The organism is Streptomyces sp. NPDC012835 (assembly GCF_042900885.1).
Lineage (GTDB): Bacteria > Actinomycetota > Actinomycetes > Streptomycetales > Streptomycetaceae > Streptomyces.
Genome location: NZ_JBIBBW010000003.1, coordinates 665,075 through 891,848 on the forward strand (window position 1 = coordinate 665,075; position 226,774 = coordinate 891,848).

A 226,774-nucleotide genomic window follows, 5' to 3' on the forward strand; every position below is an offset into this window, starting at 1 on the left:
CTCAACATCCCCGCCGCCTCGTTCACCACCTTCATCGCTGGCGTCAAGTCCGGAGAGTTCCCCACCACCTGACCCGAAAGGGCAAACCGTGACGACCGAGACCCCGCATTGGTTCACGTCCTCCCACAGCAACAACGGCGGCGCGTGCGTCGAGGTCGCCACCAACCTCACCACCACCCACGGCACCGTCCCCGTACGTGACTCCAAGGACCCGAACGGCCCTGCGCTCAGCCTCACCGCCGCCTCGTTCACCACCTTCGTGGCAGGCGTCAAAGCCGGAGACTTTCCCGCCCTCTGACACCAAAGGACACCCCGTGACCACCGAATCCCCTCGTTGGTTCAAGTCCTCCTACAGTGAGCACGGCGGCCAGTGCGTCGAGGTCGCCACCAACCTCACCACCACCCACGGCACCGTCCCCGTCCGCGACTCCAAGGACCCGAACGGCCCGGCGCTCAGCCCCACCGCCGCCTCGTTCACCACCTTCATCACGGGCATCAAAACCGGAGAGTTCCCCACCCTCTGATACGACGGAGCCCCCCGGCCCTGGAATCGGCCAGGATCGGCGGGGCTCCGACGCGCGCGCACTGGACGCCACCCAGGAAGCCTCACCCGTCCGCACCGCCAGCACCCCGGCGCCGCCGTCCCCGCCGACGCGGCCCGAAGCCGCACCCCAGCCATAGGACTGGCGTGTCACGGCCGTCTCTCGTTCGCTCACCCGGCGATTCAGACCGAGCCGCCAGGATGATCGGTCCCAACGGGTCAGCGGCCGTGGGCGGTCGAACAGACCCAGGCCGGCTACGCGGTTGTGGCGATGCCGCCGTCGACGGGGATCACGGCGCCGGTCAGGTACGCGCCTGCCCGGCTGGCGAGGAACACGGCGACACCCGCCATGTCGTCGTCGCGGCCGATGCGGCGTAGTGGGGCCGACGCCGCGATCGCCTCGCCGAACTCATCGAGGGTCGCGGCCATCATCGCCGACGGGAACGGTCCTGGCGCCACGGCGTTCACGGCGACGTGCTGCGGGCCCAGTTCCTTGGCGAGCACTCTGGTGAGTTGATGCAGCGCGGCCTTGCTGCTGGAGTACGAGTAGTTGGGCCGCTGGGGGATGTGGATGGCGGCGATGCTGCCGATGTTGATGATCCGCGCGGGATCGTCGGCGGTGCCCGCCCTGCGAAGTGCGGGCAGCAGCGCCTGGACCAGCCAGAACGGCGACTTCAGGTTGACGTCGACGACCGTGTCCCAGGCCGCGTCCGGGAACGTCGCCAGCGGCTCGTCCCACATGGCGCCCGCGTTGTTGACGAGGATGTCGAGACGCTCCGAGTCGGCGGTGACGAGGTCGGACAGCCGCCGGCACTCGTCGTGGCGGGACAGGTCGGCGGGGATGGCCCGCACCTCACCGAATGTGGACAGCTGTTCCTGCGCCTGAGCGCACGCTTCCGCGTTGCGTGAGCTGATGACCACGCGGGCGCCCGCCTGGAGCAGGCCACGCGTGATCATCATTCCGATGCCTCGGGTGCCCCCGGTGACGAGCGCGCGCTTACCCCGCAGATCGAAGAGTTCTGCGTGCGTTGTGCATGGGCTGTCCATCACTTGCCGTCTTTCCGGTCGGTCGTGCGGGATGACGTGCCGACGCGCCGGATGCTCGGGTCGGCTGTCTTCACGCTATGGCCGTGGAGTGCACTTCAAGCAAGCGGTGGTAGACGCCCCGCCGGTTGCCGTACTCCTTCGGCAGGTGCGCCCACTGGGTGGGCTGACTCCCCCTGCGAGCGGTCGTGTTCCCGGCGCGACCCGCGCCGGACGGGCATCACGTGCCCGCGCCGGACGGCATCACGTGCCCGCACCGGACGGCGTCACGTGCCCGCGGACCCGGTCCGCCGGTCCCCGGAGACGGGCGGCGCGAAGGCGGTGGTGGTGGTGGTCGAGCGGAACGTGCTCCGGTAGGCGGACGGGGTGGTGTCCAGGGCGGCGCGCATGTGCTGCCGCAGGTTGGTGCCGCTGCCCAGGCCGGACCGGACGGCGATGTCGTCGACCGGCAGTTCGGTCGACTCCAGCAGATGGCGTACGTGTGCCAGGCGGGCCGAGGCGAGCCATTCGGCCGGGGAGACGCCGGTCTCCTGGCGGAAGCGCCTGGTGAAGGTCCGTACGCTCATGTGGCAGTGGGCCGCGAGGTCTTCGAGGGACAGCCGCCGGTCCAGGTGTTCCGTCATCAGCGTCCGCGCCCCGGCCGTCGAGGTGCCCGCGTCCTCCCGGACCGGGTGCTCGACATACTGCGCCTGTCCCCCGTCCCTCATGGGCGCGACGACGTTGTACCGCGCCACCCGGTTCGCCACGGAACTGCCGTGGTCCTCCCGGACCAGGTGCAGGCACAGGTCGATGGCGGCCGCGCCGCCGGCCGACGTCAGGATCCCGCGATCGGCGATGTACAGCGGATCGGTGTCGAGGTCGACCGCGGGAAAGAGCCGCCTGAACTGCCGCGCGTAGCGCCAGTGGGTCGCGGCCCGGCGGTTCTCCAGCAGGCCGGCGGCCGCGAGGACGAACGAGCCGGTGCACAGGGACACCACCCGGGCGCGGCGCCCGGCCGCCCGACGCAGTGCCTCGGCGACGGAGGCGTCCACCGCGCCGGCGTCCAGCACCTCCGGGCAGCGGGTGCCGGCGACGATCACCGTGTCGGCGTGCTCCAGCAGGGACAGGTCGCCCTGCGGCATGACGCCGTACCCGTTCACCGTCGGTACCGGGGAGCCGTCCGGGGTGAGGGTGCGTACCTCGTAGGCCGAGGTGCCCGCGCGGGTTTCGACCGCGGCGAGCATCTGGGCCGGGATGCTCAGGTCGAAGGCCACCACCGGCGCGAGGGCCAGGACGGCCACATGATGCGGTGTCTCAACAGTCATGGCCCAATAGTTGCACATAGTGGCTCTCGGGCCACTTCTGTGTCGCCGGTGATCGGCAGAGACTGAGATCAGTTCCGCACAACAGACCGGGCAGCACCCGGTCGACCACCCGGAAGGTGCTTTTCAGCCATGACTGTTCCCGCTGTCGATCCCGAGATCCAGACCCTGCTCGACACCGCCGACACCGGCGTCTTCCCCGTCCACGGCCTGGACGCCGTGCTCGCCGACCCCCAGCGCTACGCACTGCTGCGCGCACAGCCCGACACCCCCGTCGACGACCAGGTCAAGGTGCGAGACCTGTACATCCCCGGCCCCGCGGGCCAACTGCGACTGCGCGTCTACCGCCCCGACACCACCGAAGACCTGCCGATGATCCTCTACGTGCACGGCGGCGCCTACACCTACGGATCCCCCGAGGCCGAGGAGGGACGCTCCCTGCGCTACGCCCGCGACGCCCACGCCGTCGTCGTCTCCGTCGACTACCGCCTCGCCCCAGAACACCCCTACCCGGCCGCGTCCGACGACGCCTACGCCGCCCTGACCTGGATCGCCGACCACCCGGCCGAACTCGGCGGAGACCCGACACGCATCGCGGTGGCCGGCGGCAGCGCCGGCGGGAACATCGCCGCCTCCACCGTGCTCCGCGCCCGCGACCAGGGGGGCCCGCACCTGCTCTTCCAGTCCCTGACCTACCCCAGCCTGGACGGCGGTCTCACCAGCGCCTCGGCACAGGAGTACACCGACACCCCGGTCCTCAACCGGGGCGCGATGGAGCTGGCCGTGCGGTACTACGCGCAGGACGACCAGGCCGACCCGTACGCCTTCCCGCTCCGCGCCACCGACCTCGGCGGCCTGCCGCCCACCTACATCGCCGTGGCCGAGATCGACCCGCTGCGCGACGAGGGCCGCGACTACGCCGCGCGCCTGTCCGCCGCCGGCGTCACCACCGAACTCGTCCAGGTGCCCGGCGCCGTCCACGGCTTCGACCTCCTCTTCCCCCAGGCCCGCCTCAGCGCACACAACCTCGCCGACCAGGTACGCACCCTGCGCGCGGCCCTCCACCCCTGAGCGGGCGTTCCGGCCGGCCCGGCCGGAACCTGACGGCGGCAGGCCGGTCTCTACGCGGTGGCCCGCTCGATCCATTCGCGGTGGGCCGTCAGGTCGGTGCAGATGCCGGGACCGGTGGCGCACTTCGGATCGGCGTCACCGTCGCGGCTGGTCGCCCCCGTCAGTTCCCACCGTCCGGGACGGCCCTTGATCAGCGGCCCGCCGGAGTCGAGGATGCATGCCTGCGCGTTCTCGGTGGGGCTGTCGGTGCACAACTCGTTGTCCGGGTTGTAGTTCTCGCTGCACCGGTCGCCGGGGACGATCCTGGTGACCTTCGCCGCGGCTCCCTTCGTACGATCGTGGTCGCCGACCCGTACGGAAAGCCGCTCGGGCTTGATGTTCACCGTGCAGTGCCCGGCGGTCACGATCCAGTCCGGTTTGATCAGGGAGGCTCCGCAGTAGTGGTTGCCGTCCATCGTGTTCCGGTCGGCGTCCTCGGCGCGTCCCCCTCTCCGCCCGATGTGGACTTGCCCGAAAGTCGTAGGGCACATCGGCCGGCTCGACGCCGCCAACCGCACCCAGGTCGCGCTCATCGCCCACGACGCCGGGCTGAGCTGAACGTCCGGCTCGTCGGCGTGACGCCACCGTCCCCGGCGGCGTCACGCTCCGGTCGCGACCGCCCCGGGCACGGACGGGGGCAGCGCGGCGTCGACCCGGAAGCCGCCGTCGCCGGTGGGCCCCGACTCGATGGTGCCTCCGGCCAGGCGGACCCGCTCCGTCAGACCGGTCAGGCCGTGTCCCCCGCTGGGCAGCAGAGGCTCACCGTCGGCGGCCCGCTCGGCGGACCTCTCGGGCGGGCCGTTGACGACTTCGACGTGCACGGCCTCCGGGCCGAACAGGAGCTGGATCCGCGTCGTGGCGCCGGGTGCGTGCTTGTGCACGTTGGTCAGAGCCTCCTGCACGATCCGATGTGCGGCACGCTCGACCGGCTCCGCCAGCGGTTGCGGCGTGCCCTCGACGAGTACGGTGACGGGCAGCCCGGCGGTCCGGGAGCCGTCCGCCAGCTCGGCGATCCTGTCAACGGCCGCTCCGGGGACGGGCCGCCGCCCGGCCGGTGCGGCGGGATCGCGCGCCGCGGCCCCTGACGCGTCCTCCGCGGTGTCGCTTCCCGCGGGTGTCGGCGGCTCTCCGGGCCCGGTGTCCGGATCACCTGCCGGGCCGTCCCTGAGCAGCCCCAGCATCTCGCGGAGTTCCGTGAGGGCGCGCCGACCGGCCGTCCGGATGATCTGGGCGGTCTCGCCCGTCACCTCCGGGTCGTGGGTGACAGCGCTGAGCGCGTTGGCGTGCACGACGATCAGACTCACCTGGTGGGAGACCACGTCGTGCATCTCACCGGCGATGCGTCGGCGCTCCTGTTCCCGCGCGGCCTCGGCGACGAGCCGCTGTTCCCGCTCGGCGCGCTCCGCCCGTTCGACCAGGCCGGCGACGACGGCGCGCCGTTGGCCCACGTACAGCCCCAGCAGCAGCGGCACCAGGCAGGAGAAGACGAAGTTCACCGCGAACCAGAGCGTCACGGTCCGGAGGCCGGACCATGCCGCCGCGTTCCAGGGTGCGAGCACCACCAGCCCGGCACCGGCCGAGGCCCAGACGATCCGGCGGCTGTGCGGCCCGCGATAGGCGCCCTCCGCGTAGTAGGCGACGGGCGCGGCGAAAGCCGAGACCTGGAGGAGCTTGGCGAGCAGTCCGGCGGCGAGTACCAGTTCGGGGGCCCGGCGCCGTGCGAGCAGTGGCAGCGCGCTCACCGCGGCGATCAGCGGATTCGCCCAGGGGGCGGCCGGACCCAGGTAGGGGTTCTGGAGACTGATCACCACTGCGGGCAGCAACGCCACAACCATCAGCACCAGGTCCGCGGCGCGCGCCGACAGCAGGGGCGGGCGCGGCTCGGGCCGCGTCACGTGTCTCTGCGCCGTGCCCCCGTCGCCACCGGGCAGAAGTGCCAGGCCACGCAGCGTGTTCCCGAGCCGGCGAGTACGACTGGCGGTTCGCGTCCGGTGAGGATAGAAGGCGGCACCGGACCGGAAATCCGGTGGAGGCCCGTCGTGCCGCCCGCCACCATGGCCGCCACGTCCCGCGCCCATGCCCGCTTCCGCTCCCACGCCTACGCCTACGCCCGCTCCCACGCTTACGCCCGCTTCCGCTTCCTTCCCGGAAAGGTGCCCATGAGTCCCGACGTCCTCTATCCGCCCCTGGACCCCTACGACCACGGCATGCTCGATGTCGGTGACGGCAACCTCGTCCACTGGGAGGTCTGCGGCAATCCACAGGGCAAACCCGCGCTCGTCGTGCACGGCGGTCCCGGGTCCGGCTGCACCCCGTACGCCCGGCGGTTCTTCGACCCGGAGCGCTACCGCGTCGTCCTGTTCGACCAGCGCAACTGCGGGCGCAGCACACCGCACGCGAGCGATCCCGCCGTCGACCTGCGCCACAACACCACCGGCCACCTCATCGCCGACATGGAGCGGCTGCGCGCGCACCTCGGGATGGACCGCTGGCTGCTGTACGGCGGCTCCTGGGGCTCGACGCTGATCCTCGCGTACGCCGAGGCGCACCCCGAACGGGTCTCGGAGATCGTCATCCCCTCCGTCACCACCACCCGCCGCTCCGAGATCGAGTGGCTGTACGGAGGCGCGGGGGCGGTCTTCCCGGCCGAGTGGCACCGGTTCCGTACCGGCGCCGGCCTCCCGGTGGACGACAGCAGGACGGGCTGGTCGGGGTCCGCCGCCGACCGGGCCGGCGTGGTCCAGGAGACGCTGCGCGCGTACGCCCGCCTCACGGAGGACCCCGATCCGGCCGTACGGGACCGGGCCACCGCCGACTGGGCCGCCTGGGAGGACGCCGTCCTCTCCCAGGAGCCCAACGGCTCCGCCACCATCTACTCCGACCGTCCCCCGGCCGCCCTCAAGGCGTTCGTGCGGATCTGCGCGCACTACTTCTCGCACGGCGCCTGGCTGGAGGAAGGGGTGCTGCTGCGGGACGCGGGACGGCTGGCGGGCATCCCCGGTGTGCTCGTCCACGGCCGGTACGACCTCGGCGGCCCGCTCGGCACCGCCTGGGAGCTGACCCGCGCCTGGCCCGACGCGCGGCTGGTCGTCATCCAGGACGCGGGCCACAAGGGCAGCGACGCCCAGCGCGGCGAAGTGCGGGCCGCGCTGGACGCGTTCGCGGGCTGACCCGCAGGCCCGCGACGCCCCCGTCCTGACGGCCCGCCGGCCGTCAGGATGGGGACAGCCAGAGCGGCGACCGCCGCCCGCTACCTCGCGGGGACCCTCACGACGGCGTGCCGCCCGCGGCCCTTACCTGGGCCCCGAGGTCGCACCAGACGGTGGACGTACCGCCCGACGCCACCCGGTTGCCGAAGTGCCGGTAGACCAGACCGGGTTTCTCGCAGTCGGCGAAGCCCGTGAACGTGGCCCCCTGGCAGGTGACGGCCGCCCCCTTGTGACCGCCGCTTCCCGTCACATTCCGGTAGGTACAACCGAAGGCGTCGGGGGACTCCGGCGCGGCCGTCGCGGGCGCCGCCGCGGTCAGCAGCCCGCCCGCGCCGAGTGCGAGCGTCGCGCCGATGGCTGCGATGGTGCGTCGGGCACGAGAAATCAAGGAAACCTCCGGTGTTCCGGTGCGGGCAGGACACGAGGGCCGGCGATGCGGCCGCTCAGGAGGAGGTTGATCAGGGCGCGGTGGCATCATGCCCAGCGGGCGAACAATGGCTCGAAAACATGCAATCGACCGATTTATAACCACTCCACCACGAGTGCCGCGCACATCCGGCCCCGCGCCCCTGCCCCGCGCCCTCGCCCGTCGGCCCGTCGCGCCACGGACAGATGGGATCAGGCCGCCACAAGGCGTATCCGCTCTTGCCTTGAGCGCGCTCGAACCAGTTGGCTGTGGAGTCATGAAGTACACGCAGCTCGGACGCACCGGACTCAAGGTCAGCCGACTCGTCCTCGGGACGATGAACTTCGGTCCTCTCACCAATGAGGCCGACAGCCACGCCATCATGGACGCCGCTCTCGACGCGGGTATCAATTTCTTCGACACCGCCAATGTGTACGGGTGGGGCGAGAACAGGGGCCGTACGGAGGAGATCCTCGGCACCTGGTTCGCCAAGGGCGGCGACCGCCGCGACAAGGTCGTGCTCGCCACCAAGGTCTACGGGAACATGGGCAAGGCGGACGGCGAGGCGTGGCCCAACCACGACAAGCTCTCGGCCCTCAACATCCGTCGCGCGGTCGACGCCAGCCTCAAGCGGCTCCAGACCGACCACATCGACCTGTACCAGTTCCACCACATCGACCGCGCCACCCCGGTCGAGGAGATCTGGCAGGCCATCGACACCCTGATCCAGCAGGGCAAGATCCTCTACGCGGGCTCCTCCAACTTCCCCGGCTGGAAGATCGCCCAGACCAACGAGACGGCCCGCCGCCTCGGCTCGTACGGCCTGGTCAGCGAGCAGTGCCTGTACAACCTCGTCGAGCGCCGCGCCGAGATGGAGGTGATCCCCGCCGCGCAGGAGTACGGCCTCGGGGTCATCCCGTGGTCGCCGCTGGGCGGCGGGCTGCTCGGTGGCGCGATCCGCAAGGAGCGCGAGGGCGGGTCGAGCAGCCGCTCGGCCGACAAGCTCACCGATTCGCCGCTGCGCGCACAGGTCCAGGCATACGAGGACCTGCTCGACAAGCACGGCATCGACCCGGGCGAGGCCGCCCTGGCCTGGCTGCTCACGCGGCCCGGCGTGACGGGCCCGATCGTCGGACCGCGCACGGCCGAGCAGCTGGAGTCGGCGCTGCGGGCGATCGAGCTGGAGCTGTCCGAGGAGGTCCTGTCCTCACTGGACGAGATCTTCCCGGGCCCGGGGCCGTCGCCGGAGGCGTTCGCCTGGTAGGACGCGCGCACCCCGATCGGTAGTACGCGCGCGCACCACGGTCATCGTCGTGTGCGGCGGGCCGGGCCCGGGCGGGCCTGGCCGCGCTAGCCGACAGCAGCCGCCACGGCGATGATCGCGAACATCAGCACAAGCACGCCCGCCATGATGCGGTTACGGGTTTTGGGGTCCACGCGTCGAGCCTAACGGCCGCCGGTGACAGCGCCGTCGCCCGGGTGCCCCCGCGCGCCCCGGCCCAGGAGGCAGCGGGCGATCGTCTCGTACGAGGGGCGCCCCCCGGCTCCCCGGAGACCGGCAGCCGGCTGTGGCGCTCACAGAAACGATGCTGCCGGTCATATGACATATAGACCGTTACGTGCCGGTCACGCGTATCGTTGTACCGCGCGGCTGCCGCATCCACGCGGGAGCGGGGAGGAGCGCCAGGATGACCGTCGTGGAGACTGACAGGACCGTAGAGACCGACAGGCCGCCGACTCCAGAAGAGACGCGAACGGCCGGTGGCGTACCAGCGACGTGGATTTCATCGCCGAGGTGATCTCAAGGACCACCGCCGCCAACGACTACGGTCCGAAGAAGGCGACCTACGCGGCGGCCATGATCCCGGTCTACCTCATCGTCGATCCGTACACCGGAAGGTGCCGGGTACACACGGAACCGAAGCACGGTGAGTACTCCAACGAGTATCCCGTCGACTTCGGCATGGACATCGATCTCACCGGGACCCTCGTGGATCTGGTCCTCAAGACCGACAAGTTCCCGCACGACTGACCGCGCCCCGGCACAGCACAGGGCCCCGACCGGAACCGCCCGGCCGGGGCCGTCGCACGCTCAGGCAGCCGTCGCCAGCTCCCGTTCCTTCGGTACGAACGCCATGTGCGGGCGTCCGCCGCGCAGGTCGACCTTCAGCCGTACCCCCGCCACCCGGGTCAGCACCAGACCGACGGCCGCCGCCGCGATCAGGGAGACCGCGCCGCCCGTGGCGAAGCCGACGCGGGCGCCGAAGGTGTCGGTGACCCAGCCGAGGAGCGGGCCGCCTATGGGGGTGCCGCCGACGAAGACCATCATGTAGAGGCTCATCACCCGGCCGCGCATCTCCGGGTCGCAGGCCATCTGGACGCTCGTGTTGGCACTGACGTTGACCGTGAGGCCGATCATGCCGATCGGCAGGAGCAGCAGCGAGAACAGCCAGACGGACGGGGACACGGAGACCAGGATCTCCAGCAGACCGAAGCCCATCGCCGCGAGGACCAGCATCCGGATACGGCTGGAGCGGCGGCGGGCCGCCAGCAGGGCGCCCGCGAGGGAGCCGGCCGCCATCAGGATGTTGAAGACGGAGTACATGCCGGCTCCGCCGTGGTAGATCTCGTGCGCGAAGGCCGTCAGCCAGATCGGGAAGTTGAAGCCGAACGTGCCGATGAAACCGACCAGGACGATGGGCCAGATCAGCTCGGGGCGTCCGCGCACATAGCGCAGCCCCTCCCTGAGCTGTCCCTTTCCGCGCGGGACGAGAACGGACTTGTGCAGCTCGTGCTGGCGCATCAGGAGGAGTCCGGCCAGCGGGGCGATGAAGGACAGGCCGTTGAGCATGAAGGCCCAGCCGCTGCCGACCGTGGTGATCAGTACGCCCGCCACCGCCGGGCCGATGAGCCGGGCGGACTGGAAGTTGGCCGAGTTGAGGCTGACCGCGTTGCGCAGCTGGTCGGGGCCGACCATCTCGGAGACGAAGGACTGCCGGGTGGGGTTGTCGAGGACCGTGACCATGCCGAGCAGGAAGGCGATCAGATAGACGTGCCAGACCTGGACGTGTCCGGAGAGGGTCAGTACGGCGAGGGAGATCCCGCACAGCGCCATCGCGCTCTGGGTGACGAGCAGGAGCTGACGCTTGGGGTAGCGGTCGGCTATGACTCCGCCGTAGAGGCCGAAGAGGAGCATCGGCAGGAACTGGAGGGCCGTGGTGATGCCGACGGCCGCCGATGACCCGGTGAGGCTGAGGACCAGCCAGTCCTGGGTGATGCGGGACATCCAGGTACCGACGTTGGAGACGACGGCGCCGGTGGCGAACAGCCGGTAGTTGCGGATCTTCAGCGAAGAGAAGGTGCCGCCGCCTCCGCCGCCGGATTCGCGGCCGGTCGGCTCGGCAGCGGGGACGGCCGGTACGGCGGGTATTTCGGCGGGTTCGTCAGCTGTGCCGGCGTCGGACGCCGTGCTGCCGGACGTCGCGGTGCCGGACGCGGAGGTGTCGGACACCGTGCTGTCCTGCGTGGTGCTGTCCCGCGTCGTGGTCTCGTGCGTGGTGCTGTCGTGCGTGGTGCTGTCGTGGGTGGATTTCGGTGCGGGGGCGGAGTCTGCTCCGGATCCCGTACTCAATGGGGGTTCGCCTCCTCACAGCGCGCGGATTACAAGTGGGCGAGCTTCTCCAGTACGGGGGCGGCAGCGCGCAGCTTCGCCCACTCGTCCTCGTCCAGGCCCTCGGCGAGGGATGCCAGCCAGACGTTGCGCTTGCGGCGGCTCTCTTCGAGCATCGCCTCGGCCTGCTCGGTCTGGCTGACCACCTTCTGCCGACGGTCGTCGGGATGTGGCTCCAGCCTGACAAGCCCCTTCGCTTCCAGCAACGCCACGATGCGGGTCATCGACGGCGGCTGCACATGCTCCTTGCGGGCCAGCTCGCCCGGGGTGGCCGAGCCACAGCGGGCGAGGGTGCCCAGCACCGACATCTCGGTCGGGCTCAGCGATTCGTCCACACGCTGGTGCTTCAGACGCCGGCCCAGCCGCATGACGGCGGAGCGGAGAGCGTTCACGGCGGCGTCGTTCTCGTTGTCGTCGCCGTGGGGCAGGTCAGACATGTTTGTTAGGGTAACTCATTACCCATGCTAAATACCACCGGGAAGACAGCACCACCGCAGCGGCGGTCCGGAGGCGGCCGGCGAAGCGGTCAGTCACTCGTACGAGTGAGCTTGCTCCGGAAAGTGTCGCGACGAGCCGCATTCACCCCTGAACCTGGTCCGTATGGGATCGACAGTGCTCAGTCTGCGGATAGATGGTGAGCTGCTCGACCGGCTCCGGCAGCACGCCGCCAGACGCGGAATGAGCGTCCAGGACTATGTGGCCCAGACGCTCATTCGCGATGACTTCGACGAACGCTTCAAGGTGGCGGTCGACGAGACGGAGAAGTTCTACGGCGTGACGTAGAGGACGACGGTGATGACGTCGGTGGTGACGTGACGCGGGAGAGCCGGGAACCGACCGGTTACGTCAGCCCCAGCGCCGGCATCGCGTAGTAGAACACGAACACCGCGGAGACGACGTACATCGCCGCCGGCACCTCGCGGCCCCGGCCGGTCGCCAGGCGCAGCACGCTGAAGGTGACGAAGCCGATGCCGATGCCGTTGGTGATCGAGTAGGTGAAGGGCATCATCACCATGGCCAGGAAGGCCGGTACGGCGATGGTGAAGTCGCTCCAGTCGATGTCCCGCACCGACCCGGCGAGGATCAGGAAGCCGACCGCCACCAGGGCGGGCGTCGCCGCCTGGGACGGGACCATGGTCGCCAGCGGGGTGAGGAACAGCGCCACCGCGAAGAGCGCGCCGGTCACGACGGACGCCAGGCCGGTCCTGGCGCCCTCGCCGACCCCCGCCGTGGACTCCACGAAGCAGGTGTTCGCCGAGGCGGAACCGGCGCCGCCGGCCGCGACCGCGACACCGTCGACGAGGAGCACCTTGTTGATCCCGGGGAAGTTGCCCTCCTTGTCCATCAGCTTGGCCTCGTCGCCGACGCCGAGGATCGTGCCCATCGCGTCGAAGAAGCACGACAGCAGCACGGTGAAGACGAACAGCACGCCGGTGAGCACGCCGACCTTCTCGAAGCCGCCGAAGAGGCTGAAGTTCCCGAACAGGCCGAAGTCGGGGGTGGCGACCGGATTGCCGGGCCACTTCGGGGTGGTCAGGCCCCAGCTCGGTACCTTCACCACCAGGTCGATGATCACCGCGAGCACGGTCATCGCGACGATGGAGATCAGGATCGCGCCCCGCACCTTGCGGATGATCAGGGTGATCGTGAGCAGCACCCCGAGGACGAAGATCAGGATCGGCCAGCCGTGCAGATGCCCGTTGCCGCCGAGCTGAAGCGGAACGGTGGTCTGCGCGGCGTCCGGTATACGGGAGACGAAGCCGGAGTCGACCAGGCCGATCAGCATGATGAAGAGGCCGATACCGATCGCGATGCCCTTGCGCAGCCCGGAGGGCACCGCGCTCATCACGCGCTCCCGCAGCCCGGACGCCACCAGCAGCATCACCACCAGACCGGCGAGGACGACCATGCCCATGGCGTCGGGCCAGCTCATCCTGGGGGCGAGCTGAAGGGCGACGACGGTGTTGACGCCGAGGCCGGCCGCGAGCGCGATCGGCACATTGCCGATGACGCCCATGAGCAGGGTGGAGAAGGCGGCGGTCAGCACGGTCGCGGTGACCAGCTGGCCGTTGTCCAGCTGGTGCCCGTACATGTCTTTCGCGCTGCCGAGGATGATCGGGTTCAGCACGATGATGTACGCCATCGCGAAGAAGGTGGCGAATCCGCCGCGTACCTCACGACCGACCGTGGAGCCACGCTCCGAGATCCTGAAGTAACGGTCGAGCCCGCCGGACGGCTGTCCGGAGCCGGAAGCCGGGGGCTGGGCGTCGGAACCGGCCGGAGCGGTGGCCGAGGATGGCATGCGGGACCTCAGTCGTCATACGGAGGGATGGGAGACGCGGCGGAAGCGACGCGACGGACAGCTTCAGACAGCACGGCCAGCCGATTGCATGTTCATACGAACAGAATCAGTCAGCCAGCAAACGATTTCAGTATGAATACATCAGTATGAATATGACAGTCCAAGATCGCTATCTCCGCGCGTAGACCCTTGGGCCGAAGGCCCCTGGCCCGTGCGCTCCCCCGCCGTCCCCGCCAGGAACCGGACCGCGCGACCCCGCATAGACTGACCTCCATGAGCGGCTTTCTGACGGGAAACCCCCGCCACCCGGCACCCGAACCCCTGGAGGGGCCGGTCGTCGGCACCGTCACGGGCGGCACGATCATCTGGTTCGCGCTCTTTGTCCTCCAGCTCCCGTTCTACGGCTGGTACAGCGATCACGGGCACACCTGGTGGATCTGGACCTGCCTCGCCGGCGCCGGACTCGGCCTCATCGGCATCTGGTACGTACGCGGCAGGGACGCGGCCCTCAAGCGCGCGGCGGCCACCGCCGCCGAGGGCACCGGGACCGGTCCGGAGGGGCGTGGCACCGAAGGCCCCGGCGGGCCCGGCGGCCGAACCGTCTGATCGCGCCGAAAGCCCTGATCGGGCCCGATCGCGCTGACCGCGCCCGAAGCCCCACCACACCTCAAGCCCTGATCACACCCTGACCAAAGTCCCGTTCCCGCGCCGGCTCTCTCCTGCCTGGGTACGATCTCCCTCGTCCCGCAGTCTGATCTTCCGCCTGGTCGGCGGGTGAAGCCGCCCCACCGGCCTTACCGTCGTTACCATGACGCAGCGGGCGAAGATCGACACCGACGGCCCCGATCCCCATGGACCCGAGCCGCACGGCCGTGGATCGCATGGCCCGGCCATCGACGCGGGGGCTGAGCTCGACCCCGTACATCCCATGGAGCCGCCCGAGCCCGCGAGCCGGCACACCGGTCTGACCTCCGCCGAGGTCGCGGAACACGTCGCCCGGGGCGAGGTCAACGACGTACCGGTGCGCAGCAGCCGCTCCACCTCCGAGATCGTCCGGGCCAACGTCTTCACCCGCTTCAACGCGATCATCGGCGTGCTCTGGGTGATCATGTTCTTCGTCGCGCCGATCCAGGACACCCTCTTCGGGTTCGTGATCATCGCCAACACCGGTATCGGCATCATCCAGGAGCTGCGCGCCAAGAAGACCCTCGACGGTCTCGCGGTCATCGGCGAGGCGAAGCCGACCGTACGGCGCGACGGCGTCGCGGCCGAGATCTCCACCTCGGAGATCGTCCTCGGGGACCTCATCGAGCTGGGGCCGGGCGACAAGGTCGTGGTCGACGGCGTGGTGGCCGAGGCCGACAGCCTCGAAATCGACGAGTCGCTGCTCACCGGCGAGGCCGACCCCGTGCTGAAGCGCCCCGGCGACGCGGTGATGTCCGGCAGCTTCGTGGTCGTGGGCGGCGGCGCGTTCCACGCGACGAAGGTCGGCCGGGACGCCTACGCCGCGCAGCTCGCCGAGGAGGCGTCCCGCTTCACGCTGGTCGACTCCGAGCTGCGCAACGGGATCAGCACCATCCTGAAGTACGTCACCTGGATGATGATCCCGACCGCGATCGGCCTCATCCTCAGCCAGCTCGTCGTCAAGCAGAACGACTTCAAGAACTCGATCGCCAGGACCGTCGGCGGCATCGTCCCGATGATCCCCGAGGGGCTGGTGCTGCTCACCTCCGTCGCCTTCGCGATCGGCGTCATCCGGCTCGGCCGCATGAAGGTCCTCGTCCAGGAACTGCCCGCCATCGAGGGGCTGGCGCGCGTCAATGTCGTCTGCCTCGACAAGACGGGCACGCTCACCGAGGGCGGGATGGACGTCAGCGAGCTGCGTGCGCTGGGCGGCACCGACGAGCCGTACGTACGGCAGGTACTCGGCGCGATCGGCGCCTCCGACGCGCGCCCCAACGCCAGCCTCACGGCGATCGACGACGCCTATCGCGGTGATCGCGGCGAGTGGCCGGTGACGGACGCGCTGCCCTTCTCGTCCGTACGGAAGTACAGCGGCGCGGCGTTCGAGGAGGCGGACGGGCGGGTGTCGCGCTGGCTGCTCGGCGCGCCGGACGTCCTGCTGGCCGAGGGCGACCCCACGCTGACCGAGGTCGATCAGCTCAACCGGCAGGGCCTGCGCGTGCTGCTGCTCGCCCGCGCCGCCGGCGAACTGGACTCCCCGGACGCGGCGAACGGCGCCGAGCCGGCGGCGCTCGTGGTCCTGGAGCAGCGACTGCGGCCCGACGCCGCCGAGACCCTCGCGTACTTCGCCGACCAGAACGTCGCCGCCAAGGTCATCTCCGGTGACAACGCGGTCTCGGTCGGCGCGGTCGCCGGGAAGCTGGGGCTGGCGGGCGCGGAGAACACCGTCGACGCCCGGCGGCTGCCGGCCGGCCGGGAGGAGATGGCCGACTCGCTCGAATCGGGCACGGTCTTCGGCCGGGTCACCCCGCAGCAGAAACGCGACATGGTCGGCGCGCTCCAGTCGCGCGGCCATACGGTCGCGATGACCGGGGACGGCGTCAACGACGTCCTCGCGCTGAAGGACGCGGACATCGGCGTGTCGATGGGCTCGGGCTCGGAGGCGACACGGGCGGTCGCGCAGATCGTCCTGCTGAACAACAGCTTCGCGACGCTGCCGTCCGTGGTGGCCGAGGGCCGCCGGGTCATCGGCAACATCACCCGGGTGGCGACCCTCTTCCTGACGAAGACGGTCTACTCGGTGCTGCTGGCGATCCTGGTGGCCTGCTTCCAGGTGGAGTACCCGTTCCTGCCGCGCCATCTGACGCTGCTGTCGACGCTGACGATCGGCATCCCCGCCTTCTTCCTGGCGCTGGCGCCGAACAACGAACGCGCGCAGCCGAACTTCGTGCGCAGGGTGATGCGTTACGCGATTCCCTCGGGGCTGATCGCGGGCATCGCCACGTTCGTCACGTATCTGATCGCCCGGAACCACTACACCGGCACCGAAGCGCTGGAGGCGCAGACCAGCGCGGCCACGCTCACGCTTTTCCTGGTGTCCATCTGGGTGCTGGCGATCGTGGCCCGCCCGTACACCTGGTGGCGGGTGGGGCTGGTGATCGCGATGGGGGTGGCGTTCCTGGTGGTGCTGGCCGTGCCGATGCTTCAGGACTTCTTCGCGCTGAAGCTGGTGGGCGTGGTGATGCCGTGGACGGCGGTGGCGATCGCGGTGGTGGCGTCGGCGGCGCTGGAGTACTGCTGGCGGCTGGTGGGGCGGAAGATGCCCGCGTAGAGCGGGTGCCGCCCTCGTGGAGCGGGTGCCCGTGTGGAGCGGGTGCCCGTGTGGAGCGGGTGCCCGTGCGAGGGGCGACGTGCTCATGGCGGAGGGGCCCGGCAGAAGTCCCCCGGGCCCCTCTTGGTGCGGTGGGTGATGCCGCGGGATCTGCCACTACGGGCAGGTCCCGCGCCGCCTCACTACTTCTTGATCTTGACCAGGGTGCCCGCCGCGTTGACCGCCGGGGTGTTCGACGTGCCGGCGAAGCTCCAGCGCCAGTAGCCCTCGGCCGTGGTCTTCGTGGTGGTGGTCTTCAGGGTGCCGGTGCTGGAGCCCTTGACCGTCTTGATGGTGGTGTAGGTGGAGCTGCTCTTCTTACGGAACTGAAGCTTCACGGACTGGCCGGCGTAGCCGGCGTTCTTGCCGGTCTCCCAGTTCGCGCGGGACAGCTTGCCCGTGACGGTGAGGGTCTTGCCCTTCTTGACCGGCTTAGGGGTGGCGGCGACCGTCAGCTGCGAGGCGCGCTGGAACTTGACCGTGCCGGCCTTCTCCTTCTCCAGCTCGTCGCTGTCGTTGGCGAGGGCGTAGACGTACGCGTTCCAGGTCTTGGCCTCGTTGTTGGCCAGGTCCTTCGAGCGGACGGTGACGGTCTGCGTGCACGTCGTGGTGGTGGCGCTGGCGGCCTTGCACTTGAGGTCGTCCGTCTCCGGGACGGCGATGTTGGTGACGTCCTCAAGGGTCGCGCCGCCGGTCCACAGGAAGCCGGCCGCCCCTGCGACGCCGGAGTTGTCGGTGGCGGTGATGGCGAGCGAGACCTTCTTCGTCGCCTTGACGCCCAGCACGACAGGCTTTCCGCCGTTCACGACCACCTTGGTGATCTTGGGGGCGCTGTTCGCCGTCTTGACGGCCGCCAGGGAACGCCGCGCCGGCGCCGGAGCGGCGGTGGAGACGGACTCCTTGAGCGAAGAAGCGATGGAACGGGTCAGCTGGGCGGCGTCCCCCCGGTCCGCCGCGTGTGACGCCGGTACGGCGAGAGCGGACAGGGCCAGGGCGCCGGAGACAGCGGCAACAGTGGCACGCGTACGCATGTGTTTCCCCCAGTGGAGAAGGGGCCTCGCGGCGCGTCGTCCGCTGCTGCGGGGCCCATGTGGCATCCGGATCGAGCGGAGCTGCTGATCCAACTGACCAGACCCGGGAAGCGAGTGAATGGTTGTACGGAGATATGAAGCACTTGCGAAGATCGTCTGTGTGACGGAGCCGCGGCGTGGGTCCGGCTTGGGCCCCGCAGTGGGCCCACGGGCCCTTCAGCCGGGGCGCCCCCGTACTTAGTCTGCCGAGGGTACGCGCCACGGCTGGTGGGCTGGGCCGAGAACGTCAGTGGTTCGGCGGAGGGGTTTCCGTTGTTGGACTCGAAGGGCCTGGCATTCCAGGCCGGCACACCCGCGCGTCGCTGGGCGTTACCGCGATCGCTCGCCGTGACCCGAATGCTGCTGTACCTGATGTTCGTCCTCACGCTGCTGGGCGGCGTCGGCGTGCTGAACTCCCTGCTGGACCTGGGCAGCCGCGTCACGCCGACGCTCACGCTGGCGGCGCTGTACGCGGTGGCGCCGGGGATCGCCGCTGTGATCCTGGCGCGACGCCTGTGGACCGGTGGCGCGGTGGTCAGGTTCGCGTTGATCGCTCTCCAGGCGTGGCTGCTGATCGGCAGCGTCGCCAATCTGTACGGGGGTTCGGCGCGCGGCGTCAGTCAGCTGCTGCTGCCGGGTGCTCTGCTCGGGCTGGTCAGCATGGGTGCCAGCCGCGCGTGGTTCGAACTGCCCGCGGAACAGCGGGCGGTGCGGCCCCGCTGGACGCGTGAGCGGCTGCGCCGGGACATGATCCCGTCGATTCCGCACCTGATCGGATGGCGCCGCAATCGCGGGCAGTCGACGGTCGAGTACGTGGGCTTGGTCGGTCTGGTCGCCCTGATCATCGGCGCGCTCCTCTTCAGCGGCGTGGGAACACAGGTCGCGGGCGGTCTCCAGACCGCGGTCTGCAACGTTCTCGGCGGCGACTGCTCCAACGACCCGGCCGGGGGCGGTGGTGACAGCGGCGGCGGGAACAGCGGCGGCGGGGACTCGGGCGGTGCTTCGGGTGGTGCTTCGGGTGGCGGGGACTCGGGTGGCAGCTCGGGTGGCGGGGACTCCGGCGGTGACGCCTCCGGTGGCGGGGACTCCGGTGGTGACTCAGGCGGCGTCAGTTCCAGCGGCGGGGCGTCCGGAGGCACTTCGGGCGGCTCCGGCTCCGGAGGCAGTAACGGCGGCGGCAGTAACGGCGGTGGCAGCAACGGCGGAAACGATGACGACGACGGGGGCGCCGCCGCCGTAGGAGGCGCCTCGGGAAGTTCCGGCTCCGGCGGTTCCGGCTCCGGCGGCTCCGGCTCGGGAGGCAGCAGCTCGGGAGGCAGCATCTCGGGAGGGTCGAGCGGCGGCAGCAGCAGCGGTGGCTCGTCCGGTGGGAGCAACTCCGGCGGCAGTAACTCCGGCGGCAGTAACGGCGGGAACGATGACGACGATGGGGGCGCCGCCGCCGTAGGGGGTGCCTCGGGAGGATCCAACTCCGGCGGCTCCAGCTCCGGGGGCAGTAACTCCGGTGGCTCCAGCTCCGGCGGCAGTAACTCCGGCGGCTCCAGCTCCGGCGGAAACGACTCCGGTGGCGCGGCTGTAGGCGGCGCCTCTGGAGGCTCCAGCTCCGGGGGCTCCAGCTCCGGCGGGAGCAGCAACGGCGGGGCGTCCGGAGGCACGTCGGGCGGCTCCAGCTCGGGCGGCTCCAGCTCCGGTGGAAACAGCTCGGGTGGCTCCAGCGGCGGGAGCAGCAGCGGCGGCGGGTCCAGCTCCGGGGGATCCTCCGGAGGCAGCAGCGGGGGCTCGTCCGGCGGGTCCAGCTCCGGTGGGTCCAGCAGCAGCGGCGGGTCCAGCAGTGGCGGTTCCAGTTCAGGGGGATCCAGCAGCGGCGGGTCCAGTTCAGGGGGATCGAGCAGCGGCGGGTCCAGTTCAGGGGGATCGAGCAGCGGCGGGTCCAGCAGCGGCGGCAGTTCGGGCGGTGGTACCTCCAGCGGCGGGAGCAGCAGCAGTGGTGGGAGCTCGGGTGGCTCCGACAGCGGTGGCTCGACCGGCGGTGTCGACTGCTGGCCGGTCATGGCGCCTTGGGGCTTCACGCAGAACTGCCGGGACACGGGTACCGGCGGCTCAAGCAGCTCGGGCGGGAGCACCGGCGGCCAGAACGACGACAAAGACGACAAAGACAATGACGACGAGGACGGCGACGAGGACGAGGACGACAATGACGACGAGGACGACAAGAACGACTGCCTGAACGGCACCAACGTCGCCTTCTCCGGCAGCGTGACCACCGGCGCGGCCGGTAGCGGGCGCTACACGCTCGCCGCCTCGGCCGGGGGCCGTACACACATGGTGGCCGGGCGGGCTGTCGGCGGTGGCGTCGTGTTCGCAGCCGGCCCCGGCCCCTCCCCGACGGACCTGATGACGTCGGTGTCCGCGCTCTCGCTCGCCGGTGTCGACACCTACCAGAGTGTGGAAGACAGGGTCAGGAACGCCCTCGGTCTCATGGACGAGCCGAAGCCTCCGCCGGAGAGGCCCAAGCCCAAGGACGACGAGCCCGAGGACGAGCCCGAGGACGAACCGAAGGACGAGCCGAAGGACGACCCCAAGGACTCCGGCGACGGGGACGGACATTGCGCCCACCGCAAGAACGACCCGATGACCGCGCTGGACGATGTCCCGGACTACACACCGGGTATCCAGAAGAGCAAGGACTGGGCGAAGAAGGTCGAGGAGATCGCCAAGAAGAACCCGCTGACCGAGAACCTCACGGCGGAGGACGCCTGGGTCATCGCCAACTACACCGGCAGCTGGGCCGCCGACCTCAACAAGTATCTGCGCGGCGGAAAGGTACCCGGATCGTTCAAGAATCCGGCCGGCAAGGTGAAGCTGATGGACGAGGCGCTGAGCCATCTGCCGCCGATTCCCGACCTCACCGTCTACCGGGGAACGTTCATGCCGGACAGCATCCTCAAGCAGCTCCTCGGCGGTGACGAAGTCACCTTCCCCGAGTACCTGAGTACCTCCACGGACCTCGGCAAGGCGGAATCCGCCCTGGAACGGGCCAACGGAGGGGGCATGAGCGGGGAGAAGGTGCTCCTCGAAATCGAGACGAGCAACGGGCGCAACGTCGACCCGCTCTCCCGCTACCGGGCCAAGGAGTCGGAGGTGCTCATTCCACGCGACGGAAAGTTCGAGATGACCAGCGTGGAGACGCGCACCATCAACGGGAAGGAAGTCAAGGTCATCAAGGTGAAGCAGGTGGGCTGAGCCCGCGTACGGCCCTGTGCGGGCCCCGGAGACCGGGGCCCGCACAGGGAGGTCGGTGGCCTGCTCGCCGACGGGGCCGTTTCCCCGTACCGCCGCTTCTCGATCTCGCCGAGGGTGCCGGGCGCCGTTGACCGCGGCCTTCTCGGTCACCCGCTCCGGCCCAACCCGCCCCGCCCCGCTCTCAGTCGTACCAGCGGTCCCGCGCCAGCTCCTCCGTCCGCGACGGGTCCTCCAGCAGCGCCGCCACCTCGAAGCGCCTCGGCCACTGGCCCGCCGCCCAGGCGAGGCCCGCCGCCACCCCCTCCAGGGTGGCCGCGTGCAGCACCCCGTCCGGCGTCCGGCGCCAGTCCAGCTCCACTCCCCCCGCGCGCAGCTCCTCGTGCTCGACGTACGTCTCGGGGGTCTCGGCGCCCAGCAGCGCGCGGACCGGCTCCGGGACGGCGTGCTCCGCGCCGTCCGTGGTCACCTCGGCGCTCACCGCCTCGCTCAGCCGCCGCACCTGGAGCAGCTCCGCCAGCTCCGCGTACCGCGTCGGGGCCACCGGCAGCAGCGGCACCCCGGCCGCCAGCGGCAGCAGGTCGGGGGCGTCCGCGATGACGGCGTCCGCCGCGTCGACCACCCGGACCGTGCCGTCCACGACGACGCGCAGGTCGTCCGGGAGCGTCACCTCGTCCGGATCGAGGTCGGCGAGCGCCGTGTAGAGCGCGTGCAGCTGCCCCGAGGTCACCTCGCGTTCCGGGTCGGCGAGCCGGCCGAGCAGCTCCGCCGCGCCGCCGGGCTCGTCCAGGAGCGCGGCGACGGAGGTCCGTACGCCCAGGGCCCGCAGCACCTGCGTGTCCTCGAACCCGGTCGCGTCCACGGAGTCGTACAGCCCCGCCAGCAGCGGGTCGCCGCCCTCGGCGCGCAGCCCGGCCGGGCGCCGTCCGCCCAGTACGGGATGATCACGCAGCCACCAAGCGGTGTACGAGCGGACGCTCTCCGTCGTACCGTCCGGCAGCAGCACCCGTACGGGCTGGATCAGCGCGTCCCGCAGCGGCGGCCGGGCCAGCAGCGCCAGCGCCCGGGGCCACGCGTCGTCGTCCACCAGGTCCAGGTCCCGCACGGCCACGATCTCCGTGGCCACCGGCGGTACCGGGCCTTCGGGCAGCCGGTCGAGCACGTCCTCGCACCACACGTCGACCGCGTCGAGCAGCCCGGCGTCGTCCGGTTCGGCGAAGTCGCCTTCGCGGGGCTCCAGTTCGTCGGGGTCCAGGACGACGTCCGTGGCACGTACGAGCGCGAAGTCGGCGAGGACCCCGCAGGCGGCGAGTGGCCGCTCACCCCAGCGTTCCGCCAACTCCGCGTCACAGAAGGCAAGTTCGTCCTCACGCAGTACGGAGGCGAACGCGCTTCCCGGCAGCACGAGTTCACCGGCGGGCGCCTGCTCGCCGTCCTCGTCCGGCAGGGCGAGCGCGCCCAGCCAGGGCTCGTCGCCCGGTTCGAGTCCCGCGTCTCGTACGAGGGTCAGGACGAGCTCCGCCAGCTCCTCGGCGTCCGGCGCCGCCGGCTCGCCCAGGCCGTCGTCCCACGCCTCCTCCGCGTCCAGCGAGGCCGCGACCGCCGCGCGCACCTGGGGGGTCGTCAGCACCGCGCGCGGGGTGGCGGGAAGCGCGCCCAGCTTCTCCAGGAGGGGATGGGCGGCGTCCGGGTGGGCGACCTTGAGGCCGAGGCGGGCCAGGTCCGCGGACGCCTCCGCGCCCGGCAGCGGCAGCAGCACATGGCGCGGCCCGATCGTCGTACGCCCGTTGGCGAGCGGCACCGGCAGCCCGGAGAGCCGCTCGGGGTCGACGCCGGCGAGGGACTCGTACAGCCGCCGCCACCAGACGGGCGGGCGTTCGGCCCCGGCGATGCGCTCGATGGCGTCACCGAGCGGCAGCCGGCCGACGCCGAGCGTGCGCAGCTCCGTACGGCGTTCCAGCCCGGCGGGCAGCAGCGTCGGCAGCACCTCGGCGAGTACGCGTACGGTCGCGGCGCCGGCGTCCTCGACGACCTCGGCCTCGAAGGGGCGCAGGGCGGTCGTTCCGTCCTCGTCGTCACCGCCGTCCTCGTCGCCGCCGGCGGCCGGGACGAGGAAGGCGACGCGCGGCAGCCGCTCCAGGATCGCGGCCCGCAGCCGTCCGTCCAGTTCGCCCTTGCCGAGCGGGCCGGGGACGAGGTCGATCGTGCCCGTCGACCGGGGCTCCCAGTCGCCGAGCAGCTCCGCGTACGCGTCGGCGGCCTTCCCCACCAGGAAGTCCGTGAGCGGCCCCGGCGCGGGGTGGCGCCGGGTGGTGTCCAGCGGCAGCGAGGCGATCAGCAGGGCGGGCACGCCGAGGGGCTCGTCCGTGGGCGTCGGGGCGTGCACGACCGGCGCGGTACGCGGCCGGGCCGGGGCGCCCGCCGCGTCCACCGGGACGGCCCAGGTCACCGACCAGTGGGGGCGCAGCCGCTCCTCGACGGGCCGGCCTTCGAGGAGGGCGGGGTCGGTGGCGCCGTGGTGGCTGACGACGCGCCAGCGGCGGCTGCCGGGCCCGCGCCCGGTGGCCGCCGTCGTGGAATCCTCGACGTGGACATAGGGCCCGTCCTGCGAGCGGCGCAGCGTCCGTTCGCCCTCCGGGGTCTCGATCACGATCTCGGCGAGGCCGGGGAGGGTCAGCAGCAGCGCGTCGTCCACGCCGTCGAGCAGCCGCTCGACCAGGTCCGTGGCGGCGGCGTCGCGCAGCGGCAGGACGACGACCGTGTCGTACCCGTCCGGCGCCGTGCCCTCGGCGGGCAGCGGCAGCCGCAGCAGCGGTACGTGGCCGTCCCTGCGCCGCAGTTCGTCGCCGAGGCCGGGGCTCGCCTGGGCGGGGCCCCCGGCCAGTTCGCGGGCCTCGGCGAGCGACCAGCGGACGCCGCCGTGCCGCCCGACGACGGCGGGTTCGTCGCTGACGGCGAGCACGGCGGCGAACCCGACGCCGAACCGTCCTACGGCCGCCTCGTGGCCCTCCCGCTTGGCGGAGGCGCGCAACGTGGACAGCGACTCGACGCCGGTCGCGTCGAGGGGGGCGCCGGTGTTGGCGGCGGCGAGGACGGCGGTGCCGTCGGGGCCGCCGGGTCCGTCCGCGGTCGCCGGGTGAAGGGTGAGCCGCAGCCGGCCGGGGACACCGGCGCGGGCGGCGGCGTCGGCGGCGTTCTGGGCCAGCTCGACGACGAGGCGGTCGCGGTAGCCGCCGAGCGCGAGGTCCTCCTCCGCGTTGGCGTCCTCCCGGAACCGCGCGGGGCTGGCGCCCCAGGCGTCCAGCACCCCTCGCCGCAGCCGCGCCGTCCCGAACGGGTCGGCCCCCTCGGTCGTCCTGACGCTCACGCCGCCCACGCCGCTCACCCTGTGGCTCCGCTCTGTCCGCTGCTGTCCGCCCGCCGGTCGCACGTGCGGGCCCGAACGTACCGCGTGCCGCCTCCGGGCGGGGACCGCAGCCGGTCCTGGGCTGAGCCGGTGCGTACGGTGCCGGGGCCTCCGGGGCGCGTGAGGCCGGTGCGTACGGTGCGTACGGTGCCGGGGCCCGGAGTCTGCCGGAGGCAGGTGCCCGGACGGCATGGTCTACGCCGCGTGCGGGAGGCTTCTTCGGCGCGGGTCGCCGAGCGGCACACCTCACGCTTCATCGTCCGGGCACGCACCTCCTGCGCCCCGGCCCCCTCCCGCCGGTGGGCCGCACCCCGCCCGGCAGTCGGCGGCCGGTGGGTCCCTGACGCGCGGCGGCCACGGGCATCACTACGCAGAGATCGCCCGGATCGCCCGGATCGCCCCCGTCGTACGGGTTTACGAGTGGCCCAGGTCCTCCGTCGTCCCGTCCTGCGCCGTCAGCACCGAGCCGCTGTCCGGGGCCGGGCGCAGCGGGAAGGCGTCCGTGCCGACCGAGTCGAGGACCGGGGGCGGCGGGCGCAGGGGCTTGGGCATGACCGCGGCCTCGGAGTGGCCGCCGCAGCCGTACGCGAGCGAGACCACACGGCCGTCCGCCGGGGAGAACTCGTTCGCGCAGACTCCGAACGCCTGGCGCAGCGAGCCCGCCAGGGGCAGCAGGAAGCCGCAGGAGACACAGGGGGCGGGGGCCGCCTGCGCCATGGGGGTCTTCGCGCCGAAGGACTCGTCCCAGCGGTCGGCGGCGAGGTGCAGGCCGTAGCGGGACAGCACGCGGGCCCGGCGCATGCCGAGTTCCTCGGCGACGGCCGCGATCGTGCCCCGCGCGGGAATCGCCGGGGCGGCGGACGAGGCGGGCTCGTCCGGGGCCGTGCCGGGCGCCGCCGGGGCGGTCCCGGTGTCCGTCAGGTCGACCGGCTCGGCGTCCTCGGTCAGTTCGGGGTACGCGGCCGGCGCCACGGTGCCCACCGCGGGGACCGCCTCGCCGTCCTCCTCGACACCGCCCGCGTAGCCCGGCTCCAGGCGCAGATCGTCCGCCTCGGTCGGCAGCAGGTCGCCGGGGCCCATGTCGCCGGGGCGCAGCCGCTCGCTCCACGGCACCCACTCGGGGGCCAGCAGGGAGTCGGGGCCGGGCAGCAGGACCGTCTCGTCGAGGGTGACGAGCTTCGCGCGGGAGGCCCGCGCGACCGTCACCGCCCAGCGCCAGCCCCGGTAGCCCATCTCCTTGCACTCGAAGAAGTGGGTGACGACCCGGTCTCCGTCCGCCACCACCGAGACATGTGCCCCGACGACCCCGGGCGCGGCCACCTCTTCGGCAGCCGACCGGGCGAGGTCTACCGCCTCGGCGCACAGACGGTCGGGGGTTCGGCTTCGCGTCGTCGCAGCACTCACAGGTCTCGCTTCTCTCCTACGCCGTCTCACGGGTGCGCCGGCCGAGTCGCGATGTACGGGCCGAGGGCGGAGCGGACCAGAGGGCCGCATCGACGTCCACGCCCGAATGTCTCCTCGGGCACACCTCTCATCATCCATTCTGCGGGATGGCGAAGAGGCGCGCGGCCGAGAACAACCGCCGGTGGCGCGCTACGCACGCTACCCCCTCAGCCGCCCGGCGCCCACCTGCACGCCGCCTTTCCGGTACTTCGGGGCACACCGCAACCAGGCCGTAACCCTGTGGTCAAAGGGCGGGGAGGCGATTCGGACCCGCTCGGGACAGTTTTCGGGCGCGTCATCCCGTACGGGGTCGGGCGGGTCCTGCGAACCCCGCGGCGCGTCCCCGGCGTGCCGGGGACGCGTCGTCCTCCGATGGCCGGGATCGGTTATGGCCCCGCGGGGTTGGGGCACTATGGCGGAGTGGCAGCCGTGAGGTCGTCCGACCGAGACGCAGCGGGCCCGTTCCGGAGGACCGGACGGGCCCTCAGCCGTGCGGTGCGCCTGCCGTTCACCGCCGCCGCGCGGGGAATCCGGAAGGCGACCAACGCGCACGGCGCCGGCGAGTCGGGGCTCGGCAAGCTGATCGAGCTGCACGCCGTGAACGGCGCGGGCGATGTCATGATCACGGTCGCGCTGGCGTCGACCGTCTTCTTCTCGGTGCCCACGGACGAGGCGCGCGGGCGCGTCGCGCTCTATCTCGCCATCACCATGGCCCCCTTCACTCTTCTCGCTCCGGTCGTCGGCCCCCTGCTCGACCGGCTCCCGCACGGCCGCCGCGCCGCGATGGCGGGGGCCATGCTGACCCGGGCGGTGCTCGCGATCCTGATGTCCACCGCCGTGGTGACGGGCGGCCTGGAGCTGTATCCGGCGGCGCTCGGCGTGCTGGTCGCGTCGAAGGCGTACGGGGTGGTCCGCAGCGCGGTCGTACCGCGTCTGCTGCCGCCGCGCTTCTCGCTGGTGCGGGCGAACTCCCGGGTCACCCTCGCCGGGTTGCTGGCCACCGGCGTGGCGGCCCCGATCGGCGCGGGGCTGCACCACTTCGGCCCGAGGCTGCCGCTCTACGGCGCCTGCGCGATCTTCCTCGGCGGAACGTTCCTGGCGTTCACACTGCCGCACAAGGTCGACTCGGCGAAAGGCGAGCGCAGGGCCCGGCTGGTCCCCGTGCCGGCCGCCGTCACCGACCGGGTGCGGAACAGGGCGAAGGGCCGGGACGGCAAGGAGCGGCGGCCGACGCTGCGCAGCGTCGGCCCGTCCGTCCTGCACGGCCTCCAGGCGAACGCGACGCACCGCGCCCTCTCCGGCTTCCTCATCTTCTTCCTCGCCTTTCTGCTCCGCGAGCACCCGCTCAGCGGCCAGAGCGCGGCCGTCTCCCTCGGCGTCGTGGGCGTGGCGGCCGGTGCGGGCAACGCGCTGGGGACGGCGGTGGGCGCCTGGCTCAAGGCACGCGGCCCCGAGGTGATCATCGCGACGATGCTGGGGATGGCCCTGACGGCGGCGGTCCTGGCCGCGCTGCTCTTCGGCGGCGTGATGATGGCCGTGCTGTGCGCCGTCGCGGGCTTCTCCCAGGCGCTGTCGAAGCTGTCCCTGGACGCGGTGATCCAGCGCGATGTCCCGGAGCAGGTGCGGACCTCCGCCTTCGCCCGCTCCGAGACGCTGCTCCAGATGGCGTGGGTGGTGGGCGGCGCCATCGGGATCGCGCTGCCCCTCAACGGCGTGCTGGGGATGTCCGTCGCGGCGGGGCTCGTCGGGCTGGGCGCGCTCGCGGCGGTACGGGGGCTGATGCGCGCCGCCAGACGCCCCACCGGATATCCGCGCGTGGCCTGAGCCGCCGCCGCCGCGTGCCCACCGGCGCCGGCCCGGACAGGGGCCCGCGCGGCGGCCGGGACGCGGCTCGCCGTACCCCCTCGCCGTGCCCGAGCCGGCGACCGATAGCCTTCGCCCCATGACCGTTGCGTTCTTCTCTGGTAGGTCCCGCCGCGCCGGCGCCGCCCTCGGCGCGGTGTCCGCCGGGCTCCTCGTCCTCGCCGCCTGTGACAAGCCGACGCCGCTCGCGACCGTGACGGTCGGCGGCGACTCGGTCAACACGGGCGCAACCTGCTACAACGACGGCAAGGCCATCAAGGAAGCGGATATCCAGCCCTGCCTGAACAAGAAGGCCGAGAAGACCCTTGAGGTCTCGATGGACGACAAGCTCCGCTTCGGGGTCGACCCGGAGATCGCCGACCACGGCTGGACGATCTTCGTCAACGGTCAGCAGGCCGAGCAGGAGCCGTACAAGAAGACGTACCGGACCATCCCGGCCAGCGCCTTCCTGGCCTCCAGCCAGAGCGGCGAGACCACGAACGACGTCCAGATCAGCATCGTCGAGACCAGCGGCAAGTCCCTGACGGGCATCTGGCACTTCGAGTTCAAGAAGTCCTGACCCGGAACCCGCCCTGAGAGGCCCGCCATGCGTGTGCTTGTGGTGACCGCCGTGGCGGCGGAGGCCGACTCCGTCGCCGCCGGACTCGGCCGGTACGCCGCCTCCGGGGTACGGGAGCTGACCGGCGGGTACGAGGTGGCGGGCCACGCCCAGTACACGCCCCGGCCCGGGTCCGTGCAGATACCGGTCGTGGACGTCCTCGCGGGCGGGGTCGGCCCGGTCGCGGCGGCCGTGGCCACGGCGACGGCGCTGGCCTCCTCGCCGTACGACCCTCCGTACCACCTGGTGATCTCGGCCGGCGTCGGCGGCGGCTTCCAGCCCCACGCGCCCGTCGGCTCGCTCGTGGTGGCGGACTCGATCGTCGCTGCCGACCTCGGCGCGCAGAGCCCCGAGGGCTATGTCCCGGTCGAGGAGCTGGGCTTCGGGCGCGGCACGCATCAGCCGGCGGCGGGGCTCTCGGCCCGGCTGGCCGCCGTCCTGGACGCCGATCCGCTGATCCACGCGGTCCTCGCGCCCGTCCTCACCGTCTCCACCGTGACCGGCACCGCCGCCCGCACCGCCGAACTGACGGCCCGGCACCCACGGGCCGCGGCCGAGGCGATGGAGGGCTTCGGCGTCGCCGAGGCCGCCGCCGCCCACTCCGTACCGTGCGCCGAGATCCGTGCCGTCTCCAACGCCGTCGGTCCGCGCGACCGCGACTCCTGGCAGATCGGCCGGGCGCTGGACGCGCTGCGGTACGCCTTCACGCTGCTCACCCCCGTATTCGAGGAGCCGTCATGACCTCGCCGACCGCGTCCCCCTCGTCCGCTCTGCGGATCGCCTACTCGCCCTGCCCGAACGACACCTTCACGTTCGACGCCTGGGCCCACGGCCGGGTGCCCGGCGCTCCGGACCTCGATGTCACCTTCGCGGACATCGACATCACCAACGGCATGGCGGAGCGCGGCGAGTTCGACGTGCTGAAGGTCTCGTACGCGGTGCTGCCGTGGGTCCTGGACGAGTACACGCTGCTGCCCTGCGGCGGCGCGCTGGGCCGGGGCTGCGGGCCGCTCGTCCTGACCAAGGAGCCGGGCACGGATCTGACCGGCAGGACCGTCGCCGTACCGAGCGAGCGTTCCACGGCGTATCTGCTCTTCCGCCTCTGGGCGGCGGAGGTCGTCCCCGGCGGGGTCGGCGAGGTGGTCGTGATGCCGTTCCACGAGATCATGCCCGCGGTACGGGACGGCAAGGTGGACGCGGGGCTCGTCATCCACGAGGCGCGCTTCACCTACCGGGAGTACGGGCTGCACTGCCTCGCCGACATGGGCGAGCACTGGGAGTCCACCACGGGCCTGCCGATCCCGCTGGGCGCGATCATCGCGAAGCGCTCGCTGGGCGGCGAGGTGCTCCAGCTGCTCGCCGAGTCGATCCGCCGGTCGGTCCGGATGGCCTGGGACGACCCGGAGACCTCACGTCCGTATGTCCTGGAGCACTCCCAGGAGATGGACCCGGCGGTCGCTGACCAGCACATCGGTCTGTACGTGAACGAGTTCACCGCCGACCTGGGCACCGACGGCTACGCGGCCGTGCGCGGGCTGCTGACCCGGGCGGCGGCGGAGGGCCTGGTGCCGCCCCTCGACCGGGACGCGCTGCGGTTCGTCTGAGGTCCGCGGCCCCGGCCGGTGCGGCGGCGTGCGAAGACCCCGCCGAGGAGGTTCCGGCGGGGTCCTCACAGGCGCGGGACGGGCGGGCGCCGGCCTCAGACGTCCAGCTGGTCCGCCACCGCGCGCAGCAGGCCCGCGATCTTGGCGCCGTGGACCTTGTCCGGGTAGCGGCCACGCTCCAGCATCGGCGTGATGTTCTCCAGCAGCGTCGTCAGGTCCTGGACGATCGAGGCCAGCTCGTCGGGCTTGCGGCGCTGGGCGGCGGCGACCGAGGGCGCCGGGTCGAGGACCGTCACCGAGAGGGCCTGGTCCCCGCGTTGGCCCGCCACGACGCCGAATTCGACACGCTGGCCGGGCTTGAGCGCGTCGACTCCGGTGGGCAGGACCGACGAGTGCACGAAGACGTCGCCGCCGCCGTCACGGGAGAGGAAGCCGAAGCCCTTCTCGCTGTTGAACCACTTGACCTTGCCGGTAGGCACGTCTGTCCTCGTCCTCGTACTCGTTGGGGCGCTGGCGCGCGCGAAATCGGCTCTGCATAGCGCTGCGGCGGGTCCACCGACCCGCCGGTACCAAGGCTAATGGTCCAGGGCCTGGTGACAAGACGTCGCCGGCCCGTTCCTTTCCGCTGTTGTCGGCAGGGAACTACCCTGGGGGCGTGACTGCTACTCCTGCACCCCGCACGACGGACGCGACCGGACCCGGCGACGGGCTGGTCCGTATCGGCGCGATCGTCTTCATCGTGGGCGCGCTCGCCACGCTGATCACCGTGGCGCCGCTGTTCCTCGGCTCCGACCCCTTTCCGTCCGTCGCCTACCTCGTCTGCATGCTGATGGGCGTCGGCTTCGTCATCGCCGGGGCGGGGGTGCTGCGGTCGATCGGAGCGCAGCGCCGGCTGGCCAAGGCCGCCGCCGGGCGGTCCTGAAGGCCGGGAGCCGTCCCTGAACCTCGGGGGCGTTCCCGTGCGCCGGGGACGCCCGGCTAGGACGGCGCCGAGGCGTTCGAGCGCGCGTGCCGTACGGCCGGGGGCAGCGCCCTCACCGGAGTGCTCACCGCCGTCGCGCCCGCCGCGCGCGGCCTCGGCGCGGCCGGGACGGTCCGGCTCCGCACCCCCTGCACACCCGGTACGAGGAGCGGTGGGCGCCCGCGATCGGCTGGTTCACCACCATCGCGCCGCTCACCGTGGACATCCCGGGCGTGCCCGGCGTCATGGCGGGCGTACCGGCCACCCGCGCCGCGTTCCGGCGGGCCCGGGAGCCGCCGCGCTGCCCGTCGCCCGCGTACTCCCGGCCCTGCCCGCGCTCGGCGCGCCCTTCCGGCGCACCAGGGACGACGTGTTCATGGTGCCGTACGTGGACTACCGACGGCTCCCCGGCGCCGAACACCACGCCGGGTCGAACGCGCACCACATCAGCGGCGTGACGGCCACCGACGACGCGCAGTCCTGGCTCTCCCGCACCCAGACGCGCAGTCCTGGCTCTCCCGCACCCACGAGGGGCTGCACCTGCGCTCCCGCCACCCGGCGACACCGACCGCCGAACGGACCCTGCGCGCCTTCACCGCCGCCGTCGCGGTGCTCCTGGCGACGACGGCCCGGCCGGAGGGCCGGGCCGCCCGGCGCGGGGAGCGACGGGAGGCGCCCCGGCGCGGTGCGGCCAACGGCGTTTCGGCCGAAGGGCGTTGGGGGTGATCGGCTTCGTGGGGCCGGCGCTCAGGCGGCGCGGCCCGCGAGGTGGCTCTCCAGCCACGCCGGGAACCGCGTCAGGTCGTCGAGGATCACGTCCGCGCCCGCCGCGCGCAGTTCGGGCGCGGCGCACGGCCCGGTCGGTACGGCGACGGAGAGCGCCCCCGCCGTGCGGGCTCCGCGTACGTCCCCGGTGTGGTCGCCCACGTACACCGTCGCGCCGTGCTCGCGCAGCGCCTCCGCCTTCCGCTCGGCCCACAGCTGGCCGACGACGGCGTCCGGCTCGATGCCGAGGTGGTCGAGGTGGAGCGCGGCGCTCGTGCCGTGTTTGGCGGTGACGACGATCGCCCGGCCGCCCCGCTCCCGGACGGCGGCGACCGCCTCGTGGGCGCCGGGCATGGCGAGGGTCGGGGTGATCGCGAGCCGGAGGTAGATCTCGCGGTAGCGGTCGCGTATCTCGGCGATCCGCTCCTCGGGAAACCAGTACGCCAGCTCCACCTCCAGCGGCGGCCCGAGCCGGGTGACCGCGAGGTCCGCGTCGATCGGGACACCGGTCTCGGCGGAGAGCGCGCTGTACGCGGCGTGGATGCCGGGACGGGAGTCGATCAGGGTCATGTCGAGGTCGAAGCCGACCGTGGGCGCGGTGCGTGCCGTGGGAGAAGCCATGGGACCCATTGTGCCCAGGTGTGACAGACCGCCCCGGTGGCCGGATCGAGGTGCTTACACTGAGCCGGGCGTCCGCCCGACCCGCGCATCCGTCCGTCCCGGCCCCCGCGATTGGTTCCGATGTCAGCCGCCGCCCCGACGACCCGCTCCACGGGACGGGCCGCCCGACGCGTCCTCGTCGCCCGCCGGGCCGGCTGGACGGTGGCGGCCCTTCTCGCCGTACTGCTCGCCGTCCTGCTGAGCCTCGCGGTCGGCGCCCGCGCCGTCGCCCCCTCGGCCGTCCTGGACGCCCTGCTGCGCGGCGGGCACAGCGACGACGCCGAGGTGATCCGTCAACTGCGGCTGCCGCGCACGCTGATCGGACTGATGGTGGGAGCGGCGCTCGCGCTCGCCGGCACCGCCCTCCAGGGCATCACCCGCAACCCGATCGCCGATCCCGGGGTCCTCGGCATCAGCCAGGGCGCCTCGGTGGGGGTGGTGCTGGCCATCACGTTCGCCGGGGCGCACACCCTGACCGGCTACGTCTGGTACGCGTTCGTCGGCGCGGGCCTCGCTTCCGTCGCGGTGTACGCGATCGCCGCCGGCGGCCGGGGCGGTGCGACGCCCGTCAAACTCGCCCTCGGCGGCGCCGCGATCAACGCACTGCTGGTGTCGGTGACCACGGGGGTGCTGACGACTAACGCGGCGACGCTGGACGAGTTCCGCTTCTGGCAGGTCGGCTCCATCGCGGGCCGGGACGCCGAAGTGGCCCGCCAGGTCTGGCCGTTCCTGCTGATCGGCGCGGTCCTGGTGGGGTCCGTGGCCCGGGGCCTCGACGCCCTCGCGCTCGGTGAGGACGTGGCGAAGGGCCTGGGCCAGAACGTCGCGGTGGTCCGTGTGCTGGGCGGTCTGGGCGCGACGGTGCTGACGGGCGTCGGGGTCGCCGCCGCCGGGCCGATCGCCTTCGTGGGCCTGGCCGTACCGCACATCGCCCGCGCGGTCGTCGGCACCGACCACCGCTGGGTGCTGCCGATGGCCGCGCTGATCGGGCCCGTGATGCTGCTCGTCCCGGATGTCGTCGGCCGGATCGTCCTCCCGCCGGGCGAGGTTCCGGCGGGTGTGATGACGGCGCTGCTGGGCGTGCCGTTCCTGGTCACGCTCGTACGGCGGAAGGCGGTCCGGGCGTGAGCGGCGGTCCGGGGATGGGCGGCGGTCCGGGGGTGGGCGGCGGTCCGGGGATGGGCGGCGGTCCGGGGGCGAGTGGCGGTCCGGGGGTGGGCGGCGGTCCGGGGGCGAGTGGCGGTCCGGGGATGGGCGGCGGTCCGGGGGCGAGTGGCGGTCCGGGGGTGGGCGGCGGTCCGGGGGTGGGCGGCGGTCCGGGGGTGGGCGGCGGTCCGGGGGTGGGCGGCGGTCCGGGGGTGGGCGGCGGTCCGGGGGTGGGCGACCTTATGGGGTCGAGCGACCGTACGGGGGTGCGCGAGGGCCCCGGTACGGGAAGCGCTCCCGGCACGAGCGGGCCGCCCGGCACGAGCGGCACGAGCGGCCCGCCCGGCACGACGGCCGGCCGCCACGGCATCCGGCCGGCCGGCTACGCGCGCCTGCGGCTCGGCGGCGGGCGCGCCACGTTCCTGCTGCACCGGCGGGCGGCGGCCGTGGCCGCCGGGCTCGGGCTCGGGCTCGGCGTGGTCTGTGTCGCGTATCTGTGCGTCGGTGAGAGCTTCGTGGCGCCTTCCGAGGTGCTGCGGGTGCTGCTCGGGCGGGAGTCGTCGCAGCAATTCGTCGTGGGCACGCTGCGGTTGCCGCGCATGGTCGTCGGGCTGCTGACCGGTCTGGCGTTCGGGGTCGCGGGCGGGCTGATCCAGACCGTCGCCCGCAACCCGCTGGCCAGTCCCGACATCATCGGCATCAGCCAGGGCGCGGGCGCGCTCACGGTCGGCGCGATGACGTTCGGGGTCACGTCCTCCTCCGCGCTGCCGTATCTGTCCGTCGCCGGCGGTCTCGCGGCGGCGGCGCTCGTGTACGTCTTCGCGTGGCGCGGCGGCCTGCACGCCACGCGCTTCGTGCTCATCGGCATCGGCTTCGCGGTCGCGCTGCGCTCGGTCACCACCCTCCTCCTCACCAAGGGCGACCCCTTCGTGGCGCAGCAGGCCCAGGTGTGGATGACCGGCTCGCTGGGCGGCCGGGGCTGGGAGTCGGCCGCGCCGCTCGGCTGGGTGCTGACGGCGCTGGTCCCGGCGGTGGCGTGGGCCGCGTACGCGCAGCGCACCGTCTCGCTGGACGACGACACCGCGACCGCGCTCGGGGTCCGGCTCGGCCGCGTGCGGCTCGGGCTGGTGCTGCTGGGGGTGGTGCTGGCCTCGGTCGCGACGGGAGCGGCGGGACCGGTGGACTTCGTGGCGCTGCTCGCCCCGCAGATCGCCCGGCGGTTGACCCGTACCGCGCAGATCCCGCTGCTGTGCTCGGCGTTGCTGGGGGCGGTGATCGTCGTCCTCGCGGATCTGCTGGCGCGACGGCTGCTGGCGCCGACGGAACTCCCGGTGGGCGTACTGACGGCGGCGGTGGGCGCCCCGTATCTGATCTGGCTGATCATCCGCGGGCGCGCCGCGGGCACCGGCGCGGGAGGCACAGCGTGAGCAGACTGGTCGCCCGGGAGCTGACGCTCGGGTACGAGGACCGTACGGTCGTCCACGAACTGGACCTCGCCGTCCCCGACGGCCGGGTGTCGGTGATCGTCGGCCCGAACGCCTGCGGCAAGTCGACCACCCTGCGCGCGCTGGGGCGGCTGCTGGCGCCGAAGGGCGGCTCCGTCCTGCTGGACGGTACGGAGCTGGCGCGGACGCCGACGCGGCGCGTCGCGCGGTCGATCGGTCTGCTGCCGCAGTCACCCGTGGCGCCGGAGGCGATCACGGTCGCTGACCTGGTGTCGCGCGGCCGTCAGCCGCATCAGCGCTGGTGGCAGCAGTGGTCGGACGAGGACGAGCGCGCCGTGACGGAGGCGATGGCGCGTACGGATGTGACCGCGCTCGCCGACCGCCCGGTGGACGAGCTGTCGGGCGGCCAGCGCCAGCGCGTATGGATCGCGATGGCCCTCGCGCAGGAGACGGAGCTGCTGCTCCTGGACGAGCCGACGACGTTCCTCGACATCGCCCACCAGGTGGAGGTGCTCGATCTGGTCCGCCGGCTCAACCACGAGCAGGGCCGTACGGTCGTGATCGTCCTGCACGACCTCAACCAGGCGGCCCGGTACGCGGATCACCTCGTCGCGATGAAGGCGGGCCGCGTCGTCGCGGAGGGAGCGCCGTCCGAGGTGGTGACGCGGGAGCTGGTGCGGGAGGTCTTCGGTCTGGAGTCGGTGGTGATCCCCGACCCGGTGACGGGCTCGCCGCTGGTGGTGCCGGGGGCGCCGTACAGCCCGGACCGCCCGGACCGCACGGACCGCACGGACCGCACGGACCGCACGGACCGCGCCGACCGTACGGACCGGGCCGACCGCACGGGTGACGGACCCCGTAGGGGCAGCCTCGCCCCGTAGGACCCGTAGGACCCGTAAGGCCCGTAGGACCCGTAAGGCCCGTAGGACCGGCGGGACCCTGGGGGCAACCCTCGTCCCTGTCAGGGGCGTTCACCGTCGTTGCCTGGGTAGGAGGGGGCCAGGGGGCGGACGGCCCCTGCCCCGGTTCCGCACCGGGGGCCAATCCGGCAGAGGGCGGGAACAGCGCTATGGCATCGGCACATGGACAGAACTACGGCTACCCGGGGGCCGATCCGTACGGGGGCCCGGCTCCCCGCAACGGCCTCGGTATCGCCGCGCTGGTGGTGGGGCTGGTCGGTCTGCTGCTGTTCTGGACGGTCATCGGCGGGATCGTGCTCGGCCTGCTGGCGATCGTCTTCGGCGTCATCGGCTTCCTGCGCGGCCGACGCGGGGAGGCGACGAACGGCACGATGTCGCTGATCGGCGCTGTCATCGGCGCGCTCGCGCTCCTCGTCTCCGGGCTGCTCATCGTGCTGGGGATGTCGTTCCTGAAGAGTGAGGAGTTCACCGATCTGCGGGACTGCCTCCAGAGCGCGGACACCCAGGCCGAACAGCAGAAGTGCCAGGACGACTTCAAGGACAGCGTGAACTGACCCGGCAGGACGGCGTGCACCGGCCCGGAGGGGGCGTCCCGGCAGGGGCGAGGGCGGTACCCGGGGCTGCTACCTGGGTACCCGCTTCCGCCGGGCCCGCCACACGAGATACAGCGCCGACGACACCGCAGCCGTACGGAGCACCACCGGCCACACCCCGGTGAGGACCTCCGCCAGGCCGTCCTTGGGGATCGCCTCGCCCCAACGGCCGTCCAGGCGGCCCCAGATCCAGAGCAGACCGCCCGCCGCCGCGACACCCGGCAGGCCGAAGACCGCCCACTTGGCCTCGGCGCGCGAGAGGGTGCGGGAGGCGTACGCGAGGAGCCAGCCGCCGCCCAGCGCCAGCCACGAACCGAGGAAGGCGCCCGCGACGAGGAGCGCCGCCGCCAGCATGAGGAGCGGGCTGGAGAACCCCATGGCGGGCTTGTCGGCGCGGCGGCCCGGCACCAGGCGCGGCAACCGCCGGCGGCGACGGCCCTCGCCGACCACGCCCGTCGCCTCGCCCGTCCCCGTCCCCGTGCCCTTGCCCGCCACGGGTTCGACGGGTTCGACGGCTTCCCCGGCCTCGCCCGGCTCGGCGGGCTTCGTCACGCGCCGCCCGTTCGCGGACGCGGTGCGCGCCGCCGGGTCCTTCCCCGCGCCGCCCGCCGCCGCGCCCCCGGCGCCCTTGGCGCCCTCCGCGCCCTTCTCGGCGTCCTGCTTCGGCGGCGCCTGGAGGATCTCGGGGATCTCGATGCCGCCCACGAACCCGGTGCCGTGCCCCGGACCGCGCGCCGGCTCACCGAACGGTCCCGCTTCGATCCGCCACCAGTCGGGGGCAGGACCGGAACCCGGGACGGAATCCGGGAAGGAATCCGGGACGGAATCCGGAGCGGGGGCCGGGATGGGGTCCGGCGGCCGGGGCCTGACGGGACCTTCACCCCGGTCGGGGCGCTCCGGCTTGTCCAGGCTCGGCGCCCCGGACGACCGAAGCGGCGCCGACGCCTCCGGTGACTCCGCCGACCCCGGTGACTCCGCCGACTCCAGTGCCCCTGGCGTTTCCCGCGCCTCCCACACCTCCAGCGGCACCTGCGGCACCTGCGGCACATCCGGCACCTGCGGCTTCCGGGCATCCACCGGCCGCTGCTGAGCCGACGACTCCTCGGCAGCCTCCCGCGCCCCCTCAGCCTCCCGGGGCCTCTCCGGCGGTGCGGGGGCGCCGGTGGGCGGCTCCCACGACTCCTCGGCGGGTACGGGGACCATGGGGCCGGCGCGCTCCGGGGCCGGCCTGCCGCCCTCGGGCGCCTCCTGGCTCCCCCTGCCCTCTTGACTCCCCCTGCCCCCGTGGCTCCCCCTGCCCCCGTGGCTCCCCCTGCTCCTCTCGCCGCCCTTGCTTCCCTTACCGCCCTTGTTTCCCCCGCTTCCCCCGCTTCCCCTGCTTCCTTTTCCGCCCATGGTGCCCACCGCCCCCATGAGCCCCTTTATCCCCGCTCCCATCGGCCGCGCCCGCTGCTCCGGTACGGCCTGTACCGCCGCCGTCACGCCCTCGGCCCCGCCGTGCTCGACTGCCGCCCGTACCAGCGCCGCCGGTTCGCCCAGCCGCCCCAGGATGCGGCGCACGGCCGCCGGGCTGTCGGTCGCGTACTTGCCGCGCTGGCGGTCGATCTCGTTCCGCAGCGTCGAGACGAGCCGCATCCGGTCCCCGGAGGGCAGCTGTTGCTGCTGCGCCGCGTCCCCGACCCGGCTCAGATAGTCGTACACGAGCTGATCGCTCTCGATCCCCACGCAGTCCTCCCCGCACCAGCGCGCACCAGCGGCAATGCCGCACCGCCACCCATGTGCCCGCCGTCACGACGGCCACTCGCACGCGATGCTGGCGGAGTCATCCTCGTACGTCCAGTACCTACCTGCCGTACGCGGCCGGCCGCGTCCGGCTCGGGGCCAGATCCGACCCGGTGGCCGTCGGCCGCGGCTTCTCCCACTCCCTGATCGACGGACGGGCTAACGTGGAACGGATGGGGATCCGCGAAGCCCGAGCAGGAGGCGCACGTGCCTGAAGGAGTTCCAGAGGGGACCGGCAGTACGCCACCGCGCACGCTCGCGGAGGCGCTGCGCACCCGGGGTGACCGTTCGCTCACCGCCCTCCTGCGCGCCCGGCCCGATCTGCTCAGCCCCGTACCCAACGACCTGTCCCAGCTGGCGACCAGGGCCGGCACCCGCGCCTCGGTGGTGCGGGCGCTGGAGCGGCTCGACCGGTTCACGCTCCAGACGGCGGAGGCGCTGGCCGTCGCGCCTGAGCCCGCGCCGTACGACGCGCTGCGCGCGCTGCTGACCGGCGACGAGGGCGACGAGCGGATCGAGGCGGCGCTGCCGGCCGCCGTGGAGACCCTGCGGGACCAGGCGCTGATCTGGGGCGGGAACGACCGGCTGCGGCTGGTCCGTACCGCCCGTGAGCTGCTCGCGCCCTCCCCGAGCCACCCCTCGCCCACCGGTCTCGGGCCGACCGTCGCGGAGGCCACGGCGGGCATGTCGCCGGGCCGGCTCCAGGAGATCCTGGTCTCGGCGGGGCTGCCCTCCACCCATGACCCGGTCTCGGCGGTCTCCTCGATCACCGCGCTGTTCACCGACAGGACGCGGATGGCGGCGCTGCTGGACACGGCACCGATGGAGGCGCTGTCGGTGCTGGACCGGCTGGTGTGGGGGCCGCCGTACGGGGAGGTGACGGCGAGTCCCACCCCGCCGGTGCGCTGGCTGCGCGACCGGGGGCTGCTGCTGCCGGCGACCGCCCGTACCGTCGTCCTGCCGCGCGAGGCGGCCCTGCATCTGCGCGCGGGGCGCGCGCACCGCAGGCCGGAGCCGGTGGCGCCGGCGGTGGCGCCGCGCGCCGAGACGACCGGGTCGGCGGGGTCGGCGGGGTCGAGCCGTCCGCAGGTGGTGGACAGCACGGCGGCGGCGCAGGCGTACACGGCGCTCGCCACCGTGGAGGAGCTGGCCAAGGACTGGAACGAGGGCGGGCCGAACGTCCTGCGGGCCGGGGGCCTGTCCGTCCGCGACCTGAAGCGGACCGCCGCCGCGCTGGACGTCACCGAGCCCGTCGCTGCCTTCTGGATCGAACTGTCCTACGCGGCAGGGCTGTTGGCACCGGACGGGCAGACGGACGAACGGTACGCGCCGACGCCCGCTTACGACGACTGGCAGGAGCTGCCCGCCCCCGAGCGGTGGGCGCGGCTCGCCACCGCCTGGCTGGCGGCGACCCGTACGGCCGGGCTGGTCGGCAGTCAGGACAGCAAGGGCCGCACGCTCGCCGTGCTCGGCCCCGACCTGGACCGGGGACCGGCGCCCGAGGTGCGGCGCCGCATCCTGGAACTCCTCGCGACGCTGCCCGAGGGCACGGCCCCCGACCCCGAGTCGCTGCTCGCCCGGCTGCGCTGGGAACGCCCGCTGCGCGGCGCGTCGGCGGGCGGGCGCCCCGACGACCTGCGCTCGCGGCTCGCCGCGTGGACGATGAACGAGGCGGAGATGCTGGGCTTCACGGGTCGGGGCGCGCTCTCGTCCCACGCCCGCGCGCTGCTGTCACCGCGGGACGCGGAGGCCCTTACGGGTGGCCCTGCTCCTACGGGTGGTCCCGCTCCTACGGGTGACCCTGCCCCTACGGGTACGGGCGCCGGTAGCGCCACCGATTCGGCGGCGGCCGGGGCACGTGCCGCGCGGGTCCTCGCGCCGCTCCTGCCCGCGCCGCTCGACCACGTACTGCTCCAGGCCGACCTCACCGCCGTGGCCCCCGGTCCGCTGCTGCGCCCGCTCGCCGAGCTGCTCTCGATCGCGGCGGACGTCGAGTCGAAGGGCGGCGCGACCGTCTACCGCTTCACGCCCGGTTCGGTGAGACGCGCTCTCGACGCCGGGCGGTCGGCCTCCGACCTGCACGACTTCCTCAAGGCCCACAGCCGTACGCCGGTGCCGCAGCCGCTCGCCTATCTGATCGACGACGTGGCCCGAAAACACGGCCACCTGCGGGTCGGCACGGCCTCCGCTTACGTGCGGTGCGACGACGAGGCGGTGCTCGACGAGATCCTGGCGGACAAGCGCTCCCAGGGCATGCGGCTGCGCAGGCTGGCCCCGACCGTCCTGGCCGCGCACACGGAGGCGGCGGCGCTGCTCGACGGGCTGCGCACCATGGGGTTCGCGCCGGCGGCCGAGTCCAGCGAGGGCGATGTCATGATCACCCGCGCCCTCGCCCATCGCACGCCGCCACGGGCGGCCCCCGCTCCCGTACCGGACGGCCCGCCGACGCCGGACGCGACGCTGCTGAGCGCGGCGGTGAAGGCGATCAGGGCCGGGGACATGGCCGCGACGGTCGTCCGCAAGCCGCTGCCGGAGGCCACGGTCCCGGCGCCCGCGTCGTCGGGCGCCGCCTCTTCGAGGGCGGCGGCCGTGAACGACGCGCTCCCCCGCACCACCCCCGGCGAGACCCTCGCGACCGTCCAGGCCGCCGCCATGACCGGCTCGGCGGTCTGGATCGGCTACGTCAACGCGGACGGCGCGGCCAGCCAGCGCGTCATCGCGCCGGTACGGGTGGAGGGCGGCTACGTCACGGCGTACGACCACACGGCGGACGAGGTCCGCACGTACCCCCTGCACCGCATCACGGGCGTGGCGGAACTGGCCGACGACCCGGCCTGACCCCCGGCACGGCTCCCGCCCTCACCCGTTCACCGGTCTCACCGGCCTCACCGGTCCCGGCCGCGCCCGAGCCGCGCCATGCGCTGCGACCAGGACTCGGTACGGGCGGGGGCGGTCTTGCCCGTACCCGCATCCGCAGCGGCACCGGCACCCGCACCCGCACCCGTAAGGGACTTCGGCAGAAGCGCGCCGCTCCCACGCGCCCCGCCCGCCCTGCCAGCCGCCTTGCCCGCCTTGCCGCCCGCCTTCCCTGCCGGCCGGTCCGCCACCGCCGGCCCTGCCGGCTCGGGCTCCGATCCCCGCCCGTTCGCCTCCTGCGCAGGTACCGCCGGTGTCTCCGGTGTCTCCCTGGGCACGGCCAGCATGTGGAACCGGTGCGACAGCCGCCGCCCCACCAGCAGGTACGCGATCAGCGCGCCCCCCGTGTTCAGGATGACGTCGTCGATGTCGAAGGCCCGGCCCTCGACGACCGCGCCCTGGGCCATCTCCACCAGCATCATCACCAGCGCGGTGAGCAGCACCACCCGCAGCATCCGCAGCCTGCGCGGCAGCAGCAGCGGGAGAATCACCCCGAAGGGCGCCCCCATCAGCAGATTGCCGCCGACCTGCTTGCAGGCCGCGAGAAACGTGTAGTCCTCCGCGTACTGCCGCAGCGAGTGCCCCACCCGGAGGTTGGAGCCCGCCACGTCGACGGACGCGGGGGACGGCGTCAGCGTCAGCTCGGCCAGCACGGCCGCGAACGCCGCGAGGGCGAGGAACGCCACCGTCATGATCAGGATGCGCAGCAGGGTCCTGCCCCACGAAATCCGCCCGCGCCCGGAGTTCGCTGGTCGCCCGCGCGGCGTCTTCGCCGGCCCGGTCCGTTCCGTCTCAGCGGTCATAGCCCCCTGTTGCCCCGCGCCCGCCCGGATACGCCGCGCGCCCGGCCCGGATCGGCGCCGGGGCACCGGAACGTCCCGAGATGCGCGACACTGGACGTTTGGCCCGCGTGGAAGGGATGTAGGTACGTGAACGGACCGCTCATCGTCCAGAGCGACAAAACGTTGCTCCTCGAAGTCGACCACGAGCAGGCCGACGCCTGCCGCCGCGCCATCGCGCCCTTCGCCGAGCTGGAGCGCGCCCCCGAGCACATGCACACCTACCGGCTCACCCCGCTCGGCCTGTGGAACGCCAGGGCCGCCGGTCACGACGCCGAGCAGGTCGTCGACGCGCTGGTGGAGTTCTCCCGGTATCCGGTGCCGCACGCGCTGCTCGTCGACGTCGCGGAGACCATGGCCCGCTACGGCCGGCTCACCCTCTCCAAGCACCCCACCCACGGCCTCGTGCTGACCTCCACCGACCGGCCAGTCCTGGAGGAGATCCTCCGCTCCAAGAAGGTCCAGCCGCTGGTGGGCGCCCGGATCGACCCGGACACCGTCGCCGTGCACCCGTCCGAGCGCGGTCAGATCAAGCAGACGCTCCTCAAGCTGGGCTGGCCCGCCGAGGACCTCGCGGGGTACGTGGACGGCGAGGCGCACGCCATCGAGCTGGCGGAGGACGGGTGGGCGCTGCGCCCGTATCAGAAGCAGGCCGTCGAGGGGTTCTGGCACGGCGGCTCGGGGGTCGTCGTACTGCCCTGCGGCGCGGGAAAGACGCTGGTCGGGGCGGGTGCCATGGCACAGGCCAAGGCGACCACGCTGATCCTGGTGACCAATACCGTCTCCGCCCGGCAGTGGAAGCACGAACTGGTGAAGCGGACCTCGCTGACCGAGGAGGAGATCGGGGAGTACAGCGGTACGAAGAAGGAGATCCGCCCGGTCACCATCGCCACCTACCAGGTCCTCACGACGCGTCGCAAGGGCGTCTATCCGCACCTGGAGCTGTTCGACTCCCGCGACTGGGGGCTGATCGTGTACGACGAGGTGCATCTGCTGCCCGCGCCCGTCTTCAAGTTCACCGCCGACCTCCAGGCCCGCCGCCGGCTCGGGCTGACCGCGACGCTCGTACGGGAGGACGGCCGCGAGTCGGACGTCTTCTCGCTCATCGGGCCGAAGCGGTTCGACGCGCCGTGGAAGGAGATCGAGGCGCAGGGCTACATCGCGCCCGCCGACTGCGTCGAGGTGCGGGTCAACCTCACGGACAGCGAGCGTCTCGCGTACGCGACGGCCGAGACGGAGGAGAAGTACCGCTTCTGCGCGACGACCGCCACGAAGCGGAAGGTGACGGAGGCGCTGGTGCGTAAGCATCAGGGCGAACAGACGCTGGTCATCGGCCAGTACATCGACCAGCTGGACGAGCTGGGCGAGCATCTGGACGCCCCCGTCATCAAGGGCGAGACCAGCAACGCGCAGCGCGAGAAACTCTTCGACGCGTTCCGGCAGGGCGAGATCTCCGTCCTCGTCGTCTCGAAGGTCGCGAACTTCTCGATCGACCTGCCGGAGGCGACGGTCGCGATCCAGGTCTCGGGTACGTTCGGCTCCCGCCAGGAGGAGGCGCAGCGCCTGGGGCGCGTGCTGCGCCCGAAGGCGGACGGCCACGAGGCGCGCTTCTACTCGGTCGTCGCGCGCGACACCATCGACCAGGACTTCGCGGCGCACCGCCAGCGGTTCCTGGCGGAGCAGGGCTACGCGTACCGGATCGTGGACGCGGACGAGCTGCTGGCGGGGGAGCCGGAGGGCGGGGCCTGACGGCAGCCGCGTGGGCGGCCCCGACCCTTACGGGGCGGACCGGGAAGGCACCGTCCCGGCGTCCCCCCGCACCGTCCCGGCGTCCCCCCGCACCGTCCCGGTCTCCCTCCGCACCGTCCCGGTCTCCCTCCGCACTCTCCCGGCGTCCCCCCGCACGCTCCCGGCGTCCCTGGCATCCTCCAGCGGGGCGGGGAGCGGGACCGGGGCCGCCGGCTTCCCGGTCCCGTGCACGGTGGCGCGCGTACGCCAGGCCACCAAGGCCAGCAGGACCAGTGCGGACAGGGCGTACAGCGAGGTCAACGGCTGCTGCCACCAAGGCAGTCGGGGCTCGGCTTCCCCCGCGTGCGGGACCATGCCCAGGTGGCCGCCCGCCGTCCAGACCAGCCCGGCGGCGCAGGCGGCGCGGAAGCGGCGCTCCGCGATCAGGACCGCGAGCAGCGGTACGCACCACACCCAGTGGTGGGACCAGCTGACCGGCACGACGAGCAGCGCGGTCAGCGCTGCGGTCAGTACGCCCCAGGTCTCCGAACCGGCCCTGACGACGGCCCGGCGCGCGATCCACAGTCCGCCGACGGCGGTGAGCCCGCCCGCCGCCACCCACCAGACGCCGGGCCCGGGTGCGTAAGGAACGCGCGCGAGCAGTCCGTACAGCGACTGGTTGCCGGGTGACCCGGCGTCCCACGCCCGGCCCTCGTCGGGGCCGATTCCCGTCTCGAAGACATGCCGTGTCCAGAACTCCCCGCTGGCCTGCGGGAGTACGAGCATGCCGAGCAGGACGGTGCCGATCAGGGCGGCCAGGGCGGTCAGCCCGGCCCTTGCGCGTCCGGTGAGCAGCAGATGGCCGAGGAGGACGGCCGGGGTCAGGATGATGCCCGCCGCGATGCCCAGGGCGAAGCCCTTGCCGAGCGCGTGCTCGGGCCGGGACAGGTCCCACAGGACGAGGCAGGCGAGGGCGAGGCTGATCTGTCCGAACAGCATGGTCCGAAGGACGGGTTCGAGCCAGAGCCCACCGGCGACGGCGGCGGTGAACGCGGCGAAGGTGGCGGGGGCCGGGGCGAAGGCGGCGGCGGCCGGGGCGGGTCGCGGCAGGCAGCCCGTCCGGGACGGCAGTCCGGCGAAGCGCCACGACAACCGGACGAGCAGGGCGAACAGCGCGGCGTTGCCCACGAGAAGGACGATCTTGAGGGCGCCGACGGGCAGCCAGGTGGTGGGGACGAAGAGGATCGCGGCGAACGGCGGATACCCGGCCGACAGCTGCCATCCGCCGGGGCCGTAGTGGCCGGTCCCGTAGGGGTGGGGGCCGTAGTGGCCGGTCCCGTAAGGGGACCCGCTCAGGTCGGGCCCGTAGGGGTGCGGGTCGTCCGTACCGTAGATGTCCGTGCCGCCGACGACGGCGGCGCCCTCGGCCCGGTAGACGAGCGCGTCGGCCATGGGGACGTGCCCGGCGAGGCAGAGCACCACAAGTGCGGCCAGCGACAGGGCGAGCAGGCCCACTGCGGCGAGTGAGCGGAGCGTCACAGTCCGGAAGGTCACGGCCGCGACCCTAGTGGATCCGACGATGGCACCCGGACGCGTGGGAGGTCAACCGCCCCTGTCAAGAGGGCCAATGGGCCAGGAATGCCCGACCGTCCGCGCCGTCAACGGCGCTTGACGCCCGCCTCCTCCTGGTACTCCCCCATGACGGTCACGCTGAACATGGTGGAGAGAAAGACCCGGACGGCGCGCAGCGCGCTGCCGACGGGGCGGGCGGCGGAGTCGGTGGTGGTGGACGCCGGGGTGAAGGTCGCTGTGGTCATGTGTCCATGGTGCTTTCCGGGGCTGTGCGGCACATCGCCCTCGGGTGGGAACCTCTTGTGAGGGCGTATACCTCTCCAGTCCGAGAGAGGTCCCCTACGGGGATGACCCGGACGGTACGGGGAACGGCCCCCGTCCCACCCCCGGCACCCGGCCCGCCCCGGGCGCGGGTCCACCCCCGACACCCGGCCCGCCCCAGGCGTGGCGCGGGGTCCGGCCCAGGCGCGGCGCGGGTCCGCCCCAGGCGCGGCGCGGGTCCGCCCCAGGTCCGCGCCCAAAAGCATTCGCCTGCCCGCCACCCGCTGGCTACAATCTCCCACCTTGCCCGCCTCCCCTGGGGAGCGCCGTCGTCCGGACGGAAACCGGACGGCCACCGCCATGACGTGATCCACGCCGTACGGCAGCCCCGCCGCCCGTCCCGCACGGCCGGCGGCGCCTCGGCGTGCGTACAGCCAGCCCCGGAGGCCCTACCGTGTCCGCGCCGCCCCCCGCTCCACCGAACCCCTCGCCCACCCCGACCTCCACCCCCACCACCCCCTCCACCCCCACCGCCGGCCCCGCCGATCCCCTGGCCCAGGAACGCGCCCATCTCAGCGCCTCCCGCGCCGCGCTGCGCGCCATGCGCGAGGACGTGCAGTCCCTCGACATCCGCGATGTCACGGCGAACTGGGTGAACGCCGCCGTCCTGGAGGCCCAGATCGAGGAGCGCGTCAAAGCGCTCGCCGATCTCTCGCACACCCCGCTGTTCTTCGGCCGGCTCGACTATCTGCACCGCGTCGGCGGGGCCGAGGCGGCCCAGGAGACGGACGGAGACCGTTTCTACATCGGCCGGCGTCATGTCCACGACGCCGACGGCGACCCGATGGTGGTCGACTGGCGCGCCCCCGTCTCCCAGCCCTTCTACCGCGCCTCGCAGCAGGACCCGCAGGACGTGGGGCTGCGCCGCCGCTTCGGCTACACGGCCGGCGAACTCACCGCGTACGAGGACGAGCACCTCTCCGACCCGACGGAGGCGGCCACGTCGAGCAAGCTGCTCCAGGCGGAGATCGAGCGACCGCGCGTGGGCCCGATGCGCGACATCGTCGCCACGATCCAGCCCGAGCAGGACGAGATCGTACGAGGCGAGCTGGGCGGCACCATCTGCGTCCAGGGCGGCCCCGGCACCGGGAAGACGGCCGTGGGCCTGCACCGGGTGGCGTATCTGCTGTACGCGTACCGCGATCGGCTGGCCCGTACCGGAACGCTGATCGTCGGGCCGAACGCGTCCTTCCTGCACTACATCGAGCAGGTGCTGCCCGCACTCGGCGAGATGCACGTGAAGCAGTCCACGGTGGACGGTCTGGTGGCCACAGCCGTCGAGATACGCGGCACGGACCCGGCGCCCGCCGCCGTCGTCAAGGGCGACGCCCGGATGGCGGAGGTCCTGCGGCGGGCCGTACGGTCCCATGTCACGACGCCCACCGAGCCGGTCGTGGTCGTGCGCGGCTCGCGGCGGTGGCGGGTGCCCGCGTACGAGGTCGAGGAGATCGTCCAGCAGCTGCTGGCCCGCGACATGCGGTACGGAGCGGCACGCGAGGCGCTGCCCCAGCGGATCGCGCACGCCGTGCTCGTACGGATGGAGGAGGCGGGCGAGTCCCCGGACGACCGGGTGCAGGACGCGGTGGCCCGCAACCCGGCGGTGAAGGCGGCCGTCAAGGCGGTCTGGCCGCCGGTCGACCCGGCGAAACTGGTGCTGCGGCTGCTCTCCGACCCGGAGTTCCTGGCCACGCACGCGGAAGGTCTGCTGACCGCCGACGAGCAGCGGACCGTTCTGTGGCCGAAGCCGGCGCGCAGCGTGAGGTCGGTGAAGTGGTCCCCGGCGGACGCGGTCCTGATCGACGAGGCGAGCGACCTGATCACGCGCACGCACTCGTTGGGCCATGTCGTCCTGGACGAGGCGCAGGACCTGTCCCCCATGCAGTACCGAGCGGTGGGCCGCCGCTGCTCGACCGGATCGGCGACGGTCCTGGGCGACCTGGCACAGGGCACCACGCCCTGGGCGACGGGGAGTTGGGCGGAAGCGCTGCGGCATCTCGGCAAGTCGGAGGCGACGGTGGAGGAGCTGACGGCGGGCTTCCGCGTGCCGCGCGAGGTCATCGCGTACGCCTCGCGGCTGCTGCCGGTCATCTCGCCGGGGCTGACGGAGGTGGCCTCCGTACGCGAGTCGCCCGGCTCCCTCTCCGTACGGGAGGTCCCTGACCCGGAGGACCTGGACAAGGCGCTCGTGGAGGCGTGCGTGGAGTCCCTCGCCCACGAGGGTTCCACCGGTCTGATCGCGGCGGACGCCCGGATGCCGGCACTGGCGGAGGCGCTGACGGCGGCGGGCCTGCCGTACCTCGCCCCGGGCGAGGAGACGACGGCGGAGGCGCGCCTGACCCTGGTGCCGGCGTCGCTGGCGAAGGGCCTGGAGTACGACTACGTGGTCCTGGACGAACCATCGGCGGTGGTCTCCGGCGAACCGGACGAACGCACGGGCCTGCGAAGGCTGTACGTGGCCCTGACCCGAGCGGTCTCGGGCCTGATCGTGCTGCACGCGGAGGAGCTGCCGGAGGCACTGGGGCAAAAGTAAAACCGCCCCCACACCCCGCACCCCCACACCCCAAGCGGGCGCGGCGCGGGTGCGGGGCCCACCGGCGGGAGGGGGCCGGGGCCGCAGGAGGTGCGTGTCCGGACAATAAAGCGTGATGTGTGGCGCATGAGCATCCGCAGGAGCACGACGACCCGCACGCGCCGTACATCATGCCGTCCGGACATGCGCCTCCGGAGGCCCCGGCCCCCGCACCACAACACGGCCGCACCCGCGAGCCCCGCCCCCGCACCACACGCGCAGCCCCCGCACCCGCACCCAGCCTCACCGCCGCCGCGAGCGCGGCCACGTCACCCGTCCAGCGCCTCCCGCCACCCCCGCACCGCATCCGCGTCCACCGGCCCCGCCCACCCCTCCGGCCGCGCCGCGCCGCCGATGTGGAACGCGCTCACTCCCGCGGCCCGCAGCACCGGCAGGTGTTCGAGGCGAAGCCCGCCGCCCACCATGAGCCGCTGCCCGTATCCGGGCTCGCCGCGCTCCCCGTCCGCCGCCTCCGACAGCAGCGTCGGCAGGCCGCTGTCGACTCCGGCCGAGGAGCCCGCCGTGAGGTACGTGTCGAGGCCGGGCAGGTCCGCGAGCCGCTTGCGCAGCGCGGCGCGGTCGGCCGCGTGGTCGATGGCCCGGTGGAACGTCCACCGGCAGCCGTCGAGTTCGGCGATCAGCCGTTCCACGGTGACGAGGTCGGGGGCGCCGTCGGCGTCGAGGAAGCCGAAGACGAATTCGTCCGCGCCCTCGGCCCGCAGCTCGCGCGCCGCCTCCACCAGGCCGTCAGCGCCGCGCGGCGCGGGGCCGTCCACGACGAAGCCGTCCGCCAGCCGCAGCATGACCCGTAGAGGGATGTCCACGGCGGCCCGGATCTTGGCGAAGGTCTCGCGCGGCGGGGTCAGCCCGTCCGCCGCCATGTCGGTGACGAGTTCGAGGCGGTCGGCGCCTCCGCTCACGGCCGCGGCGGCGTCCTCCGCGTCGAGAGCGATCACCTCCAGGACTGCACGCTTGCTCATGAGACCTCATTCGTAGGGGGCACCGACCGGTACAGGTCTAGTCCAATGCCCAGCCTAAAGGTCGAGCCCGCCCGCGCGCATCAGCGCCTCGGCACACCCGGCGGCGAAACGCACGGATCGCACCGATCGCACCGATCGCACCGATCGCACCGGTCACGCCGATCGCGCCGATCGCCCCCCATCCCCCCTGCCGCCCCGGCCGACACCTTGCATCGCATACCCCAAGGGGGTATACCTGAATGGATGAATACCCCTAGGGGGTACGATGGAACCGTCGATGAGAAGGAGCGTCCGCCATGAGCGCCACCCGGACCCCCGGCGCCGCGTCCGACCGGGGCACGGCCGCCGCCCCGGGCAACACCGCCGAAGTCGAGCTGATCATCGGCGGCATGACCTGCGCCTCCTGCGCGGCCCGCGTCGAGAAGAAGCTCAACCGTATGGACGGGGTGGAGGCCACCGTCAATTACGCGACCGAGAAGGCCAAGGTCAGCTACCGGGGTGAGGAGATCGGCGTCCGGGACCTGATCGCCACCGTCGAGGCGACGGGCTACACAGCCACCGAGCCGGCCCCCGCACACCCGGCCCCCGCACACCCGACGCCCGCACACCCGACGCCCGCACACCCGGCGCCCGCGCGGCTCACACCGCACGGCACAACGGACAGCGCGCCGGACACCGCCGCCACCCAAACCCACGAGAACCCCCAGGACCCCGCCCGTGAACGGGACCGCGAACGGGACCGCGAGCTCAGAACCCTGCGCGAGCGTCTGCTGACCGCCGTCGTCCTCTCCGTCCCCGTCATCGCGATGGCCATGATCCCGGCCCTCCAGTTCGACAACTGGCAGTGGCTGTCCCTGACCCTCGCCGCCCCGGTGGTCACGTACGCGGGCTGGCCCTTCCACCGGGCCGCGTGGACCAACGCCCGGCACGGCGCGGCGACGATGGACACCCTCATCTCCCTCGGCACCTCGGCCGCGTTCCTCTGGTCGCTGTGGGCGCTGTTCTTCGGTACGGCGGGAGCGCACGGCATGCGCCACCCCTTCGAGCTGACCATCGGCCAAGGGGGCGGCGCCGGGAACATCTATCTCGAAGCCGCGGCCGGGGTGACCATGTTCATCCTGGCGGGCCGCTACTTCGAGGTGCGCGCCAAGCGCCGGGCGGGGGCGGCGCTGCGAGCGCTGCTGGAGCTGGGCGCCAAGGAGGTCACCGTCGTACGCGACGGCCGTGAGCAGCGCGTCCCGACGGCGGAACTCCGGCTCGGGGACGTCTTCGTGGTGCGGCCCGGCGAGAAGATCGCCACGGACGGCACGGTCGTGGAGGGTTCGTCGGCGGTCGACACCTCGATGCTGACCGGCGAGTCCGTGCCCGTCGAGGTCGTCGCAGGTGACGCCGTCGCCGGCGCCACGCTCAACGCGGGCGGCCGGCTCGTCGTACGGGCGACCCGGATCGGCGCCGATACCCAACTCGCGCGCATGGCGCGGCTGGTGGAGGACGCGCAGAACGGCAAGGCGGCGGCCCAGCGTCTCGCCGACAGGATCTCCGCCGTGTTCGTACCGGTGGTGATCCTCCTCGCGCTCGGCACGTTCGGCGTGTGGCTGGCCATCGGCGCGGGGGCGACCGCCGCGTTCACCGCGGCCGTCGCCGTACTGATCATCGCCTGCCCGTGCGCCCTCGGTCTGGCCACACCGACCGCGCTGATGGTCGGGACGGGACGGGGCGCGCAGCTCGGCATCCTGATCAAGGGGCCCGAGGTGCTGGAGTCCACCCGGCGCGTGGACACGATCGTGCTGGACAAGACGGGCACGGTCACCACCGGCACGATGACGCTCCTGGCGGTCCGGACCGCCGCCGGTACGGACGAGAGCGAGGTCCTGCGGCTGGCGGGCGCTCTGGAGCACGCCTCCGAGCACCCCGTCGCGCGCGCCGTCGCCGAGGGGGCGGCGGAGCGTGTCGGCGCGCTGCCGGTCCCGGAGGAGTTCGCCAACGTTCCGGGGCTCGGGGTGCGGGGCGTGGTCGAGGGCCACGCGGTGCTCGTGGGACGGCCCGCGCTGCTCGCGCGGCGGGGGATCAGCCTCCCGGAGGAGCTGGAGCGCGCGCGGACGGAGGCCGAGGCGGCGGGCCGTACGGCGATCGTGGCGGCCTGGGACGGCGAGGCCCGGGGCGTGTTCGAGGTGGCCGACGCGGTGAAGGAGACCAGCCCGGAGGCGGTCCGGCGGCTGCGTGGCCTCGGCCTGACGCCGATCCTGCTCACCGGCGACAACAGCGCGGTCGCCCGGTCCGTGGCCGCCGAGGTGGGCATCGGTCACGAGGACGTGATCGCGGAGGTCATGCCCGAGGACAAGGTGGACGTCGTCAAGAAGCTCCAGGCGGAGGGCAGGTCCGTGGCCATGGTCGGTGACGGGGTGAACGACGCCGCCGCCCTCGCCCAGGCCGATCTCGGCCTGGCCATGGGTACGGGCACGGACGCGGCCATCGAGGCGGGCGATCTCACGCTGGTACGGGGTGATCTGCGCGTCGCGGCCGACGCGATCCGGCTGGCCCGGCGCACGCTGGGCACGATCCGCGTCAACCTCTTCTGGGCTTTCGCGTACAACGTCGCGGCGCTGCCCCTGGCGGCGGCCGGGTTCCTCAACCCGATGATCGCGGGCGCGGCGATGGCGTTCTCGTCGGTGTTCGTGGTCGGGAACAGCCTGCGGCTGAGGGGCTTCAAGGCGGTGTGAGGCGTACGTACCCGCGTACGTGCCGTGTACGTGCCGTGTACGTACGGAGCCGGGCCGGAGGCGGAAGCGCCGACGGCCCGGCTCTCCGGCTCTCCGGCTCTCCGGCTCTCCGGCTCTCCGGCTCTCCGGCTCTCCGGCTCTATCGTCGGGGCATGCCAGACGCGACACCCGACCCGGCCCCGCAGCGCCCCACTCCGCGCACCCCGGCCCCGCAGCGCCCCACCCCCCACACCCCCGCCCAGCAGACTCGAACCCCCCACACCCCCGCCCCGCAGAGCACCGACGCCGACCTCCGCCGCCGGTTCGCCGCCGCGCTCCACACCGCGCGCGGCCCGGCCGGGGGCCCCGATCCGGCCCCGTACGCCGACGCCCTCCTCGCGCGCTGGGCCGAGCCGCACCGGCGGTACCACACCACGGCTCATCTGACCGCCGTCCTGGATCACATCGACACCCTGGCCGAGTACGCGGACTCCCCCGATCTCGTGCGGCTCGCCGCCTGGTTCCACGACGCCGTACACCGCGCCGACCGCTCGGAGAACGAGGAGCGCTCGGCCCGGCTCGCCGAACGCGCCCTGACCGAGGCCGGGTTGAGCGGTGATCGGACGGCGGAGGTGGCCCGGCTGGTCCGGCTCACCGCCGGCCACGCGACCGCCCCCGAGGACCGCGACGGCGCTGTCCTGTGCGACGCCGACCTCGCGACGCTGGCCGCCGCGCCCACCGCGTACGCCGCCTACGCGACGGCCGTGCGGGCGGAGTACGGCTTCCTGCCGGACGCGGCCTTCCGGGCGGGTCGCGCGGCCCTGCTGGAGCAACTGCTCGCGCTCCCCGGCCTGTTCCGCACCCCTTACGGGATACGGGAGTGGGAGGCGCGGGCGCGCGCGAACGTGACGGAGGAGCTGCGGTCGCTGACCGGGCCGCACCGCCCCCGGTGACCCCCGTCTCAGCAACTGGGAGGTAGCGAGGGGTGTGGAATGCGACGGCCCGCGCGACCGTTGGCACCTGTCATGCCTGACTCCGCCGATCCCACTCTCCCCGACGCCGCCACGGCCCCGGACGCCCCGACCGTCCCCGTCGCCCCCGAACACGACACCCTCTCCGCCGCCGGTCCCGTCCCGGCCGCCGCCCGCCCCCGGATGCCGCTCGCCGTCTACATGCTCGGGCTGTCCGTCTTCGCGCTCGGCACGAGCGAGTTCATGCTCTCCGGGCTGCTGCCGCCGCTGGCGGAGGACATGAACGTGTCGATCCCGACGGCGGGGCTGCTCATCTCCGCGTTCGCGATCGGCATGGTGGTCGGCGCCCCGCTGCTCGCCGTGGCCACCCTGCGCCTGCCGCGCCGTACGACCCTGATCGCCCTGATCTCGGTCTTCGGCGTCGGCCAGGTCGCCGGGGCGCTCGCGCCGTCGTACGAGGTGCTGTTCGTGTCGCGGGTGGTCAGCGCGTTCGCGTGCGCGGGCTTCTGGGCGGTGGGCGCGGCCGTCGCGATAGCGATGGTCCCGCTGAACGCGCGCGCCCGCGCCATGGCCGTGATGATCGGCGGTCTGTCGATCGCGAACGTGCTCGGTGTCCCTGCGGGCGCCTTCCTCGGCGAACACCTGGGCTGGCGCTCGGCGTTCTGGGCGGTCGGCGCCGCGTCGGCGGTCGCGCTGGTCGGAGTCGTGACCCTGGTCCCGGCCATCCCCGTACCGGCCGAGAGGCCCCGGCTCAGGCGGGAGCTGACCATCTACCGCGACCGTGAGGTCTGGATCGCCATCGCCGTCACCGCGCTCGCGGCGGGCGGCGTCTTCTGCGCGTTCTCGTATCTCGCCCCGCTGCTCACGGACGTGGCGGGCCTGGACAGCGGCTGGGTGCCGACTGTGCTCGCGCTGTTCGGCATCGGGGCGCTGGTCGGTACGGCGCTGGGCGGACGGTACGCGGACGCCCATCTGTTCGGCGTCCTGATCAGCGGCGTCACGGTGTCGACCGTGCTGCTCGTGGTGCTGGCGCTGACCGCCGGGCACCCCGTCGCCGTCGTCGTCCTGACCTTCCTGCTCGGCGTCTCGGCCTTCTACACCGCTCCGGCCCTCAACGCCCGTATGTTCAACATCGCCGCCGCTGCCCCCACCCTCGCGGGCGCCACCACCACGGCGGCGTTCAACCTCGGCAACACCGGCGGCCCCTGGCTCGGCGGTACGGTCATCGACGCGGACTTCGGCTATGCGGCCACGGCCTGGGCGGGAGCCGCCATGACGGTCGTCGCGATCGGGCTGACGCTGCTGGCGCTGCGATTCCACCGGGCGGGCACGAGCCGCGTGGTGGCGGGGTCGGGGCCGAAGCCGGCCGGGTCCGTCAGGGCGCCGGCGGCGGAGAGGCCGGAGTGCGCGGAACAGGCGGGGTGACATCCGCAGCGGGGTGACAACCACGGCGGGTGACAACCACGGCGGGTGACAACCACGGCGGGGCGGGACGGCGAAAGCCTCCCGCCCCGCCGTCGCTCCCGCCGTCGCTCCCGCCGTCGCTCTCGCCGTCGTTCTCGGGAGGGGCAGCGCCCGCCGTCGCTCTCGGGAGGGGCAGTGCCCCTACAAGGCGTCCGGGCCCGCGCCGGGGGCGAGGGAGCCCACCGGGGCGACGGCAACCGCCGTCTTCGCGCACACCCAGTAGGGGTCCTCCCCCAGTTCGGGTTCCACCTCCAGCGCGTGCGGGTCGGCCTCGGGGCCCTCGGCGCAGAGCGGGCAGAGCGGCCAGCGGCCGTACCGTTCCAGTAGCGCGTCCTGGACGTCCTGGGCGACCAGGCCCGTCACATAAGCGGCTCCCTCGGGCCACTGCTCGACCCACCAGCGGCGGTGCGACACCGAGTCCTCGACCAGCGACACCACATCGGCACGCGCGACGTCACTCGCCGCCAGATCGGCCAGGACCAGGGCACGGGCGGTGTGCAGCGCCGGTTCCGCCGAGGGGGCCCCGGGGGTGTGCTTCTCAGGGTTCGCGTCGTTCATTCAGCCATTGTCAGGGAGAACCAAGGGTTGACTGGCGGCGAAATTCGAAAATATCTTTCAGGTGTGACCCCACCCGTGAAAGAAAGTTTCAGCGGTGACGCCCCACCGGCGCCCGCCGCCCTGGCCGCCAAGGTGCGGACCCTCGCGCCGACCATGACCCGCTCCATGCAGCTCGTCGCCGAGGCGGTCGCCGGGGACCCGGCAGGCTGCGCCGCGCTGACGGTCACCGGACTCGCGGAGCTGACGGGCACGAGCGAGGCGACCGTCGTCCGGACGGCCCGGCTCCTCGGCTACCCCGGCTACCGCGATCTGCGCCTCGCCCTCGCCGGGCTGGCGGCGCAGCAGCAGTCGGGGCGCGCGCCCGCCGTCACGGCGGACATCGCGGTGGACGACCCGATCGCCGATGTCGTCGCCAAGCTGGCCTACGACGAGCAGCAGACGCTCGCCGACACCGCCGCCGCGCTGGACACGGTGCAGCTCGGCGCCGTGATCACCGCCGCCGTGGCGGCCCGGCGGATCGACATCTACGGGGTCGGCGCCTCGGCCCTCGTGGGCATGGACCTCGCCCAGAAGCTCCTGCGCATAGGACTGATCGCACACGCCCACAGCGATCCGCACCTCGCCGTGACCAACGCAGTGCAGCTGCGCGCGGGCGATGTCGCTGTCGCGATCACCCACTCGGGGTCGACCGGCGACGTCATCGAGCCGCTGCGCGTCGCCTTCGACCGGGGTGCGACGACGGTGGCGATCACCGGCCGCCCGGACGGCCCGGTGTCGCAGTACGCCGACCATGTGCTGACCACTTCCACGGCCCGCGAGAGCGAGCTGCGTCCGGCCGCGATGTCGAGCCGTACGAGCCAGCTCCTCGTCGTCGACTGCCTGTTCATAGGCGTCGCCCAGCGCACCTACGGCACGGCGGCTCCGGCCCTCTCCGCGTCGTACGAGGCGCTGGCCCACCGCCACAGTCCGCGCGGCGGGGCGCGCTGACCGTACCGGCATCCGGACGCCAGGCACGCGGCCCGGCGTCCGCACCGGCACCCGCACCCCCACTCCCACCCCCGCCCGCACAGGCACCCGCACCCGCACCCGCACTCCGGAAGAAAGAGCCGCTCCTCCATGACCAACCCGGCCTCACCTACCTCACCGGCCTCACCCGATTCACCGACCCCGTCAGCCTCGCCAACCCCGTCAGCCCCGTCAGCCGCCTCAGCCGCCTCGGCCGGCTCGGCCGCCTCGTACGGCGAACTCCGCGCGCAGCTCGACTCCCTCACCACCGAGGCGTTCCGCCCCGAGCTGGCCGAGATCGACCAGCTGCCCACGCTGGAGATCGCCCGGATCATGAACGGCGAGGACGCCACCGTCCCCGCGGCCGTCGCCGCCCAGCTCCCCCGTATCGCCGCCGCCATCGACGCCATCGCCGAGCGCGTGGCACACGGCGGCCGGCTGATCTACGCGGGCGCCGGTACGGCGGGCCGGCTCGGCGTGCTGGACGCCAGCGAGTGCCCGCCGACGTTCAACACCGACCCTGAGGAGGTCCTCGGCCTCATCGCGGGCGGCCCCGGCGCCCTGGTGACCTCCGTCGAGGGCGCCGAGGACTCCAAGGAGCTGGCCGCAGCCGATCTGACGGCGGTGAAGCTCACCGCCGCCGACACCGTCGTGGGCGTCTCCGCCTCCGGGCGCACCCCGTACGCCATAGGCGCCGTCGAGTACGCCCGTGACCTCGGCGCGCTCACCGTCGGCCTCTCCTGCAACGCGGGCAGCGCGCTGGCGGCGGCGGCCGAGCACGGCATCGAGGTGGTCGTCGGCCCCGAGCTGCTGACCGGCTCCACCCGCCTCAAAGCGGGAACGGCGCAGAAGCTCGTGCTCAACATGCTCTCGACGATCACCATGATCCGACGCGGCAAGACGTACGGAAACCTGATGGTCGACGTGCGCGCGTCCAACGAGAAGCTGCGCGCCCGTTCGCGCCGGATCGTCTCCCTCGCCACCGGTGCCTCGGACGAGGAGATCGAGAGGGCGCTGCACGACACGGACGGCGAGGTGAAGAACGCCGTCCTCGCCCTCCTCGGCTCGGTCGACGGCCCTACCGCCGCCGCCCTCCTCGCGGCCCACGACGGCCATCTGCGCGCGGCACTGCGGGCCGCGCCCACACCGCCACCACGTACTTCCTGATCATCCCTTCGCACAGCAAGGCATGAAGCACCATGGCAACCACAGGATCAGCAGCAGACAAGACACCGGACAAGAACCGCGCCACGGCCGAGGCGATCCTCCCGCTCGTCGGGGGCGCGGGAAACGTCGCGTCCGTCGCCCACTGCATGACCCGGCTGCGGCTCGGTCTGCACGACCGCTCCCTCGTGCGGGACGAGGCGCTGAGGGCGCTCCCCGCGGTGCTGGGGGTCGTCGAGGACGAGACGTACCAGATCGTGCTCGGTCCGGGGACGGTGGCGCGGGTGACGCCGGAGTTCGAGCGCCTGGTGGCGGTGGCCGAGGCGGCCCCGGCGGCCTCCCCGCCCGCGCCCTCTTCTCCCTCCTCCTCCGCCTCCGCCTCTTCCACCTCCTCCTCCCCCGACTCCTCCCCCGACTCCGCGACGGCCGACGCGCTGGCGGCGCGGGGAGAGGAGATCAGGGCGGCGCGTAAGGCGCACAACGCCACGCCCTTCAAGCTGTTCCTGCGCCGGATCGCCAATATCTTCGTGCCGCTCATCCCGGCGCTCATCGGCTGCGGCATCCTGGCGGGTCTCAACGGCCTGCTGACGAATCTGCACTGGCTGCCCGCCGTCGTTCCGGCCCTGGCCGCCATGGCGTCCGGCTTCATGTCGCTGATCGCCGTCTTCGTCGGCTACAACACGGCGAAGGAGTTCGGCGGTACGCCCATCCTCGGCGGCGCGGTCGCCGCGATCATCGTGTTCCCGGGCGTCGCCAACATCGACGCGTTCGGGCAGAAGCTCGCCCCGGGCCAGGGCGGTGTGCTCGGCGCGCTGGGCGCGGCTGCGCTGGCGGTGTACGTCGAGAAGTGGTGCAGGAGGCGGGTCCCGGAGGCGCTGGACGTCCTGGTCACCCCGACCTTGACCGTCCTGGTCTCGGGTCTGGTCACCCTCTTCGGCCTGATGTACGTGGCCGGGGAGATCTCCACCGCCATCGGGACGTTCGCCGACTGGCTGCTCTCGCACGGCGGTTCAGGCGCCGGTTTCGTCCTGGGCGGTCTCTTCCTGCCGCTGGTGATGCTGGGGCTGCACCAGGCGCTGATCCCCATCCACACCACTCTCATCGAGCAGCAGGGTTACACCGTGCTGCTGCCCATCCTCGCCATGGCGGGCGCGGGTCAGGTCGGCGCGGCGGCGGCGGTCTATCTCCGCCTCCCGCGCAACACCTCGATCCGCCGCACCATCAGGTCCGCGCTCCCGGCCGGTTTCCTCGGCGTGGGCGAACCGCTGATCTACGGCGTCTCGCTCCCCCTCGGCCGCCCGTTCATCACCGCCTGCGTGGGCGGGGCCTTCGGCGGCGGCTTCGTGGGCCTGTTCAACCAGCTGGGCGCGGCGGTCGGTTCGACGGCGATCGGCCCCTCCGGCTGGGCCCTCTTCCCGCTCCTCGCGGGGAACAAGGGCCTGGGCGAGATGATCGCGGTGTACGCGGGCGGGCTGCTGGTGGGCTACGCGGTGGGCTTCGTCGCCACGTACTACTTCGGCTTCACGAAACCGATGCTGCGCGAGCTGAACGTCGATACGGAAACAGCCGCGACGCCCGCGACGGCCGCGACGGCCGCGACGGCCGCGACGGCGGCCAGTACGGCGGCCGGCGGCGCCCCGGACACCTCGGGAACGCCCGGCGCCTCGGGAACGCCCGGCGCCTCGGGAACGCCCGGCGCCTCGGGAACGCCGGGCGCCTCGGGCACCCAGCCGCCCCCGGAACCGGCCGCGGAGCCGGCCCGCGCCTGAGCGGGGCCGGAGCCCGGCGGGCCGGTCGCGCCCGGCGGCCGGTCGGCTGCGACTGTCGGGGCGGGAACCGCTGCCCCGACAGGCTTTCCGAGCCCTAGCGGGGGCCTCGGTCGCCGGGGGCGACCGGCTCGGGACCGGTGTCGAGCGCGTCGAGCACCGCGTCGCCGTTCGCCCGCGCCCACTCGGTCAGCGCGTGGATCGGATCGATCAGCGTCGCCCCGAGCGGGGTCAGCTCGTACTCGACGCGGGGCGGCGCCTCGGCGTAGGCGTGGCGGCGGACGAGTCCGTGCGCCGCGAGCCGTCGGAGCGTCTGGGTGAGCACCTTGCGGGAGATGCCGCCGATCAGTTCGACCAGCTCGCCGTGGCGCACCGGGCCCCTGCTGAGGCCGTAGAGCACGACCACTGTCCACTTGTCTGCGATCAGCTCGACCGCCAGTCGCGCCGGACAGTCGGCGAGAAAGGGATCGCCGGGACCGAAACCGCTCATCGCGCCAAGGTACCTGCTGGTTCCTCACGGAAACATAGCCTGGGATCTCTCCCCCTACGAAAGCCACCCCACCAAAGCCACCCCACCAAAACCAGGAGAGTCATGCGCGTCATCACCCAGCAGACGTTCGGCGGTCCCGAGGTGCTCACCATCGTGGACGCGCCCGAGCCCCGGCCCCTCCCGACCGAGGTCCTCGTCCGCGTCAAGGCGATCGGGCTGAACCCGCTGGAGGCGCTCCTGCGCTCCGGCGAGTTCCCCCCGATGCTCGGCAGGCCGCCGTTCGTCCTCGGCTGGGACATCAGCGGTGTGGTCGAGGAGGGGCCGAAGACGTATCGGTTCAGGCCCGGCGACGAGGTGTTCGGGATGCCGCTTTTCCCACGGGCGGCGAACGCGTACGCCGAGGTCGTGTCGGCCCCGGCGCTGCACCTCGTACGCAAGCCCGCGTCGCTCTCGCACATCGAGGCGTCGGCGCTGCCGGTCGTCGGGCTCACGGCGTGGCAGGGGCTGGTCGACCTCGGCGGCGTGACCGAGGGCGACCGCGTTCTGATCCACGGCGGCGGTGGCGGGGTCGGCCATGTCGCGATCCAGATCGCGAAAGCGCTCGGCGCGCACGTGATCACGACCGCCGGCGGGAGCAAGCGGGAGTTGGTCGAGGGGTTCGGCGCCGACGAGGTGATCGACTACACGGCGGTCGACTTCACCGAGAAGGTCCGCGACATCGACCTCGTGCTCGACACGATCGGCGGTGACACCGCCGAGCGGTCGCTCGTGGTGCTCCGGCCGGGCGGTCACCTGGTGACGGCGGTCGCCGAGGGGGACGCGCGGCTCATCGCCACGTACGAGGCGGCCGGTATGCGCTTCAGCGGCATCGCGGTCGATCCCGATCCGGTCGCCCTGCGAGGTCTCGTCGCACTCGTGGAACAGGGCAGGCTCCGGGTCCACGTGCAGGAGACCTTCCCGTTCGAGCGCGTCGCCGACGCGCACCGGCTGCTCGACGGCGGTCACCTCCAGGGCAAGCTCGTCCTCACCCTCTGATCCCGCCATGGGCCCCGCGTGAGCGAGGCCCCATTGAGATGGACCGGCCCCCCTGATCAACGGCCGGCCCCTGCTGAACGGCCGGCCCCTGCCCGTCCGCGGCGGGCCCGGCAGGAGTTGACGAGACGAGAGAACCCCGACGCGGCGGCCCGTCGGCCGGCTCAGCCCGCGGCCGTACGGAGGAAGCGCACCAGGTCGTCCACGCTGTACCCGATGAGCGACGCCCGTTCGGCCGCCATGAGCAGCAACTGCGCCACGATCGCGGCCCCTTGACCGTCGCGCCCGTCTGCCGTCCACTCCCAGAGCCCCTCGACCCCGAGGTCCGTCATCAGCACCCCGGAGGCGGCCCTGACCTCGGCGCAGACGGGCGCGACCGCTTCGAGCAGGTTCGGGCCGGTGCGCACACAACGAAGGCTGAAGAAGTCCCCGTACCGCCCCGCCGAACACCCGGGCGGAGGAGCGGCCTTGACGGGGTCGTAGCGGGGGTCGTGGAGATCGGGAAGCCCCTCGGCCAGGCAATGAAGGAGGTTGAATTGGTAACTGTTAACCCCCTCTACCGCGTCCGCGCGTTCTTCTGTGTCCTGCGTAGCCATAAACGCACTCCAGCACTCTGTGTATTGATTCCCACCACAAAGCGTGGCCGAATGTGGCTAGCCTGAATAGACAGTTCACCCCAACACCGACAGGTGATGAACAGGGAGACCCGTCATGCCCGGAGCCAAACCACTCGACCCCTCATCCTCCCCACGCGCCATGCTCGGCGCGGAGCTACGACATCAGCGTCTGCAAGCCAACCTGTCACAGGGCGAGTTGGGCAGGCCGCTGTTCGTGAGCGCGTCGTTCATCGGCCAGCTGGAGTCGGGGACGCGCAGGATGCAGCCGGAGTACGCGATGTACTTCGACGACACGTTCAAGACCAACGGGTTCTTCCTGCGCAACTGCGAGGCGCTGAAGAAGTCGAAGTACCCGGACCACTTCGCGGAGGCGGCGGAGGCTGAGGCGATTGCGACGGTGATCAGGCAGTACGCGCCGCTGCTGATCCCGGGGCTGCTTCAGACGGCAGCGTACGCAAAGGCTGTGTTCCGAGCCGGACTTCCTCTCATCTCAGAGGAAGCCATAGACGAACTGGTGGCAACGAGGCTGGAACGAGGCAAGCTTCTCGCGGATCCAACAAGGTCAGTGGTTTGGACGGTGCTGGACGAGGCCGTACTGCGCCGCCCGGTGGGCGGACCTGCGGTGATGGCGGAGGCTCTGCATCACATCACCACGCTGATCCGAAAGCGCCGAATCATCGTGCAAGTACTACCATTTGACGAAGGCGCCCATGCGGCGCTTGAGGGCGCGCTCAAGCTTATGGGCTTCGATGACGCCCCTCCCCTCGCGTATCTCGAAGGTCTGGGATCGGGACAACTACTCGACGATCCGGCATCAGTCGCCCAGTACGAACTGTCCTACGATCTACTGGGGGCCAGCGCACTGTCACCAAATTCATCCTTGGCCCTGATCGAATCAGTGGCGGAGGATTACGCGCATGAAGATCAGCAGCCTTGAGTACGACCTGAGCGCCGCATCCTGGTACAAGTCCACGTACAGCGGCGCCAGCGGCGGCGACTGCCTCGAAGTAGCCCGAGACTTCCCCGGCGCTGCGACCTGGCGCAAGTCCTCGCACAGCGGCGGAGACGGCGGCAACTGCCTCGAAGTGGGTCACGACTTCCCCGGCTCAGCGACCTGGCGCAAGTCCTCGCACAGCGGTGCCAGCGGCGGCAACTGCCTCGAAGTGGGCCAGGACTTCCCCGGCTCAGCGACCTGGCGCAAGTCCTCGCACAGTGACGCCACCGGCGGCAACTGCCTCGAAGTAGCGGCCGGCCTCACCGGCATCGTCCCCGTACGCGACTCCAAGACCCCGACCGCCCCGGCTCTGGTCATCCAGGCCGGGACGTGGGCAGCCTTCATCAACGAGGTCAAGGCCAAGCCGTAGGCACAGCACAGCGGCCATCACCCGGTGGACGGGGACCGAACGGTCTCCGTCCACCGACATCGCGCCTACTGGACGGACTCCAGGTGGTCCAGGAAGGCGGCTTCGGCCTCTGCCTCCTCGCTGGACGGGGAGGGGAGCAGCCACTCAGCGTCGTGCCCGCCTTCCATCGCGCGGTCGCTGCTGAACCGGAGCAGTCCAGGGGAGGGAATGAGACTGCTCCGGATCCAGAGTGCGAACTCGGCTGCTTCGCGGGCCGTCGCTCCCACGAGAGTGATGACCGCGCTGCACTCGACGGGTGTCCGCGCGACTCCCTGTGCCAGGCGGTCGCGTCGTCAACGGGCGGGCGGCAGAGTAAAGTCAACCTGATGTCGTTGTACTCGGACATGTCCACCTCCGATCTCACGGATAGCGCGGATCCGGAGAATCACACCACGGTCCACCAGTACGAACTGTCCTACGATCCACTGGGGGCCAAGCCGTAGGAGGATCATGAACCGGGAGTACCGCGTGCGGCCCGGCCGCGTCTTCGGGCTGGTGGTGGTCATCGCGTTCGTGACGATGGCCCCTCTGCTGCCGTTGTGGTCCGCCACCGGCAGCACAGAAGCGACCAAGTGGCTGGTCACCGTGGTGCTGCTGGCCCTCTTCCTCATCCTCTCCGTCCGGGCGGGCCGCTCCGTTACGGTCATCGACGCCGACGGCATCCACATCCACACCCTCAGCCGCACGCGCCACCTGGCCTGGTCGGACATCCAGGACTTCCGCTCCGCCCCCAGCAACCGCGCCCCGGGCCAGAGCGACGCCCCCAACACCGTCACCTACGCCCACACCCACGACGGCCGCCGGGTCCTGCTCCCGTACGCGGACGACCGGCACGTGGACGTCGATCAAGAGATCCGGCTCCTGCGCACCGCCCTCCGCCGAAACGGCTGATCCGGGGTGCGCAGCCAGGGGTGCTGGCTGCCGTCGGCGGTGACGGTGAGCCCGTACTCGTAGAGGTCCGGCCGACCGGCCTGCGTCCAATGCCGATAAGCCTGTTCGAGGTCGGCGACCAGGTCACGCGGCCCCCACTGCCGGATCTCCGTTTCGGCCACATGCGCCCAGGAGGTGTCGGTGGACAGCCACCACGCGGAGCCGTCGGCGGTGTCCTGTCGGTCGGCGTAGAGGCCGGGGAGCATCAGGCCCACGGCGAACCGGGCGTGGAAATCGGTGTCGAGCCATTCCATGTCGAGGGTGGTGGTGCCCGCCCTGGAGCTTGTCCAGGTGTCGTGGCTGTAGAGCGTTTGCAGGGGCGAGTGGTCGTCGCGGCGCTGACCGCGCAGGTCCATGAACGCCATGGGGTAGCCGAAGTGCCCTTCGCCACGGCCTTCTTCGGTGATGCGCAGGACGGCCATGCCGCGCGGCTGCAAGGCGCTGCGCCACGGGGCGACGACCAGCCCGCCCGGCCTGGTCTGTGCGATCCACGCGCCCGGTACCCGGCTCAGGGACGCTGTGGAGATGACCCGGTCGAAGGGAGCCCGGGAGTCGCATCCCTTCTCGCCGTCCGCGACCACCAGGACGGGCCGGTATCCGGTGGCCCGCAGCGCTTGTTCAGCGCCTTCGGCCACTGTGGGATCGATTTCCACCGTCGTCACGTTCTCCGCGCCGGCCCGTTCGCACAGCAGGGCCGCGTTGTAGCCGGTGCCCGCCCCGATTTCCAGGATCCGCTGGCCGGGATGTACGTCCGCTGCCGCGAGCATGGTGAAAACGGCGTCGGGCGCGCTGATGGAACTGGTGGGAAGCGCCCCTCCATGAGGGCCGGGGCGCCCGTCGTCGACCTGCGTCACGACCGAGCCGGTCGCGTCGTACACCAGCCGGGCCCAGTCGTCAGGGGCCTCGGCGCGATCCAACGGCTTGTACGCGCGGTCGCCTTGGTGCCACTCCCATACGCGCCGCGGGACGAAGGCATGACGCGCCACCTTCTCGAAGGCCGCGCGCATCCACGGCTGTTCGAAGCCCCCCGCCGCATCCAGCTGAGCAGCCGTACGAGCGCGCAGGGCGTCAAGGTCCGCAGGTTCGGCAGGCGCTGTCATTTTCCGCGTTTACCGGAACCGGGCTTCGAGACATCCGGGTGCTGCCCGTCCGAGTCCCTCTTGACCGGCTGCGGGGCCGGCGGGGTCGGCGGCGGAGGTACCCCATGATTGCCCATCAGCTTCACCTATCCTTCGTCGATCTCCCTAGAGCGACAGGTAAATCGGCGCGCTCTCCCCAAGCCCGATGCTACAGACAGTAGTTTCCATGCGACAGAGGGCAATCGAACCGGTGTGAGCGCCGTTCCGAACTACGCACGGGCTGCGCCCCGCGCCCGCGCACGGCGATAAGCCACACGGGGGTGCGGGGCGCGTCCTGGGTCCCGGAAGTCAGGATGCCTCCGGCACCACCACCTCCTTGTTCTTGGCCAGCGCCTTGGTGCGGGCGGTGACGGTGGTACGGAGGGTTTTGACGGCCTTGTCGACGCCGTCGGCGTCGGCGCCGTTCGCCTTCGCGCCCGCCGCCAGTGCGGTGAGCGTCTTGGACGCGGTGCCGGAGCTGAAGAACTTCTCGTACAGCTCGCGGTAGGCGGTCTTGTAGACGGTGTCGAAGGCGTCGAGCTTCAGGAAGCGCTCCTTGAGGATGTGACCACCCCTGGGGCCCCCGCCTCCGCCACCGCCACCGGCACCGGCCTTGCCGTCAGCCGCGTCGTCCCCGCCGGGAGCGCCGCCGGGAGCGCCGCCGGGAGCGCCGCCGGGGAAGCCTCCCTCGGGGAAGCCCCCTTCCGGGAAGCCATCGGCTGGGAAGCCGCCCTCCGGGGCACCGCCGGCCGGCGGGCCGTCCGTATTGCCGCCACCGTTCCCGCCGCCACCGTTCCCGCCGTCGCCGGTACCGCCGTCGCCGGTACCGCCGTCGCCGGTACCGCCGTCGCCGGCACCGCCGGGCATGGCTCCCCGGCCCATGCCGCCCATGCCCGTCTCGTCGTCCGGGCCGGTGTCCGTGGAGCCGCTGAAGGTGAGGTTGAAGTCCCAGCCGAGGATGGAGAACTTCTTGGTGCTCAGGTCGTACCAGAGCACGTAGTTGTTACCGGGACCCGCCATGTCGTCGAAGTTCATCAGCAGGTTCTGTGTGGCCACGTACTCCGCGAAGGACTTCACATCGACGTGGTCGGCCAGCTCTGCCGCGAACTCCTTGTCCGAAGCCTCGTTCGCCCACTTGATGAGCTTCATCACCGGGGCGAGGTCCTGGCTCCCCTTCTTGTTGAGCTGCTTGAAGGACGTCTTGTAGTCGGTCGGATCATCGCCCTTGTAGTCGAAGCTGCCGCTGGCCCGCGCCTTGTACATCACACCGTCGGTGTCGTACGAGGCGTCGGCGTAGTCCATGCTCGGGTTCTCGACCAGCAGTCGAGTGACGGCGGGACCGTTGTTGACCTGCACGGTGGAGAAGGCGAACCCCTCCGCCGTCTGGTCGGAGTCGTCCATCAGCGAGAGCGTCAGCGCCTCGTTGAACGGCACTTCGGCGTCGGCTCCCGGGCGGATGGATATCTCCCGATTGCCCTGGTAGGCGCGGCCCTCGACATACTCGTCGATGCTGATGAGCCACGGCAGTTCCTCGGGCTTGGACGCGGACAGCTCGTAATTCGCCATCCCGCCGCCACCACCGCCGCCCCCGGCACCACCGGGGGCACCGGCAGCGGCGCCGCCCTGGCCCGGGGTCTGGGCCTGCCCGTCTCCCTGGCCTTGCCCCTGCCCCTGCGCCTGTCCCTGTGCCTGCTCCTCACCCGCGCCTTGGCCCTGACCCGCGTCCCGGCCCTGACCCGCGTCCTGACCCTGCGCCTGTCCCGGACCGGCGTCTCCTTGCCCACCGCCTTGTCCGGCACCCTGGTCGGCGCCTTGGCCGCCGCCTTGGCCGCCGCCACCTTGTGCGCCGCCCTGGCCACCCGCGCCGCCCTGGCCGCCCGCGCCGCCCTGGCCGCCCGCGCCGCCCCTTCGGTTGCCGCGCAGGCCCTGGAGCGTGGAGTTGCCCTTCAGCCGGATGCCGACATCGTTCAGGAAGACCCCGTCGATCGTCAGGTCGGCCCGGATGTAGTCCTTCGTGCCGTCGTCCTTGAAGTCCTTCATCATCTTGGTGAATTCGGACTGGTCGTAAGCGAGTTGGATACGGTGCGACTTCGTCGCGTCGTACAGGTCGACCGACCCCGCCACGTTCTCCGTGATCTCGTTGCTGTCCGCCGCCGACGCACTGGTCACCCAGGGAGTGACCCGCACGTCGCCGAAGAAGGCCAGCAGCACGGTCAGCCCGGCAGCCAGCACCGCAACGGGCTTCCAGTGGTGCCGCAGCCGTACCGGGATGCGGTGCTTCAGACTGCGCGCGGGACGGCGCCCTGCACCGGACACGGACCCGGACCCGGCACCGCCACCGCCACCGGCACCGGCACCGGCACCGGTACGGGACACGGCCCCGGAGGCTGCCCCGCTCTCGTCCCCGTTCCCGTTCCCGCCGCCGTTCCCGTTCCCGTCCCCGTTCCCGCTCGGCGCACCCATCACAGGTCGGTCTGGTCGTATCCGGTCAGCACCGTGACGCGCTGCCCGGAGGTGCGTTCCTGGAGCGACGCGACCAGCTCGCCCGGCTCGGTGCCCTTCTTCATCCGTACCGTGTAGAACACCTCGGTCAGCGCGCCGCCCCGGATCGTCTCCGTACTGACCAGCTCGAATTCGGTGGTGTAGCGGATGAGCACGTCGCGGATGCCCTCGCTGTAGTCCTCACCGGCCGGCACCTGGACCTTGACCACCTGACGCTGGACATCGAGGTGGAACCAGTTGAACTTGTACATCACGTAGATGATCAGGCAGATCGCCACACCCGCGACGGTGGCCAGCGTGTAGAAGCGGGCGCCCGCCGCCATGCCGATGCCCATCACCAGGAAGATGAAGCCGACATCCCTGGTTTCCTTGATCGCGTTACGGAAGCGGACCACGGACAGCGCGCCGACCAGCGAGAAGGCGCGGGCCAGGTTGGATCCGACGACGAGCATGATCAGGGCGACGATCATGCCGACGATGACCAGGGTCTGGACGTACGACTGGCTGTACGAGACGTTCCGGTGCGTCGCCCGGTACACGTACCCGATCATCGTGCTGAGGATGAACGAGAGGGACATCGCGATCACGATGTCGGTGACGCTGAACGTCCCGCTCAGGTCCTGAAGATCGAAATTCACGGTTGCTCATGCCTCCACGGGCTGAACGGCCGACGACGGGTTGTGGGACGTCGACGGCGTGGGTGGGGGGAAGGGTGCGGAAAGCTGCGGAGAAGACGCCCCGGCGTCACCGGGGCGGGGGTGGTCCTCCTCGCGTACGTGGAAGACGGACCGGGGCGCCATGCCGAACGCCTCGACGGACTGCACGTACTTGGAGACCCGCACGAGGTTCAGATCGCGGCGGGCGGCCAGGTCGGTGATCCAGTACGGGGTACGTTCGTTGACCTTGACCTCCATCACCGTGAGGTGCGGCGGCAGGGTGTAACGGTTCTCCGCGCCCTCGACGGTGAAGTCGAAGTCGCGGTCCCGGCCGCGCACCCGCCGGTCGAAGGTGACCCGGAGCCCGGTGTCCTGGTCGCGGCCGACGAGCGCCTCGCGCTGGTAGCCGGTGATGACCATGGGGCGCAGATCGAGCCGTACGGCCAGTTCGAGCACCTCCTCGACGAAGGCGCGCTCCTTGGCCGCGTGGTCGATCAGCCGCCGCCCGTCGCACAGCTCGCGCGCGGTGGCGTACGGGAGGGTGATGCGGCGCTTCTGCGTGACGCGGTTGACGCGCTGCTTGATCTCGACGCAGACGGGCGACTCGTCGGTGACTCCGGCGAGGTCTCCGTAGTGCCGGATGCGGAGCTTGCGGCGGAACTTCAGCCCCTCGATCTTCTCCCAGTAGAAGCGGAGTTGAGGGGTGTCGTAGTACAGGCTCCACACGCCGTAGCCGCCGACGGGGCTGTGCGGGTCGCTGTCCATGCGCTCGCCCAGCTCGTCACGGATGGCGGCGGCCTGGTCCACCGGCACGAGGTACTTCAGCTCGTACCGGTTGAAGGAGTGCAGCCGGCTGGCGACGTGCATCGCCTCCTGCGCGGCCTCCTCCGGTGCGGCGGCCTCCTCCGGTGCGGCGGCCTCGTGCGGGGACGGGCCGTGCGGGGGCGGGCCGTGCGGTGATTCGTGCGGGTCGGCCCGCGCGGCGTCGCCGTCGCGGGGCGCGGGGGTCTTCCGCAGGCGGAACATGGCTCCCCTTACTCAAGGTCGTTGAATGCGTCCTTGAGTAAGGAATCGGTCAAGCCTGTGCGTGACGTATGAGTTGAATATGAACGGGATGAATTTCTGAGCTGAACTTCAGGTGAACGAATCAGCTGTCCCGATCTGTCGCCTCTCGTCCCCCCTCCGTTCCCCTCCGTCCCCCCACTTCCCCGCCCCCTCCCCCCGCTCCCCCGCTCCCCCTCCGCTCCCCGACCGCTCGCCACTTATCCTGGTCGCTGCTCTGTTCGACCGATGGATCAGGAACAGCCTTATGTGGCAAGGACAGCAGCCGTCCGGGAACGAGCAGCACCCGAGCGCCCACCCGAACCCGTACCTGCGCCCCGCACCCTGGGACGCGCCGACGGTGACGAGTGACGCCGGTGGGGGCGGCACCGGGGGCAGCGGCGGTGGGGGCGGCGGTCGCGGCGGCGGCGATGACCGCCGGAAGACCGTGGTGGTCGCCGTCGTCGCGGCCACCGCCGTCGTGATAGCCGCCGGTGTCACGGGCTGGCTGGTCCTCGGCCGTGACGGCGGCGTGGACAGTGCCAAGAAGGACGGGGCGGACGTGTCGTCCTCCGACTCCGCCTCACCCGCGTCCCCGCCCTCGTCCCGCGCCGCGGACGGAGCGCCGGAACCGGTCGTCGCGGGCTGGAAGACCGTGGTCAACCCCAGGACCGGCGTCGCTTTCGACGTGCCCGACGAGTGGGACCGCAAGGCGACGACGTGGGTCAGTTACGTCAGCGAGCGCGGCGACGAGGACGACACTCCCCTCGTCGGCTTCTCCGCGCCCGCGCTGCTCAAGGAGAAGTGGTGCCGGTCCGACGAGGAGAAGGACGGCACCGCCGAGGACACCTCCCTCGCGGCGGCCGGTTCCCGGACCGAGAACAGCTCCAGAACCCTCGCGGAAGCGGCCCGGAAGAACGCCGAGCTGTGGGTGTACGGAGGGTACGCGCAGCCCGACAGGACGAAGATCGCCAACGGCCCGGTGGAGTCGTACACCACCGCGTCCGGCATCAAGGGCAGCCTGGCGACCTCCGCGTCCTCCGGCGTCGAACAGCGCGGGAAGTGCGACACGGACGGCAAGGCCACCGCATTCGCCTTCGAGAACGCGAAGGGCGACTTCCTCTCCTGGACCTTCTGCGGCGTGAAGGGCGTCGAGGACGAGGTCCCGGACGCGACGATCCGCAAGATCCTCAGCACGGTCCGCCTGACGGACGGCGCCACCGGAGTCTGAGCGCCCGGAGCCTCCACCGCCCGGGGCCCGCACCGCCCGGAGCCTCCACCGCCCCGAGCCCGCACCGCCCGGGGTCTGAACCGCTCGGAGCCTGAGCGCCCGGAGCCTGAACGCCTCTGGTACGGCACGCAGTTCAGGTTCCGGGGGGGCCGGGCGCGGCATCAGCCCGCGCCCGCGCCCGCGGCTCAGGCGGCGGCGGAGCGCTCGCCGACCGGCCGGCGGCGCAGCGTGGCCTGCTGGATGGCGGGCGGGGCGTAGGCCGCGTCGAGGGTCCCGACGTCGGTGCCGGGCGGCACGATGGCGTCGATGCGGTCCAGGATCTCGTCGCTCAGGGTGGTCTCGGCGCCGGCCAGCAGGCTGTCGAGGTGGTCCATGGTGCGCGGTCCGATGATGGCGGAGGTGACGCCGGGATGGGCGATGGCGAAGGCCATCGCCAGGTGCGTCAGGGGCATTCCGACCTCTTCGGCGAGGGGGATGAGCTGCTCGACGACGTCGAGCCTGCGCTCGTCGGTCAGATGCTTGAAGCCGAAACGGGCGCGGTGGGTCTCGGCCTGCTCGCCCTTGCGGTAGCGGCCGGTGAGCAGGCCGCCCGCGAGGGGGCTCCACACCAGGGTGCCCATGCCGTAGCGCTCGCAGACGGGCAGGACCTCGCGCTCGATGCCACGGGTGAGGATCGAGTACGGCGGCTGCTCGGTGCGGAAGCGGCGCAGTCCGCGCCGCTCGGCGACCCACTGCGCCTCGACGATGTCGGAAGCGGGGAAGGAGGAGGTGCCGATGGCCCGGATCTTGCCCGCGCGCATCAGGTCGGTGAGGGCGGAGAGGGTCTCCTCCACGTCGGTGTCCGGCGCGGGCCGGTGCAGCTGGAACAGGTCGACGTGATCCGTCCCGAGCCGGCGCAGTGAGTCGTCGAGCGCACGCACCAGCCAACGCCCGGAGTTTCCCTGCTGGTTGGGGTCGTCCCCCATGGGGAGGTGGGCCTTGGTGGCGAGCACGACACGGTCCCGGCGGCCCTTGATGGCCTTGCCGACGATCTCCTCGGACTCACCGCGCGAGTAGACGTCGGCGGTGTCGATGAAGTTGACGCCCGCGTCGAGCGCCTTGTGGATGATGCGGACGGAGTCGTCGTGGTCGGGGTTGCCCATGGCGCCGAACATCATCGCGCCCAGACAGTACGGGCTGACCTTGATGCCGGTCCGGCCCAGCGTGCGGTACTTCATGGTGCTCCTCGGGTTGGGATGTCCGCGGTGACGCGTGACACCCACGTAAGCGGAACCTCGTTCCGTTATCAATATACGGAACGAGATTCCGGTTAGCAAGGGGGGCCCGTGCCGGGCGTCGGCGGTCGCTCATTGGTTTGTCCGCGCCGCTCGCGTTCGTCACCGTCCCGCCGACCGTTCATCAGATCGCGCTAACTCGCGATGGTCGGCTGGTTGGGCCGGATGGGCGTGGATACGGTCGGTGCGCCGTCCGAGGGGGCGGCACCCGTCCCGTGCCGCACGCGCCCGAACCGGCCCGGCCCGCCCCGGCCGTCCCGGCCGCCTGGACCGGCCCGGCCCGGCCTCCTGCGCCGATGCGGATACGCACGCTCGGGCAGTTCCCATGGGAGTGGACATGAGTTTTGCGGGTCGCAAGACCATCGCGGTGATGGCCGCGGCGTTGGCGTCACTGGGCGCGGGGAGCAGTGCCGGCGCGTCCGCGACCGCCCCGGACACGCCCACGGCCGCGCCGTGCAGCGGGGCGGAATGCCCGAGCCTGAAGCCGACCAGGCTGACGGCCAGCCAGGCCAGCCTGAACGTCACCCAGATGCAGCTGGAGAACATCCACGCGATGGCGGCCGACGCGGTGACCGGGGAGCCCATCCGCGGCGCCAGGATCGTGTTCGCCACCATCGGCGGCCGGACCCTGGGGGCGGCCTACACCGACTACGACGGCGTGGCCGCGATCACCGCCCCGGAGAACCTGGGCGTCGGAACCGTCCAGGAGCTGCTGGGCGGCTACGAAGCCGCGATGGTCGGCGACGGCGTCCACGCCCCGGCCGGGGCGCACGGAGCGATCACCATCGGCATCGACCAGGGCCCCGGCGTCCCGGGAGCCCCGTGCGGCATCTGTAGCGACCGCGGGCTCAAGCGGGACGTGGTCCCGGTGGACTGGAGCCGGTAGGGATGCGGTTCTTCCACCGCCGGTCCCGGGCGGCCGACCACACCGCCCGGGCCGGTACGGTCGCCCCGGCCGTCGCGGTCACCTCAACCGTCCCGGTCGCCCCGGCTGCCCCGGCCGGTGCGGTCACCTCAACCGTCCCGGTCGCCCCGGCTGCCCCGGCCGTCGCGGTCAACGGCCACGCGATCCTGGAGACGGTGGCCGCGCTGCCCGTCAGCACCTGGCGCTACCTCTGGGAGCCCGAGGACGTACGCCACCTCGGGCCGATGGCCCAGGACTGGCACGCCGCCTTCGGCCTCAACCAGGACGACACCACCATCCCCGTCGTCGACGGCCTCGGCGTCTCCCTGGTGTGCATCCAGGCCCTCCACCGCCGCGTGGAAGAACTCACGGCCGAAGTGGAACGCCTGCGCGAGGCCGGGGGCGCGGGCCCGAACACGACCGGGGCCGCGTGACGATGCCGGACACCACGACAAGGCGGGACACCGTGACGGGACCGACGACAGCAGCGGAAACAGCGGAACGGCCTGGAGCGACGGAACGGGCGGGAGCAGCGGAACGGCCTGGAGCGACGGAACAGGCGGGAGCAACGGACCGGGCGGGAGCAACGGAGGAATCCCAGGCGACGGACCGGCGGTCGCCCCTGTGCACGGACGCGATCTGGCGGCTTCCGGTGACGGTCTGCCGTATCACGCAGTTCCTGGGCGAGCGGACGGCCGGCGCCCTGCTGGAGCGCGCCATCGCCTCCACCGGCGACGCGCTGCGGCCCTCCATGATCCGGGACCACGAGGTCGTCCCCGACTTCCGCCGGTCCAGGTCCCACCAGGACTTCGCCGCGCCCGAGTTGATCTCGGCCATCGACGAGGTCGTGGAGGCGGTCGAGCACACCCTGGGAGTCTCCTGCCAGTACACCGAACCCGACTACACCCTCAACGTGCACAACGACGGCGACTTCTACCGGGCGCATCAGGACTCCACCGCCGAGTTCTCCCCCAGGCGGCAGCTCACGTTCGTGTACTACCTGCACCGCACACCCCGGCCGTTCGGCGGTGGCGAACTGCGGATGTTCGACGCGGCCCTCCCGCTGCACACCGGAACCACCGGAAAGTGGCAGGAACACACCTGGCGGGACTGGGAGCCCGAGCACGACAGCATCGTCTTCTTCCGCCCCACCGCCTGGCACGAGGTCCGGCCGGTCAGCTGCCCGAGCAAGGCCCACGCGGACAGCCGCTTCGCCATCAACGGCTGGCTGTGCAGCCCCGACCCCGCGAACACGAGGACCCGCGCGACCCGCGCATGACTCTTCAGCTCCCCCGTACCGAGAGCGGGACACGATATGAGGGAGGAGGCGACGCCATGACACCAGCTCAGCTGATCACGCCCAGCTGACCGTCGAGGACTTCGAGCAGGTCGCTCGCACGGCCCCGGAGACGGTGACGTTCGAATCGGCCAGGACGGCGAGTGGGCTTCCCCCGATGGCGTTCTGATGACGGTCGAGGTCACCTCGCACGACCGCGCCACCGATCTGCGCGACCGTGTCGAGAAGCGTGACGGCTATGCGGCAGCCGGCATCCCCGGCCACCTCCTCGTCGACCGCGAGGCGCAGGAAGTCGTGGTGTACACCGATCCGCTGAAGGGCGCGTACAAGAGCCGTACCAGCGATCAGTACTACGGGGACACGGTCAAGCTGCCCGACCCCGTCCGTATCACCCTGGAAACCGAGAAGCTCAAGGCTACGTCCGCTGATCACCGGCCTGCCACCGCTCGCTCACGGGCGTACAGCCGAAAAGCCGAGGGCGGCATCCCCTCCACAGACTGCTGGAAGGAATGCCGCCCTCGGTCAGGACGCTTGATCCGCTGGGGCCGGAGCCCCGGTCGGATCAGAAGTCCATGTCACCGCCCGGCATGCCGCCGCCCGCGGGGGCCGCGCCGGCCTTCTCGGGCTTGTCGGCGATAACGGCCTCGGTGGTGAGGAACAGCGCGGCGATGGACGCGGCGTTCTGCAGAGCGGAACGCGTGACCTTCGCCGGGTCGATGATGCCCTCGGCGATCATGTCGACGTACTCGCCGGTCGCGGCGTTCAGGCCGTGGCCGACCGTCAGGTTGCGGACCTTCTCGACGACGACGCCGCCCTCAAGACCACCGTTGACGGCGATCTGCTTGAGGGGAGCCTCCAGCGCGAGCTTCACGGCGTTGGCGCCGGTCGCCTCGTCGCCCGTCAGCTCAAGCTTCTCGAAGACCGAGGAAGCCTGGAGCAGAGCCACGCCACCACCGGCGACGATGCCCTCCTCGACGGCGGCCTTGGCGTTGCGCACCGCGTCCTCGATGCGGTGCTTGCGCTCCTTCAGCTCGACCTCGGTCGCGGCGCCGGCCTTGATGACGGCCACGCCGCCGGCCAGCTTCGCGAGGCGCTCCTGGAGCTTCTCGCGGTCGTAGTCCGAGTCGCTGTTCTCGATCTCGGCGCGGATCTGGTTGACCCGGCCGGCGACCTGGTCGCTGTCACCGGCACCGTCGACGATGGTGGTCTCGTCCTTGGTGATGACGACCTTGCGGGCGCGGCCCAGCAGGTCCAGGCCGGCGTTCTCCAGCTTGAGGCCGACCTCCTCGGAGATGACCGTGCCGCCGGTGAGGATGGCGATGTCGTTGAGCATGGCCTTGCGGCGGTCACCGAAGCCCGGGGCCTTGACGGCGACGGACTTGAAGGTGCCGCGGATCTTGTTGACGACCAGGGTCGACAGCGCCTCGCCCTCGACGTCCTCCGCGATGATCAGCAGGGGCTTGCCCGACTGCATGACCTTCTCCAGCAGCGGAAGGAGGTCCTTCACGTTGCCGATCTTGGAGTTGACGATCAGGAGGTACGGGTCGTCGAGCGACGCCTCCATACGCTCCATGTCGGTGGCGAAGTACGCCGAGATGTAGCCCTTGTCGAAGCGCATGCCCTCCGTCAGTTCGAGCTCCAGACCGAAGGTCTGCGACTCCTCGACGGTGATGACGCCTTCCTTGCCGACCTTGTCCATGGCCTCGGCGATCAGCTCGCCGATCTGGGTGTCGGCGGCGGAGATGGAGGCCGTCGAAGCGATCTGCTCCTTGGTCTCCACGTCCTTGGCCTGCTCCAGCAGGGCACCGGAGACGGCCTCGACGGCCTTCTCGATACCGCGCTTGAGGGCCATCGGGTTGGCGCCGGCGGCCACGTTGCGCAGGCCCTCGCGGACGAGCGCCTGGGCGAGGACGGTCGCGGTGGTCGTACCGTCACCGGCGACGTCGTCCGTCTTCTTGGCGACTTCCTTGACCAGCTCGGCGCCGATCTTCTCGTACGGGTCCTCGAGCTCGATCTCCTTGGCGATGGAAACACCATCGTTGGTGATCGTGGGGGCGCCCCACTTCTTCTCGAGGACGACGTTGCGACCCTTGGGACCAAGGGTGACCTTGACGGCGTCGGCGAGCTGGTTCATCCCGCGCTCGAGACCGCGCCGTGCCTCCTCGTCGAACGCGATGATCTTGGCCATGTGAAGTGGTCCTCCCGGACTGGGGTGGATTGCTCCGGACCGCGCTGGCGCCCGCGACGGACGGCCTGAGAGTCGAGTGGTTCCTTGCCCCACCGGCTCTTCGGGCCTCGCCTACCCGGTCCTAAGTTGTCACTCTCACTTGCAGAGTGCTAACGCCAATAATTAGCACTCGACCCCCGAGAGTGCAAGCGCCCCCGGAGCCCCGACCGGGGGTGGCGGCCGGTGGCGGCCGGGCGACGGGGGGCGCGAGCGCCGCCGGGGCACATCGGGACGAGTACGGCCGGAACGAGCGCGGCGGACGGATGCGGCGGCCGGCACGCACGTGGGGCCCGCATCCGGCTTTCCGGATACGGGCCCCACGTGCGTGAGTGACGTGCGGTGCTTCGTGAGTGCGTCGTGAGTGCGTCGGTGGCCGATCGCGCCGGGATCAGACGGCGAGCTTGACCATGTCCGCCTGCGGACCCTTCTGGCCCTGCGAGATCTCGAACTCCACTCGCTGACCTTCTTCAAGGGTGCGGTAGCCGTCCATCTGAATCGCGCTGTAGTGGACGAACACATCCGCACCACCGTCTACCGCGATGAAGCCGTAGCCCTTCTCCGCGTTGAACCACTTGACGGTGCCCTGAGCCATGCCTAACTCCCCTATTACTGGCCCTTGCACGGGGCCACACTTCGCGCCGGAACGCGTCGACCGCGGCTGAATGTATCTGCCCAACTGCCCTCTGCAACAGGGCAATCGGCGGGGAAATCTGGGCATGGCCGAACTCGCATAGCGTTGAATTCACTGCGATCCGGGGCAAGTCGGGCCGGGCAAAAGGCACCAACCACGCAAAGGCCACCTGGAGTTCGGCCCCATGTTGTCGCGTTCTCGCGTGCGCCGACTGCGGTCGGCGGAGGGGCCTTCCCTTACTCTACCGTGCTCAACCATGCAGAATGGCCCCCTCCGCTTCTGTCGCGGAGAGGGCCATGCCGGTTACGGGGCGTACGCGCCGCCCCAGGGCGCGTACGGAGGGTCAGCCTCCGGCGACGGCCGGGATGATCGAGATGCCGGCGCCCGCGGGAGTCGCGGTCTCCAGGCCCTGCTCGAAACGGACGTCGTCGTCGTTCACGTACACGTTCACGAAGCGGCGGAGCTTGCCCTGGTCGTCCAGGACGCGGGCGGCGATGCCCGGGTGGCTGCTCTCCAGGGACTGGATGACCTCGGAGAGGGTGGCGCCCTCCGCCGGGACCTCGGCCTGCCCGCCGGTGTAGGTGCGGAGGATGGTGGGGATGCGGACCTTGACGCTCATGACGGATGCCCAGCCTTTCTGCGGAAGTTTCGGTGTCGCGGGTAGCGCGGGGTGAGAGTCGCGCGGGGGTCGCGGGTGACAGCCGCGCGGGTGGCGCGGGCGGCGCGACCCCGTGTCGCCGGGTCAGCCGGCCGCGAGGCCCGCGTCGCGGAACGCGTCGAGGCTCGGGCGGATGGTGGCGGTCGGTCCGGTCGTCGGCGCCACGGCGTCGAGGGTCTTCAGGCCGTCGCCGGTGTTGAGGACGACGGTGGTCAGCGTCGGGTCGAGGAGTCCGGCCTCGATGAGCTTCTTCGTGACGCCCACGGTGACCCCGCCCGCCGTCTCGGCGAAGATCCCCTCCGTACGCGCCAGCAGCTTGATCGCGTCGACGATCTGCTCGTCGTTGACGTCGTCGACGGCGCCACCGGTGCGGCGGGCGATGTCCAGGACGTACGGTCCGTCGGCCGGGTTGCCGATCGCCAGGGACTTGGCGATGGTGTCGGGCTTCTGGGGCCGTACGACATCGTGGCCCGCCTTGAAGGCGGTGGAGACCGGCGAGCAGCCCTCGGCCTGGGCGCCGAAGATCTTGTACGGCTTGTCCTCGACCAGGCCCAGCTTGATCAGCTCCTGGAGCCCCTTGTCGATCTTCGTCAGCTGCGACCCCGAGGCGATCGGGATGACGAGCTGATCGGGCAGGCGCCAGCCGAGCTGCTCACAGATCTCGTACGCGAGGGTCTTGGAACCCTCGCCGTAGTACGGACGGAGGTTGACGTTGACGAAGCCCCAGCCCTCGCCGAGCGGGTCGCCGATCAGCTCGGAACAGAAACGGTTCACATCGTCGTAGTTGCCCTCGATGCCGACCAGATCCCCGCCGTACACCGCAGCCATGACGACCTTGCCCTGCTCCAGGTCGTGCGGGATGAACACGCAGGAGCGGAAGCCGGCCCGGGCCGCGGCTGCGCCGACGGCGCCCGCGAGGTTGCCGGTGGACGAGCAGGAGAGCGTGGTGAAGCCGAAGGCGCGGGCGGCCTCGACGGCGATGGCGACGACACGGTCCTTGAAGGAGTGCGTCGGGTTGCCGGAGTCGTCCTTGACGTGCAGCGACCCGGTGATACCCAGCTCGCGGGCGAGGTTGTCGGCCTTGACCAGCTTGGTGAAACCGGGGTTGATGTTGGGCTTCGAGGCCACGTCGGCGGGGACGGGCAGCAGGGGCGCGTAACGCCAGATGTTGTCGGGTCCCTCGGCGATGCGCTTCTTCAGCTCGTCGGGGCTGCCGCTCGGCAGGTCGTACGCGACTTCGAGCGGCCCGAAACAGCTCGCACAGGCGAAAATGGGGCCGAGGTCGAAACGCTCTCCGCATTCGCGGCACGAGAGCGCGGCGGCGGGTCCGAGGTCGACGGTGGCGTTGGTGCCGCTCTGGACGGTCTGCACAGCCATGGAGGCGAGGCCCTTTCTCCTCATCTTCCTCGCGGCGTACTTCGCCACGAGACGGAATTGGCACCTTCCCCACCGTGACCTCGCGGTCGGCGGGAGGGTTGCCGGGACTTCAACGGGCCGTTCCCTCAGTCCCTCTGGATGAGCGCTATGGCGCCGGACCCGGGGTCCGGTGCGTTTGTCGCCTGTCGCAGCATGTCCCGGATGTCGCTGATCCGGTGTCTCTGAGCCAGGTGTCCACCCCGCGACCCCGGCATGCGGCGGTCAAGGGCGTTGTTCAAGACTGTAACCGAAGGAGCGGACGGTTGAGGTAGTCGTCCGCACCGCGAGATGGATCACGTTTTACGGATCAGCGCAGGGAGTACCGAACGTGCTGGAAGAGGTGGAACGCTGGCTGACCAGGCGTTCCTGGTCCGCGGCCGACCGTACGCTCGACCAGTTGCTGGCGGCGAAAGCGGCCCGGGGCACCACCGTGAGCGTGGTGCTTCCGGCGCTGGACGAGGAGGAGACGGTCGGGGAGATCGTCTCGGTGATCCGGCGCGAGCTGATGGTGGCGACCCGGCTGGTCGACGAGCTGGTGGTGATCGATTCCGGCTCCACCGACCGTACGTCCGAGGTGGCCGCGGCGGCCGGGGCGCGGGTGGTGCACCGGGACGCGATACTGCCGCGGCTGCCCGCGCTGCCCGGCAAGGGCGAGGTGCTGTGGCGGTCGCTGCTGGTGACGGGCGGGGACATCGTGTGCTTCGTGGATGCGGATCTGCGGGATTTCTCGGCGGATTTCGTCTCCGGGATCGTCGGCCCGCTGCTGACCGACCCCGATGTGCAGTTCGTGAAGGCGATGTACGACCGCCCCATGGCGCGGCCCGGCGGCCGGGGCGGCGGCCGGCCCGGCGGTCCGCCCGTCGAGCAGCCCGTCGAACAGCCCGTCGGGCAGGGCGGCCGGGTGACGGAGCTGGTGGCGCGCCCGCTGCTCAATCTGCACTGGCCCCGGCTGGCCGGCTTCGTCCAGCCGCTGGGCGGGGAGTACGCCGCGCGGCGCACGCTGCTGGAGCGGCTGCCGTTCCCCGTGGGGTACGGGGTGGAGCTGGGGCTCCTGGTGGACGCGTTGCACACGGTGGGGCTCGACGCGCTGGCGCAGGTCGACGTCGGGGTACGGCGCCACCGCCATCAGGACGACCGGGCGCTGGGGCGGATGGCCGCGGCGATCTACCGTACGGCGCAGCTGCGGCTCTCCCGTGGCCACCTGGTGCGGCCGAGGCTGACGCAGTTCGAGCGGGGTCCTGACGGGTTCACGCCGCGCACGCATGTGGTGGACACGGAGGAGCGTCCGCCGGTGCGGGAGATCGCGGAGTACCCGGCCGGACGCGCGGCGTAACGCGTGATTTTCATATCTAATGTCTAGATTTTCGCTCCATGAGTACAGACCTGCTGACCCCGCACCTCATGGGCACGCCCCTCGCGGACCCGCGCCTGGACGACATGAAGCAGTGGGCGATGAACGCCCTGGCCCAGACCGGGACCGCCGCCGAGCGCCTGTGGCTGCTGGGCGGAGTGGCGCTCGCGCTGACCGGAGCCGGGGTGGTCGCGCTGGCCGCCGCGCGCGGCCGGCGCGACTGACCGGCGCCACCGGCCGAGGGGTGCGACAGGCGGGCCCGACCGGCGGGGCGACCTGCCGTACGTTTGAGCGTTTCGCCTACGGGCTAGGTTTCGGCACATGGTCTCCGAGCACATCGCCCCGCCGCCCGCCCGCGTCCTCGTCGCGTCCAACCGAGGCCCCGTCTCGTACACCCTGGGCGACGACGGCTCCCTGGCCGCCAAGCGGGGTGGCGGCGGGCTGGTGTCCGGGCTCTCGGCCATCGGCCCGGACACCGACGCGGTGTGGGTGTGCGCGGCGCTCGGCGAGGGCGACCGGGAGGCCGTGCGGCGGCGGGACGGCAGGCTCGACCCGGCGGACACCGGCGGGCAGCGCGTCCGCATGCTCGGCATCCCGCCCGAGGTGTACGCGGACGCGTACAACGGCGTGGCGAACTCGACGCTCTGGTTCGTCCACCACCTGCTCTACCAGACCCCGCTGGAACCGTCCTTCGGCCCGGAGTTCCGCGCCCAGTGGGCCTCGTACGAGGCGTACAACCGCGCCTTCGCCGAGGCCCTGGCCGATGAGGCGGCCGACGGCGCGACCGTCCTCGTACAGGACTACCACCTGGCGCTGGTGCCCGGAATGCTGCGCGCGCTGCGCCCCGACCTCTCGATCGGGCACTTCTCGCACACCCCGTGGGCGCCGGTCGACTACTTCCGGCTGCTCCCCGACGACATCGCGCGCCAGCTCCTGCGCGGCATCCTCGGCGCCGACCGCGCCGCCTTCCTGACCCGCCGCTGGGCCGACGCCTTCACCGCCTGCTGCACGGAGCTGCTGGGCGGTACGGGCAAGACGCGCGTCGGCGTGCACGGCCTGGGCGCCGACGCCGACTTCCTGCGCGAGCGCGCGCACCGGCCGGACGTGGACGAGCGCATCGTGACCCTGCGCGAGCAGATCGGCCGCGCCCCGGACGGCACGGACCGCAGGACCATCGTCCGGGTCGACCGCACGGAGCTGTCGAAGAACATCGTCCGGGGGCTGCTCTCCTACCGGCAGCTGCTGGCGGACCACCCCGAGTGGCGCGAGCGCGTCGTCCATGTCGCCTTCGCCTACCCCTCGCGGCAGGACCTGGCGATCTACCGCGACTACACCGCCGAGGTCCAGCGGGTCGCCGACGAGATCAACGCCGAGTACGGCACGGCCGGCTGGACCCCGGTCGTGCTGCACGTCAAGGACGACTTCGCGCGCTCCCTGGCCGCCTACCGGCTGGCCGATGTGGCGCTGGTCAACCCGATCCGCGACGGGATGAACCTGGTCGCGAAGGAGATCCCCGTCGTCTCCGAACGCGGCTGCGCGCTGGTCCTCTCCCGGGAGGCCGGCGCCTACGAGGAGCTGGGCGAGGACGCGCTGGTGGTCAACCCGTACGACATCATCGCCACGTCGGCCGCCCTCCACGAGGCCCTCTCGCTCCCGGACGGCGACCGCCTGGAACGCACCGAACGCCTGGCCGCCGCCGCGACGGCGCTGCCGCCGCAGCGCTGGTTCCTCGACCAGCTGAACGCGCTGCGCGACAGCTGACCGCACGCCCGGGGGCCGCACGCCCGTGGGCGCGGCTCCCCGGGTCCGCGGGCCGTCAGACCGTCAGGCCGTCTCCTCGGCCACGGCGGCCAGGAAGTCCGCGACCGCCGCCGGGCCCGGGAGCACGAGGTCGGCGCGTTCGGCCAGTTCGGGGACTTCCGTGCCGCTGCACAGGAGCAGGCCCGGGTGGCCGTCGGAGCGCAGTTTCTCGACGGCCGCGTAGGCCGGGAGGTCGCCGAGGTCGTCGCCCGCGTAGAGGACGGTCTCGGCGCCGACCTCGCGTACGTACTCCAGCAGGGCGACGCCCTTGTCCATGCCGGGCGGGCGCAGTTCCAGGACCATGCGGCCCGGTTCGACGATGAGGCCGTGCCGGGCGGCCAGTTCGTTCAGGGGGTCGCGCAGGGCGTCGAAGGCGGCCTGCGGGTCGGTGGCGCGGCGGGTGTGGACGGCGACGGCCTGGCCCTTCTCCTCGATCCAGGTGCCGTGCCAGGCGCCGAACCGGTCCAGGAATCCGGGGAGTTCGGCGCGGACCGCCGCGACGCCCTCGTGCGGGGCGGGGGCGTGGACCGTGCCGGAGACGGCGTCCCAGCGTTCGGCGCCGTAGTGGCCGAGGACCACCAGATGGTCCAGGCCCGGCACCCCGGCGAAGCCGCCGTAGCGCACCGCGACCCCGGCCGGCCGGCCGGTGACGACCGCGACCGACGCGACGCGCGGCGCGAGAGCGGCCAGGGCGGGGACGGCGCGCGGATGGGCGCGGGCCTGTTCGGGGTCGGGGACGATCTCGGCGAGGGTGCCGTCGAAGTCGAGCGCGACGACGGCTTTTCCCGGCCGGGCGAGAAGCGCGGCCAGGCCGTCGGCGCCGGCGGGGGTCGTCGGGTCCGGCAGGAGGGGGTGCTGATGGCTGCCCATGCCCCCGAGCCTATCCGCGCCCATCAGCACTTTCAGCGTTTTCGCCGGTCCGGTGAGAGCGGCCGGGACGGAGACGGGGCGGTGGACGGACGGGTACGGCGCGGGATGTCCCACGCCGTACCCGTCCGTCTACCGGCGTGCGCGCCTCGCGTCGCGCACCCGGCGCAGCCTGTTCACCGTCACCGGGTCGTACTCGGCGGCGCGCGGGTCGTCCAGCAGCGCGCCGAGCAGCTGGTAGTAGCGGGTCGGGGACAGCCCGAGCCGCTCCCTGATCGCCCGCTCCTTGGCGCCGGGGCCCGGCCAGCCGCGCCCCTCGACGGCGAGAACGGCACGGTCCCGCTCGGAGAGCCCGGAGGGTCCGGAGGGCCGCGCCTCGTCGGCGGGCTCCTCGGGGCTCTCCGCATCCGGCGTATCGGGGTTCTCCGCGTCCGGCGTATCGGGGTTCTCTGCGGCGGTCATATGCCCGACACGCTACTCGGCCGCCTCGGCGGTCGACGCGTCACGTGCGATCTGGCCGAGGACATTGGAGGGGCTCGCGCCCCGCTCGACCGCCTTGCCGATGTTCTTCTTCAGGCTGTCGCTCACCGCCGACCAGGAGTTCTTTCCGTACGGAAGCAGTTCCGACGACGGCAGCGCCTCCAGGAATTCCCGCAGCTCGGCGTAGTTGTCGTCCGCCGCCATTGTTTCGTTCGCGCTGTAGGTGACGGGCAGCAGGTCGTACTGGCCGACGAAGTTCAGCACGTTCTTGTCCTCGTACGTGTAATCCAGAAAGCGGCCGATCTCGCTCCGGTGGCCGTTCTGCTTGAAGGCCATCATCCAGTCGGCGACGCCCATCGACGATTTGGCCTTGCCGTTGGTGCCGGGCAGCGGCACCATGCCGACCTTGATACCGCGCTTCCTGGCGTCCTCCATCAGCGTGGGGTGGCCGTTGAGCATGCCGACCTGACCGCTGGTGAACGCCTTGAACGCGGTGGCGCGGTCCAGTTCGCCGGGGGCGACCGGGCCGGTCAGCCCGGCTCCCACCAGGTCCTTCTGGAGCCACTGGAAGGTCTCGATGTTCTGCTGCGAGTCGATGTTGTACGAGCCGTCGGCCGTGTCCGTGTAGCCGCCCCCGCCGCTCAGCAGCCACATCATGGTCTCGCTCTGCGCCTCCTCCGAGCCGAGGGGTATCGCGATCGGCGTCGTCACCCCCTTCTCCTTGAGCGCCTCGGCGTCGGACTTGATGTCCGCCCAGGTCTTCGGGGCGCTGATGCCGGCCTCGGTGAAGAGGTCCTCGTTGTAGAAGAGCAGCCGGGTGGAGGCGACGAACGGCAGTCCGTACTGGACGCGGTGCATCTTGCCGGCCTCGGAGAGCTGGGTGAGGAAGTTCGACTGGGTGGGGACCGAGAGCAGTTCGTCGGCGGTGTAGAGCTCGCCCTGCTTGGCGTAGTGGGAGTACGAGCCGACCTGCGCGATGTCCGGCGCCCGGCCGTCCTCGACCATTTCGGCGACATCCGCGTCGATGGTCTTCCAGGGGCGGACATCGACATCGACCTTGATACCGGGGTTCTTGGTCTCGAACTCCGAGGCGAGCGCTTTCCAGTACTTCTCGGAACCGGTCTCCGCGTTGGTGCCGTAATCGGCGGCCACGAGTTTGAGGGTGACGTCCCCCGCCCCTCCCGTACTGCCACAACCGGCCAGCGCCAGGGTCATTCCCAATGCGGCAACCGCCGCGGTCATTCCGGAGTAGCGCTGTCGCACAGCCGTGTTCCGCCCTTTTTGTTCTCGCGTCTCGTCACGCGCGTACGTGGGGCACGCGCGTCGTGCCCGGCCGAAACGGCCCGAGGTGACGCGATGTGATGAGGCAGATCATTTTCTCCTATCGGGAGGTTTGAGGTCTACCCGGTGGTGGTGTCGCTTCGGCAACAGCCGGCTCCGGAGTAACCAGTCCGCCGGGGGCCCGGCCGACCCACGGCGGGCGAGACGAAAGCGGTCTCCGACGAAGGGATCTCCGGCGGAGTGATCTCCGGCGAGTAGTGGACTAGACCTTTTACGGTTCTACGCGCGAGACTGTTCCCGTGAAACACGTCATCGCCCTCGATGTGGGCGGCACCGGCATGAAGGCCGCCCTCGTGGGGGCGGACGGCGCGCTGCTCCACCAGGCGCGGCGGGCGACCGGCAGGGAGCGCGGGCCCGAGGCGGTCGTGGAGGGCATCCTCGACTTCGCCGCCGATCTGCGCGCGTACGGTACGGAGCACCTCGGGGCGAGCGCCGTCGCCGCCGGGGTCGCCGTGCCCGGAATCGTCGACGCGGAGCGGGGCGTCGCGCTGTACGCGTCGAACCTCGGCTGGCGCGACGTCCCCCTGCGCGATCTGCTCGCGGCACGGCTCGGCGGCGTACCGGTCGCGCTCGGGCACGACGTACGCACCGGCGGGGTGGCCGAAGGGCGGCTCGGCGCGGGCCGGGGAGCGGACCGCTTCCTGTTCGTGCCGCTGGGCACCGGGATCGCCGGGGCCATCGGCATCAACGGCGTCATCGAGGCGGGCGCGCACGGCGCGGCGGGCGAGATCGGCCATGTGGTGGTCCGGCCCGAAGGACCCGAGTGCGGCTGCGGGCAGCGGGGCTGCCTGGAGACGATGGCCTCCGCCGGCGCCGTGACCCGCGCCTGGGCGGCGGCGAGCGGCGACCCGACGGCGGACGCGGCCGACTGCGCGAAGGCCGTGGAGTCCGGCGACCCGGCGGCCGTACGGGTCTGGCGGGACGCGGTCGACGCGCTGGCCGCCGGACTGGTCACGGCGCTCACCCTGCTGGACCCGCGCATGCTGATCATCGGCGGCGGTCTCGCCGAGGCGGGGGACACCCTGTTCACCCCGCTGCGGGCGGCGGTCGAGGCGCGCGTGACGTTCCAGACGCTGCCGGAGATCGTCCCGGCGGCGCTCGGCGACACGGCGGGATGCCTGGGCGCGGGGCTGCTGGCCTGGGACCTGCTCGGCGCCGGACCGTCACGCGCCGGGCAGGACGACGCCGGGGACGCCGGGGACGCTGCCACCGGGCCGTCCGCGCCCACCGTTCCGTCAAAGCGCGCCGGACAGCACCACGCGCACGACAACACCGAATCAGCCGATCCACTCGCCACGGAGGTAACCGCCTGATGGCCGCACCCGCCCGAAGCACCGTACTCACCGGCGCCCGCGTGGTGCTCCCCACCGGGACCGTGGACGGCGGCCGGGTCATCGTGGAGGGCGGCCGGATCACGGGCGCCGCCCCTGACGACGCCGTCAGGATCGACCTGTCGGGCCACTGGCTCGTCCCCGGCTTCGTGGACCTGCACAACCACGGCGGCGGCGGCGCCTCGTTCACCTCCGGCTCGGTGGACGACGTGCTCCACGGCATCCGTACGCACCGCGAGCACGGCACCACCACCCTCGTCGCCTCGGCGGTCACCGGCGAGATGGACTTCCTGGCCCAGCGCGCCGGCATCCTCTCCGAACTCGTCGAACAGGGCGATCTGGCCGGGATCCACTTCGAGGGCCCGTTCATCTCCCCCTGCCGCAAGGGCGCGCACAGCGAGGCGCTGCTGCGCGACCCCGACCCGGCCGAGGTGCGCAAGCTGGTCGACGCGGCGCGCGGTACGGCCAGGATGATGACGCTCGCCACCGAACTGCCCGGCGGCATCGACTCCGTACGGCTGCTGGTGGAGCACGGCGTGATCGCCGCGATCGGCCACACGGACGCGACGTACGAGCAGACCGCCGAGGCCATCGAGGCCGGCGCGACCGTCGCGACGCACCTGTTCAACGCGATGCCCCCGCTCGGCCACCGGGCGCCGGGGCCGATCGCCGCGCTGCTGGAGGACGACCGGGTCACCGTCGAGCTGATCAACGACGGTACGCATCTGCACCCCGCCGCCCTCGAACTCGCCTTCCACCGCGCGGGCGCCGACCGCGTCGCCTTCATCACCGACGCGATGGACGCGGCCGGGTTCGGCGACGGCCGCTACCAGCTCGGCCCGCTCGCCGTGGACGTCAAGGACGGGGTGGCACGGCTGACGGAGGGCGGCTCGATCGCCGGGTCCACCCTCACCCTGGACACGGCCTTCCGGCGCGCCGCCACCGTGGACCGCCTCCCGGTGGAGGACATCGTCCGCGCCATCTCGGCCAACCCGGCGCGGCTGCTGGGCATGTACGACCGGGTCGGTTCGCTGGAGCCGGGCAAGGACGCGAACGCGGTGGTGCTCGACGCGGACTTCGGGCTCAAGGGCGTGCTGCACAAGGGCGAGTGGGTGGTCGACCCCCGCGTCGGCTGACCCGGGTCGGCTCCCCCGGCGCCGAGAACCGGACGGCCTCCGCGTTCTCGGCGGCCCGGGGGCTGGGCCGGGCGCTCTCTTTTTGAAATGATCGCCCCGGCGGCCGGCAGAAAGCCGGCGCGGCAAGCGCCTTCCCGGAGGCATGACGGATGACGAGGCGTGGCGGATGATCCTGACAGTCACGCTCAACACCGCCCTGGACATCACCTATCGGACCTCCGCGCTGGTCCCGCACACCAGCCACCGCGTGGCCGAGGTCGTCGAACGGCCCGGTGGCAAGGGGCTGAACGTCGCGCGGGTGCTGGCGGCGCTCGGGCACGAGACGGTGGTGACCGGCTTCGCCGGCGGGCGTACCGGTGACGTGCTGCGTGAACTGCTGGGCGGCTGCGGGCCGATGACCCCTTCGGGCGCCGGGCGGCGGCCGAAGGGCGCCCGGTACGCACGGCCGGTGGACGCGCTCCTGCCGATCTCCGGTGCGACGCGTCGCACCATCGCCGTCGTGGACGAGGCGACCGGCGACACGACGCAGCTCAACGAACCGGGGCCGACCGTCTCGGCCGCCGAGTGGACCGCCTTCCTCAGCTGCTACGACCGGCTGGTCACCGGCGCCGACGCGGTGGCCCTGTGCGGCAGCCTGCCGCCCGGCGTGCATGTGGGGGCGTACGCGGAGCTGATCCGGCGGGCGCGCGGCGCGGGGGTGCCCGTACTGCTCGACACCAGCGGCGAACCGCTGCGCAGGGGCGTCGCCGCGCGCCCCGACCTGGTGAAGCCGAACGCCGAGGAACTCGCCGTGCTCACCGGCTCCCGCGAGCCCTTGGTCGCCGCGCACGACGCCCGCCGCCGCGGCGCCCACACCGTCATCGCCTCCCTCGGCCCGGACGGCATACTGGCCGCCACCCCGGAAGGCGTCTGGCGCGCGGCACCGGCCGCCCCGGTGCGGGGCAACCCCACGGGCGCGGGCGACTCGGCCGTGGCCGGGCTGCTCTCCGGCCTCGTGGAACACCTGCCGTGGCCGGCCCGGCTGAGCCGCGCGGTGGCGCTGTCGACGGCGACCGTACTGGCCCCGGTGGCGGGCGAGTTCGACCCGGCGGTGTACGAGGACCTGCTGCCGCGCGTCACGGTGACGGAGTGCCCGGGGGCATGACCTGCCAAAGCCGCGCCCCGGCTCGCGGGGTGCGGCCGGGGCGGCTGGAGAGTTCCTTGTCACGGATCAGCGCGCACGGTTTGGAGCTCGCGGATCAGGTTCGCGGGTCAGCGCTTCACATGTCCCTCTTTGAGGGTGAACTGGTCGAGCACGGTCTCGCACTTGTTGCCGTCCTCGCACGAGATCTTGATCGTGTTCGATCCCTTTTCGAGGTTGACCCAGGCGTAGGTGACCGTCCAGCCCTTCTCCCAGTCGCCCTCCGGCGCCTTGGCGAAGTTCCCCATGTTGAGGCCGCCGCCGTGAGGCTTGCCATTGATGCTCAGTGTCGTCTCGGCGTCCTTCCCGGGCACGCCGTACGTCACGAAGACGGTGTACTCGCCTGCCTCGGGAGCGTCGAACGTCCAACTGGCCGAGGCTCCGACGCCGTTGAGCGAGACATACGCGCCGCTCGCGCCCTTGGCGCCCGAGATGTCGGACCCCATCGCGGCGGGCGCGGTGAGCTTCATGGTCGCCGCGTCGCCCTTGGGCAGCTCGCCCGACGCGTCGTCCGCGTCGTCGGACGCGTCGGCGCTGGGCTCCTGCGACGGGGCGCCGCTGGGCGCGGGGCCGTCCGTGGGGGACGCGTCGTTCTTCTTCTCGTCGTCCGAGTTGGAGAGCAGCGCGGCCGTGATGCCGATCACCACGATCGCGACCACGGCGACCGCCGCGATCAGCAGACCCTTGGTGTTGGGACCGCCGCCGCTGCCGCGTCCGCCGCCGCGCTGGGCCGGTACCTGCTGGGCGGGGGCCGCGCCGGGGTGCGGGGCGGTGGGGGCCTGCTGCCCGTAGGGGCTCTGGCCGTACGCCTGCTGCTGACCCTGCTGACCGTACGCCTGCTGCTGCGGCGGAACGGCCTGCTGCTGCCCGTACTGGCGCTCGCCGACCGCCCTGACCTGGTTGTACGAAGTCCTGGGCACGCCGGGCTGCACGGCGGGACCCGGGTAGCCGTAACCGCCCTGGCGCCGCTGGCCGGCCGCCGCGGCCTGGCCGTCCTCGTACAGGTAGCCGAACGGATCGTCGTCCTCGGGCTTGCTCGCGCCGTTGTTCCCGGCCGTCATCCCTGGTCACTCCTTACCATCTCGCCAGCGTCGCCGACCGGCCGAGCCTACCTCGTGACGGTAAGCCTACGGACGGATCTTGGACGGGTGGCTGCCAGTCTGCGATCTCCGGGTGAAGAACGGATAGCGGACATGTCCCAGCCCTGTCCCGAAGTCCGGGCGGACGCGCCCCCTGCCGGCCGGGCTGCCGAGGCCGGCGTCGGGTACGGGCCCGTTCCGCTATCCCGCCCGCCGGTGCACCTTGCTCCGCGAGCGCTTCTCCACGTACATCCGCTGGTCGGCCGATTGCAGTACTTCCTCCACCGACATTCCACAACTCGCCCAGCTGATGCCGAAACTCGCCCCCACCCGCACCGCCCTGCCGTCCACCCTGATCGGCGGGATGATCGCGCTGCGCAGGCGTACGGCGAGATCGGCGGCGTCCGCCGCGCCCAGTCCGTCCGCGAGCACGACGAACTCGTCGCCGCCGAGCCGGGCGACGGTGTCCCCGTCCCGCACCCCCGTGGTGAGCCGGCGCGCGACCTCGATCAGCACCTCGTCACCGGTGTTGTGGCCGAACCGGTCGTTGATCGATTTGAAGCCGTCGAGGTCGCAGAAGAGGACCGCGAGCCCCTTGGTGCCGTCGTCGGCCGCGTCGGCGCCCTCGCCGGGCGCCGTCAGGTGCACATGGTGGTCGAAGGGACCGCCGCCGAGCCCGTGGGCGGCGGCGCCGCGCAGACCCGCCCGCGCCTCGTCCCCGGCGTAACCCCCATAACCGTCGTATCCGTCGTACGGGTCGTAGCCGGGCTCGTGGAGCACCGTGCCGTCGTACCCCCCGTACGCCGCGTCCAGCGCCTCGACGGCGGTCTCGCGCATGGCGTGCGGGCGCGAGCAGAGCCGGGCGCTGAGGCGGGAGCGCAGCTCGGCGCTGTTCGGCAGACCGGTGAGCGAGTCGTGCGAGGCGCGGTGGGCCAGCTGGAGTTCGCGGCCCTTGCGCTCCTCGATGTCCTCGACATGGGTGAGCAGCAGCCGGGGGCCGTCCGTGGTGTCCGCCACCACCGAGTTGCGGAGCGAGACCCAGACGTACGTGCCGTCGCGGCGGGCGAGGCGCAGTTCGGCGCGGCCGCCCTCGGCGGAGGTGCGCAGCAGCGTCCCGACGTCCTCGGGGTGGACGAGGTCGGCGAAGGAGTGGCGCCGCATCGCGGAGGCGGGGCGGCCCAGCAGCCGGCAGAGCGCGTCGTTGGTGCGCAGCAGCCGGCCGTGCTGGTCGCCGCCCATCTCGGCGATGGCCATGCCGCTGGGCGCGTACTCGAATGCCTGCCGGAAGGATTCCTCACTGGCGCGCAGCGCCTGCTGCTCGCGCTCCAGCCGGACGAGGGCGCGCTGCATGTTTGCTCGGAGCCGGGCGTTGCTGATCGCAATGGCCGCCTGGGACGCGTACATCTGGAGCGCTTCCTGGCCCCAGGGCCCGGGGCGGCGTCCGCCGCGCGGCCGGTCGACGGATATCACGCCGAGCAGCTCGCCCCCGCCGCCCATGGCGTGCGCCGGGGGGTCCTTGCGGGCGGCCGCGTACATGGGGGCGTACAGGCGGTCCTGCGGATGCCACTCGTCCTCGAAGCGGGGGTAGGGGCCCTCGGTGAACCACTGGGGTACGTCGTCCTCCGTCAGCACCCAGCCCTCGGTGTGCGGGATGAACCGCAGATCACCCCAGCGCTCCCCCATCGTGAGCCGCCGCTCCCAGGAGCCCCGGGAGCCGACCCGGCCGGTGATCAGGGACTCGGCGGCGGTGCTGCCGGCGAAGGCGGCGACGACGAGATCACCGTCCGCCTGCACGACGTTGACGCAGGCGAGTTCGTAGCCGAGCCCGATGACGACGCCGTCGGCGACGGTCTGAAGGGTGTCCGCGAGGCTGCGGGCCGTGTTGAGTTCGGCGATGGCCGCATGCAGCTGCCGCATGGTCGCAAGGCGAACGTAGGGCTCCGACTCAGTCTCCATTTGCTCGCCCTCCCCGAGACCTCGACAACAACTCCTGGATTCGCACCGGCTCTCGTGTTGCGGGGTCTTCGCCACTGAATCACAGGGTGCTGTGCGCCCGGTACACAGGGTCAACAAATACCCGACTATGTGACTTAAGTCACATCGGCCTCACCTGGATGGAACCCCTGGTGGGAGCCTGCCAATAGCCTTTTTGAACGCAAACTCGGGGTGCCGGCAGGCTTGCGTTCCGCGCTTTTCCCGGTCACCGGTCGGGCTTCCGGAACCCTGGTCCTAGGTCCAGGCTGGTCCCCTGGCCCGATGCGGTCGGGGGTCGTCGAGACTAGCGTCTCCTGTGTGTCCCAGACGAGTCCCGCTCCCCGTGCCGAAGCCGCCCTCCACACCGAGGGGGGTACGTCCCGCGCGGAACAAGCGGAAGAGGCCGCCGCTCCGGCCGACGAGGCCGTTCCGCGAGGCGACCAGGGCGTTCCGGAGACCGGGGAGGGCGTTCCGGAGACCGGGGAGGCCATCCCTCATGCTGAGGGGGTGAGCAACGACGAGTTCCGCGCCGCCCTCGCCCGGCTCGCGGCGGGCGTGGTGCTGGTGACGGCGCACGAACCCCCGCTGAGCCCGGACGGACCGCGTGGCGAAGACGCCGGGATGACGGCGACCGCCTTCATGTCGGTCTCGCTGGACCCGCCCCTGGTGCTGGTGAGCGTGCGCAACGGCTCCCGGATGGACGACCTGCTCCTCGAACAGCCTCTGTGGGCGGCCTCGTTGCTCGCCGGGAGCCAGCGCCGGATCGCGGGCCGGTTCTCGATGAAGGGGCGGATCAGCGACCGGCTGCTCTTCGCGGACACGGCCTACCGGCGGGGCGAGCTGAGCGGGGCGCCGCTGATCGAGGGCGCGTTGGCGACGCTGGAGTGCCGCACGGAGCGGCGCGTCGAGGCGGGCGACCACACGCTGGTGATCGGCCGGGTGCTGGCGGCGGAGCTGCCGGGGGGCGACGGGGAGCCGCTGATGTACTTCAAGGGGCGCTACCGGCAGTTGGGGCAGTAGCGGGGGGGCGCGTCTCCGGGCAGACCGGCCGGGCAGCCGGGGGCCTAGCTGACCGGGCTGGGCGGACCGGGCTGGGCAGATCGGGCTCGGCGGACCGGGCTCGGCAGATTGGGCTCGGCGGACCGGGCTCGGCAGATTGGGCTCGGCGGACCGGGCTCGGCGGACCGGGCTCGGCGGACCGGGCCGAACGGCTCGGCGGGCCGGGCGTTACGTCCAGTCGCGTCCGGTCCGGCCCCGCTTCGTGTCGGCGCGCTGCTTCTTCTCGCGCAGCCTGCGCTCGTTGATGCCGCGCGGGATCTTCGTCTTCCGGCGGGCTCGCGGCGGCGGCGCGGTGGCCTCCGCCAGCAGGGCAGCCAGCCGTACGGCAGCGGCTTCACGGTTGCGCCACTGCGAGCGGTGCTCCGAGGCCCGTACGGTGATCACGCCGTCCACCAGCCGGTTCGCGAGCCGCTCCAGGGCCCGCTCCTTCCAGACCGGCGGCAGCGCCTCCGTCTTCGCGAGGTCGAACCGCAGCTCCACCTGCGAGTCGCTGGTGTTGACGTGCTGGCCGCCGGGCCCGGACGAGCGCGAGAAACGCCAGGTCAGCTCGGCCTCCGGCAGGGAGACCGAGCCACGGATGACATGAGTGGGCCCGGACATGTCTCCATGGTCCCGTGTTCGGGGCGTTCCCGTCACCTTCTTTTGCCCGGACACCCGTTCGGATGACCGGCGGGGACCGGCCGGAGGGCGCGGGCTTCGGGCCATTCACCGGTCTCGGGTAAAGAAAGTAAAGAGGCTGGAACCTCCTGGTCCCCTGCCCGCGTTATGGCGGGTGACGGTAACTTCGGGACCGCTCGAAGTCCGCACACGACAACGAAAGGGACATCCCATGGCTGTAAGCCTGTCCAAGGGTGGCAACGTCTCCCTCACCAAGGAGGCGCCGGGCCTCACAGCCGTCACGGTCGGCCTCGGCTGGGACGTCCGCACCACCACCGGCACCGACTTCGACCTCGACGCCTCGGCGATCGCGGTGGACGCGGCGGGGAAGGTCGTCTCCGACAGCCACTTCGTCTTCTTCAACAACAAGTCGACGCCGGACCAGACGATCGTCCACACCGGCGACAACACCACCGGCGCGGGCGAGGGCGACGACGAGTCGATCAACGTCAACCTGGCGGGCCTGCCGGCCGAGGTCGACAAGATCGTCTTCCCCGTCTCCATCTACGACGCCGAAACCCGCAGCCAGAACTTCGGCCAGGTGCGCAACGCGTTCATCCGCATCATCAACCAGGCCGGTGGCACGGAGATCGCCCGGTACGACCTGAGCGAGGACGCCGCCACCGAGACCGCCATGGTCTTCGGCGAGCTGTACCGCAACGGCGCGGAGTGGAAGTTCCGCGCGGTCGGCCAGGGCTACGCCTCGGGCCTCGTCGGCATCGCCACGGACTTCGGCGTGAACCTCTGACGTCCTGACGGCGCGGCCCCGCCCGGGGCCGCCCGTGGGTCATCCGGCACCGGGCCGCCCGTCCTGCGGGCTCGCGGCCCGGTGCTCAGTGGCGGGGCGGCTTGGGGTGCCCGTACAGCCACGCGTCCCAGAGCGCGCCGAGGTCCTTGCCCGACCGCCGCTCGGCGTACGCCGTGAAGTCGGCCGTAGTGGCGTTGCCATGACGGTGCGTCCGGGCCCAGCCGCGCACGATACGGAAGAAGGCGGTGTCACCGACCGCCTCGCGCAGCCGCTGGAGCACCATGGCGCCCCTGCCGTACACCGGCGGCTCCGAGATGTCCGCCGCCGTGGGCGGAACGGCCGGCGGGAAGGCCCAGTTCGCCTCGTCGCCGTACGCCTCGGCGAAGCTGTCCCGGACCGGTACGCCCTTGGTGTCCGCCAGCCAGAGCCACTCCGCGTAGGTGGCGAACCCCTCGCTGAGCCACATGTCCCGCCAGGACGCGGGCGTCACCGAGTCCCCGAACCACTGGTGGGTCAGTTCGTGGACCAGCGTCTCCAGGTCGGTGGGGCCGGGCAGGAACGGCCTGGTCTGGGTCTCCAGGGCGTAGCCCGCCTGGCCGGGCCTTCCGATGATCAGGCCGGTGGAGGAGAAGGGGTAGGCGCCGAAGTTCCGCTCGCCCCACTTCATGATCCGGGGGACCGAGGCGAGCAGTTCGGCGCTGTCGCCGGCGGTGTCCGGGTCGTCGACGACGGCCTGGTCGACGGCCGTGTAGCCGGGGACCGTGCCCTTGGCGCCCTTCGTCTCCCGCGTCTTGTACGGGCCGATGGCCACCGTGGCGAGATAGCTCGCCATCGGCTCGGGTGTGTGCCAGACGAAGGCGGTACGCCCGGCCCTGGTGCGCTCGCTCCGCAACTCCCCGTTGGAGATGGCCTTCAGGCCCGCCGGGACGGTGATCCGGATGTCGTACGACGCCTTGTCGCTCGGGTGGTGGTTGCCCGGGAACCAGGCCATCGAGCCCGTCGGCTGCCCCAGCGCGACCGCCCTGCCCTCCGACCTGAGCCAGCCCTCCTCCGACCCGTCGGGGTCGGTGACGCGGCGCGGTACCCCTGAGTAGCGGACGACGGTACGGAAGGTGTCGCCCCGGCCGAGGCGTTGACGAGGACGCAGCGTCAGCTCCGTACCGGCACGGTGGACGGCGGCCGCCGTGCCGTCGACCGTCGCGGAGTCGACCGTCAGCCCGGCGAAGTCGAGGTGGAAGGACCCGAGGTCCTGGGTGGCGCGGGCGGTGATCTCGGCGGTGCCGCTGAGTCTGCCGGTGGCGGGGGTGTAGTCGAGGGTCAGCCCGTAGTGCCGGACGTCGTAACCGCCGTTGCCGAGGTGGGGGAAGTACGGGTCGCCGAGGCCGGAGGCTCCGGCGGTCCCGGCCGGTCCGGTCGGCCCCCGGGCGGCGCCGCCGTCCCCCGTACAGCCGGTCAGGACGACGAGCAGGAGGCCGGCCGCGGCGGACAGCACACGGTGGGGACGGCAGGGGACATCGGGGGAGGGAGCCGGGCGCCGGTACACCCGGTGATCGTAGGGCCGGCGCCTCCGTCACACCCCCGGCCGGGCTCAGAACGCGCCGGTGTCCAGCTCGAACCCGAACGGCGCGGGGAGCGGAACCGCCTCGGACCGCTTGTAGGGAACCTTGCGCCGGTACTCCTCGCCGACGGGTTCGGTGCACAGGACGGCCTGGTCCGCCTCCCGGTCGATGAGCAGGTAGACGGGGATTCCGGCGCGGGCAGTGCCACCGCAGACTTCGCAGAGCGACACCGCCGGCCTAGGTCGCGCCACCGGGAGGAGAGCCGTCAGCGTTCACTCGAACGCGTGAGCGGTGACGTTTCTGCCGGCCAGGGCGGTGCGGGGCGCGCGAACGCCGCCGTGGCCCGGTCACCCGTTCGGCCATGACACCATCGAGCCCGTGCTCGACATCGGCTACTCCCTCTCCCGCCGCTTCCCCGACCCTCCGCAGACCGACTACCGCCAGGCGGATGTACGGGCGCTGCGGCACGACCTGTTCTGCGGGGACGTCTATCTCGCGGACACCGTCGCGGACCGCGAGGTGTCCACAGCCTGGGGATGGGTGCCGGTGCTCGACTTCGCCTGGGCGCTGTGCGACATCGTCGAGCAGCTCGACCGCGACCCGCGCGGCAGCCGCGCCGCCAAGCCGCAGTACGCCGAGCTGGACTTCACCGAGTCGGCGGACCGGATGCTCTTCCAGCGCCGCTTCGGCTGGGTCGATGTGGAGGCCGACTGGATGCACGGCGACGAGCCGCCCCTCACCTTCGGCCACCGGCTGCTGCGGCGCGAGGCGCGGGACTTCCTGCACGACCTGATCGCCGATCTGGCCGATATGCACGAGGGGCTGGCCGACAACCCGATCATCTGGGACCTCCAGGCCCGATTCCCCCGCAGCTGACCTCCTCACTCGGTCAGCCTCCCTCGGTCAGCCTCCCTCGGTCAGCCTCACGCGGTCAACACACAGTGAACACACAGTCCCCCCATCGTTTTCCGCGCTGCCCCGCGTACATCCCGCGTCACCGGGCACACGCCTGATTGCGGAGGTACTGCCGGGAACCGGGTGACCGGTTCCTCCCCCCACACAAGGCGCACCTCCGGAGCACCGCCGAGGCCCCGATCTCTCCCCCCGGATCGGGGCCTCCGGTCATTCCCGGCGCCGCGCGCCGGCCCCGCCCCGGCGCCCCCCATGGCGCCCCCCGCTCGCTCCCGCGCGTCAGTCCTCCACCCGCACCCCGATCTGCGCCGCGAACGCCGGGGCCAGCTGGAGCAGTTGCGCCGAGCTGATCACCGCGCCCGCCAGCCGGTCGAGCCCCCGGGCGATGTCCAGCTCCGCGACCGTCCGCAGGTCGACGTCCTTCATCCGCACCCCGCTCAGGTCCGCGCGCCTGATCACACAGTCGCGGAACTCGACCCGCTCCAGCTCCGCGCCGCCGAAGTCCGGCTCCGCCAGGACGCAGCCCTCGAAGACCACGTCCCTGAGCCGGGACTTGCGCAGATTCAGGTAGTCGATCTTCCCGCCCTTGATCAGCACCCGCTCCAGCACCGCGCCGTGCAACTGGACGCCGCCCAGCCGCGCGTCCACGATCTCCACATCGCGCAGCGACGCCCCCGACAGGTCGGTGCCCACACCCCGGACACCGCTCAGCACGGAATCGACGAGGCGCGCCCGCCCGAGCGATGTCCCGTCCAGCCCGCAGTCGCGCACCGCGCAGTCGATGAACCGCGCCCCCGGCCCCTCCTGTCCCCCCAGGTCGATCTCCTTGAACTCCAGCCCGTCGTAGTCGCCGTCCGGCTCCAGCCCGCCGCCGTACGGACTGAGCGGTGGCAGCCGCACCTCCGCGCGCTTCGCCGTCGGGGCCCCGCTCCTGGTCGTCTTCCGTGCCATGCCCCCATCGTGACGTACGCCTCTGACAACACGCCCGTGTCACATGCGGGACGCGGTGGCCGAAAGGAGTTACGGACACGGCCGACTTGACCTCAAGGACGCTTGAGGTCGGAGGCTGGCCGGGCCAACAGCAGCCGTACCGAGGGAGTTCCGTCATGCGTGCCGTCCGCCTCCACACCTTCGGTCCCGCCGAGAACCTCCGGTACGAGCGGGCCGATGACCCCGTCCCCGGCCCCGGCCAGGTGCGGATCGCCGTCGCCGCCGCCGGGGTGCACCTTCTCGACACCGCCCTGCGCCAGGGCATGACGGGCCCCTACTCCGCCCCGGCGGAGCTGCCCACCATCCCCGGCCGCGAGGTCGCCGGTACGGTCGAAGCGCTCGGCGCGGGTGTGGCGGCGGGCCTGCTCGGCAAGCGCGTCGTGGCACATCTGGGCATGGTCCCGGGCGGTTACGCCGAACTCGCCGTCACCGACACCGGCCGGCTCCACGAGATCCCGGAGTGCCTCGACGAGGCCGAGGCGGTCGCCATGATCGGAACGGGCCGTACGGCCCTGGGCATCCTCCTCCGCGCGGACCTCCGCTCCGGGGACATCGCGCTCGTACCGGCCGCCGCCGGGGGGATCGGCACCCTCCTGGTGCAGTACGCGAAGAATGTCGACGCCACCGTCATCGGCCTGGCCGGCGGCCCGGCCAAGGTCGCCCGGGTGGCGGAGAACGGCGCCGACCTCGCCGTCGACTACACCCTCCCCGACTGGCCCGCGCGCGTACGCCGCTTCCTGCGCGACCGGGGCGCCGACCGGAGCGCCGGACTGGGCGCCGACCAGGGCGCGACCGTCGTCTTCGACTCCGTCGGCGGGGCGACCGGGCTGGCGGCCGTCGATCTCCTCGCCAGGGGCGGGAGGCACCTCGTCTTCGGCCGGTCCGGCATGGGCCCGGACGACGGTTCGCCGCTGGCCTTCACCGCCGAGGAGCTGGCGGAGCGCGGCATCACCTCCGAGTCCGTCCTCGGCCCGGCCATGATCGAGCGGGCGGGCGGCCTGCGCGCCCTGGAGGAAAGGTCCCTGGCCGAGGCGGAGTCCGGCCGCCTCCGTCCCACCGTACAGCGCTTCCCTCTCGCGGAGGCGGCACGGGCCCATCGCGCGCTGGAGACGCGGGGCACGATGGGCAAGGTGGTATTGGAGCCGTAGCCGGGCCGTCGAAGGCCCCGGGGCGATGGAGCGGGGGCAGGAGGCGGGGAGCGGGGGCGGGTGGCGGGCCGCGCCGGTTCGCGCGAGGAGCGAGACCGGCCGATCCATGGTGTTCTGGTCAGATATGTGCGACAGCGCTCTGTCGCTCATGTCCGGACAGCGATGCGATCCGCAGAGATCCACGGTGAGGGAAGGTCCCGATGAGCGACCCGGCCACTTCCGGCGGACCCGACAACCCCGAGGACCCCGGTGTCGTCGGGGTGGGCGGCGGCCCGGCCCCCGGCACCTCCGACACCGATCCGGAGGCCCACCGGTGGTGGGGGCTCGGCGTCATCGGGCTGGCCCAGCTGATGGTCGTGCTCGACGCCACCATCGTGAACATCGCCCTGCCCTCCGCCCAGCGCGAGCTGGGGCTCACCAACGGCAACCGGCAGTGGGTCATCACCGCCTACACCCTCGCCTTCGGCGGGCTGCTGCTGCTCGGCGGGCGGATCGCCGACCTCGTCGGCCGCAAGCGCACCTTCATCATCGGCCTCATCGGCTTCGCCGCCGCCTCCGCGCTCGGCGGAGCCGCCCGGAGCCCGGAGATGCTCTTCGCGTCCCGCGCGCTCCAGGGCCTGTTCGCCGCCGTCCTCGCGCCGTCGGCGCTCTCCCTGCTCACCACCACGTTCCGCGACGGCAGGGAGCGCGCGAAGGCGTTCGGGATCTACAGCGCCATCGCGGGCGGCGGCGCGGCGATCGGGCTGCTGCTCGGCGGCGTGCTGACGGAGTTCCTGTCCTGGCGGTGGTGCCTGTACGTGAACGTGCCGATCGCCGTGATCGCCGTCTTCGGCGCTTTCGGGCTGCTGCACGACCGGGCGGGCCACAAGGAGTCGCGCCTCGACATCCCCGGTGTCATCCTCGGCTGCGGCGGCCTGGTCGCCCTGGTCTACGGGTTCAGCGAGGCCGAGTCCCGGGGCTGGACGGCGCCGCTCGTCCTCGGGCTGCTCTGCGGATCGGTCGTGCTCCTCGCCGCCTTCGCCTGGTGGCAGACGCGGGCGCGCAGCCCGCTGCTGCCGCCGCACGTGATCCGCGACCGCAACCGGGGCGGTTCCGTGCTCACGATGTGTCTGACGACGATCGGCATGTTCGGGCTGTTCCTGTTCATGACGTTCTTCCTCCAGAACATCCTGGGCTACTCGCCGCTCAGGACGGGGCTGGCCTTCCTGCCGATGAGCGCCATGATCGTCATCGGCTCGACCCAGATCGCCGCCCGGCTGCTGCACTACGTCCCGCCGCGCCTGCTCATGGGCCCCGGCCTGCTGCTCGCTGCGGGCGGCCTCTACACCCTCACCTTCCTCGACACCCACTCCAGTTACGCGGGCCACATCCTGCCCGGCACGCTGATGCTCGGCCTCGGCCTGGGGCTGACGTTCCTGCCCGTCATGTCGGTCGCCACCTCCGGGGTCGCGCCGAAGGACGCCGGTGTCACGTCCGCGACCGTCAACACGGCCCAGCAGGTGGGCGGTTCCATCGGTACGTCCCTGCTCAACACCATCGCGACGACCAGCACGACCGCGTATCTGACCAGCCGCCTCACGGAGGCGGCGGCGAGCCGGAACAGCCTCACGCCGGCCGAGAGGACCAGCCTCGTGAACACCGCGACCGTCCACGGCTTCACCGTCGCCATCGGCTGGGCCGCGCTCATCCTGGTGGTGGCGGCGGTCCTGGCGATGCTCCTGGTCACGGCGCGCTCGCCCCGGCATCGGGAGGCGTAGGCGGTACGGGCGCCTGTCCCGTACGGAACCACAGTGCCGTACGGAACTCCCGTGCCGTACGGGACCACCGGCCCGTACGGCACCCGCGCCAGGGGTCAAGCGGCGGCGAACAGCAGCCCGGCCAGCGGGTCCTCGCCCAGGAACGCGGCGAGCTGGTCCCGGTCCGGCGCGGTGGCGGGGCCGCGCCGGCCGACCGCGTAGGCCGCCGCCGCGTTGGCGCCCCGCGCCGCTGTCAGAGGGTCCTTGCCCTGGGCGAGCAGCGCCAGGAACGACCCGACATGGGCGTCGCCCGCTCCGTTGCTGTCGACCGCCCGGACCGGGAATCCGGGTACGTGCCGGGCGGCTTCGCCGGGGGCGGCCAGCCAGCAGCCGTCCTTGTCGGCCCGTACGATCACCCCGGCGCCCGGCGCCAGCCGCTCCCGCAGCGCCGTCACGGCCTCGGCCGGGTCGGCGCTGCCGGACATCAGCCGGGCCTCGCGGGCGTTGGCGCTGAGCCAGTCGGCACGGGCCAGCACCGGGTCCAGGACCGGGCCGGGGATGTCGGCGACCAGCGGCGCCGGGTCGAGGCAGACCGTGACGTCCGGGCCCAGGGCGGCCGTGAAGCGGGACAGCTGGGGGCCGCTGTCCGGGATCGCCAGGCCGTATCCGGAGAGCTGCACCAGGTCGCCCGGCCGCAGCTGGGCGGCGACGGTCGCGGTGTCCGCCGCCGTGAGCTGCGCCTCGACACCGAAGCTCGTGATGAAGGTGCGTTCGCCGCCGTCGTCGATCAGGGCGACGGTGAAGCCGGTGTCCCCGTCGGTGCGGGCCGGCAGGAGGGGGCGGATTCCTTCGGCGGTGAGTGCTTCGCGGACGAGGTCTCCGTACGGACCCGTGCCGTGGAGCCCGGCGAAGGCGGCTTCCGTGCCGAGGCGCCGGGCGGCGGCGAGGGTGTTGAAGCCGCCGCCCGCGGTCAGCCGGGTGCGGGAGCCGATGACGTCCCCGCCCCGTTCGGGCAGCGCGGGGACCTCGATGACCAGATCGGCGATGACGTTCCCGGCGAGGACCAGACGGCGGCTCATCGACGGACCCCGTTCGCCGCGTCGTGCGCCGACCCGTTCGCCGCGTCGTGCGCTGCCGCGTGCGACGCGGACACCGCCGGGGCGCTGCGCGGGCTCTTTCCGAGGCGGCCGAGGAGCGCGTACACGGCGGCGCCCACGGCCATCGAGATCGCCCAGCCCAGACCGTTCTCCCCGAACCAGGTGCCGGCGAGGGGGCCGGAGAACCACATGTCCTGCTCGCTCGTCCCCGCCTCGGTGAACAGCAGACCGGCCACGATGGCCACCGCCCAGCCGGTGACGGCGGGCAGCTGGAAGCCGCCCGTGTACCAGTACCGGCTGCCGCGCTTGGTGTCCATCAGCGCGGCGGCGTCGTAGTCGCGACCGCGCAGGGAATCCACCGTGATCACCCCGATCCACGCGGAGATGGGCACGGCCAGGAGGGTCAGGAAGGTGCTGAAGGGGCCGTAGAAGTCCTTCGCGATCAGCATGAAGTACATGCCGCCGGCGAACATCAGCACCACGTCGATGGCCACGGCCATCGGGCGCGGCACCCGCAGGCCCAGCGTGATCATGGTCAGGCCGGCGGAGTAGGTGGAGAGGTGGTTCGACATCAGCAGCCCGCCGAAGGCCGCGACGAGATACGGAATGGCCATCCAGGACGGCAGCATGGCGTTGATGGCGGCGACGGGGTCGGACGCGGTGGCCAGCGCCGGGTCGCCGGCCGAGAGCAGCGATCCGAGCGAGATCAGCAGCACGAGCGGGATGCCGGCGCCGAACGCGGAGGCCACGACCAGCCGCCGCCCCGGAATCGCGCGCGGCAGGTAGCGGGCGTAGTCGGCGCCCGCGTTCGCCCAGCCGATACCGGTGCCGGCGGCGATGAAGCCGATGCCCGCCACCACGGCGCTGGTCGGTCCGGCCGGTGCGTCGAGCACCCCGGCCCAGTCGACGGTCGCGACCAGGAAGCCCATGACGATCAGGTTGAGAATCCCGAAGACGATCGTCGCCCACTTGTTGATCCACATGATGGTGGCGTGCCCGAGACCGCTGATCAGCAGGGTGCAGACGATGAAGACCAGCAGGCAGACCAGGGTGAGCACGGTGTTCTGGCCGACGCCGAACGCGATGGCCAGCAGCGCCAGCAGGGCGTAAGCGGCGGTGGTCGTCGTGATCGTCTCCCAGCCGATCCTGCTGAGCCAGCTGATCAGGGTCGGGCCGATATTGCCCCGCTGCCCGAAGACCGCGCGGGAGAGGGTGAGGGCGGGGGCTCCGCCCTTCTTGCCCGCGAGGCTCAGCGCGCCGACCAGGGCGAAGGAGCCGAACGAGCCGAGCAGGGCGACCAGCGCGGCCTGCCAGATGTTCAGCCCCCGGAAGGCGACGAGCGTGGCACCGAGCGGAAGCCCGAGGATGCTGATGTTGGCGGCGAACCAGGTCCAGAACATCTGACCGGCGTGGCCGTGTCGTTCGGCATCGGGGACCGGTTCGATCCCTCGGGTTTCCACGGAACCGACAACGTCGTGGGTTCTCGAAACGGTCATCACGGACTTCCTTGGGTGGTACGGGGAGGCGTGCGGGTCGGGTGCGGGTCGGCGACGGCCCGGCGGGCCCGGCCCGCCGGGGCGGGCGGGCGCTTCAGCCGGCCGGTGAGTACGCGGAGCCGGTGGCGGCGGCGGTGCCGTGGCCTGTGCCGGTGGCAGGGGCAGCGGGGGTGCCGGGGGTGCCGGATGCGCGGAGGCCGAGAAGCCGTGCGGTCAGCGGCTCCAGTTCGAGCGCGTTGACCGTGCGCAGAGTCCGGACGGCCTCGGCGGGCAGCGCCGAGAGCCCGGCGACCGAGCCGGCGACCGCTCCGGCGATGGCGCCGATGGTGTCGCTGTCGCCGCCCAGGCTCGCGGCGAGCAGCGTGCTGCGCCACGGGTCCCCGCCGGCCACCGCGAGCACGGCGAACGCGGCGGGCACCGACTCCTGGCTGGCGACACTGGTGCCGACGAGCGTGCAGATCCGGTCCAGGGCCTCGGCCTGCGGCAGGCCCTCCACCAGCTGCCACGCCCACTCGATCCGGGCCGCGATGTCCGCCCCGGCGATCCAGTGCCCGCGCCGGGCACCGGCCCGCGCGGCGGTGACGGCGGCGGCGACGGCCGCGTCCAGCGTGCCACCGCCGACCCCGGTGCTCACGGCGGCGGCGACGGCCGCGGCCCCCGCGATGCCCACCGTCGTGTCATGGGTGACCTGGCAGGACTCCACGACCCGGTCGAGGAAGTCGGGCAGCGGCTCGGCGGCGAAGGCGATGCCGACGGGGGTGACGCGCATCGCGGCGCCGTTGGTGGAGCCGTACCTGCCGGCCTCAGCGGCCGGTACCCCCCGGGCGACGGCGTCCAGGGCGGCTTTGGTGGAGGGGCCGAGGAGATCGAAGGAGCCCTTGGCCTTCATCTCCTTCTCCCAGGCGAGGAGTTCGTGGGCGAGGCGGAGCGGATCGATCCTGCCGCGCCCCTCGTCGATGAGCCTGCCGACGATGACCGCCTGGTCGGTGTCGTCGGTGACCGATCCGGCCGGCATGCCCGCGCTGACGGGGTTGTCGGGCAGGGCGGGTTCGAAGCCGGTGACGGTTCCGTAGACCCGTACGACGTCCTCCCGGGACATGACCTGGGTGGGCATGCCCAGTGCGTCGCCGAGGGCGAGTCCGTAGTAGGCGCCCAGGGCGCGGTCGAGCTGATCGTTCACGGTTGGCCTCCTCGGCCCGAGCGGACGTGCAGTTGGAACCGGACCGGGTCGAGCAGGCTGGTGACCTGCTCGACGACGGAGCCGTCGGCGGCCCGGTAGACCTGGGTCAGATGAAGGAACGATTCCCCGGCGGAGCGGTTCAGCAGGGCGGCCTCCGCCGCTTCGAGCCCACGGACGGAGACCAGTCCCTCGCCGGAGTCGGTCACCCGGCCCGCGGCGACGAGCGCGGTGCTCAGCGATCCGCCGCCGAGGCCGCGCCGGGGCAGACCGGCCAGCTCCCCCACGGCGGGGACCCGGCTGCGTTCGAGCGAGACCCCCCGGCCGTCGGCCAGGCGCCTGACCCGGTCGAGCGCGATGAACGCACTCGACTCCAGAGCCAGCTCCCCGGCCAGTTCCGGGTCGGTCACCTCCTCGAAGCGCAGGATCTCGACGGGCAGCTCGATGCCCTGCTCGGCGAGCGCCTGGGCCCAGCCGAGGCGGTTGTCCAGCGGCGTACCGTCGAAGGTGACGAAGGAGCCGATTCCGGCGTGGGTGGAGATCAGCCCCTGCTCACCGAGGACTTGCAGCGCCTGCCGCAGCGTGGTGCGGCTGACGCCGAACCGCTGGGTGAGGGCGTGCTCCCCGGGCAGCCTGACGCCGTCCGAGTGCACGCCGGAGCGGATCTCGTCGGCGAGAACGCGGGCGATGCGATGATGCTTCTGTACCTGTCCAGGCATGTCTAGAACGTACGCGTGTCTCCTCTCCCCGTCCATGACCGTGACCGAATCTTTGCGCGGGGCGGTGGCGAGGCTCCGGGGCTGAGCCCTACCGCCCGCCGCCGCCCAGCTCCGTCAGCGCCTCGTCCGTCAGGCGGAAGACGGTCCATTCGTCCTGCGGCAGCGCGCCCATGGCGCGGTAGAAGGCGATCGACGGCTCGTTCCAGTCCAGTACGGACCATTCGAGGCGTTCGTAGCCGCGCTCCACGCAGATGCGGGCCAGCTCGGTCAGCAGCGCCTTGCCGTGGCCGCCGCCCCGGCGGTCGGGGCGTACGTACAGGTCCTCCAGGTAGATGCCGTGCACCCCGCGCCACGTGGAGAAGTTGAGGAACCAGAGCGCGAAGCCGGCCGGCTCGCCCTCGGCCGTCTCCGCGAGGTGCGCGTACGCCGCCGGGTGCGGGCCGAAGAGGGCCTCGTGGAGCTGGGCCTCGGTCGCGCGGGCCTCGTCGGGGACTTTCTCGTACTGCGCCAGCTCCCGGATCATCGCGTGGATCACGGGAACATCGGCGGCGGTCGCGGTGCGAATCATGGCCCCAGCCTCCCCCCTCCCCCGGCTAACGCGCCAGCAGCGCCCGGCCGATGGACACCTGTACCGGTTCCAGGGCGCGCTCGCCGTCCTCGATGTGCCACAGGCTGTTCTGTAGGACGCGGCCCAGCGTCCATGCCCGCGCCCGCTCCCGGTCGAGCCCGAGCGCCTCCGTCATCAGGTCGAAGCGCCAGCCGGTCTCCGCCGCGTCGAAGCGGTTGTCCAGCGCCGGCATCAGGTCGAACCCGGGGTCGCCGGCCAGCGGCTTCGGGTCGATGGCGAGCCAGGGGCCGCGCGGATCGCCATCGCGGGTCGCGAGGACGTTCTCGTAGTGCAGGTCCCAGTGCAGCAGCCGGTCCCCCGGTTCGGCCGCGACCTCGCGCACGGCCGACGCGCAGTCGCGCAGCAGCCGCCGTTCGCCCTCGTCCGGGAGGAGCGGGGACAGCCGGGGCAGGTCGTCCAGCATCCGGGCCGCGAGGGGGCCGAGCCCGCGCACCCCGGCGGGAGCCGGTACCGCCGTGAGCCGGGCGAGCAGTTCAGCGATGACCCGGACCGCCTCCCGCGCCTCCACCCCCGCCAGATCGCGGGGGCTCAGCCGCTCCAGCAGCATCGTGCCGGTCCGCTCGTCGTGCCGGAGCAGCCGTACGGCGCCGGAACCGGCGGTGTCCCAGGCGCGCAGCGCCACGGGCTCGCCGGCCGACTCGTCGTCCAGCAGCTGGAGTTTCAGCACGGCGCCCGTGCCGTCCGGACGTTCCACGGGGAGCACCAGCGCGCACACGCCGTACATCGAGGGGCCGGTCACCCGCAGGTTCCAGCGCGCCAGGAAGTCCGCCGCCAGCCCCGGCAGCTCCGCGATGAACGCGCGGCCCGCCTCCCCGTTGTGCTTCGACTGTGTTTCCGCCAGCGCCACCGGAATGTCAATCACGGATTCGATCCTAGAGCCGTGGGTGAATCGCTCCATGCGCCGCTTCCTCCACACGGTCCGCGTCTGGATCACGAGCGCCCCCGGCACCTATCTCTGGCTGGCGGCCCTCTTCGTCACCACCGTCGCCCTGCACCGGATGTCACCGGAGTTCGAGGACGACTTCCTGCGCCAGCGCTCCACCAATATCCATGAGCTGTCGACCAACCCGCTGCGCGTGCTGATCTCCAGCGCCTTCTGGATCGACAGCGGAAGCTGGCTCCCGTACGCCGTGCTCTACACCGTCTTCCACGCGCCGGCCGAGCACTGGCTGGGCTCCCCGCGCTGGCTCGCCGTCGCCGCGTTGGCACACATCGGGGCGACCCTGGTCAGCGAGGGCGTGCTCAGCTGGGCCGTGCACCATGGACACGCCCCGCAGTCGGCGGTCAACACCCTGGACATCGGGGTGAGTTACGCGCTCGCGGGGGTGATCGCGGTCCTGACCTACCGGGTGCCCCGGCCCTGGCATCTGCCGTATCTGGCGGCCGTCCTCATCTTCTTCGGCATCCCCCTGATCACCGGGCGCAGCTTCACCGACCTCGGCCACTTCAGCGCCGTCCTGATCGGGCTCGCCTGCTATCCGATCGCCCGGGGGCGCGGGCGGGGGCCCGGACGGACGCGGGGGCGGCCGGCCGAGCACCGCCCGCGTACGGGTGGCGGCAGCGACGGCGGACGGTCCGTCAGGGCCGGTTGACGGCCCGTCCGGTCAGGGCCGCCCGGGCACGCCACGGGCGTTGTTGAGATACGTCAGCACCGCCTGGACCCGCCGGTGCCCGCTGTCGCTCGGGGGCAGGTCCAGTTTCAGGAAGACATTGCCGATGTGCTTGCTGACGGCCCGTTCCGTGATGACCAGGGTCCTGGCGATCGTGGTGTTGTCGTGGCCCTCGGCCATCAGCTTGAGGACCTCGCTCTCGCGCGGGGTCAGTGAGTCCAGGGGCGAGTCCCCGCGCCGGGTGAGGAGTTCGGTCACCACCTCGGGGTCGAGCGCCGTACCGCCCGCCGTGACCCGGTCCAGCGCGTCGAGGAACTCGTCGACGCGGCCCACCCGGTCCTTCAGCAGATAGCCGACGCCCCGCGCGCCGCCGCCCAGCAGCTCGGCGGCGTACGACTCCTCGACGTACTGCGAGAGGACGAGTACCGGCAGCCCGGGGATCTCCGCCCGCGCCGCGAGGGCCGCGCGCAGTCCCTCGTCGCGGAAGCCGGGCGGCATCCGGACATCGAGCACGGCGGCGTCCGGGCGGTGCGCGATCAGTGCGGGCAGCACCTCGGGCCCGCTGCTCACGACGGCCACCACCTCGTGTCCCGCCGACGTGAGCAGCAGGACGAGCCCTTCCCGCAGCAGGGCATGGTCCTCGGCGATCACCACACGCACGGCAGCTCCACTTCGATGACGGTCGGTCCCCCGGCGGGGCTGGCCACGTCGACGGTCCCGTCGAGCGCGGCGACACGGCGGCGCAGACCCGTGAGTCCGGTGCCGGTGTTCTCGTCGGCCCCGCCCCGGCCCTCGTCGCGGACCCGCACCCGCAGCGCCGTGTCCGTACGCGCGAGCCGGACCTCGGCGCGGCGGGATCCGCTGTGCTTCGCGGCGTTGGTGAGGGTCTCGGCGACGACGAAGTACGCGGCGGCCTCGACCGCCGCCGGGGCCCTCGGCCCGTGACCCGAGTCGCTCAGACCGTCCACGCGTACGGTCACGTCGAGCCCGCTGCTCGCGGCGAGCGCCCGTACGGCTCCGGCGAGACCCCGGTCGGTGAGGATCGGCGGGTGGATGCCGCGCACCACGTGGCGCAGCTCGGTCAGCGCCTCCTCGGCCTGGTCCTGTGCGTCGTCCAGCAGCTTGCGCGCGGCGGCGGGGTCGCGGTCGTACGCGCGTTTCGCCAGCCCGATCCGCATGGACAGCGCCACCAGCCTGGCCTGGGTGCCGTCGTGCAAGTCCCGTTCGATACGGCGCAGTTCGGCGCCGTGTGCGGCGATGGCGCCGGCCCGGGTCTCGGTCAGTTCCTCGACGCGCTCGACCAGCCGGGCCTTCGGGGAGGGCTTGAGCAGCCCGGTCGACCAGGCGGCGTCGAGGCCGGCGAGCCGGCTGATCAGCGGGAGCACGAGGGCGCGGCGGCGCAGCAGCCCGCACCAGGCGCCGTCGACCAGCAGTCCCAGCGGCCACAGGAGCAGCAGCGGCAGGAAGAGGAGGACGCCGTAGGCGTAGTGGGCGACCATCCAGCGCAGGTCGGCGTAGGTGCCGGGGTCGTGGGTGACCGTGCGCAGCCGGGCCCGGAGGGAGCCCGTGACCGGCAGATACGCCTCCGGGATGTCCCGGCCCGTCCACCGGGCCGCCTGGCGCCGTTTCGACCCGGCCATGCGGCGGATCAGCAGTACGGTTTCGGGCAGCAGTCCGGCGCCGACCACGGCGAGCGTGACGACGGCGGTGAACAGCAGCACGGTGATGAAGAGGTACGAGCCGAAGGCCAGCGCCGCGGCCGCGGCGAGCTGAGCCGTGGCCCGTGCCGCCTGCCGCGCGGTCTTTCGCATACCGGTCATTTTAGGTGGGCCGGGCGGCCGGGTACGCCGCCCCGGGCCGGAGCGGCTCCGGGGCACGGGCGGACCGGGTTCCTCTGCCCTACTTCTCCACCAGCCGGATCGCGGCGGCGGGACAGATGGCCGCGGCCTCGCGTACCTCTTCGTGCAGTTCGGCGCCGGGGTGCTCGTTCAGCACGATGGCGACACCGTCCTCGTCGCGCTGGTCGAAGACGTCCGGGGCGGCCATGACGCACTGTCCCGCCGCCACGCATTTCGGCTCGTCCAGTTCCACTCGCATGTCGACGCTCACGATGTTCTCCTCGGTGGGGGGTGGTTCCGGTGGCGGAACCGTGAGTGGGTGAGGGGGCGGGCCGCCGGCGGCCTCCGGTCCATGCAACCGGAGCGGGCTGACGCCTTCCGGCCGGTTACCTGACGGCAAGCCGACGTGACGGAGGTCACGCCACGGGTGGGGCGGCGGCGGGCCGGAACGCCGGCGGACGGCATCAGACGCCGAGCCAGTAGCCGAAGCCCTTGCGGGTGTGGATCAGCGGCGGGTCCTCCTGGTCGACCTTGCGGCGGAGGCGGGAGACGAGCTTCTCGATCGCGTTGTCGGCGCGGTCCTCGCCCCAGACGTGCCGGCGGATCTGCTCCTTGGAGAGGACCTGCTCGGCGTTGAGCAGCAGATGGCGCAGGAGGCGGTACTCGGCGGGGGTGAGGTCGAGGGTGCGTCCGCCGCGGTGCGCGCGGCAGGTGTGGTCGTCCAGGGTGAGGTCGCCGTAGTGGGGGGCCGAGGTGCGGCGGCTCTCCTGTTGGCGGGCGCGCAGGAGCGTCTGGGCCCGCGCGAGGACTTCCGCGACCCGGAAGGGCTTGACGACGTAGTCGGCGGCGCCGGGGCCGATTCCCGCGACCAGGCTGTCGAGGGAGTCGCAGGCGGCGAGGAAGAGGAGGGGCGGGCGGTCGGCGGCGGGGAGCCGGGGGAAGCCGCTGACATGCGTGAGGCCGCTCATCGTCATGTCGACGACGACGAGATCGGCCGGGTGCGCGCCGAGGCTGGCGACCGCCTCGGGGCCGGAGCCGGCGGTGGCGATGCGGTAACCGGCCAGTTCCATGGTGGTGGAGAGGAGTTCGAGGGTGGGCGGGTCGTCGCCGACGATCAGGACCCGCCGCCCGTCGCCGCGGGGCGGCGCGGGTTTCCCGTCGGCGTTCCCGGCAGTGTTCCCGTACCCGGGCTTGTTCCCGTACCTGGGCTTCTCACTGGTTTTCCCGTACATGGAAGGACCGTTCGTATAGGGCTGGCACTCCGCCATCGGGGGTTCCCGTGCGCTCAGGCGGGGTCCGGCGTCCTGGCGTGGTCTCCGGCGCCGTTGAGGAGGTCCTCGCCCGCGCCGCTGAGGAAGTCGCCGACCATGCGGTGGAAGAGGGTGGCGAGTTGATGGAGTTCTTCGGGCGACCAGTCACCGAGGGCGACCCGCATGCCCCCGCGGCTGGCCTCGCGGACGCGGTCGACGGCGTCGCGGCCGGTGGGGGTGAGCCGGATGTGCTGGGCGCGCCGGTCGTCGGGGTCGGGGACGCGGTCGACGTACCCGGCCTTCTGGAGCTGCTGCACCTGGCGGGTGATGTGGGACGCCTCCACGCCCAGCCGTCCGGCCAGCTCGCTGGGGCGCAGCGCGTCGGAGTCGGCGACCGCCCGCAGCAGCGCCACAGCCGCGCGGTCCAGCGGGACACCGGCCAGCGCCATCAGACGCTCGTGCTGGCGGACCCGGTTGGTGAGGTAGGAGATCTGGGTGAGGGCCTGCTCGATCGTGATGATGTCGGCCGGAACGGGGGCGGCGGAGTGCGGCGAGGTCGGCATGGGAACCACTTTACCATCTACTTGCTTGACTCAAGTAAGTCATCTGTGCTTGCCTTAGTCAAGTAAGCGTACGGCTCAGCGGCCGGAACCGGCATCCCCCGGCGCCCCCGGCCCCCTGACCGGGACCGTCCCGAGCGGATGCGGTCCCGCGGCGCCGTCCCCGTGGGGACGGAGGTACGGCGCGGCCTCGGACCCGGCCGGCGGAGCCCCGACGGGCGGCCCGCGGCCGGGCCCGAGGGAGGTACGGGACCGGTCACGACGGGCAGACACCCGGGTTCACCCGGTGATGGGCGCCAGCCAGAGCCCGACCAGCGCGTCCACCAGACCGTCGGCCGCCCGGCGCCAGGACGAGCGGACCGTGACCGCCCCTTCCGCCAGCGCGACTTCCCGCTCGGCGCACATGTGCAGGATCAGCTGCCGCGACATGATCCCGCGCTCGGCGTGCGCCTCCGCAGGCAGCTCCGGCAGGGCCCGGTTGAAACCGTCCACGATCCCCTGGAGCGCGGGCGACGTCAGCGACTCCTGGATCATGCTCTCGCGCAGCGCGGGGTCGGTCATCGTCTGCGCGCAGAACCTGCCGTACCAGGTGGGGCTGCCCAGCGCCTCCAGATGGTCCGTGATCGGGTGCACCAGACACGACACCCAGACCCGGACGTCGGTGGAGTCGCCCGCCTCGGCGAGCCGCAGCTCCCTGGCGCGCTCGATCTGCACGGCGTGCTTACGGGCGATGGCCCGCACCAGATCGGCCTTGGTGCCGAAGTGGTAGCCGACCGCCGCGTTGTTCCCCTGCCCGGCCGCCTCGCTGACCTGGCGGTTGGACACCGCGTACACGCCACGCTCCGCGAACAGCCGCTCGGCCGTGGTCAGGATCAACTCCCTTGTCTCACTGACCTGTTCGGCCCGTACCGTCCCGCCTGCCATGCTCACCATCTCACCGGGACTTCACGCAGCCCGCCGACCACCAGTCCCTCAAGAGGTCGCAGGTCCTCCACCGTGACAGCGAGTTCCAGAGTGGGCAGCCGGCGCAGCAGCACGTCGAGCACGGCCTGGAGTTCGGTACGGGCCAGCGCCTGGCCGAGGCACGAGTGCGCCCCGGCGCCGAACGCCAGATGCACGTTGGGGGTGCGGCCGAGCGTCATCTCCCCGGCGCCTTCGAAGACTTCCTCGTCCCGGTTGGCCGAGCCCATGCTGCACATCACGGTGGTGCCACGCGGCAGCACCACTCCGGCGACCTCGGTGTCCTCCCCAATGTAGCGCGGCATGCCGATGCCCGGGTTGGCGTCGAGCCGCAGCACCTCCTCCACCGCGGAGCGCACCAGCGACCGGTCCGCGAGGAGCCGCTCCCAGCGCGACCGGTCGGACAGCAGCATGGCCGCCATCTTCCCGATCATGTTCGCCGTCGTCTCGTGGCCCGCGATCAGCAGCGCCAGTCCGGTGGCCACCAGTTCCTCGTCGGACATGCGGTAGCCGTCGGCGCCGGTGGCGTCCATCAGCGCGCAGAGCAGGTCGTCACCCCGCTCCGCGCGTTTGGCGGCGACATGGGCCCCCATGTAGTCGGCGAACTCGGCCTGCGCCGCGTCGACCTCCGCCTGGGTGTAGCGGGTCAGGTTGAGCAGGGCGTCGGACCAGTGGGCGAACCGGTCCCGGTCGGAGTCGGGGACCCCGAGCAGATCGCAGATCACCCACACCGGCAGCGGGAAGCCCAGGGCCGCCTTCAGATCGGCCGGGTGGCCGGATTCCACCATGTCGTCGATGAGCCGCTCGGCCATCGCCTCGATCCCCGGCCGCAGCGCAGCCATGCGTCTGGCCGTGAACCACTTGCTGACCATCCGCCGCCACCGCTGGTGCGGCTCACCGCCCTGCGGGATCGTGCGCGACATCTCGCTGTTGAACACACCGCCCGACTCGGTGTCGGAGAGCCGCGCCGCGTCGTCGGCGTCCAGCTGCCGGGTGAACCGCGGGTCGGACAGCACCTGCTTGACGTCGTCGTACCGCGTCAGCAGCGACGCCTCGTCCCCGCTGGGCAGCTTCACCCGGGCGACCGGACAGCCCCGCCGGAGCCGCGCCCACTCGGCCGGCGGCTCCAGCGCCGAATCGCTGAGCAGCGGGTAGGTGAGGACCTGCTCGGCGTCGTCCTGGCTCATCGTGTCTCCTCGGTCGAAGTCCGTCGGGGCGGGAGAAAGAGGCGGGGAAAAGGGAGGAAAGAGGGAAGGGGGAAGAGGGAAGGGGGGAAAGGGACAGGCAGGGGTGGGCGGGGGCGCTGTCACCAGGTCACGGGCAGCTCGTACACCCCGTAGACCGACCCGTCGTGCTTGAACGGGATGTCCGCCAGCCCGGCGGCCGGCCGCAGACCGGGGACGCGCCGGTAGAGGGTGCTGTACGCCACCTGGAGTTCCAGCCGGGCCAGCGTCTGCCCCAGGCACTGGTGCACCCCGAAGCCGAAGGCCACGTGGCGGCGGGCGTCGCGGCGGATGTCGAGCCGGTCCGGGTCGGGGAAGACGTCGGGGTCGCGGTTGCCGATGTCGTTGGGCACGATGATGCCCTCGCCCGCGCGGATGACCTCCCCGGCGATCTCGATGTCCTCCAGCGCCACCCTGCGCCGCCCGCTGTGCGTGATGTTGAGGTAGCGCAGCAGTTCGTCCACCGCCGAGGCGACCAGCTTCGGATCGTCGGTGTCGCGCAACAGGGCGAGCTGGTCGGGGTTCTCCAGCAGCGCCAGGGTGCCCAGCGCGATCATGTTCGCGGTCGTCTCGTGCCCGGCGATCAGCAGGAGCACGCCCATCTGGGCGACCTCGTTGGGGGACAGCTCACCGGCCTCGACCCGCCCGACCAGACCCGACAGCAGATCGTCGGCGGGGTCCGCGCCCTTCCGGCCCACCAGGTCCTCCAGATAGGCCGCCAGCCGGCCCGAGGCGGCCATCCGCTCCTCGGGCGCCACCTCGCGGTTGATGAGGACCTTGCTGTTCTCCTGGAAGAAGTCGTGGTCGCCGTAGGGCACCCCGAGCAGTTCGCAGATCACCAGCGAGGGCAGCGGCAGGGCGAACGCCTGCACCAGGTCGACCGGTCGGGGACCGGCCAGCATGGTGTCGATCAGCTCGTCCGTGATCTTCTGCACGGCCGGCCGCATGGCCTCCACCCGTTTGAAGGCGAACGGCGCGGTCACCATCCGCCGCAGCCGCGCGTGCTCCGGGTCGTCCATGAGGATGAAGCTGATCGATCCGCTGCCCGGGGATATCGGCACCGGGCTGGGATAGCCGGGCCTGTGCAGATCGGCGCTGACCCTGGGGTCGCCCAGCAGGGTCCGCTGGTCGGCGTGGCGGGTCACCACCCACGGCGTACTGCCGTCCCAGAGGCGCACCTTGCCGAGCCGCCCCGCGCGCTGTTGGTCGCGCAGCCCGGGAGGCGGGTCGAACGGACATCCCGCCGCCCTGGCCATCGGGAACTCGGGGAGATCCGAACCGAGTTCGTCCGCCGGACGCAACGTGCTGGCCATGGATGCCTCGCTTCCTCGGAACCGGTCCTTCCGGCGCGGTCAGGCAATCCCATCCCCTTACTTAAGTCAAGCATGTGCTTTAAATTCACGCCCGCGACCGACCCGAACCAGCCACGGGGCGCCCCGGGTGCCCCGGACGAGAAGCCTCGACCCCGTCTCCGGCAGCCGTGACTCGCCCCGCGCCCTCGGGACACAGCCGCGCCCGGCCTCCTGGGTCGGAGGCCGGGCGCGGCCGGTTCGCCGGACGGAGCCGGCGCGATGCGGTGCGATGCGGTGCGGGACGGTACGGGACGGTACGGGACGGGACGGGAACCACCCGTACGGCCGTTACGACGCGGCCCCGGTCACCTCCGCGGGCTCGGCCTCGCCGGTGGCGGCCGGCGCGGCCGGGGCAGCCGCCGCCGGGCGGTGGCGCGGCAGGAAGGTGCACAGCAGGAAGGAGAGGAGGGCGGCACCGGCGCCGATGGCCATGACCACCTTGAAGCCGTTCTCCGAGGGCAGCGAGGCGGTGCCGAAGTCGGTGGTCATCTGGGCCAGGACGACACCGGCGATCGCGCTGGCGAACGACGTACCGATGGACCGCATCAGCGCGTTGAGACTGTTGGCGGCGGCCGTCTCGGACGCGGGCACCGCGCCCATGATCAGCGCGGGCATGGCGCCGTAGGCGAAGCCGACCCCGGCGCCGATGACGCAGGAGACCAGGATGAGGTGCCACACCTGGGACATCAGCACGATGTTGAGGGAGTAGCCGGCCGCGACGATGAGCGCGCCGATCATCAGGGTGACCTTCGGCCCCTTGGTCCTGGAGATGGAGGCGGAGATCGGCGCCATGGCCATCATGACCAGGCCCTGCGGCGCCAGGACCAGACCGACGGTCATCATCGACATGCCCAGGCCGTACCCGGTGGCCTCCGGAAGCTGAAGCAGCTGCGGGAGGACCAGGGACATGGCGAACATCGAGAAACCGAGGGCGATCGAGGCCAGGTTGGTGAACAGCACCTGCCTGCGGGCGGTGGTGCGCAGGTCCACCAGCGGCTGGGCCGTCCGCAGCTCGAAGTAGCCCCACGCCACCAGGACGATGACGGCCGCGGCGAGCAGGCCGAGTACGGTTCCGCTGGTCCAGCCCCAGTCGCCGCCCTTGGAGATGGCCAGCAGCAGGGAGACGAGCCCGGCCGCGAGACCGAGGGAGCCGACGAGGTCGAAGCGTCCGCCCGTACGGACCTTGGACTCGGGCACGAGCACGGTGATCAGTACGGCGGCGACGGCGCCGAGGGCGGCGGAGACCCAGAACAGCACGTGCCAGTTGAAGTTGTCCGCGATGAAGGCGGCCGAGGGCAGGCCGAGCGCGCCACCGACGCCCAGCGAGGCGCTCATCAGCGCGGTCGACCCGGCGAGGCGCTCGGCGGGCAGTACGTCGCGCATGATGCTGATGCCGAGCGGGACGACGGCGGCGGCCAGGCCCTGGAGGACTCGTCCGACGATCATCGGAACCAGGGACTCGCTCAGCGCGCAGACGACCGAACCGGTCACCAGCAGGCCGACGCTGATCAGCAGCATCCGGCGCTTGCCGTACATGTCGCCGATGCGGCCCGCGACCGGGGTGGCGACGGCGGCGGCGAGCAGGGTGGCGGTGACGGCCCAAATGGCGTTGGACGGCGAGGCGTTGAGGTAGTTGGGCAGCTCCGGGACGATCGGGATCACCAGGGTCTGCATCAGCGAGACGACGATCCCGGCGAAGGCCAGGACCGCCACCACGGCGTTCGACCTCGGCGGGGCCGATCCCCCGGATACAGGTCGGGCAAGAGTGTCGGACATGGAAACGCCTCCGCGGGAATCCTCTGATGTACTTGAGTCACGCAACCATATTCCAATTGATTGACTTAAGCAACTTAACCTTCCCGTAACCCACCCGCCGCCCGCACGACCGAGGCGCCCGCACGGCCGAGGCGCCCGGAGGCACCGGCGCCGGGTGCGTCCGACGCCCCGGCGCCCCCGATCCCCCGCCCCCGATCCCCCGCCCCCGAACTCCCCACCCCGGACGCTCACTTCCGCAAGCCGAGCAGGCGGCTCTACGCTGGCCGCATGCCCACACGGCCGCCGCCGGCGACAGCGGCATCCGCCTCCCCGGACCCGTCCGGGGACAGGCCGCACATCCTGGCCGTCACCGCCGACCCCGGGCTCACCGGGCTGCTCGCCCGCACCCTGGAGTGGTCGGGCTACCGGGTCACCACGGAGACGAGCGGCGCCGACGGCATGCTCCGGCTGAGCGGGCACCGCTTCGACCTGGTGATCTGGGACGCCACCCTGCCGGACCTGGCCGGGTTCGCCCGGGGCCGCCGGGTCGCCCCCGCCGACCGCCCGCCGCCGCTGTTCCTGGCCGCGTGGGACAGCCTCCACCACCTCGCCCCCGAGCTGTGCCCCGGCAACGAGGACTACGTCACCAAGCCCGTCAGGATCGCCGAAGTCCTGGCCAGGACCAGGGTCCTGCTGCGCGACCGGAGCCCCGCGCGGGACGAGGGCGTGCCCCGCTACGACGATCTGACACTGGACGAGACCACCTGCCGGGCGCGGCGCGGGGACCGGGCGCTCGGCCTCACCCCCGCCGAGTACCGGCTGCTGCGCCATCTGATGGCCAACGCGGAACGTGTGCTGTCGAAGGAGCAGATCAGCAGGCATGTCTGGGGCGAGTTCCGCGCCCGGCACTCGATCGAGAAGCTGGTCGGCCGGCTGCGGCACAAGGTGGACGTGGCCACGGACCGGGACGAGCCCGCGCTGATCCACACCCACCGGGGCTTCGGGTACCGCCTCGGCCGCCCCGGCAGCTGAGACCGTACGGCCGGGGGCGGGCGGGCCCGCTCGCTCAGCCCTGCCGGTGCCAGCGGATCCATCCGGCCTGCCCGCCGTCGACGAGCAGATCGGTCCCGGTGATGTAGAGCGAGCGCGGCCCGGCCAGGAACTCCACGGCGTCGGCGATCTCGCCGGCCGTTCCGGTACGGCCCGCCCCGCACGCCTCCAGCATCTTCATCATGTGTCCCTCGGGGTCCGAGTCGGCCTCGGCCTTCGCCATCGCGGTGGAGACGACCCCCGGGCTGACGGTGTTGATCCGCGCGCCGCGCAGATTCCAGGCGAGCGCCGCCGCCTCCACCCGTACCTGGTTGGCGCGCTTGGCCAGGATGTACGCGGATGTCGCGTCGTCCCCTACGGCGGCGACCGCGTCCAGCGCGAGCAGCTCCCCGGCCGGGGCCGTCGCGAGCGCCCGCTCGTCCTCCCGGCTCAGCGACGCGTAGTGGCCGGCCATGCTGGCGACGCAGACCAGCGACGTGCCCCGGACGGCCACCTTCCCGAACGCCTCGATGACATGGACCGTGCCGAGCAGGTCGACGTCGAAGATCCGGCGCGCCGACGAGGTGGCCGCCGCGACGCCCGCGGTGTGGACGACGGCGGTCAGCCGGCCCGCGGCCGCGGCTGCCTCCGCGAGCGCCTCGACGGCCGCGCGGTCGGACACATCGGTCGTCACACCCCGTACGAAATACCCCTCGGCGCTCAACGCCTGTACGGCGCGGTCGAGTTGACTCTGCGAGGCATCGGCGAGGATCAGCGTCCGCCCGCTGCCGAGCCGCCGGGCGACGGCCGTCCCCATACCGCCGGCCCCGGTGACCACCACCACGTCACGCGCGTCGGTCGTACCGTCCTGCGTACGGTCCGTATGGTCCGTGCGGTCCTGCATGAGCAACCTCCTTGTTCTCCAGTGGAGTTCGCGCGACCCGGAGCGGGCAGGCGAACGGCGGGAGCGGCCCCCGCTCCCCAGCGGACCCGCTCCCGCCCCGGTCCGGACGGGCCGGGGCGGGACAACTCCGCGGGCGTCAGGCCACCTCGGCGGCCTGCGCCGGCACCGCCTCGTCCCAGGGCGCGCCGGCCGCGACGGACCGGCGCCACTGCCGGATCTCCCTGGGCGGCATCCCCACCGCGAGGACCCCGGTCACCCGGCCGCCGGTGCGGTACGCGGCGATGAACCGGCGCCGCGCCAACTCCCCCGCCACGATGGCCACTTCGTCGTGTCCGCGCAGATAGCCGTACGCCTGGATCCTCATGTCGTACTGGTCCGACCAGAAGTACGGCACCGGGGCGAACGGCTTCGCCGCCTCCGGGCGGAGGAGGTTGCGGGCGGCGGCCATCCCCTGCTCCGCCGCGTGCGTACGGTGCTCGATCCGCATCTCCACGCCGAACAGCGGGTTGTGCCAGCGGGCCACGTCACCGGCCCCGTACACCCCCGGCCCCGCGGCGCTGTACTCGTCGCACACCAGGCCGTCCCCCACCGTCAGCCCGCTGTCCGCCAGCCACTCGGTGTTGGGGTGCGACCCGACGGCGACCAGGACATCGTCGGCCTCGACCAGTTCGCCGTCCGCGAGGCGCACCCCTTGCTCGGTCACCTCCGCCACCGCCGCTCCGGTGCGCAGGTCCACCCCGTGCTCCAGATGGGCCCGGGACAGCACCTGCCCGACCGCGCCGCCGACCGCGTGGGCCAGCGGTACGGGGGCGGGCTCGATCAGCGTCACCCGCGCGCCCAGGCCCGACGCCACGGCGGCCGCCTCCGCGCCGAGGAACCCGGCGCCCACCACGACCAGCCGCCGCCCCGGCCCCAGCCGGTCCCGCAGCGCCAGGGCGTCGTCCACGGTGCGCAGCACATGCTGCGCACCGTCCCCCGGCAGCCGGCGCGGCCGTACCCCGGTGGCGACGATCAGACCGTCGTACGCCACCCGCGACCCGTCCGCCAGCAGCACCGCGCGGTCGGTCGTGTCCAGCCCGGTCGCCGCCGCGCCCAGCCGCAGATCGAGACCGAGGGCGTCGAGGTCGGCGTACGGGCGCAGCGGCAGCCGCTCGTGGCTCCACTCGCCCGACAGGATCTGCTTGGACAGCGGGGGCCGGTCGTAGGGGGCGTACGGCTCGTCGCCGATCAGGCTGAGCGTCCCCTCGTACCCCTCCCGGCGCAGGGTCTCGGCGGCGGCGAGGCCGGCCGCCGAGGCGCCCACCACGACGACGCGCCTCACCGCTCCACCAGCCTGATCGCGGCGGCCGGGCAGATCGCCACGGCTTCCCGCACCCCGTCGAGGAGGCTCTCGTCGGGGTTCTCCTCCAGCACGACGGCGACGCCGTCGTCGTCCCGCTGGTCGAACACCTCGGGGGAGGCCATCACACACTGCCCCGCCGCGACGCACTTCGGCTCGTCCAGTTCCACACGCATGGGTGTCTCCACTTCACTTCCTCCGTGCGGGCCGGGTCACCACGAGACCGGCAGGCTGTGGACGCCGTAGGTCGTCCCGACGTGGTCGAACTCCAGGTCCGCGAGGTCGGCGGCCAGCCGCAGCGTGGGAATCCGGCGGTAGAGGGTGCTGTAGACGACCTGGAGTTCCAGCCGGGCGAGGTTCTGCCCGAGGCACTGGTGGGGCCCGTAACCGAACGCCTGGTGCTGGCGCGCCGGGCGGGTCACGTCGAGCCGCTGGGACTCGGCGAACGCCTCGGGGTCCCAGTTCGCGGCGTGCAGGTCGAAGATCATCCCTTCGCCGGCCTTGATGACGACACCGCCGATCTCGATGTCCTCCTTGGCGACCCGCCGTACCCCGGTCTGCACGATGGACAGGTAGCGCAGCACCTCGTCGACCGCGTTGGCGATCAGCTTCGGGTCGTCGGTCTCCCGCACCAGGGCGAGCTGGTCCGGGTGCTGGAGGAGCGCCAGGGTGCCCAGGCTGATCATGGTGGCGGTGGTCTCGTGCCCGGCGATCAGCATCGCGACGCCCATGTGGACGGCCTCGGTCCTGGTCATCTCACCTGCCGTGACGCGCCCGCCCATCTCGGAGAGGATGTCGTCGGAGGGGTTGGTCAGCTTCTCGCCGAGCAGGTCGTCCAGGTAGGCGGCGAGCGCGCCGCTGACCCGCCGGGCCTCCTCCGGCGGCACGGTGCTGTCGAGTACGGTGCTGCTGCTCCGCTGGAAGAAGTCGTGGTCCTTGTAGGGCACGCCGAGCAGCTGTGCGATGACCAGCGACGGCACCGGCAGCGCGAACGCCTTCAGCAGGTCCGTCGGGTTCGGCCCGTCCAGCATGTCGTCGATCAGGCCGTCGACGATCTTCTGGATCGGCTCGCGCATCTTCTCGATCCGCTTGACGACGAACGGCCCGTTGACCGTCCGCCGCAGCCGCGTGTGCTCCGGCGCGTCCGTGTTCGTGATCATGCGCGGCGACACCGGCGCGATCTGCGCGCGGTGCGCGTTGACGTACGGGAACCCGGGGTCGAGGTCGTCGTCGCTGACCCTCGGGTCGGTCAGCAGCGCCCGCTGGTCGGCGTGGCGGGTGATCAGCCAGGGCGTGGCGCCGTTCCAGATCCGCACCCGGGAGATCGGCGCCTCGGCGCGCAGCCGCTGCGCCGCGGGGGCGGGTGCCAGCGGGCACTCCGCCGCCCGCTCCATCGGATACGGGGGCAGCGACTCGCCCGTGCCGCCCACGGGGCAGGTCAGCGTATCGGTCATGGCGTCTCCTCGGTGCTGTGGGGGATCGAAGGACTCGACTGCGCACCAGAGAAGCGGAGCGGGCTGACGCCTTCCGGCCGGTTCGCTGACATCTACCGGACGTGACGCACGTCACGGGGCGGGGTGGGACGCCCCTCCCCTGGGTCATGGGTCAGGGATCTCCGGTCCGCGACAGCCGCCGTACGGACCGGGACCGTACCGACCGGGACCGTACGGTTCCGATGCCGCCCGGCCGGGCCGGACCGGGACCGTACGGTTCCGATCCCGCCCAGGCGGGCCATACGCGACATCCCCCTCCGGGCCCCCGCCCACCGGTCGGCCTGGGCGGGGCGTCCGCGTGGCGCACGGGACGCGCCACGCGGACGGACGCGCCGCGCGGACGGACGCGCCGCGCGGACGGACGCGCCGCGCGGACGGCGAACGCGACGACGCCCTCGTCTGCGACGCCTGTGGCGCCGCCCGGGGAGCGTCACCAGTAGGTCAGCAGCAGGTGGTTGGTGAGCAGCGCGAGCGCCGCCTGCGCCGCCAGCCAGCCGCGCTGCCCGCCGGAGGGCAGCAGGGCGGCGGCGGCCGGGAGCCAGAGGGTGAAGGGCAGCCAGATCCGCTCGGTCTCGGCCTTGCTCATGCCGGAGAGGTCCGCCACCAGCAGCGCGGTCAGGACGGCGCACGTGATGAGGACGAGCGGCGCGAGGCGGCCGGCGACGGACAGCGGCGACACCGCGTCCACCGGCTCGGGCACCGGCCCGCTCCGGGCCGCGCCCACCGCCGGGGACCGCCAACGCCACCGCTGCCGCACGACGTACGGGACGGCGGCCAGGACGCGGCGCGCCCCCGCCACGGCGGCGAGCCCCGAACACAGCACCACGCAGGCCAGGTTGCCCCACACCCAGTACCCGTAGGAGCGCAGTCCGCCCGAGCCGTGGTAGTACCGCTCGACGAGCAGCGGGTACGCCTCCCACCAGCGGAAGCCGAGCAGGGTGAAGGTGACGGCGACCGCCGCGAGGCCCAGGGCGGCCGGCGGCACGGGGCGGGCCGTACGGGCGCACACCAGCACCGCGAGCGCGGGAAGGACCATCAGGGTGAGCCCGTAGGACACGTACAGGGTCGCCCCGAAGAGAAGTCCGCTGCCCAGCGCGGCCACCGCCGCTCCGCCGCCCCGGCCGCCGCGTCCGGCCGCCACGGCGAGGAGCGCGAGGGCCCAGGCGGCGACCGCCGCGAAGTAGCCGTCCGCCGAGGTGCCCACCCACACGGCGGCGGGTGCGAGGACCAGGAAGGGGGCCGCGGCTCTGGCGGTGTGCTCGGCGCCCAGCGCGCGCAGGGCGACCAGCACCGCCGCCGCCACGGAGCTGCCGGTGACGATGCAGAAGGCCCCGGCCCAGCCGCCGCCCCCGAGCCCGATCCGGTCGAGGCCGACGAAGGTCAGTACGGCACCGGGCGGATGTCCGGCGATGTGCGGCTGCCAGCTGCCCGGCACGCCGCCCGGGATGTGCTGGCTGAACTCGCGCAGGGCGGCCGGGATATCGGCGAACCGGCTGATTCCGCGCAGGTACTCGTAGCGTGTGGTGAGCCGGTCGGCGACCCCCGTCCGCCAGCCGTCCACCAGGGCGAGCGACCAGGTCCAGGCCATCGCCGAGAGCCAGGCCGTCCACGTCAGGTGTCGCCAGGGCAGGCGGGCCGCCACCGTCGGCCCGTACAGCACGACCAGCGCGGCGACGAGCAGCGCGGTGGGGGTGCCGGGGCCGAGATGGGGCATCCAGCGGGCCAGCAGCGGGGGCCAGGGGGCGCGCAGCGAGCCGGTGGTGTGCTCGATGGCCGTACCGGCGACGGCGGCGACGGCGAACAGCAGCGCGCCCCCGGCGGCGGTGATCAGGTCGAGGCGGTGGGGGGATGCCGTGGCCGGGCCGGCCTCGGGTGAGGGGGAACGGAGCGGGGGTGAGTGGAGGGTCACGCGGCCACGTTATGGGCGCGGCCCCGGGCCGACCGGGAAGGCGGCGGCCGCGTCGCCGGAGGGGCGGAGAGGGACGGAGACGGGCGGAGACGGGCGGAGACGGGCGGAGAGGAGCGGGGTGCAGCAGCGAAGGACGGTGCGGGGCGGAGGGCGGCGCGGAGCTTGGAGTGCTCCCGGTCGGCCGGGCCGGGGGAACTCCGCGCCGTTCGCGGCGCGGGACCGTGGCGCGGAGGCACCGTCCCTCTATCGTCCAAGAATGTTCGTATTAGCGACAGAGCAGGTCATTCATCCCTTTACTCTCCTTTCGCGCGCCCCGTCGCCCGACGTCCCGCGTGAGGCCCCGTGCGAGGTCCCGTGCGAGGTCCCGCGCGAGGTCGCGCGCGGCGGGCCGGTGGGCGCGGGTGCCGGACGCGGGGGTGCGCGATGACCACGCTGCTCGTCATGGCCAAGGAGCCTCTCCCCGGCCGGGTGAAGACCAGGCTCACGCCGCCCTTCAGCCCCCGGGAGGCGGCCGAGCTGGCCGAGGCCGCCCTCACCGACACGCTCCACACCGTCCGCGCCCTGCCCGCGCGCCGCCGCGTGCTGGTGCTGGACGGCAGCCCCGGCCCGTGGCTCCCGTCCGGCTTCGAGGTGATGCCGCAGTCCGCCGGCCGGCTGGACGAACGCCTGGCGGCGGCCTTCGGGGCGTGCGAGGGCCCCACCGTGCTGCTCGGCATGGACACTCCGCAGGTCGGCGCGGCCCAACTGGCCCCCGTTCTGGAGCCGTTCGCCTGGAGTTCGGCCGACGCGTGGTTCGGCCCGGCGGTCGACGGCGGCTTCTGGGCACTCGGCCTCGCCGCACCCGATCCGGCGCTCCTCCTCGGCGTACCGATGTCGCTGCCCGAGACCGGGGCGGTGCAGCGTGCCCGGCTGACCGACGCCGGTCTGACCGTACGGAACCTGCCGGTCCTCCGGGACGTCGACACCGCCGACGACGCCCTGGTGGTCGCCGCCGAGGCCCCGCACAGCCGCTTCGCCGCCGCCCTCGCCCGGCTCGCCCCCGTGGCGGCGCCATGACCTCGGCACCCCAGCGGACGGCGGGCAACAGCGCCCCGGTGCGCGGGCGCCGGACGCTTCCGTGGCACGCCGACCCCTACAGCGACGCGCTGCGCACCGGCCGCGGCCCCCTGTTCCTGCGCCGCGCTGACGGCCGGCTGCTCCCGCTGGACGTGGAGCGCTGGTGCGCCGAGCCCGACGCGGCGGACCGGACCGTGCTGGCGCGATGTCGCGGCGCCGTGCTGGACATCGGCTGCGGCCCTGGCCGGCTCGTACGGGCGCTCACCCGCGCCGGACACCGGACGCTGGGCATCGACGTGAGCCCGGCGGCCGTCACCCGTACGGTACGAGCGGGCGGCCGGGCGCGGGAGCAGTCGGTCTTCGACCCGGTCCCCGACGAGGGCGGCTGGGACACGGGCCTCCTGATCGACGGCAACATCGGCATCGGCGGCGATCCCCGCGCGCTGCTCGACCGTACGGCCCGCATCCTCACCCCGTCGGCCCGCCTGCTGGTCGAAACCGCCCTCGCGGCCGGGGACAGCGACCTGGACGAACGGTTCCAGGCGCGGGTCGCCGACGGCAGGGGCGCTTCGGGCGCCGCCTTCACCTGGGCGCGGCTCAGTTGCCACGCGCTGACCCGCTACGGCCGCAGCACCGGCTGGGCGGCGGCAGAGCACTGGACCGAGGCCGGGCGCCACTTCGTCGTCCTGCGCAGAAGCGCCGGCGCCGAAACCGAAGCCGAAACCGAAACCGAAGCCGCCGTCACCGTCACCGTCACCGTCACCGGCGGTTCGACGGGAGCCGCCGGACCCACTGGAGCCGCCGGACCCGCCCGACCGGCCGCATCCTCCGGACCCGCCGCACCCCCCGGACCCACCCGACCCCCCGGACCCGCCGGCTGAGCGCCGCCACGCCGAGAGGCCCGCCTCACGCCTCCTCCGCCCTCTCCCCGTGCACATAGCGGCCGCCGCGCAGCAGGGAGGCGAAGGCCGCCACCAGACAGGCGGCGATCGCGAAGTCGAAGGCGATGGAGAGGCCGTGCGCGAACGGCTCGGAGATCAGCTTGGGGAAGAACGCCCGTCCGGTGAGGTAGTCGGCGTGCCCGCTCGGCAGATGCGCCAGCGCCTCCGGGCCGAGCAGGGTCCGCACCGGGTTGTATCCCAGGAGCGCGGCGAACAGGACGCCCACGGGCGGCAGGGCCGCGACGCGCGCCGCGTCCGCGCCGGAGACACCTTCGGCGGTCAGGCCGTGGGTGAGGGCGGCGGGCAGTGCACTCGCCAGTCCGGCGATCATCAGGGAGAAGAAGATCCCGATGGACAGCACGGTGGCCGAGTTCTGGAAGGTGGTGCTGATCCCGGCGCCCACGCCGCGCTGGTCCGGCGGCAGACTGTTCATGATCGCGGCCCGGTTCGGTGAGGCGAACAGCCCCATCGCCAGCCCGTTGAACAGCAGGATGACGGCGAACCAGGGATAGGCGAAGTCCACCGGCAGCACCTTCAGCGCCACGAAGGTCGCCGCGGCCAGCAGCATGCCGCCGGTGGTGAAGATCCGGGCGCCCAGCCGGTCGGAGGCCCAGCCCGAGAAGGGGCCCGCGATCAGGAACCCGATGGTCAGGGGCAGCATGTAGATCCCGGCCCACAGCGGGGTCTGTTCGAAGCCGTAGCCGTGTCGCGGCAGCCAGATCCCCTGGAGCCAGATGATCAGGATGAACATCAGCCCGCCGCGCCCCAGCGAGGCCAGGAGACTGGCCACGTTGCCCGCCGTGAACGCCCGGATGCGGAACAGCGCCAGATGGAACATCGGCTCGGCGACCCTGGTCTCGATCAGGCAGAACAGCGCCAGCAGGGCCAGCCCCCCGCCGATCGCGGTGAGCACCCACGGGTTGGTCCAGCCCATGGTGTCCCCGCCGTACGGCTGGATGCCGTACGTGATGCCGGAGAGCACGGCGATCAGGCCGACGGCGAAGGTCAGATTGCCCCACCAGTCGAGCCGGGCGGGGGTGCGGACGCCGGTGTCCCGCAGCTTCACGTACGCCCAGACGGTGCCGAACAGCCCGAACGGTACGGAGACCAGGAACACCAGGTGCCAGTCGAGCGGCCCGAGCAGCCCGCCGAGGACCAGTCCGACGAAGGAGCCGGCGATTCCGGCGACCTGGTTGAGGCCGAGCGCGAGACCGCGCTGATGTGCGGGGAAGGCGTCGGTGAGGATGGCGTTGGAGTTCGCCATCAGCATGGCGCCGCCCACGCCCTGGAGCACCCGCATCCCGATCAGCCACAGGGCGCCCGCCGTGCCGTGCAGCCAGGTCACCGAGAGCAGTACGGAGAACAGGGTGAAGACCGCGAACCCCAGGTTGTACATGCGCACCCGGCCGTACATGTCCCCCAACCGGCCGAAACTCACCACCAGCACGGCGGTGACCACCATGTAGCTCATGATCAGCCACAGCAGCAGGCTGGTGTTGCCGGGCTCCAGCGGATTCACCCCGATGCCCCGGAAGATGTCCGGCAGCGCGATCAGGATGATCGACAGGTTGATCGTCGCGATCAGCACGCCCAGCGTGGTGTTCGACAGAGCGACCCACTTGTACCCCGGCCCCGGCGCGCCCCGGTCCGCGCCCGCGCGGTGAGCGGACCGGCGGAAACCTGCGCTGCGCACGGACCACCATCCCGTCGGAACCGGCCTGGTCGAGTGGGTCCAAGCTAATCCCGGTTCCCCGGCCCGGCCAGCGCTGCGGGCGGGCGGCCGGGCGGACCGACCGCCGGTGCGCGGGCCCGTCACGCTGCCGATCCCGTTCCAGGACGCGTCGCACACGGCCGCAGGCGCACACGGCCGGGCCCCCGGCGCGTGTCGCGCATGGCGCGGGCCCGGACGGGACAGGTATCTGCCGTTCTGATGCCGGGCGGAGAAGAGGTACGTATGGCAAGCGCGGCGTCGGTGCCGGAGGTCGACGTGTGGTTGCTCGTGCGGGAGCACCCGGCCCCCCTGCAAGGCGCGACCCGGGAACTGGCCGGGGCCCTCGCGGCGCTCCACGGACCACGGTTCGCCATCTGGCACACCGACGAGTTCGTCTTCGGCGTCCACCAGGGGCGGTTGATCCTGCGGACCCTGGGCGGCGCGGATGTCCCCGTCCCGAAGGTGGTGTGCGTACGTCAGATCCCCGGCTCGATGCTCCACGACCGGGAGGTGACCCTGCTGCGGCACCTGGAACGCATGGGGGCCACGCTCCTCAACCCGCTGGACGCGCAGCTCGTGTGCCGGAACAAGGTCTGGCAGTCGCAGGAACTGGCCCTGGCCGGGCTGCCGGTGCCCGACACCCTCTCGTACGCGACCGCCCCGCTGGAAGGCGTCGTACGCTCCCCCCGCCTGGACACACCGTGCGTGGTCAAGTCGGTCGGCGGCACCAAGGGCAGACAGGTGTTCCTCGCGCCCGATACGCGGATGCTGCGCGATGTGGCGGGCGCCCTGGCACAGGAGACACCGCATCTGTTCCAGGAATACGTGTCCCACTCGCACGGCCGGGACCTGCGCCTCATCGTGGTCGACGGCCAGACCGTGGCCGCCGCGGTGCGTACCTCCAGCGACGGCGGCCTCGCCTCGAACATCGCGCGGGGAGGCGCCGCCGACCTGTGCCTGGGCCGCTGGCCGGAGGCGGAGGAACTGGCCGTCCGGGCCGCCGACGCCGTGGGACTCGCCATCGCCGGGGTGGACCTGCTGTTCGCCCCCGAGGGCGCGTACACCGTCTGCGAGGTCAACGCCGTCCCCGGCTGGCGCCCGGGGATGACGGCGGTGACGCCCGCCATCACCGACTGCGTCGGCCGCCGGCTCAAGGCGTGGAAACCCGCGGAATAGCCGGCGAGCGACCGGCCCGGGAGGCGGGGTGCCGTCCCCTGTGCGGCACCCCGCCCGATCGTGAGGACCGGCGGCGATCTCTGATGTGCACCGATCCTGATGCACCGCCCAGCGCGCTGTCAACAAATGGATACACCGCAACGCGATTCAGTGCCGGGGCGAGAGCGACAGCGCGCCGATCGCCCCGAATGCCCCGAACGCCGCGCATATCGAGGATGCCCTGGATGCGCGAGCGGACCCGTACCACCAGGGACCGGAGGGGCCGGCGGAACCGGCGGAACCGGCGGAACCGGCGGAATCGTCAGGAGCTCTCAGAACCCGTCAGAACCGTTCGGACCCCGTCATGACCCGTCAAGCCCCGTCATGACCCGTCAAGCCCCGTCGGCTCCCCGCGGTCCAGGATGCGCTTGCGTGCGACGAGGGCGTCGACGATCTCCACCAGGCCCTCCAGCGACGGGGCGCCGTCACCGGCACTGCGCAGCGAGACCTGTTCGCCGCCCAGCACCCGCAGACCTTCGAGGACCGCGCCCGCGTGCAGGCCCTCCTTGATCTTCCCCAGGTGATCGGCGAGGGCGTCGCCCTCCGGCCGGGAGAGGAAGCCGTGGGCCACGCCGTAGCGCGTCTCCAGGGGCGAGCTGTACTCCGGGCGCGAGCTGCGCTTGCCGGTGACCAAGTGCCCGATGAGCGAGTGCGAGAGGTCGACCTCGTCACCGATCTCGCGGTAGCTCTCGCCGTCAGGGGAGCCGGTGTCGCGGCGCCTGAGCACGTCCAGCCGCTGACTCACGAGGCGACGGTAGAACGCCTCGCGCGCCTTGTTCTCCCGGGGCGGCCGTTCGGGCTCGGCACCGTCGAGCAGCTCCCGTACCCGTACGGGCCCGATGCCGGTGTTCCGGGCGATGTCGGGGACGTCCAGGACGGAATCGCGGCCCTCGTAGCCCAGTCGCCAGGCTGCCGCGTCGATGTCGCGGAGGAGCTGGGCGATACCGGCTGCGGTTACCTCGCGAGGGGCGTTCACCTGACGGTCTCCAGGGGCCACGACGGAACGGTGTGCGGGGGCATCGTATCCGGACGGTACCGAGACCGTGACAGGGACGTAGCCGTTTGTTGACAGTTCGCGGTGAGTAGGTGAGCGGAGACGAGAAGGTCCCAGGACCCACGATGAGGTCCCAGGAGCACGATTCCGGTGGCGTGCCCGGCGCCCGCGCTCCTCCCCCGGCAGCAGACCCGGCCGCCTTGATATCGTCACCGCCGCAGGCCAGTCGGCGCGGACTGTCTCGACAGGAAACACGACGGAGAACGGGGGAGCACGAGAACGTGGAGCCGATACGCAGCCGCGACCAGTCGCCCCACCCGGCTTCCGACCAGTCGCCCCATCCGGCTTCCGACCGGACACCGACGCACCGCGCGGACATCCGGGGCGGCCGTCCCGCCCCCGGCCGCCGCCGTCCGCGCCGGGAGGACTGACCGCCCGTGAACACCACCGGCGCACCATCCCCACGCCGCGCCGGCCTCACCCGTCTCACCGAGGCCACGGCCCGGGCCGGCGCGGCGACCGACCGGATCGGCGTCGCCGTACGGGACCACCGCACCCGCACCCGCGAACTGCGCGAGGCACGCCGCTTCTTCCACCACGAGCTGCGACTGCGCGCGGGGGCGGGCCTGCCCGAGGTGCTGAGGGCGATCTCCGCACTGCGCGGGCGCGAGGTCGAGAGCCTGCTGCTTCCCGGCCTGCCGCCCGACGTGAGCGGCATCGCCGTACCGGGCGAGAACGTCGACTACATAGGGATCAGCGACCGTTTGAGCCGCCGTCACCATGCCCATGTCCTCCTGCACGAGGTGCGCCATCTGCGCCCCTGCCCCGGCGGCGGCACCGAAGCGGTCGCCGTGCACCAGCACTTCGACGCCGTGAGTCTCCAGGCCCTGCGCGAGCGGATGTCCGCCCTGCCCGCCCGGGTCAGGGAGGAGATCCTCACCCGGCCCGTGAAGCTGCGCGCGCGCTACGACGACCCGGAGGAGCGCGCCTGTGAGTGGTTCGCGCGGGTCGCGCTGCCGCTGCTCGACCTGAACAGGGACGGGCGCAGCGCCGGCTCCCTCACCACCGCGTTCAGCAACCGCCGGTCGATATGACGACCCTGCTCCTCACCCTGATCAACCTGTTCATCGCCGGAGCCACCCTCGGGCTGGGCACGGTCAAGGCGCTGGCCGCGCGCCACGAACGCGAGTGGACCCTGGCGCTGACGGCCTCGGTGCTGCTGTGCGCCGGGGTGATCTTCCTGCTCGCGACCCCGGTCGTGTACCGGAGCGTCGGCGCGGCGGTGCGCTCCCCCAACATCAGCGCGCTCCTGGTCCCCGTACTGACCCTGGTGTGCGTCGCGCACGCGCACACGATGAGCCAGCTCTGGCAGCCCCACCGGAGGGACCCGGCGGCCCTGCGGTCCGTGGCCCGGCGGTGGGGCCCGGTCTACGGCGGCGCCATCGTGGCCATGGCAGCGCTCTACGCCCACGCGGAGCTGGGGCCGGCGACTCCGCTCCGGTTCGCCGCCGCCTACGCCCACGTTCCCGAAGTCGTCGCGCTCCACCTGATCTACTGGACCACGCTGATCACCACCAGCGTGGTGACCATCCGCGAGTGCCGGTCCCTGTCGCCTCCGGGACGGCCCGCACTCGCCGGCGAGCTCAGGTCGGCCCTGGGCTGGTTCGCCGCGGCCCTCGGGTTCAACCTGGCGAACGTCGCCCTCGCCGCCGTCGCCCTGATCGGCTCGGCCACCGGACCGCGCCGCCTGGACACCGTCGCCCAGAGCGCCTGGCTCGCCACCATCGCCAGCTGCGTCGCCGCGAACGTGGCCCTGGCGTCCATGGTGCTGCGCTCGCGCCGGGCCGAACGTCAGGACCAGCGCACGCTGAAGCCCTTGCTGGACCTGGTGTCGGGGGACGCGGAACCCGCCGAGGGCGCCACGTCCGCCAAGCCCTCGAAGCCTTCCGGCGACGGAGGCGGATCGACGGCACCGATGACGGCACCGCCGACGACGGTCCCGCCGACGACGGTTCTGCCCGGGCGGGCCCTGTGGCCGTGGCTGAACACGGCGCTCGACCTCGTCGCCGTCATGGCCGAGATACACGACGGAGCCGGACGCCTCAGCCCGTGGTGGAGCCCCCTGCCCTCTCTGGTCCTCGACCGCCTCGCTCCTGACCCCGCTCCTGATCCCGCTCCTGATCAGGGGAACGGTGACAGCGCGGCGCGGGGCACTGAGGGGCCGGGCGCCGAGTGGAACGCGACGGCCGCGCGTGCCGCCGCCACCCTGCTGCACGCCGCGCAGGCCCGCGACGCCCGCCTGCCCGCGCTGCCCGTCCCCCTCCGGCTCGCGCGGCTTCCGGGAAGCGACGTCGAGCCCCATGCGGAGCGGCAGCACCTCGTAACGGTGGCCCGGCACCTGAGCCACCCGCTCGTGGCCGAAGCCGCCGCGCTCGCGGGCGAGGCGCGGGCGGTGGGCGTCGGGTCCGAAGGGACAACGGGCCTCTCTCCTCGGGTTCTTCCGTAGGGGGCCGACGTGCCGACGGGCGTTGTCAGAGGTGCTCCCAGGACAAGTAGGCGGTCACCGCGGCCGGATCGCGGGTGGCCAGGCCGATATAGCCGTCCGGTCGCACGAGGAACAGCCCCTCGCCGGCGTACGCCGTGTGCGCGTGCCCCGCACTGTCGGTCAGGTCGGCGGCCTCGGGGCCGGCGCCGGGGCGTCCGACCCGGCAGACGCGGACGCTGTCGCCGGAGAGCCCCGGCAGGGGGCCGCCACTGAAGGCGAGCAGGGTGAAGTGGGAGCCCCGGAAGACATCGAAGAGGCGTACGGGCGAACCCGCCGGGTCGGCGCAGGGGGCGTCGGGCGCCCGGTCACCCGCGCGCGGGCCGCCGCCGGGCACGGAGCCCCGCCGTTCCGCCGTCAGGGGGCCGTGCCGGTAATGGAGGTCGAATTGGTGGGCGTCGCCGCCCCGGCGGGAGAAGCCGGTGGCGGTGTTCTTCCGGTCCTCGCCCAGAATGCGGGTAGTGCGCTCCAGCAACTCGGCGGATCCGGGCGGCGTTCGGCCTCGTAACTGTCCAGCACCGCGGGCGGCGCGGTGCCGCGGGTCTGCGTCCTGCCGTACGGCCCCGGCAAGGTGATGATCCGGGGTGTGCGCTCCGACCCCCTGACCACGCCGACCGCACACCGGCCCACCGGTCGCCCACCCACGGATCTGACACGTTGGGAACTGAGCGTGGACGAGTACGCCGCACGGGTGTGCGTGTCCCTGGCCAACGCGCCCGGGGTGACCGTGGCCCCCCGGCGCGGGCAAGATCTCAACCGTCAACAGGTTCGTCTGCCATTTCGCACCCTCTCGGGCCGTGCTGACGGCGGAGAACGCCCAGTCGGTGGAGGACCTGGTGAAGAAGGGCCGCAGTGTCGGCAGCCTGGTGATCCTGATCAGCCAGAAGACCACCGATGGCGCTCTGCCGACCTTCATTCGGACGTCCCCCGATGACGAAGGACCGGACGGCGCTCCTGTCCCACTCGCCAAGTAGCCCGAACAGCCCACACCCAAAGGGGGGTTGAGGATATAGCGGAGGAGGGGTTCACCCGGCACAACGTGACCGTGGTCACCGCTGCCCTGGCCTTCGTCTTATCCTTCGGCCACGTCTGGGCCCTCGCCTTACGGCTTGGCGTCCCCCACCCGATCGCGCCACTGATCGCCCCCATGGTCGACCTGTCTGTCCTCGGGCTCCTGGTCGCCCTGCGGTTCCTGGCCCTACGCGGCGTCCCCAAGGCGGAGCTGAAGGCCGGCACCCGGCTGCTGCACCTGTGCGGCCTGCTCACCCTCGCCCTGAACACCGCCGAACCCCTGCCCGGAGGCTACGGACGGGCCTGCTTGAACACCGTCGCCCCGCTCCTGCTCCTCGGCTGGGGCCACGTCGGCCCCGCCTTCCTCGCCCAGTTCCACACCCACACCCACCCCACCCCGCACCTGGAGGCCGCCTCCCCCATCCTGGAACCGGTGCCCGACGAAGCACCCGCACCCGAGCCCCGGCCGAGGAACTGGAGCCTGCTCCGGCTCCGGCCGCCGTTCCACCGGTCGCCGTCGCCAAGACGGCTCGTCCCGCCCCCGGCCCGGCCCTGCCGGCCGCCCTGCTGGACGCGGCCCGGCGCATCGCGGACGCCCACCGCGCCGAGCACGGAACACCGATCAGCGCCGCCCACCTGGGCGTCGCCCTGCCGGTGGCCACCGCCGCACTCGCTCAGCTCTGAGCCCCGGCCCTCACCGGCCGCATCCCCCTCGCTGAACCCACACCCACCCCCGGGCCTGGTTCGCCATGCCCCGAGCAGCACCAACACGCCTCCCTGACGGGCTGGTTGCTGCTCGGGGCCCCACCCGAGCAGAAGGGACCCGCCCCGAATGGTCACCCTGGACCTGCACCACGTGGCAAGCCCCGCCGTGCGGGACCTGCTCCACCTGGTCAACCACCCCGACTTCGACCGCGCACAGCAGCAGATCGAGGGCCTCGGCGGCTGCACCGAACCCGTCCGCCTGACCGGCCAGACCACCACCGTCGACACCACGACCGGCGAGGTGCTGCGCTCCTACAACACGTCGGACGAGCCGACGGGCAGCCTGCTCACCACGTGCGGCAACCGCCGCGCCTCCCGCTGCCCGGCCTGCTCCCGCCTCTACGCCGCCGACACCTACCACCTCATCCGCGCCGGCCTGTCCGGCGGCAAGACCGTGCCAGACACCGTCCGCACCCACCCCCGCGTCTTCGCCACCCTCACGCCGCCGTCCTTCGGCCCCGTCCACAACCGCCCCACCACCCCCGGCGGCGGCATCCGTCCCTGCTGCTGCCGCAAGCTCCACGACCCCACGGACGCCCTGATCGGGACGCCGCTGAACTCCGCGACGTACGACTACGAAGGCGCGGTCCTGTTCAACGCCCACGCCTCCGCCCTGTGGGCCCGCTTCACCACCTACCTGCGCCGCGAGATCGCCGCCGGGCTCGGCATGACCCAGAAGGCCGCCCACGCGGTCCTGCGGGTCTCCTTCGCCAAGGTCGCCGAGTACCAGCAGCGCGGCCTGGTCCACTTCCACGCCGTCATCCGACTCGACGGCCCGGACGGCAGCACCCAGCCCCCACCGCCGTCCGCCACCGTCCCCTTGCTCGCCGACGCCATACGCGCCGCCGCCGCACGGGTCCGCGTCACGCTCGCGTCGGATGCGGTCGGGGAACGCGAACTCTCCTAGGGTGAACAACTCGACGTACGCGAGATCGCCGCCTTCGGCGCTGACGCCGAATTCACCGACCAGGCCGTGGCTGCCTACGTGGCGAAGTACGCCACCAAATCCGCCGACGCCTCCGGCGCCCTCGACCGCTCTCTCTTCTGCCGCCCCTGCCAGGGACGCGGCGCCACCCTCTTGCCCCACGGAACCCCGCTCCCCTGCACCGCATGCGACGGCACCGGACAGGCCCGCCCACTGCCACGGCTCGCCGTCGCACGCCACGTGCGGCAGATGACCCGCACCTGCTGGGAGCTGGGCAGACTGCCGGAGTTCGCCCACCTCAAGCTCTGGAAGTGGGCGCACACGCTCGGCTTCCGGGGCCACTTCTCCACCAAGTCCCGCCGCTACTCCACCACCCTCGGCGCGCTGCGCGACGCCCGCCGCGCCTGGCGCACCGAACAGGCCCGCATCCGCGCCGGCCTGCCCGACCTCGACCCGACGACCACGCTCGTCGTCGGCCACTGGGCCTACCTCGGCTCGGGCTACAGCCCCGGCGCCGCACTCCTCGCAGCCCACGTCTGGCACAGCAAGGAACTGGAACGGCAGTTCGCGGCCGAAGGGGGCTGCTGATGGCCTCGCCCCCGCTCGCCGTCCTCCACTCGGAGGCGGCACCGGCGCTGGATCTGCTCACGGTGCCCCAGGTGATGGCCCGCCTCCAGCTCGGTCGCTCCGCCGTCTACGACCTCCTCCGCACCGGCCAGCTCGCCTCGATCACCCTCGGCCGCGCCCGCCGCATCCCCACCCACGCACTCACCGACTTCATCCACACCCGCCTTGAACAGGAAGCCGCCTGATGTCCGCACCCCGCGACACCCTCGCCTCCCGCCGCGTCCGCGCCAACGGCGACGGAACCGTCTACCAGCGCAAGGACAGCCGCTGGGAGGCCGCCGGATACGTCCTCGCCCCCGGCAACACCCGCAAGCGCATCCGTGTCTATGGCACCACCAGGAAGGAAGCCCTGGCCAAGCTCACCGAGAAGATCGCCGCCAGCAACCGCGGCCTCCCCATTCCGTCCGCGCAGGGCAGCGTGGCCGCGTACCTGACGTACTGGCTGGAGAACGTCGCCGTCCACCAGCTCCACGAGAACACGTACACCCGCTACACCGCTGTCGCCCGGCTCTACCTCATCCCCGGTCTCGGACGGAAGAAGCTCGCCAGGCTCACCGCCAAGGACGTGCGCACCTGGCTCAACCAGCTCCGCACCACCTGCCAGTGCTGCACCCGCGGCCTCGACACCGCCCGCGACCAACCCATCTGCTGTGCCGCTGGAAATTGCTGCTCCAAGCGGCTCTCGCCCCTGACCCTGGCCTACGTGCACTCCGTACTCAAGTCCGCCCTGGAGCACGCGGTGCGCGAGGAGGAGATCCCGCGCAACGTCGCCCGCAACGTCCGCACCGGTACACCTCGCCCCCGCCGCTTCGAACCCCTCACCGCCGACGAAGCCCGCAACTTCCTGGCCGCCACCAGCGGTCACCGGTTGCAGCCGCTGTTCGAACTCGCTCTCCACACCGGACTCCGCAAAGGCGAACTCCTCGGCCTGCGCTGGGAAGACCTCGACCTGGCCGACGGAACCGCCAGCATCCGCCGCACCCTCCAACGCACCAACTCCAGCGGCCTGACCGCCCTCCCGACCAAGACCAAGAGCTCGGAGCGACGGATCGCCCTACCGACGCCGTGCCTGCACTCCCTCACACAGCACCGCGACCGACAGCGCAAGGAACGTGAGACAGCGGGGACGGAGTGGAAGGACAGCGGCTACGTCTTCACCAGTCCCGACGGTGCTCCGATCGAAGGGTCCACCCTCACCCGGCACTTCAACACCCTGCTCCGCCGGGCCGTGCTCCGGCGCATTCGGTTCCATGACCTCCGCCACTCGGCGGCCACCCTCCTCCTGGAACAGGGGGTGGAACTCGTCTTGATCAAGGAGCTGTTGGGCCACGCCCACATCGGCGTCACCGCCACCGTTTACGCCCACGTCCGACTCCGCCTCCAACGCGACGCCATCAACCTCCTCGGCAACGCCCTCGGCAGCCCGAAGACCACCGAGACGGCACGCTCCGACGGCGACGAACCGCCGCCCCGGAACGCCTTCGTCCGCTGACGTTGCCGTCAACTACTGCCGTCACCCCACGCGAAAGCCCCGCCAGGACACACCTGGCGGGGCTTCATATTTGCATGAGCGATCACATAACGGCAGTTAACTCCCACCACCGAGTGGCAGATCCGGCAGGCTGTCCAGGAGAGCCCTCACTTCATCCCTGGTCGCCCCTACGCGAGTCTGAAAGTCTCGGTCATCCCCGGTCTCAAGCGCTTCCATCATCAGCGCTTCAACCAGAAAGAATTCCGCTCTAGGCATCGTGATCACGACCTGCTCCCCGCAATCCTCCACATGCATCAGAATCGTCCTCTCACTCTGCCTTGAAATTCCCGGTGAAGTACCTATAGCCCTCTTGAGGTGCGAAGACAGTACCACCGTCCCTCGATCCGGGATTGCGGATCACGATTACCCCGTTCCGCCAATAGGCAGACGCACCATCGGATCGCACGCGACGCTCTCCGTTCAGGATTACACCTTCAATCATGTCGGAGAATTGTGCGCGGGTCCGAATTCCGGGGAACTCCCCCTGCTCTACAACATGCTTCTGGAAGGCATGCCCGTCCGCTCCAGCGAGCTCCTCCGCTGCGAGCCGAGCTTGAAGTCGGGGGCCATCCGCAACGTTGCAGCCGCCGGAATTGTGAACGAGTACCGGAGTCTGCCCCGCCAGCACATAGTACGTGTGCTACGCGGCCCCTCTATCTGCGTATTCGCAGATCAGCGGCGGTTTCGGGTTCCACTGGTGTCCGTGGTTGTGCCGGGAAATCCGTGGGTGTTGCCGTCGCTACTGCCGTCAGGGCCACGGGGCGTACGGCGGTGCTGCCGCCGGCGGGGTGTCGGCGCAGGGGGACTTTACTGCCACGCGCGGGGCTCGGCGCGGAGTATGGCCCGGACGGTCTGCTCGTAGTGCTGGTGGCCGGTCTGGGCGCAGTGTCCGGCGATCCAGCGCCTCAGCTCGTCCGGGGAGTACATGGTGCCGGATGTGGCACCGCCGCGTGCGCGCCAACGGCGACGGGACCGTCTACCAGCGCAAGGACGGCCGCTGGGAAGCCGCCGGCTATGTCCTCGCCGCCGACGGCACCCGCAAACGCGTCCGCGTCTACGGCAGCACCCGGAGGGAAGCCGCCGACAAGCTCGCCGAGAAGATCGCCGACAGCAACCGCGGCCTGCTCGTCGCAACCGCCGACAGTACCGTGGGCGACTACCTCACCTACTGGCTCGGCAGCGTCGCCGTCCACCGGCTCCGCGAGAACACTCACACCCGCTACGCCACCTGCATCCGCCTCCACCTCATCCCCGGCCTCGGCCTCGGCACCAAGAAGATCGCCCGCCTCACCGCCAAGGACGTCCGCACCTTCCTCGACCGCCTCCGCACCACCTGCCAGTGCTGCACCCAGGGACTCGACACCGAACGGAAGAAGTGCTGCACGATCGGCGAGTGCTGCCAGAAGCGGCTGTCCGCTTCGACCGTGACCTACGTGCACTCGGTGCTCAAGTCGGCGCTGGAGCACGCGGTCCCGGAGGACGAGTTGCCCCGCAACGTCGCCCGGAACGTCAAGGCCACCACGCACCGGCCGAGGCGCTTCCCGCCCCTCACCGCATCCGAAGCCCGCCAGTTCCTCGACGCAGCCCGCGCCGACCGGCTCCGCACCCTGTACGAACTCGCCCTGCGCACCGGACTCCGCAAAGGCGAACTCCTCGGCCTGCACTGGGAAGACCTCGACCTCACCACCGGAACGGCCAGCATCCGCCGCTCGCTCCAGCGCACCCGCACCCTCGGCCTCACGCAACTTCCCACCAAGACCCGGGCCTCCGAGCGTCGCATCGCGCTGCCGACCGCATGCATCGACTCCCTCAAGGCACACAAGGAACGGCAGGACACGGAGCGCGAGACCGCAGGGCCGGACTGGAGAGACAACGGCCTCGTCTTCACCACGCCCACAGGGCGGCCTCTCGACCCGGCCAACCTCACCCGCCGCTTCCGCAGCTTCCTCGACCGGGCCGGACTCCGACGCATCCGCTTCCACGACCTACGCCACTCGACCGCCACTCTGCTCCTGGAACTGGGGGTCGACCTCATCGTGATCAAAGAACTCCTCGGCCACACCCACATCGGCGTCACCGCCGGCGTCTACGCCCACGTGAGGCTCCGTCTCCAACGCCAGGCCATCGACACCCTGAACGGTGCCCTCGGCCCCGTCAACGACAACCCCGACGACCCACCCGCCGCGGCAGGCGTCCGCTGACGTTGCCGTCACCGTTGCCGTCAAACGCCACAGGAGCCCCGCCGGAATTTCCTTCCGGCGGGGCTCCTCGATTCCCTAAGATCTCTCATCAGGACGCTCTACTGACTTACAGATCCCTGACCTGACGCCCCATTACCGTGGACCGAAAGCAAGGCGCTCTCAATCGCATCACGAAGATACGGACGCGCGTTTCCTGCATCAGCCTTTCCCAGCAAGATCGGAAGGAATTCTGAATCCGGGTAGCCATCTCCCTCGGCATCCTTCATTGCCCACACTTGCAGCCAGATGGCGATCATCATCTCGTTGCAAGCTCGGGCTTGTTGCAGTGCGTCCGAACTTCCCTCCGAGAAAATGAAGCGCGCCGATATCCCCAGCCGGTGCCCCAAGGCCAGCAGGAACACTTCCTTGGACTCCGACTCCAGGACCGAAAGCACTCGATCTCGAATATTCATTGATCCATGTTCCAGAAATCCTCGTCCGTCATTGGTCGACTGGTGCCATAGGGCTCGCGAGGCAAGGAGTCGACATCATATCCGCGATCCCGCAGGACCTTGATTCGAGTATTTCCGTTCGCGATCATCCCGTCCGGCTTCACTCTCAGCGCCTCCTTCGCGCCGGGCCTCAACGAAAAGAGGATATCTTCTGTATCTTGCTTGCCCCAGAAGTCCAGCGAACTCTTATCGAGCGAACTGTCGGGGTGTAGCGACTTCAGCGGAGGAGTGCACGGCGTGGAATTGTGAACCAGAACCGGTGTAGCCCCCGCCAGCACATAGTACGTGTGCTACGCGGCCCCTCTATCTGCGTATTCGCAGATCAGCGGCGGTTTCGGGTTCCACTGGTGTCCGTGGTTGTGCCGGGAAATCCGTGGGTGTTGCCGTCGCTACTGCCGTCAGGGCCACGGGGCGTACGGCGGTGCTGCCGCCGGCGGGGTGTCGGCGCAGGGGGACTTTACTGCCACGCGCGGGGCTCGGCGCGGAGTATGGCCCGGACGGTCTGCTCGTAGTGCTGGTGGCCGGTCTGGGCGCAGTGTCCGGCGATCCAGCGCCTCAGCTCGTCCGGGGAGTACATGGTGCCGGATGTGGCACCGCCGCGTGCGCGCCAACGGCGACGGGACCGTCTACCAGCGCAAGGACGGACGATGGGAAGCCGCCGGGTACGTCCTGGCCCCTGGCAACACCCGCAAGCGCGTCCGCGTCTACGGCGCCACCCGCAAAGATGCGATGACCAAGCTCACCGAGAGGATCGCTGCCAGCAACCGCGGCCTCCCCGTCGCAGCGGCGGACAGCACCGTGGGCGCCTACCTCACGTACTGGCTGAACGGTGTTGCCGTACACCACCTGCGGGAGAACACCCACACCCGCTACGCCGCCTCCATCCGCCTCCACCTCAGCCCCGGCCTCGGTGCGAAGAAGCTCGCCCGACTCACCACCCGCGACATCCGCACCTTCCTCGACGGACTCCGCACCACCTGCCAGTGCTGCGCCCAGAACCGGGACGCGACACGGCGGTCCTGCTGTGCCATCGGCCAGTGCTGCGACAAGCGGCTGTCCCCGCTGACCGTGACGTACGTCCACGCGGTCCTCAAGTCCGCCCTGGAACACGCCGTCCGCGAGGACGAACTGCCGCGCAACGTCGCCCGCAACGTCAAGACCACCACACCGCGCCCCCGTCGCTTCCAGCCCCTCACCGCCGCCGAAGCCCGGCAGTTCCTTCAGTCGGCCGCTGATGATCGTCTGCACGCGCTGTACGAACTCGCCTTGCGCACCGGACTCCTCAAGGGCGAACTCCTCGGCCTCCACCGGGAAGACCTCGATCTCGACGGCGGCACCGCCATCATCCACCGCTCGCTCCAGCGCACCCGCAGTCAGGGCCTGACCGTCCTGAACACCAAGACGCTCGCCTCCGAGCGGCGCATCGCCCTCCCCACCGAGTGCATCAACTCCCACAAGATCCACCGGGAACGGCAGCAGGAGGAGCGTCAGGCGGCCGGAACGGGTTGGACGGACAACAGGTTCGTCTTCAACACCCCGAAGGGCAGGCCGCTCGACCCCACCAACCTCAGCCGCCGCTTCAGCCGCCTCCTCCACAAGGCCGGGCTCCGGACGATCCGCTTCCACGACCTCCGGCACTCGACCGCCACCCTGCTCCTGGAACAGGGCGTCGATCTCGTCGTCATCAAGGAACTCCTCGGCCACGCCCACATCGGCGTCACCGCCGGCGTCTACGCCCACGTCCGACTCCGCCTTCAACGCCAGGCCATCGAAACCCTCGGCAGCGTCCTCGGCCCGACCGACACCCCCGATGCCCCACCCACCGCAGCCGTCGTCCACTGACGTTGCCGTCACCGTTGCCGTCAAGGCACCCAAAAGCTCCGCCAGGACATGCCTGGCGGGGCTTGGGGATTTGCAATCGCTACAGGTCGAGGCGATTGCAGAAGTGTGGATGCTACGCCTCCCCATACAGAAGATCTCGGCATCGTTCGTACACCTCTACGGCCTGATCATCACCATTGGTGAAGTCCTCCCAGAAGGCATCTCTTTGCCACTCACTCGGCTCCATAGAAACCGACCCATCCCATCCGATACGAGTGGTCCAGGTCGGACTCATGCGCGCATCGACTACTTCGAAGAGGCGGGAATCAAGCAGCGGGGGAAGCTCATCCCGCTTACTCTCAATCCGGAAATAATTCGGCCCGTCCGCTTGGCATTCGACACCCAGGACTACGTATTCGCGATCGGACCGCAAGGTATGTGCACCCTGGCGAATACTAGGTTCAGCACTCTCGGCGTCGACGAACATAACCCTCATGAGCTCCCCTAGCGGCGATTCATTACCGCCTTGTAGTCGAAGTCGTACATGACCTCACCCGATGTGCGATTCATGTAGTAGTGAACCTGATAGTCCCCGTAGGGGCTTTGATGGGTTTCAGAGCTGTACTTACCCCATTGCGCAACGCCCCCACGCTCTTCGAATCGCGCCCTGAGGGCCTTATTCATATCGCTCCCACGCATGATCAGCCTGGAGTTCGCGATGGCATCTGGAGTCAACGATCCACCTGCTGTAAAGGGGGACCCGGCCGACTCGTTGCGCAGCTTGTCCGCGAGCTTCTGTCCATCCAGTGACCCCGAGGGAACATCGCAGTTGCTGTTGTGAACGAGTACCGGTGTGGCCCCCGCCAGCACATAGTACGTGTGCTGGCAGCCCCTCCCTTAGCTGCTTCTATGCAGGTGGGGAGGGGTTTCGGGGTCCGCCGGAGTCCGTGGTTGTGTGCCTGAATCCGTGGTTGTTGCCGTCGCTACTGCCGTCAGGAGCCGGGGTTTTCGGGCAGGGCGGGGATGCGGTCGCCGCGTGATTCGGCAACTCGGAGTGCGTCGGTCAGGGCTTCGGTCAGCCGGCAGGCGAGCCACCGGTACTCGACGGCCGAGAGCTCCTTGGCTCCAGGGGCCACGACCTGACGGGCGTACCCGAGGAGTTCCTCCCCCATGTCGAGTTGCACTTCCTCGATGCTGTCGGCGAGCGAGGAGAGGTAGCCCCTGCCGTCGGTGCTGAGGTAGCAGGGGTTCCCGTCCTGAGTGGTCCATGGCAGTAAGCGAGGGCCGGTCACGCCTACTGCCGCGTCGTGGAGACCTCTGCGGCGCATGCGGTCCGCGTCGGTCCTGGATGTGCTCACCGTGCACCCCCACCTGGGTCGCCGAATGGAATACGGCGACCGTAGGGTGCGACGGTCTGTCACTCCATCCATGAGGCAGGCCAGTTGGCGACGGAGGGTGTCAGAAGTATCGCGTTGCGTGGCACCTATCCGACGACGGCCAGATAGGAGGCCATGTCGCGCATCTCGGCGGTGAGGGTTCGCTTGCGCTTCTTCAGGATCTCCTGCATGGTCTCGGCGGCCATCCGCTGATGCCTCAGCCACTCCGGGGATGCCCGGCGGACTCCGGTCAGCTCGTCCATCGCCGCGGACAGGTCGTTGGTCCGAGCGTGGGCGCGGGCCACGTCCAGGCGGTGGCGGTTCCAGTTCTCGCCGCTCGGCCGCCCGGCGCTCTTCCACGCCTTGGGCGACATGGAGTCCTCGCCGGATTTGCGGACGACGGCACGGGCGTCTCCCACGATCATGTCGTCTTCCACGCCCTTCATGCCGACGGTGAGCGGCCCGAAGGTCGTCCAGTGCCGGAAGAACAAGCCGGTGTACTCCCGTCCCACGGCGGAGGCCGCCGTGTTCGCCATGCGGTGGTAGTGGCGGGCCTCCTGGGGGCGGTTGTTGCGGCCTGCGGCAGCGGCGGCACGCAGAGCCAGCCACCCCCAGGCGGCGCATTCGTCCGGGGTCGCCCTGGACAGCCTGGGCTCGATCACATCGGCGGTCTGAGCGGCGAGCTGTTCGGCCTCGTCGAGTCGCCCCTGGCGCAGGAGCAGCCAGCACATGCCGATCACGCCGGATGCGCCGGTGAGCTGATCTCCGACATGACGGGCGTCGGTGATGGCTCCGGACAGTGCGGTGTAGGCGAGGTCGTACTGACGTACCTGGGTCAGGTAGCGGCCGGCCAGCTGGAGGGTCTCAGCGCGGGCCAGGACGGCCTGGCGGTGTTCTTCGCCGCTGTCAAAGTGGGCTACCGCGCTGTTGGCGTCCCGCAGGAGGGAGGGGAGTTGGGAGGCGACGCTCTTGTAGCTGTCGGAGTGGTACAGCAGTGCCCCGTCCTGTACGGCCCGGCGGAAGCTGCGGAGGTTCGGTTCCTCCTCGGCCCCGTTCGCGGTCAGGTCGTCGGCGATGCCTACCGGTGGGGTGAGGGCGGCGCGGAGCTGGATCAGGTTGACCCGGTTCGCGTCCTCCGCGTGGCCGACCGGTTCGGGGGCGTCCGGTGCCAGCAGCGTCGCGGTGGTGACGCCCAGGGCGCGGGCGAGGATGTGCAGGGTCTCCATGCGGACGGTGCCGCCCTGCTCGACCTTGCGGACCGTGCCCGGCGAGACGCCTTTGGCATGGGCCAGTTCCTCCTGGCTCAGCCCGGATCGGCGTCGGTACTTGCGGACGTTGTCGGCCAGTTCTGTAGTCATCGCGTTCACCACCTCCAGCGCCACGGTACGCCGGACGGGCGCAACAACCAGTGGCTATCGGGCAGATACCCACCCCGACGCGGCACGCACCGCCGCCTTGCCGGGCCCCGGCAGCATCCGGGCCTGAGCGGGAGGGGTCCCTCGTCGGTCGGGCAGCTTCGCCGTGCCAGGGTTCCCCGGGGGCCGCCAAGGCTCACCTCGTGACGCGTGCGCTCGGCCTTGGCGGCCCCCGGGGGTTCCTGGTACGCCTCCGGTGACCGGGCGGCGAGGGACCCCTGCCGCGACCCACGACCCCACACCACGACGAAGCCGCACACGAAAGCCGGCCCCCTGCCCCTCAGAGAGAGGGCCGGGGTCTGGGGCAGGGCCCCAGGGGGCTTGCTGTGCTGGCTGTTGCGCGCCCGGACCGGCGGGGCCGTCGCCAGCGGGGCGGAGACAGGAGCGGGCGGCGGCCCCGCGGGGCCGGAGCGCGCGCGGGCCACGCCAGCGGACCGCCTTGATCAAGTAAAGAAACTCTGAACAGCTCGCCTTGGATGCCTCGTGTTCTGCCGCTCTACCGCGTGCGGTCGGTTCAGCGTCGGCGTCTGCCTTCGTTCAGCCGGTCGTGCAGGCGCTGGGCCTTGGCGGCGGTCTCTTCTGGCGTGTAGTTGCCGCTGAGACGCTAGCGTTGCTCCATGACGGCGCGCATGGCATCACGGTGGGCGGTGGCGGCTTCGAACTCGGCGCTGGCCTTGGTGAACCGTTCCTCGGCGGTGGCGAGTTCGGCGGCCACTTCGTCGTCGCTCTTTCCGCTGAGCCGCACCGCTTCCTCGTCCGCACGGCGCTGCGCCGCCGTTTCCTCCAACCCCTCGTTGTAGCGCTTGAGGAACTGATCGCGCGGGCTGAGCTGGCGGACGAAGACGCCCCGGCCCCGCACGGAATAGATCAGCCCCTCCTCCTTGAGGACCCGCAGGGCGTTCTGCGCGGTGGAGTTGGCGATGCCGTACTGAGCTTGCAGGTCGCGGGCGGACGGGAGCTTGGCGCCCGGCGCAAGTCGCCCGTCCTGGATCTGCTCGCGGAGTTCGTCCGCAGTCCGCACGTACGGGGGGCGCGGATCGTCGGCAGGACTGTCGGCGGTCTGCCAACCGCGTCGGAGGTCGCCGAGACCGATGTACTCAGGATCGGACTCGCTAGGATCGACCTCGTCTTCCTCGACGGCGTCTGTCTTCATTTCGGCGGGTGCCATCGGCTTCGGCGCTCGGACGTAGCTGCCCCGGCCCAGGACCGAGTAGATCAGCCCCTCTACGCCCACGTCCGACTCCGCCTCCAACGCCAGGCCATCGACACCCTCGGCAGCATCCTCAGCCAGACCGACGCCCCGGACGACCCGCCCACCGCAGCCGTCGTCCGCTGACGTTGCCGTCACCGTTGCCGTCAAAACCCAGGATGCCCCTTTCTCCGTCACCCGGGAAAGGGGCATCCTGTTTCGCTCCACAGGAGCATCTACGGTAATTCAGTCGTCACTCAGGAGTTGCAAAACTCCTTCAGGCCCACCTGAATCGATAATCCCCTCGAAGGAATCCAGCATCGCCGCCAGACCGCCCTCTGGAATGATCACGAGGTCGGAACACTGGAAGTACGCGCCGCTGGCGCATTCCCCAGTCTCCTGCCATCGATTCATCACCTGTTCGATCGCCCGTAGCGTCATGAACGTGGCGCTCCATCGCGTCCCATCCGGGAGGCTTAGTTCAGCGTCAACGTTCTCAACAGTTTCCTTGTCGTCCTCCGCACCCAACATGAAGAGGGCACTGAACTGCTGGTTCTCTACGCGGTAGAGAGAATCACTGACCATAGAGCTGGTTCAGCCTCGCAATCACCTTTGACTCGTTTGCCTTATCAGATTTCCCAACGATCTGAATCTCTCCGTCAACATTCCGGAAGAATAGGCGACCGCCGTTTCGTCCTCGCGCGTAGGTGACATCCGTTCCAGACAATGCCTTACTTCCGAGTCCCGGATTCATATTTCCGCGCGACAGCTGCTGGAACAGGCTATCCAGGTCGGCCTGAACCTTCTGATTCTTCCCTGCCTGCTGCGCAGCCTTCACCAGAGACGAGTCCCCGCCAATCGCGGAAGACATCGTAAGGCAGCCACTGGAATTATGAACCAGAACCGGCGTGGCCCCCGCCAGCACATAGTACGTGTGCAGGCCGTCGACGGTGAGATTGTAGGTTCTGGCGCGCTTGGTGAAGCCATGGTTCCCGGTCACGATGACGGTGGTTCCGTCGTCGGTGAGCAGGGCCATCCCCACCTGAAGTTCGCTGGCCCCGAGCCAGCGGCCCTCCGAGGGGGACCAGAAGGGGTGCTCGTACGTTGCCGTAAGTTCTTCGATGCCGTCTTCGGTTGCGATGGACAGCGTGTTGAAGTGCTTGTCGTCGTCAGTGACGATCAGGCGGGTCACCTTCCGGAGGCCGGACTCCCCCGTCTCCGGGTCGGTGGCCAGGACCTCGTCGCCCAGTTGAACATCTTCGATCTTCTTGGTTTTCCCGTCGGCCATGAGGACCTCGGTGCCGGCGAGGAAGCACTGCGTGCAACCCGAGGATGCCCGCTTACTGGATCGCCCCTTGCCTCCCGCTACATCTCGGGTACCAGCACTCGGGCCATACCCAAAGACTTCCGACGCTCCGGCGCGGAGCATGGCACGAAGGAGCTCCTTGCCACCAGAGCATTTCGACGCGCTACAAGCTTGCGCAGCGAGATACCTCTTTGTGTAATCGCCGGAAAACTCTTCTCCCGCCATGCAGGTCAGACCGCCTGCCCCATGGCACATGTCCTCAACTCTCTTATAGAAATAAGAGATGAACTTCTTGGTGATCTTCGGTCCCCACTCGACAGGTATTTGCACCTCCGGATACACGTTGATGTACCCGTCGCCGTCGATGTCCCGATTGTTACCGCCTTCGAGTTCCCAGGCGCCTTTGCTTGTGACAGGCGGTTTGGGATTGTTATTCTTATTCTTATTTTTTTTGCTCGGCCCGTTCCCCTCCTGCCATGCGTCGCCACCACCGGTACAAGGGTAGGAGATCCCGCATTGGCTGCCGCCGGGGTCCATCAGCCCACTTGGGTCGCTGTAGGTGAGAGGGGAGTTATGTGCGTAGCTGTAACCGTTCAGGGATTCTGGATCGCTTGGATCCAGAAGGGGGTCGACGGAGAGGAAGCGGCCGATCGTGGGGTCGTATTCGCGGGCGCCGAGGTGGGTGAGGCCGGTGTTCTTGGTGTCGTCGGTGCCGCCGACGAAGCCCTTGGTGCCGGGCCAGGTCTTTGGTGTGTCACCGCGTACGGCACCGAAGGGAAGGGCGCGACGTTGGGTAATGGCGAGGTCGGCCGCGTTGACGGCGAGTTGGCCGGTGCCATGGTGATCGGCGATGGTGAATGACCACGTGCCGTTGTCATTCTGGATGGCGTTCTGGCCACCGCCGAGGTCGACGTAGCGGGTGGCTTTGGCCTTGTCGGCTCCGGTGGTCAGTACAACTTCGGTGTGGCCCAGGTAGAGAGTGGTCTCACTGCCCGAGCGGCCAATCAGGCGATTGCCGTCGGTGTCGTAGAGGTATTCGGTGGTTTTGGTTCCCTCTGTGACCTTGGCAAGGTGGCCTTCGGCATCCCAGGCAAGTTTCTGGCCGGGGCGGGTGATCGTGTTACCGGTGGCGTCGTACCCGTACGCGTCCGTGATAGTGCCGGAGGCGCTGGTAGTGGCAACGGAAGTCAGCGAATGGGCGAAGGGCTTGCCTGCAGCGGGGTAGGTGTAGGTCCGCTTGATGTCCTTGCTGGTGTCCCCGGTGGGGCTGTGCTGGGTCTCGGTGCCCCGGTTGCCGGCCTCATCGTAGGTAAAGCTCTGCCAGTAAGGCGCCGGGCCGGCGATGCTCTCCGCCTGCGGTGTATTCGCGCAGGCGGATGTGGACTGGGTCCAGGCTTCGGTCAGGCGGCCGAGGTAGTCGTAGGTGAAGCACTGGTTGTCGGTGCCGGTACGAGAGATATCGGCCATCGAGAGGATGTCGCCGGCTTCGTTGTAGCTGTAGGTGACATGACGGTCGACGCCGTTCTGCTCTTCGCGGTCGACTCGCGAGGTCGCGAGCCGCTGCGTGCCCCACTCATAGGTGTTTGTGACCTGGGTCTTCTTTCCTCCGCTGGCGAGGCCCATTCCGTACTGCAGGGGCTTGCCGGTGAGGCTGTAGCTGACACTGCTGCTCAGGTTCTGGGCGAAAACTCCGGTGGGCCGGAGGGTCTCGTCGTCGTAGTCATAGACGACGGAATCGCCAGCGAGGGACCCCGCAGCCGAGTAGCTGACTCCCGCGACCAGGCCAGAGGGCTTGTACGTGGTGCTGGTCTGGTAGGTGCCCTGGAGCTTCCCTTCCGCAGCCGGGATGACAACGCTTGTCCTGGTGGCCCGGTACAGCCGGTCGTAGGCGGTGACCTTGGAGACGTATTCCTGGTTGTTCACATAGCGGATGGACGCGGCCAGTCGGCCCTTGGCACCGGAGATGCTGTCGTACTCCCACTTCGCACGCAGCGTTCCTGTCGCTGAGCCTTCGCGCAGATGGGTTTTGCGGCCGAGGTTGTCGTAGGTGTTGAAGAGGCTGACCTCTTCGTCGTTCTTGGTGTAGGTCAGCTGTCCCCGGTCGTCGTAGTGGCTGTCAACAGTGCCCTTGTCCGGATCGATCGACTTGGTCTGACGGCCGAGTTGGTCGTAGCTGTAGCTCCAGGTGCTGCCGGCCTGATCCGTTATGGTGTCGAGTTCGCCGCGGGGGGTGTACTTGTAGGTTGTGGTGTCGTAGGGGGCGTTCGCGTTCCGCTGGTGATGCTGAAGCAGTGCGATGGTCTGGCCCCGCGCGTCGGTAACGTTGGTGGTGGCGACGCCACCGACCGGCGGGATGATGGTGCTGCGATCGCCGCCGTACTGGGTTTTGATGGTGTTGAGGACGGTTCCGCCATCACCGTTTCCAGCAATCTGACGGGTTTCGGTCGGACGGCCCAAGCCGTCGAAGGTGTTACGGGTCTGCGTCTCGATCGAAAGCGCGTTCTCAGGTTTGAACAGCGTGCTCGACGGCTTTCCTGTGGTGTAGTAAGGAGCGAAGGTCTTAGCAGTCTGACCGCGCTCGTCGTAGAAGACATCGGTCAGGATGCTGCCGCCGGCCGGCCCTGGATCCTGGCTCTGCCGCTCGCGGAGGAAACCGTCGTACAGCACGTATGACGTGATCTGTCCGCCGCTGTGGTTCAGGGTCTTGGCCGCTACGGCCGTCGGTTTGCCGTCCTCAATGTGGTACGAGAACTCGTAGTTGGGTATCTGAGTGTTACGCCGGTCGGCGAGCCAGATCTTGGTTCCGCGGCCGAGCGCGTCATACGTGTACTCGGTGACGTTGCTGTTGGTGTCGGTCGCCTTGAGAGTGAGACCACGAGGACCGAGGTCCTGCGTATCCGTCTGCGCCGTCGATGCCACACCGGCCTCTGCGGGCGGTGAGACGGTCTTGACCTGAGTGGGAAGTCCAGTCGCGGGGGTATAGGTCGCCGTGGTGGTACGGCCATCACGGCGGGCCACACGTACTGGCGCCTTGTCACCGTCCACGGTCACATCGGCGGTGAGATCCGTACCAGTGAGAACACGGCCATAGCTGTCATACGTCGTGCCCTTCTCCAGGTACGTGGCCTTGCTGCCGGTGTGCTCCTTCAGGGTCGCTTCAGCCGTGACATCGCCCTTGCTGGGCGCCGCTCCATAAGCTCCGCCGTCGTAGGCCGTTCGGACATCAGAGACCACGTCTTTCGCACGGTCGGCGGTGGCGGCACAGGACTTCGCAACGGTCTCTACGCGCGACGTGGCGAGCAGGAAGACCGAGTCGGAGGCGTAGGTGGTGCGGGTACAGCGGTTATCAGCGGCGGTGCTGTCGTCGCCGAAATCGTCGGCCTGAACGACCCGGCCGGCCACGGTGTCGTACTCGGTGGCGGTCGAGGTCGTGCGCCACTTGGCGCCGGCCCCGTCATCGAGGGAGGTCCAGCTCCTGCTGCTGGAGGTGCCGGTGAAGTTGGCGGTCACCGTGCCCCAGTCACGCACCTTCTTCGCCGTCTCGTGGTACCAGGGCCGGCTGGCCGACTTCTCGAGGATCTTGCCGCCTGGTTTGTCGAAGGTCACCGACTTGTATCCGAAGCCGGCCGCCGACTCGTGATCGGTGATGGGGTCGCCCTCACCGTCCCCGAGGGGGACCGACACGGACTTCGTACCGCCGCTGCCGGCCTTGCGGTCACCGTCCATCCCGCGCAGGAAGTACGAGTCCTGCTGGGACTTCATGGCGTCGGCGCCACCCTGGCCACCGCTCTGGACGCGGACCTGGCCGTAACCGCGCCACTGGGACCAGGTTCTGCTCTTCTCCTTGGCCAGACCATCGTCGTCGTCGAAGTGCCACGCGGCGCCGCCCAGGTACTGGTAGCGGGTGACCGCGTCGGGCGCGCCGCCGGTGCGGTCCGTAGTGGTGACGGACGTGACAACGTACTTGTTGAACCAGTTCAGTTCGGGGTCGCTCGAACTGTCACCACCGATGTACTGAGGGAAACAGCGCGAGGTGTTCGTCTGCGGGGTGGGCAGCGTGCTCCAGTCACATTCCGGCGCCGAGTAGTTGACGTCGATCTGACCACCCGACTCGTCGGCGACCGTGGACAGGCGCGCCTTGATGAACGGCGCGAAGCCGTCGCCGGTCTTGTCGAGCCGGTTCTGGAGCTGCGTGTAGGCGAGGGTCGTCTTCGGGAGGGTGATGGCCGGGCTGGCGGACTCGCCGGTGCGCTGGACACTGTCGAGCAGCAGCTGGTAGTCGACGTCGGCCTTGCCCCAGCGGTGGGCGAGCTTCCAGCTGTCGACCTTGGCGTAGGTGCCGTCGGCCTTGAGGGTCTGGGTGGTGATGTCGGTCAGGCGCTTGCGCGTCCAGAAGGAGGGCGAGAGCCGACCCTTGTCACACTTCGCGCCGGACTTGCAATTCAGATCCCAGGGCGTGTCGTACCAGTAGGACGCCTTGTCGTCGATGGTCGACTCGGCGCACGTCACCCCGGTCACGGGGAGGCAGCGCTCGGCGCTGGAGAACACGACCTGGGCCAGCGGCTTGTCCGTGTACATCCGGGCCTTGTTCAGGCCGTAATCGATGCGTTTGAGGTAGCCGCCGCGCGTGTAGGTGGTGTTGTCGTCGGCCTTGAGGTTGCGGCCGTAGTTGTTGGTTTCCTTGGCGTAGTGGTAGGCGATGGCGTTGCCGTGCGGGTCGACGACATAGTCGAGGTTCCAGCGCCATGCCTGCTGGCACCAGGAATCCTTGAAGGCCGCCGCGTTGCAGGGCTCGCCCGTGTTGTTACCGAAGACGGGAACGGTCCAGGTGGAGTCGGTCGTCTCGTTGCCGGTCGCCCAGCCGGGGAGTCGGTTGTAGCCGAAGTAGTATTCGGTACCGCTCGGAGTGATCAGACGCCAGTACTCACCGTCATTGTCACCGTTGCCCCGGTCCGTGGACTTCAGGCGTGTGACCCTCGTTCCGTCGTCCTGCTTGAGCTTGAACTCGTTCGTAGTGACCGGGACGAGTTCGCCACCCTTGCCGTTGAAACTGAGAAACGCGTTGTCATAGGCCCAGCACTGGTCACCCGGCTTGCTGCCGTCCGCGTTCTTCTCGCCGTCATCGGCACAGGACTTGTAGCGTCGCTCAATGGAGCCAGGCCACATGTCGAAGCCGTCGCCGACCCACGACGCCTGGTTGTTGGTACCGCCAGTGCGGCCGTCGACCGTGCCTGACGAGTACGAGAGGCCGACGTTCGGTGTGAGGCTCCCGGGTACTCCAGGGACCGGCATGTCGTAGGACCAGCCGAAGTCACCGGAGTTCAGGTTCGTCTTCCACGAGGCCGAAGCCGACAGAGGAGTGGCTTTGTAATCGCCCTTGTCACTTTCCGCGTCGGCGGCGACGGCCAGTACAGTCGCCGTCCCAGCCTGCAGCGCAACCGACTGCGCCGTCAGAGTCTGCGAAGTCGCGTCATTGGTGGCAGCCACCGGAACCGACGTACGGCAGCTGTCCTTGGCCGGGGTTGTCAGGACACATGCGGGCAGTTCGACCAAGCCCACACGGGAGCCGAACGAGCCGCCGAAGGCATCGGCGAAGTCCGTGTAGTCGACGGTGAGCGCGACAGATCCGGCATCCGCCGCGGTCGCGCCCCTGTCATCCGCCCCGACCGCCGACTTCTTCGCCTCAAGGGTGAAAAGCAGGCCGTTCACCCCGGCGCGTGCGGCCTGCTTCCGGTCGAGCACTCGGGTCTCAACACGGGGTGGCACGTTCCCGCCCCGCTTCGTCCGCGCCCCGGCGATACCGATCGGTGTGCCCTTGGCCTTGGCAAACCGCTTCGCACCGGTGCCCTCGGCGTTCGGGACGGTCAGCGTCCCCGTGACAGCAGCGGGCCACGATGCCCTGGGGGGCCGAATCGGGCCACTGGTGTCTTCGGAGATCGTACGAGGGACGGACTTGCCCCCGTACGTGCCCACGACAGGCTTCTCCGCCCCAGGCAGACCGGGCAGATTGTTACTCTTCGCCACCGCGGGCGCGGCGGCACTCTGAAGGATCGTGCCAACCAACACTGCTGACAAGATCGTGGACGTCCGCCGGAGCAATGCTCCGGAAAGGCGTACGGAGGGGGGTCTCATAGATACATCCATCGCTGCCGGGCGCCATGTACCCACACGTTCAGGCACGGCGCGGACCATGAAAGAAACCGGTCGTGAACAGGGCTGCGCGCGCCTGGAAACGTGCACAGCGCAGCTCTCGACGCAACTCAGCTGTTGCTGGGGACCTCGGTGGGGAAATCGAACATCGCGTTGGCCAGCTTCCCGACCTGGATTTCGTCAAGCGCTCCTTGGAAGGCCCATACGTCGTCGATCGAGCCGGCGAAGTACTCGTCCCACTTGCCCGCCGTCTTCGCCCGTCCGACCTGGAGGGACTTGCTCGCCTTGAACGTCAGGACGTTGTCGGCCCACGAGATGAGGTCTTCGCATGCGGTGTCATCCGAATCGCCGTCGCCATCACCGCACGCGATCTCCTGGAGCATGCCGTTGACGTACAGCCGGGCTTCCTTGGCAAAGCCGTCGTAGACGACCGCGAGATGGTTCCAGTCGCGCACATCGTAGAACTCGGTGTTGTTGACCTGCTGGACCGTCGCGCTCGTGCCGTCGGTATCCGGGAGTGTGAGCTGCCAGCGGCCGAGGCCGTCGGAACCCTTCGCGTCCGGTACGAAGCGGACGTTGAACGCGCTCTGGCTCGCACCCTCACCGCTCACTACCGCCACCGAGTGATCGGGAGTCGCCGCGCCTTGGGCCCACGCCGTGACCGTGAAGCTGGAACCGGTGTCGATCGGCATGGTGCTCGTACCCGCTGAGCCGTTGATCCCGTCGAGTTCCAGACCGTAGGTGTCGACCCATCCGGCACCGCGCTTCGCGCCTCCGGACAGAGTCATGGCGTTCTTCTGATCCGAGAGATCGGGAGTGGTCACGGTTGCTGTGCCGGCGGTTGTCTCAAAGTTCCATCGGCCCTTGAGTACCGCCCGCTGTTTGAACAGCTGCTGCACCTCCTCGTCGGCTATCACCCGGTCGTAGACGCGGATGTCGTCGATCTGCCCGGGCAGGTACTGGCTGACATTGCCACTGCCGGTCGTCAGCGCACCTGCCTGCACCGGCCCGCCCGCGTACCACGGACTCGACTGGGCGACACTGCCGACCTTGGCGCCATTGACATACAGCGTCAGGGTGTCAGCGGTGGGGTCGTGCACACCGACCAGATGCACCCAGTCCCCCGGCCGCGGGTCTGGCGCCGTATCGGGCTGCAGCACCCGCACCTGGCTGGAGTCCGCGGTGTCCGTCACGTACTGCATGAAGCCCCACCGCTTGAACGTCCCGGAGTAGTAGAGCTGGAAGCCCGGCCGGTTGGCACCCATCTGAGCAACAACCGTGGCGGCCTGCCCAGGGATCCTGTCCAGCTTGGCCCACGCCGACACCGCGAAGGGCCGCTGTGTGTCCACATGCGGCGCTGCCGTACGGGCATAGCCGTTGCCACCGAGCGTCAGCGAATTGCCGGCCATGCCGGGGTCGCCGAGCTTCGCGTCCCCGATCAGAGAGAGGGGCTGTGCGTCCGCGTAGCCGACGACCTCCGTGGCACCGGGCTCTTCGTCCAGCGAGAAGATCGTACGGGCGGTACGACCGTTGCCGATCGACTCCTGCTGGAAGAGGTTACCGACCTCGGTGGCGGAGACGGGCTTGTCGAAAAGTCGCAGATCATCGATGGTGCCGGGGAAGAAGTTCTTCACGGTGCCGGCGAGTTCACCCGCGCCGATCCGCAGGCCACGGCGTGCATCCCAGGCCGTCGTGTACGGCGTCTGGCCGACCAGCTTTCCGTCGATGTAGAGCTGAAGTTCCTTGGCGCCCCCGGAGTAGACCCCCACCAGATGCGTCCACTGGTCCACGCTCACCCCGCCGGCGGTGGGCGCCATGGCCCGCGCGATGGAGGCACCGGCTGTGTCGGAGGTGTACTGGTTGAACACCCAGCGGTCGTAGCCCTGTGAGTAGTACAGCTCGAATCCGGGGGTGTTGTTGCCCGGCTGAGCCGCGATCACCGCGACACTGTCCGGCATCCGGTCCAGCTTCACCCACACCGACACACTGAAGCCGTTGGAGGTGTTGACCGTCGGAATGTCCGCCGATGCGTAACCGCTGGTGCCATCCAGACCGAGAGCTGTACCGGACTTACCGGCAACACCCAGAGTGGTCCCGCCATACAGAGTGGCGACACGGGCACCCGAGGTCCCCGCGGCCTCCTTGGCACCGGTCGGTTCATCCATTTGCCACATGGCACGCTCAGGCTGGCCCGCCTTGACCCGGTACTGATACGTACGAATCTCACTGCCATTACCGGCCGTATCGAATGCTTGAGCGGTGACAAAGTTCACCCCCGGCTCGGCGGGCAACAGCTGAAGGACCTTCGCCGCACCACCGCTGGTGGTCACGGCGTTCTTCGACGAGGGATCACGATTGACCCCGTACCAGTACTTCACGACATCGCTGTCGGATGCCTTCAGTGTGAACGCGCCGTACTTGCCCATCCCGTCCAGCCAGGGATCCTCCGGGTCCTCCGGGTTGGACGCCGGATAGTCGCCGGAGCTGATCGTCGGCGCCTTCGGCACACTGGTGTCGTAGACGAAATAGCAGCCGGTCGGAGTTCCCGCCGTGGACCACGGTGAGTACTGGGCTCCGTCGTAGGAGCGCGCGTACCAATGCACCCGCTTGTTGGCAGGAATGGAAGACGGCAGACTCACCGTGAAGCTTGCGCCCGACTTCTTCGACGTGGTCGGCGACGGAGTCCAGCGGGCCACCACGCCCTTGCCGTCACCGGAGTCCCATGCGGCCCGGAACTGCACGGCCACATTGTCCCCATCGGGGTCCGTCACCTTGTTCGCGGTGATCTTTCCCAGAGTCCGCACCCGGGCCGCGTCCGCCGGCTTCTTGCACGTCCCGCCGTATTCCATCGTCAGCTGCGACATCTTGATCTGCGGCGGAGGCTGGTTGTACCTGACACGAAGCGACGCCTTGCTTGAGAAACGCTTCCACGCGTAGCCGTCCGACTCGCTGGCGGCCCGCAATCCAAACGTCATCGTGGACAGCTTGCCGTTCGCGGCGTCCTGAACAGCCGCCTTCACGTCAAACTCCGCGTCCTTCGCTGCACAGCCGTTGAAGCCGTAGGCGAACGACTTCGAGGCGAGCCGCTTGGTCCAGAAACCGGAAGCGTTCTGCGAGTTCCAAGTGGTCGACGACGAGATGTCTTTCGTACGCCACAGCTCGACGCTTCGCGCGTCACAGGACGCCGACCATGTATTGGGCACCGTGAACTCGGCGCTCAGGATGGTCTTCCCCGCGAACTTAGAGGTGGGAATCCGGTAAAAGAGGCGCTTGGTGTCGTTCGGCTGGCAGTAGGACCAGTTGCAGTAGCCCATCCCCGCGTCCGAGTCACCGTTGAACTTCCACTGCGGCGATGACGCCCAGTACTTCGACGCCATCGTCCACGCCGACGCGCGTGGCGTGTACCAGATCGGGTCGATGAACACCGGATACACCGTGTCCTCGCCCGCCAGCACGTCCGCGTCCGGCTTCAGCACCAGCGCGTCACCGCTCGCCGGCAACTCCACACCCACAGGAGCCAACTTGCCGGACTCCCCGGCCCCCGGCTCCCTGACGCCGGCCTCGACCTCCGCGCCCTCGGCTTCCGCATCCGTCGCCCGCAGCCGAGCGGGGCTCGCCACAGCTTCCGACGGCGTACTGGAATCCCACATCATCGGCTTGGGTGCTTCGAACACCGCACCTTGCGCCCCGTGGTCAACGGCTTCCAGGCCGCCCTCTGCCGTCTCCTGTACGTTCACTCCCTCGGTGGCAAGGTCCAGGCGCAGTGCAGCGAGCTTCTCGCTCGCTGCCGCCTCCGCCGACTTGACCACCAGCAGCTGGGTGAAGCCATCCTCCTGGGCGCCCATCCGCAGGTCGACCCCCGGAAGGACATCCCGGTACGTAGCCGTGGCATCGGCCAATTCCGGTACGGGCAATGAGCCGGGCCAGGACAGCGCGACCTCACGCCCCGCCTTCTCCATCCGTACCAGAGGTCCGTCACCGCCCCCGGAGAACCGGATTTCGACCGTGCTCACCTTGGGGGCAACGGTTCCGTCCGCGGCCTTGGCAAGGTCGGTGTCGACCGGCTTCCACTCACCGTCCACCCGGGCCCGTACGGAACGCAGATACTCTCGCGCCTCCAGCGAGCCGTCCGGCTGAGCGTACACATCGCTGTGCTCACCACGGAGCGATCCGACCTCAACTGGCTTTCCGGTACGTTTCGCCTCAGCGAGCGCATCGGCCGTCGTGGCCTGATCGGTATCACCCTCAGGCGCTTGAGCCGCTTTCGGCTCCCGCACCGGCTGCTGCGCGACCGCAGGCAGAGCCGTCCCTGGAACGAGCCCAACCGCCAGCGCGGACACAAGCCCACACACGAGACCGCTGACGGCCGAACGCCGAACACGACGCCTCTTCACGGAGACATCACGTATCCGCCGTACCCCACCCATGACCCCGCCCCACCATCACAGAAAACACATAACTCCGCAGAGTCAAGGTCCATCGCACAGGGTTGTCAATGGTGATCGTTGTCACGCATCGGAAAGGCGTGCGTACGGCGAGCGAAAGGATGCGGGAATCGCAAAGGTCCACAAATCGCCATATAAAGGGTGGAAGGGGCGACCTGAACTAGTCGACAAGTACCCATTGTGTCCCTGCACTTGAGCCAGACGGGTCGTGCGGTAGACGGCATTCAACCGGGCCCGAAGATCCTCGTTGCCGATGAGCCCCAGGGCAGGATCGGAGTCACGGCTGGTGCGGTCGAGGTGTTCGCATTGTCGGCGGGGGTGGTCTGCCAGGACGGACCGAGTGCTGCCGGATGCGTCGGGCACTGCGCGGGCCGCGTAGATGGCGGTCAGCGGCAATTCGAAGCAGGCGTGGCGGAAGCCGAAGGCCGGGCGGTTCCTGGCGCGCCGGGGGAAGCGGAAGGCCATGTCGTCGGGGATGGTGATCTCGGTCTTGAACAGGCCGATCGTCGACTCCCTGAGCACGTTGGCGAGAGCCTTCGCCGGTCATGGTCTGCCCCCCAGCAGACGGCAACATTCCTCGACTTCGTCGAGCAGGGCCAGCTGTACGTGCTCTGGCGACTCATCGCCTTCCGGGGCATACGACGCGGCGAAGGCTGCGGCGTCCGCCGGGAAGACCATTCGGCCAAGGCACACTCCCTGGCCACCGCCACCCAGCTCGTCCGGGACGGTCGGGAGGTCCGCGAAGGCATCCCCCGACAGCGGTATCCGCCTGATCGCCCTCGACGAGGAGACCGTCCTTGGACCTCCTGGCTCACAAGGCCCGCCGGCAACGGGAACGGGAGGCGTAAAGCGACGGCTGGCAGGACACCGGCCGGATCTTCACCGAGGAGGACGGCTCCCTCCCCCACCGGGGCAAGGTGAGCGGCAATCAGACCGGGGCTTCGGCACGTGATGGGCATCACTCCGGACCGTACGGGCCCGCCGCTCGCCACACCGCGTAACTGCCTTCATCCCCCGCTGGAGCCGACCAAAGCGCTCCGCGCGCCCCCGTTCGACGCCGAGGTCGGTGAATGCGGCCAAGTTTTCTGGGCCGCGCTACGGGGCGACGACTTGCAGGGAGGGCACAACGACCGGACACCCGTCGCATACACCCCTGCGCCACTCCCGGCCACCGTCGCCGCACGCTGATTGCCCGTTTGGCCACCGGTCGGCCACCAGAGGGAGGGCAGCGGGCTGTCTGGACTGACACGCCACCAGGAGCATGGCCACGAAATAGACAAAAAGCCAGGTCAGAGGAGGTCTGACCTGGCTTCCAGCGGAGCCCCCTGTCGGATTCGAACCGACGACCTACGCATTACAAGTGCGTTGCTCTGGCCAGCTGAGCTAAGGAGGCGTGCCCGAGCAGTGTAACCGGCCCCGGAGGGGGTCCCGCCAGGAATTTCGTCGGGGCAGGAGTACTGACAGAACTGTGAACGGGGGGTAACGTCACCTCCAGTTCACCCAGGTGGACTAGACCCGTCTTCCGCCCCACGGCGGAGGACCCCATTCCTTTACTCGGATCGTCCGGCACGTTCCTGCCGGTGAGGGGACACATCGCCATGGCAACTGTCTCGTTCGACAAGGCAACCCGCGTCTACCCGGGCTCCACGAAGCCCGCCGTGGACCAGCTGGAGATCGAGATCGAGGATGGCGAGTTCCTCGTCCTCGTCGGTCCGTCCGGCTGCGGAAAGTCGACCTCCCTGCGCATGCTCGCGGGGCTTGAGGACGTCAATGGTGGCGCCATCCGTATCGGCGAGCGGGATGTCACGCATCTGCCGCCGAAGGACCGCGACATCGCGATGGTGTTCCAGAACTACGCGCTCTACCCGCACATGACCGTCGCGGACAACATGGGCTTCGCCCTCAAGATCGCCGGTGTGAACAAGGCGGACATCCGCAAGAAGGTCGAGGAGGCCGGGAAGATCCTCGACCTCACCGAGTACCTGGACCGCAAGCCGAAGGCGCTCTCCGGTGGTCAGCGTCAGCGTGTCGCGATGGGGCGCGCCATCGTGCGTGAGCCGCAGGTGTTCCTCATGGACGAGCCGCTGTCGAACCTCGACGCCAAGCTCCGCGTCTCCACCCGTACGCAGATCGCCTCGCTCCAGCGCCGGCTCGGCATCACCACCGTGTACGTGACCCACGACCAGGTCGAGGCCATGACCATGGGCGACCGGGTGGCGGTGCTCAAGGACGGGCTGCTCCAGCAGGTGGACTCCCCGCGCAACATGTACGACCGCCCGAAGAACCTCTTCGTCGCCGGCTTCATCGGCTCTCCCGCCATGAACCTGGTCGAGGTGCCGATCACCGACGGCGGTGTGAAGTTCGGCAACAGCGTCGTCCCGGTCTCCCGCGAGGCGCTCGCCGCCGCGTCGGAGAAGGGCGACAAGACCGTCACGGTCGGCGTCCGTCCGGAGCACTTCGACGTCGTCGAGGAGGGCGGCGCCGCCGGTGCCCTCTCCAAGGACGCGCCGGCCGGCCTCGCCGTGACCGTGAACGTCGTCGAGGAGCTGGGCGCCGACGGTTACGTCTACGGCACCGCCGAGCTGGCCAAGGAGCAGAAGGAGATCGTGGTCCGCGTCAACGGCCGCGCCGTGCCGGACAAGGGCGCCACGCTCCACGTCGTGCCGCGCGCGGGCGAGACGCACGTCTTCTCGACCTCCACCGGCGAGCGCCTGACCGACTGACCGGACAGCACCGGCCGCTCCGGCCGTACCGTCCACACTGTTGACGCGCCCGTAGCGCGTCAACAGTGTGAATTCCTCCGCACGGCCCCGCACTCCGGTGCGGGGCCGTGCGCGTGTGCCGGCAAATACCCCGTCGCACAAGCCACTTCGGCCGGTCGCCGTCAACGACCCATTCGAAAGGAAACATCGAACCCACTCCTCGTGTGGGTGACTAAATGTCGCCAATTCATTACCGGCCGCTACGCTCGCCTGCGTGACCCACACAGCCCGCCGTATCGGCCGAACTCTCGCCTTCGTCCTGCCCGTCGTCCTGGTGCTCTCCGGGACCCTCGCGGTCGCCCGTGTTCCGTGGGCGGCCAGCAATACGGAGTCGCAGATCCTGACCGCATCCTCGGACACCGCCTCGGCGCAGGCCAAGTCCCGCGCACCGCAGGACGTTCTGCGGGACAAGCTTCTCGTCGAGCTTCAGGAGAAGGACCCGGGCATCGCCCTGACCCACCTCCAGCGCGAGATCGAGGAGCATCCCTCGCTCGCCAAGCACTGCATGTCGATGGCGCGGGCCCTGGGCCGCGCCGCCGTCGCCACGTACGGCCCGACGCGGGCGCAGTCCTTCTCGCGTCCCGTGTGCGACACCTCGTTCGCGTACGGCGTCTCCCAGCAGGCCATGGGGAGCTGACCGGCGATCCCCGGCGGACCGGGTGCGCCCGCACCGTGGTTCCCGGCCGCGGGCCCTCCGGCCGTCCCGCCTATCGTTCACGGCATGCATACGTTTCCGACACAGGCCGTGGTCCTCGCGGGTGGTCAGGGGTCGCGGCTGCGCCCGTACACCGATGACCGTCCCAAGCCGATGGTCGAGATCCCCGGCACGGGGACCCCGATCATCGGCCATCAGCTCGCCTGGCTCGCCGCCGAGGGCGTGACGGACGCCGTCATCTCCTGCGGTCATCTGGCCGAAGTCCTCCAGGAGTGGCTGGAGTCGGCTGACCTGCCGCTGCGCGTCACCACCGTGGTGGAGTCCGAGCCGCTCGGACGCGGTGGGGGCCTCAAGCACGCCGCCACCGCGCTGCCGGATCCCGGACAGCCCTGGTACGCCACGAACGGCGACATCTGGACGCGCTTCTCCCTGCGCGAGATGGCCGCCTTCCACTTCGAGCGCGACGCCACCGCGACGCTCGCCCTCGCCCGCCCGCGTATTCCGTGGGGGGCCGTCGAGACCGACGAGTTCGGCCATGTCCTCGACTTCATCGAGTCGCCCCCCTCGCCGTATCTCATCAACGCCGGGGTATACGTGTTCTCCCCCGACTTCGTGGGGCTGCTGCCGGACCGTGGCGACCATGAGCGCACCACCTTCCCCCGACTGGCGCGTGAGCGCCGTCTGGCGGGCTTCCCGCTGCCGCACGGGGCGTACTGGCGGGCCATCGACACCGCGAAGGACCTGACGGAGGCGGCCAAGGAGCTGTCCGGCGGCGCGCGCGACTGAGGACGCGGTCTGGGTCGGCGAGTCGGTGGACATGCAGGCGGGCACGCGGAACAGCGCGGAGAACCCGGCACAGCCCGCACGCCCGCAGGCACGCAGGCACACACGCCCGCACGCAGGCACACACGCCCGCAGGCGGGCACACACGCAGGCACGCAAGGACCCGGCACGCGTACCGACACGCGAGGGGCGGCCACCCGTGCTCCGGGTGGCCGCCCCTCACCGTTCCCGCGTCCCGCGTCCCGCGTCCCGCGTCCCGCGTCCCGGGCGCCGGGAGCGGGACGCGGAAGGCCGCGCGCTCAGCCCAGCAGGCCGCCGATCGGGTTCCGGTTGCCGCCGCCCGAGGACGAACCGCCGGTCGCGGAGCCCCCGTTGTCGACGGCGCCGCTGCCCCCGTCGCCACCGGTGTCACCCGCGCCGCCACCACCCGTGCTGCCGCCACCGCCGCCCGTCGAGGACGGCCCCTGGCTGCCGCCGGCCGGCGGCGGGGCCTGCTCGGCCGTCTGCGGGGGCTGCTGGACCGTGCCCTGCGTCTGGCTGGGCTGCTGCTGGGTCTGGCCGGTGCTCGCGCCCGTACTGGCGCCCGTGCTGACACCTCCGGTCTCCGGAGTCGTCGTGCCACCCGGCGTCGACTGCTGCGCCGAGGGGCCGCCCGAGCGCGTCGCGGACGGCTCGGAACGGGTGCCCCCGGTGGGGCCGCCGCTCGCGGGCGAGCCGGACGCGCTGCCACTGCTGCCGGGCCGCTGGGGCAGCGGCATACCGGGCAGCTGGTTGACCGGGTCGACGCCCGGGCCGGGCACCGTCACCATGTCCGAGGAGCGTACGGCGCCACCCAGGACCGAGCCGATCAGCAGCGTGAGCCCGATGACGACCGCCGCGATGATCCCGCCGCGCCGCAGCACCCGCCGCCGCAGGTCCCAGATCTCGGAGCGCGGTCCGAGTGTCCGCCACGCCTCGCCCGCGAGCCGTCCGTCCACCGAGTAGACCGGCGCGCCCGCGATGATCAGCGGGGACCAGGCGGCGAGGTAGATGATGTCGGGCGCGTCGTACACCGGAACAGTCCGCCAGCTCACGGTGAGCAGCAGCGCCGCCGACAGCAGCGCGCCGAACGAGGCCGCGACGCGCTGCCAGAGCCCGAAGACGGTCAGCACGCCGACGACGATCTGGAGGAACGCGACGCTGAGCCCCGCGCCGACCGGGTGGGAGAGCGCGAAGTCCCTGAGCGGCTCCGCCAGCGCCCAGGGGTGCAGCGAGGTCAGCCACTTGACCATGGAGCCGCGCTCGCCGCCGTCGAAGTAGACGGGGTCGCAGAGCTTGCCCATACCGGCGTAGATGGAGATGAAGCCGAGGAAGACGCGGAGCGGGAGCAGCACCACCCCGAGGTTCATCCGGCGGCCGGGATAGTAGGCGTGCCGTACGGAGTCGTTGCCGTGCCGCTGCGCCCGGGGCCGGTCGTCCGCGTCGATCTCGACGTCGTCGAGGTCGTCGTCGAACGTCTCGTACGGGGGGAGGTCGTCGTACGCGCCGACGGCCTTGCGCATCGGCGGCAGCAGCGGGGTGGCCGTGGTGCGCGGGCCGTCGGGACCCGTGCCCTGCGGGCCGACGACCGGCGTCGGCTGCGTGTTCTCGTCGTCGGGGGCGGCCAGGGGGCCGGGCCGGCGGCCGCCCTGCGGGCCGACCTGGGGAATGACCTGGGTGGAGCCGGTTTCGTATCCCCTTCCGGATACGTCGAGTGCGCCGGGCGCCCCGGACGGGCCGCGCAGCGCGCCGGCGGCCGGTACCAGGGCGGAGTTCCGTACGGCCTGGAGGAGTCCGGTCGCTCCGGGGTCCCCCGGCTCGGATCTGCCGCTCCAGACGACGGGCGCCGAACGGCGCGCGGGCCTTCCGGCGCCGGCGCCGCTCATGGCGGGGATGCGTGCGGTGTTCGCCGCGCCGCGTACGGAGCTGAAGCGCTGGGGCGATGCCAGCTTCACCCGGAAGCTGGCGTGGTTCACGATGACCTGCGCGGGATCGCAGTCCACCTTGAGCATGCTCAGCGGGGGCTGATCGTCGAACCCGGGCCGGGGCGTTCTGGTGTCCACACTCATCTAACCGAGTGACTTGTCTTTAGGACACTGCCTTGACGCGGGCGGATGTCCGAGACCCGTCAAGATCGTCGGACAGGGCCGTTCGGGGGACCCCCCGGGAACCCCGCGAGGCGCCGGCGAAGCCCCTTCCGGGGCGGTAAGGACCCCGCGAACGGCCCCCGCCGCGCAGCCCGTTCCCCGCGCCCCGCCGCGACCGTGGGACCGCTCAGACCCGCCGGCGCGACGCCTCGTACAGCACCACGCCCGCGGCGACCCCGGCGTTCAGCGACTCCGCGCCGCCCGGCATCGGGATGCGCACCCGGAAGTCGCAGGTCTCACCGACCAGCCGGGACAGGCCCTTGCCCTCGCTGCCGACGACGATCACGACCGGGCCGCCGAGCGCCGCCAGCTCGCCGACCTCGCTCTCGCCGTCCGCCGCGAGGCCGACCACGGTGAGTCCGGCCTTCTTGTACGCCTCCAGCGTGCGCGTGAGGTTCGTGCAGCGGGCGACCGGGGTACGGGCCGCCGCGCCCGCCGAGGACTTCCAGGCACCGGCCGTCATCCCGGCGGCGCGCCGCTCCGGTACGACGACGCCGTGGCCGCCGAAGGCCGAGACGGAACGCACGACCGCGCCGAGGTTGCGCGGGTCGGTGACACCGTCCAGCGCGACGATCAGCGGGTCCTCGCCCTCGTCGAACGCGGCGGCGGCGAGGTCGTCGGGGTGCGCGTACTCGTACGCCGGGACCTGGAGGACGAGACCCTGGTGGTTCAGGCCGTTCGTCATCCGGTCCAGCTCGGGCTTGGGGGCCTCCATCAGGTGGATGCCGCCGCGGTCGGCCGCGAGCTGGAGCGCCTCGCGCACCCGCTCGTCGTTGTCGATGAACTGCTGTACGTAGAGGGTCGAGGCGGGCACGCCGTCGCGCAGCGCCTCGAACACCGGGTTGCGGCCGACGACCATCTCGCTGGTGCCCTTGCCGCCGCGCCGGGCGACCTGGCGCCGCGCGGTCTGCTTGGCCTTGGCGTTGGCGACGCGGTTCTGGACATGGCCCTTGCGCGCGGAGGCGGGCGGGGTCGGGCCCTTGCCCTCCAGCCCGCGGCGTCGCTTGCCACCGCTGCCGACCTGCGCGCCCTTCTTGTTGGACGTGCGGCGGTTCCTGCGCTGGCTGTTCCCGGCCATGACCTACCTGTTTCGTTGCTTCAGACGTGTGTGCGTACGTGTGTGCGTACCTGCGTGCGTGCGTATGTGCGTGCGCGGCGTCGAGATTCATGTGCCAGCGTACGCAAGTGTGCCGCCCGGTGGACCGGGCGGCACCTGTGCCCGACTCAGCGCGGTCCGAGGGTCCAGCGGGGACCGGCGGGACCGTCCTCGATGACCAGTCCGGTCTGCTGGAGCTGATCCCTGATGGCGTCCGCCGTGGCCCAGTCCTTGCGGCCGCGCGCGGCCTCGCGCTGTTCGAGTACGAGCCGTACGAGGGTGTCGACCACACCGTGCAGATCGTCGCCGCGGTCGCCGTCACCCGACCAGTGCGGGTCGAGCGGGTCCAGGCCGAGGACGCCGAGCATGGCCCGCACCTCGGCGAGCCGGGCGACGGCGGTCTCCTTGTCGTCGGCGGCGAGCGCGGAGTTGCCCTGCCGGACGGCGGTGTGGATGATCGCGAGCGCCTGCGGGACGCCCAGGTCGTCGTCCATCGCCTCGGCGAAGGCGGGCGGCACCTCGTCGGCCGGCTCGACCACGCCCCCGGCTTTCTCCACGACCCGCTGCACGAAGCCCTCGATGCGCGCGAACGCCGACTCGGCCTCGCGCAGGGCCTCCTCGCTGTACTCGATCATCGAACGGTAGTGCGGGGTGCCCAGGTAGTAGCGCAGCACGACGGGCCGCCACTGCTTGACCATCTCGGAGACCAGCACCGAGTTGCCCAGCGACTTGGACATCTTCTCGCCGCTCATGGTGACCCAGGCGTTGTGCACCCAGTACCGCGCGAACTCGTCGCCGTACGCCTTCGCCTGCGCGATCTCGTTCTCGTGGTGCGGGAAGATCAGGTCGAGACCGCCGCCGTGGATGTCGAAGGCGGAGCCCAGGTACTTGTGGGCCATCGCCGAGCACTCCAGGTGCCAGCCGGGCCGGCCGCGTCCCCAGGGCGTCTCCCACGACGGCTCGCCGGGCTTGGCGGCCTTCCACATCGCGAAGTCCCGCTGGTCGCGCTTGCCGGTCTCGCCCTCGCCCGAGGGCTGGCGCAGATCGTCCAGCTCCTGGTTGGACAGCTCCAGGTAGCCGGGGAACGAGCGGACGTCGAAGTAGACGTTGCCGTCGGCCTCGTAGGCGTGGCCGCGCTCGATCAGGCCGCGCATCATCTCGATCATCTCGGGGATGTGGCCGGTGGCGCGCGGCTCGTAGCTGGGGGGCAGGCAGCCCAGCACGTCGTAGCCCGCGTTGAAGGCCCGCTCGTTCTCGTAGCCGATGGACCACCAGGGGCGGCCCTGGTCTGCGGACTTCGCGATGATCTTGTCGTCGATGTCCGTGACGTTGCGGATGAACGTCACGTCGTAGCCGCGGTACGCGAACCAGCGGCGCATGATGTCGAAGTTCAGCCCCGACCTGATGTGGCCGATGTGCGGAGCGGCCTGCACGGTGGCGCCGCACAGGTAGATCGAGACACAGCCCGGGATCAGCGGGGTGAAGTCACGGATCTGCCGGGCGCCGGTGTCGTACAGCCGAATAGTCACGCAACCAGGGTAGTGCGCCCGGGGCAGTGCCCCGGGCTTCTTTGGGTCGCTTTTGGGCCTCGGAGACGCCGAAGCGTGACATACGTACCGGCCGGGCGCCCGATCCGGCCGGTGCGCAGGGCCTGACCCGGTGCGTACGGCCGGCCCTCAGAGGCGGCCGACGACCTTCCGGGCGGAGATCCGGACGACGACGCGCTCGGCGTCCTGGCCGGAGTCCGGGTTGAAGTCCGCGTACTCCTTGCCCGTGTACTTGCGGGACAGCTCGTCGATCAGCTCCTGGCCGCCCTCGGTGGTGAGGGTCGCGGTGCCGCGGATCTCCGCGTACAGGTACGGGTCGTCGGCGGGCTGCACCACGACGGTCACCCGGGGATCGCGGCGCAGGTTCTTCTCCTTGCGGCGGTCGACCGTGGTGGAGATCAGCAGGTCGTCCCCGTCCCGCTTCACCCACACGGGTGAAACCTGGGGGCTTCCGTCCGGCTGGATGGTGGCGATGCTGACGAAGACGGGCTGGTCGAGCACCTTCTTGAGTGCGTCGGAGAGAGCGGCTGCCATGGGGGTGCCTTCCTGGTGTCTGGACCGGCGGGGGCGGCCGGGCCGGTGGACCACTGCCGTGGGGGCTACCCGACGATGGTCTCTCGGCCCGGCCGGTCCCGCAGGTGTTCCGCTCCGGTCGGCCGCCGGTCCACCCGGTCCCGGCGCGCTGTCCCGGCGCGCTGTCCCGGCGGCGCTGTCCCGGCGCGCGGGGCGCTCAGCCGGTGCGTACCACCAGCGCCGTGGCCGTCGCCGCCAGTCCTTCGCCGCGCCCGGTGAAGCCGAGCCCGTCGGAGGTGGCAGCGGAGACGGCGACGGGCGCGCCCACCGCCTCGGAGAGCACCTTCTGTGCCTCTTCCCTGCGCTTGCCGATCTTGGGCCGCACCCCGACGACCTGGACGGCGACATTGCCGATCGTGAAGCCCGCCTCCCGGACGATCCGTGCCGCCTCTGTAAGGAGGGTGACGCCGGAGGCCCCCGACCACTGGGGGCGGCCGGTGCCGAAGTGGGCGCCGAGATCGCCGAGCCCGGCGGCGGAGAACAGCGCGTTGCAGGCCGCGTGCGCGACCACGTCCGCGTCGGAGTGCCCGGCGAGACCGGGCCCCTCGCCCTCCCAGAGCAGCCCCGCGCACCACAGCTCGCGGCCCTCCTCGAAGGCGTGGATGTCGGTCCCGATACCGACCCGCGGCAGCACGGCGGCCGCGGGCCGGTCGGCCCGCGGGCTGTCGGCCGGCGTCACGGCCCGCGGGCTGTCGGCCGGCGTCGGAGGCGTTTCGGACGGCGTCACGGGCGGGGTCGGGTCAGAAGCCATCGTTGGCCCTCCTTCGGGCGAGCACTGCCTCGGCCAGCACCAGATCCAGCGGCCTGGTCACCTTGAACGCCTCCTCGTGGCCCGGCACGATCACGACGGGCGTGCCGAGCCGCTCGACCATCCCGGCGCAGTCGGTGGCGCCCTCGCCCACGCCCGGTACCGTCCGGTGGGCCCGCTGGAGCGTCGCGCGGTCGAACCCCTGCGGGGTCTGTACGGCACGCAGCAGGGCGCGCTCGGGGGTCGCGACGACCGGCTCGGGCTCGCCCTTCTCCCGTGGCTCGACCTGTTTGACGGTGTCGGCGAGCGGCAGCGCCGGCACGACCGCCGGCGCTCCTTCGTGTACGGCTTCGACGACCGCGTCCACGGTCTCGACGGGCACCAGCGGCCGGGCCGCGTCATGGACGAGGACGGCCGTGACGTCCGCGGGCAGGGCCTCGACGCCGAGCCGTACGGACTCCTGACGGGTCTCGCCGCCCGGGACGACGAGGTAGTCGGTGCGCTCGGGCAGCGCGTGGTCGTCCAGGAGGTTCTTGACCCCGGCCGCTCCGTCGGGCGGGGCGACCACGACGACCAGCGAGACGGCGCGCGAGGCGGCCATCGCGCGGACGGCGTGGATCAGCATCGGGGTGCCGCCCAGGGAACGGAGGGCTTTCGGAGCGCCCGGACCGAGCCGTACGCCCTTGCCCGCGGCGGGGATCACCGCGGCGGTGCGGTGCGGGCTGGCTTCCTCTGACATCGCTTTGTACTCCGGCAGGTTTGTTTCCTCGGCCGACGTGGGTATGGCCTCAGCGTGTCGGCGCGACGCCTTGACCGGACCCTTCCGTGATGGTCGAGAGCGGGGTGTGGGCATACGGACATGCCGCAGCGCCCGGCGACGCAGCTCTTTCCTGGTAGCTGGTCAGCGGGCACCGCGGCATTCACTGCTGCACTGCGCTTTGCTGCTGCACTGCGACATACGCGCTGCTGGAGGGGCAGCGGTCATGATTCAGGACGCGAGGACCTCGTCGAGCAGAGCCTCGGCCTTGTCTTCATTCGTGTTCTCCGCGAGGGCCAGCTCGCTGACGAGAATCTGCCGCGCCTTGGCGAGCATGCGCTTCTCACCTGCGGAGAGTCCGCGCTCGCGCTCCCGGCGCCAGAGGTCACGCACCACTTCAGCGACCTTGATGACGTCGCCGGAGGCGAGCTTTTCGAGGTTTGCCTTGTAGCGCCGGGACCAGTTCGTCGGCTCCTCGGCGTACGGCGCCCTGAGCACCTCGAAGACCCGGTCGAGTCCGTCCTGACCGACCACATCGCGCACGCCGACGAACTCCGCATTGTCCGCCGGTACACGCACCGTCAAGTCGCCCTGGGCGACCTTGAGCACCAAGTAGGTCTTGTCCACGCCTTTGATCTGGCGAGTTTCGATGGCCTCGATCAGCGCGGCCCCGTGATGGGGATAGACCACGGTGTCGCCAACCTTGAACGTCATGTGACAGGTACCCCTTCCGTGGCTATCCAGGATAACACGAGAATGACCGCTTCTGAATGGCGTTTTCGCAGGTCAGGCCGCATCTCGGGGCTTGACAACAGAGCCGGGAACGTGCTGCGGACGACTTCCGGAACGAGGTATTCGCAGGTCGGAGCGGCTGCGCGGGGGCGCGGAAACCCACGCGTCACGGAGCGCGAGAACCTTCCGAGAGAGGGTGAACGTCCCGATTTGCCGGTTTCCGAACGCCGAAGATCCCGTACTCCGTTCGGATGTCGGTCACCCGTACGAACGGAAGCGTGGCGGAAGTACTGCGGAAGTGGGAGGGATTCCGAATTCGATCACTACGGCGCGCACCACGGTATTCGTAAGGAATCCACGATGTCCGAGGAATTGATCAACAGGTTTATGTAACAGGCGCGTGAAACGCGGACGGACGGCAGCGGTACGGGAGACCGGCCGTACTCGAACCACGAGCGGGGACGGCGGGCGGACGGGGTCCGGGGCAGGTCCGGTGCCGGTCGGGGGCGGGTCGGGTGCGGGGCGGCGGGGGCGGCTCGGTAACCTGAAGGCCGCTGACGGCACCTTCAAGTACGTTCCGAGGTTCGCAGCGAGTCCTGAGCCCCTCCGTCCGTACGTCCTAGGAGTTGCCGCCGCCGTGAGCCGCAGCCTTCGACGCGGCGCCCTCGCCGCTACTGCCCTCGTGTTCTCGCTTGCCTCGCTGACCGCGTGCGGCGCCGGCACGAACGCGCAGACCCTCGGCGTCAAGCCGGACAGCGCCGCCACTTCCGTGGGCGACATCACCATCCAGAACGCGACGGTGGTCACCCAGCCGCAGGCCAACTCCCAGGGGCCGGCCGCTCTCACCGGCACCGTCTTCAACAAGGGCAAGAAGGCGCAGACCCTCGACTCGGTCAAGCTGCCGGGCACCGACGCCACGGTGAAGCTCGTGGCAGCCAAGGGGTCGGGGCCCATCGAGATCCCGTCGCTCGGCTCCGTCCAGCTCGGCGGCCGGGGCAACGCCTCCGCCGTGATCGACAAGGGCCGTGAGGCCACGAAGGACGGGGACGCGCAGCAGGTCGTGTTCTCGTTCAGCGAGACGGGCGAGGTCGGTCTGCGGGCCCTGGTCTACCCGTCGGACGGCTACTTCAAGGACGTCGGCCCGAGCGCCGGGGCCACCCCGTCCGCCGGCACCTCGGCCAAGCCCGGCTCGACGGGGAGCCCTTCGGACAAGGCGTCCGACAAGGCGTCGGACACCCCGGCGGACGAAGCGGACGGCGACACCTCGGAGACGGCCGGCGACGACGCGTCCGGCGCCTCCCACTGACATCGCGCACGCTTAGGGGGCGGGAACCGAACGGTTCCCGCCCTGCGCGTTCCCGCGGCCCGCTCCGTACGGCTGCGGTCTACGGCTCGAACTTGTAGCCCAGCCCCCGCACCGTCACCAGATACCTCGGCGCGCCCGGGTCGGGCTCGATCTTGGCGCGCAGGCGCTTGACGTGCACGTCGAGGGTCTTGGTGTCCCCCACGTAGTCCGCGCCCCAGACGCGGTCGATCAGCTGCATCCGGGTCAGCACCCGGCCCGCGTTGCGCAGGAGCATCTCCAGCAGGTCGAACTCCTTGAGGGGCAGATCGACCTTGCCGCCGGAGACCGTGACGACATGGCGGTCCACGTCCATCCGGACCGGACCGGCCTCCAGGGCCGCGGGCGTGACCTCCTCCGGCTCGCCGCGGCGGCGCAGGACCGCGCGGATCCGCGCGACCAGCTCACGTGAGGAGAAGGGCTTGGTCACATAGTCGTCGGCTCCTATCTCCAGGCCGACGACCTTGTCGATCTCGCTGTCCTTGGCGGTCACCATGATCACCGGGACATTGGACCTGCCGCGCAGCTGACGGCAGACCTCGGTGCCCGGCAGGCCGGGCAGCATCAGGTCGAGGAGGACGAGGTCGGCGCCATTGCGTTCGAACTCGTCGAGCCCCGCGGGCCCGGTGGTCGCGATGGCGACCTCGAAGCCCTCTTTGCGGAGCATGTAGGACAGGGCGTCGCTGAAGGATTCCTCATCCTCGACGACGAGCACTCTGGTCACGGAAGGACCTCCGGGGCAGGAATCACGGTCGGGGGAGCCAGCCGAAGGCTGGGGTCTGTCGGATCGGGGTCGGCGGCGAGGTCGGGGCCGTGGTCGTGTTCGTCCGGGCCGGTTTTCGTACGCTCCCGTGCGGCGCCGGCTTCGGGCAGCCGCAGGGTGAAGGTGGAGCCCTGGCCCTCGGAGCTCCATACGGTGACCTCCCCGCCGTGCGAGGCGGCCACGTGCTTGACGATGGCGAGGCCCAGCCCCGTACCGCCGGTGGCCCGGGAGCGGGCCGGGTCCACCCGGTAGAACCGTTCGAAGATCCGCTCGCGGTCCTTCTCCGAGATGCCTATGCCCTGGTCGGTCACGGCTATCTCGATCAGGTCCCCGCCGGAGGCGGAGACACGGTGTACGGCGATACCCACGCGCGTACGGGCCGGGGAGTAGTTGACGGCGTTCTCGACGAGATTGCCGAGGGCTCCGGCGAGCTGGCTGCGGCTGCCCCAGACGTGGAGGCCGGTGGTGCCGCCGGAGGCCATGTTGATCTGTTTCGTGGACGCGGGCTGCCGGGAGCGGTCGATGGCCTCGGCGACCAGCTCGTCCACCGGGACGGACTCGGAGTCCTCCAGCGGGTCGTCGTTCTGCACCCGGGAGAGGTCGATCAGCTCCTGTACGAGGTTGGTCAGCCGGGTCGCCTCGATCTGCATCCGGCCGGCGAAGCGGGTGACCGCCTCGGGGTCGTCCGAGGCGTCCATGACGGCCTCGGAGAGCAGGGAGAGCGCCCCGGTGGGCGTCTTCAGCTCATGGCTGACGTTGGCCACGAAGTCGCGTCGTACCGCTTCGATACGGCGTGCCTCCGTGAGGTCCTCGACCAGGAGCAGGACGAGGCGGGAGCCGAGCGGGGCGACCCGGGCCGAGACGGCGAGCGCCTCGCCCCTGCCCGTACCGCGCCGGGGCAGATCCAGCTCCACCTGCCGTATCTCCCCGTCCCTGCGGGTGTCGCGGGCCATGTGGAGCATCGCCTCCACGGCCAGCTTCCCGCCCCTGACCAGGCCCAGGGCGTACGCCGCCGAGCTGGCCTTGACCACGGAGTCGCTCTCATCGAGGACGACCGCTGAGGAGCGGAGCACCGAGAGCACGGTGTCGACGCCCGGGGGCAGTACGGCGTCCGTGTGCAGCGAGGTGCGGGTGGGCCTCGCCTGGTCGCGTTCGCTCCAGCGAAACGCCAGCATGGCGATCACGCCGGTGCACACCCCGGCGATCGCTGCCAATGCGGCGACCGCCGCGTTCACGTCCATGTGTCCAGGTTATGCGCGGCCACCGACACTCTCCCAGCCATCCGGGTGCGTCCTCGAACACTCGTCGCCCAGAGTTCACCGAGGAGAAAGTACCGGTTCACTTGGGGTGGAGCATCCGGACTTGTGACGGGGACAACGTGAGAGCGTGGGGCTCCCGGCCCCCAGGCAGGAACGTGACAAGAGAGGGCAAACCCCATGCGGGACGCGTACCACGAGGAACTGGACTCGATAGGCGAGGACCTGGTCGAGATGGCCCGGCTGGTCGGTTCCGCCATCGGCCGCGCCACCACGGCCATGCTCGACGCCGATCTGAAGCTCGCCGAGAGCGTGATCGCCGGCGACCAGAAGGTCGACGACCTCCAGCACGACCTGGAGGCCAGGGCGATCGCCCTGCTGGCCCGCCAGCAGCCGGTGGCGACGGATCTGCGGATCGTGGTCACGTCGCTGCGGATGAGCGCCGACCTGGAACGCGCGGGCGACCTCGCGCAGCATGTCGCCAAGCAGGCCAGGCTCCGCTTCCCGCAGTCGCCCGTGCCGCACGACCTGCACACGACGCTGCTGGAGATGGGGCAGCTGGCGCAGCGCCTGATGGCGAAGGCGGCCGAGGTCATCATCACCAAGGACGTCGAGCTGGCGCTCCAGCTGGAGCAGGACGACGACGAGATGGACCTGCTGCACCGCACGCTCTTCCAGCACCTGATGGACGACCGCTGGAAGCACGGCATCGAGACAGCCGTGGACGTGACGCTGCTGGGCCGCTATTACGAGCGGTTCGCGGACCACGCGGTGTCGGTCGCCAAGCGGGTCGTCTATCTGGTGACGGGCGAGCACGCGGACGAGATCCAGCAGGTGGAGGCGCCGGTCGAGGGCGCGTGACGGTCTGCGGAGGGCGCGCGACGGCGGTCGGGCGCCGGAAGCGTATGGCGGTGCTTGCTCGTATGCGCCGTTGATGCGCCCGGCCGGGCGGGCGTGCAATGGAGGGAGGCGACATCCGTGCACGCCTTTGAGGAGGATCAGCTCATGACCGACTCCCCCACCACGACCGACCCCCGCTCGGAAGCCCCCGGCTCCCCGGCGTACCTGCCCGTCCTCGGCGCCTGCGGCTGCGGCTCGGGCTGCGGCTGCGGCTGCCAGTCGGGCGGCTCCTGCCAGTGCGGTGGCGGCTGCGGCTGACCGTACGCGCGCGCGGCGGGACCGTACGCGTAGGCGAAGGGCCCCGTCCGCCGGAACGTGCTTCCGGCGGACGGGGCCCTTACGCGGTCGGCTACTTCTTGCCCTGGTTCTTCACGGCCTCGATGGCGGCGGCGGCCGCGTCCGCGTCCAGGTACGTGCCGCCGGGCGTGACCGGGCGGAAGTCGGCGTCGAGTTCGTAGACGAGCGGGATGCCGGTCGGGATGTTCAGACCGGCGATGTCCGCGTCGGAGATCCCGTCGAGGTGCTTGACCAGCGCGCGCAGGCTGTTGCCGTGGGCGGCGACCAGGACCGTACGGCCGGCGATCAGGTCGGGGACGATCGAGTCGTACCAGTACGGCAGCATCCGCTCGACGACGTCCTTGAGGCACTCGGTCCTCGGGCGGATGTCGCTGGGGATCGTGGCGTAGCGGGGGTCGTCGCTCTGCGAGAACTCGGCGCCGTCCTCCAGCGCGGGCGGCGGGGTGTCGTACGAACGGCGCCAGAGCATGAACTGCTCCTCGCCGAACTCCGCGAGCGTCTGGGCCTTGTCCTTGCCCTGGAGCGCGCCGTAGTGGCGCTCGTTCAGGCGCCAGGAGCGCTGGACGGGGATCCAGTGCCGGTCGGCGGACTCCAGCGCGAGCTGCGCGGTGCGGATGGCGCGCTTCTGGAGGGAGGTGTGGAGGACATCGGGCAGCAGACCGGCGTCCTTGAGCAGCTCACCGCCCCGCACTGCCTCCTTCTCGCCCTTGTCCGTGAGATTGACGTCCACCCAGCCGGTGAACAGGTTCTTCGCGTTCCATTCGCTCTCGCCGTGGCGGAGGAGGATCAGCTTGTACGGTGCGTCGGCCATGGCCCCGAGCCTAATGGAAACCCTTTGGGCGGCGGCGGGCCCGTCCGCCTTCCCGGGAGGCCGGCCGGACCGTTGACCGGTGCCGTCAATCGGGTGGCGGCGGCCGGGCACCCCTGCGTAAGTTTCGACCGTCCGTTCGACCACTTACCGCAGCTGTCCGCCAGGGGGAACACGCATGTCCGTCGCCTCGTCGGTCCTCGCCACGCGGCGTGCGGTGCGGGAGAGCGTGTCGGGGCTGCCCCGGGCGTTCTGGTGGCTGTGGGCGAGCACGCTCGTCAACCGGCTCGGGGCGTTCGTCGCCACTTTCATGGCGCTCTACCTCACCCTCGACCGGGGTTACTCCGCCTCGTACGCCGGGCTGGTGGCCTCGCTCCACGGGCTGGGCGGGGTCATCTCGTCCCTGGTCGCCGGGGTGCTCACGGACCGGCTCGGACGGCGGCCCACGCTGTTGGTCGCGCAGACCTCGACGGCCGCTTCGGTCGCGCTGCTGGGGTTCATGCGGGAGCCGGTGGCGATCGCGGCGGTGGCGTTCCTGGTGGGGATGGCGTCCAGCGCGTCGCGGCCGGCCGTGCAGGCGATGATGGCCGACATCGTGAAGCCGGCCGACCGGGTGCGGGCCTTCTCGCTCAACTACTGGGCGATCAACCTGGGTTTCGCGGTCTCGTCGGTGGGCGCCGGCTTCATCGCGCAGTACAGCTATCTCGCGGGCTTCCTGGGCGAGGCCGTCATGACGCTCGCCTGCGCGGTCCTGGTCTTCCTGAAGCTGCCGGAGTCCCGGCCGGAGCAGGTGCCGGTCGCGGCGGGGAGGCCGGCGGCGGCGGTCGGGATGCGCACGGTCCTGCGCGACCGGCGCTTCATGAGCCTCGTCGGGCTGTCGTTCGTCGTGGCGCTGATCTTCCAGCAGGGGTACGTGGGGCTGCCGGTGGCGATGGGGGCGGACGGATTCGACAGCGCCGACTTCGGGGCGGCCATCGCGGTGAACGGTGTGCTGATCGTGGTGATGCAGATCCCGGTCACCCGTCTCATCCAGCACCGCGATCCGCGACGGCTGCTGATCGTCTCCTCGCTGTTCGCGGGGTACGGCTTCGGGTTGACGGCGTTCGCCGGGTCGATCGCCCTCTACGCGCTGACCGTCTGCGTGTGGACCCTGGCCGAGATCGTCAACGCCCCCACCGAGGCCGGGCTGGTGGTGCGGCTCTCCCCGGTGCACGGCAGGGGCCGTTACCAGGGCATGTACACGACGTCCTGGTCGGTGGCGGCCCTGGTCGCCCCGCTGATGTCGGGCTTCGTCCTCGACCACTACGGCGCGGACTGGCTGTGGGGCGCCTGCGCGGTGCTGGGGACGGCGGCGGCGCTGGGGTACTGGCTGCTGATGCGGGGGCTGTCGGGGTGCGAAACGGATGCGGGGGCGGAGGCGGGGGCGGAGGCGGAAACGGGGTCGGGGTCGGGGTCGGGGTCGGGGTCGGGGTCGGGGTCGGGGTCGGGGTCGGGGTCGGGGTCGGGGGATGGTCCGGTACCGGTTCGGGGTCCGGCGCGGTTGCCCGCTCCCCGCGAGGTTCCGGGGCCCGTGGAGGCCGCGGGCCCCGCTGCCGCGCCGGCGCCCTGAGACGTCACCTCACCTCGCGGACCGCCGCCACTGTGCCCGGGGGCCCGCGCGGCGGCCCCGGGCCCTACGCGGGCCGCGTCAGATGCGCGAAGGCGTCCAGGTTCCGGGTGGACTCGCCGCGCGACACCCGCCACGCGTACTCCTTGCGGATCGCGCTCGCGAACCCCAGCTCCAGCAGCGTGTTGAAGGAGCCGTCCGCCGCTTCCAGCACCGCTCCCAGCAGCCGGTCGATCTCGTCCTCCGTGACCGCCGCCAGCGGGACCTTGCCGGTGAGATAGATGTCGCCGAGCCGGTCGACCGCGTAACCCACCCCGTACAGCCTGAGGTTGCGCTCCAGCAGCCAGCGGTGGACGCCCTCGGCGTTCTCGTCGGGGTGGCGGATGACGAAGGCGTTGAGGGAGAGCGCGTGCCGGCCGACGCGCAGGGAGCAGGTCGTCGCGAGCTTGCGGATGCCGGGGAGGGTGACCACGTACGCGCCGGGTTCGGGGCTCTCCCAGGCCAGTTCGGCGCCTTTCAGCGTCTCCTCGATGATCCGCGCGGTCCGCTGTACGACGTCGACGTCAGCCATGGTGCGAGCCTACGGCAGGACGGCGGTGCCGACACGGGCGGCGGTGGCGGCCGGACCGGTGGTGGCGGGGGCGGCCGGACCGGCGGTGGCGGGGCAGCGGGTGCGGGTGGCGGGTAGCGGCCGGACCGGCGGGTGGCGGGTGGCGGCCGGACCGGCGGGTGGCGGGTGGCGGCCGGACCGGCGGGTGGCGGGTGGCGGCCGGACCGGTGGGTGGCGGGGGGGGGCGGTACCCGCCGCCCTCAGCGCGTCGTACGGCCCCGGCGCCGGTGGTCGTACAGCGCCGCCTGGTAGACGTCCGCCGTGGCCGCCGCCGCCGTGGCCCAGCCGAAGCCGCGCGCGTGCTCCGCCGCGGCGGCGCCCATCCGGTCGACCAGTTCCGGGTGGTCGAGGAAGCGGCGCAGCGCCCGCGCGTACGCGGCCGGTTCGTGGCCGGGTACGAGGAAGCCCGTCACCCCGTCCCGTACCGCCACCGGCAGCCCGCCCACCGCCGCCGCGACCACCGGGGTGCCCGCCGCCTGGGCCTCGATGGCGACCAGGCCGAAGGACTCGCTGTACGAGGGCATCACCAGCACCGAGGCCGCCCGGAACCAGTCGGCCAGCCGCTCCTGGCCGACCGGCGGCCGGAACCGTACGACATCCGCGATCCCCAGCCGCGCCGCCAGCTTCTGGAGGCCCTCCGGCTTCGCGAGACCGCTGCCGCTCGGGCCGCCGACGACCGGCACGACCAGCCTCGTACGCAGCGAGGGGTCCTCGTCCAGGAGCACGGCCACGGCGCGCAGCAGCACGTCGGGCGCCTTCAGCGGCTGGATGCGGCCCGCGAAGAGGGGGATGAAGGCGTCCGGCGGCAGCCCCAGCCGGGCGCGGGCGGCGGCGCGGCCGTCGCCGGGACGGAAACACTCCAGGTTCACTCCGGGGTGGACGACGGCCGGCTTCGCGGGGTCGGCGTCGTAGAAGCGGACGAGTTCGTCGGCCTCCTCCGCCGTGTTCGCGATCAGCCGGTCGGCGGCGCGCACGATCTGGGTCTCGCCGATGACCCGGGCCGCGGGCTCGGGCTTGTCGCCCGTCGCCAGCGCGGCGTTCTTGACCTTGGCCATGGTGTGCATGGCGTGCACGAGCGGAACGCCCCAGCGTTCGGAGGCGAGCCAGCCGACATGTCCGGAGAGCCAGTAGTGGGAGTGGACGAGGTCGTAGTAGCCGGGGCGCTGGCCGGCCCACGCCTGCATCACCCCGTGGGTGAAGGCGCACAGCTGCGCGGGCAGTTCCTCCTTGTCCAGACCCTCGTAGGGTCCGGCGTCCACATGCCGTACGAGCACACCGGGGGCCAGCTCCACGGCGGGGGCCAGGCCGCCCGTGGTGGCCCGGGTGAAGATCTCCACCTCGATGTCGATGGCGGCGAGCCGTTTGGCCAGCTCGACGATATAGACGTTCATACCGCCCGCGTCGCCCGTGCCCGGCTGGTGCAGCGGGGAGGTGTGGACGCTGAGCATGGCGATCCGGCGGGGCTTGCGGTACTGGCCGGGGCGCCTGAGACGGGGCGGCCCCACGAACGTGCCGGCGATGCGGGACACGTACTGGCTCACGTCCGCTGTCCTCTCGCTCGGGACCCGCGATCCGGGGACGGGTCGGCGGATCGGGAACAGGTCGACGGGTCCGGGAGCACGTCGACGGGAGGGGTGTCACGCCCTCTCCGAAGGGCGAGAACAGCGGAACGCACCCCTTCATTTCCGTTTTGCCAAAACGTTACTGTTGGTGGCTCAACCGTCACCCGGACCGTGGGTTCCGGTGTCCGCCGCCCGGCCGCCGGGCGGTTGCCGGGCGGACGTCGCCGGTCGCCCGTCGCCGTGCGCCGGTCGCCGGTCGCGGGCTGCCGGTCGCGGGCTGCCGGTCGCGGGCTGCCGGTCCCCGGTCGTTAGGCTCGTTTCCATGGTGTCCCCGTCCCGTCCTTCCCGCTCGGCGGCCCCGGCGCGCCCGGTCGGCACGGTGACCCGGGGCACCACTCACCAGAACCGGCTGCGGCGCATGGACCGCTGGATCGCCGCCGTCCACGGTTCCGCCCTGCGCCGCGCCGCCGACCCCGTGGTGGTGGATCTCGGTTACGGCGCCGCGCCCTGGACCGCCGTCGAGCTGCTGCGGCGGCTGCGGGCGGCCGAGCCGCGTACGGAGGTCGTCGGCGTCGAGATCGACCCGGCCAGGGTCGCCGCCGCGCTGCCGTACGAGAGGGACGGGCTCCGCTTCCGGCACGGCGGGTTCGAGGTCCCGCTGCCGGACGGCCGACGGCCGGTGCTGATCCGGGCGGCGAACGTCCTGCGCCAGTACGACGAGGACGAGGTCGCCGCCGTCTGGGCACGGCTGTGCGCGCGGCTCGCGCCCGGCGGGCTGCTGGTGGAGGGCACCTGCGACGAGATCGGCCGGCGCCATGTGTGGGTGGCGCTCGGTCCGGAGGGGCCGCGTACGGTCACGTTCGCGACCCGGCTCGGCTCGCTCGGCCGCCCCTCCGATCTGGCGGAGCGGCTGCCCAAGGCGCTGATCCACCGCAATGTGCCGGGCGAACCGGTCCACGCGTTCCTGCGCGACTTCGACCGGGCGTGGGCGGCGGCGGCTCCGTACGCGTCGCTGGGAGCGCGGCAGCGCTGGATCCGGGCCGTACGGGACCTCTCCGCCGACTGGCCGCTGACGGACGACGCGCGGCGGTGGCGGCAGGGCGAGGCGACGGTGAACTGGGCCGCGCTGGCGCCGCGTTACTGACCGGGGCGCTTCTCCACGGGTACCGGCCGGGAGCCTCCCCGCGGACACCGGTCGGGAGCCTCCCCGCGGACACCGGTCGGGAGCCTCCCTACGGGCACCGGCCGGGCGGGTCGGCGGGACGGACGCGGCGTACCCGACGACCGACGACGACCGACCGGGCCGCCCGGCGGGCACGGACACCGCGTGGCCGCCCGGCGGGCACGGACACCGCGTACCCGAGGCAACCCGCGAGGCCCTTTCCCCATCTGCCCAGTCGTCACTGCCCCTTCGACTCAGCACCCTTGCCTCCGCCGACTCCACCTCGCTGCCCCGCCGCCCCCGCCTCGCCGCCTCTGCCTCGCCGCCTCTGCCTCTTCGGCTCTGTCTCTTCGGCTCTGTCTCTTTGCGGGGGAACATGGCACGATCACCACAGGGGAACGCGTTACTGACGGTGAGTCAGCTGAGGCTCCGGTGCACAGGACGGGGCTCGGTCCGGAGGGGGAGTCTGTGAACCGACGTCGCTGTGCCGCTGCCGCGACCAGCCTGGTCTGCGCACTGGCCGTGCTGGCATCGCCGGACCTGACACACCGGGCGTACGCGGCGCCCCCGCCCGCCCCCGCCGGGTCCCCCTCGCCCGTGGCCCCGCCGCCGGTCGAACTGCCGCCCGGGATGTCGGCGCCCGCCGCGTCCGGGACGAAGTCCCTGGAGGACGTCCGCAAGGAGATCGAGGATCTCTATCAGAAGGCCGCCTCCGCCACCGACGCCTACAACCTCGCCGACGAGCTGGTGAAGAAGCAGTCCGCCGAGGTCGTCGATCTGGCCGGGGACCTGGTCAGGATCGGGCGGCGCATCGACACCCTCAAGGCCCGCGTGGGCGCCGCCGCCCGCGCCCAGTACCGGGACGCCGGGCTACCGCCGGAGGCCCGACTGATGCTCGCCGGCGACCCCCAGCTGTTCCTCGACGGCATGGGCAGGATCAAGCAGGGCCAGAAGGCCGCCGGCGATCTCCTCCTCGAACTGACCCGGCAGCAGGAGGACTTGAAGACCTACGCGGCCGACTCCGCCACGCACTGGGAGCAGCTCAAGGCGGCCCGGGCGAAGAAGGAGAAGGCGAAGAAGGAGATCAAGAAGCGGATCTCCGCCGCGAAGAAGCTCGAAGCGAGCCTCGCGAAGAAGGACCGCGAGCGGCTCGCGGAGCTGGAGCGCGCGGCGGCGCGGCGCTCCCAGACGGCGTGGCTGGAATCGGGGGCCGTCGCGGCGGCCGGGTCCGCCGGGGCGGCCGGGTCCGCCGGGGCGGCCGGCCTGGCAGCGAGCGAGCAGGGCAGGAAGGCCGTCGAGTTCGCGACGGCCCAGATAGGCAAGCCGTACGTCTGGGGCGGGGCGGGACCGTACTCGTACGACTGCTCCGGGCTGACCTCGCAGGCGTGGCTGGCGGCCGGCCGGCCCATACCGCGCACCTCGCAGGAGCAGTGGCGTCTGCTGCCGCGCGTGGACATCAAGGACATGCGGCCGGGCGACCTGATCATCTACCACTCGGACGCCAGCCATGTCGGTATGTACGTCGGTGACGGCCGGATCGTGCACGCGCCGAGGCCGGGCCGGAACGTGACGCTGGCGGGCGCGGGGTCGATGGTCATCCTCGGAGTCGTACGGCCCGACAGCTGACCCGGTGAATCCGGCGAATCCGGCGAATCCGGCCATTCGCTGATCCGCTGATTCGCTGATTCGCTGATCCGGGCCGATGAGTCCGGACAACGAGCGGCACAAAAGCACGCAGAAGTGACGCGGCAGACATATAGCCCGTCCCCGTCCCGTGCCCCTACCACCGTGCGTGATGTTTGTCATGGGCTCCGGTGCCCGAATGACCCGCGACGCGTTACGGGATACGGCATATGACGACGGCGCTTCGCCGACGGACCATTCCGCTGGGGCGGCGGCTACCGCTATGGTCCCCGTCTGGTGGGGCGTCGACCGGCGCCCCCGCCGTGCCCTCGGGGGGAGGGAAGGAAACCCAGACCGATGCCCGCATCCGTACCCGTACCGCGGCAGCGCACAGGACCGCCGGCTGAGACGCGGACCGCCGCGGACTCCGCCAAGGGCGGCGAACTCACGCTCCTGGTGATCGAGGACGACCCGGCGGGCGACATCACCGCGCCCGAACCGCCGGAGCACTCCGACCAGCGCGAGGGAAGCGGAACGCGGCTGCGCATCCGTACCGCCCGTAACCTCACCGAGGCCGAACGGCTGCTCACGGACGACATCCACTGCGTCCTGGTGGACCTGGCCCTGCCCGGCATTCCGGGGATGGACGCGAGCGACGGGCTGGCGCCGCTGAAGCACGTCCTGCGGCTCGCGCCCCGCCACGCCGTGATCGCGCTGGCGGCGGAGGGCGACGCCGAGCGCGCGGCGGCGGCCGTACGGGTCGGCGCGCAGGACTACCTCTTCCGCGACGAGCTGGACGGGCGGCTGCTGAGCCGCGCCATCCGGTACGCCGTCGAGCGCAAGCGCGCGGACATCGCGCAGCGCCAGCTGACCGAGTCGCGGCTGCGTGCCCAGGAGAACGCCCGGCTGGAGCGCGGCCTGCTGCCCACTCCCCTGCTCCAGGGCTCGGACCTGCGATTCGCCGCCCACTACCGGCCGGGTCGGTCCAGGGCGCTGCTGGGCGGCGACTTCTACGACACGGTCCGTACACCGGACGGTACGGTCCACGCGATGATCGGCGACGTCTGCGGCCACGGCCCGGACGAGGCCGCGCTCGGGGTGGAGCTGCGGATCGCGTGGCGGGCGCTGACGCTGGCGGGACTCTGCGGCGACCGGCTTCTGTCGACGCTCCAGCAGGTGCTGGAGCACGAGCGGGAGAGCGAGGAGATCTTCGCGACGCTCTGCACGGTCGACATCGCGCCCGACGGGCGGCGGGCCGGCCTCTGCCTGGCGGGCCACCCGTCGCCGCTGGTCACCCGGCAGGGCCGGGCGGCGCAGCTGCTTCCGTACGAGGAGGGCGGGCCCGCCCTGGGGCTGCTGCCGCACGCCCGCTGGCCGCGCAGGCAGGTGGAGCTGGGCGGGGTGTGGAGTCTGATGATGTACACCGACGGGCTGATCGAGGGCAGGGTCGGGGTCGGCTCCACGCGGCGGCTGGGCCAGGAAGGCATGGTCGAGATGATCAACAGCCAGCTGGCGAGCGGGCTGAGCGGCGACGATCTGCTGGAGGCGGCGGTGGCCCGGGCGCGGGAGCTGAACGGCGGGGAGCTGACCGACGACGTGGCGGTGCTGCTGCTGGATCGCGGCGCGTGAGAGCCGGCCGGCTGCCGGGCCGAGGCGCGGACGGCCCGGCCCGCCGCCGGCTGGCGGCGCGTGCGGCCCGGCCGGGGGCCTCAGCGCCCGCCGTTGTAGGGGCCGTACGGGCCGTCGCTGCTGGAGCCGCCGCTGGGGCGTCCGCCGCCGGAGACCGTCTTGAGGGCGGGGCGTACGTCGACCATGAAGACGATGGTGGCGACGAGCCCGGCGATCCGCAGGAACATCATTCCCGGGATGAGCAGGTCCACGACGACCGTGAGACCGAGAATGATCAGCCAGAACATCTTCGTCTGCTTGTCGGCCGCCCGGTACGCGTCCTCCCGGGCCGTCGCGGCGAAGAACAGCGCGACGACGGCGAGGACGGCCATGGCCAGGCTGAGTAGGGCGAGGATCGAGCTGAACCCCGTCATCAACATGCTGAGCACCTCCTGAAAAGTCCGGACCGAACAGCCAAGGTACCTGGACAACGGGCCGGACACCGTGGAGGTGCCCGGCCCGCGTGCACACTTACGGGGCAGCTGAGGCTACGGAGAGCCGCGGCCGGGGCCCGCTGCTGGGCCCACTCGTTCCGCTCGGCCCACTCGTCCTGCTTGGCCCGCTGGTCGGTGGTCGGCTCGGTCCACTGGTCGGTGGTCGGCTCGGCCCACTCGGCTACTCGGTCTCGGTGGCGGCCTTCTTCACGGGCGCCTTGCGCGGGGTGGCCTTCTTGGCGGCGGTGGCGGTGGCGGGCTTGGGCTCCGCTCCGGCCTCCGCTCCGGCCTCCGGCGCGGGGGCGGGCGCCGGGGCGGGCTCCGGCTCGACGGCCACGGCGATCTCGGTGATCTCGTCCGCCGCCTCGCCCCGCCAGGACCGTACGGTCTGCTCACCGCGCTCGGCGACCTTCTCGTACGTCTCCCGGGCCCTGACCGCGTACTCGGCGGCCACGCCCACGCCGCGCAGCGCCAGGTCCTGGGCGGTCTCGCCGAACTTCTTCAGATCGGTGTCGATCGACCCGATCACCTCGGTGAACTTGGCCTGCACGGTCGCCTGCGCCTGCTTGGCCTGTCCGCTGACCTTGTCCTGCACGGCCTTGGGGTCGGAATTCCGTACCGCCTCGATCCGGCCGGGCGCCTCGGCCCGCAGCTGCTCGATCAGACCGGGCACCTTCTTCGCCTGCTCGACGGCCAGCTCGGCCGTTCCGGCGGCGAAGTAGAGGGGCCTCGGGTCGGTGAGGGTCTTGCGCAGGTCATCGGTGATGGCCATGACTGTGTCCTCCCGGATCACTGTGAGGGTGGTGTGGCTGCTGGGCCGGCGGGCGGCACGTCGGGACCCGTACGGCCGGCGGCACCGCCGCCACCGCCGTCGTCACCGTCCGCGCCGGGCGCCGGGTCGGCGTCGGTCGCGTTCTCCTTGCGGAACGAGTCGTAGATCTGCAGAAGCACCTGCTTCTGCCGCTCGTTGATCGAGGGATCGGCCAGAATGACCGCACGTGTCTCCAGCTCCTCCCTCTCCCGCTCGTCCAACATCCCGGCCTGCACATACAGCGTCTCCGCTGAGATCCGCAGCGCCTTGGCCAGCTGCTGGAGAATGTCGGCGCTCGGCTTGCGCAGCCCGCGCTCGATCTGGCTGAGATACGGATTCGACACCCCGGCGGCATCGGCGAGCTGCCGCAACGACAGCTGCGCGGTGCGCCGCTGCTCGCGCAGATACTCGCCGAGATTGCCGACGTTGAGTGATGCCATGCGGCCATCCTGCGCCCGGTCGCTAACTTTTGCAAGCACACGCTTGCAAAAGTGTTCCACGCCACGGTGACCACGCACCCCTGTCGCCGCGCACTCCGATGTCCGTTCCCAGTGCTTGTGAGGGTTCCCCCTCGATCTGCTCGGCGGAGTGATCGAGTCCCGATCGATCCGTGCGGCAAGGTCTCTCGTGGGCTGAGCTACGGACGTCGCGCGACGAAGACGAACTCCTTGCCCGGCCTGTCGGGCGCGTCGCGTACGTCCTCCACCACGTACCCCTGCGCGATCAGCTCCGCCTCGACCTCCTGCCGCTCGCGGAAGCGCAGGGTGGAGTCCGACGTCATCACTTCCCCGTCGGCAGCGAACACGTAGGTCCAGCGGAACGTCACCAGCGGCTCGCTCACCTCGATCAATTGGACCCAGCTTTCGACTGGGCCGACATCCGGGATCTCCGTAACGCGATACGAGGCTTCGCGGTTCCACTCCTCCCAGGCGCGTCTGGCTGGGTCCCGGGTCTCGAACACCAGACGGCCACCCGGCTGTAGTGCTTCGTACGCGCCACGCAGGGTCTCGCGCCATGCCTGCGGATCAAGGATCTGCTCGGCGGCGTTCGCGGTCATGGTTGCCAGGTCGGCCCGCATCGGCGGAAGTGTCGTGGCATCGCCACAGATCCAGCGCACTCGCTCGCCGCCCCGCTTGGCTCGGGCCACGTCGATGGACGCTTGAGCGGGATCGACACCCACGACTTCGATCCCGCGTTCAGCCAGCAGAAGCGCGAACACGCCTGTTCCACAGCCGAGGTCCAGCACTTGACGTGCCCCGAACTCTTCCGTCATCCGGACGTACGCGTCGAGATCGCCGCGATCGGGGTCGAGTGGGTCGTAGATCGCGGCGAGCCGTGGATGTCCAAAACATTCGTCTGTCATGAGGCCGAACGTAGAGGCCGCTGAGCTCGGACGCCTACCCACTTTCGCCGCGTGCCAGCGGTGTTGGCCTTTTGCCGTGAGAGATCTTCGGCCGATCACTCGGATGGGAGATTCGATCCCATTCCTTCTTCTCGTTCCCGCCGCTTCTGCACAGTGGTTCACACCGAGTCACACGGAAGCGGAATGGACGACGAACCGCTGTCCTAGGGCGTGTATCGAAAGTCGATCTTGAGCTGTGGATGATCGCAATTCATGGGTCGGGGAGATCTCACGGCTGAACAGTGGGCGGTGTTGGAGCCGTTGTTGCCTAAGGGGATGAAGGCGGGTCGGCCGCCCGTTTGGCCCCGGCGGCAACTGATCGACGGCATAAGGTTCCGGGTCCGTACAGGTGCGCCGTGGCGGGACGTGCCCGTGGAGTACGGGCCGTGGGGCCGGATCTACGACCTCTTCCGTCGATGGCAGCGGGATGACACCTGGCACCAGGTCCTTACCCGGCTCCAGTCCCTGGCCGACGCCAAGGGTGCGATCACTTGGGATCTGAGCGTCGCCTCCACGGTGTGCCGCGCTCACCAGCATGCGGCCGGCGCCCGCAAGCGGGGTGACCTGCAAAAGGAACCGCCGGGAGGTGTCTTCATGGAGCCCGGAGATCACACGCTGGGACGCTCGCGCGGCGGGTTCACAACTAAGTTGCACCTTGCCGTCGAACAAGGCCAGAGGCCCATGTCGATCGTGATCACGGCCGGGCAGCGCGGTGACTCGCCGCAGTTCGAACCCGTGCTGGAGAGGGTGCGTGTGCCCCGCATCGGACCTGGACGGCCACGTGTCCGTCCCAATCGCGTGAGGACTGACAAGGCGTACGCCTCCCGCAGGAACCGCGCGTACCTGCGCCGCCGCGGGATCCGTTGCACCATCCCGGACAAGGCCGACCAGGCCCATAATCGCAGGAATCTCGGCTCCCGCGGCGGTCGGCCACCGCATTTCGACAAGGCTGACTACCGCGAGCGGCACGCGGTCGAGTGCGGGATCAATCGCCTCAAGAGGAACCGTGCCGTTGCCACGCGATACGACAAACTCGCGGTCCGCTACGAGGCGACCGTCCTCGTAGCAACCCTCAACGAGTGGCTGTGATCAGCACGTTCACATTACGCCCGTGCTACGCAAGCCAGACCCCATCGCGCATCACGACCCTGCCGCGAAGTTCCGGTACTCCGCGCCAGGCGCGCACTGTCTTCGGCGCCACGCACAGGTATAGGAAGGGGGTCTCTTCTGTACGCGGATCCCAGCCGAACTTACCCGCGAACCCATCTGCCGCATCATTTGGCACTTCCCGCGCGGGATAGCACCTCGCTTCCCCTTGCAGCAGCACCACGTCGAAGGCATCCGGCAAAGCCAGCCGTACGCGCGGTTCGTCATGCACGTTGCGCGCGGTCGCGGAGTTCGCGCCGGTACACATCCACACTGCCTGCCCGTCCCACAGAAACCACAGGGGCACTTGATGAGGGCCGTGGTCGGGGTGGGCCGTCGACACCCATATGTCGCGCTCCGAGCTGAGTCGCTCCAGGATGTCCCGCCTGCGCTCCGCCCTGGTGCGGCGAATGATCTCCGAAGCTTGCATGGGCGTCGACCTTAGCCAGCAGGTTCACCGTGCGCATGGGGCGCAGGTCCTAAGCCCGGAGGCGGACCATCGCTCAGACGCCCAAGAGCAGCTTCGCCGAGACCATCACCATGGCGGACAGAACGCGTCACAACGGAGCGGGAACAGACGGCAGGACATTCGAAATACGCTCTAGTGGGCCGACCGCCGTAAGTTTGCCCTTTAGTCCCTAACCTCGAATGGCGTCGCGCTGGATCTGACCGAGCACGACGCACCACGTCCCCCCTTCATCTTTCGGGCGCCACGCGGCAACGACACTGCCGTCCCAGGACAATTGAACGGGGCCAGGTCACGGTCCCCACCAAATGCCGGAACATATGGGCCTCCTGGAGGTGCAACAGGAAATCAGAGCCCTCCCGACAACTTCGGCGGGACGTCCCGGCCTGGTGCCGTCCCACCGAAAACGACAACTCCCTGATCAGAACAGGCCCGTCTGCTCACTTCTGCCGGGAACGGACATCCGAGCGGTGGGGCGAGCCCCGGCGTACGGGAACGCGCGTTCCCGCCCCGCGCGCCCCCGGAACACAACATTGCGCCGACAGCGCGGCATTGTCAGCGCGGGGCTGTATCGACAGGGTGGAGGGACATGACGCACGGGGCGGCGGCACTCCCTCCGTCACCAAGGTCGAGCCCGTCGACCGCCTCAGCTTCGCGCCGGCGCTCGCGGACGGAGGCCAGGCGTCCGGCACGGTGAAGGGCGCCTGCGGCACCACCTCCACGTTCCGTCCGAACGGCTCCGGTACGAGCGTCACGACATCTGCGGCGCCAACAGCAGGCTCGTACCGCCCGCACCGGAGCCGGGGGCGTTCAGGATGCAGTTCGCCGGCTGGAACTCCGACCATGCCGCGGTACGGCGGCTGGTGTCGGGCCGACAAGCGAAAGAAAACGGCAGCGAGGAGCCCCATGAACGCGCAGGTACCGGACCGCATGCCAGGCGCCGTCAAGTTAGCGCTGGTGGGAGTGTGGTTCCAAGCTGTCATCAACGGCCTCGGCGGATGGTGGCTGCTGTCCTTGATCAACACCCGGCTCGATCACGGCCAGGACGTCAGCCACCTCGGTCTGGTGCGGGCCAGCGCGTATTTCTCCTTCGCCGTGGCGGCGGTACTGGCGCTCTCCGCCCTCTACGCCCCGAAACGGTTCGGCTGGGTACGGTCCACCTTGGTCGCCGTCGAGGGCCTGGCCATACTCGGCGCGCTGTTCGGACTCTTCTCCGGGACCGGGCCAAGTGCGCTCATCGGAATGGCTCTTGCGATCTGGATCGGGTCAGTGATGCTCGGAGAGCGGGGACGGAACTGGTTCCACCGGCAGGCAGACGCCCACGACGAGCGGACTGCCGATTACGGGACGTAGCCGATTACGGGACGCAGGAGAGCCGGGCGCGCGCGGGGCGCCGGCAACGGGGCCGTACGTCAAGACGGGAAGCGCCGCTCAGCACTGGCAGCGGGATTCCGTCGAGGCCGACCTCGACGCCGAGGCCGACGCCGAGAACGGGGCCGAGACCGGGGCCGACGCCTCGGCGCCGCTCGGCGCGGGCTTGATCGCGCGAACGACGGCGGAGTGCATGCCGTCAGCGACGGAGTGGGTCGGGGTGATCTCGATGTCCGCGAATCCGGCGGCTTCGAGCCCGGCGCGGTATTCGGCGAACGAGAGCGCACCGGCGACGCAGCCTACGTAGTCGCCGCGTTCGGCTCGCTGGGCGGGGGTGAGGTTGTCGTCGGCGACGACATCGGTGATGCCGATCCGGCCGCCGGGACCCAGGACGCGGAAGGTCTCGGCGAAGACGGCGGGCTTGTCGGTGGACAGGTTGACGACGCAGTTGGAGATGACGACGTCGAGGGTGTTCGCGGGCAGGGGGATGGCCTCGATCGTGCCCTTGAGGAACTCGGCGTTGGTGGCGCCCGCCTTCTTCTGGTTCGCGAGCGCGAGGGCGAGCATCTCTTCGGTCATGTCGAGGCCGTACGCCCTGCCGGTGGGGCCGACGCGCCGGGCCGAGAGCAGGACGTCGATACCGCCGCCGGATCCGAGGTCCAGCACCCGCTCGCCCTCGCGGAGTTCGGCGACGGCGGTGGGGTTGCCGCAGCCGAGCGAGGCGGCGACGGCCGCGGCGGGCACTTCGTCGCGTTCGGCGGCGGCGTAGCGGCCTCCGCCGAAGTTGTCGTCGATCTCGATCGCGGCCGGTCCGCAACAGGCGGTGCCGCCTTCGGCGACCTGGACAGCGGCGGCGGCGTAGCGACGACGGACGGTTTCGCGCAGATCGGCGGGGCGCTCGCTCATGACCTTCACCTCTCGGTGCTGGGGGCTACCGCCCCCAGCTGGCTGCATTGACGTTTCTCGATGCCATCTTGCGTCCTGTATCGAAAGGCGTCAACATAGAAACATGTCAAAACAAGAGCGTGTGGTGCTCGGCGGGGACGGTGCCGACGAGTGCTGCCCGACCCTGCTGACCGCCCCGATGGCCGAGGATCAGGCTGTCGAGCTGGCGAAGGTGTTCAAAGCCCTGGGTGATCCGGTGCGGCTCCGGTTGCTGTCGATGATCGCCTCGCGCGACGGCGGGGAGATCTGCGTCTGCGACCTGACCCCGGCCTTCGACCTGTCCCAGCCGACGATCTCCCACCACCTCAAACTGCTGAAGCAGGCCGGGCTGATCGCCTCCGAACGGCGCGGGACCTGGGTGTACTACCGACTGCTGCCCGAGACGACGGACCGGCTCGCCTCGGTCCTCACCCGTCCGGGACCCGATTCCCTCCAGCCCGCCACCGAGCCCTCCCTCCCGTCCACCACCGAGCCCTCCCTCCCGTCCACCACCGAGCCCTCCCTCCCGTCCTCCGTCGAGCCCGCCGTGGTCCCGTCATGAGCGCCCCGACCGCCACGGCGGGAGGACCGGTCGCGGCCCGGCTCTCGTTCCTGGACCGCTTCCTCACCGTGTGGATTCTGATCGCGATGGCCACCGGTCTCGGCCTGGGCCGCCTGGTGCCCGGCCTGGGAACCATGCTGGCCGGCGTGACGGTCACCGGAGTCTCGCTGCCGATCGCGCTCGGTCTGCTGGTGATGATGTATCCGGTGCTCGCCAAGGTGCGTTACGACCGCCTCGACACCGTCACCCGCGACCGCCGCCTGCTGATCCCCTCCCTGGTCCTGAACTGGGTGCTGGGCCCGGCGCTGATGTTCGCGCTCGCCTGGGTCCTCCTGCCCGACCTGCCGGAATACCGGACGGGTCTGATCATCGTCGGCCTCGCCCGGTGCATCGCGATGGTGATCATCTGGAACGACCTGGCGTGCGGCGACCGCGAGGCCGCCGCCGTTCTGGTCGCCCTCAACTCCGTCTTCCAGGTCATCGCGTTCAGCCTGCTGGGCTGGTTCTATCTCTCCGTTCTGCCGGGCTGGCTCGGGCTGGAGACCACCGGCCTCAACGCATCGGTCTCGGAGATCGCCCGCAGCGTGCTGATCTTCCTCGGCGTCCCGCTGCTGGCCGGGTTCCTCACCCGCAGGCTCGGCGAGAGGGCCAGGGGTCGCGAGTGGTACGAGGCGAAGCTGATCCCGCGGATCGGCCCGTTCGCCCTGTACGGGCTGCTGTTCACGATCGTCGTACTGTTCGCCCTGCAAGGGGACGCGATCACCTCACAGCCGGTGGACGTGGTACGGATCGCCGTGCCGCTGCTGGTGTACTTCGCCGTCATGTGGGCCGGGTCCATGGCCCTGGGCCGGGCGGTGGGCCTGGACTATCCCCGGGCCACCACGCTGGCGTTCACCGCCACGGGCAACAACTTCGAGCTGGCCATCGCGGTCGCCATCGCGACCTTCGGCGCCGCCTCCGGGCAGGCCCTGGCCGGGGTCGTGGGCCCGCTCATCGAGGTCCCCGTACTGATCGGCCTGGTCCATGTCGCCCTGGCCACCCGCCGCTTCTTCCCCGGCTCCGTCGACTCGTCGGCCGATTCGCCGGCCGATCCCGCCGTCCTGCCGGAGGGTTCCGCCCGTGTCTGACGCCCAGCAGAAGCCGTCGGTGCTCTTCGTGTGTGTGCACAACGCCGGACGCTCTCAGATGGCCGCCGCCTTCCTCACCCACCTCGCCGGCGACCTGGTCGAGGTCCGTTCCGCCGGCAGCGCCCCGGCCGCGACGGTCGATCCGGCCGTGGTCGAGGCGATGAAGGAGGTCGGCATCGATCTCTCCGCCGAGACGCCGAAGGTCCTGACCGTGGAAGCCGTTCAGGCGTCCGACACCGTCATCACCATGGGCTGCGGCGACGCCTGCCCCGTCTTCCCCGGCACGACGTACCTCGACTGGCAGCTCGACGATCCGGCCGGTCGGGGCGTGGAAGCGGTCCGCCCGATCCGGGACGAGATCGAGCAGCGGATCCAGTCCCTGATCACCGGCCCCCTCGCCGCCCAGCGCTGAACCAGCCGACAAGCCGGGTGAGTTGACCACCCCGGCGAGTTGACCGCCCGCGGCACTCCGTCACCGCCTGCGGCACTCCGTCACCGCCTGCGGCACTCCGTCACCGCCTGCGGCACTCCGTCACCGCCCGGCACCCCGGAGGGCGCCGGGCGCTCCCCCGGAGCAGCCGTCACCACTGTCGGCACACCGCGGCCTTGCTGCCGGTCACCAGGCTTGCCGCCGGAACGTCGTCGGCCACCACCGCGCCGGCGGCGACCACGGCGTCGCGGCCGATGCTGACGCCGGGAAGGATCGTGGCACCGGCGCCGATCCAGACGTTCTCCGCCACGTCGATCGGCCCGCCGCTCAGCCACCCCCGTCGTTCCGACGGGTCGACCGGGTGGCCGACGGTGATGAACGTGACCTTCGGCCCGACCATCACGCGCTCGCCGAGCCGGATGCCGGCGTAGTCCAGGAACGTGCAGTTCTGGTTGATGAACACGCGCTCGGCGAGGTCGAGTCGGAGGCCGTGGTCCGTGTAGAAGGGCGGATAGACGGTGACGCGCGCCGGCAGTGGCCTGCCGAGGATCTGCTCGAACAGGTCCGCCTTGCCCGCCTCGTCCTCGAAGGGCAGGACGTTGAGGCGCGAGGTCAGCTCGGTGGCCCGCAGTACCCTCTCGGCCATCGCCTGGAACTCGGGGCTGTGGATACGCATCAGACGGTCGTCGGACATGCCGCGCTCCTTTCTGCTGTGCCGGTGCCTGGCACACAGCACGCACCGGGGGCTTGCGAGGTGGGTGATGATTCCACGAAGTCCCCGACGCGGAGCGGGTGTACAACCGCTCGTCGCGGTCACGGGCGGCCGGGCAGCGAGTGACGGTGCGTCAGGTCCGTACGGTGTCGGGCGCCCGGGCGTACGGTGTCAGGCGCCGCGGCGGGTGACACCGGGGCGGGTGTCCAGCGACCACAGGTGCGTGCAGCGTGGGCACTGGAGGTGGAGGACCGGCCCGTTGTTGGCGAGCAGATAGCGCCAGTGCTCGCGGCAGTTGCCGCGGCCGGCGCAGGTAACGCAGTGCCGGGCGTCGTCGCAGACCGGGCAGGCCACCCAGGCGCGCCGGGAGGCGTCCGCCTGTGGATCAATGGGCAGCCGCACGGCCGGGCCCCTCAGCCGGCAGCACACCGGCCGCCACCAGCATGTCGTAGATGCGACTCTGCTCGGCGTCCAGGCCCGAGTAGAGGAGCGCGTATGCCTCGTCCTCGCCCCGGAGGGCGGCCACCGGGTCCCAGTCGGGCCCGAGCGCGGCCATGACCTCGGTCCTCCGCCGCGCTTCGTCGAAGGTCAGATCGATGGCGAAGGGTATGAGGTCCGGAGTGTTGTCCTGGTTCATGGCGAGACTTCCGATGTGCTGACGTATTCCCACCATCTGTACCAGGCGCCAGCGCCAGTGGGGAAGGGTGCCCTAAGTCGCCCCTGGGCGCCCCGGAGCGCCGGTCGCCCCGGCCCGCCGGCGGGACTCCCCCGGATCGGCCGACAGGGACGGGCCGTTGCCGGTCTCGCCCGCGAGCCGCCGATACGGTCCGGCGCACGGGACTGTGACGCAGTTCATGGCCCGCCGGTCCACCCGCCGCCCCGGCGGGACGGACGGACCGGGGGGAGCGGCAGCGCTCGTGGGTGTTCCGTGCGGTACCCGCCACCCCGGCGGGACGGACCGGGGGGAGCGGCAGCGCTCGCGGGTGTTCCGTGCGGTACCCGCCACCCCGGCGGGACGGACCGGGGGGAGCGGCAGCGCTCGTGGGTGTTCCGTGCGGTACCCGCCGCCCGGCACCCCCGCGACGCCGGAACAGCGGCGCGCCCTACCGGGCGAGGTCGGCCGGCTGGTCCAGCCGCGTCGCGGGCCCCTTGCGCCAGACGACGATCCCCACCGACCGCCTCTCCTCGCGCGGGCCCGCCACCCGTCGCGGCGGTGCTCCGGCGCCCGATCATGCCGGAGCGGCGGCGGCTCGGTGGGCGTCGCTCGTGTCGTCGCGGCCTCAGTGCCCCGCGCCCGCCGGGCGGTAGGTCAGCACCTGGGTGCCGGTGGTGCCGGTGACCGCGGAGATCAGTTCCAGGGGGCGCAGGGTGCCGTCCTCGGGGAAGATCTTCTTGCCGCCGCCGAGGACGACGGGCATGAGCATGAGGCGGAGCTCGTCGACCAGACCCTCGTGGAGCAGGGTGCGTACGAGCGTGGGGCTGCCCATGACCAGGAGGTCACCGCCTTCGGCCGCGTGGAGCCGGTGGACGCGGGCGACGGCGTCCTGCCCGGGGATGAGGGTGGTGTTGTGCCAGGTCGGGCCGGGATCGTCGGCCAGGGTGGCGGAGACGACGTACTTCGCGACGGCGTTCATCCGGTCGGCGAACGGGTCACCGGCGCGGTCCGGCCACGCCGCCGCCATGGTCTGCCAGGTGCGGCGGCCGAACAGCAGCGCCTCGGCCCCGGTCACCGCGCCCGCGAAGGCTCCGCCCACGGCCTCGGGGTCGAAGAACGGGTGCGACCACCCGCCGTGGACGAAGCCGCCGTCCGTGTCCTCGTCGGGCCCGCCGGGCGCCTGTACGACGCCGTCCAGGCTCATGAACTCGACCACCACGATGCGCATGGGACTCGCCCCTCTTCGCTGATTTCGTCATTCCGGGTGTACGGCACTTCGGGTGTACGGCAAGGAAGACCGGCGCGCCACCCGGAAGTCATCGCGCCGGCCGTCTCACCGTGCCCGGCCGTCCCACCGTGCCGGCCGTCCCAACGTGCCCCGCCGTCTCACCGCGCCCGGCCGTCTCACCGTGCCCCGCCAGGCGACCCAGTCGCCTCACCATCCCCGGCTGCTGTGCCACAGCGAGGCCCACTGGTGGGCGGTGAGGTCCTTGGGCAGAGCGCGGTGGGCGGCGGGGTGGTGGCGCAGCCAGTCCCGGAGCGCGGCCCGGTCGAAGCGGCCGGTGCGCTCCAGGATCTGGCGCAGGCCGTTGCCCCTGCCGGTGAAGACATGCCTGACGAAGTCCTGGTACGGCCCGCGCTCGGCGGCGAGCGGGTCCGTTCCGCGCCGCACCGTGAACAGCCCGCCGTCGACCGAGGGGACGGGGCGCAACGACCGGGCGGGGACGCGTGAGCGCAGCTCGAACTCGTACCACGGCCACCAGGCGGCCGTCAGCATGCTGGCGCCTCCGACGCCCGCCCGGCGCCGGGCCACCTCCCACTGCACCAGCAGGACGGCGGTGTGCCAGTGGTCGGCGGTGAGGAGGCGCTTGATGATGGGGGTGGTCACATGGAACGGGATGTTCCCGACGACCACATGCGGATGCTCGGGCAGCCGGTAGCGCAGGATGTCCGCGCGGACGACGGTGACGTTCCCGGGCGTACGGGCGTACGGGCGTACGGGCGTACGGGCGTCCAGGCGCCGGGCCCGGTCCGGATCGATCTCGACGGCCGTCAGCGGGCGGCCCCGGCGGCTCAGCGGCAGGGTGAGCGCCCCGTCACCGGCTCCGATCTCCACGATGGGGCCGCTGGTCCTGGCGACGATGTGGTCGATGTCGTCGATCACTGAGCGGTCGACCAGGACGTTCTGGCCGAGTTCGTGCCGCCCGCCCCGGAAGGCTCGGGCGGGCAGGTGGGGGTGAGCAGGGGAATGCGACATGTGCGTGCTCCGCGAGGGGATGTCCGGAGCCGGGCAGCGCGAAGCGCCACACTGGCGATGGCCCGTATGCGGCAGAGCTGGTCGAACGTGGGTGACTAAGGGCTGTCCCGTAGCCGCCGCTATGCGCGGCGCAGCTTTACGAAGCACGTGCAGTTCATGCCGGCACTCCAGCGACGGGCGCCGGGGCCGTTCGGCATTGATGGCGCCCCTCGATGACACCTCTCGACGACGGCCCTCAACGCGCCCTCGATCAACGGCGCCCGCGGTCAAATGGCCCCCGCTCAGGCCCTGTCGGCGCGCGGTGCGCCCTCGGGCGGCGCGTGGCCGTGGCCGAACTCCTCGGGGAGCGGCCTGCTGTGCACGACGTCCAGGCGCGATACGGCCCGGGTGAGGGCCACGTACAGCCGGTGGCGGCCCCGGGCCTCGGCCTCCTCGATGTCCGCCGGTTCCACGAGGACGACATGGTCGTACTCCAGACCCTTCGCCGCCGTCGCGGGCAGCACCGTCACCCGCGCCGCCACCGCTCCGGGCTCGTCGGCCGCCGCCGTGGCGATCCCCGCCCCGGTGAGCGCCCGGCGGAGCCGGTCCGTCGCCCGGTCCGCCGCGATGACGCCGATCGAGCCCTCGCGCCCCAGTGCCTCCCGTACCGCCCCGGTCACGGCCGCCGCCAGGTCTTCGGTCTGACGGAACGTCAACTCGCCCTCGCCGCGCAGCGAACGGGCCGGTGGTACGTCGATGTCCAGTGACGCCAGCAGCCGGTTGGCGATCCGGACCACCGCGCCCGGCACCCGGAACCCGGCGGTCAGCGGGATCACGGCGGCGTCCGGTTTGCCCAGGTGGCCGAGGAGTTCGGGCCAGGACCCGGCGGCCCACGCGGTGGTGCCCTGGGCGAGGTCGCCGAGCACCGTCAGCGATCCGGAACCGGCGCGCCTGGCGATGGCCCGGCACTCCATCGGGGAGAGGTCCTGCGCCTCGTCGACGACGATGTGGCCGTAGCTCCGGGGGCGTTCGATCAGCCCGGCCAGTTCGTCGAGCAGCACGAGATCGGCCGCCGACCAGGGCAGTTTCCGTGCCGCCCGCGCGGACGCCGGGGCGGACGCGCCCGCGCGCCACGAGCGGTGGATCGCGCGCCGCTCCGCCGCCGTGAGAATCCCCTCGGCCGAGGGGGCCGGGTCGGCGAGCAGCTCCGCCAGCACCTCTTCCGGGCCGGTGCGCGGCCAGACGGTGTCGAGGTACGCGGTGAGCGCCCGCGACCGTTCCACCCGCCGCGCCCACGCGGTGGGCCTCGGCCCCGCCCGCCGTTCCGCCAGGAGCTGGAGGGCCCGTACGGTCCGGCCGCGGACGCGTTCGCGGCCGATGGCGTACGGGGGCGCCTCGGCCCGTACGGCGGTCACGATCTCCGCCAGTTCGGCCAACCCGAGCCGCAGCCGGTACGACCCGTCGGGCACGGTCAGCGGCTCGGTGGGCGAGCCGATCCGCCCGTACAGCGCGCGGCGCAGCACCTCGGCCATACGGGCGTCGTGCTTGACGGCCGCGGCGGCCTCGCTGTCCACCGCGCGGACCGGGTGGTACGCGATCTCGTCGCCGACCGTCGACTGGCGGACGCCGACCTCCCCGAGCGCGGGCAGCACCTCGGCGACATAGGCGAGGAAGGCGCGGTTGGGGCCGAGGACCAGCAGCCCGCCGCGCTGGATACGGCGGGGGTACGTGTAGAGGAGATAGGCGGCCCGGTGCAGCCCGACGGCGGTTTTGCCGGTGCCGGGGGCGCCCTGGACGCAGAGGGAGCGGCCCGGTTCCGAGCGTACGAGTTCGTCCTGTTCCGGCTGGATGGTGGCGGCGATGTCGCGCATCGGGCCGACGCGGGGGCGCTCGATCTCCCCGGTGAGGATCGCACCGGGGAGCGGGACGCCGGGGAAGGGCGCGCCGGGCGGAGACACGCCGGGCGAAGGCCCGCTGGGCGAAGGCGCGCCGGGCGGAGGCGCGCCGGGCGAAGGCCCGCTGGGCAGGGGCACGCCGCTCCGCTGCCCGGCCGGGGTCGCGTCCTCCGCCCCCGCCCCCGCCCCCGCCGCCGCCCGGTCGGCCTGCGGGAGCCCGGCATCCAGACGCTCGTCCTCCAGGCCGGTCAGTTCGTGCGGCTCCCCGGTGCTCCCGGCCGCCCAGCCGAACCGGCGGCGGACGGCGACGCCCTGCGGGTCGCGGGCGCTCGCGCGGTAGAAGGCGCGCGAGACGGGTGCGCGCCAGTCGACGACCAGGGGCGGGGCCGCGGGGTGTTCACCGACCCGGCGGCGGCCGATGTGGTAGCTCTGGCCGCCGTGCTCAGCGTCGGCCGGGCCGAAGTCGAGGCGGCCGAAGAAGAGCGGGCCGTCCGGTTCGAGCCGCAACTCCCTCGCGTGGCCGCGCAGATGACGGCCGAGGACCTCGGCGTCCGCTCCGGAGGCGAAGGCGTTCTCTCCGGTGACGACCTGTTCGCGGGCGTCGGAGACCATGCCCGCCAGGGCGGCGCGGCAGCGTTCGTGGTGGGCGCGCTCCCGGTCGAGGTCACCCTCACGACCTGGGTCAGGACCCGGGTCAGGACCCGGGCCGGGGCCGGGCTCGATGGGCGGGAGCGGGTCGGGTGCCGTCGTCATCCAGGCAGCGTAACGTAACCCAGTCATAAACGTTACCCGGTAACGAATCTTTCCCGTGCCGCTCCTCCCCCTCTCACCAGAGGCTGAGACCGGTGCGCAACTGCCCGTAAGCCAGCTCCGCCTGCTCGACCGCTTCGGGATAGACCTCCTCGGCGCGTTCCCCCTCCCTGATCCGCCGCCAGTTCTCCTCCGCCAGGACGCGCTGTACGGCGATGATCTGCACAGCGCCGAGCGCCCCCTCGATTCCGCCGCCGAGCGCCGCCGCGAGAGCCTCCTCCGAGCGGCGCTGGTATCCGTGCAACCGGGCGACGAGGCTCGGGGTCCCGTACAGCAGCCGGTGGAACGCGAACACCGACTCGTCGTCGCTGAGCCCGGTCACCGGGTCGCGCCTGCGGAGCCCGGCCAGGAAGTGGTGGCGCAGGGCGTCGAGCGGGCGCACCCCGTCGGGCCGGCCGGCGACCACCCGGGCGGCCTCGTCCTCGTGGTCGGCGAAGCGGTGCAGGGCCAGATCCTCCTTGGCCGGGAAGTACCGGAAGAGGGTCGGCTTGGAGATGTCGGCCGCCGCGGCGACCTCGGCGACCGAGACGCCGTCGAAGCCCTTGGCCAGGAAGAGCGCGACGGCCGCGTCGGAGATCTCCTGATACCGCCGCCGCTTCTTGCGCTCCCGCAGGCCGAGGTCGCAGCCGGGGAGCCCTGTGGGCCTGGGGAGCCCTGTGGGCCCGGGGAGCCCTGTGGACCCCGTGGGCCCGGTGCCGCGGTCGCTGTCACTGCCGCGGTTGTCGTCGTCGCCGCTCATGACGACGAGCCTACGCAGCGCTTGACCTCAACCGAACTTCACGTTCGAGAGTTGACGAAGACCGGAAGACCGGAAGACCGGAAGGTCTCACAGCGACAGGTAAGAGACACGGACGGCGGACGGCAGACGGCAGACGGCAGACGGCAGACGGCAGCGGAAAGGGTGCGATCGGAATGCGCGTAGTACGGGTGACGGCCTTCGGCGGTCCCGAGGTCCTGCGGACGGAGGAGGCCCCCGACCCGGTGCCGGGCGCGGGCCAGGTGGTGGTCGAGGTCGCCGCCGTGGACACGATGTTCGTGGAGACGCAGGTCAGGGCGGGCTGGGGGCTGGAGTACTTCCCGGTCCGTCCCCCGTACACCCTGGGCGGCGGCATCGCCGGTACGGTCCGCGCGGTCGGCTCGGCCGTGGACGGCGGCTGGACCGGCCGCCGGGTCGTGGCCTCCATGGGCATCACCGGCGGCGCTGTGCAGCGGGCGGTGGTCCCGGTGGAGGCGCTGACACTCGTACCGGACGGGCTGCCTCTCACGACCGCCGCCGCCGTGTTCCAGGACGGCGTCACCGCCCTCACCCTCCTGGACGCCACGGCGGTCGCGGCGGACGGGCGCGTGCTGATCCTCGGCGCCTCGGGCGGTATGGGCACCCTGTTGACGCAGCTCGCGAAGGGCCGGGGGGCGTACGTGGTCGGTGTGGCGCGCGGCGCGCGCAAGACCGCTCTCGTACGGGAGTTGGGCGCGGACACCGTCGTCGACGGTACGGACAGCGGCTGGCCGGTCCGTGCCCGCGAAGCCCTCGGCCCCGGGGGCGCCGAGGTCGTCCTGGACGGGGTCGGCGGCGCCATGGGCGCGGAGGCCCTCCCGCTGACTGCCGACGGCGGGCGCTTCTCGGCCCACGGCGCGCCGACGGGCGGCTTCGCGGACATCACGCCGGAGGCCGCCGCCGAGCGCGGTATCCGGCTGCTGACCATCGCCGACGCGCACCTCCCCGACGAGGCACGGGTGCGGCTGGCGGCCCGGGCGCTGGCGGAGGCGGCGGCGGGCCGGCTCCGGCCGGTGATCGGCGCGACCTACCCCCTGGACCGGGCGGCGGACGCGCACCGGGCGATCGAGGGGCGTGGACCGCTGGGAAAGATCCTGCTGACGGTCTGACCAGTTCAGTTCGGCGGGCGGGTCAACTCGGCGAGCAGGCCGTTCCGGCGGGCGGGTCAGTTCGGCGGGCGGGTCAGTTCGGCGGGCAGGTCAGTCCCGCGAGCGGGTCAGCTCGGCGGGCGGGCCATTCCGGCAAGCGGATCAGCTCGGCAAGCGGGTCAGTTCGGCAAGCGGATCAGCTCGGCAAGCGGGTCAGTTCGGCAAGCGGATCAGAAGACGTCCGGGCACCAGGGCCGCCTCGGCGTCCGGAACAGCGACTCCGCGACCGCCGCCGCACCCGGCCGCTCCTCGGTCAGCGAACCCAGCGCCGCGAGCCGCAGGGCCGACTCGTCGCCCAGATACAGCGCGCCCAGCTCCCGCACGTCCAGGACGAGATCGGCGGACGCGGTGGTCGGCGCGCAGCTCGCGCCCGACGGGCCGGCGTCCAGCCGGAACCGGCCGCCCGCCAGGCCCGCCTTGTCCCGTATCTCCAGCACCAGCGCGGCCGTCACATCGTACGTACGCGCCTCCAGGGTCCTTACGGTGTCGAGGACGCGCAGCCACATGAAGTCGGCGTGCGTCACGACCCGCGCGGCGCGGGGGTCGGGGAGGAAGTACGGCAGCAGGTCGTCCGGGGCGCGGAGCCCGGTGCGCACCGTCGAGATCCAGTCGACCGAGCACACGAAGTGCCACAGCGCGCGCTCGGCCGCCGGGGTCGAGGCGATCAGTTTGCGTACGGAGGCGGTGTTCAGCGGCTGCTTGGCGTCGCCCCACTTGTCGTCGGAGCCGTAGGTCATCAGCCCCTCGATGTCGCCGGCGGCCGAGCGGTAGACGGCGTGGAACGGCTCCGTCCACGGGTTGCCGCTGTCCACCAGGCCGGTGTTGGTCTCCCACCAGCGCGTGTCACGGCTGACCGCGCCCGGCTGCGCGAGCCGGACGCGCTCGTGCAGCGCGGGGCCCAACTCCCGTACGGCGGCGCCGTCGACCAGGTCGATCCGGCCGCCGTCCCGCGGCCCCGACCACCTCGGGTCCAGCCCCGCGCGCGCCACGTCGACCGACCACTCGGTGGTCCGGGTGGCGTGACCGAACCCGTACCTGCCGTAGATCGGGTACTCGGCGGCGATCAGCGTGGCGACGGCGTCGCCGCGCTCCTTGGCCTCCGCGAGGTCCGCGCCCATCATGCGGGTGAGCAGGCCGCGCCTGCGGTGGGTCGGCGACACGGAGACGTTGGTGACCGCGTCGGAGGGCAGCACGGCCCCGCCGACCACCGTCAGCTCCTGCGCGAAGGAGCGGAACGTGGCGACGCAGCGCCCGTCGTCGAAGGCCCCGCGCGTGCGCGCCGGATCGCTGTTCGCCAGCCGCCCGGCCATCACCTCCGGCGAGACGACCGGCGGGCGCAGAAACCCGGTTTCCAGGGCCCGCGCCCAGTCGGGGTACTCGGACTCGGCAACGGTACGGACCTCAACACTCATGGTCCGCACGGTATGCGTGGGTCACGGGCGACCGCATCAGGTTTTCGGCGCGGTGGAGGACGACGGTCCGTGCGTCCGGTTCGCGGGCAGCGGTCCGTACGTCCGGTTCGCGGACGGCGGTCCGTACGTACGGTTCGCGGGCAGTGGTCCGGGCGTACGGTTCGCGGACGGCGGTCCGTGCGTACGGTTCGCGGGCAGTGGTCCGGGCGTACGGTTCGCGGGCAGTGGTCCGTACGTACCCACGCTCAGAACGCGGCCCGCACCGCGCCCACCACGTTCCCGCCGCCCAGCAGCGGCGCCCGGCCGATCCGGGCCAGCACCTCGGCCTCCATGCCCAGCAGTTGGAGCGCGCGGGCGAGCACCGGGCCGAGCGCCCGGGCGCCGCCGTCCTCGATCTTGAAGGCCAGGGCCCGGCCGTCCGCGAGCGCCACCGCCTGTACGGCCTCCGCGCCCATCTTCGAGAGCGTGCCCGGCACTTCGCGCATCAGCCAGGTGTCGGTACGGCGGGTGCCCGCGACGTACTCGGGGTGCGCGCGCATCGCGTCCGCCACCCGCCGCTCGGCCGTGCCGGGCGCGGCGAGTACGAAGTGGCGGAAGGCGCGGGCGAGACCGGTGAGGCTGAGCGCCATCAGCGGCGCGCCGCAGCCGTCCGTACCGACCACGGGGACGCGCTCACCGGCCGTCTCCTCGGTCACCATCCGGACGAGTTTCTGCAGCGGGTGCGCGGGATCCAGATAGCTGTCCTTGGGCCAGCCGTTGAGAGCGCAGGCCGCCAGCATCGCGGTGTGCTTGCCCGAGCAGTTCATGACGATCCGCTCGCGCACGCCACCGGCCGCGAGGTACGCCTCCGCCTCCACCCGGTCCAGCGGCAGGTCGGGCGGCGTCCGCAGGTCGTCGGCCGTCAGGCCGTGCTCCGCGAGCATCGTGCGGACGAGGTCGAGATGGAAGGGCTCGCCGGAGTGGCTCGCCGCCGCCAGCGCCAGCCGCTCGTCCGCCAGGTCGACCCCCGCGCGCAGTACGGCCGCCGCCTGCATCGGCTTGTTGCTGGAGCGCGGGAAGACCGGCGCCTCGGAGTCGCCCAGCTCCAGCTCCACCCTGCCGTCCGCCGCGAGCAGCACGAGCGAACCGCGGTGGCGGCCCTCCACGAAGCCGGACCGTACGACCTCGGCGAGAACCGGCGGTTCGACGCGCGCGAGGGGGTGCGCGCCGGAGGAGATGGTGGTGCCGGGCGAACCGGTGGTGCCGGGCGTACGGGACATGCTGGAGGTCATCCTCGGCCTTCCGGAGCAGGGCAGGGCAGGTGGAACGCGGTGCGGGACGGTGGCGGTGATTCTGCCTGCGCCGCGCGACGCGCGACTCCGCCCGTGGCAACGGCCGGACGGACGGGCGAACGGCAGCCGGTCACCTTCCCGCCTACGTCAGCAGATCGTCCACTTGTGCTTCACCTTCACGGTACCTGCGCGCGATCTCCGCGGTGCAATCGTCCGCCGTCCGCTGCAACTGATGACGGCGGCGCGACAACTGCTGCTCGTTGCGGACCAGTCGTCCCATCGCCGCACGCAACTCCTCGTCCGTACGCGCCTCCAGGTCCGACAGCTCCACCTCCGCGAGGGTCTCGGCGGCCAGCGTCCGGAACTCCTCGCCGCGCGGCGTGGAGAGCGTCACATGACGGGCGGAGGAGCGGTGCCGCGACGGGATGTCCGTGAGGATCTCGGAGAGCCGGTCGACCACCGGCGTCTCGGGCGCGGTACGGCGCGCCAGCTCGGCCCGCAGGATGTCGATCCGGCCCTGGAACAGCCGGCGCAGATAGCTGAGATCGGCCTCGTCCCGCTGTGACTCACGGCGCAGCCCGCGCAGTTCGGTCATCCGCAGCGCGGTGAAGTCGTACGGCAGCGGCGCGGGCAGCGCCTCCCCGCCCACGGCCCGCTGGACGGGCGGGACCTCATGACCGGGACCGCCACCGCCGGGGCCGCCGGGGCCCGCGCCGGCCCCGCCACCCGGACCGCTGCCCGTCCCGCTGGTCGTACGGGTCGCCGGTACCGATACGGGTACGGAACCGGGCGGCTGCCCGGCACCAGGTGTGCTCATCACGCGTACTTCCCCTCACTCGGCTGGGGGCTCCCCGCCCCCAGTGCCGGAAGGGGCACTGCTCCGCCGGGAACCGCGGGAACCCCATCCCTCGACCGGTGCGCGCCACGCCCCGCACCGCCTCCTGTGCATCGTGCCATTCCTGCCGCCGCCCGTGCGGCCGCTCTGCACCCGTTCGGCCCCCGATAGGTTGGTTCGTATGCGTGCAGTGGTGCAGAGAGTGGACGGCGCGAGCGTCGCCGTCGTGACCGGGTCGGGGACGGAAACCGTCGGCGAGATCACCGGCGAAGGGCTGTGTGTGCTGGTGGGAGTCACCCACGAGGACACCCCGGAGCAGGCGGAGCGGCTCGCCCGCAAGCTCTGGTCGATACGGATACTGGAGGGCGAGAAGTCCTGTTCGGAGGTGAACGCCCCGCTCCTGGTGATTTCGCAGTTCACCCTCTACGGGGACGCCCGCAAGGGCCGTCGCCCCACCTGGAACGCCGCCGCGCCGGGCGCGGTGGCCGAACCACTGGTCGACGAGGTGGTGGCGCATCTGCGCGCGCTGGGCGCGAAGGTGGAAACGGGCCGGTTCGGAGCGGACATGCGCGTCTCGCTCACGAACCACGGCCCGTTCACGGTGGTGCTGGAGATGTGAGCCGCCCGGAGGGATCGCGGAGGGCGAGGCGGGGCGCGGAATGCGCCGTGGCCCGCCTCTGCGCCGCGTACGCCCGGCGCCCCCGGCCGTACGGCGCGCCCTACGCCTCGACGACCGCTTCCTGGGCCGCCGCCGTGTCCCCGGCCAGCAGTTCCGCGTCCATCGGGACATTGCGCTTGATCAGCGCCAGCGCGATCGGCCCCAGCTCGTGGTGGCGCCCCGAGGACGTGATGAAGCCCAGCTGCCGCCCTTCGGCGCCGTCCGCCGCGAGCCGGACCGGGGTGCCGTGGCCGGGCAGGTGGACCTCGCTGCCGTCCAGATGCAGGAAGACCAGCCGGCGCGGCGGCTTTCCGAGGTTCTGGACGCGGGCCACGGTCTCCTGGCCCCGGTAGCAGCCCTTCTGGAGGTGGACCGCGCCGCCGATCCAGCCCAGCTCGTGCGGGATGGTCCGGTGGTCGGTCTCGAAGCCGAGGCGCGGCCGGTGGCCCTCGATGCGCAGCGCCTCGTACGCGAGGATGCCGGCGGCCGGGCCGTGCGCGGCGGCGTAGGGCTCCAGCTCGGCGCGGGGCAGGAAGACGTCCCTGCCGTACGGGGTCTCCCGCACGGCCGCGCCCTCGGGGACCTCGGCGATGGACCCGGCGGGCAGATGGACGACGGCGAAGTCGTCCGTACGGTCCGCGACCTCGACGCGGTAGAAGAACTTCATCGACTCCAGATAGCCGACGAGCGCCTCCCGCGTGCCCGGCTCCACGTGCGCCCAGACCGTCGTGCCGTCGTCCACGAGATACAGGGCGTGCTCGATGTGGCCGTTGGCGGAGAGGATCAGCGCTTCGGTGGCCTGCCCGGCCGGCAGGTCGCTCACGTGCTGGGTGAGCAGCAGATGCAGCCAGCTCAGCCGGTCGTCGCCGGTGACGGTGACGACGCCGCGGTGGGAGAGGTCGACCAGGCCGCGGCCCGCGGCGAGGGCGCGCTGTTCACGGAACAGGTCGCCGTAGTGCGCGGCGACGCCTTCGTCCTGGCCTTCGGCGGCGACGGCTCCGGGGAGGGCGAGCAAGGGGCTTGACTGAGGCTGCATGTCCTTCAGCGTACGACCCGGCGGTCCGGAGTGGCCCACGACCGGACCCGCCCGGGCGGTGCCGCGGTGGTCCGGCGGGCTACGACGCGTCGTCCGCCGCCCGCGCCGTGCACTCCCGGCAGCTGCCGAAGATCGCGAAGTGCTTCATGTCCGTCGTGAAGCCGAAGTCCTCGCGCAGCTTGGCGGTGAACTCGGCCGCGACCGAGATGTCCGCCTCGATCACGCTCGTACAGTCCCGGCAGACCATATGAATATGGTGGTGCCGGTCCGCCAGGTGGTACGTGGGAGCGCCGTGCCCCAGATGGGCGTGCGAGACGAGCCCCAGCTCCTCCAGCAGCTCCAGCGTGCGGTAGACGGTGGAGATGTTCACCCCGGAGGCGGTTCTGCGCACCTCACCGAGGATGTCGTCCGGCGTCGCGTGTTCGAGCACGTCGACGGCTTCCAGCACAAGCTGGCGCTGCGGGGTCAGCCGGTAGCCGCGCTGACGCAGGTCGGTCTTCCAGTCGGTGCTCACCACGCCCCCCAGTGTAGGCAGGCGCGGCGGCCCCGGTCCCGACCGCTCGAAGCCGGACTGCTTTCCGGCCGGACCGCCGCAAGCCGGACCGCTCGAAGCGGGACTACGTGAAGCGGGACTACTTGAAGAAGGCGATGCCGTCGTCCGGGAGGTCTCCGAGGTCCTTCGCCCACGCGGCGACCTGGTCCGGGGTGACGACCTTCTTGAGGTGCGCCGACATGTACGGGCGCAGCGGGACCTCGGGGGTCGCCTTCTCGCCGACCCACATCAGGTCGCTGTTCACATAGCCGTACAGCCGCTTGCCCCCGCTGTACGGTCCGGAGGCCGCCGTGCGGGCCACCGCGTCGGTGACCAGATCGATCTGCGGCTTCTGGTCGGCCAGCTGCCCGTACCAGATCTCCACGACGCCCTGGTCGCGGACCATCACGACCTCGACCTTGCGGTCCTTGTCGATGCGCCAGTAGCCGGACTCGGACTCGATCGGCCTGACCTTCTTGCCCTCGCCGTCCAGCGCCCAGGTGTGCGAGACGTACTCGATGAAGTCCCGGCCGTCGTGGCTGAAGCTGACTTCCTGGCCGAAGTTGGCCTTCTCGTCACCGGGGAAGTCGAAGACGCCGACCCCCTCCCAGTCGCCGAGGAGGAAGACGAGGGGGACGAGGTCCGGGTGCAGGTCGGACGGAATCTCGATCATGAGAGCAGCTCAGGCGATCTGTAGGGGTGAGGTGGGCGGACCAGCGGTCAGGAGATCAGCGCTGGCCCTGGTACAGCTTCTTCACGGCCAGTCCGGTGAAGGCGAGGACGCCGACACAGACGAGGACCAGCAGGGTGGAGAAGAAGATCTCAAGCACGGGTGCTCCTCGGACGAGCGGTACGAGCGGTAGGGCCGGGCCCCAGCCTAATGGGTGGGCGCCCGGCCCTCTCGTCGAGGTACTCCGAGGTGGTACGGGACCGCTCCGAGGTGGTACGGGACCGCTCGGCCGAGACCCCGGCGCCGGGCCGCCCGCGTGGTCTCAGCAGCAAACAGAGGCTGCCCGCCCGCGATTACGATTCCGCGTATGCAATCCGCGAAGAAGCTCGTGATCAAGGTGACCGCCGGAGCCGACGCCCCCGAGCGCTGCTCCCAGGCGTTCACGGTGGCGGCGGTCGCCGCCGCCAGTGGGGTCGAGGTGTCGTTGTGGCTGACCGGTGAGTCGGCGTGGTTCGCGCTGCCGGGGCGGGCGGCGGAGTTCGAGCTGCCGCACGCGGCGCCGCTGCCGGAGCTGATCGAGACCGTTCAGGAAGGTGGCGGGATCACCCTGTGCACGCAGTGCGCGGCGCGGCGCGGGATCGAGGAGAAGGACGTGCTGGCGGGGGTGCGGATCGCCGGGGCGCAGGTCTTCGTCAGCGAGATCATGGCGGACGGCGTACAGGCGCTCGTCTACTGAGGCAGCGGGCCCGGGGCGTCCCGGCGGGCGCGGGGCGTCCCGGCGGGCCCGGGGCGTCCCGGCAGGCGCCCCAGGCGCTCCTGAGCCCCCGCCCTCGCCCTCGTCCTAGCGGCGCTTCCTGCGTTCCAGTTCGTCCAGCCACCGCTCCGACTTCCGCGTCTCGCGGGTCTCCGGGTCCTCCGGCGGTTCGTCCCACCACCGGTCGTCCTTGTCGCGGGTGTTGCCCACGATGGCGGCGATCGGCGGGAGCAGCAGCGCCACCACGCACAGCGCGATGGCGGCCGGGATCGACCAGATGCGCACGAAGGACCAGGCGGAGATGAAGAGGACCAGACATCCGCCCATGATCAGGAAGTAGCCGCGACGGCGCCGCGTGTACATACCCCCAGCGTACGACCGGAGCGCCGGAAGCCGCCGTACCCGTACGAGGAAGCGGTACCGCCCGGTACGGGAACAGCGGCGCCGCGGCGCCCCGCAACGGCGCGGAGGGCCGTGCCCCGTCAGTGGAAGCGTCCAACCCCCTGGGGCACGGCCCTCCGGCCGGTGCGGATGTGAACCAGCCGCGCGGAACTCAGACCGCGATCGCGACCTCGGCGAGGCCACCGGTCCGCGCGACGACCGTACGGTCCGCCGAGCCGCCGGGGACCAGGGCGCGCACCGTCCAGGTGCCCTCGGCCGCGTAGAAGCGGAACTGGCCGGTCGCCGAGGTCGGGACCTCGGCGGTGAACTCACCGGTCGAGTCCAGCAGGCGTACGTAGCCGGTGACGGGCTCGCCGTCACGGGTCACGGAGCCCTGGATGGTGGTCTCGCCGGGCTTGATCGTCGAGGCGTCCGGGCCGCCGGCCTGTGCTCCACACATACTGTTCAGTCCTTCTGTCGCAGGTCGGGGCAGGTTTACTTGTTGGCGCCGAGCTCGATCGGCACACCGACGAGGGAGCCGTACTCGGTCCACGAACCGTCGTAGTTCTTGACGTTGTCCACGCCGAGCAGCTCGTGCAGCACGAACCAGGTGAGCGCCGAGCGCTCACCGATGCGGCAGTAGGCGACGGTGTCCTTGGACAGGTCGATCCGCTCGTCCACGTAGAGCTGCTTCAGCTCGTCGTCCGACTTGAACGTGCCGTCGTCGTTGGCGTTCTTCGACCACGGGATGTTGCGGGCGGTCGGGATGTGGCCGGGGCGCTGCGACTGCTCCTGCGGGAGGTGCGCCGGGGCGAGCAGCTTGCCGCTGAACTCGTCGGGCGAGCGCACGTCGACCAGGTTCTGCGTGCCGATGGCGGCGACCGCGTCGTCCCGGAAGGCGCGGATCGAGGTGTCCTGCGCCTTGGCCTTGTACGCGGTGGTGGCGCGCGTCGGGACGGCCTCGACCAGGTCGCGGGAGTCCAGCTCCCACTTCTTGCGGCCGCCGTCGAGGAGCTTGACGGAGTCGTGGCCGTACAGCTTGAAGTACCAGTAGGCGTAGGACGCGAACCAGTTGTTGTTGCCGCCGTAGAGCACGACCGTGTCGTCGTTGGCGATGCCCTTGGCCGACAGGAGCTTCTCGAAGCCCTCCTGGTCGACGAAGTCGCGGCGGACCGGGTCCTGGAGGTCGCTCTTCCAGTCGATCCTGACCGCGTTCTTGATGTGGTTCTTGTCGTAGGCCGAGGTGTCCTCGTCGACCTCGACGATGACTACCTTCGGGTCGTCGATGTGGGCCTCGACCCAGTCGGCGTCTACCAGGACGTCACTGCGGCTCATGCTGTTCTCCTCCGGGGCAGTGTGCGGCGAGATGGTGCTGTGCGGTGGCTGCGGGGGTGGGCCGCTCTCGCGACTCGTGGGCTCCGGGCACCGGGCCGGCGCCGTACGGGCCGGGTGCGGTCCCGGAGCGTCCGGGCGGGGTCCTGAGCTGCGGCTCGAAGGGCCCGACGGAAGACGGGACGCGAACGTCCCGCTCAGAGAGTGCGACAGAGCATGGCGGCGACGCGGCACAGGTCTACTGCCCGCCGCTTCGTGAAGTCCGCCTGAAGCCTCATATGACCGATCGTAGGTACGTCACGAGCGCCATGTCACCGCCGTGTCGCATTCTGAGACGCGATCATCCACCAGTCGAGATGAAAAGGGACCGAACGCGGTACGGGACCCTCGTCCGAACGGCCGCTGCCGGCCGGACCCTCCCCCGCATCCTGCCCGCGGCTTCGGAACGGACACCACCGTCTCACCATCCGGCCGCCACCCGGCCGGGGCCACGCCGCCACACCGCCGGGCCGCATCGGCCCACCGCGGCCCACCGCGACCCGCCTCGGCCATCCCCGGCACGAAGGCCCGCCTCGGCTCATCCCCGGCGCGAAGGCCCGCCTCAGCCCGTCAGCGACACGTTCGTCCCCGTGCCCGTGAACCGCAGCCCGGCCTCCCCCGCCTCCACCTTGTCGAGCTTGACCGTCGACGGCAGCCCGTCGATCTTCATGTCGTAGTCCACCAGTCCGCGCAGCTGACTCTCGAAGCCCGGAATCGGCAGCGTGGGCAGGCTCTCGGACTTCAGCCGGACGGTGTCGCCGTTCACCAGAGAGACCGTGCTGTAGACGCTGAGCTCCTTGCCGTCCAGCAGCGACTTGACCGGCTCGGGGACGGAGACACCCGCGCCCTCCGTCACATCGGCCAGCGAACCCGACAGCTTGACCTGGCCCTTGGCGGCGCGCTCGGCGCCCGCGTAGGTGACGCTCACGCCCTCCGGGGCCGACTGCTGGAGGTCCGCGTACGAGATCCTGGCCGAGCCGTCGGCCCGTCCCGCCGTAGCGGAGGAGAAGCTGCTGTCGATCACGACGTCCTTGAGGACCGCCTTGACCTCGGTGACCTGGACCGTGCGGCCTTCCACGGTGGCGTTGACACCGCCGAGGCCGATCTCGATCTCCTCCAGGGAGGAGCCGAGGACCTGGGTGAGGAAGGGGAAGCCCTTGATGGACACCTCGGGGTCGGAGCTGAGCCCCTGGCTCGACCTGATCTTCTCGGCGACCTGGCCCTCGGCGAAGTGGACGGCCGCCCGGTCCGCCGCGACGAAGAGGCCGCCGAAGATCACGACGAGTATCAGCAGTATTCGCAGTGCGCGCATTGCTCGGTCTTCCCCCACCTGGTCGGTCATGACCCGGCAGGTCATGTACGTACCGTCACGTACCTACCGGTCATGTACGTATGACGTACGCGCGGGTGCGTGTACGTACGTGGTCCCGCTGCCGGTCCCGCCCGCGCGGCCGTGACCGGCAGCGTAACGCGGGCGGGCGGGCGGCAAACCGGATGCCGCCCGCCCACGTGATCGATCCCGGTCATCGACGCCCCGGCGGAGGCGAACGGTTCCCGCCGCCCGCCGCTGTACCCGGTCACCGGCCCCGGTGACACCGGCCGCCGTGCTCAGACCAGCGCGCGACCCAGCAGATAGACGGCCGGCGCGGCAGCGGTGAGCGGCAGGGCCACCCCGGCGGTCATGTGGACGAAGCGGGACGGGTAGTCGTAGCTCGCCGCCCGCAGCCCGATCAGCGCGCAGACCCCGGCCACCAGCCCCAGCAGCGCGCCCGAGCCGCCGCCCGGACCGTCCACGGCAGCGCCCACCGCGAAGCCGACGGCCGCGCCGGCCAGCGGGGCGGCCACGAGGGAGACGAGCCCCGGCAGCGGCAGCGCGCGGACCACGGTGGCCACAGCGACGGCGACCGCCCCGACGGTCACGGCGGCCGGCGGGGCCGCCAAGTGCCCGGCGGCGATGACGGCGAGGGCGGCGGAGACGACGGCGGCCAGCAGACCGGCCATCCGCTCGTCGCCGCTCGCGGGGCTGCGCAGTTGCAGCACGACGACGAGCAGCACCCACACCCCGAGCGTGCCGATGATCGCGGCGGCGCCGTTCTCCCGGCCCACCGCGAGCAGCGCGGCGTCGGCGACGAGGCCGCCGAGGAACGCGAGTGCTATGCCCTGCCGGGCCGGCCACATGCCGTTCAGCCGGAACCAGCCGGCCGCCGTGACGGCCTGGAGCAGCACCAGGGGTACGAGCAGCCCGTAGGACCCCAGGGCCGCGCCCCCGGCCATCAGCAGTCCGAGCAGCGCGGTCAGCCCGGCGGGCTGGATGCCGGGCGGGATGATCGGCGAGCGGCCCTCGGCGCGGGCGCGCTGGGCGTCGGTCATCCGGGCGGTGCCCATGGTGGTGGGCGCGCTGTAACCGGTGGTGTCGACGGGACCGGCCGCGCCGGGCGCGACAGGCCCCGGGCCGCCGGGCTGCCCGGCGTGCGTGGCGGCGGACGGCACGTCGAACGCGGGAGACCGCGCCGGACCCGAAGCCGGGGTCGGACCCGGACCATGGTCAGGGTCGGGGCCCGAAGCCGGGGCCGGACCCGGACCATGGTCGGGGGCCGGGGCTTGCGGGGGCAGATACGCGGTGTCGGCCGCCGCACCGGGCCGCTGGGGCTGATGCGGCTGCTGGGACCGAGGGGGCTGAGGGGGCTGCCCCGCCCACTGATACGGCTGTCCGTCCGCGTACCCGGGCCCCTGACCCGCGCCCTGCCCTTGCCCCGCGCCCTGCCCCTGGCCGCCGCCCTGCGCCTGTCCGGACGCCTGCGGCCGGATCTGCGGCTGGTACTGGGTGTCCCAGGTCTGCCCCTCCCACGTCTGCGCGGCGGGGACCTCCTGCTGTCCCCTCACCGGCTGCTGGGGCTCCACCCAGCCCTGCGGCGCGGGACGCGGGTCCCGGTCCCCGTACGGTCCGGGCTCCTGGTCCCGCCCCTGGCCCTGGCCCTGGCCCTGACCCTGACCGTACGGATACTGCTGATCGTTGCTCATATGCTGCGGTTCACCCTCCTGCGAACGGCGGGAGCACCTCGACCGTGCCGCCCTCGGCAAGGCGTACGGTCTCATGCCCACGGGTGCCCACGGGGTCGCCGTCGACGAGGAACGAGGATCTGCGGAGCACCCGGACCAGTTCGCCGGGGTGCCTCACCCGAGCGGCGTCCAGCGCCTCGGCGAGATTCTCCGCCGCGTACGGCTCCTCCGCGACCCCCGCGGCCGCCTTCGCCGCCGCCCAGTAGCGGATCGTGCCCGACGCCATGTCCGTCCCCCTTCTCCAGCGCTCCCCGCGCTCCCCGGCGCGCTGTCTGCCGCGCCCGGCGGCGGCCCGTGCTTACCCGTACGCCTGTACGTGCCCCTCGTTCCCCATGATGACGGAGAGTTCCGCGCATCTGTGCGCCCCCTGTGCCCCGCGTCACGCGAAACCTTCCGTACATGGTTCGTACACCCCGCCGATGCGGCGCCCGCACCCGTCGCACGCAGGGCGAACGCGGCTTTTTCGACCGCCGGGAAGCGCACCCGGACACCGTGCGCCCGACGCCGCGCACGCCCCGCCGAACACGTGATCTGCGGGATTGCCCCTCTCCGCCGGAACGCGAGTGGGTTATTCTCCTGTGCAGAGGATCCGGGCAATGCAGCCCCCGGGTCCTTTTGTGTTTCCCGCCCGGTGTTACAGCCAGATGACACAGACGGAATTCACAGACACAAGGAACAGAACGCACGAACGATTCAAACGAAACGGTTCGGCAAAGCGTTTCCCCGGGACGCGGGACTCGCACGCGGGACCAGCAGTACAGGCGTATACCAGCAGTACCAAGCAGTACCAAGCAGTACGAGCAGTACCGGCAGTACCCAGCAGTGCCGCATACGTCCTCGCAGGGACCGAGGAGGAACCGACGTAATGGGCAAGCGAACCGTGTACGACAACAGTCCGACCGAGGCAGGTGGGCGGCGATGAGTTCTCTGCTGCTTCTGACGAACGCGCTCCAGCCCTCCACCGAGGTGCTGCCCGCTCTCGGACTTCTGCTCCACAATGTGCGGGTGGCCCCCGCCGAGGGGCCCGCCCTCGTCGACACCCCTGGTGCCGATGTCATCCTGATCGACGGCCGCCGCGACCTTCCGCAGGTGCGCTCGCTCTGCCAGCTGCTGCGGTCCACCGGACCCGGCTGCCCGCTGATCCTCGTCGTCACCGAAGGCGGCCTCGCGGCCGTCACCGCCGACTGGGGCATCGACGACGTCCTGCTCGACACGGCCGGCCCGGCGGAGGTCGAGGCGCGGCTGCGGCTCGCGATGGGCCGCCAGCAGATCTCGTCCGACGACTCCCCGATGGAGATCCGCAACGGCGACCTGTCGGTCGACGAGGCGACGTACAGCGCGAAGCTCAAGGGCCGGGTCCTGGACCTGACCTTCAAGGAGTTCGAGCTGCTCAAGTACCTGGCACAGCACCCGGGCCGGGTCTTCACCCGGGCCCAGCTGCTCCAAGAGGTCTGGGGCTACGACTACTTCGGCGGTACGCGGACGGTCGACGTACACGTACGGCGGCTGCGCGCCAAGCTCGGCGTCGAGCACGAGTCGCTGATCGGCACCGTGCGGAACGTGGGTTACCGCTTCGTCACCCCGGAGAAGCCGGAGAAGACCGAGCGCGCCGCCGAGAAGCCCGAGCCGAAAACCGGCGCCGCGGCCTCCTCCTCCGCCGAGGACCGGAGCGACCGCGCGACGGCCGCCGGACCGGACGCGGGGCCCGGCCCGGGACCCGAAGCGGCGCGCGGGCGCGAAGCGGTGGAAGAAGCCGCCGTACAGCCTGCCAAGAGGTAGGTCACCCCGCGTAGACTGCCGCGCGTGGCCAAGGTGACGCGGGACGATGTGGCACGACTGGCGGGGACGTCGACTGCGGTCGTCAGCTACGTCATCAACAACGGACCCCGGCCGGTCGCCCCGGCCACGCGCGAGCGGGTGGTCGCCGCGATCAAGGAGCTGGGCTACCGCCCCGACCGGGTAGCCCAGGCGATGGCGTCGCGGCGGACCGACCTCATAGGAATGGTCGTGCCCGACGCCAGGCAGCCTTTCTTCGCGGAGATGGCGCACGCCGTGGAACAGGCAGCGGCCGAGCGCGGGAAAATGGTCCTCGTCGGGAACTCCGACTACCGGGACGAGCGCGAGGTCCACTATCTGCGGGCCTTCCTCGGCATGCGGGTCTCCGGACTGATCCTGGTCAGCCAGGGGCCGAGCGAGCGCGCCGCCGCCGAGATCGACGCCTGGGACGCCCGCGTGGTGCTGCTGCACGAGCGCCCGGAGAACATCGACGACGTCGCCGTCATCACGGACGACATCGGCGGCGCCCAGCTCGCCACCCGCCATCTGCTGGAGCACGGCCACCCCTACGTGGCCTGCCTCGGCGGCGTCGAGTCGACCCCGGCCGTGGGCGACCCGGTGGCCGACCACGTCGAGGGCTGGCGGCGGGCGATGCTGGAGTCCGGCCGCTCGGTGGAGGGCCGTCTCTTCCAGGCCCCGTACAACCGTTACGACGCCTACCTCATCGCGCTCGAACTGCTCGCGGGCCCCGACCGGCCCCCGGCCATCTTCTGCTCCACCGACGACCAGGCCATCGGCGTCCTGCGCGCCGCCCGCGAGCTGCGCATCGACGTGCCGGGCGAGTTGGCGGTCGCCGGCTTCGACGACGTCAAGGAGGCCGGTCTCACCGACCCGCCGCTGACGACGATCTCCTCCGACCGCCCCGCGATGGCCCGCGCGGCGGTGGACCTGGTGCTGGACGAGGGGCTGCGCGTCGCCGGTTCGCGCAGGGAGCGCGTGAAGCAGTTCCCCTCGGCGCTCATCCTCCGCCGCTCCTGCGGCTGCGCGTAGCTCCGCCCGCCACTCGCCGCACACCGGTCCCACGGGCCCCCTCACCGGCCCCGGCGGTCTTTATATGGGGCATACGCGGTTTTGTTGCCCTTCTCAGCGGACCCTCAGCCGGTTCTCATGTACGGGGCCGAGAGTCGTTCCCATGACCGACAACTACCGCAGCAGCGGCGACGCGGACAGCACGCAGCAGCAGCCCTCCACGGGGGCCGGGGGTGGGCAGGCGTGGCCGCCGCCGCCTTCGTACGGTCCTACGGTGTACGGCGACCCGGCGGCGATCCCCTCGGACGCCCCCGCCACCGCCACCGCCCCGGCTCCCACGCACCGGGCGAAGCGGCCGGTGGCGCTGCTCGCCGCCGTCGCGCTGGCCGCGGCGGTCGTCGGCGGGGGGTCGGCCGCGCTGGTGGGGCGGTGGACCGGCAGCGGTACGACCAGCGCCTCGTCGGTGGTCAGCGGGACGCCCGTCGCGCAGAGCAGCAAGGGGACGGTCGCCGGGGTCGCGCAGGCGCTCTCCCCCGCCATCGTGGAGATCAGCGCGACCTCCGCCGGCGGTGACGCGACCGGCTCCGGCGTGATCATCACGTCGGACGGCGAGATCGTCACCAACAACCACGTCATCGCGGGTGCCACCACGGTGAAGGTCCAGCTCAGCACGGGCAAGTCCTACCCGGCCAAGGTCGTGGGCACCGACGCCGACAAGGACCTCGCGCTGATCCGGCTGGAGGGCGCCAGCGGTCTGAAGACGGCCACGCTCGGCGACTCCGACCAGGTCGCCGTGGGCGACCAGGTGGTGGCCATCGGCTCCCCCGAGGGCCTGACCGGCACCGTCACGAGCGGCATCATCTCGGCCCTGAACCGCGATGTCACCGTCGCCAAGGACCAGGACCAGAGCCAGCAGCAACAGCAGCAGGGCGGTGGCGGGAACTGGCCGTTCGAGTTCGGCGGCCGGCAGTTCAACGGGGACACCGGGTCCTCGAAGACCACGTACAAGGCGCTCCAGACGGACGCCTCGCTCAACCCGGGCAACTCCGGTGGCGCGCTGATCAACATGAACGGCGAGATCGTCGGCATCAACTCGGCCATGTACGCCCCGAGTTCGTCGTCCGCCGACAGCGGCTCCAGCGCGGGCAGTGTCGGTCTGGGCTTCGCGATCCCCGTCAACACCGTCAAGGCCGACCTCGCCACCCTGCGCGCCGGCGGTACGAGCTGACGGCGACCGGCCGGCGGTCCGCCGCCGATGCCCGGCGCGCGCCACGAGGAGACACGGCACGTCCCACGAGGAGATACGTCATGACCAGCACGGAAACCGGCCCCATCCGCCCGGCGGGCCCCAGCGACCTGGCGCTTCCGCTCGCCCTCGTCCATGATCTTGCCCAGGCCCAGGCCCAGGCCGAGCGACGGGCCCGGGCCGAGCCACGGGCTCAGGCCCGTGCCGCCGTGCCCGCCCGCCGCGCGGACGAGGTCCGCACCGCCCCGGGGGCGCGCGGAGCCCGCCGCCGCCGGACGGCCGTGCGAGGCTGAGAGGCATCGTGGTAAGCGTTCCGCCGACCGACTGACGAGGTAGCAGCGAGATGAGTCCCGCCGAAGGCGATCCCCAGAGAATCCTGATCGTCGACGACGAGCCCGCCGTACGAGAGGCGCTTCAGCGCAGCCTCGCCTTCGACGGTTACGGGACCGAGGTCGCCGTCGACGGTCTCGACGCCCTCACCAAGGCCGCCGCCTACGGGCCCGACCTGATCGTCCTGGACATCCAGATGCCCCGGATGGACGGGCTGACGGCGGCCCGCCGGCTGCGAGCGGGCGGCTCCAAGGTGCCGATCCTGATGCTCACGGCCCGCGACACGGTCGGAGACCGGGTCACGGGGCTGGACGCGGGCGCCGACGACTACCTCGTCAAACCCTTCGAGCTGGACGAGCTGTTCGCCCGGATCCGCGCGCTGCTGCGGCGCAGCTCGTACGCGACGGAGGCCGGGGAGGTCCAGGCGGACGACGTCCTGGTCTTCGCCGATCTGCGGATGGACCTGACGACGCGCGAGGTCGTGCGCGGCAACCGGCGGGTGGAGCTGACCCGTACGGAGTTCACCCTGCTGGAGATGTTCATGGCGCACCCCCGGCAGGTGCTGACCAGGGAGCAGATCCTGAAGGCCGTGTGGGGCTTCGACTTCGAACCGAGCAGCAACTCCCTGGACGTGTACGTGATGTACCTGCGCCGCAAGACGGAGAGCGGCGGCGAACCACGTCTGGTGCACACGGTGCGGGGCGTCGGGTACGCGCTGCGCGCGGACGCCGCGAGCGGTCCCGGGCCGTCCCCGGCGGGCACCGGCGGATTCGGCGGCCCCGCGTGACCTCGCTCGCGCACCGGCTCCGCACGCTCCCGCTGCGCTCCCGGCTCGCCCTGCTGGTCGCCTCCGCCGTCGCGGTCGCGGTCGCGGTGGCGGCCGTCAGCTGCTGGCTGCTGACGCGCAACCAGTTGGAGAGCGAGCTGGACACGTCCCTCCAGAACTCGTCGGCGTCGCCGGACGCCGTACGTGACGCCCTCGCCAACTGCGACGCCCCCGAGAACAGCGACAACCGGGCCACATTCGCCTACACCCAGGTGATCCTGTCCGACGGGACCCGCTGCGTCACCTCGTACTCCGAGCCGGTCAAGGTGCAGCCGGAGGATGTCGGGGTCGCGCGCGGCTCCGAGCACAGCTCGCTGCACAACAGCACCACCGAGAGCGGCGCCAAGGTCCGCGTCTTCACCGTGCGCCTCTCCGACCGGCCCGGCGTCCGGGCCGCCGTCTCGGTGTCGCGGCCCCTCGCCGAGATCGACTCGTCGCTCAACCAGCTCGCGCTGCTGCTCGCGGCCGTCACCGGCGTCGGCATCCTCGGGGCGGGCGCGGCCGGGCTCTGGATCGCCCGCGCCGGGCTGCGGCCGGTCGACGGGCTGACCCGGGCGGTCGAGCACGTGGCCCGTACCGAGGACCTCACCGTGCGGATTCCCGTCGAGGGCGAGGACGAGGTGGCCCGGCTCTCCCGGTCCTTCAACTCGATGACCGCCGCGCTCGCCTCCTCCCGCGACCGGCAGTCGCAGCTGATCGCCGACGCCGGGCACGAGCTGCGCACGCCGCTCACCTCGCTCCGCACCAACATCGAGCTGCTCGCCCGCAGCGAGGAGACGGGCCGCGCGATCCCGCCCGAGGACCGCAAGGCGCTCATGGCGTCCGTCAAGGCGCAGATGACCGAACTCGCCTCGCTCATCGGGGATCTCCAGGAGCTGTCCCGCCCGGACGCCGCCGACCCCGGCCCGCTCCAGATCGTCGGGCTGCACACCACCATGACGAACGCGCTGGAGCGGGCCCGGCTGCGCGGCCCCGATCTGACGATCGAGGCCGACCTCAACCCCTGGTACGTACGGGCCGAACCGGCGTCGCTGGAGCGGGCGTTGGTCAATGTCCTGGACAACGCGGTGAAGTTCAGCCCGCCCGGCGGCGCGATCGAGGTCGCGATCGGCGTCGGCGGCGAGCTGACCGTACGGGACCACGGCCCGGGCATCCCGGCCGAGGAGCTGCCCCACGTGTTCGAGCGGTTCTGGCGTTCCTCCTCGGCCCGCGCGCTGCCCGGCTCCGGGCTCGGGCTGTCCATCGTGGCCCGTACGGTCCAGCAGACGGGCGGCGAGATCGCCCTGCGCCGGGCGGCGGGCGGCGGCACGGTCGCGGTCATCCGCATCCCGGGAGCGCCGACGCCGCCCCCGGAGACGTACTGACCGCGCCGCGCGCCGGCCGCGGGCCGGTAGCCGCGAGCCGATAGCCGCGGACCGGCCTGCGCCTACCGGCCCGCGGCTCGCGGACACGACCGGCGACGACCGGCGACGACCGGCGACGACCGGCTACTTCGGTTTCCCCACGCGCAGCTCCGAGCCGGCCAACCGCGCGTGGATACCGTCCCGCTGCACGGTGATGTGGCGCAGCCGCAGGTCACCGGGGGTCTTGGGGAGCGTGAAGGAGAGCGAGAGGCTGTCGGACAGCTCCGGGGGCCGCAGGTCGAGCAGCGCCTCGACGAGACCGGGTTCGAGCCCGGCCTCACGGAGCAGCTCGGGGTGGTCCGCCACCACGTCGATCAGGTTGAGCCCCATCAGCCGCTGCGCGAAACGCGGGGTGCCGGTGAGGCGCGCCAGCGCGTCCTCGTTGCGCAGCGCTTCCCGTACCGCCGGCTGCGGCACGCCGAGCCGGCGCACGACGGCGGGCACTTCGAGCAGTTCGCGGACGCGGTCCTTCTCCTCGGCGATCCGGGCGGCGGCCTCGGGCGCCAGCCGCAGTCCCGAGTGCGCGCGGTCCTTGCCGGGGCGGTAGGTGGCGATGCCGGGGACGTCCAGCCGTATGCCGTCCACGACGGTGGAGACGGCCCGGTCGCCGTCCTGCCGGATATGCGCCAGCGCGCGCAACCGCAGGTCGGTGCCGACGAGCGGGAGCGATCCTTCGATCCGTACGGACCCGGCGCCGTTCTCGGTGAACTTCACCTGGGAAGCGCCCAGTTCGCGCCCGAGGTCGTCGAAGGCGAGCAGTACCCTCCCGTCCAGCTTCCCGATGACCGCGCCGGTGACGGAGGCGGGCAGGTCGCCCTCGACACGGATGTCCTCGGCGTCCGCCCGTACCTCGGCGAGCGAGACCCGGTCGGCGGCGACGTGCGGGACGGCGACATCGACGCGGTCGAGCCGCTTGGTCAGGACCTGCGTGAGGAACGGGAAACCGTGGATGTCGACCGCCGGGCGGGCCACGAGGTTGAGTGAACGCTGAAGCTGCGACTCGGCCCTGTCCTGCGCGTACAGCACGGCGGTGCGGTCCGCGAGCAGCAGGAAGGCCGCGCAGACGAGGATCGCGACGGTCGCCTTGAGGGCGGCGGGCAGCGACCCGAAGCGCCGCCGGGCCCGGCGGTCGCGGCGGTCGCGGCGGTCGCGGCGGTCGCGGCGGTCGCGGCGGTCGCGGCGGCTGAGGACTCCCCGGCGTCCGGCCCGGTGGTCGGGTGGGGACGCGGGCTGGGACTGGAACGGCGACGGGGGCTGGGACGGGGACGGGGACGGCGACTGGGACGGGGACGGGGAGGCGTGGTCGGGCATGCGTGTGGGGGGTCGCATCGACTCATCCCAACACGCATGCCCAGCACGTATGCAAGTTCGAGGGGGAGGTACCGGCGTATCCCACCACGAACGCGACGCGTCACACGCGGTTACGGCGGCCTCCGGTTCAGCCGTTGTGCCGGATCAGCGACTCGACCAGCCCGGCCCGGGTCGCGGGGAAGTCCAGCGGGACGATCCCCAGCCCGCGCCACCCGCTCCCCTCCGACCCGTCCAGCAGGGTGTGGACCTGGGGGTTGAGCCGGTCCGAGTTCCAGCGCGGCGGCAGCAGCGCCGCCGTGCTCACGTAGTTGATGAACATCTTGCCGGGCTCCCGCGCCGCCTTGCGGAACTGCGCTTCGATCTTCGGGTACTTGGCCCCGGGCTCCGCCTGGTAGTCGTCCTGGATGTCGAAGAGACCGCCGTCCCCGTACCGCACCCCCGGCAGACCGGCGTTGTCCGCGAGCAGCACGACCCGGCCGCGCGCCTCGCCGAGCGTGGGCAGATTGCCGTCGAGCCGGAAGAGGGAGCGCCAGCCCTTCCCGTCGAGGTACGTGTCGAAGATCCGCCGGAACTCGCCGTCGCTCTCGGTCGAGTACTCCTGCTTGACGCGCATCAGCACGGTCTCGGAGGGGTGGGCCTGGAGAAAGCCCCGGCAGGCGCCGAGAACGTCGTCGAAGTTGAGGTTCTGGTAGTAGGCGGCATGATGAATCGTGAACGCGTTCTCGAACGCCCGGCACCGCACGTCCAGGAACCGCACACCGCTGTCGAGCTGCTCGGCGATGGTGGTCGTCTGGCAGGCCACGTAGAGCCCACCGGAGCGCGCGCCGGAGTTGTGCGTACCGGGGATGGTCAGCCGCTGTACGGGCGTGGAGTCGGCGAAGCCGCCCATCCAGTCCTGCGTGGCGAACACCCGCGCCCCGTCCGCCGCGGCGGCGGCGCCGGCCCCGACGCCCACGAGAGCGGTCGCGGAAGCGGCGAGCGCGCCGGCGAGGAAGCCGCGCCGGGCAAGTCCGCCTCCGGAAGCCGGAGTTGACGCGTACGTGGGGGTGGCGGTCGGCGCGTACGTGGGGGTGGTGCGGTGGTACGTGGCCATGTGGGGGACCTCCGTAAGCCGTGCTGTCGAGTGATCCCTCGGAGTATGACCGGTACACATCACACAGGAACAGCCCTTCCGTCCGGGCCGAGTTGGAGCGGAGAGACCCGCGGACGGCCCACGGCGCGGCTCACGGCGTCGACCGGGACGGCGCCTCCGGCGACGACGGCTCGGCCGGCCGCCCCGGCGACGATCCCGACGCCCGCACGACAGCCGGCGCCGGCGCAGGTACGGGACGCGGGGCCGGCCCGACCGACGCCGGCGGCGCACCGGCTTCGGCCTGTGAACGCTCCAGACCGACGGGCCCGCCCAACGCCACTACGAGCGGCACGGCGTCAGCCCCGTCGAGGACCCCGACGGACTGCGCAACGAGGAGGACGAACCCGATGTCCGCCACACTTGGCAGCCTCGGGCACAGGAGTCCGTATTCGGTGCACGCGGTGCACGATCGGGGCGGCCACCCGTCCGAGCGGCCACACTGCTCACACCCCGCCCCGACTGCTGCGCCTGTCGCGCTCGGCGACCCGCGCACTCAGCCGGCCGACGGCGGACCGGGAGGCGGAGGGGGGCGCGAAGCCGGGGGCACGGCTGCCCGGCGCCGGGCCGGGCCCGGGCCCGGATCCGGGAGCCTGCTCAGGGGGTACGGGCGCAGGCATCGGCGAGATCTCCCGGGGCACGAGGAGCGAGCCATTCATCCCAAACGTAGCGATCAGCAAGGACAGCCGCTGTCGTGCGTAGCTCCCCTTCACGCCGCCCACCCCCTAAGCCCCTGCGCCACCCGGCTCAGCAACTCCACTGTCGGCTCGGCGAATTTTCGGGGCACGGAAGCAGGTACCAGCCGCCAGTAGCCATCGGCGGGGATCACGGAACCGTCACACTTCGGCGGATCCGCTCGATCGGCGGCAAGTTGAGGTGTCGTCTCCAGCGCACTGAACGTCATGCCATCCCCTCGGACAGAGAGAAAGAAGAGAACAGGGTCGCCCCCGATCACCCTCCGCCGGCGTGACGAGCGTCGGGCACGGGGGCGAGCCCTGTCGGGACACTCCCCCCAACAGGCGCAGTACTGAGGGAAGTTGCGCAGCTTCAGGCATGGTCATGCCGAGGAATCAGCCCGAAGCGGCGACACTGACGAAGCTAGCGTTTGCGACGATCCCGTATCAAGTGTTTGACCTCTAACGAGTGATACCAGTTTCTTTAGCTAGTGCTACGACGTTTCACCGGGCTAGCGTCCCTCAACCGTTGGACCGGGCAGCGAACGCGCCGGTCCAACGGCATCCACCAGGCAAAAGCGCACACCCGTGCGCTCAACAAGGAGGAGGACGCATGAGCGTTCAGACCGTCGATACGCGTGAGACACCGGAGCCCGCCCTGAAGGGGTGGCGCGGCGTGCCGTTCCGGCTGCCCGACGTTCCGGATCACACAGCCGAGGCGGCCGATGGCGGAAAGCACGACGGAGGCCCCAAGCCGCCCGAGGCGCCGCGTGAGCCCAGCGGCGGCGACCAGAGCGGAGGCGGCGGCTCCGAATAGCCGAGGGCAGACGTGTCCGCTCGAACAGCTCCCATAGGTAAGCCCTGCCGGGCCGCCGGCAGGGCTTTCCGTCCATCTGAGCCCGCAACGCAACGAGCGGCCTCCCCTCTGCGCCAAGGGGAGACCGCCCGCTACCAGAACATGGCGAACTTACGCCAGGTCGTCGAACTCACCCTCCCTCGCGCCACCGAGGAAGGCGCGAAGCTTGGCGCGGGTGGTGCGGATGACGACATCGGGGTTGTCGCTCTCACGCATCAGGATCTCGCCGTTGTGCTCGGCGAGTTCGAGACAGTTATTGTTGCCCTCAGCCGTTGACTTAGAGGACTTACGCCACCGAATTTCCATTATCCTCACGCCTTCATACTTGTTTTGCGACTTGCCGAATGAAGTCTCGCGAAGCCTCCGGATCGAGCGACAGCCTCTCGATCCGATCCAGCACTGCTCGATAGTTCACGAGCCGCGTTTCGGCATCCAGAAATGCAGGGCCGGTCGTGGTGTCCAGCTGCACGGTGTCGAGCTGCGGGACAGGACCAGTCACGTATTGTGTCGAACCGCCCGGCTCCGGGAAACCGCCGGCCGCGAACGGGATCGTACGGACGATGACGTTGTCCCGCTCCGACTCCTTGAGAAGGTGCTCAAGCTGGCTTCGGGCCACCCTGGAGCCGCCGTACGTCATCCTCAGCGCAGCCTCATGGACGAGAAAGGTACAGATCGGCGCGTTCTCTCGATCGAGCACATCGCGCCGCTTCAGCCGGTGGGAGAGCCAGCGCCGCAGCCGTGTCGGACTCGGCGGCGGCACAGCCTCCGCGAACACGGCACGGGCGTAGTCCTCGTTCTGAAGCAAGCCGGGCATATACATGATCTGCACCGACCGAATTCCGACGGCGTGATATTCCAACTCGGCCAGATCGAGCGCCCCGCCGGAAAGCTCACCTCGATACTCCTCCCACCAGCCCTTGACGCGCTCCTCCGCCATACCGGCGAGCGCGTCGACATAGGCCGCGTCCGGACATTCATAGTGTCCGGCCCATGTGCGCACTCGCGAACCACTCACTCCGAACCGTCCTGATTCGGTGTTGCTGATGGTGGTGCGATCGGTGCGGAGCAGAGCTGCGGCTTCGGCGGGCGTCAGTCCGGCGTGCTCACGCATCTTGCGCAGCTCGGCACCCAGCCTGCTCTGCCGGGCAGTTGGCGGCTTCCTCGGTGGCATCGACTTCCCCTCTATCGGATCCCAGTGTGGCCTGTATCCCCCGAAGGGATCTACTTCTCACATATCTTATAGACACGGGTACAACATTTTAGATGGAGGCGCTACGGTCATCCCAGCACCGCGTCGTTCGCCGACGAGACCGAAGTGCAGCCACTCCCGCGCGCCCTGAACCAGGGCCACAGGCATGGCCATTGCCACGGCGGGCGGACAACGCACCAGCTCAGACAGCAGCGTTGGGAGTACGACATGACCACCGTGACCGCCACCGCATCCGCCGCTCCCCCGCCCTCTCGGGGCGGGGAGACGTACCGGCTGGCACTGCCGAACACGCCAACTGCCCCCAAAATCGCACGTAGTTTCGTCAGCTCACTGCTGACCATCAGCGAACACAACGCGCTCGTGGACGACGCGCGGATCTGCGTGTCCGAAGTCGTCACCAACGCCCACCGCCACACCCGGACGCCGCTGATCCGCGTGGCCGTGATGGTCGGTGTCCGTCAGGTGACCGTGGCGGTGACCGACGACAAGCCCTGGCTTCTGCCCATCCCCACGGCCGCCGCCCGCGCGAAAAGCGACGCGCAAGGCGGGACGAACCAGGCCGAGTTCGAGGACGGACGGGGTATCGCCCTCGTGGCGAACCTCGCGCACGCGTGGGGAGCGACCATCTACGCCTCCCACCCCACCGGCCGGAAAGCCATCTGGTTCACCCTGGAGTCGCCGGGGTGATGGAGTCCGCGACCTCTCCCGGTCCGTGGGATTTCGTCGTGACGGCGGCCGGTGTCGCCGTCGTGGCGGTGGGGGTGCTCTGCGCGTCGATACCAACCGTCAAGCGCACCCCCACGCAGACCGACAAGAAGCCCCGCTCAGGCTCCGGCACGGACGGGGGACCACGCGCACCGGGCACACCGCACCGCACTGCGGGCCGGTCGGAAACCTGAGCGCCCTCGGCCCGACCTGCCGGGCCGGCCCGACCGGCGCCGGCGCGACTCCGTGCGCGGATGCGCATGTCCGCTGATGCGAACGTGAGTATGACTACTCAGGTGCCCGACGTTCGGCAGAGGCAGTGTGGAGGTCGACAGAGACCGAACAACCACCGTATCCAGGAGACCAGACATGGCCGACTCAGCGCGTTCCCTGCCCCAGACCCTCCGCCACCACCTGGTGAACCCCGTGGCCCTCGGTTATCTGGCGATCGTGGCCGCCGTGTGCGCCTGGGTCACGGTGGACACGCTCTTCGTCGCGCACCAGGACGCCAGCCTCGCCGGGGTGTGGGCCTTCTTCGTCACCGGCCCGACCTCGTTCCTCTTCGTCGCCCTCCCCGGCCCGCTGCCCTTCATCGGCATCGCCGTGGGCGCTTTCGTCCAGGCGTTCGCCCTCGGCGCCCTCTATCGCTGGTTCACCAAGCGGCCCCCGCACCGCACCCACTCCAGCGCCGCCTGATGCGCCGAGGCCGAGGCGCCAAAGGCGTCGAGGCACGGTGGAAGCGGCCGGTCACGGGCAGCGCCTACGGCATCTCCGCCGCCACGGCGTACCCGCCCGAGCAGCCCGGAACGTACAGCGCCCCGGAGGCAGGAAACAGCCTCCGGGGCGCTGCGCGTGCGGTGCGTACCGCGTGCGTGCGGTCCGTACAACGAGGACACCCGTCCGCACGCGGCCGGGTGTCCTCGGCTGCCTCGGCTGCCTCGGCTACAGGAACGAGTTGATCTCGATCGTCTCCGTACGGCCCGGTCCGACGCCGATCGCCGAGATCGGCGCGCCCGACATCGCCTCCAGCGCCTTCACGTACGCCTGCGCGTTCTTCGGCAGGTCGGAGAAGGTCTTCGCCTTCGTGATGTCCTCCGACCAGCCCGGCAGGTACTCGTAGATCGGCTTCGCGTGGTGGAAGTCGGTCTGGCTGTACGGGAGTTCCTCGACGCGCTTGCCGTCGATCTCGTACGCCACGCACACCGGGATCTGCTCCCAGCCGGTGAGGACGTCCAGCTTGGTGAGGAAGAAGTCCGTCAGGCCGTTGACCCGCGTCGCGTACCGCGCGATCACCGCGTCGAACCACCCGCAGCGGCGGTCGCGGCCCGTCGTGACACCGCGCTCGCCGCCGATGCGGCGCAGCGCCTCGCCGTCGTCGTCGAGCAGCTCGGTCGGGAACGGACCGGCGCCGACGCGCGTCGTATAAGCCTTGAGGATGCCGATGACCCGGCTGATCTTCGTCGGACCGACGCCCGCGCCCGTGCAGGCTCCGCCGGCCGTCGGGTTGGACGAGGTGACGAAGGGGTATGTGCCGTGATCCACGTCGAGCAGCGTGCCCTGGCCGCCCTCGAAGAGGACGACCTTGCCTTCGTCGATCGCGTTGTTCAGGACCAGCGTCGTGTCGCTGACGTACGGCTTGAGCTGGTCCGCGAAGCTCAGCAGCTCCTCGACGATCTTGTCGGCCTCTATGGCGCGCCGGTTGAAGACCTTGGCGAGGAGCTGGTTCTTCGACTCCAGCGCCGCTTCGACCTTCTGCTCCAGGATCGACTCGTCGTAGAGGTCCTGGACGCGGATGCCGGTGCGGTTGATCTTGTCGGCGTAGGTCGGGCCGATGCCGCGGCCGGTCGTGCCGATCTTCCGCTTGCCGAGGAAGCGCTCGGTGACCTTGTCGACCGTGACGTTGTACGGCGTGATCAAATGGGCGTTTCCGCTGATCAGCAGCTTGGACGTGTCGACACCGCGCTCGTTGAGCCCGCTCAGCTCGGAGAGCAGGACGGCCGGGTCGACCACCACTCCATTACCGATCACCGGGGTACACCCCGGGGAGAGGATTCCGGAAGGGAGAAGATGCAGTGCGTACTTCTGGTCGCCCACGACGACCGTGTGGCCGGCGTTGTTGCCGCCCTGATAGCGCACGACATAGTCCACGGACCCACCGAGCAGGTCGGTGGCCTTTCCCTTGCCTTCGTCACCCCACTGAGCACCGAGCAGCACAAGTGCGGGCACAGGCGTACACCCCTTCCGGGCGGGGCATGTCCAAGGTCAGGGGGCGCACAAACGTCGTACGAGACAACTCTGACCGTCGGACCGGATGCCCCGGAATAGACGAAGCCCCTGGCGCAATAGCGCAAGGGGCTCTTGCACAAAGATGCTACCCGAGGAAGGACCGAGGTGTCGGCTCCAGAGCCCGCCGAGAACGGCGCGCAGCAGCTTCTGGTGGTCATCGACCCGGTCGCAGGCCGGACCGACGGCGAATCCGTGCGGATCGCGAGAGACGTGCTCAGCGGTGGGGCTTCGGTGAAACTCTGTTTCCCCGAGGGCCCGGAGGAGCTGGCGCGGGCGCTGGCCCGGCGCGGAAACAGACGGCCGGTGCTGGTCGGCGACGACCGGGCGCTGCTGCGGATGGTCGCCCTGCTCCACCGGGAGCGCGAGCTGTCCGCGGGGGCGCTCTCGCTGGTGCCGATCGGGGCGTCGGTGGATCTGGCGTGCTCACTGGGCGTGCCGACGGGTGCGGTGGCCGCGGCGCGGGCGGTGCTGGACGGCGCGGTGCGCCGGCTGGATCTGCTGGTGGACGACAGCGACGGCGTGGTGCTGGGCGACCTCCGTATCCCGGCCCTGCCCGCGCACGGGCCCGGGGGTGCGGACCGTGCGGACCGTGCGGACGGCGGGGATACGGAGAGCGGCGTCGGTGCCGGCGTCGTGCCCGCGGCGGCGCAGATGTGGCACACCTGCCGCTCCCTGGTCCGTACGTTGGTACGGCCCGTCCCGCAGGCCGTCGCCGCGCACCGGCACCGGCTGCGGGTGGAGGCGGACGGGGTGCTGCTGAGCGATCTGGACGAGCCGGTCGAGGGGGTGACGGTGCGCTCGTGCGCCGGACGCGCCGAGGTCGTGATCCGCAGATGCGCCTCGGCGGAGCCGGTGACGGCGAGCGCGCTGTCCGTGACGGTGTCGGGCGCGGACTTCCGCTACCGGGCGGACGCCCGGGTCACCGGTCCCGTGCGGACCAGGACCTGGACGCTGCGGCCGGGGGCGTGGGGGCTGACGCTGCCGTCGGGCACGGGGACGGGGCGGCTCGGGTAGCCCCGGACACCGCGGCGGTCCCGAGTGCCAGTACGCCCGTGCGGGCGGCTGAGGTCTGCGGAGTACCGGCTGAGGCCGGTACTCGCCGGGCCGGTACGAGCCGGGCCGGTACGAGCCGGGCCGGTACGAGCCGGGCCGGTACGCGGATAACCTCACGCACGGCGCCGTTGAGCGAAGAGTGGAAGCCGAGCGATTCTGGGCGTGGAGAGCGATGACGGAGACAGTGTTCCGCACGGACGACATCCCCTCCCGGGAGCGCTTCGACTACTGGCGCGACCTGATGGTCACCACGGTGTGCCCCATGGAATTGAGCAGCCCGGCCGCCGCGGATTTCCAGGCGGAGATGCGCATAGTCCAGCTCGGCTCCCTGGTGGTGTGGCCGACCTCGCTGGCCTCGCTGAAGTGGGTCAGAAAGCCCCAGATGATCCGGAGCACCGACCCGGATTACTACCATTTGACGCTTCCGCTGAGCGGCCGGGTGGATGTCGCGCAGCGGGACCACCGCACCGTTCACTACCGGCGCCAGATGTACATCGTCGACACCAATCAGTCCTTCGAATGCCGCAATTCCGGTAATTCCACCCGGGGCATCGGCCTTGAGATACCCAAAGAGCTGGTCGATCTGCCCGCCGACACGATCTCCCGGCTGCTGGCGCACCAGTTCTCGGGGCGGGAGGGCGTCGGGGCGTATCTCGCGGATTTCCTCACCCGTGTCGCCGAGAGCCCGGCCCCCCGGCCGGCGGACGCGGTCCGGCTGGGCGGCATCCTCACGGATCTGCTGAACGCGACGCTGGCGCACAGCCTGGAGGCCGAGGAGGAGCTGTCGCCGGCGGCGCGCCGGCGGTCCCTCGCCCTGTCCGTCAAGGCGTTCATCCGCGAGAACCTGGGC

At 71.4% G+C, this 226,774-nt stretch carries 202 protein-coding genes, 1 tRNA gene, 3 pseudogenes and 1 riboswitch (1 of these 207 only partly in view); of the genes and pseudogenes, 91 read left to right on the forward strand and 115 right to left on the reverse strand.

Annotation, left to right across the window (positions count from 1 at the left end; translation table 11 throughout):
• Positions 1–88: 88 nt before the first annotated feature.
• The gene (locus ACFY6S_RS16200) at positions 89–298 is read left to right on the forward strand and encodes a DUF397 domain-containing protein (protein WP_388816725.1); all 210 of its coding nucleotides are present in this window, start codon (positions 89–91) and stop codon (positions 296–298) included.
• A 16-nt stretch (positions 299–314) separates the two neighbouring features.
• A complete protein-coding gene (locus tag ACFY6S_RS16205; RefSeq protein WP_388816727.1) occupies positions 315–524 on the forward strand; it encodes a DUF397 domain-containing protein in 210 nt (69 codons plus the stop codon).
• A gap of 272 nt (positions 525–796) precedes the next feature.
• Here the strand turns inward: ACFY6S_RS16205 and ACFY6S_RS16210 are convergent, their stop codons facing one another.
• Both ACFY6S_RS16210 and ACFY6S_RS16215 read right to left on the reverse strand, forming a co-directional pair.
• Positions 797–1,588, reverse strand: a complete 792-nt coding sequence (locus tag ACFY6S_RS16210; protein WP_388816730.1) for an SDR family oxidoreductase — start codon at positions 1,586–1,588, stop codon at positions 797–799.
• 263 nt (positions 1,589–1,851) lie between these two features.
• Positions 1,852–2,889 carry a GlxA family transcriptional regulator gene (locus ACFY6S_RS16215; RefSeq protein ID WP_388816733.1) on the reverse strand — a complete coding sequence of 346 codons (1,038 nt, stop codon included), beginning with the start codon at positions 2,887–2,889 and terminating at the stop codon, positions 1,852–1,854.
• A gap of 129 nt (positions 2,890–3,018) precedes the next feature.
• Here ACFY6S_RS16215 and ACFY6S_RS16220 point away from each other — a divergent pair, with 129 nt between their 5' ends.
• Positions 3,019–3,957, forward strand: a complete 939-nt coding sequence (locus tag ACFY6S_RS16220; protein ID WP_388816736.1) for an alpha/beta hydrolase — start codon at positions 3,019–3,021, stop codon at positions 3,955–3,957.
• Positions 3,958–4,007: 50 nt separating this feature from the next.
• Here ACFY6S_RS16220 and ACFY6S_RS16225 read toward each other — a convergent pair whose 3' ends face one another.
• Positions 4,008–4,412 (reverse strand): trypsin-like serine protease, encoded by a 405-nt coding sequence (locus ACFY6S_RS16225; RefSeq protein WP_388816739.1) that lies wholly within the window; start codon positions 4,410–4,412, stop codon positions 4,008–4,010.
• 183 nt (positions 4,413–4,595) lie between these two features.
• On the reverse strand, positions 4,596–5,891 hold the full coding sequence (locus tag ACFY6S_RS16230; protein ID WP_388816742.1) for a sensor histidine kinase: 1,296 nt from the start codon (positions 5,889–5,891) through the stop codon (positions 4,596–4,598).
• A 264-nt stretch (positions 5,892–6,155) separates the two neighbouring features.
• Between ACFY6S_RS16230 and pip the strand changes: the two genes are divergently transcribed.
• Entirely contained in the window at positions 6,156–7,166 is a 1,011-nt protein-coding gene (gene pip / locus ACFY6S_RS16235; RefSeq protein WP_388818026.1) for a prolyl aminopeptidase, read from the forward strand.
• A 97-nt stretch (positions 7,167–7,263) separates the two neighbouring features.
• Here the strand turns inward: pip and ACFY6S_RS16240 are convergent, their stop codons facing one another.
• Positions 7,264–7,593: a hypothetical protein gene (locus tag ACFY6S_RS16240; RefSeq protein ID WP_388816745.1), complete on the reverse strand. Its 330-nt coding sequence runs from the start codon at positions 7,591–7,593 to the stop codon at positions 7,264–7,266.
• Positions 7,594–7,888: 295 nt separating this feature from the next.
• Between ACFY6S_RS16240 and ACFY6S_RS16245 the strand changes: the two genes are divergently transcribed.
• Both ACFY6S_RS16245 and ACFY6S_RS16250 read left to right on the forward strand, forming a co-directional pair.
• Positions 7,889–8,875 carry an aldo/keto reductase gene (locus tag ACFY6S_RS16245; RefSeq protein ID WP_388816747.1) on the forward strand — a complete coding sequence of 329 codons (987 nt, stop codon included), beginning with the start codon at positions 7,889–7,891 and terminating at the stop codon, positions 8,873–8,875.
• Positions 8,876–9,349: 474 nt separating this feature from the next.
• Positions 9,350–9,643 (forward strand): annotated as a pseudogene (locus ACFY6S_RS16250) (Uma2 family endonuclease); the annotation flags it as partial.
• Positions 9,644–9,703: 60 nt separating this feature from the next.
• Here the strand turns inward: ACFY6S_RS16250 and ACFY6S_RS16255 are convergent.
• Positions 9,704–11,041, reverse strand: a complete 1,338-nt coding sequence (locus ACFY6S_RS16255; RefSeq protein WP_388818029.1) for an MFS transporter — start codon at positions 11,039–11,041, stop codon at positions 9,704–9,706.
• Between the two features lie 230 nt (positions 11,042–11,271).
• Positions 11,272–11,718: a MarR family transcriptional regulator gene (locus ACFY6S_RS16260; protein WP_329065068.1), complete on the reverse strand. Its 447-nt coding sequence runs from the start codon at positions 11,716–11,718 to the stop codon at positions 11,272–11,274.
• Between the two features lie 163 nt (positions 11,719–11,881).
• Here ACFY6S_RS16260 and ACFY6S_RS16265 point away from each other — a divergent pair, with 163 nt between their 5' ends.
• Complete coding sequence (locus ACFY6S_RS16265; protein WP_329065070.1) at positions 11,882–12,064, forward strand: ribbon-helix-helix protein, CopG family; 183 nt, start codon at positions 11,882–11,884, stop codon at positions 12,062–12,064.
• 58 nt (positions 12,065–12,122) lie between these two features.
• Here ACFY6S_RS16265 and ACFY6S_RS16270 read toward each other — a convergent pair whose 3' ends face one another.
• Positions 12,123–13,583, reverse strand: a complete 1,461-nt coding sequence (locus ACFY6S_RS16270; protein WP_388816751.1) for an NCS2 family permease — start codon at positions 13,581–13,583, stop codon at positions 12,123–12,125.
• A gap of 273 nt (positions 13,584–13,856) precedes the next feature.
• On the opposite strand from ACFY6S_RS16270, the gene ACFY6S_RS16275 reads away from it, so the two are divergent.
• Both ACFY6S_RS16275 and ACFY6S_RS16280 read left to right on the forward strand, forming a co-directional pair.
• Positions 13,857–14,189 (forward strand): DUF2530 domain-containing protein, encoded by a 333-nt coding sequence (locus ACFY6S_RS16275; protein WP_388816754.1) that lies wholly within the window; start codon positions 13,857–13,859, stop codon positions 14,187–14,189.
• A gap of 202 nt (positions 14,190–14,391) precedes the next feature.
• Positions 14,392–16,878, forward strand: coding sequence for a cation-translocating P-type ATPase (locus ACFY6S_RS16280; protein WP_388816757.1), 2,487 nt, complete (start codon positions 14,392–14,394; stop codon positions 16,876–16,878).
• 182 nt (positions 16,879–17,060) lie between these two features.
• Here the strand turns inward: ACFY6S_RS16280 and ACFY6S_RS16285 are convergent, their stop codons facing one another.
• Positions 17,061–17,948 (reverse strand): DUF5707 domain-containing protein, encoded by an 888-nt coding sequence (locus tag ACFY6S_RS16285; RefSeq protein WP_388816760.1) that lies wholly within the window; start codon positions 17,946–17,948, stop codon positions 17,061–17,063.
• Between the two features lie 396 nt (positions 17,949–18,344).
• Between ACFY6S_RS16285 and ACFY6S_RS16290 the strand changes: the two genes are divergently transcribed.
• Positions 18,345–21,230, forward strand: coding sequence for an ADP-ribosyltransferase (locus ACFY6S_RS16290; RefSeq protein WP_388818032.1), 2,886 nt, complete (start codon positions 18,345–18,347; stop codon positions 21,228–21,230).
• Between the two features lie 181 nt (positions 21,231–21,411).
• On the opposite strand, the gene ACFY6S_RS16295 is transcribed toward ACFY6S_RS16290, so the two are convergent.
• Positions 21,412–24,594 carry a sacsin N-terminal ATP-binding-like domain-containing protein gene (locus tag ACFY6S_RS16295; RefSeq protein WP_388818035.1) on the reverse strand — a complete coding sequence of 1,061 codons (3,183 nt, stop codon included), beginning with the start codon at positions 24,592–24,594 and terminating at the stop codon, positions 21,412–21,414.
• Between the two features lie 453 nt (positions 24,595–25,047).
• Positions 25,048–26,037 (reverse strand): DUF3027 domain-containing protein, encoded by a 990-nt coding sequence (locus tag ACFY6S_RS16300; protein WP_388816763.1) that lies wholly within the window; start codon positions 26,035–26,037, stop codon positions 25,048–25,050.
• 459 nt (positions 26,038–26,496) lie between these two features.
• On the opposite strand from ACFY6S_RS16300, the gene ACFY6S_RS16305 reads away from it, so the two are divergent.
• The 4 genes from ACFY6S_RS16305 to ACFY6S_RS16320 all read left to right on the forward strand — a co-directional run bounded on the left by ACFY6S_RS16305 (position 26,497) and on the right by ACFY6S_RS16320 (position 30,141).
• On the forward strand, positions 26,497–27,900 hold the full coding sequence (locus ACFY6S_RS16305) for an MFS transporter (protein WP_388816766.1): 1,404 nt from the start codon (positions 26,497–26,499) through the stop codon (positions 27,898–27,900).
• A 118-nt stretch (positions 27,901–28,018) separates the two neighbouring features.
• Entirely contained in the window at positions 28,019–28,498 is a 480-nt protein-coding gene (locus ACFY6S_RS16310) for a DUF2771 domain-containing protein (protein ID WP_388816769.1), read from the forward strand.
• A gap of 27 nt (positions 28,499–28,525) precedes the next feature.
• Positions 28,526–29,278, forward strand: coding sequence for a futalosine hydrolase (locus tag ACFY6S_RS16315; protein WP_388816772.1), 753 nt, complete (start codon positions 28,526–28,528; stop codon positions 29,276–29,278).
• Entirely contained in the window at positions 29,275–30,141 is an 867-nt protein-coding gene (locus tag ACFY6S_RS16320) for a 1,4-dihydroxy-6-naphthoate synthase (RefSeq protein WP_388816774.1), read from the forward strand. The genes ACFY6S_RS16315 and ACFY6S_RS16320 overlap by 4 nt, the downstream gene beginning before the upstream one ends.
• A gap of 95 nt (positions 30,142–30,236) precedes the next feature.
• On the opposite strand, the gene ACFY6S_RS16325 is transcribed toward ACFY6S_RS16320, so the two are convergent.
• Positions 30,237–30,620 (reverse strand): cold-shock protein, encoded by a 384-nt coding sequence (locus ACFY6S_RS16325; RefSeq protein ID WP_114622617.1) that lies wholly within the window; start codon positions 30,618–30,620, stop codon positions 30,237–30,239.
• A gap of 176 nt (positions 30,621–30,796) precedes the next feature.
• Here ACFY6S_RS16325 and ACFY6S_RS16330 point away from each other — a divergent pair, with 176 nt between their 5' ends.
• Positions 30,797–31,063, forward strand: a complete 267-nt coding sequence (locus ACFY6S_RS16330) for a hypothetical protein (RefSeq protein WP_388816777.1) — start codon at positions 30,797–30,799, stop codon at positions 31,061–31,063.
• A 124-nt stretch (positions 31,064–31,187) separates the two neighbouring features.
• On the opposite strand, the gene ACFY6S_RS16335 is transcribed toward ACFY6S_RS16330, so the two are convergent.
• Both ACFY6S_RS16335 and ACFY6S_RS16340 read right to left on the reverse strand, forming a co-directional pair.
• Positions 31,188–31,544 carry a hypothetical protein gene (locus tag ACFY6S_RS16335; protein WP_388816780.1) on the reverse strand — a complete coding sequence of 119 codons (357 nt, stop codon included), beginning with the start codon at positions 31,542–31,544 and terminating at the stop codon, positions 31,188–31,190.
• A gap of 305 nt (positions 31,545–31,849) precedes the next feature.
• A complete protein-coding gene (locus ACFY6S_RS16340) occupies positions 31,850–32,488 on the reverse strand; it encodes an HAD family hydrolase (RefSeq protein WP_388816783.1) in 639 nt (212 codons plus the stop codon).
• Positions 32,489–32,608: 120 nt separating this feature from the next.
• Here ACFY6S_RS16340 and ACFY6S_RS16345 point away from each other — a divergent pair, with 120 nt between their 5' ends.
• The 4 genes from ACFY6S_RS16345 to ACFY6S_RS16360 all read left to right on the forward strand — a co-directional run bounded on the left by ACFY6S_RS16345 (position 32,609) and on the right by ACFY6S_RS16360 (position 36,592).
• Positions 32,609–33,655 carry a FecCD family ABC transporter permease gene (locus tag ACFY6S_RS16345; RefSeq protein ID WP_388816785.1) on the forward strand — a complete coding sequence of 349 codons (1,047 nt, stop codon included), beginning with the start codon at positions 32,609–32,611 and terminating at the stop codon, positions 33,653–33,655.
• Positions 33,656–33,915: 260 nt separating this feature from the next.
• Complete coding sequence (locus ACFY6S_RS16350; RefSeq protein ID WP_388816788.1) at positions 33,916–35,100, forward strand: FecCD family ABC transporter permease; 1,185 nt, start codon at positions 33,916–33,918, stop codon at positions 35,098–35,100.
• On the forward strand, positions 35,097–35,999 hold the full coding sequence (locus ACFY6S_RS16355) for an ABC transporter ATP-binding protein (RefSeq protein WP_388816791.1): 903 nt from the start codon (positions 35,097–35,099) through the stop codon (positions 35,997–35,999). Before ACFY6S_RS16350 ends, ACFY6S_RS16355 begins: the two co-directional genes overlap by 4 nt.
• Before the next feature lie 188 nt (positions 36,000–36,187).
• Positions 36,188–36,592 (forward strand): DUF4190 domain-containing protein, encoded by a 405-nt coding sequence (locus ACFY6S_RS16360; protein WP_388816794.1) that lies wholly within the window; start codon positions 36,188–36,190, stop codon positions 36,590–36,592.
• A 69-nt stretch (positions 36,593–36,661) separates the two neighbouring features.
• Here the strand turns inward: ACFY6S_RS16360 and ACFY6S_RS16365 are convergent, their stop codons facing one another.
• On the reverse strand, positions 36,662–38,356 hold the full coding sequence (locus ACFY6S_RS16365) for a hypothetical protein (protein ID WP_388816797.1): 1,695 nt from the start codon (positions 38,354–38,356) through the stop codon (positions 36,662–36,664).
• A 264-nt stretch (positions 38,357–38,620) separates the two neighbouring features.
• Between ACFY6S_RS16365 and ACFY6S_RS16370 the strand changes: the two genes are divergently transcribed.
• Entirely contained in the window at positions 38,621–41,251 is a 2,631-nt protein-coding gene (locus ACFY6S_RS16370; RefSeq protein WP_388816800.1) for a helicase C-terminal domain-containing protein, read from the forward strand.
• 47 nt (positions 41,252–41,298) lie between these two features.
• Here the strand turns inward: ACFY6S_RS16370 and ACFY6S_RS16375 are convergent, their stop codons facing one another.
• The gene (locus tag ACFY6S_RS16375) at positions 41,299–42,132 is read right to left on the reverse strand and encodes a VanZ family protein (RefSeq protein ID WP_388816802.1); all 834 of its coding nucleotides are present in this window, start codon (positions 42,130–42,132) and stop codon (positions 41,299–41,301) included.
• Between the two features lie 126 nt (positions 42,133–42,258).
• Here ACFY6S_RS16375 and ACFY6S_RS16380 point away from each other — a divergent pair, with 126 nt between their 5' ends.
• Positions 42,259–43,917, forward strand: a complete 1,659-nt coding sequence (locus tag ACFY6S_RS16380; protein ID WP_388816805.1) for a DNA repair helicase XPB — start codon at positions 42,259–42,261, stop codon at positions 43,915–43,917.
• A 27-nt stretch (positions 43,918–43,944) separates the two neighbouring features.
• Here ACFY6S_RS16380 and ACFY6S_RS16385 read toward each other — a convergent pair whose 3' ends face one another.
• Together ACFY6S_RS16385 and ACFY6S_RS16390 are read right to left on the reverse strand one after the other, a co-directional pair.
• The gene (locus ACFY6S_RS16385; protein WP_388816808.1) at positions 43,945–45,450 is read right to left on the reverse strand and encodes a glycosyltransferase 87 family protein; all 1,506 of its coding nucleotides are present in this window, start codon (positions 45,448–45,450) and stop codon (positions 43,945–43,947) included.
• A gap of 104 nt (positions 45,451–45,554) precedes the next feature.
• A complete protein-coding gene (locus ACFY6S_RS16390; RefSeq protein WP_388816811.1) occupies positions 45,555–45,713 on the reverse strand; it encodes a hypothetical protein in 159 nt (52 codons plus the stop codon).
• Positions 45,714–46,183: 470 nt separating this feature from the next.
• Between ACFY6S_RS16390 and ACFY6S_RS16395 the strand changes: the two genes are divergently transcribed.
• Positions 46,184–48,319, forward strand: a complete 2,136-nt coding sequence (locus ACFY6S_RS16395; protein ID WP_388816814.1) for a HelD family protein — start codon at positions 46,184–46,186, stop codon at positions 48,317–48,319.
• A 308-nt stretch (positions 48,320–48,627) separates the two neighbouring features.
• Here the strand turns inward: ACFY6S_RS16395 and ACFY6S_RS16400 are convergent, their stop codons facing one another.
• Positions 48,628–49,338 (reverse strand): copper homeostasis protein CutC, encoded by a 711-nt coding sequence (locus ACFY6S_RS16400; RefSeq protein ID WP_388816817.1) that lies wholly within the window; start codon positions 49,336–49,338, stop codon positions 48,628–48,630.
• 296 nt (positions 49,339–49,634) lie between these two features.
• Between ACFY6S_RS16400 and ACFY6S_RS16405 the strand changes: the two genes are divergently transcribed.
• The 3 genes from ACFY6S_RS16405 (at position 49,635) to ACFY6S_RS16415 (ending at position 54,433) form a co-directional block, all read left to right on the forward strand.
• Complete coding sequence (locus tag ACFY6S_RS16405; RefSeq protein ID WP_388816820.1) at positions 49,635–52,058, forward strand: heavy metal translocating P-type ATPase; 2,424 nt, start codon at positions 49,635–49,637, stop codon at positions 52,056–52,058.
• Positions 52,059–52,210: 152 nt separating this feature from the next.
• The gene (locus ACFY6S_RS16410; RefSeq protein WP_388816823.1) at positions 52,211–52,990 is read left to right on the forward strand and encodes a hypothetical protein; all 780 of its coding nucleotides are present in this window, start codon (positions 52,211–52,213) and stop codon (positions 52,988–52,990) included.
• A 201-nt stretch (positions 52,991–53,191) separates the two neighbouring features.
• Positions 53,192–54,433: a Cmx/CmrA family chloramphenicol efflux MFS transporter gene (locus tag ACFY6S_RS16415; RefSeq protein WP_388818038.1), complete on the forward strand. Its 1,242-nt coding sequence runs from the start codon at positions 53,192–53,194 to the stop codon at positions 54,431–54,433.
• 180 nt (positions 54,434–54,613) lie between these two features.
• Here the strand turns inward: ACFY6S_RS16415 and ACFY6S_RS16420 are convergent, their stop codons facing one another.
• Positions 54,614–55,030: a hypothetical protein gene (locus ACFY6S_RS16420; protein WP_388816826.1), complete on the reverse strand. Its 417-nt coding sequence runs from the start codon at positions 55,028–55,030 to the stop codon at positions 54,614–54,616.
• 63 nt (positions 55,031–55,093) lie between these two features.
• Here ACFY6S_RS16420 and ACFY6S_RS16425 point away from each other — a divergent pair, with 63 nt between their 5' ends.
• The 3 genes from ACFY6S_RS16425 to ACFY6S_RS16435 all read left to right on the forward strand — a co-directional run bounded on the left by ACFY6S_RS16425 (position 55,094) and on the right by ACFY6S_RS16435 (position 58,968).
• Positions 55,094–56,017, forward strand: coding sequence for a MurR/RpiR family transcriptional regulator (locus tag ACFY6S_RS16425; protein ID WP_388816829.1), 924 nt, complete (start codon positions 55,094–55,096; stop codon positions 56,015–56,017).
• A 129-nt stretch (positions 56,018–56,146) separates the two neighbouring features.
• Positions 56,147–57,202, forward strand: coding sequence for an N-acetylmuramic acid 6-phosphate etherase (gene murQ / locus ACFY6S_RS16430; RefSeq protein WP_388816832.1), 1,056 nt, complete (start codon positions 56,147–56,149; stop codon positions 57,200–57,202).
• 32 nt (positions 57,203–57,234) lie between these two features.
• Entirely contained in the window at positions 57,235–58,968 is a 1,734-nt protein-coding gene (locus ACFY6S_RS16435) for a PTS transporter subunit EIIC (RefSeq protein WP_388816835.1), read from the forward strand.
• 94 nt (positions 58,969–59,062) lie between these two features.
• On the opposite strand, the gene ACFY6S_RS16440 is transcribed toward ACFY6S_RS16435, so the two are convergent.
• Positions 59,063–59,455 carry a winged helix-turn-helix transcriptional regulator gene (locus ACFY6S_RS16440; protein ID WP_388816838.1) on the reverse strand — a complete coding sequence of 131 codons (393 nt, stop codon included), beginning with the start codon at positions 59,453–59,455 and terminating at the stop codon, positions 59,063–59,065.
• A gap of 102 nt (positions 59,456–59,557) precedes the next feature.
• On the opposite strand from ACFY6S_RS16440, the gene ACFY6S_RS16445 reads away from it, so the two are divergent.
• Complete coding sequence (locus tag ACFY6S_RS16445; protein ID WP_388816841.1) at positions 59,558–60,490, forward strand: NADP-dependent oxidoreductase; 933 nt, start codon at positions 59,558–59,560, stop codon at positions 60,488–60,490.
• A gap of 161 nt (positions 60,491–60,651) precedes the next feature.
• On the opposite strand, the gene ACFY6S_RS16450 is transcribed toward ACFY6S_RS16445, so the two are convergent.
• Positions 60,652–60,894, reverse strand: coding sequence for a hypothetical protein (locus ACFY6S_RS16450; RefSeq protein ID WP_388816844.1), 243 nt, complete (start codon positions 60,892–60,894; stop codon positions 60,652–60,654).
• A 304-nt stretch (positions 60,895–61,198) separates the two neighbouring features.
• On the opposite strand from ACFY6S_RS16450, the gene ACFY6S_RS16455 reads away from it, so the two are divergent.
• Together ACFY6S_RS16455 and ACFY6S_RS16460 are read left to right on the forward strand one after the other, a co-directional pair.
• Entirely contained in the window at positions 61,199–62,041 is an 843-nt protein-coding gene (locus tag ACFY6S_RS16455; RefSeq protein ID WP_388816846.1) for a helix-turn-helix domain-containing protein, read from the forward strand.
• A complete protein-coding gene (locus tag ACFY6S_RS16460) occupies positions 62,022–62,468 on the forward strand; it encodes a DUF397 domain-containing protein (protein WP_388816849.1) in 447 nt (148 codons plus the stop codon). Before ACFY6S_RS16455 ends, ACFY6S_RS16460 begins: the two co-directional genes overlap by 20 nt.
• Before the next feature lie 65 nt (positions 62,469–62,533).
• On the opposite strand, the gene ACFY6S_RS16465 is transcribed toward ACFY6S_RS16460, so the two are convergent.
• Positions 62,534–62,734 carry a hypothetical protein gene (locus ACFY6S_RS16465; protein WP_388816852.1) on the reverse strand — a complete coding sequence of 67 codons (201 nt, stop codon included), beginning with the start codon at positions 62,732–62,734 and terminating at the stop codon, positions 62,534–62,536.
• 223 nt (positions 62,735–62,957) lie between these two features.
• Between ACFY6S_RS16465 and ACFY6S_RS16470 the strand changes: the two genes are divergently transcribed.
• Entirely contained in the window at positions 62,958–63,398 is a 441-nt protein-coding gene (locus ACFY6S_RS16470; protein WP_388816855.1) for a PH domain-containing protein, read from the forward strand.
• On the opposite strand, the gene ACFY6S_RS16475 is transcribed toward ACFY6S_RS16470, so the two are convergent.
• From ACFY6S_RS16475 to ACFY6S_RS16490, 4 genes are all read right to left on the reverse strand, one after another.
• Positions 63,353–64,537 carry a methyltransferase domain-containing protein gene (locus tag ACFY6S_RS16475; protein ID WP_388816858.1) on the reverse strand — a complete coding sequence of 395 codons (1,185 nt, stop codon included), beginning with the start codon at positions 64,535–64,537 and terminating at the stop codon, positions 63,353–63,355. The genes ACFY6S_RS16470 and ACFY6S_RS16475 overlap by 46 nt on opposite strands.
• A gap of 327 nt (positions 64,538–64,864) precedes the next feature.
• Positions 64,865–66,871 (reverse strand): CotH kinase family protein, encoded by a 2,007-nt coding sequence (locus tag ACFY6S_RS16480; RefSeq protein ID WP_388816861.1) that lies wholly within the window; start codon positions 66,869–66,871, stop codon positions 64,865–64,867.
• 146 nt (positions 66,872–67,017) lie between these two features.
• Entirely contained in the window at positions 67,018–67,695 is a 678-nt protein-coding gene (locus ACFY6S_RS16485; RefSeq protein ID WP_388816864.1) for a DUF4956 domain-containing protein, read from the reverse strand.
• A gap of 6 nt (positions 67,696–67,701) precedes the next feature.
• Positions 67,702–68,580 carry a polyphosphate polymerase domain-containing protein gene (locus ACFY6S_RS16490; protein WP_388818041.1) on the reverse strand — a complete coding sequence of 293 codons (879 nt, stop codon included), beginning with the start codon at positions 68,578–68,580 and terminating at the stop codon, positions 67,702–67,704.
• Positions 68,581–69,022: 442 nt separating this feature from the next.
• Between ACFY6S_RS16490 and ACFY6S_RS16495 the strand changes: the two genes are divergently transcribed.
• A complete protein-coding gene (locus ACFY6S_RS16495) occupies positions 69,023–69,985 on the forward strand; it encodes a hypothetical protein (protein ID WP_388816867.1) in 963 nt (320 codons plus the stop codon).
• A 185-nt stretch (positions 69,986–70,170) separates the two neighbouring features.
• Here ACFY6S_RS16495 and ACFY6S_RS16500 read toward each other — a convergent pair whose 3' ends face one another.
• Entirely contained in the window at positions 70,171–71,202 is a 1,032-nt protein-coding gene (locus ACFY6S_RS16500) for an aldo/keto reductase (protein ID WP_388816870.1), read from the reverse strand.
• A gap of 394 nt (positions 71,203–71,596) precedes the next feature.
• On the opposite strand from ACFY6S_RS16500, the gene ACFY6S_RS16505 reads away from it, so the two are divergent.
• From ACFY6S_RS16505 to ACFY6S_RS16520, 4 genes are all read left to right on the forward strand, one after another.
• Positions 71,597–72,145 carry a hypothetical protein gene (locus ACFY6S_RS16505; protein WP_388816872.1) on the forward strand — a complete coding sequence of 183 codons (549 nt, stop codon included), beginning with the start codon at positions 71,597–71,599 and terminating at the stop codon, positions 72,143–72,145.
• Between the two features lie 2 nt (positions 72,146–72,147).
• Entirely contained in the window at positions 72,148–72,597 is a 450-nt protein-coding gene (locus ACFY6S_RS16510; protein ID WP_388816874.1) for a tail fiber domain-containing protein, read from the forward strand.
• Between the two features lie 218 nt (positions 72,598–72,815).
• Entirely contained in the window at positions 72,816–73,442 is a 627-nt protein-coding gene (locus ACFY6S_RS16515) for a 2OG-Fe(II) oxygenase (protein ID WP_388816877.1), read from the forward strand.
• 186 nt (positions 73,443–73,628) lie between these two features.
• Positions 73,629–74,099 carry a Uma2 family endonuclease gene (locus ACFY6S_RS16520; RefSeq protein WP_388816880.1) on the forward strand — a complete coding sequence of 157 codons (471 nt, stop codon included), beginning with the start codon at positions 73,629–73,631 and terminating at the stop codon, positions 74,097–74,099.
• Here the strand turns inward: ACFY6S_RS16520 and groL are convergent.
• From groL to thrC, 4 genes are all read right to left on the reverse strand, one after another.
• Positions 74,023–75,648: a chaperonin GroEL gene (gene groL / locus ACFY6S_RS16525; RefSeq protein ID WP_114623076.1), complete on the reverse strand. Its 1,626-nt coding sequence runs from the start codon at positions 75,646–75,648 to the stop codon at positions 74,023–74,025. The genes ACFY6S_RS16520 and groL overlap by 77 nt on opposite strands.
• 427 nt (positions 75,649–76,075) lie before the next feature.
• Positions 76,076–76,279 carry a cold-shock protein gene (locus tag ACFY6S_RS16530; protein WP_005315736.1) on the reverse strand — a complete coding sequence of 68 codons (204 nt, stop codon included), beginning with the start codon at positions 76,277–76,279 and terminating at the stop codon, positions 76,076–76,078.
• Positions 76,280–76,661: 382 nt separating this feature from the next.
• Complete coding sequence (locus ACFY6S_RS16535; protein ID WP_329065181.1) at positions 76,662–76,937, reverse strand: ubiquitin-like small modifier protein 1; 276 nt, start codon at positions 76,935–76,937, stop codon at positions 76,662–76,664.
• Between the two features lie 123 nt (positions 76,938–77,060).
• Positions 77,061–78,353, reverse strand: coding sequence for a threonine synthase (gene thrC, locus ACFY6S_RS16540; protein WP_388816885.1), 1,293 nt, complete (start codon positions 78,351–78,353; stop codon positions 77,061–77,063).
• 17 nt (positions 78,354–78,370) lie between these two features.
• A riboswitch (SAM riboswitch) is annotated at positions 78,371–78,498 on the reverse strand.
• Positions 78,499–78,720: 222 nt separating this feature from the next.
• On the opposite strand from thrC, the gene ACFY6S_RS16545 reads away from it, so the two are divergent.
• From ACFY6S_RS16545 to ACFY6S_RS16555, 3 genes are all read left to right on the forward strand, one after another.
• Positions 78,721–79,725, forward strand: coding sequence for a glucosyl-3-phosphoglycerate synthase (locus ACFY6S_RS16545; protein WP_388816888.1), 1,005 nt, complete (start codon positions 78,721–78,723; stop codon positions 79,723–79,725).
• Between the two features lie 38 nt (positions 79,726–79,763).
• Complete coding sequence (locus ACFY6S_RS16550; protein ID WP_388816891.1) at positions 79,764–79,967, forward strand: hypothetical protein; 204 nt, start codon at positions 79,764–79,766, stop codon at positions 79,965–79,967.
• Between the two features lie 97 nt (positions 79,968–80,064).
• A complete protein-coding gene (locus ACFY6S_RS16555; RefSeq protein ID WP_388816894.1) occupies positions 80,065–81,504 on the forward strand; it encodes a trehalose-6-phosphate synthase in 1,440 nt (479 codons plus the stop codon).
• Between the two features lie 63 nt (positions 81,505–81,567).
• Here ACFY6S_RS16555 and otsB read toward each other — a convergent pair whose 3' ends face one another.
• The 3 genes from otsB to ACFY6S_RS16570 all read right to left on the reverse strand — a co-directional run bounded on the left by otsB (position 81,568) and on the right by ACFY6S_RS16570 (position 84,132).
• Positions 81,568–82,413: a trehalose-phosphatase gene (gene otsB / locus ACFY6S_RS16560; protein WP_388816897.1), complete on the reverse strand. Its 846-nt coding sequence runs from the start codon at positions 82,411–82,413 to the stop codon at positions 81,568–81,570.
• Between the two features lie 129 nt (positions 82,414–82,542).
• On the reverse strand, positions 82,543–82,872 hold the full coding sequence (locus ACFY6S_RS16565; protein ID WP_388816899.1) for a DUF3263 domain-containing protein: 330 nt from the start codon (positions 82,870–82,872) through the stop codon (positions 82,543–82,545).
• 12 nt (positions 82,873–82,884) lie between these two features.
• Positions 82,885–84,132 (reverse strand): extracellular solute-binding protein, encoded by a 1,248-nt coding sequence (locus ACFY6S_RS16570; RefSeq protein WP_388816902.1) that lies wholly within the window; start codon positions 84,130–84,132, stop codon positions 82,885–82,887.
• A gap of 338 nt (positions 84,133–84,470) precedes the next feature.
• Here ACFY6S_RS16570 and ACFY6S_RS16575 point away from each other — a divergent pair.
• From ACFY6S_RS16575 to ACFY6S_RS16585, 3 genes and pseudogenes are all read left to right on the forward strand, one after another.
• A pseudogene (locus ACFY6S_RS16575) lies at positions 84,471–85,382 on the forward strand (ROK family protein); the annotation flags it as partial.
• Between the two features lie 161 nt (positions 85,383–85,543).
• Positions 85,544–86,698 carry an N-acetylglucosamine-6-phosphate deacetylase gene (gene nagA / locus ACFY6S_RS16580; RefSeq protein WP_388816905.1) on the forward strand — a complete coding sequence of 385 codons (1,155 nt, stop codon included), beginning with the start codon at positions 85,544–85,546 and terminating at the stop codon, positions 86,696–86,698.
• 166 nt (positions 86,699–86,864) lie between these two features.
• A complete protein-coding gene (locus ACFY6S_RS16585; RefSeq protein WP_388818044.1) occupies positions 86,865–87,842 on the forward strand; it encodes a 1-phosphofructokinase family hexose kinase in 978 nt (325 codons plus the stop codon).
• A gap of 107 nt (positions 87,843–87,949) precedes the next feature.
• Here ACFY6S_RS16585 and ACFY6S_RS16590 read toward each other — a convergent pair whose 3' ends face one another.
• On the reverse strand, positions 87,950–88,939 hold the full coding sequence (locus tag ACFY6S_RS16590) for a carbohydrate-binding protein (protein ID WP_388816908.1): 990 nt from the start codon (positions 88,937–88,939) through the stop codon (positions 87,950–87,952).
• A gap of 219 nt (positions 88,940–89,158) precedes the next feature.
• Complete coding sequence (gene cdgB, locus ACFY6S_RS16595; RefSeq protein WP_388816911.1) at positions 89,159–90,913, reverse strand: diguanylate cyclase CdgB; 1,755 nt, start codon at positions 90,911–90,913, stop codon at positions 89,159–89,161.
• A 507-nt stretch (positions 90,914–91,420) separates the two neighbouring features.
• On the opposite strand from cdgB, the gene ACFY6S_RS16600 reads away from it, so the two are divergent.
• The gene (locus ACFY6S_RS16600; protein ID WP_388818047.1) at positions 91,421–91,951 is read left to right on the forward strand and encodes a flavin reductase family protein; all 531 of its coding nucleotides are present in this window, start codon (positions 91,421–91,423) and stop codon (positions 91,949–91,951) included.
• A gap of 207 nt (positions 91,952–92,158) precedes the next feature.
• Here ACFY6S_RS16600 and arfB read toward each other — a convergent pair whose 3' ends face one another.
• Entirely contained in the window at positions 92,159–92,590 is a 432-nt protein-coding gene (gene arfB / locus ACFY6S_RS16605; RefSeq protein ID WP_388816914.1) for an alternative ribosome rescue aminoacyl-tRNA hydrolase ArfB, read from the reverse strand.
• A gap of 229 nt (positions 92,591–92,819) precedes the next feature.
• On the opposite strand from arfB, the gene ACFY6S_RS16610 reads away from it, so the two are divergent.
• The gene (locus ACFY6S_RS16610) at positions 92,820–93,395 is read left to right on the forward strand and encodes a TerD family protein (protein ID WP_388816917.1); all 576 of its coding nucleotides are present in this window, start codon (positions 92,820–92,822) and stop codon (positions 93,393–93,395) included.
• 85 nt (positions 93,396–93,480) lie between these two features.
• Here the strand turns inward: ACFY6S_RS16610 and ACFY6S_RS16615 are convergent, their stop codons facing one another.
• Positions 93,481–94,938, reverse strand: a complete 1,458-nt coding sequence (locus ACFY6S_RS16615; protein WP_388816920.1) for a M1 family metallopeptidase — start codon at positions 94,936–94,938, stop codon at positions 93,481–93,483.
• A gap of 45 nt (positions 94,939–94,983) precedes the next feature.
• Entirely contained in the window at positions 94,984–95,205 is a 222-nt protein-coding gene (locus ACFY6S_RS16620; RefSeq protein ID WP_389462448.1) for a hypothetical protein, read from the reverse strand.
• A 127-nt stretch (positions 95,206–95,332) separates the two neighbouring features.
• Here ACFY6S_RS16620 and ACFY6S_RS16625 point away from each other — a divergent pair, with 127 nt between their 5' ends.
• Entirely contained in the window at positions 95,333–95,830 is a 498-nt protein-coding gene (locus tag ACFY6S_RS16625) for a hypothetical protein (protein ID WP_388818050.1), read from the forward strand.
• A gap of 315 nt (positions 95,831–96,145) precedes the next feature.
• Here ACFY6S_RS16625 and ACFY6S_RS16630 read toward each other — a convergent pair whose 3' ends face one another.
• Positions 96,146–96,817 carry a pentapeptide repeat-containing protein gene (locus ACFY6S_RS16630; RefSeq protein WP_388816925.1) on the reverse strand — a complete coding sequence of 224 codons (672 nt, stop codon included), beginning with the start codon at positions 96,815–96,817 and terminating at the stop codon, positions 96,146–96,148.
• 155 nt (positions 96,818–96,972) lie between these two features.
• Here ACFY6S_RS16630 and ACFY6S_RS16635 point away from each other — a divergent pair, with 155 nt between their 5' ends.
• Both ACFY6S_RS16635 and ACFY6S_RS16640 read left to right on the forward strand, forming a co-directional pair.
• Positions 96,973–98,004: a zinc-binding dehydrogenase gene (locus ACFY6S_RS16635; protein ID WP_388816928.1), complete on the forward strand. Its 1,032-nt coding sequence runs from the start codon at positions 96,973–96,975 to the stop codon at positions 98,002–98,004.
• 200 nt (positions 98,005–98,204) lie between these two features.
• Positions 98,205–99,761, forward strand: a complete 1,557-nt coding sequence (locus ACFY6S_RS16640; protein WP_388816931.1) for an MFS transporter — start codon at positions 98,205–98,207, stop codon at positions 99,759–99,761.
• Between the two features lie 95 nt (positions 99,762–99,856).
• Here the strand turns inward: ACFY6S_RS16640 and ACFY6S_RS16645 are convergent, their stop codons facing one another.
• The 6 genes from ACFY6S_RS16645 to ACFY6S_RS16670 all read right to left on the reverse strand — a co-directional run bounded on the left by ACFY6S_RS16645 (position 99,857) and on the right by ACFY6S_RS16670 (position 105,755).
• A complete protein-coding gene (locus ACFY6S_RS16645; RefSeq protein WP_388816934.1) occupies positions 99,857–100,819 on the reverse strand; it encodes a PfkB family carbohydrate kinase in 963 nt (320 codons plus the stop codon).
• On the reverse strand, positions 100,816–102,333 hold the full coding sequence (locus ACFY6S_RS16650; RefSeq protein ID WP_388816937.1) for a purine-cytosine permease family protein: 1,518 nt from the start codon (positions 102,331–102,333) through the stop codon (positions 100,816–100,818). Before ACFY6S_RS16650 ends, ACFY6S_RS16645 begins: the two co-directional genes overlap by 4 nt.
• A 94-nt stretch (positions 102,334–102,427) precedes the next feature.
• Positions 102,428–103,513 carry an ADP-ribosylglycohydrolase family protein gene (locus ACFY6S_RS16655; RefSeq protein WP_388816940.1) on the reverse strand — a complete coding sequence of 362 codons (1,086 nt, stop codon included), beginning with the start codon at positions 103,511–103,513 and terminating at the stop codon, positions 102,428–102,430.
• Complete coding sequence (locus ACFY6S_RS16660) at positions 103,510–104,229, reverse strand: GntR family transcriptional regulator (protein WP_388816943.1); 720 nt, start codon at positions 104,227–104,229, stop codon at positions 103,510–103,512. Before ACFY6S_RS16660 ends, ACFY6S_RS16655 begins: the two co-directional genes overlap by 4 nt.
• Before the next feature lie 88 nt (positions 104,230–104,317).
• Complete coding sequence (locus ACFY6S_RS16665) at positions 104,318–104,797, reverse strand: GNAT family N-acetyltransferase (protein WP_388816946.1); 480 nt, start codon at positions 104,795–104,797, stop codon at positions 104,318–104,320.
• A 25-nt stretch (positions 104,798–104,822) separates the two neighbouring features.
• Entirely contained in the window at positions 104,823–105,755 is a 933-nt protein-coding gene (locus tag ACFY6S_RS16670) for an aminoglycoside phosphotransferase family protein (RefSeq protein ID WP_388816949.1), read from the reverse strand.
• Between ACFY6S_RS16670 and ACFY6S_RS16675 the strand changes: the two genes are divergently transcribed.
• The gene (locus tag ACFY6S_RS16675) at positions 105,754–106,449 is read left to right on the forward strand and encodes a rhomboid-like protein (protein ID WP_388816952.1); all 696 of its coding nucleotides are present in this window, start codon (positions 105,754–105,756) and stop codon (positions 106,447–106,449) included. The two genes, ACFY6S_RS16670 and ACFY6S_RS16675, sit on opposite strands and share 2 nt — an antisense overlap.
• A 12-nt stretch (positions 106,450–106,461) precedes the next feature.
• On the opposite strand, the gene ACFY6S_RS16680 is transcribed toward ACFY6S_RS16675, so the two are convergent.
• The 9 genes from ACFY6S_RS16680 to ACFY6S_RS16720 all read right to left on the reverse strand — a co-directional run bounded on the left by ACFY6S_RS16680 (position 106,462) and on the right by ACFY6S_RS16720 (position 115,426).
• Positions 106,462–107,127, reverse strand: a complete 666-nt coding sequence (locus tag ACFY6S_RS16680; protein WP_388816955.1) for a response regulator — start codon at positions 107,125–107,127, stop codon at positions 106,462–106,464.
• Entirely contained in the window at positions 107,115–108,278 is a 1,164-nt protein-coding gene (locus tag ACFY6S_RS16685) for a histidine kinase (protein WP_388816958.1), read from the reverse strand. The genes ACFY6S_RS16680 and ACFY6S_RS16685 overlap by 13 nt, the downstream gene beginning before the upstream one ends.
• A gap of 88 nt (positions 108,279–108,366) precedes the next feature.
• Positions 108,367–108,564: a ferredoxin gene (locus ACFY6S_RS16690; RefSeq protein WP_329072673.1), complete on the reverse strand. Its 198-nt coding sequence runs from the start codon at positions 108,562–108,564 to the stop codon at positions 108,367–108,369.
• 205 nt (positions 108,565–108,769) lie between these two features.
• On the reverse strand, positions 108,770–109,537 hold the full coding sequence (locus tag ACFY6S_RS16695) for a response regulator transcription factor (protein WP_388816961.1): 768 nt from the start codon (positions 109,535–109,537) through the stop codon (positions 108,770–108,772).
• A 53-nt stretch (positions 109,538–109,590) separates the two neighbouring features.
• Positions 109,591–110,118: a MarR family winged helix-turn-helix transcriptional regulator gene (locus ACFY6S_RS16700; RefSeq protein ID WP_388816964.1), complete on the reverse strand. Its 528-nt coding sequence runs from the start codon at positions 110,116–110,118 to the stop codon at positions 109,591–109,593.
• A 276-nt stretch (positions 110,119–110,394) separates the two neighbouring features.
• Complete coding sequence (locus tag ACFY6S_RS16705) at positions 110,395–111,039, reverse strand: TetR/AcrR family transcriptional regulator (protein WP_388816967.1); 645 nt, start codon at positions 111,037–111,039, stop codon at positions 110,395–110,397.
• Positions 111,040–111,041: 2 nt separating this feature from the next.
• The gene (locus tag ACFY6S_RS16710) at positions 111,042–112,262 is read right to left on the reverse strand and encodes a cytochrome P450 (protein ID WP_388816970.1); all 1,221 of its coding nucleotides are present in this window, start codon (positions 112,260–112,262) and stop codon (positions 111,042–111,044) included.
• 119 nt (positions 112,263–112,381) lie between these two features.
• The gene (locus ACFY6S_RS16715; RefSeq protein ID WP_388816973.1) at positions 112,382–113,611 is read right to left on the reverse strand and encodes a cytochrome P450; all 1,230 of its coding nucleotides are present in this window, start codon (positions 113,609–113,611) and stop codon (positions 112,382–112,384) included.
• A 327-nt stretch (positions 113,612–113,938) separates the two neighbouring features.
• On the reverse strand, positions 113,939–115,426 hold the full coding sequence (locus ACFY6S_RS16720) for an MFS transporter (protein ID WP_388816976.1): 1,488 nt from the start codon (positions 115,424–115,426) through the stop codon (positions 113,939–113,941).
• A 267-nt stretch (positions 115,427–115,693) separates the two neighbouring features.
• Between ACFY6S_RS16720 and ACFY6S_RS16725 the strand changes: the two genes are divergently transcribed.
• Positions 115,694–116,437 carry a response regulator transcription factor gene (locus ACFY6S_RS16725; RefSeq protein ID WP_388816979.1) on the forward strand — a complete coding sequence of 248 codons (744 nt, stop codon included), beginning with the start codon at positions 115,694–115,696 and terminating at the stop codon, positions 116,435–116,437.
• Positions 116,438–116,471: 34 nt separating this feature from the next.
• On the opposite strand, the gene ACFY6S_RS16730 is transcribed toward ACFY6S_RS16725, so the two are convergent.
• The 5 genes from ACFY6S_RS16730 to ACFY6S_RS16750 form a co-directional block, all read right to left on the reverse strand.
• The gene (locus ACFY6S_RS16730; protein WP_388816982.1) at positions 116,472–117,338 is read right to left on the reverse strand and encodes an SDR family oxidoreductase; all 867 of its coding nucleotides are present in this window, start codon (positions 117,336–117,338) and stop codon (positions 116,472–116,474) included.
• Between the two features lie 136 nt (positions 117,339–117,474).
• Positions 117,475–118,659 (reverse strand): NAD(P)/FAD-dependent oxidoreductase, encoded by a 1,185-nt coding sequence (locus ACFY6S_RS16735; RefSeq protein WP_388816985.1) that lies wholly within the window; start codon positions 118,657–118,659, stop codon positions 117,475–117,477.
• A complete protein-coding gene (locus ACFY6S_RS16740) occupies positions 118,656–118,853 on the reverse strand; it encodes a ferredoxin (RefSeq protein WP_388816988.1) in 198 nt (65 codons plus the stop codon). Before ACFY6S_RS16740 ends, ACFY6S_RS16735 begins: the two co-directional genes overlap by 4 nt.
• 36 nt (positions 118,854–118,889) lie before the next feature.
• Complete coding sequence (locus ACFY6S_RS16745; protein WP_388816991.1) at positions 118,890–120,131, reverse strand: cytochrome P450; 1,242 nt, start codon at positions 120,129–120,131, stop codon at positions 118,890–118,892.
• 469 nt (positions 120,132–120,600) lie between these two features.
• Entirely contained in the window at positions 120,601–122,079 is a 1,479-nt protein-coding gene (locus ACFY6S_RS16750; RefSeq protein ID WP_388816994.1) for a hypothetical protein, read from the reverse strand.
• Between the two features lie 423 nt (positions 122,080–122,502).
• Here ACFY6S_RS16750 and ACFY6S_RS16755 point away from each other — a divergent pair, with 423 nt between their 5' ends.
• Positions 122,503–123,135, forward strand: a complete 633-nt coding sequence (locus ACFY6S_RS16755; protein WP_388816997.1) for a DUF2064 domain-containing protein — start codon at positions 122,503–122,505, stop codon at positions 123,133–123,135.
• Entirely contained in the window at positions 123,132–124,016 is an 885-nt protein-coding gene (locus ACFY6S_RS16760; protein WP_388817001.1) for a class I SAM-dependent methyltransferase, read from the forward strand. Before ACFY6S_RS16755 ends, ACFY6S_RS16760 begins: the two co-directional genes overlap by 4 nt.
• 25 nt (positions 124,017–124,041) lie before the next feature.
• Here the strand turns inward: ACFY6S_RS16760 and ACFY6S_RS16765 are convergent, their stop codons facing one another.
• The gene (locus ACFY6S_RS16765) at positions 124,042–125,769 is read right to left on the reverse strand and encodes an MFS transporter (protein WP_388817004.1); all 1,728 of its coding nucleotides are present in this window, start codon (positions 125,767–125,769) and stop codon (positions 124,042–124,044) included.
• 261 nt (positions 125,770–126,030) lie between these two features.
• Here ACFY6S_RS16765 and ACFY6S_RS16770 point away from each other — a divergent pair, with 261 nt between their 5' ends.
• Positions 126,031–126,963, forward strand: coding sequence for a RimK family alpha-L-glutamate ligase (locus ACFY6S_RS16770; protein WP_388817007.1), 933 nt, complete (start codon positions 126,031–126,033; stop codon positions 126,961–126,963).
• Positions 126,964–127,324: 361 nt separating this feature from the next.
• Here the strand turns inward: ACFY6S_RS16770 and ACFY6S_RS16775 are convergent, their stop codons facing one another.
• Entirely contained in the window at positions 127,325–127,978 is a 654-nt protein-coding gene (locus ACFY6S_RS16775) for a hypothetical protein (RefSeq protein ID WP_388817010.1), read from the reverse strand.
• 455 nt (positions 127,979–128,433) lie between these two features.
• Here ACFY6S_RS16775 and ACFY6S_RS16780 point away from each other — a divergent pair, with 455 nt between their 5' ends.
• Positions 128,434–129,090 (forward strand): hypothetical protein, encoded by a 657-nt coding sequence (locus ACFY6S_RS16780; protein WP_388817013.1) that lies wholly within the window; start codon positions 128,434–128,436, stop codon positions 129,088–129,090.
• Positions 129,087–130,502: a hypothetical protein gene (locus ACFY6S_RS16785; protein ID WP_388817016.1), complete on the forward strand. Its 1,416-nt coding sequence runs from the start codon at positions 129,087–129,089 to the stop codon at positions 130,500–130,502. Before ACFY6S_RS16780 ends, ACFY6S_RS16785 begins: the two co-directional genes overlap by 4 nt.
• Positions 130,503–130,527: 25 nt before the next feature.
• Here ACFY6S_RS16785 and ACFY6S_RS16790 read toward each other — a convergent pair whose 3' ends face one another.
• Complete coding sequence (locus ACFY6S_RS16790; protein ID WP_388817019.1) at positions 130,528–131,013, reverse strand: hypothetical protein; 486 nt, start codon at positions 131,011–131,013, stop codon at positions 130,528–130,530.
• A 322-nt stretch (positions 131,014–131,335) separates the two neighbouring features.
• On the opposite strand from ACFY6S_RS16790, the gene ACFY6S_RS16795 reads away from it, so the two are divergent.
• The 6 genes and pseudogenes from ACFY6S_RS16795 to ACFY6S_RS16820 all read left to right on the forward strand — a co-directional run bounded on the left by ACFY6S_RS16795 (position 131,336) and on the right by ACFY6S_RS16820 (position 137,598).
• Complete coding sequence (locus ACFY6S_RS16795; RefSeq protein ID WP_388817022.1) at positions 131,336–131,512, forward strand: hypothetical protein; 177 nt, start codon at positions 131,336–131,338, stop codon at positions 131,510–131,512.
• A gap of 71 nt (positions 131,513–131,583) precedes the next feature.
• Complete coding sequence (locus tag ACFY6S_RS16800) at positions 131,584–132,330, forward strand: DUF2637 domain-containing protein (RefSeq protein WP_388818053.1); 747 nt, start codon at positions 131,584–131,586, stop codon at positions 132,328–132,330.
• 51 nt (positions 132,331–132,381) lie between these two features.
• Positions 132,382–133,827, forward strand: a pseudogene (locus ACFY6S_RS16805) (replication initiator).
• Positions 133,827–134,051 carry a helix-turn-helix domain-containing protein gene (locus ACFY6S_RS16810; protein WP_388817025.1) on the forward strand — a complete coding sequence of 75 codons (225 nt, stop codon included), beginning with the start codon at positions 133,827–133,829 and terminating at the stop codon, positions 134,049–134,051. The pseudogene ACFY6S_RS16805 and the gene ACFY6S_RS16810 overlap by 1 nt, the downstream one beginning before the upstream one ends.
• The gene (locus ACFY6S_RS16815; RefSeq protein WP_388817028.1) at positions 134,051–135,358 is read left to right on the forward strand and encodes a tyrosine-type recombinase/integrase; all 1,308 of its coding nucleotides are present in this window, start codon (positions 134,051–134,053) and stop codon (positions 135,356–135,358) included. The genes ACFY6S_RS16810 and ACFY6S_RS16815 overlap by 1 nt, the downstream gene beginning before the upstream one ends.
• 974 nt (positions 135,359–136,332) lie before the next feature.
• Positions 136,333–137,598, forward strand: a complete 1,266-nt coding sequence (locus ACFY6S_RS16820) for a tyrosine-type recombinase/integrase (RefSeq protein ID WP_388817031.1) — start codon at positions 136,333–136,335, stop codon at positions 137,596–137,598.
• 98 nt (positions 137,599–137,696) lie between these two features.
• On the opposite strand, the gene ACFY6S_RS16825 is transcribed toward ACFY6S_RS16820, so the two are convergent.
• Positions 137,697–138,050 (reverse strand): hypothetical protein, encoded by a 354-nt coding sequence (locus ACFY6S_RS16825; protein WP_388817034.1) that lies wholly within the window; start codon positions 138,048–138,050, stop codon positions 137,697–137,699.
• A gap of 624 nt (positions 138,051–138,674) precedes the next feature.
• Here ACFY6S_RS16825 and ACFY6S_RS16830 point away from each other — a divergent pair.
• Entirely contained in the window at positions 138,675–139,931 is a 1,257-nt protein-coding gene (locus ACFY6S_RS16830; protein WP_388817037.1) for a tyrosine-type recombinase/integrase, read from the forward strand.
• A gap of 971 nt (positions 139,932–140,902) precedes the next feature.
• Here the strand turns inward: ACFY6S_RS16830 and ACFY6S_RS16835 are convergent.
• The 8 genes from ACFY6S_RS16835 to ACFY6S_RS16870 form a co-directional block, all read right to left on the reverse strand.
• Positions 140,903–141,238, reverse strand: a complete 336-nt coding sequence (locus ACFY6S_RS16835) for a hypothetical protein (RefSeq protein WP_388818056.1) — start codon at positions 141,236–141,238, stop codon at positions 140,903–140,905.
• Positions 141,239–141,393: 155 nt separating this feature from the next.
• Positions 141,394–142,644 (reverse strand): helix-turn-helix domain-containing protein, encoded by a 1,251-nt coding sequence (locus tag ACFY6S_RS16840; protein WP_388817040.1) that lies wholly within the window; start codon positions 142,642–142,644, stop codon positions 141,394–141,396.
• 661 nt (positions 142,645–143,305) lie between these two features.
• On the reverse strand, positions 143,306–143,935 hold the full coding sequence (locus tag ACFY6S_RS16845; protein WP_388817043.1) for a GntR family transcriptional regulator: 630 nt from the start codon (positions 143,933–143,935) through the stop codon (positions 143,306–143,308).
• Between the two features lie 201 nt (positions 143,936–144,136).
• A complete protein-coding gene (locus ACFY6S_RS16850; protein WP_388817046.1) occupies positions 144,137–144,475 on the reverse strand; it encodes a hypothetical protein in 339 nt (112 codons plus the stop codon).
• Positions 144,465–151,328, reverse strand: coding sequence for a polymorphic toxin-type HINT domain-containing protein (locus ACFY6S_RS16855; RefSeq protein ID WP_388817049.1), 6,864 nt, complete (start codon positions 151,326–151,328; stop codon positions 144,465–144,467). The genes ACFY6S_RS16850 and ACFY6S_RS16855 overlap by 11 nt, the downstream gene beginning before the upstream one ends.
• Positions 151,329–151,456: 128 nt before the next feature.
• The gene (locus tag ACFY6S_RS16860; protein ID WP_388817052.1) at positions 151,457–155,773 is read right to left on the reverse strand and encodes a LamG-like jellyroll fold domain-containing protein; all 4,317 of its coding nucleotides are present in this window, start codon (positions 155,771–155,773) and stop codon (positions 151,457–151,459) included.
• An 81-nt stretch (positions 155,774–155,854) separates the two neighbouring features.
• A complete protein-coding gene (locus ACFY6S_RS16865) occupies positions 155,855–156,313 on the reverse strand; it encodes a hypothetical protein (protein ID WP_388817055.1) in 459 nt (152 codons plus the stop codon).
• Between the two features lie 797 nt (positions 156,314–157,110).
• A tRNA-Thr gene (locus ACFY6S_RS16870) sits at positions 157,111–157,184 on the reverse strand.
• Between the two features lie 205 nt (positions 157,185–157,389).
• Between ACFY6S_RS16870 and ACFY6S_RS16875 the strand changes: the two genes are divergently transcribed.
• From ACFY6S_RS16875 to ACFY6S_RS16885, 3 genes are all read left to right on the forward strand, one after another.
• Positions 157,390–158,514, forward strand: coding sequence for an ABC transporter ATP-binding protein (locus ACFY6S_RS16875; RefSeq protein WP_388817058.1), 1,125 nt, complete (start codon positions 157,390–157,392; stop codon positions 158,512–158,514).
• A gap of 253 nt (positions 158,515–158,767) precedes the next feature.
• On the forward strand, positions 158,768–159,190 hold the full coding sequence (locus tag ACFY6S_RS16880) for a hypothetical protein (RefSeq protein ID WP_388817062.1): 423 nt from the start codon (positions 158,768–158,770) through the stop codon (positions 159,188–159,190).
• An 84-nt stretch (positions 159,191–159,274) separates the two neighbouring features.
• Complete coding sequence (locus tag ACFY6S_RS16885; RefSeq protein WP_388817064.1) at positions 159,275–159,994, forward strand: NDP-sugar synthase; 720 nt, start codon at positions 159,275–159,277, stop codon at positions 159,992–159,994.
• 296 nt (positions 159,995–160,290) lie between these two features.
• On the opposite strand, the gene ACFY6S_RS16890 is transcribed toward ACFY6S_RS16885, so the two are convergent.
• The 7 genes from ACFY6S_RS16890 to ACFY6S_RS16920 form a co-directional block, all read right to left on the reverse strand.
• A complete protein-coding gene (locus tag ACFY6S_RS16890; protein WP_388817067.1) occupies positions 160,291–162,078 on the reverse strand; it encodes a DoxX family membrane protein in 1,788 nt (595 codons plus the stop codon).
• 205 nt (positions 162,079–162,283) lie between these two features.
• Positions 162,284–163,234: a 23S rRNA (guanosine(2251)-2'-O)-methyltransferase RlmB gene (rlmB, locus tag ACFY6S_RS16895; RefSeq protein ID WP_388817071.1), complete on the reverse strand. Its 951-nt coding sequence runs from the start codon at positions 163,232–163,234 to the stop codon at positions 162,284–162,286.
• Positions 163,235–163,380: 146 nt separating this feature from the next.
• On the reverse strand, positions 163,381–164,781 hold the full coding sequence (cysS, locus tag ACFY6S_RS16900) for a cysteine--tRNA ligase (protein ID WP_388817074.1): 1,401 nt from the start codon (positions 164,779–164,781) through the stop codon (positions 163,381–163,383).
• A 147-nt stretch (positions 164,782–164,928) separates the two neighbouring features.
• Complete coding sequence (locus tag ACFY6S_RS16905; protein ID WP_388817077.1) at positions 164,929–165,333, reverse strand: PPOX class F420-dependent oxidoreductase; 405 nt, start codon at positions 165,331–165,333, stop codon at positions 164,929–164,931.
• A 196-nt stretch (positions 165,334–165,529) separates the two neighbouring features.
• On the reverse strand, positions 165,530–166,123 hold the full coding sequence (gene ispF / locus ACFY6S_RS16910) for a 2-C-methyl-D-erythritol 2,4-cyclodiphosphate synthase (RefSeq protein WP_388817080.1): 594 nt from the start codon (positions 166,121–166,123) through the stop codon (positions 165,530–165,532).
• Complete coding sequence (ispD, locus tag ACFY6S_RS16915; protein WP_388817083.1) at positions 166,113–166,859, reverse strand: 2-C-methyl-D-erythritol 4-phosphate cytidylyltransferase; 747 nt, start codon at positions 166,857–166,859, stop codon at positions 166,113–166,115. The genes ispF and ispD overlap by 11 nt, the downstream gene beginning before the upstream one ends.
• Before the next feature lie 249 nt (positions 166,860–167,108).
• Positions 167,109–167,591, reverse strand: coding sequence for a CarD family transcriptional regulator (locus ACFY6S_RS16920; RefSeq protein ID WP_003953493.1), 483 nt, complete (start codon positions 167,589–167,591; stop codon positions 167,109–167,111).
• A 655-nt stretch (positions 167,592–168,246) separates the two neighbouring features.
• Between ACFY6S_RS16920 and ACFY6S_RS16925 the strand changes: the two genes are divergently transcribed.
• A complete protein-coding gene (locus ACFY6S_RS16925; RefSeq protein ID WP_388817086.1) occupies positions 168,247–168,915 on the forward strand; it encodes a DUF461 domain-containing protein in 669 nt (222 codons plus the stop codon).
• Positions 168,916–168,994: 79 nt separating this feature from the next.
• Here the strand turns inward: ACFY6S_RS16925 and ACFY6S_RS16930 are convergent, their stop codons facing one another.
• Positions 168,995–169,675 carry a response regulator transcription factor gene (locus tag ACFY6S_RS16930; RefSeq protein ID WP_046498012.1) on the reverse strand — a complete coding sequence of 227 codons (681 nt, stop codon included), beginning with the start codon at positions 169,673–169,675 and terminating at the stop codon, positions 168,995–168,997.
• Positions 169,672–170,955 carry a sensor histidine kinase gene (locus ACFY6S_RS16935; protein ID WP_388817089.1) on the reverse strand — a complete coding sequence of 428 codons (1,284 nt, stop codon included), beginning with the start codon at positions 170,953–170,955 and terminating at the stop codon, positions 169,672–169,674. Before ACFY6S_RS16935 ends, ACFY6S_RS16930 begins: the two co-directional genes overlap by 4 nt.
• A gap of 195 nt (positions 170,956–171,150) precedes the next feature.
• Here ACFY6S_RS16935 and phoU point away from each other — a divergent pair, with 195 nt between their 5' ends.
• Together phoU and ACFY6S_RS16945 are read left to right on the forward strand one after the other, a co-directional pair.
• Complete coding sequence (gene phoU, locus ACFY6S_RS16940; RefSeq protein ID WP_388817092.1) at positions 171,151–171,831, forward strand: phosphate signaling complex protein PhoU; 681 nt, start codon at positions 171,151–171,153, stop codon at positions 171,829–171,831.
• 144 nt (positions 171,832–171,975) lie between these two features.
• Positions 171,976–172,128, forward strand: a complete 153-nt coding sequence (locus tag ACFY6S_RS16945; RefSeq protein ID WP_388817095.1) for a hypothetical protein — start codon at positions 171,976–171,978, stop codon at positions 172,126–172,128.
• 91 nt (positions 172,129–172,219) lie between these two features.
• Here ACFY6S_RS16945 and ACFY6S_RS16950 read toward each other — a convergent pair whose 3' ends face one another.
• Positions 172,220–172,978 (reverse strand): phosphoglyceromutase, encoded by a 759-nt coding sequence (locus ACFY6S_RS16950; protein WP_388817098.1) that lies wholly within the window; start codon positions 172,976–172,978, stop codon positions 172,220–172,222.
• 175 nt (positions 172,979–173,153) lie between these two features.
• Here ACFY6S_RS16950 and ACFY6S_RS16955 point away from each other — a divergent pair, with 175 nt between their 5' ends.
• Positions 173,154–174,584 carry an MDR family MFS transporter gene (locus ACFY6S_RS16955; RefSeq protein WP_388817101.1) on the forward strand — a complete coding sequence of 477 codons (1,431 nt, stop codon included), beginning with the start codon at positions 173,154–173,156 and terminating at the stop codon, positions 174,582–174,584.
• A gap of 64 nt (positions 174,585–174,648) precedes the next feature.
• On the opposite strand, the gene ACFY6S_RS16960 is transcribed toward ACFY6S_RS16955, so the two are convergent.
• Positions 174,649–175,152 carry a YbjN domain-containing protein gene (locus ACFY6S_RS16960; RefSeq protein WP_388817104.1) on the reverse strand — a complete coding sequence of 168 codons (504 nt, stop codon included), beginning with the start codon at positions 175,150–175,152 and terminating at the stop codon, positions 174,649–174,651.
• A 239-nt stretch (positions 175,153–175,391) separates the two neighbouring features.
• The gene (gene mshA / locus ACFY6S_RS16965) at positions 175,392–176,732 is read right to left on the reverse strand and encodes a D-inositol-3-phosphate glycosyltransferase (RefSeq protein ID WP_388817107.1); all 1,341 of its coding nucleotides are present in this window, start codon (positions 176,730–176,732) and stop codon (positions 175,392–175,394) included.
• Between the two features lie 343 nt (positions 176,733–177,075).
• Between mshA and ACFY6S_RS16970 the strand changes: the two genes are divergently transcribed.
• From ACFY6S_RS16970 to ACFY6S_RS16980, 3 genes are all read left to right on the forward strand, one after another.
• On the forward strand, positions 177,076–177,897 hold the full coding sequence (locus tag ACFY6S_RS16970) for a class I SAM-dependent methyltransferase (protein WP_388817110.1): 822 nt from the start codon (positions 177,076–177,078) through the stop codon (positions 177,895–177,897).
• Between the two features lie 486 nt (positions 177,898–178,383).
• Complete coding sequence (locus ACFY6S_RS16975) at positions 178,384–179,541, forward strand: NlpC/P60 family protein (RefSeq protein WP_388817113.1); 1,158 nt, start codon at positions 178,384–178,386, stop codon at positions 179,539–179,541.
• Between the two features lie 354 nt (positions 179,542–179,895).
• On the forward strand, positions 179,896–181,167 hold the full coding sequence (locus tag ACFY6S_RS16980; RefSeq protein ID WP_388817116.1) for a PP2C family protein-serine/threonine phosphatase: 1,272 nt from the start codon (positions 179,896–179,898) through the stop codon (positions 181,165–181,167).
• 80 nt (positions 181,168–181,247) lie between these two features.
• Here the strand turns inward: ACFY6S_RS16980 and ACFY6S_RS16985 are convergent, their stop codons facing one another.
• The 4 genes from ACFY6S_RS16985 to ACFY6S_RS17000 form a co-directional block, all read right to left on the reverse strand.
• Positions 181,248–181,586 (reverse strand): DUF2516 family protein, encoded by a 339-nt coding sequence (locus ACFY6S_RS16985; RefSeq protein WP_388817119.1) that lies wholly within the window; start codon positions 181,584–181,586, stop codon positions 181,248–181,250.
• A 235-nt stretch (positions 181,587–181,821) separates the two neighbouring features.
• A complete protein-coding gene (locus tag ACFY6S_RS16990; protein WP_388817122.1) occupies positions 181,822–182,412 on the reverse strand; it encodes a hypothetical protein in 591 nt (196 codons plus the stop codon).
• A gap of 17 nt (positions 182,413–182,429) precedes the next feature.
• A complete protein-coding gene (locus tag ACFY6S_RS16995) occupies positions 182,430–182,891 on the reverse strand; it encodes a helix-turn-helix domain-containing protein (protein WP_388817125.1) in 462 nt (153 codons plus the stop codon).
• Positions 182,892–183,088: 197 nt separating this feature from the next.
• Complete coding sequence (locus ACFY6S_RS17000; RefSeq protein ID WP_388817128.1) at positions 183,089–183,814, reverse strand: class I SAM-dependent methyltransferase; 726 nt, start codon at positions 183,812–183,814, stop codon at positions 183,089–183,091.
• 252 nt (positions 183,815–184,066) lie between these two features.
• Here ACFY6S_RS17000 and ACFY6S_RS17005 point away from each other — a divergent pair, with 252 nt between their 5' ends.
• Positions 184,067–184,942, forward strand: a complete 876-nt coding sequence (locus tag ACFY6S_RS17005) for an IS5 family transposase (RefSeq protein ID WP_388817131.1) — start codon at positions 184,067–184,069, stop codon at positions 184,940–184,942.
• Positions 184,943–184,967: 25 nt separating this feature from the next.
• Here the strand turns inward: ACFY6S_RS17005 and ACFY6S_RS17010 are convergent, their stop codons facing one another.
• A complete protein-coding gene (locus ACFY6S_RS17010) occupies positions 184,968–185,429 on the reverse strand; it encodes a pyridoxamine 5'-phosphate oxidase family protein (RefSeq protein ID WP_388817134.1) in 462 nt (153 codons plus the stop codon).
• A gap of 942 nt (positions 185,430–186,371) precedes the next feature.
• On the opposite strand from ACFY6S_RS17010, the gene ACFY6S_RS17015 reads away from it, so the two are divergent.
• The gene (locus ACFY6S_RS17015; protein ID WP_388817137.1) at positions 186,372–186,818 is read left to right on the forward strand and encodes a hypothetical protein; all 447 of its coding nucleotides are present in this window, start codon (positions 186,372–186,374) and stop codon (positions 186,816–186,818) included.
• A 78-nt stretch (positions 186,819–186,896) separates the two neighbouring features.
• On the opposite strand, the gene arsM is transcribed toward ACFY6S_RS17015, so the two are convergent.
• Positions 186,897–187,742 (reverse strand): arsenite methyltransferase, encoded by an 846-nt coding sequence (gene arsM / locus ACFY6S_RS17020; protein WP_388817140.1) that lies wholly within the window; start codon positions 187,740–187,742, stop codon positions 186,897–186,899.
• 103 nt (positions 187,743–187,845) lie between these two features.
• On the opposite strand from arsM, the gene ACFY6S_RS17025 reads away from it, so the two are divergent.
• The 3 genes from ACFY6S_RS17025 to ACFY6S_RS17035 are packed head-to-tail and all read left to right on the forward strand — an operon-like array spanning position 187,846 to position 189,861.
• Positions 187,846–188,322: an ArsR/SmtB family transcription factor gene (locus ACFY6S_RS17025; protein ID WP_388817142.1), complete on the forward strand. Its 477-nt coding sequence runs from the start codon at positions 187,846–187,848 to the stop codon at positions 188,320–188,322.
• The gene (arsB, locus tag ACFY6S_RS17030; protein ID WP_388817145.1) at positions 188,319–189,449 is read left to right on the forward strand and encodes an ACR3 family arsenite efflux transporter; all 1,131 of its coding nucleotides are present in this window, start codon (positions 188,319–188,321) and stop codon (positions 189,447–189,449) included. The genes ACFY6S_RS17025 and arsB overlap by 4 nt, the downstream gene beginning before the upstream one ends.
• A complete protein-coding gene (locus ACFY6S_RS17035) occupies positions 189,442–189,861 on the forward strand; it encodes an arsenate reductase ArsC (RefSeq protein ID WP_388817148.1) in 420 nt (139 codons plus the stop codon). Before arsB ends, ACFY6S_RS17035 begins: the two co-directional genes overlap by 8 nt.
• A 169-nt stretch (positions 189,862–190,030) precedes the next feature.
• Here the strand turns inward: ACFY6S_RS17035 and ACFY6S_RS17040 are convergent, their stop codons facing one another.
• The 7 genes from ACFY6S_RS17040 to ACFY6S_RS17070 all read right to left on the reverse strand — a co-directional run bounded on the left by ACFY6S_RS17040 (position 190,031) and on the right by ACFY6S_RS17070 (position 196,926).
• Complete coding sequence (locus tag ACFY6S_RS17040; RefSeq protein ID WP_388817151.1) at positions 190,031–190,573, reverse strand: DapH/DapD/GlmU-related protein; 543 nt, start codon at positions 190,571–190,573, stop codon at positions 190,031–190,033.
• A gap of 189 nt (positions 190,574–190,762) precedes the next feature.
• The gene (locus tag ACFY6S_RS17045) at positions 190,763–190,993 is read right to left on the reverse strand and encodes a hypothetical protein (protein ID WP_388817154.1); all 231 of its coding nucleotides are present in this window, start codon (positions 190,991–190,993) and stop codon (positions 190,763–190,765) included.
• Positions 190,977–191,228, reverse strand: coding sequence for a DUF6400 family protein (locus tag ACFY6S_RS17050; RefSeq protein WP_388817157.1), 252 nt, complete (start codon positions 191,226–191,228; stop codon positions 190,977–190,979). The genes ACFY6S_RS17045 and ACFY6S_RS17050 overlap by 17 nt, the downstream gene beginning before the upstream one ends.
• A gap of 643 nt (positions 191,229–191,871) precedes the next feature.
• Positions 191,872–192,474, reverse strand: coding sequence for a dihydrofolate reductase family protein (locus tag ACFY6S_RS17055; protein ID WP_388817159.1), 603 nt, complete (start codon positions 192,472–192,474; stop codon positions 191,872–191,874).
• A 207-nt stretch (positions 192,475–192,681) separates the two neighbouring features.
• A complete protein-coding gene (gene erm / locus ACFY6S_RS17060) occupies positions 192,682–193,503 on the reverse strand; it encodes a 23S ribosomal RNA methyltransferase Erm (RefSeq protein WP_388817162.1) in 822 nt (273 codons plus the stop codon).
• Positions 193,504–193,784: 281 nt separating this feature from the next.
• Positions 193,785–196,130 (reverse strand): HelD family protein, encoded by a 2,346-nt coding sequence (locus ACFY6S_RS17065; protein ID WP_388817165.1) that lies wholly within the window; start codon positions 196,128–196,130, stop codon positions 193,785–193,787.
• A 73-nt stretch (positions 196,131–196,203) separates the two neighbouring features.
• Positions 196,204–196,926 carry a TetR/AcrR family transcriptional regulator gene (locus tag ACFY6S_RS17070; RefSeq protein ID WP_388817168.1) on the reverse strand — a complete coding sequence of 241 codons (723 nt, stop codon included), beginning with the start codon at positions 196,924–196,926 and terminating at the stop codon, positions 196,204–196,206.
• 173 nt (positions 196,927–197,099) lie between these two features.
• Between ACFY6S_RS17070 and ACFY6S_RS17075 the strand changes: the two genes are divergently transcribed.
• A complete protein-coding gene (locus ACFY6S_RS17075; protein ID WP_388817171.1) occupies positions 197,100–198,071 on the forward strand; it encodes a zinc-binding dehydrogenase in 972 nt (323 codons plus the stop codon).
• A 209-nt stretch (positions 198,072–198,280) separates the two neighbouring features.
• Here ACFY6S_RS17075 and ACFY6S_RS17080 read toward each other — a convergent pair whose 3' ends face one another.
• The 3 genes from ACFY6S_RS17080 to ACFY6S_RS17090 all read right to left on the reverse strand — a co-directional run bounded on the left by ACFY6S_RS17080 (position 198,281) and on the right by ACFY6S_RS17090 (position 201,610).
• Positions 198,281–199,522: a GNAT family N-acetyltransferase gene (locus ACFY6S_RS17080; RefSeq protein WP_388817174.1), complete on the reverse strand. Its 1,242-nt coding sequence runs from the start codon at positions 199,520–199,522 to the stop codon at positions 198,281–198,283.
• Positions 199,523–199,767: 245 nt separating this feature from the next.
• Positions 199,768–200,793 (reverse strand): asparaginase, encoded by a 1,026-nt coding sequence (locus ACFY6S_RS17085; RefSeq protein WP_388817177.1) that lies wholly within the window; start codon positions 200,791–200,793, stop codon positions 199,768–199,770.
• A gap of 142 nt (positions 200,794–200,935) precedes the next feature.
• Positions 200,936–201,610: an ABC transporter substrate-binding protein gene (locus ACFY6S_RS17090; RefSeq protein WP_388817179.1), complete on the reverse strand. Its 675-nt coding sequence runs from the start codon at positions 201,608–201,610 to the stop codon at positions 200,936–200,938.
• 199 nt (positions 201,611–201,809) lie between these two features.
• On the opposite strand from ACFY6S_RS17090, the gene dtd reads away from it, so the two are divergent.
• Complete coding sequence (dtd, locus tag ACFY6S_RS17095) at positions 201,810–202,247, forward strand: D-aminoacyl-tRNA deacylase (protein ID WP_388817182.1); 438 nt, start codon at positions 201,810–201,812, stop codon at positions 202,245–202,247.
• A gap of 100 nt (positions 202,248–202,347) precedes the next feature.
• Here dtd and ACFY6S_RS17100 read toward each other — a convergent pair whose 3' ends face one another.
• From ACFY6S_RS17100 to ACFY6S_RS17110, 3 genes are all read right to left on the reverse strand, one after another.
• Positions 202,348–203,322, reverse strand: a complete 975-nt coding sequence (locus tag ACFY6S_RS17100) for a YgfZ/GcvT domain-containing protein (RefSeq protein ID WP_388817185.1) — start codon at positions 203,320–203,322, stop codon at positions 202,348–202,350.
• 79 nt (positions 203,323–203,401) lie between these two features.
• Entirely contained in the window at positions 203,402–203,839 is a 438-nt protein-coding gene (locus ACFY6S_RS17105; protein WP_329065420.1) for a transcriptional repressor, read from the reverse strand.
• Positions 203,840–203,954: 115 nt separating this feature from the next.
• Entirely contained in the window at positions 203,955–204,527 is a 573-nt protein-coding gene (locus ACFY6S_RS17110; RefSeq protein ID WP_388817189.1) for an FABP family protein, read from the reverse strand.
• 364 nt (positions 204,528–204,891) lie between these two features.
• Between ACFY6S_RS17110 and ACFY6S_RS17115 the strand changes: the two genes are divergently transcribed.
• Positions 204,892–205,260: a DsrE family protein gene (locus ACFY6S_RS17115; RefSeq protein ID WP_388817192.1), complete on the forward strand. Its 369-nt coding sequence runs from the start codon at positions 204,892–204,894 to the stop codon at positions 205,258–205,260.
• Positions 205,261–205,365: 105 nt separating this feature from the next.
• Here ACFY6S_RS17115 and ACFY6S_RS17120 read toward each other — a convergent pair whose 3' ends face one another.
• The 6 genes from ACFY6S_RS17120 to ACFY6S_RS17145 form a co-directional block, all read right to left on the reverse strand.
• A complete protein-coding gene (locus ACFY6S_RS17120) occupies positions 205,366–205,641 on the reverse strand; it encodes a DUF3099 domain-containing protein (RefSeq protein WP_388817195.1) in 276 nt (91 codons plus the stop codon).
• Between the two features lie 190 nt (positions 205,642–205,831).
• Positions 205,832–206,119, reverse strand: a complete 288-nt coding sequence (locus ACFY6S_RS17125) for a DUF1416 domain-containing protein (RefSeq protein WP_388817198.1) — start codon at positions 206,117–206,119, stop codon at positions 205,832–205,834.
• Between the two features lie 35 nt (positions 206,120–206,154).
• Positions 206,155–206,994: a sulfurtransferase gene (locus tag ACFY6S_RS17130; protein WP_388817201.1), complete on the reverse strand. Its 840-nt coding sequence runs from the start codon at positions 206,992–206,994 to the stop codon at positions 206,155–206,157.
• A gap of 598 nt (positions 206,995–207,592) precedes the next feature.
• Positions 207,593–208,342, reverse strand: a complete 750-nt coding sequence (locus ACFY6S_RS17135; protein WP_388817204.1) for a DUF2993 domain-containing protein — start codon at positions 208,340–208,342, stop codon at positions 207,593–207,595.
• Between the two features lie 296 nt (positions 208,343–208,638).
• A complete protein-coding gene (locus tag ACFY6S_RS17140) occupies positions 208,639–210,051 on the reverse strand; it encodes a hypothetical protein (protein WP_388817207.1) in 1,413 nt (470 codons plus the stop codon).
• A 10-nt stretch (positions 210,052–210,061) separates the two neighbouring features.
• On the reverse strand, positions 210,062–210,316 hold the full coding sequence (locus ACFY6S_RS17145; RefSeq protein WP_388817210.1) for a MoaD/ThiS family protein: 255 nt from the start codon (positions 210,314–210,316) through the stop codon (positions 210,062–210,064).
• A gap of 692 nt (positions 210,317–211,008) precedes the next feature.
• On the opposite strand from ACFY6S_RS17145, the gene ACFY6S_RS17150 reads away from it, so the two are divergent.
• From ACFY6S_RS17150 to ACFY6S_RS17175, 6 genes are all read left to right on the forward strand, one after another.
• A complete protein-coding gene (locus ACFY6S_RS17150; RefSeq protein ID WP_388817213.1) occupies positions 211,009–211,869 on the forward strand; it encodes a response regulator transcription factor in 861 nt (286 codons plus the stop codon).
• A 24-nt stretch (positions 211,870–211,893) separates the two neighbouring features.
• Positions 211,894–212,916, forward strand: coding sequence for a LacI family DNA-binding transcriptional regulator (locus tag ACFY6S_RS17155; protein ID WP_388817216.1), 1,023 nt, complete (start codon positions 211,894–211,896; stop codon positions 212,914–212,916).
• 142 nt (positions 212,917–213,058) lie between these two features.
• A complete protein-coding gene (locus ACFY6S_RS17160; RefSeq protein ID WP_388817219.1) occupies positions 213,059–214,123 on the forward strand; it encodes a S1C family serine protease in 1,065 nt (354 codons plus the stop codon).
• 80 nt (positions 214,124–214,203) lie between these two features.
• The gene (locus tag ACFY6S_RS17165) at positions 214,204–214,434 is read left to right on the forward strand and encodes a hypothetical protein (protein WP_388817222.1); all 231 of its coding nucleotides are present in this window, start codon (positions 214,204–214,206) and stop codon (positions 214,432–214,434) included.
• 50 nt (positions 214,435–214,484) lie between these two features.
• Entirely contained in the window at positions 214,485–215,258 is a 774-nt protein-coding gene (locus ACFY6S_RS17170) for a response regulator transcription factor (protein ID WP_388817225.1), read from the forward strand.
• A complete protein-coding gene (locus tag ACFY6S_RS17175; RefSeq protein ID WP_388817228.1) occupies positions 215,255–216,661 on the forward strand; it encodes a sensor histidine kinase in 1,407 nt (468 codons plus the stop codon). The genes ACFY6S_RS17170 and ACFY6S_RS17175 overlap by 4 nt, the downstream gene beginning before the upstream one ends.
• A gap of 123 nt (positions 216,662–216,784) precedes the next feature.
• On the opposite strand, the gene ACFY6S_RS17180 is transcribed toward ACFY6S_RS17175, so the two are convergent.
• The gene (locus tag ACFY6S_RS17180; RefSeq protein ID WP_388817231.1) at positions 216,785–218,029 is read right to left on the reverse strand and encodes a DUF2993 domain-containing protein; all 1,245 of its coding nucleotides are present in this window, start codon (positions 218,027–218,029) and stop codon (positions 216,785–216,787) included.
• Positions 218,030–218,138: 109 nt separating this feature from the next.
• A complete protein-coding gene (locus ACFY6S_RS17185; RefSeq protein WP_388817234.1) occupies positions 218,139–219,104 on the reverse strand; it encodes a phosphatidylinositol-specific phospholipase C in 966 nt (321 codons plus the stop codon).
• A gap of 1,323 nt (positions 219,105–220,427) precedes the next feature.
• Here ACFY6S_RS17185 and ACFY6S_RS17190 point away from each other — a divergent pair.
• The gene (locus ACFY6S_RS17190) at positions 220,428–220,631 is read left to right on the forward strand and encodes a hypothetical protein (protein WP_388817236.1); all 204 of its coding nucleotides are present in this window, start codon (positions 220,428–220,430) and stop codon (positions 220,629–220,631) included.
• Positions 220,632–220,781: 150 nt separating this feature from the next.
• On the opposite strand, the gene ACFY6S_RS17195 is transcribed toward ACFY6S_RS17190, so the two are convergent.
• The gene (locus ACFY6S_RS17195; protein WP_388818059.1) at positions 220,782–220,976 is read right to left on the reverse strand and encodes a DUF397 domain-containing protein; all 195 of its coding nucleotides are present in this window, start codon (positions 220,974–220,976) and stop codon (positions 220,782–220,784) included.
• A 13-nt stretch (positions 220,977–220,989) separates the two neighbouring features.
• Positions 220,990–221,841 carry a Scr1 family TA system antitoxin-like transcriptional regulator gene (locus ACFY6S_RS17200; RefSeq protein WP_388817239.1) on the reverse strand — a complete coding sequence of 284 codons (852 nt, stop codon included), beginning with the start codon at positions 221,839–221,841 and terminating at the stop codon, positions 220,990–220,992.
• Positions 221,842–222,087: 246 nt separating this feature from the next.
• Here ACFY6S_RS17200 and ACFY6S_RS17205 point away from each other — a divergent pair, with 246 nt between their 5' ends.
• On the forward strand, positions 222,088–222,567 hold the full coding sequence (locus ACFY6S_RS17205) for an ATP-binding protein (RefSeq protein ID WP_388817242.1): 480 nt from the start codon (positions 222,088–222,090) through the stop codon (positions 222,565–222,567).
• Positions 222,568–222,954: 387 nt separating this feature from the next.
• Positions 222,955–223,281, forward strand: a complete 327-nt coding sequence (locus ACFY6S_RS17210) for an SCO4225 family membrane protein (protein WP_388817245.1) — start codon at positions 222,955–222,957, stop codon at positions 223,279–223,281.
• 246 nt (positions 223,282–223,527) lie between these two features.
• Here ACFY6S_RS17210 and ACFY6S_RS17215 read toward each other — a convergent pair whose 3' ends face one another.
• The gene (locus tag ACFY6S_RS17215; protein ID WP_388817248.1) at positions 223,528–224,811 is read right to left on the reverse strand and encodes an adenylosuccinate synthase; all 1,284 of its coding nucleotides are present in this window, start codon (positions 224,809–224,811) and stop codon (positions 223,528–223,530) included.
• Positions 224,812–224,976: 165 nt separating this feature from the next.
• Between ACFY6S_RS17215 and ACFY6S_RS17220 the strand changes: the two genes are divergently transcribed.
• Together ACFY6S_RS17220 and ACFY6S_RS17225 are read left to right on the forward strand one after the other, a co-directional pair.
• Positions 224,977–225,885, forward strand: coding sequence for a diacylglycerol kinase (locus tag ACFY6S_RS17220; RefSeq protein ID WP_388817250.1), 909 nt, complete (start codon positions 224,977–224,979; stop codon positions 225,883–225,885).
• Positions 225,886–226,096: 211 nt separating this feature from the next.
• On the forward strand, positions 226,097–226,774 hold the 5' portion of the coding sequence (locus tag ACFY6S_RS17225) for an AraC family transcriptional regulator (protein ID WP_388817253.1). It continues 315 nt past the right edge of the window; the window shows 678 of its 993 coding nt (coding positions 1–678); it begins with the start codon at positions 226,097–226,099; its stop codon lies off the right edge, out of view.

Bases quoted from the DNA above. Each gene is read 5' to 3' on its own strand.
- ACFY6S_RS16630 (WP_388816925.1), bottom strand. From the start codon at position 96,817: ATGGCACGGAAGACGACCAGGAGCGGGGCCCCGACGGCGAAGCGCGCG.
- ACFY6S_RS16905 (WP_388817077.1), bottom strand. From the start codon at position 165,333: ATGGCAGCCGCTCTCTCCGACGCACTCAAGAAGGTGCTCGACCAGCCC.
- ACFY6S_RS16745 (WP_388816991.1), bottom strand. From the start codon at position 120,131: ATGACCGATACGCTGACCTGCCCCGTGGGCGGCACGGGCGAGTCGCTG.
- ACFY6S_RS16695 (WP_388816961.1), bottom strand. From the start codon at position 109,537: ATGTACGGGAAAACCAGTGAGAAGCCCAGGTACGGGAACAAGCCCGGG.
- ACFY6S_RS16960 (WP_388817104.1), bottom strand. From the start codon at position 175,152: ATGGCTGACGTCGACGTCGTACAGCGGACCGCGCGGATCATCGAGGAG.
- arfB (WP_388816914.1), bottom strand. From the start codon at position 92,590: ATGTCCGGGCCCACTCATGTCATCCGTGGCTCGGTCTCCCTGCCGGAG.
- ACFY6S_RS16310 (WP_388816769.1), top strand. From the start codon at position 28,019: ATGACCGTTGCGTTCTTCTCTGGTAGGTCCCGCCGCGCCGGCGCCGCC.
- ACFY6S_RS16995 (WP_388817125.1), bottom strand. From the start codon at position 182,891: ATGGCATCACTCAACGTCGGCAATCTCGGCGAGTATCTGCGCGAGCAG.
- nagA (WP_388816905.1), top strand. From the start codon at position 85,544: ATGGCCGCACCCGCCCGAAGCACCGTACTCACCGGCGCCCGCGTGGTG.
- ACFY6S_RS16220 (WP_388816736.1), top strand. From the start codon at position 3,019: ATGACTGTTCCCGCTGTCGATCCCGAGATCCAGACCCTGCTCGACACC.
- ACFY6S_RS17160 (WP_388817219.1), top strand. From the start codon at position 213,059: ATGACCGACAACTACCGCAGCAGCGGCGACGCGGACAGCACGCAGCAG.
- ACFY6S_RS17055 (WP_388817159.1), bottom strand. From the start codon at position 192,474: ATGCGCATCGTGGTGGTCGAGTTCATGAGCCTGGACGGCGTCGTACAG.
- ACFY6S_RS16885 (WP_388817064.1), top strand. From the start codon at position 159,275: ATGCATACGTTTCCGACACAGGCCGTGGTCCTCGCGGGTGGTCAGGGG.
- ACFY6S_RS17085 (WP_388817177.1), bottom strand. From the start codon at position 200,793: ATGACCTCCAGCATGTCCCGTACGCCCGGCACCACCGGTTCGCCCGGC.
- ACFY6S_RS17010 (WP_388817134.1), bottom strand. From the start codon at position 185,429: ATGCAAGCTTCGGAGATCATTCGCCGCACCAGGGCGGAGCGCAGGCGG.
- ACFY6S_RS16670 (WP_388816949.1), bottom strand. From the start codon at position 105,755: ATGGAGCGATTCACCCACGGCTCTAGGATCGAATCCGTGATTGACATT.
- ACFY6S_RS16290 (WP_388818032.1), top strand. From the start codon at position 18,345: ATGCTGCTGTACCTGATGTTCGTCCTCACGCTGCTGGGCGGCGTCGGC.
- ACFY6S_RS16785 (WP_388817016.1), top strand. From the start codon at position 129,087: ATGACGACCCTGCTCCTCACCCTGATCAACCTGTTCATCGCCGGAGCC.
- ACFY6S_RS16550 (WP_388816891.1), top strand. From the start codon at position 79,764: ATGAGTACAGACCTGCTGACCCCGCACCTCATGGGCACGCCCCTCGCG.
- ACFY6S_RS16810 (WP_388817025.1), top strand. From the start codon at position 133,827: ATGGCCTCGCCCCCGCTCGCCGTCCTCCACTCGGAGGCGGCACCGGCG.
- ACFY6S_RS17100 (WP_388817185.1), bottom strand. From the start codon at position 203,322: ATGCAGCCTCAGTCAAGCCCCTTGCTCGCCCTCCCCGGAGCCGTCGCC.
- groL (WP_114623076.1), bottom strand. From the start codon at position 75,648: ATGGCCAAGATCATCGCGTTCGACGAGGAGGCACGGCGCGGTCTCGAG.
- ACFY6S_RS17065 (WP_388817165.1), bottom strand. From the start codon at position 196,130: ATGACGACGGCACCCGACCCGCTCCCGCCCATCGAGCCCGGCCCCGGC.
- ACFY6S_RS16710 (WP_388816970.1), bottom strand. From the start codon at position 112,262: ATGAGCCAGGACGACGCCGAGCAGGTCCTCACCTACCCGCTGCTCAGC.
- ACFY6S_RS16280 (WP_388816757.1), top strand. From the start codon at position 14,392: ATGACGCAGCGGGCGAAGATCGACACCGACGGCCCCGATCCCCATGGA.
- ACFY6S_RS16345 (WP_388816785.1), top strand. From the start codon at position 32,609: ATGTCAGCCGCCGCCCCGACGACCCGCTCCACGGGACGGGCCGCCCGA.
- ACFY6S_RS16555 (WP_388816894.1), top strand. From the start codon at position 80,065: ATGGTCTCCGAGCACATCGCCCCGCCGCCCGCCCGCGTCCTCGTCGCG.
- ACFY6S_RS16690 (WP_329072673.1), bottom strand. From the start codon at position 108,564: ATGCGAGTGGAACTGGACGAGCCGAAATGCGTGGCGGCGGGACAGTGC.
- ACFY6S_RS16340 (WP_388816783.1), bottom strand. From the start codon at position 32,488: ATGGCTTCTCCCACGGCACGCACCGCGCCCACGGTCGGCTTCGACCTC.
- ACFY6S_RS17070 (WP_388817168.1), bottom strand. From the start codon at position 196,926: ATGAGCGGCGACGACGACAACCGCGGCAGTGACAGCGACCGCGGCACC.
- ACFY6S_RS16440 (WP_388816838.1), bottom strand. From the start codon at position 59,455: ATGAGCGGTTTCGGTCCCGGCGATCCCTTTCTCGCCGACTGTCCGGCG.
- ACFY6S_RS16935 (WP_388817089.1), bottom strand. From the start codon at position 170,955: ATGGACGTGAACGCGGCGGTCGCCGCATTGGCAGCGATCGCCGGGGTG.
- ACFY6S_RS17115 (WP_388817192.1), top strand. From the start codon at position 204,892: ATGCAATCCGCGAAGAAGCTCGTGATCAAGGTGACCGCCGGAGCCGAC.
- ACFY6S_RS16650 (WP_388816937.1), bottom strand. From the start codon at position 102,333: ATGACCGTTTCGAGAACCCACGACGTTGTCGGTTCCGTGGAAACCCGA.
- phoU (WP_388817092.1), top strand. From the start codon at position 171,151: ATGCGGGACGCGTACCACGAGGAACTGGACTCGATAGGCGAGGACCTG.
- ACFY6S_RS16375 (WP_388816802.1), bottom strand. From the start codon at position 42,132: ATGACCGCTGAGACGGAACGGACCGGGCCGGCGAAGACGCCGCGCGGG.
- ACFY6S_RS16770 (WP_388817007.1), top strand. From the start codon at position 126,031: ATGGCAAGCGCGGCGTCGGTGCCGGAGGTCGACGTGTGGTTGCTCGTG.
- ACFY6S_RS16640 (WP_388816931.1), top strand. From the start codon at position 98,205: ATGAGCGACCCGGCCACTTCCGGCGGACCCGACAACCCCGAGGACCCC.
- ACFY6S_RS16980 (WP_388817116.1), top strand. From the start codon at position 179,896: ATGCCCGCATCCGTACCCGTACCGCGGCAGCGCACAGGACCGCCGGCT.
- ACFY6S_RS17120 (WP_388817195.1), bottom strand. From the start codon at position 205,641: ATGTACACGCGGCGCCGTCGCGGCTACTTCCTGATCATGGGCGGATGT.
- ACFY6S_RS16715 (WP_388816973.1), bottom strand. From the start codon at position 113,611: ATGGCCAGCACGTTGCGTCCGGCGGACGAACTCGGTTCGGATCTCCCC.
- ACFY6S_RS16920 (WP_003953493.1), bottom strand. From the start codon at position 167,591: ATGACGTTCAAGGTTGGCGACACCGTGGTCTATCCCCATCACGGGGCC.
- thrC (WP_388816885.1), bottom strand. From the start codon at position 78,353: ATGGCTGTGCAGACCGTCCAGAGCGGCACCAACGCCACCGTCGACCTC.
- ACFY6S_RS16740 (WP_388816988.1), bottom strand. From the start codon at position 118,853: ATGCGTGTGGAACTGGACGAGCCGAAGTGCGTCGCGGCGGGGCAGTGT.
- ACFY6S_RS16420 (WP_388816826.1), bottom strand. From the start codon at position 55,030: ATGAACGACGCGAACCCTGAGAAGCACACCCCCGGGGCCCCCTCGGCG.
- ACFY6S_RS16760 (WP_388817001.1), top strand. From the start codon at position 123,132: ATGACCTCGGCACCCCAGCGGACGGCGGGCAACAGCGCCCCGGTGCGC.
- ACFY6S_RS17195 (WP_388818059.1), bottom strand. From the start codon at position 220,976: ATGGAAATTCGGTGGCGTAAGTCCTCTAAGTCAACGGCTGAGGGCAAC.
- ACFY6S_RS17135 (WP_388817204.1), bottom strand. From the start codon at position 208,342: ATGCGCGCACTGCGAATACTGCTGATACTCGTCGTGATCTTCGGCGGC.
- ACFY6S_RS17025 (WP_388817142.1), top strand. From the start codon at position 187,846: ATGTCAAAACAAGAGCGTGTGGTGCTCGGCGGGGACGGTGCCGACGAG.
- ACFY6S_RS16610 (WP_388816917.1), top strand. From the start codon at position 92,820: ATGGCTGTAAGCCTGTCCAAGGGTGGCAACGTCTCCCTCACCAAGGAG.
- ispF (WP_388817080.1), bottom strand. From the start codon at position 166,123: ATGGCTTCTGACCCGACCCCGCCCGTGACGCCGTCCGAAACGCCTCCG.
- ACFY6S_RS16490 (WP_388818041.1), bottom strand. From the start codon at position 68,580: ATGCACGTCGCCAGCCGGCTGCACTCCTTCAACCGGTACGAGCTGAAG.
- ACFY6S_RS17180 (WP_388817231.1), bottom strand. From the start codon at position 218,029: ATGCGACCCCCCACACGCATGCCCGACCACGCCTCCCCGTCCCCGTCC.
- ACFY6S_RS16505 (WP_388816872.1), top strand. From the start codon at position 71,597: ATGAGTTTTGCGGGTCGCAAGACCATCGCGGTGATGGCCGCGGCGTTG.
- ACFY6S_RS16685 (WP_388816958.1), bottom strand. From the start codon at position 108,278: ATGCGAAAGACCGCGCGGCAGGCGGCACGGGCCACGGCTCAGCTCGCC.
- ACFY6S_RS17075 (WP_388817171.1), top strand. From the start codon at position 197,100: ATGCGCGTAGTACGGGTGACGGCCTTCGGCGGTCCCGAGGTCCTGCGG.
- ACFY6S_RS16660 (WP_388816943.1), bottom strand. From the start codon at position 104,229: ATGCCTGGACAGGTACAGAAGCATCATCGCATCGCCCGCGTTCTCGCC.
- ACFY6S_RS17130 (WP_388817201.1), bottom strand. From the start codon at position 206,994: ATGAGCCGCAGTGACGTCCTGGTAGACGCCGACTGGGTCGAGGCCCAC.
- ACFY6S_RS16635 (WP_388816928.1), top strand. From the start codon at position 96,973: ATGCGTGCCGTCCGCCTCCACACCTTCGGTCCCGCCGAGAACCTCCGG.
- arsB (WP_388817145.1), top strand. From the start codon at position 188,319: ATGAGCGCCCCGACCGCCACGGCGGGAGGACCGGTCGCGGCCCGGCTC.
- ACFY6S_RS16215 (WP_388816733.1), bottom strand. From the start codon at position 2,889: ATGACTGTTGAGACACCGCATCATGTGGCCGTCCTGGCCCTCGCGCCG.
- ACFY6S_RS16700 (WP_388816964.1), bottom strand. From the start codon at position 110,118: ATGCCGACCTCGCCGCACTCCGCCGCCCCCGTTCCGGCCGACATCATC.
- ACFY6S_RS16590 (WP_388816908.1), bottom strand. From the start codon at position 88,939: ATGACGGCCGGGAACAACGGCGCGAGCAAGCCCGAGGACGACGATCCG.
- ACFY6S_RS16705 (WP_388816967.1), bottom strand. From the start codon at position 111,039: ATGGCAGGCGGGACGGTACGGGCCGAACAGGTCAGTGAGACAAGGGAG.
- ACFY6S_RS16585 (WP_388818044.1), top strand. From the start codon at position 86,865: ATGATCCTGACAGTCACGCTCAACACCGCCCTGGACATCACCTATCGG.
- ACFY6S_RS17005 (WP_388817131.1), top strand. From the start codon at position 184,067: ATGGGTCGGGGAGATCTCACGGCTGAACAGTGGGCGGTGTTGGAGCCG.
- erm (WP_388817162.1), bottom strand. From the start codon at position 193,503: ATGTCGCATTCCCCTGCTCACCCCCACCTGCCCGCCCGAGCCTTCCGG.
- ACFY6S_RS17050 (WP_388817157.1), bottom strand. From the start codon at position 191,228: ATGAACCAGGACAACACTCCGGACCTCATACCCTTCGCCATCGATCTG.
- ACFY6S_RS17205 (WP_388817242.1), top strand. From the start codon at position 222,088: ATGACCACCGTGACCGCCACCGCATCCGCCGCTCCCCCGCCCTCTCGG.
- ACFY6S_RS16535 (WP_329065181.1), bottom strand. From the start codon at position 76,937: ATGAGCGTCAAGGTCCGCATCCCCACCATCCTCCGCACCTACACCGGC.
- rlmB (WP_388817071.1), bottom strand. From the start codon at position 163,234: ATGGCCGGGAACAGCCAGCGCAGGAACCGCCGCACGTCCAACAAGAAG.
- ACFY6S_RS16400 (WP_388816817.1), bottom strand. From the start codon at position 49,338: ATGAGCAAGCGTGCAGTCCTGGAGGTGATCGCTCTCGACGCGGAGGAC.
- ACFY6S_RS16410 (WP_388816823.1), top strand. From the start codon at position 52,211: ATGCCAGACGCGACACCCGACCCGGCCCCGCAGCGCCCCACTCCGCGC.
- ACFY6S_RS16245 (WP_388816747.1), top strand. From the start codon at position 7,889: ATGAAGTACACGCAGCTCGGACGCACCGGACTCAAGGTCAGCCGACTC.
- otsB (WP_388816897.1), bottom strand. From the start codon at position 82,413: ATGGGCAGCCATCAGCACCCCCTCCTGCCGGACCCGACGACCCCCGCC.
- ACFY6S_RS17000 (WP_388817128.1), bottom strand. From the start codon at position 183,814: ATGACAGACGAATGTTTTGGACATCCACGGCTCGCCGCGATCTACGAC.
- ACFY6S_RS16830 (WP_388817037.1), top strand. From the start codon at position 138,675: ATGTGGCACCGCCGCGTGCGCGCCAACGGCGACGGGACCGTCTACCAG.
- ACFY6S_RS16390 (WP_388816811.1), bottom strand. From the start codon at position 45,713: ATGACCACAGCGACCTTCACCCCGGCGTCCACCACCACCGACTCCGCC.
- ACFY6S_RS16510 (WP_388816874.1), top strand. From the start codon at position 72,148: ATGCGGTTCTTCCACCGCCGGTCCCGGGCGGCCGACCACACCGCCCGG.
- murQ (WP_388816832.1), top strand. From the start codon at position 56,147: ATGACCAACCCGGCCTCACCTACCTCACCGGCCTCACCCGATTCACCG.
- ACFY6S_RS17125 (WP_388817198.1), bottom strand. From the start codon at position 206,119: ATGTGTGGAGCACAGGCCGGCGGCCCGGACGCCTCGACGATCAAGCCC.
- ACFY6S_RS17150 (WP_388817213.1), top strand. From the start codon at position 211,009: ATGAGTTCTCTGCTGCTTCTGACGAACGCGCTCCAGCCCTCCACCGAG.
- ACFY6S_RS17185 (WP_388817234.1), bottom strand. From the start codon at position 219,104: ATGGCCACGTACCACCGCACCACCCCCACGTACGCGCCGACCGCCACC.
- ACFY6S_RS16730 (WP_388816982.1), bottom strand. From the start codon at position 117,338: ATGCAGGACCGCACGGACCATACGGACCGTACGCAGGACGGTACGACC.
- ACFY6S_RS16285 (WP_388816760.1), bottom strand. From the start codon at position 17,948: ATGCGTACGCGTGCCACTGTTGCCGCTGTCTCCGGCGCCCTGGCCCTG.
- ACFY6S_RS16840 (WP_388817040.1), bottom strand. From the start codon at position 142,644: ATGACTACAGAACTGGCCGACAACGTCCGCAAGTACCGACGCCGATCC.
- ACFY6S_RS16755 (WP_388816997.1), top strand. From the start codon at position 122,503: ATGACCACGCTGCTCGTCATGGCCAAGGAGCCTCTCCCCGGCCGGGTG.
- pip (WP_388818026.1), top strand. From the start codon at position 6,156: ATGAGTCCCGACGTCCTCTATCCGCCCCTGGACCCCTACGACCACGGC.
- ACFY6S_RS16495 (WP_388816867.1), top strand. From the start codon at position 69,023: ATGTGGCAAGGACAGCAGCCGTCCGGGAACGAGCAGCACCCGAGCGCC.
- ACFY6S_RS17170 (WP_388817225.1), top strand. From the start codon at position 214,485: ATGAGTCCCGCCGAAGGCGATCCCCAGAGAATCCTGATCGTCGACGAC.
- ACFY6S_RS17210 (WP_388817245.1), top strand. From the start codon at position 222,955: ATGGCCGACTCAGCGCGTTCCCTGCCCCAGACCCTCCGCCACCACCTG.
- ACFY6S_RS16475 (WP_388816858.1), bottom strand. From the start codon at position 64,537: ATGACAGCGCCTGCCGAACCTGCGGACCTTGACGCCCTGCGCGCTCGT.
- ispD (WP_388817083.1), bottom strand. From the start codon at position 166,859: ATGTCAGAGGAAGCCAGCCCGCACCGCACCGCCGCGGTGATCCCCGCC.
- ACFY6S_RS16850 (WP_388817046.1), bottom strand. From the start codon at position 144,475: ATGGTCAGTGATTCTCTCTACCGCGTAGAGAACCAGCAGTTCAGTGCC.
- ACFY6S_RS16950 (WP_388817098.1), bottom strand. From the start codon at position 172,978: ATGGCCGACGCACCGTACAAGCTGATCCTCCTCCGCCACGGCGAGAGC.
- ACFY6S_RS16270 (WP_388816751.1), bottom strand. From the start codon at position 13,583: ATGCCATCCTCGGCCACCGCTCCGGCCGGTTCCGACGCCCAGCCCCCG.
- ACFY6S_RS16725 (WP_388816979.1), top strand. From the start codon at position 115,694: ATGCCCACACGGCCGCCGCCGGCGACAGCGGCATCCGCCTCCCCGGAC.
- ACFY6S_RS16225 (WP_388816739.1), bottom strand. From the start codon at position 4,412: ATGGACGGCAACCACTACTGCGGAGCCTCCCTGATCAAACCGGACTGG.
- ACFY6S_RS16435 (WP_388816835.1), top strand. From the start codon at position 57,235: ATGGCAACCACAGGATCAGCAGCAGACAAGACACCGGACAAGAACCGC.
- ACFY6S_RS16470 (WP_388816855.1), top strand. From the start codon at position 62,958: ATGAACCGGGAGTACCGCGTGCGGCCCGGCCGCGTCTTCGGGCTGGTG.
- ACFY6S_RS16530 (WP_005315736.1), bottom strand. From the start codon at position 76,279: ATGGCTCAGGGCACCGTCAAGTGGTTCAACGCGGAGAAGGGCTACGGC.
- ACFY6S_RS16825 (WP_388817034.1), bottom strand. From the start codon at position 138,050: ATGAATATTCGAGATCGAGTGCTTTCGGTCCTGGAGTCGGAGTCCAAG.
- ACFY6S_RS17110 (WP_388817189.1), bottom strand. From the start codon at position 204,527: ATGATCGAGATTCCGTCCGACCTGCACCCGGACCTCGTCCCCCTCGTC.
- ACFY6S_RS16720 (WP_388816976.1), bottom strand. From the start codon at position 115,426: ATGTCCGACACTCTTGCCCGACCTGTATCCGGGGGATCGGCCCCGCCG.
- ACFY6S_RS16275 (WP_388816754.1), top strand. From the start codon at position 13,857: ATGAGCGGCTTTCTGACGGGAAACCCCCGCCACCCGGCACCCGAACCC.
- ACFY6S_RS17200 (WP_388817239.1), bottom strand. From the start codon at position 221,841: ATGCCACCGAGGAAGCCGCCAACTGCCCGGCAGAGCAGGCTGGGTGCC.
- ACFY6S_RS16890 (WP_388817067.1), bottom strand. From the start codon at position 162,078: ATGAGTGTGGACACCAGAACGCCCCGGCCCGGGTTCGACGATCAGCCC.
- ACFY6S_RS16820 (WP_388817031.1), top strand. From the start codon at position 136,333: ATGTGGCACCGCCGCGTGCGCGCCAACGGCGACGGGACCGTCTACCAG.
- ACFY6S_RS16520 (WP_388816880.1), top strand. From the start codon at position 73,629: ATGACGGTCGAGGTCACCTCGCACGACCGCGCCACCGATCTGCGCGAC.
- ACFY6S_RS16460 (WP_388816849.1), top strand. From the start codon at position 62,022: ATGAAGATCAGCAGCCTTGAGTACGACCTGAGCGCCGCATCCTGGTAC.
- ACFY6S_RS17015 (WP_388817137.1), top strand. From the start codon at position 186,372: ATGAACGCGCAGGTACCGGACCGCATGCCAGGCGCCGTCAAGTTAGCG.
- ACFY6S_RS16875 (WP_388817058.1), top strand. From the start codon at position 157,390: ATGGCAACTGTCTCGTTCGACAAGGCAACCCGCGTCTACCCGGGCTCC.
- ACFY6S_RS16645 (WP_388816934.1), bottom strand. From the start codon at position 100,819: ATGAGCCGCCGTCTGGTCCTCGCCGGGAACGTCATCGCCGATCTGGTC.
- ACFY6S_RS16210 (WP_388816730.1), bottom strand. From the start codon at position 1,588: ATGGACAGCCCATGCACAACGCACGCAGAACTCTTCGATCTGCGGGGT.
- ACFY6S_RS16445 (WP_388816841.1), top strand. From the start codon at position 59,558: ATGCGCGTCATCACCCAGCAGACGTTCGGCGGTCCCGAGGTGCTCACC.
- ACFY6S_RS17040 (WP_388817151.1), bottom strand. From the start codon at position 190,573: ATGTCCGACGACCGTCTGATGCGTATCCACAGCCCCGAGTTCCAGGCG.
- dtd (WP_388817182.1), top strand. From the start codon at position 201,810: ATGCGTGCAGTGGTGCAGAGAGTGGACGGCGCGAGCGTCGCCGTCGTG.
- ACFY6S_RS16315 (WP_388816772.1), top strand. From the start codon at position 28,526: ATGCGTGTGCTTGTGGTGACCGCCGTGGCGGCGGAGGCCGACTCCGTC.
- ACFY6S_RS16945 (WP_388817095.1), top strand. From the start codon at position 171,976: ATGACCGACTCCCCCACCACGACCGACCCCCGCTCGGAAGCCCCCGGC.
- ACFY6S_RS17145 (WP_388817210.1), bottom strand. From the start codon at position 210,316: ATGGCGTCGGGCACGATCCGCTACTGGGCGGCGGCGAAGGCGGCCGCG.
- ACFY6S_RS17090 (WP_388817179.1), bottom strand. From the start codon at position 201,610: ATGAGCACACCTGGTGCCGGGCAGCCGCCCGGTTCCGTACCCGTATCG.
- ACFY6S_RS16835 (WP_388818056.1), bottom strand. From the start codon at position 141,238: ATGCGCCGCAGAGGTCTCCACGACGCGGCAGTAGGCGTGACCGGCCCT.
- ACFY6S_RS16955 (WP_388817101.1), top strand. From the start codon at position 173,154: ATGTCCGTCGCCTCGTCGGTCCTCGCCACGCGGCGTGCGGTGCGGGAG.
- ACFY6S_RS16985 (WP_388817119.1), bottom strand. From the start codon at position 181,586: ATGTTGATGACGGGGTTCAGCTCGATCCTCGCCCTACTCAGCCTGGCC.
- cdgB (WP_388816911.1), bottom strand. From the start codon at position 90,913: ATGGAGACTGAGTCGGAGCCCTACGTTCGCCTTGCGACCATGCGGCAG.
- ACFY6S_RS17140 (WP_388817207.1), bottom strand. From the start codon at position 210,051: ATGAGCAACGATCAGCAGTATCCGTACGGTCAGGGTCAGGGCCAGGGC.
- ACFY6S_RS16500 (WP_388816870.1), bottom strand. From the start codon at position 71,202: ATGAAGTACCGCACGCTGGGCCGGACCGGCATCAAGGTCAGCCCGTAC.
- ACFY6S_RS16260 (WP_329065068.1), bottom strand. From the start codon at position 11,718: ATGTCTGACCTGCCCCACGGCGACGACAACGAGAACGACGCCGCCGTG.
- ACFY6S_RS16360 (WP_388816794.1), top strand. From the start codon at position 36,188: ATGGCATCGGCACATGGACAGAACTACGGCTACCCGGGGGCCGATCCG.
- ACFY6S_RS16405 (WP_388816820.1), top strand. From the start codon at position 49,635: ATGAGCGCCACCCGGACCCCCGGCGCCGCGTCCGACCGGGGCACGGCC.
- ACFY6S_RS16665 (WP_388816946.1), bottom strand. From the start codon at position 104,797: ATGATTCGCACCGCGACCGCCGCCGATGTTCCCGTGATCCACGCGATG.
- ACFY6S_RS16855 (WP_388817049.1), bottom strand. From the start codon at position 151,328: ATGAGACCCCCCTCCGTACGCCTTTCCGGAGCATTGCTCCGGCGGACG.
- ACFY6S_RS16675 (WP_388816952.1), top strand. From the start codon at position 105,754: ATGCGCCGCTTCCTCCACACGGTCCGCGTCTGGATCACGAGCGCCCCC.
- ACFY6S_RS16265 (WP_329065070.1), top strand. From the start codon at position 11,882: ATGGGATCGACAGTGCTCAGTCTGCGGATAGATGGTGAGCTGCTCGAC.
- ACFY6S_RS16990 (WP_388817122.1), bottom strand. From the start codon at position 182,412: ATGGCCATCACCGATGACCTGCGCAAGACCCTCACCGACCCGAGGCCC.
- ACFY6S_RS16970 (WP_388817110.1), top strand. From the start codon at position 177,076: ATGGTGTCCCCGTCCCGTCCTTCCCGCTCGGCGGCCCCGGCGCGCCCG.
- arsM (WP_388817140.1), bottom strand. From the start codon at position 187,742: ATGAGCGAGCGCCCCGCCGATCTGCGCGAAACCGTCCGTCGTCGCTAC.
- ACFY6S_RS17080 (WP_388817174.1), bottom strand. From the start codon at position 199,522: ATGAGTGTTGAGGTCCGTACCGTTGCCGAGTCCGAGTACCCCGACTGG.
- ACFY6S_RS16565 (WP_388816899.1), bottom strand. From the start codon at position 82,872: ATGACCGCCGCAGAGAACCCCGATACGCCGGACGCGGAGAACCCCGAT.
- ACFY6S_RS16815 (WP_388817028.1), top strand. From the start codon at position 134,051: ATGTCCGCACCCCGCGACACCCTCGCCTCCCGCCGCGTCCGCGCCAAC.
- ACFY6S_RS16455 (WP_388816846.1), top strand. From the start codon at position 61,199: ATGCCCGGAGCCAAACCACTCGACCCCTCATCCTCCCCACGCGCCATG.
- ACFY6S_RS16350 (WP_388816788.1), top strand. From the start codon at position 33,916: ATGGGGTCGAGCGACCGTACGGGGGTGCGCGAGGGCCCCGGTACGGGA.
- ACFY6S_RS16860 (WP_388817052.1), bottom strand. From the start codon at position 155,773: ATGGGTGGGGTACGGCGGATACGTGATGTCTCCGTGAAGAGGCGTCGT.
- ACFY6S_RS16570 (WP_388816902.1), bottom strand. From the start codon at position 84,132: ATGACCGCGGCGGTTGCCGCATTGGGAATGACCCTGGCGCTGGCCGGT.
- ACFY6S_RS16415 (WP_388818038.1), top strand. From the start codon at position 53,192: ATGCCGCTCGCCGTCTACATGCTCGGGCTGTCCGTCTTCGCGCTCGGC.
- ACFY6S_RS17190 (WP_388817236.1), top strand. From the start codon at position 220,428: ATGAGCGTTCAGACCGTCGATACGCGTGAGACACCGGAGCCCGCCCTG.
- ACFY6S_RS17165 (WP_388817222.1), top strand. From the start codon at position 214,204: ATGACCAGCACGGAAACCGGCCCCATCCGCCCGGCGGGCCCCAGCGAC.
- ACFY6S_RS16320 (WP_388816774.1), top strand. From the start codon at position 29,275: ATGACCTCGCCGACCGCGTCCCCCTCGTCCGCTCTGCGGATCGCCTAC.